The following is a 230,686-nucleotide window of genomic DNA, read 5'->3' as shown; positions in this document are numbered from 1 at the left end:
GCGCGGAATATCCCGGACAGCAACGATTTTCGCCGGAACGTGACGCGGCGTGGCGCCGGTGCGAATCTTGGTCTTGATGCGCGCCTTGAGGTCGTCGTCCAGCGCGATACCTTCGGCGAGCCGCACGAACAGCACCACCCGCACGTCATTATCCCAATCCTGCCCGATGCAGAGCGCCTCAGCGATCTCCGGCATCTGTTCGACCTGATTGTAGATCTCCGCCGTACCGATACGCACGCCGCCGGGGTTGAGTGTCGCGTCCGAACGACCATGGATGACGATGCCGTCATGCTCGGTCCATTCGGCAAAATCGCCATGGCACCAGATATTGTCGAAGCGCTCGAAATAGGCGGCCTGATATTTCGCGCCTTCGGGATCGTTCCAGAATTGCAGCGGCATGCAGGGGAATGCCTTCGTGCAGACCAGCTCGCCTTTCTCACGGCGCACCGGCTTGCCATCGTCATTCCAGACATCGACGGCCATGCCAAGGCCCGCGCCCTGAATTTCGCCCAGCCAGACCGGCTCCGTCGGAACGCCCAGCACGAAGCAGGACACGATATCCGTACCGCCGGAAATGGACGCGAGATGCACGTCCTTTTTGATTTCCTCATAGACGAAGGCAAAGCCTTCCGGCGACAGCGGCGATCCGGTCGAGGAGACAGTGCGCAGTGCCGAAAGATTATGTGTCTCGCCGGGCTTCAGACCGGCTTTCAACACCGCGTCGATGAATTTCGCCGAAGTGCCGAAATAGGTCATGCCCTCGGCGGCAGCATAGTCGAACAGCACATTGCCGTCGGGATAGAAGGGCGAACCGTCATAGAGCAGAAGTGTAGCGCCGGAGGCGATACCGGAAGCCAGCCAGTTCCACATCATCCATCCGCAGGTGGTGAAATAGAAGAAGCGATCACCGTCGCGAATATCCGCATGCAGGCGGTGTTCTTTCAGGTGCTGCAACAGCACACCGCCCGCGCGATGCACAATGCATTTCGGAATGCCCGTCGTGCCGGACGAAAACAGGATACAAAGCGGATGATCGAAGGGGAGCCGCGTGAACTCGACTTCTTTGGCCTCGAACGGTTCCAGAGCCGCATCAAGCGCAATGCCCTTTTCAGCGCGGTCAGCAACGGCTTCCGCTTCGCCGAGATAGGTGACGATGACGGCACGTTTCAGGCCCGGCAGCTTTGCCGTCACCTCAGCAACCTTGTCGGCAACGTCAATGCGCTTGCCATTATACCAGTAGCCATCGCAGGCGAAGAAAAGCTTTGGTTCGATCTGGCCGAAACGGTCGAGTACGCCCTGCACGCCAAAATCCGGCGAGCATGAAGACCACACCGCACCGATGGACGAGGCGGCCAGCATCAGGGCCACAGCCTCCGGCATATTGGGCATCATGCCTGCCACACGGTCGCCCGGCTGAACCCCCTCCGCCAGCATGAATTGCTGCAGTTTCGAGACCAGCGCGTGAAGATCGTCCCATGTCAGGCGGCGCTCGACCTTGTCCTCACCGCGAAAGACGATGGCTTCCTCGCCACCCTCATGGCGCAACAGGTTTTCGGCGAAATTGAGCCGTGCCTCGGGGAAGAATTTTGCGTCACGCATATGGCCTTTATCGACAAGGGCCGTTTTGCCACGCTCGCCGATAACCTCGCAGAAATCCCATATGAGTGTCCAGAAACCAGCACGATCCTCGACCGACCAGCGATGCAGCCCGGCATAATCCGGCAGGCTCAAGCCCGTGCGCTGTTCTGCGCGAATGCGGAATTGCTCCAGATTGCTGGCGGCGATGCGCCCCGCATCCGGTTGCCATAGTGGGTGGTCATGCGAAAACTGCGTAGGGATTGCGTTGGTGGTCATCATTCCTCCCAGAACCATGCGGAGCTGAAAATCGTCTACAGGTCAGCCTCCAACACGAATTTCTAAAAGAGACTCGCCGCCTCGTCCATGCTTTTGCTAAAAAACATATTTTCTTGATGCAATTCGACATGCTTGAGAATGTATCGCGATAACAACCGGCTCGAGTGCCGATCAAACGGCTCGCTCTGGAAGCGTGAGCTTCGCAGCCTCGTTTTCCCGGTTCTCCCACGCATTGATGCGGGTTACGAGCCAGCGATTGATCGGATTTTCGAAAAGGCGCCAAGCGGCCATTGCTGTGAGAAGACTCACCAGAACACCACCCCCGATCAGCAATACTCCACCCATTGTGGTCTCGGACCAATGTTGCGGAACAGCGTTGAAGAAGACGAGACCTACAAGCGGATGCAGAATGAAAATGCCAAAGCTGTAGCGGGATAGCCTTATCAGCGGTGGGAATCGCAGCGGCGTATAGATGTTTTGTATGGCGGCGAGATAAAACACGTAAAGGCAAAAATAGAGAAAGGCCAAGCGCATCGGACCTTCCAGCGTGGTCAGTTCACCTGCAATATTTTCTGGATGATAAAATAGAAAGATGATCAGACAGGCCGCAAGCGCCACCTTGATAAAGATGGTTGGAACTCGGTAGTGCGCTTGCCGCGCGAGCCACATTCCGAAGAGAAACGACGGCAGAGCGCGTAAAACGCCAATATCAGCGAACTGAATACGGGTGATCGATAATACATCGAGCTTCTGCGCCAGATATTCCCCACCCATGACAGCCACTATGATGACGATCAGGATCAGACCTCCGAGGCGACGGCAGAGAATGTCGAACAACGGAAAGCAAAGATACATCAGGAAGAGTGCGCTCAGCGACCAACTGACGTAATTATAGGAGAATGTTTTTCCGAAACCCCAATCGTGCACAAGCAGCAATTGCGTGAGCCCATCTGACACGCTCATATTCGGTTCTGCGGAAGGATGAAGAACGCCAGCCGCAGCGAGAAGGGACAGGAGCGCGAAGCAGGCAAAAGTCATTGCGTGTAGCGGATAAATCCGCGCCAGGCGCTTACCGACAAACCCAATATAATGTCGCTTACTCCATATATAATTGTCCCGGCGCGCAAGAAACAAACCAGAAACAATAAAAAAGACATCTGTAAAATAAGAGAATGTTAATATAAGCTCTTGCAGATGATCGTTCTTCACGGGAACCCGGAAGGAAAAATGAAAGATTGCAATTCCCAAACACAGCAAAAACCGCAAGCCATCAAATTCAGCAATCCGCTTCATTCAATATATCACTGACAATTGTTTCGACGAAACTACCGTAGCTATATCGAATGAAAAGTCGAGCGAAACTTAATACTGATAAGTACGAAGTCAAATCAGGTGCATGTATGCATGTGATAAATTGAAAAATAGGGAAAATTTGGTGGAGCCAAGCGGGATCGAACCGCTGACCTCTTGCATGCCATGCAAGCGCTCTCCCAGCTGAGCTATGGCCCCATCAGACCTCTTTCGAGGTTGGCCAGACAGGAATTTCTGTCCGGTGTGGCGGCTTATTAAATGGCTCGTTACAGAAGATCAAGAGCTAAATCACAACTCTTTTGGTATCTGTCAAAAATAATTTGCCGATGATGCTCAAGCCACTGTCAAGACAGGCCAAAGCCGCAAACGGAATACTAAAACGCAACAAGGCGGCTCAGTGAGCCGCCTTGTGCAATTCGATCAGCGAAGAGTTGATCAGACTTCTTCGTCGTCACCACCGACGCCGCCGCCCAGAATACCGGAAACGTCGTCGTCTTCATCTTCCTCTTCTTCAAGGAATGTGTCGTCATCGTCATCGCCCAGATCGACGTCATCATCGATTTCCGGCAGATCGTCGCCACCCTTGGCTTCGTCGTCCGCATCTTCGAGAGAAACGAATTCCGGCTTTTCGAGTGCCGTATCCAGTTCTTCCTCTTCAGCTTCCTCTTCAGCCGCACGGCTTTCAGCTACGGTCGCTTCAAAATACGACCGTGGGTACGAAATACCGGTGTAAGGCGAAACAATCGGATCGCGATTGAGATCGTAAAACTTCTTGCCCGTTTCCGGATCAATGCGCTTGGTACCAAGTTCAGCTTTTGCCACGTTTAGCCTCGTGAGTTTTTATCCCTGTCGTGCCTGTGGCACTCCACGCCTCTTGTCGTCCCCGTCGCGCCTGCGATGTTTTACGCCGCTTGTTCATCCGGGTCACAAATTCATTCAAACCGCGTCTGCTACGCTTACATGCTTTAAGCTCGCCATTATACTCCAAACCTTCAATTGGTGAGGAGAAGGCGTAAAGCGCGCCTTACGGTGTTGTTCGGTGCATAAACGCAATTTGCAGCTTTTGTCAAAGCGAAAGACTCATTCTGCTCTCTTAGAACGCCTCAAATCATGCATTGGCGGATGACCCCGCCTTGTTCCTGTGCTAGGAAGCTGCCGCTTTGATCAATCCCGCGTGAATAACGCCCAAATGAGACAGTGAAAAATCCATGTCCCATTCTGCATCCCCGAAACCTGCAATCGCCCGCCATTCAGAGGCACTCAAGGGCGAAATCCGCATTCCGGGTGACAAATCCATTTCCCACCGTTCGTTCATGTTCGGTGGCCTCGCATCAGGCGAAACCCGCATTACAGGCCTGCTGGAAGGCGAAGACGTTATCAATACTGGCCGCGCCATGCAGGCGATGGGTGCAAAGATTCGCAAAGATGGCGATATCTGGATCATCAACGGTGTTGGCAATGGCTGCCTGTTGCAGCCGGAAGCGCCACTCGATTTCGGCAATGCCGGAACCGGTGCCCGCCTCACCATGGGTCTCGTCGGCACCTATGACATGACGACAACCTTTATCGGTGATGCATCGCTGACCTCTCGCCCCATGGGTCGTGTGCTCAATCCGCTGCGTGAAATGGGCGTTCAGGTGAAGGCTGCAGAAGGCGATCGCCTGCCGCTGACATTGACTGGCCCCAAGACAGCCAATCCGATCAGCTATCGCGTGCCGATGGCTTCTGCGCAGGTGAAGTCGGCTGTTCTGCTGGCTGGCCTCAATACGCCGGGCGTTACGACCGTCATCGAGCCGGTCATGACGCGCGATCACACTGAAAAGATGCTGCAGGGCTTTGGTGCCGATCTTATCGTCGAAACCGACAAGGATGGCGTTCGCCATATCCGCATCACAGGACAGGGCAAGCTGACCGGCCAGACCATCGATGTACCGGGCGATCCATCCTCGACCGCCTTCCCGCTTGTTGCAGCGCTGCTCGTTGAAGGCTCGGATGTCACCATCCGCAACGTGCTCATGAACCCAACCCGAACCGGCCTTATCCTCACCTTGCAGGAAATGGGCGCAGACATCGAAATCATCGATCCGCGCCTTGCGGGTGGCGAAGATGTTGCCGATCTGCGTGTGAAATCATCGAAGCTCAAGGGCGTTGTCGTTCCGCCGGAACGCGCACCGTCGATGATCGATGAATATCCGGTTCTGGCTATTGCCGCTTCTTTTGCCGAAGGAGAAACCATCATGGATGGTCTCGACGAATTGCGTGTGAAGGAATCAGATCGTCTTGCAGCTGTCGCACGCGGCCTTGAAGCCAATGGCGTCGATTGCACCGAAGGCGAGATGTCGCTGACGGTTCGCGGTCGCCCCGACGGCAAGGGGCTGGGCGGAGGCACGGTTGCAACTCATCTCGATCACCGCATCGCGATGAGCTTCCTCGTCATGGGACTGGCCTCTGAAAAACCCGTCACTGTTGACGACAGCACGATGATTGCAACCTCATTCCCTGAATTCATGACGATGATGCCAGGCCTTGGTGCGAAAATCGAAGTAAGCGACGCGCGATGACAAGCTTCGTCGTTGCCATCGACGGACCGGCAGCTTCGGGCAAGGGAACTCTTGCCCGGCGCATCGCCATTCACTACGGCATTCCTCATCTGGATACCGGGCTGACCTATCGGGCGGTTGCGAAGGCGCTGCTCGATCAGGGCCTGCCGCTCGATGACGAGGCAGTTGCGGCAGAAGTCGCCCTTAATCTCGATCTGCACGGGATGGACAAGGCCGTGCTTTCGGCCCATGCCATTGGCGAGGCGGCTTCCAAAGTAGCCGTCATGCCTGCCGTGCGGCGCGCACTTGTCGAAGCGCAGCGCAATTTTGCAGCTGCATTGCCATCAAGCGTGCTTGATGGACGTGATATCGGGACCGTTGTCTGCCCGCAAGCCGAGATCAAGCTGTTTGTGACAGCCTCACCGGAAGTTCGTGCACAACGCCGCTTTGACGAGATCCTTGCAAAAGGTGGCACAGCCGATTTCGAAGAAATTCTGGCCGACCTCAAGAAGCGTGACGAGCGCGATATGAACCGTACGGATTCGCCACTGCGGCCTGCGGAAGACGCGCACTTGCTAGATACGAGCGAAATGAGTATAGAAGCGGCATTTCTGGCGGCAAAAAAGCTGATCGATCACGCTTTCGCGCAGCACAAGGCATAATATCAGGATTGTCGCGAGACTTTCTGGTATGATTATGTCCTAGAAATGCTGGATAATTCGGGGTTTGTTCCTATATAGGTCTCACCCGCATTTATAACCTGACTTCGCGTTCCACGCGCCGGTTGTCCCAAAGGGACGGAGCCGAAGGACAGGCCTAACGCAACTCTAACCCCCGGCGCCGCATCCGATGTTGTTTCATACCGGATGCATCAGGAGTATTTATGTCTGAATTCAATCCCTCCCTCGCAGACTTCGAGTCGCTGCTGGCCGAATCCTTTGCCAACAATGACCTTGCAGAAGGTTATGTTGTAAAGGGTCGCATCGTTGCCATCGAAAAAGACATGGCAATCATCGATGCTGGCCTCAAGGTCGAAGGTCGCGTACCGCTGAAGGAATTCGGCGCGAAGGGCAAAGACGGCTCGATGAAGCCGGGCGACGAAGTTGAAGTTTACGTTGAGCGCATCGAAAACGCACTCGGCGAAGCTGTTCTGTCGCGCGAAAAAGCACGTCGTGAAGAAAGCTGGGGCAAGCTCGAGCAGAAGTTCGCCAATGGCGAGCGCGTCGACGGCGTCATCTTCAACCAGGTCAAGGGTGGTTTCACCGTCGATCTGGACGGCGCAGTTGCGTTCCTTCCACGTTCGCAGGTCGACATTCGTCCAATCCGCGACGTTACCCCGCTTATGCACGTCCCACAGCCTTTCGAAATCCTCAAGATGGACAAGCGTCGCGGCAACATCGTTGTCTCGCGTCGTACCGTTCTTGAAGAAAGCCGTGCAGAACAGCGTTCGGAAATCGTTCAGAACCTTGAAGAAGGTCAGGTCGTTGAAGGCGTTGTCAAGAACATCACCGATTACGGTGCGTTCGTTGACCTCGGCGGCATCGACGGTCTCCTGCACGTTACCGACATGGCATGGCGTCGCGTCAACCATCCTTCGGAAATCCTCACCATCGGCCAGACCGTCAAGGTGCAGATCATCCGTATCAATCAGGATACCCATCGTATCTCGCTCGGCATGAAGCAGCTCGAGAACGATCCTTGGGATGGCATCGGCGCGAAGTACCCGATCGGCAAAAAGATCACCGGTACTGTCACGAACATCACCGACTACGGTGCATTCGTCGAAATCGAGCCAGGCATCGAAGGTCTGATCCACGTTTCCGAAATGTCGTGGACCAAGAAGAACGTGCATCCGGGCAAGATCCTGTCGACCACGCAGGAAGTCGAAGTCGTTGTGCTCGAAGTTGATCCGGTCAAGCGCCGCATCTCCCTCGGTCTCAAGCAGACCCTCGACAACCCATGGACCACCTTCGCTCAGAAGTACCCACAGGGCACGATCGTTGAAGGCGAAGTCAAGAACAAGACCGAATTCGGCCTGTTCATTGGTCTCGACGGCGACGTTGACGGCATGGTTCACCTTTCCGATCTCGACTGGAACCGTCCAGGCGAGCAGGTCATCGAAGAGTACAACAAGGGCGAAGTTGTTAAGGCCGTTGTTCTCGACGTTGATATCGAAAAGGAACGCATCTCGCTCGGCATCAAGCAGCTTTCCGGCGACAAGGTCGGTGAAGCAGCAGCTTCGGGTGAACTGCGCAAGAACGCTGTTGTAACTTGCGAAGTAACCGCAGTTACCGATGGTGGCCTTGAAGTTCGTCTGATCGACCACGACCTCGAAAGCTTCATCAAGCGCTCGGATCTGTCGCGTGATCGTGACGAACAGCGCCCAGAACGCTTCACGGTTGGTCAGAAGGTTGACGCTCGCGTCATCGCTTTCGACAAGAAGACCCGCAAGCTGCAGGTCTCGATCAAGGCGCTCGAAATCGCTGAAGAAAAAGAAGCTGTTGCTCAGTACGGTTCGTCCGACTCCGGCGCTTCGCTCGGCGACATTCTTGCTGCAGCAATGAAGAAGTCGGAAAACAACTAAGTTTTCCTACTCCTCAACCAAACATGAGAAAGCCCGCCATTTGGCGGGCTTTTTCTTTTTTAGAGCAATTTTCAACCTCATCTTCCAGAAACTTAAATTTAAATCCAATTATAGAAAGTCACCCTATAGAATAGCCTAATAAACAAGGCACATAGTTGTTATTGATCAAGAAAATTTGATGTGCGAATTCAAAGTTCCAAAAAGTAAATTTTATTGCTACATGGAGTTTCTACGTGAAGAAATTTTTAATACTAAGCTCTTCAATTTTGCTCGCAACTTTGACAACAGGCGCCTATGCGGCTGACGTCGTCAGCGCTCAGGAACCTGCACCATCGTTTGCTGCACCCGTATTTAATTGGAGTGGCGCGTATATCGGCGGACAAATCGACTATTCAATGACGAAGGGCAAATTTTCCTATGCCAACTTTCCTGAAGCGAAAGCCACGGGAAAGGGCTTCCTCGGCGGAATCTATACAGGCTATAATTTCGATGTTGGAAATAACGTAATTTTGGGTGCTGAACTGGACTTTACGGCCGCCTTTAACAAGTCCAAGAAAAATGATGCTTCAGGCTACGCGGCATACGCTACAACGCAGGCCCGCTGGGCTGGCGCAGCGCGCGCACGCGTTGGGTATGCAATGGACCGTTTCCTTCCTTATATTGCAGGTGGTGTAGCCCTAGGTGGTATTAAAGATACTGTCGCGACACCAAACTCAAGCTTTACAAGCGACAAAACGCGTTCCGGCTGGACGATTGGCGGCGGCGTTGACTATGCGGCAACCGATAATGTGGTTCTGCGTCTTGAGTATCGCTACACCGACTTCGGCAAACAAAGCTTCGACTTGAACAATTCAACGAATTACAGCCGGAAGCTATCCACCAACGATATTCGCATTGGCGTCGCCTACAAGTTCTAAATCTTCTGAACTTTCGCATTTTAGCGAATAACGCTTATGAACGGGGCCGTTTTATCTGATACTAACCGGCCCCGCTTCAAAAACGAATAATAGCGCTGTGAGCATACTCACACCACGCCAAGCAAATGGATCAGCGCAAGACTGATGATCCCAAGAACCAGCAGTGAAAGAATGGCCGTGAGTGTCACGCGTCCACCTGCTGAGGCAACAGAACGTACATCAACCCCCAATCCCAGTGCAGCCATCGAAATAATCGTCAAGGCTGTCGATGCGAATTGAATGCCTGGCAGAATTGTGCTCGGGATCAGATGCAGCGAGCGCAGCGCCATCATACCGAGAAATCCGATGATGAACCACGGCACAAGTTGCAGAAAGCCCGGCTTTACTTCCGCGTCCTTGTTGCCTGCCAGAACGGAGAGCGCAAGAATAACAGGTCCAAGCATCAGCACCCGCACCAGCTTGACCAATGTGCCAAGCTGCACGCTGATGGTGGCAACGGGAGCGGTTGCGGCCAACACCTGCGGTACCGCATAGACGGTCAGCCCCGCCAGAATGCCATATTGCGTAAAAGACATTCCGAGCAGCGGCACCAGCAGTGGCAGGAGCAGCACCACAACAACGCCAAGAATAGCCGTGAACGCAATAGAGGCGGCAACATCTTCGCTGTCAGCGCCAATGACGGGAGCAGTGGCGGCTATAGCCGAATTACCGCAGATCGAATTACCGCAAGCAACAAGAATAGCCATGCGGTGAGGCAGTTTTAACAACCGTCCGATGCCATAACTGAATGTGATGGCCATCACCACGACGCAGGCAATCCCGAGTATAAGGCCCGGCCCCGCATCAATGACAGCACTGGCGCTGATGGATGCGCCGAGCAGCACCACTGCAATTTCCAGCAGCATTTTTGCCGAAAAGCTGATGCCCTTGGCAAACTGTTTGCCGGGGCGGAAAATACTTCTGACAGCAGTTCCTAACAGGATCGCCAGGACCAGCGCTTCAAGCCATGCCTTGCCCGTATAGTGCTCCTCGACCTTTTCAAGCCCAACCGCAACCACTGAGACGGCGAGGCTAAGCGCCAGACCGGGGAGAATGTTTTTGAATTTGGTGGCAGTTGCGGTTGTCATGTGGATCGGCATTCAGGTTTTGAGAAATATTTTCCAAGCTGATGCATCATTTCTTCTGTTCATTCCATCGCATAATATGGCACAATTCATTCGATAAAATCGAACGATTGACGCTATGACACTGGAACAACTGCGTATTTTCCTCGAAGTGGCCGAGCGGGAGCACCTGACCCGCGCATCGGAAGCACTGCATCTCACGCCATCGGCCGTGAGTTCGGCTATTCGCACGCTCGAAGAGCGCTATGGCGCAATGCTCTTCAATCGTATTGGCCGGCGCATCGAGCTGACCGGTGATGGTCGCATGTTTCTCGATGAAGCGCGGGCAACACTGGCCCGAGCACAGTCGGCGGAGCGTATGCTTTCCGAGCTTGGTGGCGGCAAACGCGGCATCCTCGCAATCCACGCCAGCCAGACCATCGCGAGCTACTGGCTGCCGCCCTATCTGGCACAATTTCATGCAACGCACCCGATGATCGACCTGCGTCTCACGCTTGGAAACACCGAGAGCGTAACCGAAGCTACACAGGAAGGATTAGCGGATATTGGTCTTGTGGAAGGCGCTGTGCAGGCGCCTACCCTCTCACTACGCAAAGTTGCCAATGACCAGTTGATTGTCGTCACGCGGCCTGATCACGTGTGGCATCATGCAGGGCAGCTCACATGGGATTCACTGTTCCGCGGTCAATGGATATTGCGTGAACATGGTTCAGGCACCCGCAGTGTGTTTGAAGATGCAATGCGCGTTGCAGGCTACAACCCCGCGCGTCTTAATATTGCGCTGGAGCTTCCCTCCAACGAGGCCATCTGTTCTGCCGTTCTCTCAGGCAACTACGTCACGGCTATTTCGGAACTGGTGGCGGCGCCCCATCTTGCAGCGGGCACGCTTGTCAAAGCCGATTTCGTGCTGCCGCAACGACAGTTTCTGATGCTTTCGCACAATGATCGCTATCAGACCAAGGCTCTCAAGTCTTTCGCCGACATGCTGATGAGAGAACCGGACATGTCGCGCACAGAACACCTCCCCGGCCGATAAGCACTGTAGGCTCGGCGGACGGGTATATCCCCGCACATCTCGACCTAATATGCGGATCGAGATTGGTCCGCACTGTCGATCTGGAGGAGGTAGACATGAGCAGGAATAGAGGCGTTGTGTATATGCGTCCGGGTAAAGTTGAAGTTCATGACATTGATGATCCAGTGCTGAGTGCTCCCGATGGGCGCAAGCTGGACCACGCTGTCATCCTGAAAGTTATCACAACCAATATTTGCGGCTCCGACCAGCACATGGTGCGCGGTCGTACCACTGCAATGCCCGGTCTTGTGCTCGGCCATGAAATCACTGGCGAAGTGATTGAAAAAGGCAGCGATGTGGAAATGCTCGAAGTGGGCGACATCGTTTCGGTGCCCTTTAACGTTGCCTGCGGGCGCTGCCGCTGCTGCAAGTCGCAGGACACCGGCGTCTGTCTGACCGTCAATCCATCGCGCGCTGGCGGAGCATATGGCTATGTCGATATGGGTGGCTGGATCGGCGGGCAGGCACGTTATGTCATGGTGCCTTATGCCGACTTCAATCTGCTGAAATTCCCGGATCGTGAACAGGCCATCGAGAAAATTCGCGACCTGACCATGCTGTCGGATATTCTGCCCACCGGCTTTCATGGGGCAGTGAAGGCGGGCGTCGGCGTGGGCTCCATCGTCTATGTAGCCGGTGCTGGACCCGTCGGACTGGCTGCTGCCGCATCAGCCCGTATTTTGGGTGCAGCCGTCGTCATGGTCGGCGATTTCAACAAAGAGCGACTGGAACATGCCCGCAAGATTGGTTTCGAGCCGATTGACCTTTCGGCAAGCGACCGTCTTGGTGATATGATTGCCGAAGTGACCGGCAGCAATGAAGTGGATAGCGCCATTGACGCTGTTGGCTTTGAAGCGCGCGGCCATAGCGGTGGCGAGCAACCAGCTATTGTTCTCAACCAGATGATGGAAATCACCCGCCCGGCAGGCTCCATTGGCATTCCGGGTCTTTACGTGACCGAAGATCCCGGTGCTGTCGACAATGCTGCCAAGCAGGGAAGTCTGTCGCTGCGCTTTGGTCTTGGTTGGGCAAAGGCCCAATCTTTCCACACAGGTCAGACGCCGGTGGTCAAATATAACCGTCAGCTCATGCAGGCCATTCTGCATGGACGCCTGAATATTGCTGACATCGTCAATGCTCAAGTGATTTCACTGGAAGATGCACCACAGGGCTATGAAAGCTTTGATCAGGGCGTGGCGAAGAAATTCGTGCTCGACCCGCATGGTATGCTGACAAAGGCTGCTTAAAAGCATTGCGCCGGAGCGATTATCTCACTCCGGCGCAGATTTTAACGAATGGACTTTACCAGCTCAGGCTGGGTAAAGCAGGTTGGTGCCATGCCATTCTTGGACTGCCAAAGACCAATCGAGCGGCGGGTTTTGAAGCCCGGCAGACCATCGGCCTTACCAACATCGTAACCCTGCGCCTGCATACGCTTCTGCATCGCCAGAATATCGGAGCGATACATGGTGCCGACATTGCCCCATTGGGTCTGAAAGTCACCCGCTCCATAGGCAATACGGTCGCCAACATGGCCGATGAAGAGCGCATAGAGATCGCTCATATTATAATCTTTGATGACGTAGAAATTCGGCGTCACGATAAAGGCCGGGCCATAGCGACCAGCGGGCATGAGCAGAAAGCCCTCGCCCCGCATTTCATTGGCCGGAAACGCCTTGCCATTGGAGCGGGTGATACCGAGCTTTGCCCATTCGGCAAACGTCTTGCCCTGATCAGGCCCTTCCAGCGCGCAGGAAATGCTCTGAGGCACATTGACCTCATAGCCCCAGTCGCGCCCTGCCTGCCAGCCATGGATTTTGAGATAATTGGCAATCGATGCCAGCGTATCCGGCACCGAGTTCCAGATATCGCGCTTGCCATCTCCGTCGAAATCAACGGCATGTTTGAGATAGGAGGTTGGCATGAATTGCGGCTGGCCCAATGCGCCTGCCCATGAGCTTTTCATCGAACTATTGGCAATGTAACCGCGTGAGGTGATCGTAAGTGCTGCGATCAGCTCCTTGCGGAACATATCCTTGCGCGTTGCCATGAAGGCCTTGGTGCCGAGCACTTCAAACGCATTGTATGGAATCTTGACCGTGCCAAAGCCGGATTCACGACCCCAGATGGCCACAATGATGCGGCCCGGCACGCCATATTGCTGTTCGATCTTTTTAAGCAAACTTGCATTCTGGCCAAGCCGAGCCTTGCCGCCGCCGGTGACGGAACCAAGCGTCTTTGCATTGAAGTATTTACCGGGAGCACCGAATTCAGCCTGCTTCTGCTCTTTGGGCGTCGTTGGCTTTTCGCCTGGAATCACCAGATCAGGCAGTTTCCAGTTGATGGTAACGCCTGCAAAAGCCTGCTCGAAAATGGCACGTGAAACGCCGGCGGCTTTGGCTTCCGGCCAGAGGTCTTTTTCGATCCAGTTACGATACTGGCTTTCGACCTGTGCTTTGGAAGGGGCTGCTATTGCTGGAGAAATGGCAAAAGCCGTGAACAGACCGAGAGCGATTTTGAAGCTTCGTTTCCATCTGCCAGCCTTCATGCCAGTCTCCAAATTATTGAATGTTTATAGCGCTGTTCGCGCCCTTAGAGCCGCCGCAAGCGTGCCTTCGTCAAGATAATCAAGCTCACCACCGACAGGCACGCCGTGTGCCAATCGCGTGACACGCACGTCGAAATCGGTCAGCTGATCAGTGATGTAATGGGCGGTTGTCTGCCCTTCCACCGTCGCGTTGACAGCAAGAATCACTTCCTTGATTTCACCTGATGCAACGCGCTCAACCAGCCCTTTGATGTTGAGATCATCGGGACCAATGCCATCGAGCGGCGATAGCCGACCGCCCAGCACGTGATAGCGGACATTCATGGTGCCTGCGCGTTCGAGCGCCCAAAGATCGGACACATCTTCTACGACGATCAGCATGGACGGATCGCGACGATCATCGGTGCAGATCGTGCAAGGATCCGAGGTGTCGACATTGCCGCAGCACGAGCAAATGCGCACCTTTTCAGCCGCTTCCTGCATGGCACCGCCAAGCGGCACCAGAAGCGCCTCTTTCTTCTTGATCAGATGCAGCGCCGCACGACGCGCAGAACGCGGCCCCAGTCCCGGCACTCGCGCCAGAAGCTGGATCAGACGTTCAATTTCAGGACCGGCGATACGTTTGGACATACTGCTTTAGAAAGTTGGGCTGCTTTGGAAAATTGACGAGTAAAAGATAAGCTGAGTGGGGGAGCTTCGTCGCTCCCCTCATCGCTTTAAAACGGCAGCTTGAAGCCCGGAGGGATTGGCAGACCAGCGGTCAGCGACTGGGTCTTTTCAGCCATCTCAGCTTCGAGCTTTGCCTTGGCATCGTTGTGGGCTGCGATGATCAGGTCTTCGAGGATTTCCACGTCCTCTTCCTTGGCAAGCGACGGATCGATCTTCAGAGCAGACAGCGTGCCCTTGCCCGAAAGCGTGATCGTGACCAGACCGCCGCCCGAAGACGCGGTTGCTTCAAGATTGGCGATCTCGTCCTGCATGGCCTTCATCTTGGCCTGCAGTTCCTTTGCCTGTTTCATCATGCCCATCATGTCACGCATGGGTTCACTCCATCGTCTGTCAAAATTCAGTCGTCTTCAGAAGGCGTGCCAGGCACGTCTTCAACCGTATCGAGGTCTATATCGTCATCGTCGCCCTGTTCTGCAACGGCAATGCGGACGTCAGTTATCTTTGCGCCCGGAAAAGCAGCCAGAATAGCGGCGACATCAGGGTCGGCGCGCGCGTCGGTCACAAGGTTGTCGCGACGCTCGGTTTCTGCCTCGGCGACTGTCTGCCCTGAAACATCGCGTGCAACTGTGACAACCCAGCGAATGCCAGTCCAGTTAAGAAGGCGCTGCGAGATATCGCTCGGCAATGATTTCGGTGCATCGTCGGTCAAGCCGATTTCAAGCCGTCCGGGGGCGATGGATGACAATCGAACGCAGTTCTTGACCAGAATCTTGAACTGCATGTCGCGGAACTTATCCGCCAGTCCCACAATGTCGTTGAGGCTGTTGATCGGAACCGAAGACTGTGGCGTGTTATCGACAAACTGCTGCGGAGCAGGCAGCTCAACCGATTGCGGCTGCGTCTCGACCAGACGCATGGCTGTCGCAGGGCCACCCGATGCAGGCATCATGGAAGAGGCGATTGCATCCGTACTTGCTCGTGCCTCAGGCTGAGAGCCGTTATTCGGCCTTGCGCCACTCGGAGATTGCGGACGCGGTGCAGAAACCGAACCGTTTTCCAGCCCTTTCAACGCTTCATCAAGCGTTGGCAGGTCGGCTGCATGTGCCAGACGGATCAGCAACATTTCTGCCGCCTGCACAGGCCGCGTTGCCGTATCCACTTCCGCAATGCCCTTGAGCAGCATCTGCCAGGTCCGCGAAAGCACGCGCACTGAGAGTTTTTGCGAAAAATCGCGACCGCGAACGCGCTCGTCTTCCGAAAGCGACACATCTTCTGCCACGTCCGGCGTAAACCGCAGACGCGTCACCAGATGGTTGAAGTCTGCAAGATCAGTCAGTACGACCGACGGATCGGCCCCCACATCATATTGCGCGCGAAACTCGGTCAAAGCACCGGCCACATCGCCACGCATCAGCATTTCAAACAGATCGATAATGCGGGCGCGATCAGCAAGACCGAGCATTGAGCGCACAGCTTCTGCCGACACATGGCCTGCGCCATGGGCAATGGCCTGATCGAAAATGGAAAGCGAATCACGCGCAGAGCCCTCGCCCGCACGCGCAATCATCGCAAGCGATGTGTCATCGACTTCAATCTGTTCGGCTTCCGCAATCCGACGGAGATGAGCGGCCAAGGTGCCTGATTCGATTCGGCGCAGATCAAAACGCTGACAGCGCGACAGAACCGTAATCGGCACCTTACGGATTTCGGTGGTTGCGAAGATGAATTTGACGTGCGGCGGCGGCTCTTCGAGCGTCTTCAGCAGACCGTTGAAGGCCTGATTGGACAGCATGTGCACTTCGTCGATGATATAGACTTTGTAGCGTGCCGAAACGGGACGATAGCGCACCTGCTCGATGATCTCGCGAATATCGTCGATACCTGTATGCGACGCCGCATCCATTTCGATCACATCGACATGGCGGCCTTCCATGATCGCCTGACAATGTTCACCCATAACAGAGAGGTCAATCGTCGGCTGATCGATAGAATCAGTCTTGTAATTAAGCGCGCGCGCCAGAATACGTGCAGTCGTGGTCTTGCCCACGCCGCGCACGCCGGTCAGCATCCAGGCCTGCGCGATGCGGCCCGTCTCGAACGCATTTTTCAGCGTGCGGACCATCGGCTCCTGACCGATCAGATCATTGAAATTCTGGGGACGGTATTTGCGGGCCAGAACGCGATAGGCGCCATCGGCGGCCAAGTCTGTGGATTTTGTGTCCATTGCGACCCTTCCGTTCCCTGTTCGCTTTTTTCCGACCCTAAAACTCTAAACAGTTTGGACCGGAGACGAAAGTGTCTTCGACAGTGGTTTACTGCCAATCAACAGCCGATGCATGGATCAATAGCTTAGAGCGTCCTTGTCTAGCGCTCAAGAAGGCGCACGGCGCTCTAACGTTGTGAAAGACCATCAATCGTGAAAGAAAAAGTGGGAGGCTGGCACGGCGACCCGTGCCTGGCTCGTTAGGGCTGCTTCCTTCCGGACCTGACCCGGTTGGCGAGTGGCTCGTCCACCACCAACCTCCCACGCTGCATATCGTCAATTACGAAGCAAAAAGCAAGGCGGACACCACGCAAAAAGCGAGCGTAGAGAAGAAAAAAATGATAATAATTCTAATATGGAACAGTTTGAACTCGATAAGCGGCTCGATGCCGATACTTTTTCAGTCGCCAAGCTCGGCTTGTGCGAGCTGCGATTGATGGATGACCAGCGCTGGCCCTGGCTGATCCTCGTGCCGCGCCGTGCGAAACTTGCCGAAATTCACGATATGACGCCACTCGATCAGACAATGCTGACTTTTGAAGCCGCGATCGTTTCGCAAGCACTCAAGAAGGCAACCGACTGCAACAAGATCAATACCGGCGCTTTGGGCAACATTGTCCGCCAACTCCACATCCATGTTATCGCACGCAATGAAGGCGATGCTGGCTGGCCCGGCCCCGTCTGGGGTCATGGCACCCGCAAAACTTATCATGATGCCGATGCATATTCGCTGATCGAAAAGATCCGCGCAGCGCTCTGATATCCCTCCAGCTTGCCCTCCACAAAGAAAACCATTCCAGAGAAAATCATGGCTTTTCGCCTTTACGACCTGCCGGAAATTGAACCGAGCCGTCTCGTCGGCTTTGCTGGCAACCGCATCGACCGTCTTTCTGAAAAGCGACAGGATGATTCGGCCTTCACCGCGCTGGAACTACCAGAAACACGGGTGATGATTCTGGGCAGCAACAGGCTGTTGCTCGATTACACAAAAGAGAGCGCTCCGCGCGCACTCTTTACACTGAAAGAGGCTCAAGCTTTTTCGTCTGATCTGCATGAACCGGTACTGCTGGGGTTACAGGACGGTGCACCACTGGTGGCACTCATGGCTCCGCTTGATCCGGACCAGCTTGAGGCTCCCTATAAGGCACAGGACTATCGCAGCATCTATATGGAAGGGCTTGTGCCCGCTGATATCGTCGGTGCGCTGGCGCAGGCTGCTGCTTTAACAGCATGGCATAGCAATCACCGTTTTTGCGGACGTTGCGGCACAAAAAGCGAAATGCGTGCCGGTGGTGCCAAGCGTGTCTGCCCGAATTGTGGAGCCGAGCATTTCCCGCGAACCGATCCGGTCGCGATCATGCTGCCCATTCGTGGTGAAAAATGCATTCTGGCACGCAGTGCCCACTTCGCCGCCGGATCTTATTCCTGCCTTGCAGGCTTTATCGAGCATGGCGAGACAATTGAAGCCGCGGTGCGTCGTGAAAGCTTTGAAGAAATGGGCTTGTCGATCGGCCGCGTTGGCTATCACGCGAGCCAGCCATGGCCATTTCCTTATTCGCTGATGATCGGTTGCCATGCCGAAGTATTGTCAGACGATTTCACAATCGACCGCTCGGAGCTTGAGGACGGTCGCTGGTTCGAGAAAGCTGAAGTGCGCGCCATGCTTGCTGGCACACATGAAAATGGGCTGCGCGTCCCGGCAACCGGAGCCATCGCAACCCATCTGATCAGAGCCTGGGCAGAAGATTAGAGCGCATCCCGAAAAGGGTGAAACGATTTTCGGAAAAGATGCGCGTTAAAACAAATGATTAGAGCGCCGATCTGATTCAATTAGAGCATTTCCAGCAAAAGTGCGAAGCGGTTTTGCGTCGGATAATGCGAAAAAACAAAGAGATAGAGCATTTCCAATGATTCAAGAAAAACAGGAAATGCTCTAGATCGAAACGCGCTCTAATTATTCCGCTGCCAACAGCTGTGTACCGCGCGTATCGCTGCCCTTATAGACGCCGAGAATGCGCACTTCCTTGGTGAAGAATTCAAGCTCTTCCAGAGCAAGCTGCACATTACGGTCTTCTGGATGGCCCTCGATATCAGCATAGAATTGTGTCGCGATAAACCGGCCCCCCAGCTGATAACTTTCGAGCTTTGTCATGTTGACGCCATTGGTCGCAAAGCCACCCATTGCCTTGTAAAGTGCGGCGGGCACGTTGCGTACACGGAAAACGAAAGTGGTAATAATCCGCTCGTCTTTTTCCGGGCGCGGCTCCCATTTCTTCGTCTTCGAGAGCACGACAAAGCGGGTCACATTGTCTTCCGCGTCCTCGACATTCTCTTCCAGAATATCGAGACCATAAAGTTCGGCTGCAAGGCTTGGCGCAAGCGCTGCCATTGAGCGATCTTTCATGTCAGCCACAAGGCGGGCAGCACCTGCCGTATCGCCAGCAATCACCGGCTTCCAGCCATTCTGCCTGATAACCTTGCGGCACTGGCCCAGCGCATGGATATGGCTGTGAACCGTCTTGATCTCTTCGCGTTTGACGCCGGGAAGCACCATGAGCTGGAAGTGGATCGGCAAGAAATATTCGCCAACGATATGCATATCAGCGAGCGGCAGCAGATAGTGAATATCTGCAACACGACCCGCAAGCGTGTTCTCGATGGGAATCATCGCAAGATCGGCAGCACCGCTTTCGACCGCATTAAATGCATCTTCAAAAGTCGGGCACGGCAAAGGCTCCATATCGGGAAACATGTTGCGGCAAGCCGTATCAGAATTGGCACCCGCTTCACCCTGAAAGGAAATCCGGTTGGTCTTCATCGTGTTCGTACTTTCTCAAATGCTCCGTAACAATCAGAGCGTGTTTATCATAAACCCTTTGCGATAATTTCGCGTGCCCGGTCAAGATCAGCCTGCGTATCAACGCCCAGCGGGACTGTTCTGACGATCTCTGCGTCGATGCGCATTCCGTCTTCAAGCGCACGCAGCTGTTCCAGCTTTTCGCGCTTTTCAAGCGGAGACGGCCCGATCTTCACAAAACGCTCTAACGCCGCGCGGCGATATGCATAAAGGCCAATATGATGATAGAGCGGACCATCGCCGTAGGGTGCTGTGGCGCGCGTAAAATAAAGTGCACGCAGGCGGTTGTTATCCGCAAGCGGGGAACCGACAATCTTCACCACACTCGGATTGGTCTTTTCCGATTCTTCCTCGATTTCGACGCCGAGCGTCGCAATGTCGGCAGGCCCATTCTCGAGCGGCAGAAGTGCGCGGCGGATGATATCCGGATCAATCGTCGGCAGATCCCCCTGCACATTGATGATCGCCTCGACTTCACCCTGGGGATCGACTTTCTGAAGCGCCTCATAAATGCGATCAGACCCCGATTCATGATCGCCACGCGTCATGATGACCTCATGACCATGCGCCCGAACAGCTGCAAAAATCTCGTCACTATCGGTCGCAACCACAGTGCGTCCAAGAGATGCTGCCGCCGCACGATCTGCTACATGCACGATCATCGGCTTGCCGCAAATATCGGCCAATGGCTTGTTCGGCAGGCGTGTGGAAGCCATTCGTGCCGGTATAAGTGTCAGTGTTTTCAAAGTCTGAAGCATGATTGCCTCTTGGTGTTTGATTTGGCCGTAAAAGGTCAGATGGGGCTTCCTGGCGACCTTTAGCTGCACAGCAAATGCAGCAAAAGTGTCAAAAAGTCACGGGGCTAGCCCCCCTTATAGGTGTTGCACCCCCCCTGTAAAAGACCTAGTTTCCGCCCAATGCCGGGGAGAGACTTGCCAGCCTTTTAACACAGGTTTTGCATGCCGGCTTTGGAGGGCGTTGAGTAGAGGGAGCGCTGACCGGCGATGAATTCAACCCGGACTAATAAGTTTATCATGGCTTTTCTGGCAACGGTTTTTGTTGTCATGACAACGGGCATTCTGTCCGATACGCTGTTTCATGCGCCAGCCCCTGAAAAGCCAGGTTTCGTAATTGAAGCGGCAGAGGCTGCAACTGGTGGTGAAGCTGCACCAGCCAAGGAAGAAGTGTCGATTGCCACATTGCTGCAATCCGCTGATCCGGCACGCGGCGCAACCGTCTTCAAGCGTTGTGCAGCATGCCATACGGGTGAAAAGGGTGGCGCCAACAAGGTTGGACCACATCTGTGGGATGTGCTGGACCGTCCGGCTGCCTCTGTTGAAGGCTTTGGCTATTCGGCTGCAATGAAGGAATTTGGCGCGGGCGGCAACAAGTGGGATTATGAACATCTCAACAAGTTCCTCACCTCACCAAAGGGCTTCATCAAGGGCACGGCCATGGGCTTTGCCGGCGACAAGAAGGACAATGAGCGTGCCGATCTGATCGCTTATCTGCGTACATTGTCGGACAATCCAGCGCCACTTCCAACCGCCGATGCGGCACCAGCTGCGGGCGGCGAAGCCAAACCAGAAGGTGCAGCACCTGCAGGCGAAGCTGAAAAGCCTGCGGAACAAGCTCCAGCCGGTGAACAGAAGCCTGCCGAACCGGCCCCTGCGGGCAATGGCGAAGCTCCGGCACAGCCGGCACCAGCCAACTAAGGCCGATTGTAATATCGAAAAAAAGCCGGGTTTTGACCCGGCTTTTTTATTGCGAGTATGTTTTTTCAACTTGCGCCTTTCTTCCTCCGCAAAAACCCATAAGAATCAATCCAACACTATCCGAAGCAGAAACGGAGATGCTGGATGAGAGGTTTTTGGGCGGGAGCATTTGCAGTCACCATGCTGGCAAGCACGGTATCGTTTAGTTACGCAACAGATGCCGAGCCGCAATGGAGACATGCCTCAAGCCTCATAGGCGAGCCCAAATATCCGGCTGATTTCAAGCATTACGACTATGTGAACCCTGATGCACCCAAAGGCGGCGCCCTCAATCAGGTTGCCGTCGGCACGTTCGACAGTCTCAATCCATTCGTGGTTCAAGGTGTTGCCGCAGCGGGCCTCGCCGATTTCGGTGGCGGAATGCTCTACGATACATTGATGACCGATGCACTCGATCAGGGCTCTACGCAGTATCCGCTGATCGCGGAGGCTTTGCAGTATCCCGACGACTTTTCATGGGTGAAGTTCAAGCTCAATCCCGATGCCAAGTGGCATGATGGGGAGCCGATTACCGTTGAAGATGTGATCTGGTCATTTGATATTCTCAAGAAGCAGTCACCGCTATATAACAAATATTATGGCGACGTGGAGAAAGCCGAGAAGACCGGCGACCATGAGGTGAAGTTTACCTTCTCTCAGACAGGCAACCGCGAACTGCCGCAGATCGTGGGACAGCTCGCAATCCTGCCCAAGCATTGGTGGGAAGGCAAGGACGCGCAAGGCAAGCAGCGTGACATCAGCCGTCCCACGCTGGAGATTCCACTCGGATCGGCCGCCTACAAGATCAAGAGCATGGTTCCGGGTCGCTCTATCGTATGGGGACGTGTTGCCGATTACTGGGGCAAGGACCTCGGGGTCAATGTCGGGCGCAACAACTTCGATGAAGTGCGCTACGAATATTATTTAAGCGAAGATGCAACATGGGAAGCCTTCAAGAAAGGTGGTCAGTATGACTACCGGCAGGAAAACCGCATTCAGCGCTGGATGGAACAGTATAATTTCCCAGCGGTGCAGCGCGGCGATGTCGTCAAGGAGTCTTTTCCGTTCAACGCCGTTGGCCGAATGCAGGGCTATTACCTCAACACCCGCAGGGACAAGTTCAAAGACCCGAAAGTGCGGCAGGCACTGACTTATGCTTTCGACTTTGAATCCATGAACCGCCTGCTGTTCTTTAATCAGTACGTCCGGATCAACAGCTATTTCGCTGGCAATGAGCTGCAGCTGAGCGGACCACCGACGCCGGAAGAAAAAGCAATTCTTGAAACCGTGAAGGATTCGCTTCCGCCGGAAGCGCTGACGGAAGAATTCAAGCTGCCGGTTTATGACACACCACAGGCAACACGCGATAATCTGCGCAAGGCACTGCAGCTTTTTAGCGAAGCAGGCTGGAAACTGCAGGGCAACAAACTTGTTAATGCCAATGGCCAGCAGTTCACAATCGAATTTCTGAATGACGGTGGCGCCTTCGAGCGCGTGCACAATCTCTATATCCAGAACCTGAAGAAAATCGGCATTGATGCGCAGATCCGCACTGTTGATGCAGCACAATATCAGGCCCGAGTGAATGATTTCGATTATGATGTTGTATCGTCCCTGACCCCACAGACAGCCTCTCCCGGCAATGAGCAACGGGATATGTGGGGTTCGAAAGCAGCTGACTTCAAAGGAAGCCGCAATTATGCGGGTATCAAGAATCCGGCCATCGACAAGCTGATCGACCGCGTCATTTATGCCAAGGATCGTGAAGAGCTGGTGGCTGCGAGCCACGCGCTCGACCGTGCATTGCTTTGGAACTACTACGTCATTCCGCAATGGTATTCAGACCATATCAACGTCGCCTATTGGAACAAATTCGGCATGCCGGAACAGCAACCCGATTATCTCGGGATTGATCCATTTTCGTGGTGGATCGATCCCGCGAAGGAAGCCAAGCTTAAAAACAGCTCCAACTAGAGCGGCCTCAATCAAGATTGAATAGTTGAAACCGCTCTATCTATTTGTTTTTACGCATTATCCTACGCAAAACCGCTTCGCACTTTTGCTGAAAATGCTTTAAGGACGTCTTCCGATGCCGGGCTTTCATCTCAACCGCCGCCATTTTCTCGGACTTTCAGGCAGCGCCGCTCTCGCGGCCTGCCTTCCGGGAAAAGCCTTTGCAACGCTTCCCACAGACAAGCCCCTGCATGGTCTATCTGCCTTCGGTGAACTGAAATATCCGCCCGATTTCACCCATTTCGACTACGTGAACCCGGATGCGCCCAAAGGTGGCACCTTCACGCTGGCCCCATCCACCTGGGTGTGGAATCAGAACACAGAGACTTTCAATACGCTCAACACGCTGGCCTTCAAGGGTGATGCACCGCCGCGCATGGAGCTGACATTCGACACCCTGATGGTGTCAGCTCTTGATGAGCCTGACGCTGTTTATGGTCTAATTGCCGAAAGTGTGACCCTGTCCAAGGACCGTCAGACCTGCCTCTTCAAGCTGCGTAAGGAAGCCCGTTTTCACGATGGTTCGCCAATTGAGGCGAAGGATGTCGTGTTCACTTACGAGACGCTTAAGGAAAAGGGCCATCCGCAAATAAAGCAGACACTTGCAGCACTCGAAGCCGTGAAAGAAACCAGCAAAAGCGAAGTGCAGATGCATTTCGCCGCTGAGCGTGGCCCCAATGCCATTCTCGACGCGGTTACACTGCCAATCCTGTCAAAAGACTGGTTCAGGGAGCGAAACTTTGACGCGGCAAGCCTGGAACCGATCCTTGGATCTGGTGCCTATCGCGTCGGTAAAATTTCTGCCGGGCAAGCGATTGAATATGACCGTGTTGATGATTATTGGGCCAGGGATTTACCGGTGCAGCGCGGTTCCAGCAACTTCGACCGCATCCGCATTGAGTTCTACCGTGATCGACAGCCAGAATTCGAAGCTTTCAAAAAGGGCAACATCGATTTTCGATCCGAGAGCGTGGCAAAGAACTGGGCCACAGCTTATGATTTCCCTGCGGTTCAGCAGAACAAGATCATCAAGCGCACGTTTCCGAGGGAAAAGCGCCCGCTCATGCAGGCCTGGGCGATCAACCAGCGCCGTGAGCGCTTCCGCGATCCGCGCGTGCGCGAAGCGATCAATCTCTGCTTCGACTTCGAGTGGACCAACGCAAATCTGTTCTATGACACCTATCAGCGGTCGCAATCCAACTTCAACGGCTCGGACTTTCAGGCCGTGGGTATGCCGACGACCGACGAGCTGAAGGTCCTTGAACGATATCGGGGCAAAATTCCCGAAGCGGCTTTTGGTGAAGTCCCTGTCATGCCTGTTTCGGATGGTACAGGCCGTGATCGCAAGCAGTTTTCGCGGGCTATCGAACTGATGGAAGCCGCCGGTTTTGAGCGTAGCAAAGGCCAGTTTCACAGCAAGAACGGTGAAAAGTTCACGCTCGAAATTCTGAGCAATTCCGAATCTTTCAATCGTGTCTACAATCCTCTTGTTCAGAAAATGCGCGCCATCGGCATTGATGCCAGTGTGCGGTTGGTGGACCCGAGCCAATATCAGGTCCGCATTCAGGATTTCGATTATGACATGGTTGGAATGGCGATCCAGTTCGGTGCAACGCCGACAAAGGAGTCGCTTACAAGCATGTTCGGTTCAGAATCAGCCAAAACACCCGGCAGCTATAATCTCCCCGGCACATCTGACCCTATTATCGACGCATTGATTGAGGACGTGGGCAAGGTTTCCACGCGAGACGAGTTGGTGGCAACGATCAGGGTGCTTGATCGGTACTTGCGTATCAGGCTTGAGTGGATTCCAAATTGGACGGTAGCGAATCACCTGGTAGCTTATTGGGATCGTTTTGGTTTCAAGGAGCCAAAGCCCGATTATGGCTTTCCGGTCGAGACGCTTTGGTGGATTAAAGCGTGATCCCGAAAAGTGGGAACCGGTTTTCGGATCAGATCATGCTCATGAGAAGCGTCATAATCTCGAAGAACAGGAAGGCAAAAGCTGTTGGCAGGCCATAAGAGCATATTGAACATCCGGAGCATTGAGAGCTGATGGGCGCCTATATTTTACGCCGCCTTCTCCTGATGATCCCGACTATCCTGGGCATTATGGCCATATCTTTTGCCGTCGTTCAGTTTGCCCCCGGCGGGCCGGTTGAACGGGTGATCGCGCAGCTTTCCGGTCAGGGGGGCGATGCGCTGGACCGTCTTTCCGGTGGTGGTGGCGACTTCGGCCAGAGTGGCATGGATAGCGGCTCCGTCAATTCCAAATATCGCGGTGCACAGGGTCTCGATCCGCAATTCATCGCTGATCTTGAGAAACAGTTTGGCTTCGACAAGCCGCCACTGGAACGCTTCGGCCTGATGCTATGGAATTATATGCGCTTTGATTTCGGGCACAGCTATTTCCGCGATATCAGCGTGATCGATCTCATCAAGGAAAAGATGCCGGTGTCGATTTCGCTCGGTCTGTGGCTCACCTTCCTGTCCTATCTGATTTCGATTCCGCTTGGCATTCGCAAGGCGATCAAGGAAGGAACGCGTTTCGATACCTGGACCAGCGCAATCATCATCGTTGGTTATGCCATTCCGAGCTTCCTGTTCGCGATCCTGCTGATTGTGCTTTTTGCGGGTGGTTCGTTCTTCGACTGGTTCCCGCTTCGCGGCCTGACCTCACCTGATTTCGCGCAGATGTCGTTCTGGGGAAAGATCGGCGATTATCTCTGGCACATGGTGCTACCCGTTACGGCTTTGGTGCTTTCGGCCTTCGCCACCACCACGCTTCTGACCAAGAACTCGTTTCTGGAAGAAATCCGCAAGCAATATGTCACGACGGCGCGCGCCAAAGGTCTCACTGAAAATCAGGTTCTCTACGGCCATGTGTTCCGCAATGCGATGCTCATTGTGATTGCCGGTTTTCCGGGCGCTTTCATCTCAGCCTTCTTTACCAGCTCTCTGCTGATCGAAACCATCTTCTCGCTCGATGGGCTGGGCCTGCTTGGCTATCAATCGATTATCAATCGCGATTATCCGGTTGTGTTTGCCAATCTGTTCATCTTCTCGCTGATCGGTCTTCTCGTCAGCCTTCTATCTGATCTCATGTACACATGGGTCGATCCGCGTATCGATTTTGACCGGAGGGATGTGTGATGACAGATGCCACCCTCACCCCGGTCGCCCCAGTTGCCCCAGTTACAAAGCCTGTGAAGCGCCCATTCCTTTCACCGCTCAACCGCCGCCGTTGGCAGAATTTCAAAGCCAATAAGCGCGGTTACTGGTCACTGTGGATCTTTCTGTTTCTGCTTGCTGCAGCGCTCTGCTCCGAGTTCATCGCCAATGACCGCCCCATTCTCGTTTCCTATAAGGGCGAGTTGCTGACGCCGGTTTTTGTCGATTATCCGGAAGAGAAATTTGGCGGCTTTTATGCTGTGACCGATTATCGCGATCCCGTCATTCAGGACGAGATCAACAAGAATGGCTGGGCCATCTGGCCGCCGGTCCGCTATTCCTACAACACCGTCAACAATGACATTCCGGAAGCAGCTCCCTCAAAGCCGTTCTGGCTTTACACCGAAGAGCAGCGCTGTCAGCGTTATCCGCAAGGCGTGAATGATCCCAATTGCATTGTCGGCAATTTCAACTGGCTCGGCACCGATGATCAGGCACGCGATGTCTTTGCGCGCGCGCTTTACGGCTTCCGCATTTCGGTGCTGTTCGGCCTGATCCTGACATTCTTTTCTGCCGTCATCGGCGTGACGGCGGGGGCCGTGCAGGGCTATTTCGGCGGCTGGGTCGATCTCATCTTCCAGCGCGTCATCGAAATCTGGTCTTCGATCCCCGTGCTTTATTTGCTGCTGATTATCGCAGCGATATTACCGCCCGGGTTCTGGGTGTTGCTCGGCATCATGTTGCTGTTTTCATGGGTCGCTTTCGTTGGCGTTGTGCGTGCGGAATTCCTGCGCGCCAGAAACTTCGAATATGTGAATGCGGCGCGTGCGCTCGGCGTGAAGAACGGTACGATCATGTGGCGGCATCTTCTGCCCAACGCCATGGTCGCGACACTGACCTTCCTGCCTTTCATCCTGAACGGCTCCATCACCACACTCACCTCGCTTGATTTCCTTGGTTTTGGTCTGCCTCCGGGCTCTGCCTCGCTCGGCGAACTCCTCGCGCAGGGCAAGAACAACCTTCAGGCACCATGGCTCGGTATTACCGGCTTTGTGGTGATCTCGCTGATGCTGTCGCTGCTGATCTTCATCGGTGAAGCAACACGCGATGCATTCGATCCACGAAAGGCGTTTCAATGAGTGGGTCAATGAATAAACCGTTGCTTTCCGTCCGCGATCTGTCCGTCGCATTCCGCCAGAACGGAGAAGAGCGGATTTCCGTCGACCGCGTTTCCTTCGATATCGCGGAAGGGGAAACCATGGCGCTTGTCGGTGAATCCGGGTCAGGCAAGTCCGTTTCCGCGCTGTCTATTCTGAAGCTCCTGCCCTATCCGGCAGCAAGTCATCCATCCGGCGAAATTCTTTTCAACGGCAAGGATTTGATGACGGCGTCAGAGCCTGAATTGCGACGTGTGCGCGGCAATGATGTCACCATGATTTTTCAGGAGCCGATGACCTCGCTCAATCCGCTGCATTCGGTGGAACGGCAGATCAGCGAAATCCTGAAAATGCATCAGGGCATGAGCGATCAGGCGGCACGTGCACGCACGCTCGAGCTTTTGCACGAGGTTGGTATTCGTGAACCGGAAAAGCGCCTTGCCGCCTTCCCGCATCAGCTTTCAGGTGGTCAGCGCCAGCGCGTGATGATCGCCATGGCGCTTGCCAACAAGCCAAAGCTGCTCATCGCCGATGAGCCGACAACCGCGCTCGATGTGACGGTTCAGGCGCAGATATTGCAGCTCCTCGCGGAACTGAAGCAAGCCCAGGGCATGTCGATGCTCTTCATCACCCATGATCTCGGTATCGTGCGCAAGATCGCCGATCGGGTTTGCGTGATGAGCAAGGGGAAGATTGTCGAAACAGGTCCGACCAAAGAAATCTTCGACAATCCGCAGCACGAATACACAAAGCACCTCCTTGCGGCAGAACCCAAGGGCGAGCCACCGCTGGCTGATCTCAGCGCCAAGAAGGTGATGGAAGGCAAGGACGTCCGCGTCTGGTTCCCGATCAAGAAGGGCTTCCTGCGCAAGACCGTCGATCATGTGAAGGCCGTGGACGGCATCAATGTGACCTTACGTGCCGGTCAGACGCTCGGCGTTGTGGGAGAATCAGGTTCCGGCAAGACAACACTTGGTCTCGCTCTCTCACGCATGATCTCGTCGCAGGGCGAAATCCGCTTCGATGGACGCGATATTGCGAAATTCAGCTTCAAGGACATGCGCCCGCTGCGTCGCGAAATGCAGATCGTATTTCAGGACCCGTTCGGCTCACTGAGCCCACGCATGACCATTGCCGACATAATCGCCGAAGGGCTTCTGGTGCACGAATCGAAACTGTCGGCCGACGCACGTGATGAGCGTGTTGTGGCAGCACTTAAAGAAGTAAACCTCGATCCGGAAAGCCGTTTCCGCTATCCGCACGAATTTTCGGGTGGTCAGCGCCAGCGTATAGCGATTGCGCGCGCCATGGTGCTCAACCCGAAATTCGTCATGCTGGACGAGCCGACTTCGGCGCTCGACATGAGTGTTCAGGCACAGGTGGTCGATCTTTTGCGCACATTGCAGAAAAAGCATGATCTCGCTTATCTTTTCATAAGCCATGACTTGAAAGTGGTGCGGGCGCTGGCCAATGATGTGCTGGTGATGCGCAATGGCAAGGCGGTCGAATATGGAACGTCAAAGGAAGTCTTTGCCAATCCAAAAACCGACTATACCAAAGCGCTGATGGCGGCGGCGTTCCATATGGAAGCCACCGAGGGAAGAGGAATCAGGCAATGACAGATAATAAAAAGGGAAACATCCTTCTAGCCATAACCAACTGGGACCCAGCGATCTGGTTGGATAGCTTCAAGGCGCATGCCCCTGAGCGCAATGTTGTGACTGAACGCAGTGAGACCGATCCAAGCATCGAATATGCGCTCGTCTGGAAACAGAAGCCCGGCTCGCTGACCAATCTTCCAAATCTCAAAGTGATCTTCTCACTTGGTGCTGGTGTGGATCATGTCTTTCATGATCCGCACATTCCGGACGTGCCGCTCGTACGCGTCATTTCCGATGATCTCACCATGCGCATGACCGAATATGTAGTCTGGCAGGTGCTTGATCATCATCGTCTTGGCGCAAACTACCGCAAGCAGCAAAAGAACCGCGTCTGGCACGAAGACCCCCGCCAACCAGCGGCCCATGAAGTGACCGTCGGCATCATGGGGCTGGGCGTTCTCGGCCGCGATGCAGCAGCCAAGCTCAAGACGCTCGGCTTCAATGTTACCGGTTGGAGCCGCAGACCGCAGGAAATCGAGGGTGTTCAGACCTTCAACGGCAAAGAAGGTTTCTCGCGGTTCCTCAAAACGGCTGATATTTTCGTCTGCCTTCTGCCTTTGACGCCCGACACCAAGGGCATTCTATCCATGACCATGTTTGCGCAATTGAAAAGCGATGGGCCGCTTGGAGCACCTGTGCTGATCAATGCCGGTCGTGGTGGGTTGCAGAACGAAGCCGATATTCTGGCGGCACTTGATCGCGGTCTGCTTTCAGCTGTGACGCTCGACGTGTTCAATCAGGAACCGCTGCCAGCTGACAGCCCGCTCTGGACACATCCGAAGGTGACGATCACCCCGCATTCGGCTGCAAGCTCGTCAGCAATGGCCATTGTTCCACAGATCGTCCGTCAGATCGAAGCTTTCGAGCGCGACGGAACACTGGAAAACGTGGTGGATCGCACCACGCAATATTAGAGCGCCTCCCGAAAAGTGTGAAACGGTTTTCGGGCAAAGATGCGCGTTAAAACAAATATTTAGAGCGCCGATCTGATCCAATCAGATCGAAACGCGCTCTAAATCGTTAGAGAAATCTTTCCATCCTCGCCGACTGTCACCCGATGGCCGGCGAGTTTCTTTTGGGTCTCCCGGTCAAACTCGACCGCTATCGGCACATCGTGCCCCATCTCGCGCGCAACGATGAGGCCAAGAAGCAGAATGGCATCTGGCTCGTGCAGCACGATTGCCGCTGGAGCCAAACCAGCGTGGACAAGTTCCAGCAACACCGCTGCCGCAGAAGACGAACCGATGGTGCCCGGCAAACACAGGACATGGCCTGAAATGCTCTGCCCATGCTCCGGGTGACGAACATCGGCGATCCGACCCGTTTTAGGATCGACGCCACCCCAGAAACTGATGGGGGCTGAGAGAACCAGCGCTTGGGCTTGAGCGGCTTTTCCAGCAACAAGCACGGAGGATGTGAAAGCGGTTTCACTCATGCTGCCTGCCTCGCAAAGATTGGGCGACCTGCGACAGCACTTTCAACGCATTCTTCAAGCGACCCATAAAGCACGCCATAGCCGGTATTGCCGGGCGCATAATGGGCGAATTTTCCCGAATTCGTCATCAGAACGGCGTTATCCTTAGTCGGCAAAATAGGCGTAACCACAACACAAGTATCGGCGACAATCACGACGCCTACTTTTTCAAGCTGTTGCCTGCGCCCGTTCTTTTCAAGCTCTACAAGTGCATGGCGCCCCGTACATGCATAAAGCGGCACGGCAAGCTTGCGGCTGGCAATGGCACGTTCGAGACGGTCGAACTCTGCAATCGACAGATGTGGGCTGCCAATAGCAACCGCATCAATCGCATCCACATGATCGACCGTCGACAAGCGTTTGCGTGTGGCCTCGATCATCTCCTGCGTCACATGGATGATGCCTTCAGGCTTCTGATACTGAAGTGCTGTTTGAAGATCGGGCGCTTCCGGCGTCACACCGGCAACATGGAAAAGCCCGACTGAACCCACCGATGCAGCGGCAGCGCCAAAGGCTTTCAGCGCATCTTCATCCGGGTGCAAACCGGCTCCCGCCACCACACCGACATTTGTGCCCACGCTGCGGCCAAATAGATTGCCCAGGATCGGCCATGCAACTTCCGATTCAAGAAATGCGGGGTCGATTGCCGAAATATCGAAAACGACCGTTGCGCGACGGTTCTCGGTCCGGTGAAGACCGTAATCGGGTGCCCGTCCCGCAATAGCGCAGGCTATATCGAGGAAATCACCATAACGGTTGGTCCGTGCACCGAGCACAGAGTTACAAAAAACAACGGCATTGGATTCGCCCCAGGCAACATCGGTTCCTTTTTCCGGACGATGACCCGCCTGATAAGGCGCGCAAGTCCATGTCGGCTCACAGCCAAGCTTGATATAGGCGCGCATCATGCGCCTGGCCATTTCCGCCTCATGCTGTGGCAAGAGATTGTGCGAGCAGCCGGTGAGATCGATAGAGCCGACATTGAGCGTTGCGCGCACTTTGGCTTTCGCCCCGCCATCAACCAGCTTTTCGGCAAGCAGTGTACCGCTGTCCCCATGATAGAGCGCACCATCAATGTGTGCGGAAGCTATCGGGATAAGACGCGGCGCTCCCATTAAACGTGCTGTATCGGCCACAATACGCATGGCCATCGCAGCGCCTTCGCCCTCAGCGCCTGCTGCTATAGACTGCTCTTCATGGGTTAATGTCAGTGCCACGCGTGATCTCCTTGCGCATGGTGATCGATGTCGTGCGCGTAAAACCGGGATGAGCAGTTTCCGCCACCTTGCGATAGCCTAGCTTCTCAAAGACGGCATGGTTGCGCGTGAGCTCAATGCGCGTCTGCAGCTCCATCACAGGCTTACCACGCGCTACTGCCTGCTGCTCGGCCCTATCCACGAGTTTACGTCCAATCCCCTGACCTTCAAAGCCGGGCGCAACTGCAAGCTTGCCAAGATAGAAGTGATCGTCCTTTTCCTTGATGAACACACAGCCTGCCAATTCATCACCGATAAAGGCTGCAAAACCCGTTTCGTCTTTTGCCTTCTCTCGCAGATTATCAGCCGTCAGCTGCTGCGCGGAAGATGGCGGATCAATGACCCCATCCATATAGGCAAAACTCTCCTGAATGAGCCGGAGGAGCTCCTCCCAACGATCAAAATCCGAACTGATAGGAAGAACACGTAAGGCCGTCATTTGGGTTTGCGGGCCTTATAACGAATGGTTTCAAACCGAACGTTCAACGCATTGTAAAGCAGAAGCCGACCGACAAGCGGCTCGCCTATACCCGTCACGAGTTTGATCACTTCCATGGCCTGCAAACTGCCAATCACACCGGGCAAGACGCCAAGAACGCCAGCCTCCGCACAAGTCGGCACGGAGCCTGGTGGCGGCATGTCTGGAAACAGATCGCGATAAGATGGATTGGGATTGCCATCTGCACCATTGGCGTAAGGCATAAGTACCGTCACCGTGCCATCAAAGCGGCCCATCGCGCCCGTTACCAATGGACGCTGGGCAAGGGCTGCAGCATCGGCCAGCGCGTAGCGCGTGGTGAAATTGTCCGAGCCATCGACAACAACATCATAATCGCTGATGAGAGCTTGTGCGTTCTCGCCATTCAGCCGCAATGGATGGGTTTCGACCTTCACATGCGGATTGATGCGGGCAATAGAAGCCTTGGCGCTGTCGACCTTCGCTTGGCCGACACTTTCTGTGTCGTGGATCACCTGCCTTTGCAGGTTCGACAGCGAAACCGCATCGTCATCGACAAGGCCAAGCGTGCCAATACCGGCTGCAGCCAGATATTGCAGTACCGGCGCGCCAAGTCCACCGGCGCCCACGACAAGGACGCGGGCAGCTTTCAGCATCTGCTGACCGGGACCACCGATTTCCGGCAACACGATATGGCGCGCATAGCGCTCCAACTCTTCGGATGAAAAAGGCTTTGATGATGCGTTCATGATGCTTGAACATAGGCCCGTTAAAGCCGTCTGTCAGCGGATATTTTGTCTCAAATTCTGGTCAGCTCGCCTGCCGCCACATTGAAAAACTGCGCATCACCTTCAAGCGCTTCAAAGAGCGAGCGGTCAGTGCCCGTCATAAATGCCTGCCCACCAAGATCGTCAAGAATGCCGAACAGAGCCGCACGACGACCCGTATCGAGATGGGCTGCAATTTCATCAAGCAAAAGGATAGGCGCCATGCCCGAGAGCTCGCCCGTCAGCCGCGCATGAGCCAGAATAAGTCCGATCAGCAATGCCTTCTGCTCGCCGGTGGAGCAAAGCGCTGCAGGCATGGATTTAGGTCGATGCTGAACGACGAGATCGGTACGATGCGGACCATCCAAAGTGCGTCCGGCAGCCCGATCCCGTACACGCCCGTCGCGCAACGTGCGACGAAAATCCTCTTCAAGATCAAGTGCCGCTTCAACACCAATGCGCTGTTCAAGCGATCCTTCGAGAAAGCAATCAGCTTTAGGGAACGGACCGTCACCGGGCAGTCGCTCAATCATCGCCGCAATCATGCGCATCGCCTCAGCGCGCGCCGCAGCGATTGCAGTGCCGAGTTCCGCCATCTGGCTTTCAATCGCTTCCAGCCACTGATTATCGTTGTTTCCGTCGCTCAGCAGGCGGTTGCGCGAGCGCATCGCCTTTTCATAATCAAGCACGCGTTTGCCGTGACCGGTATCAATGGCCAGCACCATGCGGTCGAGAAATCGCCGCCGATCCGATGCGCCGCCCGTAAAAAGCCCGTCCATCGACGGAACAACCCAGAGAACGCGTGCATAATCAAGGAGTTCATCACCGGATGCAGCAATGCCATTGATGCGGACCTTACGGCCACCTTCGCCACCGCCTGCGGTGCCGGTGCCGATTTCGGCATCGCCATAAATCATGCAATCGAGTGATGCATGAATGGCAAAACCATCATGCTTAATTTCGGGGCCGCCTGTGCGCGCAACATCATCATAGGATGCGCGCCGCAACCCCCTGCCCGGAGACAGGAAGGAAAGAGCCTCAATGAGATTGGTTTTGCCTGAACCGTTTTCGCCGGTCAGCACCACATGGCCCGGGCCAAGCGGCAGCGTGAGCTCCGAATAATTGCGGAAGTCAGAAAGTTTAAGCCGCCGGACCGAGACTCGATCCGGACGGCTCTCTATGTTGTTTCTTGTTTCCACTATTCGCTTCTTTGAGGGCTATTGCTATTCTGGTTATGGCGAGCCGAAAATTGTGATTTTCGAGAACCGGCGCGCAACGTACTAAACGTACGTGAGCACCGGAAGCGAAGAAAAGCGCTATTTGCAGGCCGCCAGAGCCCGAATATCAATGCCCTAAACGCGCATCGGCATCAGAACATACAGCACATCTTCGTCGCCCATATCGCGCACCAGCGTTGGTGAGCCGGCATCTGCCAGCATGAAGACTGCTTCAGAACCCGAAAGCTGGCTGGTGATGTCGAGCAGATATTTGGAGTTGAAGCCTATATCGATCGGATCCGCATCGTAATCCGCCGCCAGCTCGTCAGTCGCACTGCCCGAATCGGGATTGTTGACCGTCAGTGTTAGCTGTCCATCAGCAATGGAAAGCTTCACCGCACGACCGCGCTCGCTCGAAATGGTGGAAACGCGATCAACGGAAGCCGCGAAATCCTGGCGGCTGATGGTGAGCTTCTTGTCGTTGCCTGAAGGAATCACGCGCTGATAATCTGGGAACGTGCCATCAATCAGCTTGGAAGTGAGAACAACCGATCCCACCGTGAAGCGAATTTTTGCATCCGACAGCTCGACCGAGACAACCACATCCGGCACATCAACGAGCTTCTGCAGCTCAGCAACCGTTTTGCGCGGAATGATAATGCCTGGCATGCCTTCGGTGCCCGCCGGCGCTTCCAGTTCAGCGCGGGCAAGGCGATGACCATCGGTAGCAACCGCACGCAGCTTCAGCGCACCGTCGCTTTCAATGGCGTGGAAATAGATACCATTGAGATAATAGCGGGTTTCTTCCGTCGAGATCGCAAACTGTGTGCGGTCAATGAGGCGCTTTAAAGCCTGCGCATCGATACGGAAGGAATGTGTGAATGAACCGGCTGTCAGTTCCGGGAAATCCGACTGTGGCAGACACTGCAGGCGGAAAGACGACTTGCCCGAAATGACCGACATGGAGCCGCCATCCGGGTTGGTCGACAGCATGACTTCTGCGCCGTCAGGCAGCTTGCGCACGATATCATAGAGAAGATGCGCTGGAACCGTGGTTGCTCCGGTCTGTTCGACCATCGCAGCGGTTGCTTCGTTCACTTCAAGATCAAGATCCGTTGCCTTGAGCGCGAGGCTTGCGCCTTCGGCATGCAAAAGCACATTGGACAGAATCGGAATCGTGTTGCGACGCTCCACGACACGATGGACGTGGTTGAGTGACTTGAGAAGATTTGATCGCTCTAGGGTAACACGCATATTGAAACGCACTCGCTCTCTAGGACAGGGCAACCGCGTAACGGGCAGATGCCCCCATCAATAAGGCGCACAAGCGCCAGAAGGTTTGCTAAAGTGGCAGATATTTGAGCTGAAAAGCAAGCCCACGCCGCATCGCAAAACGACACGGCGCAGGCTTTTTAACGAATTTCTACAGATCAGGCAGCCTGATCGTTGATGAGACGCTTCAGCAGCTCAAGTTCCTGCGCAAGCTTGCCATCGGCACCGACCAGATCTTCAATCTTGCGCACAGCATGAAGCACAGTGGTGTGATCGCGTCCGCCAAAACGACGGCCGATTTCCGGAAGCGAGCGCGGGGTCAGCATCTTGGCCAGATACATAGCGACCTGACGCGGTTTCACAATGGTGCGTGTGCGACGGTTCGAAAGCAGATCCTGCTTCGACACGTTGTAATGACGGGCCACAATGCGCTGAATTTCTTCAATGCGGATGCGCTTTGGCTCGCCAACGCGGGTCAGATGACCGAGAAGTTCGTCAACACGGTCGATGGAAAGATTTGGCTCAAACGACTGGCGGAACAGAAGCTGGTTGAAAGCGCCTTCCAGTTCGCGACCCGATCCGGTGACGGTACGGGCAACATGGGCGAGGATTTCCTCGTCAATGTCGAGGCTTGAATCCTCGAGCTGTGCAGTCATGAGGCGGCGGCGCAGCATTTCGACGCGCATTTCATAGTCAGGTGCTGCAACTTCGAGAGCAACGCCACCCTGGAGACGCGAACGAACGCGTACATCAAGTGATTCCAGCTCCGACGGTGGGCGATCTGCTGCAACAACAACCTGCTTGGCGCTATCGAGCAGCGTATTGAGAAGATGACAGAACTCGTGCTGGATCGACTTGCCCTGCAGGAACTGCATGTCGTCAATGACGAGCAGATCGATGTCGCGCAGCTGTTCCTTGAACGAGAGTGCATTGTTGTCGCGAATCGCGGTCGCAAAACGCCACATGAAATATTCCGCAGTCAGATAAACGACGCGGGCCTTTTCCTGACGCTGCAGAGCAGCCGCAGCAATCGCCTGCAAAAGGTGAGTCTTACCAAGACCGACAGATGCGTGGATGAAAAGTGGGTTGAAGCGCACGGCACTTGAGCCTGCTTCTGCAATGGTGCGGGCGGCAGCAAGAGCCACACGATTGGATGCACCATCAATGAAAGAATCAAATGTGTAACGCGGATCGAGTGGCGAGCCGAGAACAGAACCGGAAGCCGATTCTGCCACGACAGCCGAACCGCGCTTTTCAGCGCTTGGCTGACCAACCGGGAAAACGACCTTTTCGCGCATGGCAGCAGGCGACTTGGTGTCCACGACTTCGTTGGTTTCAGCAGGTGCTGCGGTGCGAACAACACGGCTCACTCCGCGCACAACCACTTCTACCTTGAGAATCTGAGGGTGTTCTTCCTGCCAGAGCTCAGTCAGCAGTTCAGAATAATGATTGTTGATCCACGAGCGCAGAAAAGCTGTCGGAACCGACAGGCGAACCACGCTTTTGGACAGATCATCGAGCTTCAGACGGCCGAACCAGCTTGAATAAATCTCGCTGCCGACGCGCGCTTTCAGCTTTGCAGTCAGGCGTTCAAAAACGTCATCACCGACGATATTACCAGCGCTCACCATGAGGCTGTTTTCTTTTCCAGTAGCAGAAGATCCATGGTTACGGTTCGCATGCGCATCATCATCCATCGTTGCCGCCGACTTACCAGTCATCATTGCCATCGTCTCGCCTGCCTTCACATTCTTACGCGCCATTTTGCGGCACTTGTCGTTATTTCCTGCATCAGGTCCGCCGGATCTTATGATCCAGTCGCCTTGCGGGTACTCACTTCACACTGACCTCTCACGCAGAGGGCCAAACACAAACTCAAACAGTCCACGCTTTAAACAGCTGCCGTGGATCGGTGCCCGGATACTCCTTTCCGGCTACGCGTTACGACTCACACAATTCTTGCTCAAGGCTGATTGCCCGGAACGGGTCTTGCGACAACCATTCAATTAACGAAGATGCGCCTAAAACAGCATTCCGGTTAATGAATGGTAAGCAATAGCCACGCGAAACAAACTTAATAGGAACAGGGCCTTAGACCAGACCTCAGCACCCGCGGACAAGGCTGCCCACGTCAATTGAAGACTCAATATGATGCTAACTCCGGGCCGTAGCCCTACCCCTCTGATGCCCTGACTTTAACGAAGCCTCGCGGCAAAGAGCAAGCCTCAGATCTGCAGTTTTTTCTTCAATTAAGGCTTGCATGACCGATGCAGTGGACCAGAGAATCGGGCGTCAAAGAAATAACACCTTTGGATTCAATGCGTTTCCCGAACCCATTTTTTAGGTGACCACGATATGTTCTCCGACAAAATAAATTTTAAAAAAATGGCTTGACTCAGGCGGCCTTCCGAGTCCGTCACAAGGCCTGTGGATAACTGTGGATAAAGATTTGCAAGTTTTTGAAACTAAAGGAGAATTCTCCGCATTCATTTTTCCGAGAGCTTGAAAATTATCATGAAATTATAAAGCATCTCAAAAAAACACGTTCTTCTTTTACAACGTGCCGTTCTTTAAAAAAGTTCCAAAAAAGAAAACCCGGCTAACGATGAGCCGGGTTTCTAAAACCTAGTTTTAAATTTAGGTTATATCAGGCGTTCAGAGCCTTAACGCGTGCAGCAAGGCGCGAAACCTTACGAGCAGCGGTATTCTTGTGAACGACGCCCTTTGAAGCAGCGCGCATCAGTTCAGGCTCAGCAGCCTTGAATGCAACCGATGCTGCTTCCTTGTCGCCGCTCAAGAGCGCATCTTCAACCTTGCGGAGGAAGGTACGAACGCGCGAACGACGCGACTTGTTGATTTCGGTGCGGGCAGCGATCTTGCGCACTGCCTTCTTGGCCGAAGGAGTATTGGCCATAAATGCCTCTCTTTTTCTGTCAGCAGCCCACTGGGTATAACCGTCGGGCACAAAACCTCTAGGGCAGCCATAGTGCCTAGGGCCGCCGATCCGTGGCGGGCTTATAGATCAGCTTTGTCTTCGCGTCAACGAGGATTCTGATCTGCAACTATGCCAAAAGGCCGGATATGCGGCCTTCTGGCTGAAACTTGGGCTATTGTAGCAGCTATATCGCTTCAATTACCCTTTCTCATCCTCGTCCGCATCAGCGATTCTTGAAAGCTGGCGTGCGCTTATCGATGAAAGCGGACATGCCTTCTTTCTGGTCTTCTGTGGCAAAAAGTGAATGAAACAGACGGCGTTCAAAACGCAGACCTTCATCAAGTGTCGTCTCATAGGAACGATTGACCGATTCCTTCACCATCTGCACAGAAGGTTGCGAGAAGGAGGCAATGCGCTCGGCAGCTTTTAGAGCCTCCTCAATCAGATCCTCAGGGGCAACCAGACGCGAGACAAGACCACAACGCTCGGCTTCTTCCGCATCCATCATGCGGCCCGTCAGACACATGTCCATGGCTTTGGATTTACCGACATAACGCGTAAGTCGCTGCGAGCCACCCATACCCGGCATAACCCCCAGCGTGATTTCCGGCTGGCCAAATTTGGCATTGGTGGCTGCGATAATGAAATCGCACATCATGGCGAGTTCGCAACCGCCACCCAGCGCATAGCCCGACACTGCAGCAATGATCGGCTTACGGATGCGATCCACCTTGCGCCAGTCTGCGAACATGTCCTGCAAATAGGCATCAACGAAGTTGATCGGCTGCATCTCCTTGATATCGGCGCCGGCCGCAAAGGCCCTTTCCGAACCGGTGAGCACGATCGCTCCGATTTTGCCATCGGTGTCGAAAGCAGCCAGGGCTTCGGTCAGCTCCCTAAGAACCGTACTGTTCAGCGCATTGAGCGCCTGCGGTCGATTAAGACGAACAAGACCAACGCCACCACGCGTCTCCACAATGATCGTTTCATAGGCCATGGAATAATTCTCCTCCTTCGCCAGACCAGAAATTGCTGGACAAGTTGTACTGCGAGTTTCTGTTTGGCAAGATCAGCCAAATATCAATTCAATATCAACTTTGGCATGATGCGCAGAAAAAGGTCGATCGGCCCGCCTGCACCACACGCTCAACCACGCCCGTGCAGCCTGGAGCACGACAAGGCTGCGCCTCGCGCCCATAGACGGAGAACGAGTGCTGAAAATAGCCAAGCGCACCATCAGCCTGAATATAGTCTTTCAAGCTCGACCCACCTGCGGCGATGGCCTCTGCAATCACGGTACGGATATCCCCGGCGAGACGATCAAGCGTCTCCTTGTCTTTCGCAATGGAACCTGCGGCACGCATGGGCGAGAGTTGCGAACGCCACAAGGCCTCGCAGACATAAATATTGCCCAACCCCGCAATCAGCCGCTGATCAAGCAGTGCTGCCTTTAATGACGTCCTGCGTCCTTCAAAGAGCGTGCCAAGCAACTCTCCTGAAAGCCGGTTGCCTGTCGGCTCAACACCAAGCCCTTTGAGCAAGGGATGATCATCAAGCCCACCTTTCTCGGCAAAGAGCATGAAACCAAAACGCCGCGGATCATTATAGATGATGCGCGCCTTTGCGCCGTCAGGGCGCAACATATGAAAGACGACATGATCATGCTTGGCGATTTTGGATCGCTCGTGGTGGAAGCCGCCCGGCATTCCGTCAGCATCATCCGCTTCGATGCGAAATGAACCTGACATGCCAAGATGGCTGATGATCGACAGCCCGTCATCAAGATGCATGGTCAGATATTTCGCGCGGCGACCCAGCGCCTCAATACGATGACCTGAAACGCGCTCGACAAACTGATCGGGGAAAGGAAACCGCAGATCTGACCTGTTCTGCTCGACCCGCTCGACATTTGCGCCTTCCATGAAGGGCTGCAATCCGCGGCGGACCGTCTCGACCTCTGGCAATTCCGGCATTGATTATCTTCCCAGCAAATAGTTCGGAAAACTTCATATAGGCTGGAGAAACTGTATTTGCCATCCGTTAACCCAAACCAGACCGAAGTCGCACCCAAGCCAAGTTGGAGTCATATTAACGCTTTATTTTCCTTGTTTCTTAAACTCATCACAATTGGCGAGCATTAAAAGGAACCCTACTGCATAGTTCCTTAAATCGGAATCGATTTACGGTAGAACTATGCAGCATGTTTAAATTGTTAGAGCGGCCTTTGTGCGCCCCCTTGGGCGCACGACGCTCTAACGAGACTTCAGCTCAGGGTAAGTAACATGCCGGCTTTGATGACGCGCTTTTTCAAGAACAGATCGGGTGCAGCGATGATCGAATGCACGCTCATCGGTGCGCTTGCCATTATCGCCGTCATCAGTGGCATGGCGCTTTTCGCCGGAAAGCCCGCTTCCGCTTTCGATTACAATACAGCGGCACAGATTCAGTTCGTTGAACGGAATTAGAGCATTTCCTGTTTTTCTTGAATCATTGGAAATGCTCTATCTCTTTGTTTTTTCGCATTATCCGACGCAAAGCCGCTTCGCACTTTTGCTGGAAATGCTCTAGTGGATTGAATTTGACGTTTGAATCCCAATTGACATAAATGCTGTTTCAAACGTCAAATTTGAAAAATCCACGAGATTCATAAGGTTACTAGTGGTCATTTTGATTCTGACATTTGTCCAACATTTGTAACCGAGGGATGCGCTCGAATGTTTCCCCTTCATGCAGAATTGAATAGCCAGTCGGTTCACGCCGGGTGGCTATTTGTTTATTGACATAGCTACAAGTTTTCACTGCCGAGGAATGTCATGACCGTTGAGATCGTTACCACCAAATCAGCAGACAGCCGCCCCATCTGGTTCATCGGAAAGAATAAGGTCGATCAGGCAGGGCTGACACCCGATGGTCAGGCCTGGGCCAGAGCGAATGATTTCAACGGCGAAGCCGGACGCGTTCTTGTACTGCCGGGCGAGGCTGGATCAATTGCTGGCGCTCTGTTTGGTACAGGCGACGATGAACAAGGTGGCCAGTCGCAGCTTTTGGCCGGTAAGCTTGCCCGCAGCCTGCCAGAAGGTGACTGGTATATTGAAGGCAATCTCGATCATGCCGAACTGACAGCGCTTGCATTTCTCATGGGCGGTTACAGTTTCACGCGTTACCGCAAGGGCAATGGCAAGACAATCCGTCTGGCAGTTCCCCAAGGTGTGGATGCCGCTGAAACACAGCGCATTGCGGATGCTGTAACCCTTGCACGGGATCTCATCAACACGCCGACCAATGATATGGGGCCGGATGCGCTGGAACAGGCGGCATGCGATCTGGCAGCCAGGAATGGTGCAAAGGTCAGCACCATTGAGGGTGACGCGCTGCTGAAACAGAATTTCCCGATGATCCATGCGGTCGGTCGTGCGGGCAGCATCGCGCCGCGCCTGATTGATCTCACATGGGGCAAAGACAGCGATCCAAAGATCACGCTCGTCGGCAAGGGCGTGTGTTTTGATACCGGCGGTCTCGACATCAAACCCGCGAGCGGCATGTTGCTTATGAAGAAAGATATGGGTGGGGCCGCCAATGTGTTGGGTCTTGCATCCATCATCATGGACGCGAAACTTGCCGTACGGCTGCGCGTGCTCATTCCCGCCGTCGAGAATTCGATTGCAGGCAATGCTTTCCGCCCAAGCGATGTGCTGCAAAGCCGCAAGGGGCTAACCGTTGAAATCGGCAATACCGATGCAGAAGGCCGTCTGGTTCTGGCCGATGCGCTGGCACTCGCCGACGAGGAAGAGCCGGAACTTATTATCGACATGGCAACACTGACAGGTGCGGCGCGTGTGGCGCTCGGCCCGGATCTGCCACCGTTCTACACCCATGACGATGCGCTTGCAGCAAGCATTGCAGAGAAAGCTGATGAAACAGCCGATCCGCTCTGGCGTATGCCGCTCTGGCAGCCTTATGCGCAGAAACTTTCGTCGCGCGTGGCAGACATCAACAATGTCACCACCGATGGCTTTGCAGGTTCTGTGACGGCTGCACTGTTCCTGAGCCGATTTGTCGAGAAGACGAAAAGCTGGGCACATTTCGACATCTACGGCTGGGTGCCGGTGGAAAAGCCTGCCTCTCCGATTGGTGGCGAAGCACAGGCAATCCGCGCGCTCTATAAGCTGCTCAAAGAGCAATATCCCGCGAAATGAAATCGCTTGCCTGCAAAGTGAAAACGGCGTTGAATGATACGGGTCCGAAACAATTACCCGGCATTCGGTAGAACATGCCCGTTGAACTGAAACCTTTGCAGGCACTGACATTGCTGAGAACTTTGTCGCTGGAGCAGGTGCGGGACGAGATGCCCGACTTGACCACGCGGCAGATCGCGATTCTTTTGACCATTTATCTGGAGCCCCCACCACATACGGTGCGAGGACTTGCAGCCAAACTGAATGTCACCAAGCCGGTGATTACACGCGCTCTCGATACGATGGGAACGCTCGATCTTGTATCCCGGCATCGTGATGAAAAAGATCGTCGGAATGTGCTAGTAAAGAGAACAGTTACTGGTGCACTTTATGTCGAAAGATTAGGCGATCTGGTGATCGCCAAGGCCAGGGAGTTACCATTGTGAGCATGCTCGACCGTCGCTTGAACGCCTACCGCCCCGATCTCGCCGATGAGCGGTTGAGCGGCAAGGTGGAAGCGAGCCGCTTCACTACTGATACTCTGATGCAGGTCTCTGCTTCCGTGGTCGATCTTCGTTCTGAACCACGACCGGACAGCGGACCACAAACCCAAATCATTTTCGGCGACATGGTTCGCGTTTTCGAAGAGCAGGACGGCTGGTCTTGGGTGCAGGCCGAGCGCGACGGTTATACCGGTTACGTCTCTTCCACGTCGCTCGAAAAGCCAACCGCGGATGCCACCCACATGGTGATCGTGCCGCGCACATTCATCTATCCAGGCTCTGATCTTCGTTTTCCGCATAGCAAGGCACTTTCGCTTGGCTCGCGTGTGCGCATCGTCGGTTCCGCTGAGACACGCGGCACGCAATATGCACTGCTTGAGAATGGCGAAGCCCTGATTGCAGGCCATCTTGCGCCACTTGACCAGCATGCGGCAGACTATGTTGCAGTTGCTGAAACCCTGTTGCATACGCCTTATCTCTGGGGTGGAACATCGGGTTTCGGTATCGATTGCTCCGGTATCGTGCAGCTTTCCATGTGGGTTTCGGGCCGCAAGGTCTTGCGCGATTCGGACATGCAGCAAAACACGCTCGGCGAAATCGTCGAACCGGATGCTGACTATTCCAATCTCAAGCGCGGAGATCTGGTGTTCTGGAAAGGCCACGTCGCGATCTGTGCATCGCCTGACATGCTGATCCACGCCAGCGGCCACACCATGACCGTGACCCTGGAGCCACTCAAGGACGCAATCAGGCGCATTGCCTATCTCTACGATCTGCCAACGCTGATCAGAAGGCCCTGATGACCGGGTATCTTTCATGACGGGAAAAACGACACTCCCACGATCGGCGCTCTGGATTTCCACAGTGGGATTCTCAACACTGCTCTTCGGGTTTGTCGCCTTCTTCCCGTCCGCCGTTTCGTTTGAGAGGGCCGCACGCATGACCATCACCGCTTCTCCAGCCAGTTTTGCCAGCGTCAATGGCATTGAGATGTATTACCGTGTCGTGGGAAAGGGCTCGCCAATCCTGCTCATCCATGGCGGCCTATCCGATCAGCATGTCTGGGATGCACAACTACCGATTCTGGCGCGTGATCATACGGTAATTGTTGCGGATAGCCGTGGGCAAGGACGCTCGACACGCACGACCGATCCGCTCAGCTATGAGCTGATGGCTGACGATTATGTAGCGCTGCTGGATTATCTCAACATCGGCAAGGTTGATCTGGTCGGCTGGAGCGATGGCGGCATTATCGGCATCGATATTGCCATGCGCTATCCCGAACGGCTCAAAAGCCTGTTTGCGCAAGCCGCCAATGTCACACCGGAGGGCTCGACCGGCTATGTTCTGGCCCGCGCCGAAGGAAAACCGCTTCCTGAATTACGCCACTATGAAAGCATCGATAAGGAAATCCATGCTCTATGGGCGAATGAGCCGAACTATACGGCAGAGGATTTGTCGAAGATAACCGTGCGAACCGCCATTGTAATCGGTGATCGCGATACTGCGATCACGCGTGAGCATACCGAATTCATTGCAGATCAAATTCCTGATGCACGGCTGATTATCTTGCCCGATTCCGGGCATGGCGTTCCGGCGGAAAATCCGCGTCTCTACGCGCGCGCAGTGCTGAAATTCATTGCTGGTGACAATCCTGATGGTTCGATTACGGCCAGCAAATAGCTTCAAACGCGATTAGGCAGGACACGGTCCGGTGGGCGATGGCCATCGACAAAAGCCCGGATATTGATGATCACCTTGTCACCCATATCAACACGGCCTTCAATCGTGGCCGACCCCATATGCGGCAGCAAGACGACCTTGCCCTTTTCAGCCAGCGAAAGAAGCTGCGGATTGACCGCCGGTTCATGCTCGAACACGTCGAGACCTGCGCCCGCAATTTTGCCCTGCTCAATCAGCTCGACCAGCGCATTTTCATCGATAATCTGACCACGCGCCGTGTTGACCAGATAGGCTGTCGGCTGCATGAGCGCTATTCTGCGGGCTGAAAGCAGGTGAAATGTTGCCGGTGTCGATGGGCAATTGACCGAAATGATGTCCATCCGCGCCAGCATCTGGTCGAGACTGTCCCAATAGGTCGCTTCCAGCTCTTCCTCGACCTGAGCGCTGACACGCTTGCGGTTGTGATAATGGATGGAAAGGCCGAAGGCCTTGGCACGGCGTGCGACCGCAGTGCCAATGCGGCCCATACCGACAATACCGAGGCGCTTGCCCCAGATGCGGCGCCCGAGCATCCATGTCGGGGACCAGCCCGGCCATTCGCCGTCGCGCTCATTGAGCACATTTGCGCCCTCTACGAGCCTGCGAGGCACCATCAGCAACAGCGCCAGCGTCATGTCGGCTGTATCTTCGGTCAGCACATTAGGCGTGTTGGTAACGGTGATACCGCGCTTTGCAGCAGCCGCTACATCGATATTGTCGACACCATTGCCAAAATTGGCGATCAGTTTGAGATTCGGCCCCGCCTGTTCAATCGCAGCGGCATCGATCACGTCGGTTATACAGGGCACGAGAACATCCGCCTCTTTCATCGCGGCGATGATTTCAGGCTGTGACATGCGATGGTCGTCTATATTTAAACGTGCGTCGAACAATTCCCGCATTCGGGTTTCAACCGGGTCAGGCAGTTTTCGGGTAAGAACCACCAGTGGTTTCTTCTTGTTCGACATCTCCACCCCATTTTTTGAGCAAAGCTCTAAAAGTCGCTTTCAAGCATTTTCGGACGCGAAACAGGATTCGCAATTCCCGAAAATCCTCTAACCAACATCCTATGTTGAGACCTCCTTAACCAAGAAGGTGCAATATGAGATATTGCTTCGGCTGCACATCTCTAGCAAGGCGGCGCGGCAAAGACAAAGAAAAACAGAATCGTAAAAACAGCAACAGAGCGGCCTCAGCAGTCCTCACAGACCTGCAAAAGCCAAAACGCCTGCAACTGTTTTTCAATCAAAAGCGGGAAAACCGCGCAATTATTCGTTTTTGCAGTTTCAGTCGGCCCCTCCCCCATGCCTTGAAACTGCTCGATATGACAGGACGGCGAGAGGTCAGAATTGTCCCGAGTACTTTCGCAACGCTTTTTTCTGGCAGCGCTTGGCAGCATCGCAATGCTGCTGGTCATTGCACCACTTGGCGCATCGCATCAACATGCCGCAATGGCTCAGGCGACAGCAGGAACGACGCTGGGTGCAAGCGGCCTGCCTGTGCCCCGCTTTGTCAGCCTTAAACCCGCGCGCGTAAATTTACGTGTCGGACCCGGTAGAGATTATGCCGTGTCATGGCTGTTTATGAAATCGGGCCTGCCTGTCGAAATCATTCAAGAATATGACAACTGGCGCCGCATCCGCGATGCCGATGGCACCGAAGGCTGGGTTTATCAGTCACTGCTATCGGGTAAGCGCACAGCGATCACTGCGCCATGGCTCAAGAATAACGAAGGTTCGATGATCACCATGCATCGCGAGCCAACCGACACTTCGGGGCTTGCGGCGGAAATCGAACCCAATGTGATCGGCACCGTCCGCCAATGTAATGGCCAGTGGTGCCGAATGGACATGCAGGGCACCCGCGGCTGGATCAAACAATCCGACCTCTGGGGCGTCTATCCGGATGAAGTTTTCGACTGATCCATAGACGCAAACATCTATGCTTGACGAGTGAGTGATAGTGACGTTACTCCTCTCAAACAAACTATGAAGGAGTTTTATGCGCAGAAGTTCATCGCTGCCGTTTTAACGGATTTGAACCCTACCCCTTGCGGTGGGATATTTGTGCATATCAAAACTCTGGAATAATCATGAAAAACACATCGGTCATGATCCGCGCCTATGAGGCTGCGGACAACGAAACCTTATCTTCAATCTGGTATCGCGCTTCGCTTGAAGCGCATGCTTTTCTGGGAGTGGACCTGCTTCGCGATCAGCAAAAGCTGATCGAAGACGTCTATCTCGAAAAGGCAGAGACCTGGGTTGCCGTTGTAGATAACAAACCTGTCGGGTTTATCGGCCTTCTGGACAGTTTCATCGGCGGCTTGTTTGTCGATCCAGCCGCTCAGGGCCTTGGCATAGGGCGCAGATTGATTGACCACTCGCTGGCAATGAAGGGCAAACTTTCACTCGAAGTTTACGCTGACAATGAAAGGGCCTGTCGCTTCTACAAGCAGCTCGGTTTTCAGGAAATCAGCCGTCGCGCGAAAGACGATAACGGTCTTCCGTTCACCAATATAGAAATGCAGCTAAAGGCCTAATAATAAAGTGGGGCGATTGCTCGCCCCGCTCCTGCATTTCAGGTTGGCTCGGCGATTACCAGGCCGGAATAACCGATCCTTTGAAGGTTTCAGCGATAAACTGCTTCACTTCCGGGCTATGATAGGTGCTGATCAGCGTCTTCACCCATTCAGCATCCTTGTCAGCCGTGCGGACGACCAGCACATTCACATAAGGAGCCTTTTCGCCTTCGCGGATAAGCGCATCACCTGCCGGGTTAAGTCCCGCTTCCAAAGCATAGTTGGTGTTGATGACTGCAGCATCCACATCTTCAAGCGAACGTGGCAACTGTGCAGCATCAAGTTCCACGAACTTCAGGTTCTTCGGATTTTCCGTCACATCAATGGACGTAACCTTCAGGCCCTTGGCAGCATCCAGCTTGATGAGGCCGTTATCGGCAAGCACCAGAAGCGCCCGCCCGCCATTGGTCGGATCGTTTGGAATGGCGATGGTAGCACCATCGGCCAGTTCTGAAATGTTCTTGAGCTTCTTGGAATACATGCCCATCGGGAAGTTGACCGTCGGCGCTACCGTCTCGATCGGAAAGCCGCGATCTGCCACCTGATTATCGAGATAAGGCTGATGCTGGAAGGAATTTGCCTCAAGCGCACCGTCTGCCAGAGCCATGTTGGGAATCACATAATCAGAAAACTCCTGAATATCGATTTCGACACCCTTGGCAGCGGCAACTTCCTTGACCTTTTCCATGATCTGCGCGTGCGGCCCCGGGGTAACGCCAACGCGAATTTTCTCGGCAAAAGCGCTTGCCGTCGAGAAAAGGGCGAAAGCGGTGGCGGCAATGATCAACTTGCGCATGGGCGTCTCCAGTCACATCGTTTTCGACACATTTATACTTGGTTGGGAGGTCCGCGTTAAATGCGCCAGTTAAAAAGAATGTCTTGGGTGAATCACTTTAGCTCGCGATGCGCAACAAAAAAGCGGCCCTAAAAGCCGCTTTCTAAAAACCAGTATCGAAGAGCTTAACGCGTCTTGCGACGAAGGCGGACGATAATGTCCACATTGACGATTTCCATGTCTTCCGGTGCTTCAGGCATATTGGAAACTGTTGGCTGACCGCGTTCACCATGCGGAATATCGAAAACGACATTCTCACCTTCGAGGAAGAAATGCTGGTGATCCGATATATTGGTATCGAAATAGGTTTTCGAACCTTCAACCGCGATGATGCGCAGCATGCCGGCTTCGGTAAACTGGTGCAGCGTATTATAGACGGTCGCAAGCGATACCGGCACATTCGCGAGGACCGCTTCTTCATGAAGGTCTTCAGCAGAAAGGTGGCGATCGCCTTGCGCATAGATCAGGCTGGCAAGCGAAACACGTTGACGCGTCGGGCGCAAACCCGCCCCGCGAAGCCGTTCTTCCATTGAAACCATCGAGTGGCTGGCATGATAATTCTGCATATTCACCCTTGGATCCGTCACAAGCTTGTAGCAATTTCGTCAAAGATTAAACGGGCTGTTGCCCATTGCATACTGACATTGATATATGCCGTTGCGAATTAAGTATCAATAGGCATGGTAATCCCGGCTTTTTTTGGAAAACCACGCACACTATTTTACTGACGGAAACACTCTATGTTAGAGGTGTTCCGAAATTGATGAAACTCGATCGTTCCTGAAACACAGGAGCCATCACAAGAATAACCCTCAAGGGAGGCGTAATGGCAGAACAGAAATCGAGCTACGGGTATGAAGAGCTCCTCAGCTGCGCGCGTGGCGAGTTGTTCGGTCCCGGCAATGCACAGCTCCCCCTGCCGCCAATGCTGATGGTGCACCGCATCACCGAAATTTCCGAAACCGGCGGAGAGTTCGACAAGGGCTATATCCGCGCCGAATACGATGTCAGCCCCGACGACTGGTATTTCCCATGCCATTTTCAGGGCAATCCAATCATGCCGGGCTGCCTTGGCCTCGACGGCATGTGGCAGCTGACAGGCTTCTTCCTCGGCTGGCTCGGCGAGCCGGGTCGCGGTATGGCGCTTTCGACCGGTGAAGTGAAGTTCAAGGGCATGGTTCGCCCGCATACCAAGCTTCTGCAATACGGCATCGACTTCAAGCGCGTCATGCGTGGCCGTCTTGTTCTTGGCACAGCCGATGGCTGGCTGAAAGCTGATGGCGAAACCATCTACAAGGCAAGCGACCTGCGTGTTGGCCTGTCAAAAGACGGTGATAGCGCTTAAATTCATCATCATTCACGGGCGCGACTGCAGAAAATATCGAGTTTTCATGCAGCCGCGCTCAAAACATGCGAAGATCGCACCTATGTAACCGGGAACAAGGGTCAGCCTTTACGGGTTGATCACACGGAACAGGTGTAAAGGAGAACGCGATGCGGCGTGTGGTCGTAACGGGTATGGGGATTGTATCCTCAATTGGAAACAACACTGAGGAGGTTACAACCTCTCTGCGTGAGGCCAAATCCGGCATTTCCCGTGCTGAAGAATATGCCGAACTCGGATTCCGTTGCCAGGTGCACGGCGCGCCGAAAATCGACGTTGAAGCACTCGTAGACCGTCGCGCAATGCGCTTCCATGGCCGTGGTACGGCTTGGAATCACGTTGCCATGGATCAGGCGATTGCCGATGCAGGCCTTTCGGAGGAGCAGGTCTCCAATGATCGTACTGGCATTATCATGGGTTCCGGTGGTCCTTCGACACGCACGATTGTCGATAGTGCCGACATCACCCGTGAAAAAGGTCCAAAGCGCGTTGGCCCATTTGCCGTACCAAAAGCCATGAGCTCGACAGCTTCCGCCACGCTTGCGACTTTCTTCAAGATCAAGGGCATCAACTACTCGATCTCGTCGGCTTGTGCGACTTCGAACCATTGTATCGGCAATGCATTCGAGATGATCCAGTATGGCAAGCAGGACCGCATGTTTGCGGGCGGCTGTGAAGACCTCGACTGGACACTTTCGGTGTTGTTCGACGCCATGGGTGCCATGTCGTCCAAATATAACGACACGCCGTCTACTGCGTCGCGCGCCTATGACAAAAACCGCGACGGTTTTGTTATTGCCGGTGGTGCGGGCGTTCTGGTGCTTGAAGATCTTGAAACAGCACTCGCACGCGGTGCGAAGATTTACGGCGAAATCGTCGGCTACGGCGCAACCTCCGACGGCTATGACATGGTCGCTCCGTCTGGCGAAGGTGCTGTTCGCTGCATGAAGATGGCGCTTTCGACGGTTACGTCGAAGATCGACTACATCAATCCACACGCAACCTCGACGCCTGCTGGTGACGCTCCGGAAATCGAAGCTATACGTCAGGTCTTTGGCTCAGGCGACGCCTGTCCGCCAATTGCGGCAACCAAATCGCTGACCGGCCATTCGCTGGGTGCTACCGGGGTGCAGGAAGCAATTTACTCGCTTTTGATGATGCAGAATAACTTCATCTGCGAAAGCGCTCATATCGAAGAACTGGATCCTGCCTTCGCGGACATGCCTATCGTTCGCAAGCGCATCGACAATGCTCAGCTCAATACCGTGCTCTCCAACTCCTTCGGATTTGGCGGCACCAATGCCACGCTGGTGTTCCAGCGTTATCAGGGCTGACGGAGAGGGACAATATGGAAGGTCTGATGCAAGGTAAACGCGGCCTCATTATGGGGGTCGCGAATAACCACTCACTCGCATGGGGAATTTCTAAACAACTCGCAGCACAAGGCGCCGAACTCGCATTCACCTATCAGGGCGATGCACTCGGTAAACGCGTAAAGCCACTGGCCGAACAGGTCGGATCGGATTTGGTGTTGCCTTGCGATGTTGAAGATATCGCTTCAGTTGATGCCGTTTTCGCTGAAATCGAGAAGAAATGGGGAAAGCTCGATTTTATCGTTCACGCCATCGGCTTCTCCGACAAGACCGAACTGAAGGGTCGCTACGCAGACGTCACCACGCGCGAAAATTTCAGCCGCACCATGGTGATTTCCGCCTACTCCTTCACGGAAATGGCACAGCGCGCAGAAAAGCTCATGAAGGACGGCGGCTCGATCCTGACGCTGACCTATGGCGGCTCCACGCGCACGATCCCGAACTACAATGTCATGGGTGTTGCGAAAGCCGCTCTTGAAGCCATGGTTCGTTATCTGGCTGCCGATTACGGTCCGCAGGGCATTCGCGTCAATGCGATCTCGGCTGGTCCGGTGCGCACGCTGGCCGGTGCCGGTATTGGCGATGCACGCGCAATCTTCAGCTATCAGCGCCGCAACTCGCCGCTTCGTCGCACTGTCGATATCGATGATGTCGGCAAATCGGCTGTCTATCTGCTGTCCGATCTTTCGAGCGGTGTAACCGGCGAAATCCATTACGTGGATTCCGGCTACAACATCGTTTCGATGCCGACGCTTGAAGAGCTGAAAAGCTCCGACGCCGAACGCGGCGAATAAAGCCAAGCCATCTTGAAAAAGGCCGCCCTTGAGGCGGCCTTTTTATTTCAGTTACAGCGGTTCCAGTTAGGACTGAATCGTTGGAGCCGCTGTAACTATTTGTTTTTTCGCATTATCCCACGCAAAACCGCTTCGCACTTTTTGCTGGAAATGCTTTACTTTTTGGCACCGAATATTTTGAAGCCATTCGCTTCTTCGAGAACCGTCACATTCTTGAAGAGCCCCTTCAATGTCGCCTCATAAGGCAATTGCCGATTAGCGACCATTAGCAGACGTCCGCCAGTTTTCAGCCTTGAAGCGGCAGCAGCGATGAAGGTCTGACCAAGCGAGACATCGGTGGCGCGTCCCTCGTGAAACGGCGGGTTCATGATGACGGTATCATAAATGCCGGTCAGTTTCTCACTGGTCACATCGAACCAGTTGAACGAAATCGGTACGGAAACGCCAAGGCGCTCCAGATTGCCGCGTGCGGCCTCCAGAGCCTCGTAATCAGCCTCGAAAAGATCGATTCCCTTGAGACGGTCGGCATATTTCAGGCTTTGTGCTGCGAGATAGCCCCAGCCCGCGCCAAGATCGGCGACTTGGCCGAAAACGATCTTTTCCATATGCGGCACCAATAGTGCCGAGCCTTTGTCGATCGCGCCGTGCGAGAACATGCCGGGTTCTGTGCGGAACACATCGTCAATATCGGTCGCAAGCGGCTTCAATGCATTGATGAAATCAATTGTCAGATCAGCCGGACGTTGCAGCCAGAAGGCCACCGCATGATTCTTGGACAGGCGATCGCTGATTTCAGCGATATTGCCGACCCATTTGCGGAAACTATCGACGCCGAGCTTCTTGTCACCACATACGACGATCCAGCCACCCGGCTCAACACGCATCAGAAGCTCCGCAAACCATGCCTCATTGCGTCCGCGATGTTTTCCGAGCAGAAGTAGCCCGCCGGAGAAACGCTTCTCCTCGTCTAATTCTGGCACCAATCTGGGAATTGCTTTGAAGCCTTCCTTGTTGAGTGCCAGCCAGTCAGGACGCCATGGCTGTAAAAAAGTCAGCGCCTGCTTCCATTCATCTTCAAGATGCCGATCCGCAGACAAGCCGCAGGCCAGAAATGACTGTCCTTCTTCAGGCATATCCAGAATGTCCTGATAGAAGGGGAGAAAAAGTGTTTCTTGTGCTGGTGTCATCATGGCTCATCCATGGTCCTGAATTGATTCACGTGCAACAAAAAAGCGCGCCCCAAAATAGCTTTGAGGCGCGCTTTTTTTAAATTATTGCGGCGTAGAACGCTTACTCAGCGTCTGCTTCTGCCTTCTTTTCAGCAACGATTTCCTTGCCGGTTTCCTGATCGACAACCTTCATCGACAGGCGAACCTTGCCACGCTCGTCAAAGCCCATGAGCTTGACCCAGACCTTCTGGCCTTCCTTGACCACATCAGTGGTCTTGGCAACGCGGTCGGAAGCCAGCTGCGAGATGTGAACCAGACCATCGCGTGGACCGAAGAAGTTTACGAATGCGCCGAAGTCAGCGGTCTTAACAACCGTACCTTCGTAGATTTCGCCAACTTCCGGCTCAGCAACAATCGAGTGAATCCACTTCTTGGCGGCTTCGATTTCCTTGCCGTTCGACGAAGCGATCTTGACCGTACCATCGTCTTCGATGTTGATCTTCGCGCCTGTCTTTTCGACGATTTCACGAATAACTTTACCGCCCGAACCGATAACATCACGGATCTTGTCGGTAGGAATGTTCATGACTTCGATGCGTGGAGCAAATTCGCCGAGTTCTTCACGCGACGACGACAGAGCCTTGCTCATTTCGCCGAGGATGTGAACGCGACCGCCCTTGGCCTGTTCCAGAGCAACCTTCATGATCTCTTCGGTGATACCGTCGATCTTGATGTCCATCTGAAGAGCAGTGATGCCGCTTTCGGTGCCAGCTACCTTGAAATCCATATCGCCAAGGTGGTCTTCATCACCGAGAATATCGGAAAGAACTGCGAAACGCTCGCCTTCCTTGATGAGGCCCATAGCAATACCAGCCACCGGACGGGTGATTGGAACGCCCGCATCCATCAGCGCCAGCGATGTGCCGCAAACGGTTGCCATCGACGACGAACCATTGGATTCCGTGATCTCGGAAACGGTACGGATCGTGTAAGGGAACTGTTCAGCTGCTGGCAGCATTGGGTGGATCGCACGCCATGCAAGCTTACCATGACCAACTTCACGACGGCCTGGCGAACCCATACGACCGGTTTCACCGACCGAATATGGCGGGAAGTTGTAGTGCAGCATGAAGGATTCTTTGTACGTACCGGTCAGAGAATCGATCATCTGTTCGTCTTCGCCGGTGCCGAGCGTGGCAACAACGATTGCCTGCGTTTCACCGCGGGTGAACAGCGCCGAACCGTGGGTGCGCGGCAGAAGACCAACTTCCGAAACGATTGCGCGAACGGTCGACAAGTCGCGGCCATCGATACGGTTGCCGGTGTCGAGAATGTTCCAGCGAACAATCTTCGCCTGCAGGTGCTTGAAAACGGTCGCAAATTTTTCAGCCGAGAATTCTGGCTCTTCAACGCCTTCAGGGAAGAAGTGAGCCTTCGCCTTGGCCTTTGCAGCGTCAACTGCAACATAACGAGCCTGCTTTTCGGTGATCTTGTAAGCGTCGCGCAGGTCGCTTTCGACAACGGCGAGCATCTTGGCTTCGAGATCCGACAGATCTTCCGGCTGGAAATCGCGTGGCTCCTTGGCAGCGACTTCAGCGAGCTTGATGATCGCGTCGATAACTGGCTGGAAGGCCTTCTGACCGAAAACAACGGCGCCGAGCATGACTTCTTCGGAAAGTTCCTGAGCTTCCGATTCAACCATCAGAACCGCATCAGCCGTACCGGCAACAACCAGATCGAGCTTGGATTCCGGCATTTCGTCGATATTCGGGTTCAGCACATATTCGTCGTTGATGTAACCAACGCGTGCGCCGCCGATCGGCCCCATGAAAGGGACGCCGGAAATGGTCAATGCTGCAGAAGCTGCAACCATCGACAGAACATCGGGATTGTTTTCAAGGTCATGCTGAATGACGGTCAGAACAACCTGCGTGTCGTTCTTGTAGCCATCAACGAAAAGCGGGCGGATCGGACGATCGATCAGGCGCGAAACCAGCGTTTCGTTTTCGCTTGGACGACCTTCACGCTTGAAGAAACCGCCTGGGATCTTACCAGCTGCGTAGGTCTTTTCCTGATAGTTGACGGTCAGCGGGAAGAAATCCTGACCCGGCTTTGGTTCCTTGGCAGAAACAACAGTCGCCAGAACGACGGTTTCGCCATAGGTTGCGAGAACTGCACCGTCAGCCTGACGTGCGATCTTGCCGGTTTCCAGAATGAGCGGACGACCGCCCCATTCGATTTCAACTTTATGGGTATTGAACATGTCTTGTCCTCATGTGGAGATGCCGCGCAAAAGCGCCTGAAGGCATCCCCTCGGTTGGCGGACGGGCCACGGGCAAGACAACGGGAAGTTCGTTAAACGTATCAGAACATTCACTGGTACGAACTGCCTGCAATCCTGCCCCATGACTGGTCCAGGTCATAAGCCTTGCGGCTCTTAGAGCGGTTCCAGTTAAGATTGAAGCGTCGGAACCGCGTCTCACTATTTATTTTCTAGCATTATCCGACGCAAAACTGCTTGGCACTTTTGCTGGAAATACTTTGATTGGCATGACGGTATGCACCCGGTGCGCCGTCTCATGCCAGATGGGCATTCGCCCTGTGCAGTCGCATCTTGCTCTTTCAGCGGCTATCCGCACGACAAAATGCCAAATAAATCAAACGGGCGACGTTTTGAGACGTCGCCCGATTTTACCGTTAGCGGCGCAGGCCAAGACGGCCGATCAGCGCCTGGTAACGCGCTTCATCGATGCCCTTGACATAGTCAAGAAGACGACGACGCTGTGAAACCAGCTTCAGAAGGCCGCGACGCGAATGATTGTCATTCTTGTGGCCCTTGAAATGATCCGTAAGGTTAGCAATACGCTCGGAAAGAACGGCAACCTGTACTTCAGGAGAACCGGTATCGCCTTCCTTGGTGGCGTATTCCTTGATAAGTGCTTGCTTGCGTTCAGCAGTAATCGACATCGTACACCCTTTCTTGATGAGAGGAAAAAGAGACGCCCAGGCCGGGATGTCGTCCAGCGCGGGCCATTTACACGATCAGACACATATTTTGTGCGATCGCTGATGGGGCATATAGTGCAAAAGCGGCAATAATACCAGCGTCAATTCAACACTGGCATTATTGCAGTTAATTTAGCCCCCGGTGAACACACGCTTTGGCTTGAACTGACCATGCTCAATATAACCGATTGCAAGCAACTTGCCATGTGACGTGACGCAAGCCTCGTCCGCTTCAAGCGGAGCATCACGGCCACGAATGATCACAGGATTACCAAGACGTACGCGTTGTGCCTGATCGTCGGACAAGGCAATCTGCGGCAGGCAATCAAGCGCTGCACCCGTATCGATCACCAGAGCATCAATTGCCGAGAAATCGCGGCGCGGTGCCGGCTGTTCGACAACCGCGGCGTCAGTCTCAGCTTCACCCTCTTCCTTCTTCGGCGGCAACGGCGGCCATGCTTCTTCAAGCTCTGCCAGCGTTACCATATCCTCATCGGTGAAGGGTGCCACTTCAATGCGGCGCAGGTCCGAAATATGGCCATAGCAGCCAAGATCGCGGCCCATATCGCGCGCAAGCGAGCGAACATAAGTACCCTTGGAGCATTCGACTTCAAATTCGGTGCGGTTTTCATCCGGAAATTCAACGATCTCCAGACGGTCGATTTCGACTTCACGGGCCGGAATTTCCACCGTCTCGCCTTCACGAGCCAGATCATAGGCGCGCTCGCCTGCAATCTTGATGGCGGAGAACTGCGGCGGGATTTGCGAGATGAGGCCTGTATAGTTTGGCAGCAGAGCTTCGACATCTGCTTGCGACGGGCGCTTGTCGGAGTTCTTGGTGGCAACACCTTCCAGATCGTCCGTTGAGCGTTCTTCACCCCAGGTTACCGTGAAACGATAGACCTTGGTGCCATCCATGACATAAGGCACGGTCTTGGTGGCTTCGCCCAGTGCTATTGGCAACATGCCGGAAGCAAGCGGATCAAGTGTGCCAGCATGTCCGGCCTTTTCAGCATTGAAAAGCCACTTGATCTTCGAGACTGCTTCAGTCGAACCCATACCTTTTGGCTTGTCAAAAATGACCCAGCCAGAAACCGGACGACCTTTTTTCTTGCCCCGTCTTGCCATGCTTTATGCGTCTCCATTGCGGGAAGCGTTATCGGCTTCACCGTCTTCTTCATCATCATCACGTCCAAGATCGCGCGCCACTTCCGGCGAACGGAGAAGCGCATCAATCTTGGAAAAATTGTCAAAGCTGGTATCGGCCCGGAAACGGAATTCCGGCATATATTTCATCTGGCTAAGGCTAGGCGCAATGCGACCACGAATGAACTTCGCATTTGCCGCCAGTGCCTTGATAACCGCCTGTGCATCCGTGTTGCCAAGTGGCGTGATGAAACAGGTCGCGATTTTCAGATCGGGCGACATGCGCACTTCCGACACGGAAATAACGGTGCGCTCGATCAGATCATCGCGGATTTCGCCGCGCTGAAGGACTTGCGCCAATGCGTGGCGTACCTGCTCGCCAACACGAAGTTGGCGCTGGGAAAGACCGCCCGAGCCTTTCGGGTCCGGTGAACGTGCCATAATTTTATCCTCGATAAGCAGTGACTAGAGCATTTCCATTTTGATTGAATCAAAAGAAATGCTCTATCTTTTTGTTTTAACGCACATCTTGTTCCGAAAACCGGTTCCCACTTTTCGGGATGTGCTCTAACCGGCATTCAACCCCAAGGGCTGACCGATGAAATGACTACAAATTGATAGGTTCAATTTACCACAATTGCGATGGGAGTCAGACCCTCGGAACCGGGCAATGAAAAGCCGGACCGTCCAATCGAGGACGGCCCGGTATTTAAGCTGTTACAGCGTACGCGTAATGTGTTCGACGCGGAACGCTTCGATCGTATCGCCTGCACGGATGTCGTCGTAGTTTTCGAACGCCATACCGCACTCCTGACCCATCGGCACTTCCGACACTTCGTCCTTGAAGCGCTTGAGTGTCTTGAGCTTGCCTTCGTGGATAACCACGTTGTCACGGATGAGGCGTACGCCTGCACCACGTTCGACCTTGCCGTCAACGACGCGGCAACCGGCAACCTTACCGACCTTGGTGATGTTGAAGACTTCGAGAATCTCAGCATTACCAATGAATGTTTCGCGGCGTTCTGGCGACAGGAGACCCGACATCGCCGCCTTAACATCTTCGATCAGATCGTAAATGATGTTGTAGTAGCGGATTTCAGTACCCTGCTGATCGGCTGCATCGCGTGCCTGCTTGTTGGCACGAACGTTGAAGCCGATGATCGCTGCATTGGAGGCTTCAGCCAGAGATACGTCGCTTTCCGTGATGCCGCCTGCGCCCGAATGAACGATACGCGCACGCACTTCGTCGGTGCCGAGCTTTTCGAGAGCCGTAATGATCGCTTCGACCGAACCCTGCACGTCACCCTTGATGACAAGCGGGAATTCCTTCGTGCCGGTCACCTGAAGCTGGCTCATCATCTGCTCGAGCGAGCCACGCTGACCAGTCTGGCGCGCAACAGCCTTATCGCGGGCAAGACGCTGACGATATTCGGCAATTTCACGAGCCTTGGCTTCATTGGCAACGACTGCAAAACGATCACCAGCCTGTGGCGTGCCCTGCAGACCGAGGACTTCGACCGGCATTGCAGGACCGGCTTCTTTCACATGTTCGCCATGGTCGTTGACCAGAGCGCGCACACGGCCCCATTCATTACCGGCAGCAATGATATCGCCTGGACGCAATGTACCCTTCTGAACCAGAACGGTTGCGACCGAACCACGGCCACGATCAAGCTGAGCTTCGATGACAACGCCTTCAGCCGTACGTGTCGGATCAGCCTTGAGGTCAAGAATTTCAGCCTGCAACAGAACGGCTTCAAGCAGCTTGTCGAGGTTCAGTTTCTTCTTGGCCGAAACTTCGACATCGAGCACTTCACCGCCCATGGTTTCGACGAAAACATCGTGCTGGAGCAGTTGTGTGCGAACCTTCTGCGCATCGGCTTCCGGCTTGTCGATCTTGTTGATTGCAACAATGATCGGAACGCCCGCGGCCTTGGCATGATTGATCGATTCAATCGTCTGCGGCATGACGCTGTCGTCGGCTGCGACCACCAGAATGGCGATGTCGGTTGCCTGCGCACCGCGGGCACGCATTGCGGTAAAGGCAGCATGGCCCGGCGTATCGATGAAGGTAATCTTATGGCCGTTCTGTTCGACCTGATAAGCACCGATATGCTGTGTGATGCCACCAGCTTCACCCGATACCACATTGGCCTGACGGATCGCATCGAGAAGCGAGGTCTTGCCGTGGTCAACGTGACCCATGATGGTAACGACAGGAGGACGCGACACGAGTGCGGCCTGATCGTCCACCACGTCAAAGATGCCTTCTTCAACGTCGGATTCTGCAACGCGCTTGACCGTATGGCCGAACTCTTCAGCAATCAGCTGCGCCATATCGGCATCAATCACATCGCCCGGCTTCATCATCTGGCCCTGCTTCATCAGGTACTTGATGATATCGACCGAACGTTCGGTCATGCGCTGTGCAAGTTCCTGAAGCGTGATAGTTTCAGGCACGGTCACTTCACGAGAAATCTTCTCGCGGGTTTCCTGCATCTGCGAACGCTTGAACTTTTCCTGACGGCGACGCATTGCCGACAGCGACCGCGAACGACCTTCATCTTCCAGATTGCTCGAGATTGTCAGCTTGCCACGACGACGATCATCTTCGGTCTTGGTGACCTTTGGCGCACGAACTTCCGGCTTTGCCGGTGCACCGCGACGCGCGGCACTCAGGCCACCGCCACGACGATCATCGTCGTCACCGGCAGCTCCACCCGGCTTGCGCAGCTGGCTCTGTGGAAGCGGCTTGTTGGCCGTTGGAATAACATCGGCAATCGCAGGGGCTGCCGGACGCGCATTCTGCTGCGGACGACCACCCTGTGGAGGACGACCCGAATGCTGCGGACGACCACCCTGCGGTGCAGGGCGGGAATCGCCACGCTGTTCCGAACGGCCTTCCGACTGCGGCATACGCTTGTTTGCTTCCGCTTCGGCACGCGCCTTGGCTTCTGCTTCCGACTTCAGGCGTGCTTCTTCCTCTGCCTGACGGCGAGCGGATTCTTCACGTTCCTTGGCACGGCGTGCATCTTCTTCAGCGCGGCGCTTGGCTTCTTCAGCAGCGCGAACGCGATCAGCAGCATCGCGAACCTGCGCTTCTTCAAGCGCGCGGCGACGTGCATCCATTTCGGAACGTGACAGCGTATTCAACACCATGCCGGAGCGATCAGACTGGCGTGGACGCTGCTGCTGGCCGGAGCGCTGCTGGTTACGCGGCTGCTGCTGGGCAACATGCGGCCTAGGCGTTGTAACCGACGGCGTTGTCACGGGAGCAGCCGGAGCCGCTGCCGCAGGAGCCTTGGGCTGTTGTGGTGCGGGCGTCGCTGCTGGTGCAGGTGCCTGTGGAGCCGCAGCCACCGGAGCGGCTGGCGCTGGTGTTGCTACAGGCGCAGGCGTTGCTGCCGGTGCTTGTGGAGCTGCGGCTGCGGGAGCTGCCGGAGCAGGTGCAGCTACAGGCTTTGGTGCCGCTGCTTCCACTTCAGGCTTCTCATCAGGCCGCGAGAACTTGCGCTTCTTCGTTTCAACGACGACAGCCTTCGTGCGGCCGTGGCTGAAATTCTGGCGCACGGTGCTCTGCTCAACGCCTGGCCGCTTGATGGTCAGCGTCTTCTTGGAGTTGACGCTCAGCGTCTTGTCGTCGTTTGTTTTATCGCTCATTACGTTTCCGTTTCCTTCGCAGCTTCAGCCGCTTTACTCGAGCAGTATCCAATCAGATCAGATCATTTTGAATAATGCTCCAGTCATCCACTTCAGTGCATGATCCAGCCCGGCAACCAAACCGAGTTCCGTTTCATGCTCCAGAGCGGATCCCGTCTTCTCGGGATTAAGAGAACCGCTCTACTAATTTATACCACAGCAGTGTCGGACTGCCGTTTCAATTTCATAAAGCGCTCATGCAACCCTGAGGATCACGCGCCTTAAACCCTATTTCTTCACTGTCGTGATCGGAAACCGGCAACCGCCTTTCCGCAACAGTTTGTTGACGCAGCTTCAAACGGGAAACCGGTTCCCACTTTCCAGAAACTGCGCTAGTGGCTTTCACCACGATAGCGATGCAATAAAAGCACCCTTTGCACCACTCCGACGGATGCCTTTCCGTCGAGCACGGCTGCATGTATCACATTTCCACCCCCAAATGCCAAATCCATTTCTTCTCCTTTGAAAAGAGAGAAGGCCGGGATTTCGGGGCCATCCATATGCACAACCACACGGCGGGCCTGATCAAGCTTGCGAACCCCATCGGAGGCCGCTTCCTGAGCATGCAGCACAAGTGCCGCAGCACCCGAGCGGATCGCCTGGTCCACCTTGGTCGATCCAGACACCACAGCGCCCGCCTTGCGTGCCAGGGCCAGACTGCCGAGCGCGGATTTCGTCAGCAGCTGGTCAACCAGCGCGCCAAGATCCGCCTGTGGCGTTACGCCTTCTTTCAGCGCCCGCGCAAAAAGCTTGCGCTTGACGGCCTCATCGACCAGACGTCTTTCTGCCTTGACCCAACAGCCCCTGCCCGGCAGGTTTCGCTTGAGGTCCGGCACAACCGAGCCATCGGGACCTGCCACAAAGCGGATCAGGTCATCAGCAGAACCGCTTTCGCGTGTGACGATACAGGTTCTGTCATTCATATCCTGCTCCACACGCAACTCCAAGCCAGGTGCAACTCCAAGTCAGGCCCGGCTTTGCCATCGACCGCCATCAACTCAATTACAAATCTGGCAGCGGCCTAGCAGAGCTTACGCCACTTCTCAACATGAAACTCTGAAACAGCAACTTTTGCGCCCGGATCACTCCGGGCGCAAAAGCATTGTGTTTGGATACTTTACGAAGCAGCTTCTTCCTCGCCAGCTTCAGCATCTTCATCGGTTTCAACCGAAACCAGTTCGTCTTCCGTGATCCAGCCAGCCTTCAAACGCGCAGTCAGGATCATCTGTTCCGCGTCAACGCGAGAAACATCGAATGGCGACAGGATACCGGTATGGGTAACGGTTTCACCGTCCTTGCGTTCACGCCAGCCAACAAGATCGTCAACGGCATAACCAGCAAAGTCTTCGATGTTCTTCACGCCATCTTCGCCAACTGCAACCAGCATGGCTGTGGTCAGACCCGGAAGATCGCGAAGTTCGTCTTCAACGCCAAGCGCCTTACGACGATCATCCTGCTCACCTTCGATGCGTTCCAGGAATTCGCGTGCACGTTCCTGAATTTCGCCGGCGGTGTCTTCATCGAAACCGTCGATAGAAGCGATTTCGCCCGGCTCGACATAAGCAAGCTCTTCAACAGAGGCAAAACCTTCGGAAGCCAGAACCTGGCCAACCATCTCATCAACGTTGAGGGCTTCCATGAAGAGGTTCGAACGCTCAGCGAATTCCTTCTGGCGGCGTTCGGATTCTTCGTCTTCCGTAAGAATATCGATATCCCAGCCGGTCAGCTGCGATGCAAGGCGCACGTTCTGACCGCGACGACCGATTGCTAGTGATAGTTGGTCATTCGGAACGACAACTTCAATACGTTCAGCGTCTTCATCGAGAACAACCTTTGCAACTTCGGCAGGCTGAAGTGCATTGACGATGAAGGAAGCCGCATCTGGCGACCATGGAATAATGTCGATCTTTTCGCCCTGCAGTTCAGCAACAACGGCCTGAACGCGGGAACCACGCATACCAACACAGGCACCAACCGGATCGATCGATGCATCGCGTGATACAACGGCGATCTTGGCGCGCGAACCTGGATCACGGGCAACCGACTTGATTTCGATGATACCGTCGTAGATTTCCGGCACTTCCATGGTGAAGAGTTTCGCCATGAAAGATGGATGGGTACGCGAGAGGAAAATCTGCGGACCACGCTGTTCGCGACGCACGTCGTAAACATAGGCGCGGATACGATCGCCATAACGGAATGCTTCGCGTGGGATCAGTTCGTCACGACGAACGATGGCTTCGCCACGGCCGAGATCGACGATCACATTGCCATATTCGACGCGCTTGACAGTACCGTTGGCGATTTCACCAACGCGATCCTTGAATTCGTCATACTGACGATCACGCTCGGCTTCGCGCACCTTCTGCACGATGACCTGCTTGGCTGACTGGGCAGCAATACGGCCGAAATCCATTGGCGGCAGCTGGTCAGCAATAAAATCGCCAACCTGCGCATCGGGATTGCGATCACGTGCAGTGAACAGCGAAATCTGTGTGGAGTAGTCCTCGACAGTCTCAACAACTTCAAGCAGACGCTGAAGCTTGATCTCGCCGGATTTCGCGTTGATGTCGGCGCGAATATTGCTTTCCTGACCGTAGCGCGAACGCGCTGCCTTCTGGATCGCATCGGCCATGGCCGCAAGAACGATCTCGCGGTCAATCGACTTCTCGCGTGCGACCGCGTCGGCGATCTGCAGAAGTTCCAGCCTGTTTGCACTGACTGCCATAGGTCTCTCCTTGGTGACGCATCCGGCCTTCTTCGAGAACCGGACGCCTGAAACTCACTTTGAAACTTATTTCTTTTCCGTTTCGGATTCCGCCGAACCTGCTTCTTCCGTATTATCGCCAGAGCCATCACCCAGATCATCACCCAGATTATCATCGGGGATGCGGCCTTCGCGCAGAGCTTTGTCCTTACGCAGCGCATCGCGGATCAGGTCATCGGTCAGAACCAGACGTGCATCGGAGATTAGATCGAACGGAATACGAACAACGGGTTCATTTCCATAAGAAATCTGGTCGCTTTCGATCACGATTGAATCGGCGGATGCAGCTTCGTCGACAACGATACGACCGCGAAATTTCTTGCGTCCTTCGTGAACGACCGACGTTTCGACCTTGGCAATATGCCCGGCCCAATCGGTAAAATCGGACTTGCGAACCATCGGACGGTCAATGCCCGGCGACGAAATTTCAAGATGATACTTGCCGCTGATCGGATCTTCGACGTCGAGAACCGGAGCCACGGTGCGGCTCAGCAGTTCACAATCCTCAACTGTCATTGTGCCATCAGGACGTTCCGCCATGATCTGCAATGTCTGACCGTTAAGGCCGGACAGGCGCACACGCACAAGGCGGAAACCCAGCGTATTGATCACCGGCTCCACAATGTTTGCTACTTTTGCATCGATGCCCGTTTCGCGAATGATACGCTCATCTGCGGTTACGGCCTCAACTGCCTGTTCCTGTTCCGTCACTCGATAAACCTCTTCACAGGGCCGCAGGTAACAAAAAAGAGCGGGTCCGGGAGGGCCCACTCTTGTTCCAACGACCAAGAATTTGAAACTTATATACCAGTGGATACGAGTTTTTTCAAGAGCCGCGTCGGAGATAGATCATACACGGATGAAAGTAAGGTAAGCAGCAACGCGTCCTTCACGGAAAGCCTTGGCTTCATAGCGCGTACCCGGCCAACCTTCATAGGCGTCGTTCCAGTCGGATGGTCCTTCCGCCTGCCATTCAAATGCCGGATGCCTGCGGCAATGCTGGAGCGTCCAGTTGACGTAATGCTCGATATCGGAAGCGAAACGGAATTTCGCTCCCGGCTTCAGCAAACGTGCAAACCGATCCAGATTGGTGTCACTCACAAAACGACGCTTCCAATGACGACGCTTGTGCCATGGATCAGGATAAAATAGATCGATCCCTGAAAGCGAAGCTTCCGGCAGCCAGTCGAGAACCTCTGTTGCATCCTCATCGTAAAGCCGAAGATTGCGACGCTCTTCTTCATGAAGGGCTGCCAGCATCTTGGCCATACCGTTGACGAAAGGCTCGACGCCAATGAAGCCCGACTGCGGATAGCGTCTACTCTCATGATAGAGGTGCTCACCGCCGCCGAAGCCGATCTCCATGCGCACATTGTCGACCGGTGCATCAAACAAGGTCCTCAAATCCTGCGGTGCAGGCATGTCGAGATCAAGTTTCAGACGCGGCAGCAAATCCTCAAACAGATTGTTCTGATGTGGACGCAGTGGCTTACCATGACGGCGGCCGAAAAAGTTTCCGGCCGCTCGCACTGGGTGGGTAGGATCGGTCATTTTAGGTCTATCAAGCTGAAAGGGCGCTCTTCAATGCCTTGGTGAGATCGGTCTTCTCCCAGGAGAAGGATCCGTCACGACCCGGCTTGCGGCCAAAGTGACCGTAAGACGACGTCTTGGCATAGATCGGCTTGTTGAGATCAAGATGCTTGCGGATGCCGCTCGGCGACAGATCCATGACCTTGCGCAATGCTTCCTCGACAGCCGATTCATCGACCTTGCCCGTGCCATGCAGGTCAACATAGACCGAAAGTGGCTGGGCAACACCGATGGCGTAGGAAAGCTGGATCGTGCAGCGATCAGCAAGATTGGCGGCAACGACATTCTTGGCGAGGTAGCGCGCTGCATAGGCGGCAGAGCGGTCAACCTTGGTCGTGTCCTTGCCGGAGAATGCGCCACCGCCATGCGGAGCGGCACCACCGTAGGTATCGACGATGATCTTGCGACCCGTCAGACCCGCATCACCATCGGGCCCGCCAATGACGAACTTGCCCGTTGGATTGATGTACCAGTTGCAGTTTGCTGCAATTGGAAGATCGCCGAGCGCATCACGAATGTAAGGCTCAACAACCGAACGGACCTTCTTGGAATCCCAGCTTGCATCGAGATGCTGTGTGGAAAGAACGATCTGGGTTACTTCCGCAGCCTTACCGTTCTCGTAACGCACGGTTACCTGGCTCTTGGCATCAGGTCCGAGCTTGCCTGGATCGCCTTCGCCCTTGTGGCGGGCTTCTGCGAGTTTTTCGAGAATCTTGTGCGAATAATAGATCGGAGCTGGCATGAGATCCGGGGTTTCACGGCAGGCATAGCCGAACATGATGCCCTGATCGCCAGCACCTTCTTCGCCCTGACGGTCGGCTGCGTTGTCCACGCCCTGCGCGATGTCGGCGGATTGTGGGTGCAGAAGCACATCGATCTTGGCCGTGCGCCAGTTGAAACCGTCCTGTTCATAACCGATTTCGCGGATCGCCTTGCGAGCCGCCGAACGGAAACGGGAAGGATTGATCAACGGATGGCCCGCCTTGTCGTGAGCGACAGAGCCGTCCTTATTCTTCTTCAGGAAAGTCTCAGGCACACGCACTTCGCCGGCAATAACCACACGATTGGTGGTGGCGAGCGTTTCGCATGCAACGCGAACAGACCAAGGATCAACGCCGGTGCGGCGCGCCTCCTTGTAAATCATGTCTACGATTTCATCGGAAATGCGGTCGCAAACCTTGTCCGGATGACCTTCGGACACCGATTCGCTGGTGAAGAGATAAGAACTGCGCGACACGGGTAACCCCTCTTGAAAATCCAACGGAACGAATGTCCGTTACGGAAACACAGTAGCGCCCGGAACGGTTTAAGCAGGTTCCGGGCACATCATTGTGTTAGCGAAGTTGGGATTGGACCGTCAATGCATATTCTTGTTGCGACACGGCGTTGTTCGAAAAAATCCATCCGGCTTACAGTTTTGTGAACAAATCAAAGCGCATCGCGTCAAATTTTATTCATACAACGCGCTTTTGAGTGTTCTAAGCGTGTCTTCCAAAACCGATTTCCACGTCTGGGAGACATGCTCGAAGCCTTATTCGCCTTCTGCGGCGAGTGACTTCACCAGATCGATGATCTTGCGGCGCACTTTCGGATCCGCAATTTTGGTAAATGCTCGGGTCAGCTGCACACCTTCATTCGAGTTCAGAAAGTCGACAACGTAAGTCGCTTCATTGTCCTCGGCAAAGCCTGCCTGCGACGTTGGGTTTGAACCGGGCGCATCTTCAAAAAAGAAAGACACAGGAACCGTGAGAATGGAGGAAATCGCCTGAAGGCGGCTGGCACCGACGCGATTAGTGCCTTTTTCGTATTTCTGGATCTGCTGAAATGTGATGCCGAGGTTTTCGCCTAATTTTTCCTGACTGAGACCCAGCATGTTGCGGCGAAGGCGAATGCGGCTGCCCACATGCACATCAATGGGGTTAGGTTTCTTCTTATTCTCAATCATACGGCTTTCACTCCTCGCAACCGCGAGCTTTCATTCACAGCCTGTTCATCTGAACAGGGATAAAATACATTGTGGGAGGTAATCAGACTGGTTTGCGCGAGAAACCGTCACAGCGCGAGTATAAAAACTTAACAAAATTGCTGTGTCAATGAAAACGCCGTCGGAAAGACAACCTGAACCACACGCATACAGCGAGTAGAGTTAATAGGAGTGAAAGAGTCTGTTTGCCACCGGGTGCACTGCCCCAAAATGGGACATGCTCTTCAGGCAAATAAGCATCAATCACACCGACAGCATCGAGCGGCAGTTCCTCGATGATTCGACCATAGGCGTCAACGACGGCCGAAATTCCATTATTGGCTGCACGAACCAATGGCAGGCCCTGTTCGACGGATCGCACCTGCGCCTGTCGGAAATGCTGATACGGCCCCGGTGTATCGCCATACCATGCATCATTGGTGACGTTTACAATCGCCGTCACTTTGCGGCCCGTATAGGACAGTTCATCCGGGAAAATCGCTTCGTAGCAGATCAGCGGCAGGAAGGTTTCGCCCTCCATAACATTGATCGCGTGACGCCTCTTGGCGGCGGTAAAGCCGCCCGGCATTTCTACCACTTCCTGAAGCCCGAGACTGCGCAAGATACCTTCAAAGGGCAGATATTCGCCGAAGGGCACAAGATGCACCTTATCGGTATAATCAGTGATCCGACCCTGACCGTTGATCGTGAGGATCGAATTATAATATCGCGGGTCGCGCCGGGGGACGAGTTCTTCACGCACTGCGCCAGTGAGCAGCACCTGATCATCGCCAATCACCTCAGCGATCCGCGTGAGCGCCTCGGGCGTTGATGACAGGATGTAAGGCACTGCCGTTTCAGGCCAGATCACCACATCAGGCTTTGGTTTGCCCTCCACTGGTGCCTGTTGCGTCATGGCAATGAATGTGTCGAAGATCGCGCGGCGTTCATTATTGTCCCATTTCAGGCTCTGCGAAATGGAAGGCTGCACAATGCGGATCGAGAGCGTTGTCCGATCGGTATCAAGAGCTGGCGCATTCGACAGCGTCCAGGCACCAAAGCCGATATGGGCTGTGATCAGCAAACCTGCCAGGACGATGCCGCTCTTTGCCAGACGCCCGCCGCTCAACAGCGCAGGCGCTGAAAAAACCAGCGCCGCAAGCGCGCTCATCCCGACAAGGCCGATGACCTCCACCGATTGCATCATCATCGGCGTAGGCATTGCGGCATAGCCGAGTGCATTCCACGGGAAGCCCGTGAAGATGAATGTGCGCAGCCATTCGGTGAAACCAAAGCCCAGCGCTATCGCAAAAATACGCCCGATACCGTCCGACCAGAACAGGCGGGCGACCATCGCAGCCAGCCCGTAAAAAATTGCAAGAAATGCCGGAAGCCCAAGAACTGCGAGCGGTATGGCCCAAGCAAACTGTTGTGCATCGACGAGAAGCGCCGTGCCGATCCACCAGAGGCCGGACACGAAATAACCGAAGCCGAACCACCAGCCGATTAAACCTGCCGGGAAAAAACGCCGGATCGGGCCTTTGTCTTTATCGGGGATGGCTCCATCGATGAGCCAAACCAGCAACGGAAAGGCAATAAAGCCCGCGATGAAAATATCGAATGGCGGCTGGGTCAGCGTCGCAACGGCGCCACTGAGAAAAGCGGTCAGCGCACGACGCCAACCGCTCAAAGAAGAGATCTTCCCCGCAAGCCTCTCTATCATCAAGCCTCTTTGGACATTTCCGTTGTTTCTGGGATGACCTCGGACGCATCACCCGATTTCGCCGGGATCACGGAACGTTGCTGCCTGCGGCGATCCGCTTCCGAAAGAGGCACGATCCGGACACGCTTTACGCGACGCGGATCGACTTCAAGCACATGGAACTCATAGCCCTGAACCGCCTGCACGACTTCGCCGCGCAATGGAATACGCCCCAGAACCGAGAAGATTAGACCGCCGACCGTATCGACGTCCTCGCCATGCTCGCCCACTTCAAATGAAGGACCGATCTTCTGAGCCAATTCATCGAGATCCGCGCGAGCATCGACGACGAACACGCCATCAGCCTCTTCGGCGATCATGATTTCTTCATCATCATGTTCGTCTTCGATATCGCCGACAACCATTTCAACAATGTCTTCGAGCGACGCCAGTCCATCGGTGCCGCCATATTCATCAATGACCAGCGCCATTTGGATATGAGATGCCTGCATGCGCGCCATCAGACCGCTCGCCATCATCGACGGTGGCACGAACAACACTTTGCGCATCAGATTAAGCTCACCAATCGTCTTGGTGAGATCAATGCGCCCCATGTCGAACTTGGCAGCGCTTGCCTCCGCAGTCTTGCGCGCCGTCGTACGACGGGTCGTCTTCTGACGAGCCTGCTTGGTGATATAATTGAGCACGTCGCGGATATGGATCATGCCGCGCGGATCATCCAGCGTTTCGGCATAAACCGGCATACGCGAATGGCCGGAACTTTCAAACAGCTCCAGCGCTTCCCAAAGCGGTGTGGAAATTTCAACCGCCACCACATCGGCACGCGGGATCATCACATCTTCGACGCGGATTTCACGCAGACGCAGAATGTTATGCAGCATCGCCTTTTCTTCAGGCGAAAAAACTGAGTCCTGCTCGCTTGCGGTGCTGGAAATTGCATCGGCCAGATCTTCACGCAAGGAAGATGATTGGCGCGAACGCATGAAAGGAAAAATATTTGACAGAAGGGAACGCTTTTCGGTCGCCTGCGACCGCTGCGTACTTTGCCCTTCGGAGTCTTGTGTGTCGCTTCGGCTATCGCCTGCGGACGAGGAATTGCTTTGGTCAGCCATGATCAATCTGTTTCAACGTTTAAATCGGATACAGCATAAGGGTCGGGGATGGCAAGAGCATGAAGGATTTCACGCTCACGGCGCTCCATCTCCTCGGCCTCATCTTCCGTCTCATGATCGTAACCCAAAAGGTGCAAAAATCCATGCACCACCAGATGGGAGAGATGATTTTCGAACGGCTTGCCTTCTTCGAGTGCTTCGCGCTCAACCGTTTCCCGTGCAATGATGATGTCGCCAAGCATCGGACCGGGCTGCTCGCCAGCCTTTACAGGGTAAGCGGGAAAAGACAGAACATTGGTCGGCTTGTCCTTGTTCCGCCACTCGGCGTTGATCTTCCGGATAGAAGCATCGTCGGTAAAAACCAGACTCAATTCACTCTCAGCAGGCTTTAGCCGGAGATTATCCCAAGCCGCCTCTACGGAGCGTTGCACAAGCCCTTCAAGGACTGTTTCGTCCGGCCAGTTGCCGGCTTCGATCATAATGTCGATTTGGATCGCGTTGTCTGACACTTCTGCCGCGGCTTGCAATGAAGCAACCGCTCTATCCTTCCAGTTGTTAAAAGAGACGTCCGCCTGAAAGCGGACGTAATTTTTTAGATCGTCATTGTCTCGCATGAATGCAAGACCAATCTTCAATCATTCTGACCGCGCATGCTTTTTTGCATCATTGTCGTAAGCGCCGACAATTGCTGCCACCAGCGGATGACGAACCACGTCTTTCTCGGTAAAGCGCACTTTAACAACCGAATCCACGCCTTCCAGAACGCGAAGCGCCTCAACGAGACCGGACTTCTGGCCGGGTGGAAGATCGATCTGGCTTGGGTCGCCGTTGACCATCATGCGCGAGCCTTCACCAAGACGCGTCAGGAACATCTTCATCTGCATCGACGTCGTGTTCTGCGCTTCATCAAGGATGACAGCCGAATGCGCCAGCGTGCGACCACGCATGAAAGCGAGCGGCGCAATTTCAATGACGCCGGCTGTAATGGCGCGCTCGACCTTTTCGGCAGGCATCATATCGTAAAGCGCGTCATAAAGCGGACGAAGATAAGGATCGACCTTTTCCTTCATATCGCCTGGCAGAAAGCCCAGACGCTCGCCTGCTTCAACAGCAGGGCGCGACAAGATGATACGTTCCACAAGACCGCGTTCCAAAAGCATGGCGGCATGGGCGACGGCCAGATAGGTCTTGCCCGTACCAGCAGGCCCAACACCAAAAACCAGCTCCGACCGGTCGAGCGCGCGCATATAGGCATCCTGCACCGGCGTACGGGCAAAAATTGTCTTCTTGCGTGTCGATATCTGCGCAGCCGACATCTTTCCCTTGTTTTCAAGCGTCGGCAATGTCAGCTGATCATCGGCAGCAATGGCAATGCGCATGGCACCGTCCACATCGGACGTCGTCAGTTCATGGCCCTTTTGCAGATATTCATAAAGCTGATCGAGTGTACGGCGTGCCTGTTCTGTGGCTGTCGCGTCTCCACGGATGGAAAGCTCGTTACCCTTGGAACGAACATCAACGCCAAGCTTCTGCTCGATACGCGCCAGATTCTCATCGAACTGACCATAAAGCGCACTGGCAAGACGATTATTATCGAAGGTAAGGACGATATGGGCCATGTCTGAGGCCCCGGACGTGGCCCCTGCAGCCGGACGTGTAACCGAACTTTTGGCCGGACTTGAAATTGTGTTTGTTTGCGTTTGAATGGTTGGCTTGGCAGGCTTTAACTTTTCCGTAGCGCTCAACCGCATCTCCCTAAGGTTCACGCATTGCAATCGCAGTACCGGCAGAACGTTCGGTACGAGACTCGTGACACCGCGACTACTGCCTGAATGACATCATGCGCTTAGACAAGCTTTTGCGCAATAAGACTATTTGTGCCAGTCCCCGTAATTTTTACGCGGATGATCTCGCCGACCTGATCGTCATTGTCATCGATAATGGCGGGCAGAAGCCACGGCGAACGACCAACCATCTGGCGCTCGAAGCGGCCCTTCTTTTCCAGAAGCACATCCATTTCACGACCGACCAACGAATCCTGAAATGCATATTGCTGCTCGTTCAGCAGCGCCTGAAGACGCTGCAAACGCTCATCCTTGACTGCTTCTTCCACATGATCGGGAAGATCCGCACCCGGCGTTCCGGGACGCGGCGAATATTTGAACGAATAGGCTTGCGCGTAATGCACTTCGCGCACGAGCCGCATCGTATCTTCAAAATCCTGATCCGTTTCACCGGGGAAGCCGACGATGAAATCGCCCGAAAGCGCCATATCCGGGCGCACTTCGCGAATACGTTCAACAAGGCGAATATATTCATCCGCCTTGTGGCGACGGTTCATGGCTTTGAGAATGCGATCCGAACCGGCCTGAACAGGAAGATGCAGATAAGGCATCAGCTGGCGCAGATCGCGGTGCGCTGCAATCAGCGTATCGTCCATGTCGCGCGGATGGCTGGTCGTATAACGCAGACGCGCCACACCGGGAATACGCGCAAGGCGGAACAGAAGTTCGCCAAGGCCCCACTCGCGGCCATCATCACCCACACCATGCCACGCATTGACGTTCTGCCCCAGAAGCGTCAGCTCGCGTACACCGCTATCGGCAAGACGTTCGGCTTCCGCAACAATCTGCGCAACGCTGCGCGAGACTTCCGAGCCGCGCGTATAAGGCACCACGCAGAAGGTGCAGAACTTGTCGCAGCCTTCCTGAACGGTCAGGAACGCAGAAACACCACGCTTGCGGGTTTCTTCACGCTTTGGCGCGGGCAGATGCTCGAACTTGTCTTCGATGGCATATTCGGTTTCGACAACCTTTTCGCCGCCACGCACGCGCGCCAGCGCGTTGGGCAGGCGGTGATAGGTCTGCGGTCCGATAACCAGATCAACATTGGGTGCACGGCGCAGGATTTCCTGCCCTTCGGCCTGTGCCACGCAACCGGCAACACCGATGGTCAATTCCTTGCCGTTCGGCCCACGTTTATCCTGCATCTTGCGCAGACGACCCAGCGCTGAATAAAGCTTTTCCGATGCCTTTTCGCGAATATGACAGGTGTTGAGCAAAACCAGATCAGCATCATCGGGCGTGTCGGTCGCGACATAACCTTCAGCCGCAAGGCTGTCGGCCATGCGCTGGCTGTCATAGACGTTCATCTGGCAACCATAGGTCTTTACAAAGACCTTACGTGCGTTTGGGCGCGTGTTGTTGCCATCCGGGTTTGTCTTGATATCGGTCATATTTTCGCTCATGCGCGGCTATCTAGCGTTTTTATCGCCACTTTGGAAGGCGACAAACTTACGCTCTCAGTCTTCCAGGACTTCGCGTCCAAGAAGCGAGCTTTGCAACAAGGCTCTCACCCGGTTTTCCATCGTACGGGCAAGCGCTTTGCGATCCGTCTCGGCAGTCACCACAATCGGCTCACCGAAGCGCACTTCGACATCGATGGCACCTTCGCGCAGAATGCCCTTGAGGTGTGGCATCAGCTGAACATCGCCGGGCCATGAGGCAATCGGGCGATGATAACGGCCCATCGCCATGCCGTGGACGCCGGTATAGGCAATCGCCACCGGCTGCACGATCACTTCCGGCACGCCAGCTTCGCGGATCGCTGCATGAGCAGCACCAAAAAGTGCGGTTTTAAATGGCAACACGCGATTGCCATCCGATGTCGTGCCTTCGGGAAACAGCACCATGGCATCGCCATCAGCCAGACGCTTGGCGATGTCGGAGGTTTGTTCGCCGGTCTTGCCGCGCCGTTCGCGCTCAACGAAGACGGTGCGCTGCAGCACTGCAAAGAATCCAAATACCGGCCAGCTTTTGACTTCCGATTTTGCAATGAACGACACCTGCCCCGTCGCCGAAAGAACGACAATATCGCTCCATGATGTGTGATTGGCGACCAGCAGCAGCGGTCGACCTTCCGGCATCTCTCCGACAATCGTGATCCGAAAACCAAACAGGCGCGCTACAATGCGATGAAAAAAATTCGGCAGGCGGCGCTTCCAAGTGTTTTTCAGTTTCAGAAACACATATTGCACTGGAATAAGCGACAGGCTGAGCGCCACCATCGCCGCTACCACCAGAATGATGCGGATCGCACCAATCATTGCGACCTCACCAGATCGCGCCGCAAAATGAAAGCGGACGAACGTCCATTCGCGGTTTCATAATAAGCAGGTCTGTCGCCAACCTTATTGAAACCCATGCGACGATAAAGGGCCAGTGCCGCGACATTGTTTTCATCGACTTCCAGAAACAGCGTTTCCGCCCGCTCCTGATAGAGATAACGCAGCACTGCATCCATCAGCGAGCGCCCGACACCCTGCTTACGCACTTCATCAGAAACGGCAATGGTGAGGATTTCCGCCTCACCCGCAACCAGTCGAGCCAGAACAAAGCCACATGCCTTACCGGGCTTTCCTTCGGGTCGCGCAACAAAGCCGAACACCGAATCCTGCGCGATCAGCGAACGAAAATCATCCGAACTCCAACCATGATGAAAAGCCAACGCGTGAATACGCTGGATTTCCCCACTGTCCTGCGCGCTAAGCGCTTCAATTGAAACAGGTCTGCGTCCAAAGCGTCCAAGCACAAAGCTCATCATGACGCTATTCTCCGTTAGCCTTACGCGGCAGGGCAAAACCGGTCTGCGGCTTCACATCAGGTCCGCGCATATAAAGCGGCTTAGGCGCCTCACCCGGCTCATGCAGGGCCGCGAGCTTTGCATAAGTGCCGATGCGTGCTGTCGGCTCAACGCGCGCAACACTGAAAGAACCTGCAAAAATTTCATTGAGAGCAGCGGCAGCAGAACCAGCCAGAATCGTGCCGGAGGATTGCTGCTGAATAAGCGCCAGCGCTTCCTCCCGCGCAAGCACCATCGGGCCAGTTGTGGCCTCTCCGTCAGCGCCAAAGCCCTGTGCATAAATCTCGCCACGATGCGCTTCAAGCAGAACCAGAACAGGCTGTCCCGGATGACTTGTCGCGACCTCCGATGCAAGCGCATCAAATGCACTGACGCCAATCGCCGGACGGTCAAGCGCCAGCGCAAAACCGCGTGCTGCCGACACACCGATCCGCACGCCGGTAAAGGAACCGGGGCCGACATTAACTGCCACGCGATCCAGTTCAGACATGGCGATTCTGGATTGTGCCATTGTGCGCTCGATATAATCCATCAGGACTTCTGCATGGCCTTTTCCGATATCCTCGCTGACTTCAGCAAGAACCGTATCGGTGCCGGAATCGTAAACTGCGGCAGCACACCAGGAAGAAGCGGTATCGAGGGCAAGTATCTTCATGAGCCATCGGGTAAATCAGAAATCGTCCCACGACAAGCAAAACACATAAAACCGGCTAAATTTGCAGCTGTTTTCAGGAACAAAACTTTGTGCGGAACGTTTTAATGCTGGATGCGGGGCGGATAACATTTACCGTATCCCGAGACCGGCCTTTCATTGAGATCTGGCGGGACCGGTTTTTTAGAGAAACAAATCTGTTTTTCATCGGTGATATCCCAATCACCGAAAACAAGCCGGATCGCGCAAAGGATATGAGGATAAAATGTCCAAGAAGTCGATGCATGCAACCCGCAACGATCTTCCCTCCAATACCAAAACCACAATGATAGCGTTGCTGAATGAAAATCTGGCAGCGACCATCGACCTTGCTCTCCTTACCAAGCAGGCGCACTGGAACCTCAAGGGGCCGCAATTCATCGCCGTACATGAAATGCTCGATACATTTCGTACCGACCTCGACGAGCAAGTCGATACGATCGCAGAGCGCGCTGTGCAGCTGGGCGGCACCGCCTATGGCACGACACAGGTTGTGGCCAAGGATTCGAAGCTCAAAGCCTATCCGACGGATATTTACGCCATTCACGACCATCTGAGCGCACTGATTGAACGCTATGGCGATGTGGCCAATCTCGTGCGCCAGTCGATCAAGGATGCGGACGACGCTGGTGACGACACCACAGCGGATATTTTCACCGCCGCCTCGCGCAGTCTCGACAAGGCCTTATGGTTCCTGGAAGCCCACGTTCAGGAAAAGAACTGATTTTGGTGCTCTGACCAATCATCAATGAAAAAGGCCGGGAAATCCCGGCCTTCTTGCATTCCATTACAGTCAGCTGATCCATTCGCCGCCGCGCATGACGGGCTCGCGGCTGCCATCCGTATTGACACCATCGACGTCGATCTTGTCGGAGCCGATCATCCAGTCGATGTGAATGAGGCTTGAATTGCCGCCCTGTGCTGCAATCTGTTCAGGTGTAAGCTTCGCACCGTCGATAAAGCATTTCGAATAGCACTGGCCGAGCGCGATGTGGCTTGCAGCATTTTCATCGAACAACGTGTTGTAGAACAGAAGCCCGCTCTGCGAGATCGGCGAGGAATGCGGGACCAGCGCCACTTCGCCCAGACGACGTGCGCCTTCGTCCGTATCCAGTACCTTGTTGAGCACTTCTTCGCCACGGCTTGCCTTGGCTTCGACAATGCGTCCACCTTCAAAGCGCACGGAAATATTGTCGATCAGCGTACCCTGATGCGACAGCGGCTTGGTGCTCGATACATGGCCATCGACGCGCAGCGCATGTGGCGTGGTGAAGACTTCTTCGGTTGGGATATTGGGGTTGCAGGTAATGCCGTTCTTGGCCGTCGATGCACCGCCATGCCATTCGTGGCCATCGGCAAGACCAACCGTCAGATCGGTGCCCGGTCCCTTGAAATGCAGAGCACTATAGGCCTTGCCATTGAGGAAGCGCGTGCGGGTGCGCAATGCTGCATTGTGCGCTGCCCATGCACCAACCGGGTCTTCCACATCGACACGCGATGCAGCAAAAATCGCGTTGGCAAGCTTACGAGTCGCAACGTCTTGCGCATCATCCGGGAACATCAGCTTCGCCCATTCCGGGTTCGGATAGGAAATGATATTCCAGTTGATGTCGAAACCGGCAATCTTTTCGAGTGCTGGCTGATAGGCTTTGGAGTTGGCGCGATTGGCGCGCGAAACCTTGGACGGGTCCTGCGAGGACAGCAGCATCGGATTGTCCGCCGCAATCGCAAGGCGCGCCGCGCCATTCGCATAGGCCTTGGCCATGCCTTCATAGAGCCAGCCAGCCGCACGATCAAAGCTCTCATCAGACGCATTTTCATAACGCGCCAGCGCAATCGCATCATCGGAGAAGAATGGCGTCACCACGCCGGCACCGGCCTTATAGGCGTGTTTCGCGATCAGGCGCACGAGCGGCAGAGCAACAACAGGCGCTGTAATGACAAGGTCTTGCCCTTCGCGCAATTGCAGCCCGACACGCACGGCCACTTCGGCCAGACGTTCGAGTTTTACCGGATCGATAACGGGAGCGTTATTGTCATGTGCCATATGGCTGCAAGCCTCGTGTTTGAAAGAATCAGCGGCAGTTTATCAGATGACTTAATTTCACCACGCTTTTTCCTGCGGCTGCGTTATATTAGAGCGCCGGGCGCCCTAATGAGCGCACAAAGGTCGCTCTAACACTTTAAAATTAGAGCATAATTCCTTAAACTGATCCAAGTTTAAGGAATTATGCTCTAACGGCGCGGTCGATAGAAACTTCTTATGTAACGAGAGCAACGGCTATGAAGAAGAGCGTGCTTATTATCCTTGGTCTGGCGGGCTTTCTCGCCGGTTGTCAAACCATGACTCCGGAACAGCGCCGCGCCGCAGATGAACAAACCTGCCGCAGCTATGGTTTCAAGCAAAAGTCCGATGCATTTTCCAACTGCCTGTTGCAGCTTGATCTCGACCGCAGAGCGGACCGCCGCGCCTGGCAAAACCGTGCCGATTTCTACGATACGCCGATGGTAATCTATCAGCCGGTTTATCGACCAGTGCCCATTCAGGTCAAATAACAGACAGGCCGAGCAATAAAAAAGCGCCCTTTAACAGGCGCTTTTTTTGTATTCAGGCCACTTTCAGAACGGAGATTCACAGAGGCGATTCTGGACGCTCCTGCGACAGAAGCATAGCGCCGATGGCATCCACATGCTTCTTATCTGCCGCATATCCCAGAGATACATTTTGCACAGCAGGGGCTGTTTCATCAAATGTCGGCTGATAGCTTGCTACCTGTGTCAGCACCGGCTTTTCAGCTGGCTTGACGGGCAATGCGGCCAAGCGGTCCCCACGGGCCTGCGGTCCTACACCTTCATTCTGCTGAACGTCAACCGTTTTGGACGCCTCAGCCAATGCAATCTGTACAGTCGGCTGAGCCTGTGGAACGGACACATCCTGCTGATCGGTTACGTTGTAAAACGGGCCTTCCGGCATGGAAGGCGACTGCGGTGTCGAAGCGTAAGCCAGATTATAAGGGGTCTGCGGCACCGGATTTTCCAGTTCGCCATCACGACCACGCTTTTCGTAGAAGGAATTGCCGCCAGCAATCAGCACATAATGCATGTTGCGATAAGGGAATTTGAGGCCAGCTGTGTGGAAGAACATCGAATTCTTCAGCGATGGATGGCGCTTTCCCTTGAGAATGGAATCAGCTGCTGCCTGAACATCCGGCATTGCCTTGGAATTCATCTTGCGGCTCAAAACGCCCGGCGCAAACTGGTTCTTCTGGCCGACAACGCCGCAAATCGTATCCGGATAGCTGCCGGATGCGAGACGGTTCATGACAACAGTACCGACGGCCATGAGGCCATCAGGGCTCGAGCGGTTCGATTCAAAGAACATCGCGCGCTCAAGGCATTCACGGTCCCTGGCGGTATAGGTGAAAGTCTTAACGCCATTGATTGACTTGACGTGACTAACCGCCGCCGTCTTGTCTGATTTGGTCTTGGCTGTGCCTCCGGTCGTCGTGCAACCTGTCACCACGAATGGAGCAACCAGAAGCCCGAGGATAACGGGCAGTTTCCACTTAGCAGCGCGCGTCAACGGCTCAGTCTCATCGTTAGGACCCTTAATTGATCCAACCTGGCCTCCGCCCCGTAAAAGGCGTTTGAAACCTGGCTGTGGTGCCACCGCATAAAAATATGCAGCAGATTTGAACGAACAGAGCGGCCTTTGTGCATCCAATTGAGACGCCCGGCGCTCCGGCCAAATAGAACGAAAATCAAAAAACAAACGTTCTGCTGTCACTCATTGCATTCAAGGTTTTGGAATTTTTAGGCCAAAAAAAGGCAAACGGTCAAATTCCAAAATCAGCGACACCTCCAAACCAGAGGCTGACCGAACCCGAATCCGGAGCTGAATTTCACCCACAAACCCTTTAAATTCATTAATAAATCCTTAACGTGATTTAGCAAATCTTATAAGTTATTGATTTAACGCGATTCAATTTGCTGAAATACAGGCCACATCACTGCCTTATTTCGCTGATGTTTCAAGATTTTACGCAGCCTCCTTTTTTGACTTTTTAGATGCTGCTTTTGACGCCGATTTCTGGGATTCTTCAACTTTGTCACGACCGATGTAACATCGCGTGATATTGTCGGTTTTTGACACAGATTTGGCCAACCTCGCCGAATCGAAAGAGCGAATACTGAGTCGCGTCGTTCGCTCCCTTCATGCAAAACGGCCCGTCGCATTTTCAGCAACGGGCCGCTCCAAGAAGTTCTGCAAGTCGAGATTTGATCACCCGAATGAGTAGCCTGCGCCACGCACCGTGCGGATTGGATCGAGGGCGCGCCCGACATTGATCGCCTTGCGCAAACGTCCGACATGCACGTCGACCGTGCGGTCGTCGACATAGATATCCGGTCCCCAGACACCATCCAGCAACTGGCTGCGGGAGAAGACGCGGCCCGGAGACATCATGAAATATTCAAGCAAGCGGAATTCTGTGGGTCCGAGGCGGACTTCCTTTTCCTTGCGATAGACGCGGTGCTGCTGACGATCGAGCACCAGATCCCCAACCTTGAGCACATGCGAGAGAACGCTGGGATTGGCACGGCGCAGCATGGCTTTCACCCGCGCAAGCAGTTCCGGTGTCGAGAAGGGCTTTACGACATAATCGTCGGCACCCACACTCAGGCCACGGACACGTTCGCTTTCTTCGCCACGCGCAGTCAGCATGATGATCGGCAGACGCTCGGTTTCCGGCCATTGACGCAGACGACGGCAAAGTTCGATCCCTGATACACCGGGAAGCATCCAGTCCAGAATAAGCAGATCCGGTACGTTTTCGCGAAGCGTGATTTCGGCTTCATCGCCGCGCAGCATCGCATCGACCTGATAACCTTCTGCTTCCAGATTGTAACGCAAGAGTACGCTCAGGGCTTCTTCGTCTTCAACCACAGCAATCTTGGGTGCCTGTGACATCCAGTATTTCCTATCCAGAATTTAGAGCGCAGAAGATACAATCCCCCCGTCGACCGCGTGCCGCCGCGCTATTCTTACACATGCAGAGATTTTGCGCCGCAATGATGCAGCGCAAAATATCGTCAGGATTTACGCGCCTCGTCCACGACGATACCGTGGCTCAGGTCTTCTTTTGGGCGTTCCGCAGGCATTTGCAGGCCGGTCACGATGTAATAGACCGTCTCAGCAATGTTGGTTGCGTGATCGCCAATGCGCTCAATGTTCTTTGCGCAGAACAGAAGATGCGTGCAGGCTGAAATGTTGCGCGGATCTTCCATCATATAGGTGAGCAACTCGCGGAACAGCGAGGTGTACATCGAGTCAATTTCATCATCGCGATCGCGAACAACATTGATCTGCTGTACCGAGCGCGTTGCATAGGCATCGAGCACGTCTTTGAGCTGGGTCAGAGCGAGTTCAGCCAGTGTTTCAAGCCCACGATAGAGCTTGACCGGCTGGCGCGATTCCGAGACGGCGGCAACGCGCTTGGCAATGTTTTTGCCAAGATCGCCCACGCGTTCCAGATCGGCCGAGATACGGATCGAACCAATGATTTCGCGCAAGTCCACAGCCATGGGCTGGCGCTTTGCGATGATCATGACGGCCTTGTCGTCAATCTCGCGCTCGCTTGCATCGAGGATGAGATCATCGGAGATAACGCGCTGAGCCAGCGCATTGTCGGCGTTGACAATCGCTGCAACGGACTGCTCGACCATACGTTCCGCATGACCGCCCATTTCAGCGATCTTATGGGTCAGGAACTGCAGTTCTTCGTCGTAAGCGGTAACGGTATGCTGAGACGCCATAATAGACCTCGAAGTAAGGATTACAGGGAAGCGAAACCGAAGACGGTTCCTGCTTCTGCTGAAATGTTAACCAAAGCGACCGGTGATATAGTCTTGAGTGCGCTTCTCGGTCGGTGCCGTGAACATCACATCCGTGTCGCCCACTTCCACCAGATTGCCCAAGTGGAACATGGCGGTACGCTGTGAAACGCGAGCTGCCTGCTGCATGGAGTGCGTGACGATGACGATCGTGTAGTTCTGGCGCAATTCGTCGATCAGCTCCTCAACCTTTGCAGTCGCAATCGGATCAAGCGCCGAGCACGGCTCATCCATCAGGATGACTTCCGGGCTGACTGCAATCGCACGTGCAATGCACAGACGCTGCTGCTGACCACCGGAAAGACCGGTTCCCGCGTCATGAAGACGATCCTTGACCTCTTCAAAAAGGCTGGCCTTCTTGAGGCTCGTTACGACGATCTCTTCGAGATCGGTCTTGTTGCGTGCCAGACCATGGATACGCGGGCCATAAGCCACATTCTCGAAGATCGACTTCGGAAATGGATTTGGCTTCTGGAACACCATGCCGACGCGAGCGCGCAGTTCGACAACGTCGATCTTCGGATCGTAGATATCTTCATTGTCGAGCGTGATATTGCCCACGATACGGCAGCCTTCAATCGTGTCGTTCATGCGATTGAGCGAACGCAGGAATGTAGACTTGCCGCAGCCCGAAGGACCGATAAGCGCTGTAACCATCTTTTCCGGAACGTCCAGATCGACTTCGAACAGAGCCTGTTTCTCGCCATAAAACACGCAGACCTTGTCGCCGCGCATCTTTATGGAGGGGGCATTGGCGTTCATCTTTTCTCCTACGGCTTTCTCGAGAGATCGTTCAGTCATGAGATTCATCATTTCTCTCCCGTTTACCAGCGGCGCTCAAAGCGGCGGCGCAGAATAATTGCTGCAATATTCATCACGGCAAGGAACAGAAGCAGGACGATAATAGCGCCTGACGTGCGTTCCACAAAGGCGCGTTCTGCTTCGTTTGCCCACATATAGATCTGCACCGGCAGAGCGGTAGCCGGGTCCATCGGCGTTGTAGGCATATTGGCAACAAAGGCCACCATACCGATCAGAAGCAGCGGTGCTGTTTCACCCAACGCCTGAGCAAGACCAATAATTGTTCCGGTCAGAATGCCCGGTGCTGCGAGAGGCAACACATGGTGAAACACCATCTGTGTCTTCGATGCGCCAAGCCCGAGAGCCGCAGAGCGGATCGACGGCGGCACGGCGCGAAGAGCGGAACGTGTCGCGATGATGATCGTCGGAAGCGTCATCAATGTCAGCACCAGACCACCCACAATCGATGCGGAGCGCGGCAGATTGAAGAAGTTGATGAAGACCGCAAGACCGAGCAGACCGAACACAATCGACGGCACCGCAGCCAGATTGTTGATGTTGACCTCGATGAGGTCCGTAAGACGGTTCTTCTTGGCAAACTCTTCAAGATAGATCGAAGCCGCCACACCGATAGGCAGTGCAAGAACCAGCACGATCAGCATCATGTAGAAGGAACCGACCAGCGCCACACCCAGACCGGAAGTTTCCGGACGACTGGAAGCGCCATTGGTGAACAGGCCCCAGTTGAAAGCCTGGCTCATGATGCCTTCATCGGTCAGCGTCTTCATCCAGGCGACCTGACGATCAGAAACCTTGCGGTTTGCTTCTGCGACCGAAAGATCGATCTGCCCCTTATAGGCCGAGTCGATATCAGCAGCTGCCAGAACCGGAACCGTCTGCGTGGTGCCGATCAGCGTTGGATTATCCATCACCATCTGGCGAAGCTGAACACGCACACCATCAGAGAAGAAGCGGCCAATTTCACGCAATTGCGCGCGATCTGTCGATGCGACGCCAAGCTTTTCAGCCAGAGCATTGCGAACCAGAAGCGGATAGTTGGCGGTGATCAGTACATTTGGATCGGTCGCACGCTTGTTGCCCGGATCGATAACCTGTTCGTCAAGCTTGACCGGCAAATAAATCGTCGTCTGTCCGAAAGCGCTATAGCCCTTGGAAAAGACCGAGAACAGCAGAGCGCAGAGGAAGAACACACCGATCGCAATGGCAACGATGCCATAGAGACGGAAGCGACGTTCAGCGGCGTAGCGGCGCTTGATTCCGATATCGCGGCGCTGGGGTGTTGCCACGGCATTCCCAGCAGCATTGAAAGTTGAATCGGTCATTATTCGTACTGCTCCCGGTACTTGCGAACGATGTAGAGCGCAAAAATGTTCATGATCAGCGTCAGGACGAAGAGGGTAATACCCAGCGCAAAGGCGACGAGCGTCTGTGGCGAGTCGAATTCAAGGTCACCGGTCAGCTGGTTGACGATCTTGACCGTGATGGTGGTCATGGCTTCAAATGGATTGGCTGTCAGGCGGGCCGCAACACCGGCTGCGAGCACCACGATCATGGTTTCACCAATCGCACGCGAAGCCGTCATCAGAAGTGCACCGACGATACCGGGAAGTGCAGCTGGCAGAACAACCCGCTTGATCGTTTCGGAACGTGTTGCACCAAGGCCGAGCGAGCCGTCACGCAGCGAGCGCGGGACCGATGTAATGATATCGTCAGACAGCGACGATACGAACGGGATCAGCATCACGCCCATGACGAGACCGGCGGTCAGCACGCTCTGCGCCATGATGAAACCCTGACCGCCAGCGATTGCCATCGAGAGATCGCGCAGGAATGGGCCAACCGTTATGAGCGCGAAGAAACCATAAACGATGGTCGGAATACCCGCCAGAAGTTCAAGCAACGGCTTGACCACAGTGCGCACGCGGGGTGACGCATATTCAGCCATGTAGATGGCGGAGAACAGGCCGACCGGCACCGCAAAGAGCATCGCAACCAGCGCAATGTAAAGCGTACCAGCGAGCAGAGGGATCAGACCGAACTGACCGACTTCACCGCTTGAACCAGCGGCTGCGAAGCGTGGATCCCAGACTGTGCCGAAGAAGAAATCCACCGGCGCGATCGACTGGAAGAAACTCACTGTCTGGAACAGAACAGAGAACACGATCCCAATTGTTGTCAGAATAGCAATACCGGAAGCAGCAATCAGGCCCCACAACACGATGCGCTCGACATTGTTGCGGGCACGCGTGCGGCGCTTGATACCGGAGAGACCAAAAATCAGTCCGGCAATCGCGATGATCATTGCGACGGCGCTGCCAAGCGTATGAGAGATTTTATTCGCCTTTTCCAGGAAAAGGGCGACGGGGACCATATAGTCCTGCCCTTCGGTCGCAAGCGCTACGCCCTTTGAACCGAGCACGTCACGTGCTTCCTTATAAGTCTGCGGGAAACTGTCGATTTCAGCAGGCGTCAGTTTGTCGAGACCACCTGCAAGGCTGCGGATCATACCAAGCTGCAGGCTGCGTTCGGAAAATGAGCCATCTTCGACAGCAGCCGGCATACGAGCCGTTGCCGTATGATCGAGATAAACCGATGTACCAACCGCCCAGACCGCGAGAAACAGAATTGCGGGCAATGCGGAAACGAGGAAAACCCACCAGCCATGATAAAGCGGGCGGGAATGCATTTTCTCTGTGGCGACGCCTGAACTGACAGCAGGCTGAGCCTTGTCAATCGCAACGGCGCGCTGTCGACCTATGAAGAATCCGATCAGTCCGATTGCGACGACACTGACGAGAACCAGAAAGAAGGACATTCAATTTCCCCGGTTGCCCCAAAAAATGTGAAGACAGCTTTTCATGCACAGTCTGCAGTCAGCCATTTTCACGCGAATGCGCCTGTCTTATCCGACCAGCGCAAAAGAGGAAGAATGCGGGGAGAAGTCCTCCCCGCATTCCACAGATCAAAGCTTACTTGGCTTCCATGACCTTGCCTTCAGTGAAGGCAGCGCGCTGTGCTTCACGTTCTGCATCCGGAGCCGGAACCAGACCATATTCAGCAAGTGGGCCTTCTGGGCCGACCATCTGTTCAGACAGGAAGAAGTCAACATATTCCTTGAGGCCTGGAATGACGCCAAGGTGAGCCTTCTTCACGTAGAAGAACAGTGGGCGCGAAACCGGATATTCACCCGAAGCAACGGTTTCAGCCGATGGCTTGATGCCATTGACGGTTGCAACCTTCAGCTTGTCAGCGTTGTTTTCGAAGAAGTAGAGACCGAAAACGCCAACGCCCTGCTTGTTGGAGTCGATGCGAGCCAGCGTTTCGCTGTAGTCGCCATCGATATCAACAGCCTTGCCGTCCTTACGCACAGCGATACAGGCAGCAGCCGAAGCCTTGTCATCAAGACCGGTCTTCTTGATTTCATCAAGAGCGCCCGATTCCTTGCAGCCGTCAGCAAGAAGCTTTTCGTCGAAAACTTCACGCGTGCCGTGCTTTTCACCAGGGATATAGGCGGTGATGTCCCAATCTGGCAGGTCTGCATTGACCTGGTTCCACTTGGTGTTTGGATTGTCGACCAGCTTGCCGTCTACGACGAGCTTGGCAGCAAGAGCCTTGTAAACATCAACTGGAGCAAGTTTCCAGTCCGGGCCGTTTGCATCGGTTGCGAAGACGATACCGTCATAACCGAAACGGACTTCCTGAACTTCCTTGACGCCTGCGTCGATGCAGGACTTGAGTTCGGTGCTCTTCAGAGCGCGCGAGGAATTGGCGATATCGATGGTATTTTCACCAACGCCCTTGCAGAATTCCTTGATGCCTGCGCCAGAACCGCCCGATTCAATGACCGGCGTCTTGAAGTTAGGATAGGTTTCGCCAAAGGTTTCTGCAACGATCTTGGCATAAGGCAGAACGGTCGAGGAACCGGAAACCTGAATCTGATCGCGCGCATTTGCAGCGGAAACCGACAATACTGCAGCAATTGCGAGCGCTGCGGTCGAGGAAATCATCTTGTTCATGAGCACCAGCCCCTGTTGTAAAAGACACATGACGTGAAAGCGTCACCAGCCGTCTACGCGCTCTATATAACAGTCATATGACAGTAGTGTTACAGCTTTGTATCAATCGGCTTTGCTCGCCCTTTTGCAGGGTTTCCGGGATGCCTAATCACTCAAAGCTTTAAAAGCGGCAATCGCGCAGCCATTGCCTTGATCCCGGCAACGTCCGCATTGGCAAATGCAAAGCGCAAGAAAGCGTCCTGTTCATCTCCGAAAAAACTGCCGGGTAGCGTAACGACACCGATTGACTTGGCGAGCCTCTCGGAAACCCTGGCTGAGGACACACCTTCATAAGGATGACGCACAAATGCGAAATAAGCGCCCACCGCCTCGACATCCCAGCCAGCCACATTGCTCATGGAGACACGCAAAGCTTCCGCGCGCCGCGCAATCTCCTTGCGGTTGTCGTCACGCCAGGCCTTAAGCGGTTCAATCGCGCGACTGACGGCAATCTGTGGCGCACGCGTCGCACAGATTTGCAGATTATCCATCACCTTGGCGACATTGGCCACCATGTCCGAACCTGCAACAATCGCCCCAAGCCTGTGGCCCGGAATACAGAAGGACTTCGAGAAGCTGTAGAGCTGGATCAGATGCGACGGCCAATCGGCTTCTTTAAGCAGATCATGGGGAGTCTGATCAGCATCACTCAAAAAATCACGATAGGTTTCATCCAGCAGCAGCCATGTCCCGTTGTCGCGGCAAGCGGCATAGATCTGGCCAAGCAGTTGTGGCGGGTAAATTGCACCGGTTGGATTATTGGGCGACACCAGAACGAGCGCGCGTACGCCTTTATGCAAGGCCGCCTTTACATCTTCGATATCAGGCACAAATCCGTTTTCAGCGCGGCAATCGACAGTCGCCGAGCGAATGCCCAGCATCTCCAATGATGACTGATGATTGAAGTAAAAGGGATTGGTTGCGAGAACTGTATCGCCGCTTTGAGCGATGCACATGATCGCGGCAATGAAAGCCTGATTGCAGCCCGACGTTATATGAACATTGTTGGCCTTGATTTCAGCGTCATAAAGCTTGCCAGCATGAGTCGCATAGGCCTCACGCAAAACTGTTTCGCCCTCAATTGGACCATAGCCTGCAGATGTAACAGACCCCGCAGCCTCGCCGAGAAAGCGCAGCATATCAGGATGAGGCGGATAACCGGGAACAGCCTGTGAGAGGTCAATCAGAGGGCCATGGGAGCCGTCATAATCCCGTGCCCACGCCTGTACCGCAGGAATGGGCGGCGCTGAGAGCTTGTCAATAAGCGGATTGATGGAAGGCAAAGGCATTAAAAGCTCCCGTTTGCAATGTTGTCTTATTCACTGGGGCGCGACAGCACATAAGCCGCAGAACCAAGCATAAAGATCGTGACAGAGACAGCAAGCAAAGGCCCCGGACGAGCGCCCCACCAGAACATGCCATAGCCGAATGCCATGCCGAGGCAGGCATATAGTTTTGCCTTGGGCGGGATAGCACCGCGCTCGCGCCATTTGACAATAAGCGGACCAAATTGCGGATCTGCAAGCAGGCGCGCCTCAAATTTGGGCGATGAACGGGCGAAAAACCACGCAGCCAGAATGATAAAGATCGTTGTCGGCATGACCGGCAGAACGACGCCAATGATACCAAGCGCCAGCATGAGGAAGCCAAGGCATAAATATAGAATACGCTTGCCCGCCGAAATGGCCGGAAGCGCTGTGTCGGCATCGTCCTTTTGTGGCTTATCCTGCATGATTTTCCGTTCTGAACATGAGCGCTTATAGCAGGATTTTGGCTTTTGCATGCACGCGATGCGCGGTCAAAACTGCGTCATCGCGTGGCCTTTCAACAAAAGTTACAGACGGCATCACAAATGTTACCACATCAAAAACAATCACTGGTTGTATTTTGCCCAAAAAAGGCCTGATTTTATCAACTTGACTGACGCGGTCGAAAACTGGGGCTACAAATAAAAATTGCATCGGAACGGCAAGACCGTGGCCATCGGCAAAGCAGCTCTTCTTGCGCTTTCCGCATCAAAACATGGTCGAGCAGAGGGCAAGCATGGAATCCTAACGAATCGTAAACAGTTTTACAACAACAGCGACATACCGGTTAAAATATTCCTGATCTTTTCTTGAGTTATCAAATAAACAACGCATAGTATAGGATCATTTTCCGCACAGTTCATTGAATCTATTACCTCATTATACTCCCAATAACATCACGCCATCGCCACATTTAGATTCCAGTTGGCGCAGGTCTTTCTCGTCGTAACTCAAAATTACCGGACAGACTTTTTGAAACGACTCTTGGAATCAGTATGAACTTCAAAATCCGTATGGCTATGCTCGCCGTTGCGACGACAGGTCTTTTCTCGATCACCGCAATGGAAGCTCAAGCTGCGCGCTGTGGCGGTGCCTCCTGGTATGCACTCACCTCACGCACCGCATCGGGCGAACGCATGAACCCAGCCGGTCTGACTGCGGCTCACAAAACACTGCCGCTTGGCACCAAGGTTAAGGTCACCAATCAGAGAAACGGCAAGTCGCTTATCGTCCGTATCAATGATCGCGGGCCGTTCATTAAGGGACGCGTGCTTGATCTTTCCAAGGGTGCAGCGCAGCGCCTTGGTTTCATCAGTGCTGGACACACAAACGTCTGCTTTACACCGCTTTAAGAAGCCTCATGAACAGAACTCCACTGTTCAGGCCGCGCGTTCCAGCAGCCTTGCTCTGACAGATAAGTCGGCGTAAGCATATATTTTATATGCGTAATTTCCGAACCGCCGCCCTTAAAGCGGCGGTTTTTTGTATCGTCAAATGCAATTTATAGGTGTCAAAATAACGAAATACCCGTGTTAACCATTAATTAAGATGTTGGGCGAAGACGCGGCAGTCTCAATTGACTCCGGCCATGTTTCATACTTTAACTTTTCGTTAATAAATGCCCAGTGCGGGCTGTGAAAAGGGCCTTGAGTATGTTTTGCGTAGTTCGCTCGAGCATGAAATTTATCGCTGCTGCCAGCATCGGCATTGTCGCTCTTATGGCGAGCGTCGGTGCACAGGCTGGAACCGGTGCCTACATGCAGACTGGCAAGCTTACCTCACAGCCAATCGGTCATTACGAGTTCTGCAAGCGCGAAACCGCTGAATGCAACATTGTCAGCCGTGACACCCGCGCGCTCTCGCTCAACAACTCCAACTGGCAGCACATTCAGGCCGTCAATCTTTCGGCCAATGAACGCATCAAGCCGATGACCGACATGGAAATCTACGGCGTCCAGGAATATTGGGCCTATCCAACCACTGTCGGCGATTGTGAAGATTATGTTCTTCTCAAGCAGCGTGAACTTGCCAAGGCTGGCATTCCGATGACTGACCTGCTGATCACCGTCGTCCGCAAACCAGACGGCGAAGGCCATGCGGTTCTGACCGTACGCACCGATCGCGGCGACTTTGTACTCGACAACCTGACTGACGAAGTTCTGCGCTGGGATGAAACCGATTATACCTACCTGAAGCGTCAGGCCGCCAACAATACCGGCCGCTGGGTCACGATCGAATCCCAGGACAATCTGCTGGTAGGCGCAGTCAAATAGTCACCAGCCTCTCCATCTTGAAGACAGGCCTGTTTGTGTTATCCTTTTCAGGTCTAAAAAGGAAAGATCGGTGCGGTTAGCCCGATCCCCGTTCAAAAGCGGGTCCTGGCCTTCGCGGGTATCGAGAGAGCGCATTTTATCCGAAACCGCTTCACGCTTTTTGGGAAGCGCTCTGATCCGACCAATGCGTCGAGTCCCTTGACCTTCAACTCCGATGCAATGGTGCATTGGAGAACAAGAGGTCTTGGTTATGAAACAGCAAATCTCCGTTATCACGCTTGGGATCAATGATCTTGAGCGCTCTCGTCGCTTTTACGTCGAAGGCTTTGGCTGGACGCCCATATTCCAGAACGAAGAAATCATCTTCTACCAGATGAATGGTTTTGTTCTCGGCTGCTTCCTGAAGCCCTCACTCGAGGCCGATATGAACCGCTTCGGCCTGATGCAGCCGGGCGCATTTTCACTAGCCCATAATGTGGGTGACAAAGCAGACGTCGAGCCACTCATGGAAAAACTCGTACAGGCTGGTGGAAAGATCGTGCGACCTGCCGATGCGCCAGTGCATGGCGGCATTCGCGGCTACATTGCCGATCCCGACGACCATGCATGGGAAATTGCCTGGAACCCGGCCTGGAGTATTGATGAAAACGGGCTGGTGACTTTCGGACTCTGACAAAATGCCGGGGAGCGTAAACGACTCCCCGGCCAGAACATTTCCAGCAAAAGTGCGAAGCGGTTTTGCGTCGGATAATGCGAAAAAACAAAGAGATAGAGCATTTCCAATGATTCAAGAAAAACAGGAAATGCTCTAAGATGCTAACGCATCAGGCCTTGATAAAATTCAATCGCCACTCGGGCTTAACCAAAGTCCGATGAGTTTCACTCAATGAACTTTGGTATTACACCCGTTTCGCAGGGCGCTTGATGCTCGTATAGGTGAAAGCCAGCGACAGGATATAGATCCCCGCAAATACGAAGTTGAGGCCAGCAATCCAGTCATTGCTGTCACCGTGGTAAATCAGCAGAAGCCACACGAACAAAGCCTTGGCCGCAGTCATCAGCACCATGTTCAATGTACGCAGACCAGACTGACCACGCGCATAGAGAATCTCGGTCTGATACTCGATCAGATTACGGAACCCCGGCACCAGCAGCACCAACGGCAAAAGCCCGACAATTGGCGCGACGCTGGCACCCAGCGCTTTCGGGAAGAATTGCAGGAAGATCACCATTGCGCCAAGGCCCGCAACCGACACCGCAAAGACCGCGAACTCCAACCCTGCCCGGATGCGCAACGACGCCAGCATATCAGGCGTGCGCATAAGTTTCTGCACAAGCATCATATTGAAGGACCGGATCGGCAGTGCCGTCAGATCGACCAGGCGCATGATGATCGCATAGATGCCTGCTGTCGTTGGCCCGCCGATGCTCAGCACCAGAAGCTTGTCGAGTTCGCTCTGGATATAGAACAAGAGCTCCGCACCCATCACGGCGATTGAATCAGATATGCGCCGGACATAAAGGCGCGGTTCAAAACGCAATTTCACGCGTGGATAAAAGCGAAGCGCCACTACAAGCGCCACGGCATTGGCCGCCAGATACCACCATGCCCAATGCGCAACATCATGGGTCGCTGCCAGAAACATGAACAACACGGCGGCAATGGCACGCGTGGTTGTACCGAAAATCACCAGAAGCGCCGAAATGCCGAAGCGACGCAAACCGTTATTGACGATGATGATCATTTCCGTCGAGCGCCACAAAAGTGCTTCGGCGATGACGACAACTGCGAACGGCAAAAATGAAATGTCCCGGCTGAAGAAGACGAAGTAAACCAACCAGGAACAGAGCGCAAAAAGCGGCAGGGAAACAAGAACCGCCGCCAAATAACCGGCTGTATATGTGCCAAGCAACAGCGGCTTTACCGTCGAGATGCGATAAAGCGGCGAGCTGAATCCCAGTGAAACAAGACGTGACAGAACCACACCAGTGCCTGACGCAGTGGCAAAGATACCGAAATCTCCAGTCGGCAAGGTGTTGGCAAGTGCGATAAAATAGAGAAGAGAAACAACCAGTCGTCCGGCAGAGCCAGAAAAAAGCGAGAAATAATCCCGCACCATGGCACCTCGGCTACCCGATAATTTCTGGAGTGCTTTCGCGATCACCCAAAGGCCTCGTCTTTATATTGCCTGTTGCTTGTTAAGCCGCGTATGCCGACTATAGAGCGATACTTAGCGAAAAAGACTTAATTAAAAAGCACTAAAGCGATTATGGCGATGCAAATTAACCATTTGTTTTCCATAAAAAACCTATAGTTCGATGCGAACATACAATATTTCGGGGTACGGACATCTTTGACGATGAGCGGTGACGACAAGCGCAACAAAGGAAGAGAGGAAAAACCTCTTCTCGCATTTTCAGACGCGCCTGAGACGAGCCGCGAAGAATCGGACGCGTCTGAGCGCGAACCCCAAACAATTGCCCCACCATGGACACCGCCTGCAACGCCCGAGGAACGCGCGGAGCTTTTCCGGTCCCAGCAGGAAAGCAAAACTGCAGAAGAAAAAGAAGTTTCCGAGCTTCGCAGTCGTATGGCTTCGATCAAGGCTGAGCTTGAACGCAAGATCGCGGAACGCGAACAACGCGTCAGTTCGTCCAAGGATGAAATGACCCAAGTCGGCGCGCCAGAGCCCAAAGCCATTGCTACAGATGATACATGGCCCGCAAAGAGCGATGCGTCGAACACGGAGTGGAAGCCGCTTATCGATCCGCGCATAGCGATTGAAGTTGTCAAAGGCTCGCGCAAACTGCTGATCGCAACGACGCTGATCGGTGGCATTGCAGCAGCTCTCTACGCCATGACGATCCCACAAACGTATGTTGCTTCGACTGATATTCTGGTCGACCCACGCAATATCAAGACCGTCGGCACGGAACTGACCCCAGGACAATTGCCAACCGATGCATCGCTGGCAATTGCTGAAAGCCAGGCGCGCTTGCTCGATTCGAGCAGCGTTTTGCTCAAGGTTATTAATCAGGCCGATCTAACCAAGGATCCGGAATTCAACGGAAGCTTTGTCCCTACCGGTATTGCCGGCTTTTTTGCGCAGCTTAAAAGCATGATCAAGCCAAATACTGCGAGCGAGGGTCAGGCGCTTGAAACTCGCGTTCTATATAATCTCTACGACAGCCTTACGATCGGGCGCGACGCCAAGACCTTCATCTATTCAATATCGGTCAAGACACGCAGCTCTGAAAAGTCGGCCAAGATTGCCAATCTCATCGGCTCCGTGTTCCAGACCGAGCTCGACTCCCTCCAGTCCGATGCCGCCCGCCGCAATGCGGAAGAGCTTTCGAAGCGCCTTGCCGATATGCGTGCAAGCGTCGAGAAAGCCGAACAGGCCACAGCGGATTTTCGCGCGTCGCATGATCTGGTCGATGTTGACGGCAAGCTGATCAGCGATAACGATCTTACACGCCTGAATGATCAGCTCACCAATCAGCGTGCTGAAACCGTGCGTCTTCAGGCGCGTGTTCAGGTTCTCAATGATGCGACAACGGGCAGCGTCATTTCCGGCACCTTGCCGGAAGATCTGCGTTCCAACACGTTGACGGCGCTTCGTTCACAATATGCGCTGGCAAGCCAGAATGCGAATGGAGCATCCACGCAGCTTGGGCCTCGCCATCCGCAACTCATTCAGCTGCAATCGCAAAAGCAGACCGCCCTGAATGATATCGATGCCGAACTCCGCCGTATCCGCGGATCCTTGCAGGTCGAGGTGCAACGTTCTGCCCAGCAGGAGCGCGATCTCAATACGCGTCTCGCACAGCTAAAATCGCAACAGGCAAATAGCAATGATGATCGGGTGAAATTGCGGGAACTGGAACGTGAATCCTCAACGCTGCGCTCCGTATATGAAGCATTTCTTCTGCGTTCGCGCGAAACCACTGAGCAGCAGGGTATTACGACCACCAATGTCCGTGTAATTTCTGAAGCACGCCCGCCGCTTGACCCTGCTGGATCGTCGCGCAAGCTGATTGTGATAGCAGGCCTGATCGCAGGTCTTTTGGCTGGTCTCGCTATTGCAGCAGTCCGCAATTTTGGACGGCTCGTGCGCTTGTCCTAAAGCATGTCTCCCAAAAGTGGGAACCGGCTTTGGGATAAAGACATGCGTCAAAACAAAGAATTAAAGCGTGTCGCATGGACATTATAGAACGCGACGCGCTTTAGAGCGCGTTTCGATCTGATTAGATCAGATCTGCGCTCTAATCATTTGTTTTTACGCGCATCTTTTCCGAAAACCGTTTCACACTTTTCGGGATGCGCTCCAGGATCTAACGATTGTGCGTCAAGCCGTCTGGCGTGTTGCTGTTTCAGCACGCGGCAGTTTGCGACCGCTGGCGCGTAAAACCCCTTGTGCTCCATCGAGATGGCCGGGTTTCAGCTCAATTCCCAGAAAGCGCCGCTTCTCGAACGGCCCAGGCATCGCAAGTTCAGCGGTTTTTTCGGCTGAAAAACCGAAGCGCTCATAATATTCCGGATCACCGACAAGCAGAATAGCACCGTGGCCGAGCCCTTTTGCTTCTGCAATCGCGTGTTGCATCAACCGCGAACCGATACCGCAACCCGCTGCCAATGGATCCACTGCGAGCGGACCAAGCAGCAAAGCAGAAACCGGAAAACCGAAAGTATCAAGACCTGCATGGACATTCCACAGGCGCACCGTACCCACCAGCGAACCATCCGAGTCGACAGCAGCAAAAGCCAGCCCTTCGGCAGGCAGACGACCACGGCGCAGCTTTTCAGAAGACTTTCTGCGACGGCCTTCGCCCATAGCGCGATCAAGCAGAGCTTCGCGCGCAATGATGTGCTCTACCGCCTCAACCGCAACGGTAAAGGCAGGGACAAAGAGCGGCGAAAGGCCGGTTACAATATTTTCGTGGATTTCCAGATTTGCGTTCATGACATCTCACCCTAAGCATGGGCAGCCGCACATCCCGTCCGGCATCTTTCGACACCAGACGGATTGAGAGGATCAAGAGGGGAGAACCCTATTGATCAGATGACGTATGATCGGAGCGGTTCGAAACCGTTAAACGCCACCGCCGAATAGGTGGTGGTGTAAGCGCCTGTGCCTTCGATGAGTACTTCATCACCGATGGTCAGCGAAACTGGCAGCGGGTATGGCGTCTTTTCGTAAAGAACATCCGCACTGTCACAGGTTGGGCCAGCCAGCACGCAAGGTTCGGTTTCGCCGCCATCGCGTGGGGTCACGATCTGATAGCGGATCGCTTCGTCCATGGTTTCGGCCAGACCGCCAAACTTGCCGATGTCGAGATAGACCCAACGAACATTGTCGTTGTCCGACTTACGCGAAACCAGAACCACTTCGGTCTTGATCACACCTGCATTGCCAACCATGCCGCGGCCCGGTTCGATAATGGTTTCCGGAATGCGGTTGCCGAAATGCTTCGACAGCGCATCGAAGATTGCCATGCCGTAAGCCTGTGCGGTCGGTACGTCCTTGAGGTAGCGGGTTGGAAAACCGCCGCCCATGTTGACCATGCGCAGGATGATGCCTTCGTCAGCCAGCGTGCGGAAGACCGATGCAGCATCGCCAAGAGCCCGATCCCATGCGGAGAGGTCCGTCTGCTGCGAGCCGACGTGGAACGACACACCGTAGGAGTCGAGGCCGAGTGACTTTGCATGACGCAGCACGTCGATTGCCATGGCAGGCACGCAACCGAACTTGCGCGACAGCGGCCATTCAGCACCTTCACCGTCAGTCAGCACGCGGCAGAACACGCGGCTGCCGGGAGCTGCGCGAGCAACCTTTTCGACTTCTTCAACGCAATCAACGGCAAAGAGGCGAATGCCCAGTTCGAAAGCGCGCGCAACATCGCGCTCCTTCTTAATGGTGTTGCCATAAGAGATGCGGTTTGGCGTTGCACCGGCTTCCAATGCCATTTCGATTTCGGCAACCGATGCCGTATCGAAGCACGAGCCAAGCGATGCGAGGAGACGCAACACTTCAGGTGCAGGATTTGCCTTCACAGCATAGAAAATGCGCGAGTAAGGCAATGCCTTTTCAAAATTCTGATAGTTTTCGCGTACGACATCGGTGTCGACGACGAGGCAAGGACCGTCCGGGCGGCGGGTGTTGAGGAAGTCGATAATACGCTGTGTAGCCATGGTCGTTCTCCCGCACGGCTTATTCTGATGCCGCATTCTAAGGGACAAAGTAAGCATAAGCGCATCCACAGTGAGGCCAGCCTTTGGAGGTGCTGAGGTCACGCGAAAACTCATGCGGCGGTGGAACAACGCTAGATCCGCGTTACTCCGCTTTGTCTGCCTTGGATTGGAATTGGAGAACCGCATCCGCACTTTTGGCAATGAAGGTGTGCCTCTTCAGTAATTCCGGCTTTTGGACAGCCGAAAGACACTAGAAAGGCCCGCACCGTCGTTGCTTCAAGATGTCCTCGATCTGGCGGTTGGCCTACAGATCGACTGGAGCGGTTAGGTCCAGGTACCGTACCGAATTCCTCACCATTCGAGGATCGGCGGACACCCACAGGCACGTGCGACTTTGGGCAAGGGCGATATAATCTCAATCATGTGTTGATTCAATGACAAATGGCGCGCGCGCAAAAATAATTTTAAAGCAGACTTGCCGCTGCATGTGCTTGCCATTGTTCAACATTAGTGAAACAATCTACCGCGTTAATTTCCCTTTCTTTAACCATAAACGCTGATTTCGGCAGCAAGTCGTGAACAATGACCCGCTTCGATTCCTTCAATGCCATCATTGCAAAAGCTGAAAATGCACCTTCTCACGCAGCTTATGGCGCGCTTCTAGGTGCAACTCTTGCGGTCAAAGACATCTATGATGTGGCCGGAATGAAAACCGGCTGCGGAAATCCGCAGATTTTAGCCGAATCACCTATCGCCAAAAGATCAGCTCCAACAGTTGAAAAGCTGCTTGAAGCAGGTGCTGCTTTCATCGGCAAAACCCAGACCGACGAGCTGGCTTTTTCGCTGATGGGACAGAACTCCCACTACCCTTATCCGATCAATCCATCGGCACCCGATCGCGTTACGGGTGGCTCATCGTCCGGCTCCGCAGCAGCTGTTGCAAGTGGATTGGCTGATATTGCGCTCGGCTCCGATACAGGAGGCTCAATCCGCGCACCGGCCAGCTTCTGCGGTCTTATTGGCCTGCGCACCACACACGGCCGTATACCGCTTGAAGGCATCATGCCGCTTGCGCCTTCCCTCGACACCATCGGCTGGTTTGCGCGCGATATCGGTCTTTATGAAAAGGTCGGCCAAATTCTGCTCGGCGAGGACAAGCAGAATTTTGCCTTCTCTCAGCTTCTCTATATGCCGCTGCTGGAGCATCTGCTGCTCGATCATCCGGAAACCGACACATACAGGGCTATGTTCGCTGAAGTGCGTCCGCATTTTGCAAGCCTCAAGGCCGCAAGCCAGCCGACATTGTCAATCGACGAACTCTATCTCACCTTCCGTCAGATACAGGGCTGGGAAGCCTGGAACACGCATGGTGCATGGATTTCATCCGGCGATCGTAAGCTTGGACCCGGCGTCGCGGACCGTTTTACTTACGGGTCAGAAATCTCAGAAGAAGCGCTGCTGCATCACCGCAGCCGTCGCACGCGTTTCACCCAGGAATTGGAAACAATCATTGGTGACAATGCGGTACTGGCGCTGCCAACCGTACCGGGTGCAGCCCCTTTTGCCAAAGAGCCCTTCGAGACGCTACAAGCCTATCGCGAACAGGCGCTACGCCTTCTCTGCCTCTCCGTTCTTTCAGGCTTGCCACAGATTACAGTGCCGCTCGGAACCGTTCACGGCGCGCCCATGGGCATTTCCTTCATCGGACCACGCGGCAGTGACCGCGCACTGATCACACTCGCTCAAAAGATTCTTATTCAGACACAAGGCTGAGCCATGGACACCCTCACACGTATGCGCGCATTTATCGATGTGGTCGAAGCGGAAGGCTTTTCCGCTGCCGCTAGAAAGATAGGGCGTTCCAAGGCACTGCTCTCCAAATATGTGCGGGAACTTGAAGATGAGCTTGGCGCACGCCTGCTCAACCGCACAACCCGACAGTTCTCCCTCACTGAAGCAGGCCATACCTATTATCATCGCGCTATCGAGATCATTCGCGAAATTGACGCGTTGCAGGATGCCGTTAGCGAAACCAGTTCGGATGCACGCGGCCGCATCAAGCTCTCAGCGCCGCGTACCTTTGCCGATGCGGTGATCGGGCAATCGCTGATCGATTTCTGCCTCGCTCATCCGGAAATCGTACTCGACATACGGCTGGATGACCGTTTTGTCGATCTGGTGGAAGAAGGGTTCGACCTCGCAATCCGTATCACGCGCCTGCAGGACTCCTCTCTGATTGCCAAAAGGTTGTCACCGTTCCATTCCGTGTTGTGTGGCGTACCTGAGCTGATCGCGCGCGTGGGCAAACCGGAACGCCCCGAAGATCTTGCCGATAAGCCGTGCATCATCGACACAAATGCACGCTCACGCAACAACTGGCATTTCCGCAATACGGACGGCTCAATGATGACGGTCAACGTGCATGGGCCAATCGAGGTCAATAGCCCCGTTGCGACCAAAACTGCAGCTATTGCAGGGCTTGGTTTCTGTTCCCTGCCAGCATTCATCGCCGAAGAAGAAATCGAGCGCGGCAGACTCATTCCCTGTCTTGATGAGTTTATTGTGAGAGATGGCGGCATCTATGCGGTCTATCCGCATCGTCGCTATTTGCCAGCCAAAATCCGTGCACTCGTCGACTTCCTAACCCAATGGTTCAAGGACCGGGAACTGCGCGGAGACACAAAACTGTAAGGGATCGCAGTATAAAAGGCGGCCCCTGTGCCACTTGTCCCACTTTCGCCGCCTTCACCGCTATTCCTTTGACTCTAGCATTTGCGCGCATCTTATCCGAAAGCCGCTTCACACTTTTCGGGATGCGCTGTAATTCACGGAACCTGATGATGCTCAATTTGCGCTCATGGCTGAAAAGCCGCCTTGGCCTCGCCGTAACACTGACAGCGGTGCTTGCGCCTTTGGCCGTCGAAGCGCATCCGCACGTCTTTGCCGATGCAAGGCTGGAGCTGACGATTGCGCCGGATGGTACAGTGGACAAGCTCGCCCATATCTGGCGATTTGATGATGTATTTTCGTCAACCGTGCTGATGGAGTTTGACAAGAATGGCGATTTGCAGCTCGACAAGAACGAGCTGATCGATCTTGGCCATGTCATCAACAGCTCCATCGCCGAGTTCAAATATTTCCAGACTGTGCTTGCCGATGGCAAGGATGTTAAAATGGCACGTCCGAATGATCTGGCAGCTGACTTCTCCGACAATCATCTGCTCATTGTTTTTACAAGCAAGCCTGAAAAGCCACTGAAGCTTGAACCCGGACACAAGGTCAGTTTCGGTGTTTACGACCCGACCTTTTATACGGCCATCGACTATGTGAGCGACAAGGAACTGGTCGTCAAAGGCCTGCCCACTGGCTGCAAGTCAGAAGTCGTTCGTCCTAACCCGGACGAAGCTCTTGCTCAAAATCAGGGAACCCTGACGGAAGCCTTTTTCAATGATCCGGCGGGCACAAACATGTCGAAGATTTTCGCCACACGCCTTGAGATAGACTGCGAGAAAAAAGGATAACCAGCCTTATGAAGAGAACGGTCCGTTTCATTCTCACGATGAGCCTTGTGATGATCGCCACCCAGGTTTGGGCGCAATCATCACTGGGTATCGGCGCCAATGAAGTCGCCATGAAGCCGACCGGACCATTTGCGCATATCATTCTCTGGATGAATGAACAGCAGCGCACATTCTATCTCGCCATGACAACCGCGCTCAAAGCCATGCGCGAAGACCCATGGCAGGCATCGGTGCTGATTGGCCTTTCCTTCGTTTATGGTATTTTCCATGCCGCTGGCCCCGGCCATGGCAAGGCGGTCATTTCGTCTTACATGATCGCCAACGAAACGGCATTGAGACGCGGCATTTTCCTGTCTTTCGTCTCGTCGCTTCTTCAGGCAATCATGGCGGTTTTTGTGGTGGGACTGGCCTGGCTTGTGCTGCGTGGTACCGGCATTTCGATGAACCAGACTGCCCGTTATATGGAGATTGCCAGTTTCGCACTGGTGTTGTTCTTTGGCCTCTGGCTTTTGGCGCGCAAATTGCCGCTTCTGTTCAAAAAGCACGACAGCCGCGAACCATCACCAACAAGCGCACTTTTTGCAGCAGCCCCGCAAACGGCAATGGCCAGCGGTCCAGCGTGGCAGGGCAGCGTTTCGCAAAGCACGCGTGCGCTCGGCACCACCAACACAGTCAAGCTCAACTACAAGCCTGCCAATGCCGCGGCCGATCACGTCTTTATCGGTGAGGGCGATATCTGTGCCGATTGCGGCAACGCCCATATTGCCGATCCATCGTCGCTCGGCGACGATTTCAACTGGAAGACGGCATGGTCGGCGATTTTCTCTGTCGGCCTGCGCCCATGCTCAGGCGCGCTGATCGTGCTCACCTTCGCGCTTCTCAATGGTCTGATGGTTGGTGGATTGCTCTCGGTCTTCGCGATAGCCTTTGGCACATTTCTGACCGTCGCATTTCTCGCAACATTGGCCGTAACCGCCAAGAACACGGCATTGCGCTTTGCAGGCAGCAGCGCCATATCCGGTCGCTTGAAAGCGGCGATTGAAGTAGGCGCGGCACTGTTTATTGCGCTGACCGGCGCTCTGCTGCTTAGTGCTGCACTCGCAGGTTAGTCCTTATTCTGGCGGCGCGAACGCAGCCAGAATATGCCAAAGAAGCTAAGTACGAAGAGTATCCCGAAAATAACCGCTGCGATGTGCGAGCGTTCGCCAAGCGCGATCATGATGGTTGGCAAATAATAGGCAAGCACGCCAAAACCAACCAGGATAATGGCTGCGGCAAGTGCCGGGTTGCTCTTCTTCGGTTCAGCCGCCAATGCGAAAATCCTCTAACTTTCTGATCTGCTGACCGTCACTATCAAAGTTTTCCGGCGCAAGCCATGCCTGATAAGCTTGTTTCAGCGCTGGCCATTCGCTGTCGATGATTGAAAACCATGCGGTGTCGCGGTTGTTGCCCTTCGCCACCATATGCTGGCGAAACTTGCCTTCAAACTGGAAGCCAAAACGTTCCGCTGCGCGCTTGGACGGCGCGTTGTTATCGTTGCATTTCCATTCATAGCGGCGATAGCCAAGCTCATCGAAAATGTACTGCATAAACAGGAACTGCGCTTCCGTGGCAGCGGGTTTGCGTGAAATGAGCGGTCCCCAATAAATGTTTCCAATCTCGATTGCGCCATGAACCGGATCGATACGCATCAGCGCCTGACGACCGGCCACCTTGCCGCTGGCCTTGTCGATGACCGCAAAAAACAAGGGATCTTCGCTGCCCGACACCTTTTCGAGCCACGGCTCAAAAGCTTCACGCGTTGCAGGCGGAACCTCGAACAGCCAGGTAAACCGCTGATCCGCATCCTCAACAGAAGAGGCCGCAAACAGCTCGTCACCATGCCGGGAGGCATCCAGTGGTTCGAGCCTGACATAGCGGCCTTCCAGAACTTTGCGTTCAGGCTTCGGACGTGTCGTCCAGTTTTGCAAATCAGTCATTTCAATGCTCCCATCCGGTTTTGAAAGGAGCATAAAAGACGCATAACGAAAACCGGATTATTGTCTCAGTTTCATTTTTCTCTTATTGCGGCACGATCCACGGAGACAGCCTTTAACAGCGCCACGACCCGATCGCCCACTACAAGGCCCAGATCATCGACCGAACGACGGGTCAGCCGCGCGCCAAGGCGTCGTCCCTGAAAGTCGAGTGCGACATGGGCGTTGGGGCCTTCTCCGGCTTCAATCGCCACAATGGAAACCGGCAGCACGTTACGGATACTGATGGCATCGGGCACTTTGCGCGCAATGGAGACATCGCGCGCACGAACCCGAAGACGCACATGCATGTTCTGTTTAAGCCCGGCATCGCTGAGCTGGAATGTCGTCCCGCCAAGATCGATTTCCGCAAGCTTGTAACGCTCGTCATAAGCTGAGACCGACCCTTCCAGCAACACGCCAGCGCCCTCGCCGCCGCCATCGATCAGCGGAAAAATCTCGGCGGCCTCGCCGCTCGCCAGCACCTTGCCACCTGACAGCAGAACGATTTCATCGGCAAGCCGCGCAACCTCATCGATTTCGTGGCTGACATAGACAATCGGCACGTGGCTTTCATCGCGAAGCCGTTCGATAAAGGGCAAAATCTCTTGCCTGCGCGCGTGATCCAGCGAGGAAAGCGGCTCATCCAGCAACAGCAGCGCCGGATCAGACAAAAGCGCACGGCCAATGGCCACGCGCTGCCGCTCGCCACCGGAAAGCGTCACCGGGCGACGATCCAGTAGATGAGCGATGCCAAGCAGCGTCACCACTTCATCGAAATTACGAGTGTTCTGCCGTTTTCCGGCCCAGCGTGCATAGGTGAGATTACGCTTCACGCTCATATGTGGAAACAGCCGCGCGTCCTGAAACACATAACCGATACGGCGCTTTTCAGGCGGCAGGTTGATGCCTTTTCCGGCGTCGAAAAGTGTGAAATCGCCGACTGCGATACGCCCGCTTTCCGGACGCAGCGTTCCCGCAATCATCTTGAGAAGCGTTGTTTTACCAGCGCCAGAATGACCGAACAAAGCAGTCACTCCAAACCCCGCGGCAAAATCTGCTTCGACCACGAATTTGCCATTGCGGCCAGCGACGGAAACTTCAAGATCGCTCATTTCGCTTCTCCTGCCAGCCTGCGCTGCAACCATTCAGACAAGATCACTGCAGTAATGGAAATGGCTGCAGAAATCGCGATCAGACGGAAAGCCTCGGCATCCCCTGTTGGCGTCTGCATCAATGCATAAATCGCCAGCGACAATGTTTGCGTTTCGCCCGGAATATTGGAAACAAACGTGATGGTCGCACCGAACTCGCCCAACGCCTTGGCAAAGCCTAAAACCGCACCTGCTAGAATACCCGGCAGCAAGGGTGGCAAAATGACCGTGAAGAATGCCGTGAACCGGTTCGCACCAAGCGTGCGGGCTGCTTCCTCAAGCCCGCGATCAAGCCCTTCAATCGAAAGCCGGATGGGGCGAACGAGCAGCGGAAATGCCATGACACCAGCAGCAAGGGCTGCGCCCGTCCAGCGAAAGGAAAAGGAAAGGCCGAACCATTCCTGCAACGGTGCGCCAAGTGCGCCGCGCGATCCAAACCAGATCAAAAGCAGATAGCCCGTCACCACCGGCGGCAGGACCAGCGGCATGGTGACGATGGCCTGCACAAGCGACTTGCCCGGAAAATTGAACCGGGCAAGAATCCACGCAACAAGAAAGGCGACTGGCAGAGCAACAATAATCGCTATCCCGGCAACCCGGAGCGACAGAGACACGATCTGCCAAACGTTACCTTCCATCATTTATTCAGCAGCCTCTGCAGCGCCAACAAAGCCCTTGTCCTTGATAATCGCCTGACCGGCATCGCTTTCAAGGAAGGCCAAGAAAGCCTTGGCGGCATCGGTTTCGTTCTTCGCAACAAGTGCCGCCGGGTAAAGGATCGGGGCATGGCTCGAAGCCGGGAAGCGATAAGCCTCGACAAGTTCCGGTGCCGCAGCACGGTCCGATGCGTAGACGATTGCCGCCTTCACTTCGGCACGGCTGACATACTGCAGCGCAACGCGAACGTTCTCGGCAAACACCCCATTCTTTTCCACGTCTTTCCAGATGTCGAGCTTTTCAAGCGCTGCCTTGCCATATTTGCCCGCCGGGACATTCGACGGATCGCCCATTGCAAAACGACCAGCGCTCAGAAGTTCCTTGGCATCACCCTTTGGTGTGTCCTTCTGCGTTGCAATCACCAGAGCGTTGCCAGCGATCACCTTGCGCGAAGCCTTATCGATGGCATCGGCCTTTTCGACATAATCCATCCAGTCGAGATCAGCAGAAATGAAAATCTGCGCCGGAGCACCCTGCTCGATCTGCTTTGCCAGTACTGAAGATGAAGCAAAGGAAGCGACGACTTCCGTGCCGTCTTTGGCCTTGATCTGCTTGGCGGCTTCTTCGATCACATCCTTCATGCTGGCTGCGGCAAAAACCGTGACCTTTTCGGCAGCATGAGCAACCGATGCAGCACCGGCTGCAACCGTAATAAGAAACGCAGCGATAAGTTTTTTCATTGTCGACCTCCATAAAGCCCGTATTTCGGGCAAACATCATCACACGCCGGAAAAATCCGACGCCATTTGTTCGAGCATCAAGACCTGTCGAGATGCTCAACTTGCGATGATGGGTATGATGGAGGCAAACGCGACCCGGATGCCGTCAGACCCTTTTCACACGGGCGTCCATGCAAAAGCCGCCCAAAATTTCCGTAACGAATTCATATCGTTCCGAAAACATGGCCACCTTAAAGGGGAGTATTAGCTTTGGCTAGTGCTGATAAGAATGATGCGGCAAAAGAACCCCACCATCCTATATTTTAGCGTCCAATGTGCTTGTGGCTAGAACCGCGCAGCTTGGCGAGCTTGACCTGCTTTTCGCGCTCCGCGAAACGTGCGCGATCTTCCGGCGTGCGTTCGTCATAACAACCAGCGCAGGAAATGCCTTCCTCGAAGAACTGCGAAAGCTTGTCTTCTGCGGTAATCGGACGGCGGCAGGCGCGGCAAAGCTCTATATCGCTTTCCGTCAGGCCATGGCCGATTGCCACGCGTTCATCGAACACGAAGCATTCGCCGTTCCACATGCTTTCTTCGCTCGGCACTTCCTCAAGATATTTCAGAATGCCACCCTTGAGGTGGAACACATCATCGAAGCCCAGACCCTTGACGAAAGCGGTCGCTTTTTCACAACGAATACCGCCGGTGCAGAACATGGCGATCTTCTTGCCTTCAAGCTTGTCGCGGTTCTGCTCCACCCATTCCGGAAACTCGCGGAAGGTCTTTGTGTTGGGATCGAGTGCGCCTTCGAATGTGCCGATGGCATATTCGTAATCGTTGCGCGTATCCACAACGACCGTGTCTTCATCGGCAATCAGCGCATTCCAGTCCTTGGGCGCTATGTATGTGCCAACGCTTTTCAGCGGATCGATGCCATCAACACCCATGGTGACAATCTCGCGCTTCAAACGCACCTTCATGCGATAGAACGGCATTTCGCTGGCATGAGAGTATTTGAGTTCCGGATTGGCAAGCTCAGGGATTGCAGTGATGTAGGCGATAAGCTTCTCAATCGCGGGCTTTGTTCCTGCAACCGTGCCGTTGATACCTTCGGCTGCGAGCAGCAGCGTCCCCTTGATCCCGTTCGCGCAGCAAAGTTCTGCCAGCGGCTCGCGCAGGCTTTCATATTGCGGCAAACGCGCAAAGCAATAAAGGGCAGCAACAGTAAAAGGCAGATTGCTCATCGTTCGATCTCTTCCAAATTTCTTCCGAACTAGTCCTCGAACGCGGCAAATTCAAGTTATTTATCCCCCTCCTCTCATGACAAGCGAAAATCCGGCGTCGATAAACACGGTTTGCAAGAGGAGAAACCAGATGTTCGATACAGAAACTTTTGCAGAAATCATCTCATTGGCAATGGAAGCAGGGATTGAACCGGCAGCCCTGCTGGCGGTGGCAGAGGTGGAAAGTGGTGGCCGTGCGCTTTTCGATATCGATGGCAAAAAAGAGCCAGCCATTCGCTTCGAGGGGCATTATTTCGACCGCAGACTTGTCGGTCGTATCCGCGATCAGGCACGCAAAGCAGGATTATCAGCACCGGAAGCAGGACGCGTGCGCAATCCCAAGACCCAGCGCGAGCGCTGGCTTTTGCTCGAACGGGCCATGTCGATCCATAAAAAGGCAGCGCTTGAATCCACTTCATGGGGGCTGGGCCAGGTGATGGGCGCCCATTGGGAATGGCTGGGCTATAGCAGTATCGATGAACTGGTGTCCGAGGCGCGTAGCTCGGTTGGCGGACAGGTCGGGCTGATGCTGAACTTCATCGACAAGGCCGGATTGAAAACGGCGCTGCAGGAGAAAGACTGGCGCAATTTTGCACGCCGCTATAATGGGCCAGTCTTTGCCCGTAACCAGTATGATAGCCGCATGGCAACAGCCTTTGAACGCTGGAACCGGAGCCTCAGCCTGGTCCTGAAGGCTGCCTGAATGCAACTTGACTGCTGCCGCGCAGCGCATCGGTTTTGATGTGCGCGGTGGACAAACAAGGTCTCTCACTCTAAATCGATTTTAGCCATTCACTTATCAGCAGAAGAGCAAGCCCATGCCGCAGAAAACCGATCTACTCGTCCCTGTCCTCCAAGGCCAGCCAGTTATTCCGGTATTGCTGATCGACAAGGTCGAGCACGCCGTTCCGCTGGCGCGCGCACTGGCAAAGGGTGGTTTGCCAGCGATCGAGATCACACTGCGGACGGCTGCCGCACTGGACGCGATCCGCGCAGTGGCATCGGAAGTGCCAGAAGCAATCGTAGGTGCAGGCACGATCCTCAATGCAAAGCATTATGAAGACGCTGCCAAGGCAGGTTCCCGTTTTATCGTTAGTCCGGGCGTTACGAAATATATTCTTGCTGCCGCCAACGACAGTGACGTGCCACTGCTGCCAGCAGCGATCACCCCAAGCGAAATGCTGGCACTGCGCGAGGAAGGTTACACGCATCTCAAATTCTTCCCGGCAGAACAGGCAGGCGGCGCGCCATTCCTGAAAGCCCTGTCATCGCCATTGGCTGGAACGATTTTCTGCCCAACCGGTGGCATCAGCCTTGCCAACGCCAAGTCCTATCTCTCGTTGCCAAACGTCGTCTGCGTCGGCGGCTCATGGGTTGCACCAAAGGAACTGGTCGAAGCTGGCAATTGGGACGGCATTACCAAGCTCGCGGCAGAAGCCGCTGCCTTGAAAAGCTGAACTTAAGAAAGCGAAATAAAAAAGGGGCCTCAATGGCCCCTTTTCTTTGATCTTTTGGAGGATCAGTTCGTTTCGGTGAACTTAGCCACGGTCAGGAAGGTGACGGCATTGCCACTGAACTGATTGGCGCGTTCGCTTGGCAGGTCGCCACGCTGGAAGCCCGCAGTGTAAACCATTGCAGGTGCGGTGCGCATCGCATCATTACGCAGGACCGGATTGGTCGCTGGAGCAGTCTGCGAAACGGAATCGGATGACATAGCAACGGCAGAAGCTGGCATCGCAGCAGGCTGCACGACAGGGCTTGGACGCGCGCTTGCCCTGGCTACATGACGATCACCTTTGCCGGTGGACCGGGCGCTATTCTTGGTTCCGTGACTGTTGGCCGCAACACGCTGGCGCGCTGGAGCGGGCACGGATCTGGCAACCGAAGCCGTCTTAACAGGTGCAACCTTCGCAGGCTCACGTTTTGCAGATGCTATAGGCTGCGTATCAAAATCATCTTCCGGCGGCGCAATCAGCTCACCGATCTCATCCTTTTTGGAGAGCAGAGCCAATTGTGTATTGGCACGTGGCTCCTCTTTTGGCACAGGATAAGCTGCGGCAGCACCCGGCTGAACTGCGTTGCTGGCATCGGCAACAGCCGCTGGTGCATCAGCATGATTATTCACAATCTGAGCGATCGCATCCTGCGGGTTCAGCTGATCCCGTTCAGGTCGGGCGCTCGGAACAGCGGCAGCGGCAATCTGCGTAGCCACTTCCTGCTGCGGACGCATGGACGGAATTGGAACAAAACCGGTCATGAGCGGATTAGGACTAGCGTCGGCGACTTCTTGCATTGTCGCATCGGCAGGCTGTGCAGCAGCAAGTGCAATTGCATCCTGAGCAGCATTTGCCGGTTTACGAGCCGGGATTGGAACATTGAAGGCAACTACGGGCACTTGCTCGGCCTGCTGTGGCACATCAACAGTTGCTTCAGGACGCGGAGCCTGCATTGGCACCGGTGCCTCGCGGGTCGGCAAGGCCGCAATCATAGCTTCCGGCTGCTGGACAGGAGCAGGCGGCGCGACCTCCGGAGCCTGACGAGTAGGGGCAGCACGAGCAGGACGAACTGTCGCAGGCGCTGGTGCGGAATCGTTGCCGTTATCTTCTTCTTCGTCAGCACCACCACCGAACAAAGCGCCAAACAGCGTCTTGCTCTTACGAGGGGCAGAATTGCTGGCCATCATGACGCCACCGCCACCGGCTTTGCGCTTTTCGATCATGGCAAGCGCCTGTTCATAGCCCGGCAACGGCTTGCCGTCAGCTGGAAGGTGAGCCGTCTTGCCATCCGGGAACAGAGCCAACAGCTCGCGGCGGCTCATACGTGGCCACGAGCGAACATTACCCACGTCCATGTGGGTGAAAGGCGAGCCGGAACGCGGGTAATAGCCTACGCCACCGATCTGATAGCGCATACCGATGCCACGAAGCTTCGCAAGTGGAACGCCCGGAATGAAAAAGTCCATCGCACGACCGAGCGTATGCTGGCTCTTTTTAGCAACACCGCTCGTCTTGGAACGCAGCATGTTGTTGGTCGCAGGTGAACGGTAGGCAGAAACAACTGTAATGTACTGGTTTGAACCTGTGGAGCGATAGACTTGCCAGACCAGATCGAACAGGCGCGGATCCATCTTGGTCGGCTCGTTACGACGCCAGTCGCGCAGGAATACGTTCAGCTTCTTCAGACCATCAGGAAGAAAGCGTCCGTCACGCTTGAAGGTAATCTCTGCCTTTTCGCCGGTATGGACATAGTAAAGTTTGAGCGTACGCGTTTCAGCGGAAGCCTGCGACGGCGCGAGTGCCGTAACGACTGCGGCTGCAACCAAAGATGCGGAAACAGAAGAGCGAACCCGCGACGCGGAAGCAGACAATCCAGCCGGGCCAGTCAAGCCATTCCAGACTTTTGCCAAGCGCGCTTTAATGGTCGATATCCTGCTCATTGAATTATATCGCCTTACCGTGTTGTCCGCCCTAAGGGCCCCGTATCAGAGATCGTAGAAACGAATATGCGTGAGCCCTGATTGTCGGATTTAATGGTTAATGGACGCTTAGTGAACAACAAATGAGGAAACACCATGGCAAAAAAGACACACAGGCGCATCTATTTTCGTCATGGTAAAAAAACTATTAACAATCTTCGTCGAAGCTTACATTCTGGCAACACCGACAGGTAGCATTTAGTAAATTAATAAATTTCAATAAGTTATCGGCGTTTTACCCGTTTACAATACGGTTCTCACCGGCATCATTTTCGTCATCAGCATCGTCGCGCCCCTTGCCAGCTATGGATGCCACATCGATGCCATATTCCTTCAATTTTCTGTAAAGTGTGGTTCTTCCGATGCCCAGACGACGCGCGACCTCGCTGATTTGGCCGTCGTAATGCGCAATTGCGAAGCGGATCATTTCTTCTTCGGTGGCCGCAAGGGTGCGAACTTCCCCTTCAAGCGTGATGCCCCTGATCGACCCCACACTGGAATTTTCTTTGATCCAAGCTGGGTGAGCATTCCCCGGCATCGGATTTAAAGCCGCATTCCTGCCAGAGGGAGCCACACTTCCTTCGCCCATATGGCGGAAATCGCGGACTGTCAGCGCATATTCATCGCATAAAAGGACAGCGTGATAGATCGCGTTCTTTAGCTCACGCACATTGCCGGGCCAATCGTAGCTCTTGAGGCTTTCCAAAGCATAGGGCGTAATACCGGTAATATGTCCAAGTCGCTCCTCGCTGGCAAAATGCATCAGAAACTGATGCGCCAGAATTGGAATATCTTTGAGACGGTTTCTAAGAGACGGCACTTCAATCGAGAATGACGAAATCAGATGATAAAGACCGGGATGAAATCTGCCCATATGCACGAGTTCGGCCAGGGTATGACTATTCGATGCAATGACGCGGGTATCGGAAAGCGGCATATCGCCTTCTCCACCCGTCGTATATTGCGATGCCTGCATAAGTTCAAAAAGGCGAAGCTGGGTGCGGTAAGGTAAGGCACTCACCTCATCAAGAAACAACGTTCCACCCTGCGCTTCCGCTATCTTACCCGCAATCTGGATCGGGGCTTCACCAGAATTGGTTGATCCTGCCTCCGCATGCCCAAACAGCACCTGATCGGCATTGCCTTTTGCAAGGGAACGGCAATCAATCGCAACAAATGGTCCCTGCCAGCGTGTGCCGCCACTGCTGATCGCCCGCGCCAGGGTTTCCTTGCCCGTGCCGACTTCACCTTCAATGAGCAATGGCGTATCAAGCGGCGTCACACGACGCGCAAGCATGGCCACTTTCTCCATTTCCGGACTTTTCGTCACCATTTCGGAAAGCAGGATATGCGACTTCTGCGAAGAACGCGTGCGTTTGAGTTCCTGCGTCAGCGAATAGAGTTTGAAAGCATTGGCGACGGAAACCTGCATTCGCTCGAACACAACTGGCTTGGTCATGAAGTCGACCGCACCCAGTCTGATAGCCTGCATGGCTCTTTCGAGATCGTCGTTCTGTACCAAAGCGATGACAGGAATATTGATCCCCGCCTCGCGCATTTTTGTCAGGACAGCGCAGCCGTCCATGTCGGGCATGCTCAGATCGAGAAGTAAGAGCGCAATATCTTTACGGTTGCTGATGAACCCCAATGCACTCGTTCCACCGTCTGCAAGAATGGTTCTATAGCCCATGCGTAGCACAGCCGTTTCAAGGCTGCGACGTTGAATCGGATCATCATCCGCTATAAGAATACGCGTACTCATGGGCGCTTCACTACCAGTGGTATATGCCTCAGAACATCCCAATATCTAGTATATGTCATATTTCAGGCGCGTCATTTGGAGCATCGTTCCTCATGAAAGCAACCCCTCTTGCATACACATTCACGCATCATCCTCAAAATAGTTGTGTGGCTGAGGTCCGCGCCTTGCCCCTTGGCGTCTTGAAAAAGACATGCGAGAAGGGGGCAACAGGAGAATGCTATGACCTTTGCCATGAACCGTTTTTCAAAGTCTGTCACGCTCGACACCGCCCCTCAGATGCCAGCTGGTGACACCGGAGCTGCTGCAAAAGCTGACCTTGGAAAGCTGCCCGAGTGGAACTTGGCTGACCTCTACCCTTCTGCCGAGAGCAATGAACTGAAAGCCGATCTCGAAAAAGCTGCAAAAGATGCGGCCAATTTTGAAACCCGCTGGAAGGGCAAACTCGGTGAAGAAGCCGCAAAGGCCAATGGCGGTAACTTCGCCGAAGCAATAAAGGAATATGAAGCGCTCAGTGAATTGATGGGCCGCATCGCCTCCTTTGCGGGCCTTTACTATTACGGCGACACCACCGATCCCAAACGCATGAAGCTGTTCGGCGATGTGCAGCAGAAGCTGACCGACGCCAACACGCCGCTCATTTTCTTCAGTCTCGAAATCAATCGTATTGACGATGCAGTGCTTGAAAAAGCGATGGCCTCCAATCCGGCAATCGGCCACTACCGCCCATGGTTGGAAGATCTGCGTCTCGACAAGCCATATGAGCTTGACGACAAGCTGGAACAGCTTTTCCACGAAAAATCGATCACCGGCTACAGCGCATGGAACCGCTTGTTCGATGAAACCATGTCGAGCCTGCGCTTTGAAGTCGATGGCGAAGAGCTGGCTATCGAGCAGACGCTCAACATGCTGCAGGATGCAGATGGTGCCGTGCGTAAAAAGGCATCGGAGGCGCTCGCCAAGACTTTCGGCGCAAATCTTCGCATCTTCACGCTGATTACCAATACGCTGGCCAAAGACAAGGAAATCTCCGACCGCTGGCGTGGCTTTCAGGATATTGCCGATAGCCGTCACCTTGCCAACCGCGTCGAGCGCGAAGTGGTCGATGCGCTCAGCAGTGCCGTTGAAGCAGCTTATCCGCGTATTTCGCACCGTTATTATGCGCTGAAAGCCAAATGGCTCGGCCTTGAAAAGCTGGAAAACTGGGATCGCAATGCGCCGCTGCCGGAAACACCGCAGGCGCTGATCTCGTGGGATGAAGCGCGCGAAACCGTGCTTTCCGCCTATGGCAACTTTGCGCCTGAAATGGCTGAAATCGCCAGGAAGTTCTTCGACAAAAACTGGATCGACGCGCCGGTGCGTCCGGGCAAGGCGCCGGGTGCTTTTGCGCATCCAACCGTGCCTTCCGCTCATCCTTATGTGCTGCTCAACTATATGGGAAAGCCGCGCGATGTGATGACACTTGCGCACGAGCTTGGCCATGGCGTGCATCAGGTGCTGGCTGGCGAACAGGGTGCGCTGATGGCATCCACGCCGCTCACACTGGCTGAAACGGCTTCCGTCTTTGGTGAAATGCTCACCTTCCGCTCGCTGCTTGAACGCACCACCAACAAGCGCGAACGCAAGGCCATGCTGGCTCAGAAGGCCGAGGACATGATCAATACGGTCGTGCGCCAGATCGCTTTCTATCAGTTCGAGCGTCGTGTTCACACCGAGCGCCGCGAAGGCGAACTGACCTCAGAGCGTATCGGCGAAATCTGGATGGACGTGCAGCGCGAAAGCCTTGGCGATGCGGTCAATCTCAATCCGGGTTATGAAACCTTCTGGACCTATATTCCGCACTTCATCCATTCGCCGTTCTACGTCTATGCCTATGCTTTCGGCGATTGTCTGGTAAACTCGCTTTATGCCGTCTACCAGAACTCAGAAAAGGGCTTTCAGCAGAAGTATTTCGACATGCTGAAGGCCGGTGGCACCAAGCATCACAAAGAACTGCTGGCACCATTTGGCCTTGATGCGACCGATCCGAATTTCTGGAGCAAGGGCCTGTCGGTGGTGGAAGGCATCATCGACGAACTCGAAGCTATGGAAGACTGAGCAAATTCGTGACCCACAAGGGTTTGAATAGGGGTTTGAATAGGCCGCAAATCCTTTTTCGGGATGACAAGGCGGGCCGCGATGTTTTATTCGCGGCTCCGTCTTCGATTATCCGTGCCGATACACCAGACACGTTCGAAGCAGCATGGGAAGCGATGCAACGCGCCCATGAAGCGGGCAAATGGCTTGCAGGCTATCTTTCCTATGAAGCAGGCTATCTGCTTGAACCCAAACTGAAAGAGCTCCTGCCTGACGGCCGGAAAGCGCCGCTTTTATGCTTTGGTGTCTTCGATGGCCCATCGGATGACGCCTCGCATACACGCAGCGACGACAACATCACGTATCTGCGCGAACCCGTCGCGCAATGGTCGCCTGAAGACTACCAGCCCAGATTTGACCGCCTTCACCAGCATTTACGCGAAGGCGATTGCTATCAGGGCAACCTGACCTTTCCCGTTCATGCTGAATGGGATGGCGATCCGCTCGTGCTGTTCAACACCCTCGCAAAGCGTCAGCCGGTTCGTTATGCGACCTATTGCGATCTCGGCGGCCCTATCATCCTGTCCCGCTCGCCGGAACTCTTCTTTGAAGTCAATGATGACGGTTGGATAGAAACCCACCCGATGAAGGGTACGATGCCACGCGGCGCAACACCCGAAGAAGATGAGAACAACCGCCAATTCCTGATGAATGATCCCAAAAATCAGGCCGAAAACCGTATGATTGTCGATCTTTTGCGTAATGACATTTCATTGGTGAGTGAAGTGGGATCACTTGATGTGCCTGAGCTTTTCAGGGTGGAAACTTATCCGACAGTTCACCAGATGATCAGCCGCGTGCGCGCAAAACTGAAAAGCGATCTGCCGCTGCGCACGATTTTTTCAGCGCTTTTCCCTTGTGGTTCTATCACCGGAGCGCCGAAAATCAGCGCGATGGAAATCCTGCGCAGGCTCGAAACCGGGCCACGCGACATCTATTGCGGCTCGCTCGGCTGGATAGAGCCGGGCGGACGTATGCGGTTCAATGTTGCCATTCGCACGATCTCGCTTCTTGAGCAAAATCGTGCAATCTTCAATGTCGGGGGCGGTGTGGTCTTCGATTCCACAGCGCAAGCGGAGTATGAGGAATGTCTTCTGAAAGCACGGTTCGCGACGGGACAGCGGCCAGCCATGCGGAACCAGACTATCAGCTGATAGAAACAATGCGCTGGGAGCCTCTTTCGGGTATCCTGCGTTGCGATCTTCATATGACGCGACTTGAGAACTCGGCACGCGAGCTCGGTTTCCATTACAATATGGAAACGGTGCACCAGAAGATCACCGAGATCAGCGCCGGCGACAGCCCGCTCAAACTGCGTCTGACCCTCGCTCCGGACGGTCTCGTCGAGATTGCGGCTTTTCCTTATGAGCCATTGCAGCCACAAACTGTCTGGCGCATCGCTGTGGCTGAGACGCGTCTCAAGCACGATGATCCACTGCTTCGCCACAAGACCACAAGGCGCCAGGCCTATATCGCAGCACGGGAAGAATATTCGACCGCTGAAGTGGATGAAGTACTCCTGCTCAATGATCGTGATGAGGTTTGCGAAGGCACAATCACCTCGATTTTTCTCGACATCGGCGGCACAACCTGCGTCACCCCGGCCCTTTCCAGCGGCCTGTTAGACGGCGTCCTGCGACGCGAACTTTTGAACAATGGCGTGGTTCAGGAAGCCGTTGTCACCGTTGATGACCTCAGCCGCGCGCGCAACATTCTTGTCGGCAATTCATTGCGTGGGATGATCCGCGCTCAGCTCGTCACAATGTAAATTCGTTAAACACGTATTCATGTCATAGGCTTGTGACGTTTCTTTCTTTCTATGAACCTGTGCTATCTTGGCGGAATTAGCAGTTCTTAAACAGGGAATTGTGCAACGCTGTAGCTTTACAGCAGGAGAGAGAAAGAAAATGGCGAAAGCGAAATGGCCAGTCTATGGTGAAATTACCGGCCCTCTTATCATGATCGGCTTTGGCTCGATCGGGCGCGGTACCCTGCCACTGATCGAACGCCACTTCAAATTCGACAAATCCCGCATGGTCGTCATCGACCCATCCGAGAAGAACCGTAAAATTCTCGATGAGAAGAATATCCGCTTTATCAATGAAGCGATCACGCTTGAAAATTACAAAGATATTCTTGGTCCACTGTTGAAAGATGGTGGTGGTCAGCCATTCATCGTCAATCTATCGATCGATACCGGCTCGCTGGATCTTTTGCGCTTCGGCCGTGAAAATGGCGCACTTTATATCGACACCGTGGTCGAGCCATGGCTGGGCTTTTATTTCGATGCTGAGGCCGACAATGCTTCGCGCACAAATTACGCCTTGCGCGAAACTGTGCGTGCAGAAAAGCGCAAGCACCCCGGGGGGCCGACAGCTGTTTCCTGCTGCGGAGCAAATCCCGGCATGGTGTCCTGGTTTGTAAAGAAGGCGCTGATTGATCTTGCGACCGAGCTTAGGCTCGAGTTTGAAGAGCCTGCGACCGATGATCGTCACGGCTGGGCCAAACTCATGAAAAAGGTCGGTGTGAAGGGCATTCACGTTGCCGAACGCGATACCCAGCGTGCCAAAGAACCAAAACCCTTCGATACATTCTGGAACACCTGGTCCGTCGAAGGTTTCATTGCAGAAGGCTTGCAGCCTGCCGAACTTGGCTGGGGCAGTCATGAAAACTGGAAGCCCAAAAATGCCCGCAAGCAGAAGAAGGGCAACAAGGCAGCAATCTTTCTTGAGCAACCCGGCGGCAGCACCCGCATTCGCACATGGTGTCCGACGCATGGCGCGCAGTTTGGACTGCTCGTAACGCACAATGAAGCGATTTCAATCGCGGATTTCTTCACCGTTCGCAGCAAGAAGGGCAAGCTCGAATACCGCCCCACCTGCAACTATGCTTATCACCCTTGCAACGATGCCATCCTGTCATTGGATGAAATGTTTGGCGCCAATGGCAAGGCGCAGCCGGCACAGCATGTGTTGGATGAATCTGAAATCCTCGACGGCTCGGATGAGCTTGGCGTACTGCTCTATGGTCACGACAAGAACGCCTACTGGTATGGTTCACAGCTGAGCGTTGAAGAAGCGCGCAAGCTTGCGCCTTACCAGAATGCGACCGGCTTACAGGTTTCATCCTCAGTGCTGGCTGGCATGGTCTGGGCATTGGAAAATCCTGAGAGCGGCATCGTTGAAACCGACGAAATGGATTACCGCCGCTGCCTCGAAGTGCAGCTGCCGTATCTTGGTCCGGTCAAGGGCTATTATACCGACTGGACCCCGCTTGAAGGTCGTGGCAAGCTGTTTGAGGAAGATATCGACACCAAGGATCCCTGGCAGTTCCGCAATATTCTGGTGCGCTAACAGCAAAGACCAATCTTTGGTTAAGCTCGAGTGGCGGTTGAACTTGCAAGACGTGATGCATCAGCATCTCAGCGCCTTGATATGAAACAACCGGATTGCCCGGCCTCAGCCGGGCAATCGCGAATGCGGCAGTTTCGCAACATTCCTGCTATCCTCGTCAAAGGGGCTTGTATTCGTGTAAATTTCCATACATCACACGGTAAACACTCGAACGGAGAAGATGGACATGAAACGCTTCCGCATCATTGGCTCTACGGCAATCGTATCGCTCGCGCTTGCAGGATGTGTTGCTACCGGCCCTGGCGGTGGTGGCAATGTCCCTGTCGTCAATCGTGCGCCATCCGGTATCGACGGCGCCTGGGTCGATCCGAACGGCATCGTCTCGTCCTTCAATGGCGGTATTTTTGAAACCCGCTCGACCGACACCAATGAAAAGCTGGCAGAAGGTAACTATCGTTACCAGTCGCCTCAGCTTGTTGAGATCGACATGCGTTCGATCGTGCGTGGCACCTCTTCGCGCGTGAATTGTGCGCTCGTTTCACAGAACCAGCTCAACTGCACGTCGTCGGCAGGCTCGCGTTTCTCGCTGACCCGCCGCGTTTAGAGCGCGTTTCGATCTGATTGAATCAGATCGGCGCTCTAAATATTTGTTTTAACGCGCATCTTTGTCCGAAAACCGTTTCACACTTTTCGGGATACGCTCTAAAATACGGCAAAACAGCATTCCGAACGGCATACGCTTTTAGCGTGTGCCGTTTTTTATGGGTTATTTTATCGATTACCCGACAATTCGACTGCTGCCCTTATTGTTAGGATTGTAATTTGCCTGTTTTTGTCTAGTTTTCCGGCAAAGCAGGAGTCGGAATATGAGTGAGACGGAAAAAGTAACCGCCAATCTGAGCAGCAGCGGAACAAAGCAACCTAAAGTGGGTGTTCTGCTTGTCAATCTTGGCACACCCGACGGCACAAGCTATGTCCCGATGCGGCGTTATTTGGCCGAATTCCTTTCCGACCGCCGCGTTATCGAATGGCCGCGCCTTTTCTGGTATCCGATCCTCTACGGCATCGTGCTCAACACACGCCCAAAGCGTTCCGGCGCGCTCTATGACCGCATCTGGAATCGCGAGAAGAATGAATCGCCGCTCCGCACCTATACGCGCGCGCAAGGCGAAAAACTCGCCGTCGCGCTCAAAGATCATCCAAATGTCGTTGTTGACTGGGCCATGCGTTATGGTCAGCCTTCGATTGAAGAAGTGACGGATCGTCTGTTGAAGCAGGGTTGCGAACGCATCGTCATGTTCCCGCTCTATCCGCAATATTCAGCGACCACCACGGCCACGGTGAATGACAAATTCTTCGAAGTGCTTATGAAAAAGCGCTTTATGCCAGCGGTCCGTACAATCCCTTCCTACGAAGTGGAGCCCGTCTATATCGAGGCGCTCGCACAGTCGATTGAGAAGCATCTTGCGACGCTCGATTTCAAACCGGAAGTGATCCTTGCTTCCTATCACGGCATCCCAAAAAGCTATTCCGACAAGGGTGACCCTTATCGTGCTCAATGCCTTGAAACATCACGGCTTTTGCGTGCGCGTCTTGGCATGGACGACAAACAGTTCCGCTCCACCTTCCAGTCACGTTTCGGCCCGGAAGAATGGCTCCAGCCTTATACGGATGAGACGGTGGAAGAATTGGCCAAGCAGGGCGTGAAGTCGGTTGCCGTACTCAATCCCGGCTTTGTGGTAGACTGTCTGGAAACCGTTGACGAAATCGGTCACGAAGCAGCTGAAGCTTTCCATGAGGCAGGCGGCGAAAATTTCAGCCACATACCATGCCTCAACGATAGCGAAGAGGGTATGAAAGTTATCGAAACGCTCGTGCGGCGCGAATTACAGGGCTGGGTCTAGACCATAAGGCAACGGGCCATCATATTCGCCCTGCCTTTAGCCTTACCGCCTTCACGAAGGGGACTATAAAATGACTGGTTTTGATATCACGCTCTTGATTTTGGCCGCACTTGTTCTGGCAACGCTGTTTGCCGGGATCAAGACTGTGCCGCAGGGTTACAACTACACGGTGGAACGCTTTGGCCGTTACACACGCACGCTTATGCCGGGCCTTAACCTGATCGTTCCGTTCTTCGACCGGATCGGCGCAAAGCTGAATATGATGGAGCAGGTCCTTGATGTCCCCACACAGGAAGTCATCACCCGCGACAATGCCATTGTCGGTGTCGACGGCGTCGCCTTTTATCAGGTACTGAACGCCGCCCAGTCGGCCTATCAGGTTTCCAACCTGCAATATGCGATCCTCAACCTCACCATGACCAACATCCGTACCGTCATGGGTTCTATGGATCTTGACGAATTGCTCTCCAACCGTGATGCGATCAATGATCGCCTGTTGCGTGTTGTCGATGAAGCTGCGCATCCATGGGGCCTCAAGATGACGCGCGTGGAAATCAAGGACATCAATCCACCTGCAGACATCGTCACTTCCATGGCACGCCAGATGAAGGCTGAACGCGATAAGCGCGCGCAGGTTCTGGAAGCGGAAGGCGACCGCAATGCGCAAATTCTGCGTGCGGAAGGTCAGAAGCAGTCGCAGATTCTGGAAGCAGAAGGCAAGCTTGAAGCTGCCAAGCGCGAAGCAGAAGCCCGCGAACGTTTGGCCGAAGCGGAAGCAAAGGCCACCACACTGGTTTCCGACGCCGTGTCTGCCGGTAATGTTCAGGCGCTCAATTACTTTGTGGCGCAAAAATATACCGAAGCGCTCGGTAACATTGCCAGCGCCAAGAATCAGAAAGTGGTTCTCATGCCGCTTGAAGCAAGTTCGCTGATCGGTTCGCTGGCCGGTATCGGTGCAATTGCCAAAGAAGTTTTTGGCGACGGCAGCAATCCGGTTGATCCAACACCTGCGGCATCCAACCCACGCACCCGCAGCGTACCCACCACCAATCGTTAAAGAGGCAGGGCGTCATGCTTATTCATTTCCTGTCACAGCTTGGGCTTTGGAGCTGGTTCGTTTTAGGACTTGTCCTGCTCATTCTGGAAATTATGGCGCCCGGCTTCTTCTTCATCTGGTTTGGCCTTGCAGCCCTTGTCACGGGTGGCCTCGCTTTCCTGCTCGGCTCAATAATCGGTTTTGGCTGGCAAGTGCAGACTGTACTGTTTTTGGTTCTCGCCATTGCATTCGTGCTGGCGGGCCGGCGCTTTTTCGGCTTCAATGATCAGCAGGAGGAGCCGCTGCTTAACCGTCGAGGCGAGCAACTGGTTGGACAGCGTGCCACTTTGAGTGAGCCGATCGTCAACGGACGCGGACGCATCCGTATCAACGACACGACATGGCGTATCAAAGGTCCTGACCTACCCGCAGGCACGGAAGTGCGCGTAGTGTCCTTTGATCCAATCACACTGGAAATTGAAGTGGCTGTTTAGAGCGCATCCCGAAAACTGTGAAACGGTTTTCGGGATGCGCGTAAAAAATGATTAGAGCGCCGACCTGATTCAATCAGATCGAAACACGTTCTAAGGCAGTGGAACATACAGTTCTCTGCCTATTCCCACTCAAGCAACCCCGATGCGCAGCAGATCGTGGAAGTGCACGAGGCCGATCGGTCGATTGTCCTCAACCACAATCAGTGCGCCAATATGTTTCTCATTGAGTATGCTCAAAGCAGCGCTGGCGAGCAGATTCTGATCCACTGTCTTGGGCTTGCGTGTCATGATGTCATCGACAGCAAGTTCTGAAAGATTGCGGCTCAGATTACGTGAAATATCACCGTCCGTGATAATTCCAGCCAATGTGCCATCGTCATTGACAACAATCACGCAGCCGAAGCTCTTCTGAGCCTGAACCTTCATGGCATCCGGCATCAATGTGCCCGCCCTGACCAGCGGCAGACGTTCACCCCTATGCATGATCTCGCGAACATGGGTAAGGCTCGCACCAAGCGAACCGCCCGGATGGAAAGTCTTGAAGTCTGTCGGGCTGAAGCCACGCGCTTCCAGAAGAGCGATTGCAAGCGCATCGCCAATGGCAAGCTGCATCATTGTCGATGTCGTAGGCGCCAGCCCATGCGGACAGGCTTCCTGTGCCTTTGGCAGAATTAAAGCAACGCTCGCCGCCCTTCCAAGCGCCGAGTCTTCACCGGCTGTAATAGCAATCAGCGGAATGCGGAAGCGCTGCGAATAATTGACAATACCTTTGAGCTCAGCTGTTTCGCCCGACCATGACAGGGCGAGGATCACATCATCACGGCCAACCATGCCCAGATCGCCATGATTGGCTTCGGCAGAATGCACAAAAAAAGCCGATGTCCCGGTAGAGGCAAAAGTCGCTGCAAGCTTGGTGCCGATATGGCCACTTTTGCCAACGCCCGTAACAACCAGACGACCCTTTGAGGCAACAATCGTCCTGACTGCTTCTGCAAATGGAGCGGAAAGGCCATCATTCAAGGCTTCTTCCAGCGCCATAAGGCCAGCATTTTCAGTCTTGATCGTGCGCAAGGCCGAGGCAATCAAATCCTCCGCGCGTGCGGCTTCATAGGTGGTGTCGAGCTTTGTCATATCGGATTGGGTCATGGCGCACAGGGTTAGCGCCTTCAAAGCCGGTTGTCCAAGCATTTGTTGCCGCACAATACGGGCACTTGGAAAGCAACAATTAATAAACAATTAACCATGTCCGTTTACCGTTCAATTACCACGTTGCAACGGTTTGAAGACAATATGCTTTTTGCCAATTCCTCATCCGGCGGATCATCGCCTTTTGCCCGCAGGGCGCGATGCCTGTTGCTGGCAGGGTGTGCCTTGGCAATCAGTCAATCGACAGCGTTTGCGCAGGATGCCCAGCTGCGCGGCAGTGTGAACGACGATAACCTCTCCGTTTCTTTACCTGACCAGACCGCAAATCGTGATACTGATCCGGCTGATCCGAATGCGCCCGCATCAGCTGACTTCGCGGATAGTTTCTACACACCACCTGCCGACAATGCCGCCCAACCGCAGCCCACCGAACCGGCATTGGCCGTGCCAGCTGCGGAGGAGAACGCCCAACCGTTCCTTTCGACAGATAATATGCGCGTTGGTGCAATCACAACTGAAGACCAGGATGATACTGGTCGCGCGCGTCGCGAAAACCTGCCCGCCATTCCGGAACAGGGTCGTCGCGCCATACCGGAAGCGGATCCTTTTGCACCATTGGGGGTTCGTGTCGGCACATTCATGCTGCGCCCCACGCTCGAGTATGGCATTCGCGCCACAACAAATGGCGATAACAGCTCAACTGGTTCGAGCGCCATCCTCTCGGAAACAACGCTGCGCCTCAATGCAGAATCCGATTGGGGACGCCATCAGGCAACGCTGGATGCCTCAGGCACGCTCAGCAAATCGATTTCCGGTCAGGATGTGTCGGAACCACGCGTCGATGTTCAGGGCAATCTTCGCTTTGATCTCAGCGAGCAGACAACCGTCAATGCCGGCGGAGGCTACAAGCTGCGCCGCGAAAGCGCATCGAGCCCCAACGGTGTGGCCGATGCTCTCAAACGTCCGCTTGTTCACACCATCAATGGCAGCTTGGGCGTTGAGCGCGACACCGGCCTGCTTTTTGGTCGCGCAACAGGTCGCGTCGAGCATGAAATCTATGGCGATGCAGAATTGTCATCGGGCGGCACCGTCAGCCAGCAAGATCGCGATAACACCTATGCCAGCATAACGCTGCGTGGTGGTTTTGCCATTTCACCCGCACTCAAGCCTTTTGCCGAAGTTGAACTGGGCAAACGCATGTTCGATGAACGTGTGGACAACAACGGCTATGAGCGCAGCGGCTCGCAATATGCGGTACGCGGTGGCCTGATGTTTGATCGTGGTGAAAAATTTAATGGGGAATTTTCCGCTGGCTTCATGCGCGCCAATAGCGATGATCCTCGTCTGGGCGATATCAGTGGACCATCACTTGCAGCTGCCATCAACTGGTCGCCGCTACGCGGAACCGATGTGCAGCTTTATGCGCAAACCACGGTGGACACTTCAACGACACCCGGCGTTTCGGGCGCGCTTCTGCATTTTGCAAGCCTTGAAGTCACGCGGCGCGTGCGCGCGGATCTGAGCCTCAACGGTAAGCTCGACCTCAATGTCCGTGACAACAAGGATGGCACCGGAACCGACTACACAATCGGCGCGCAGATCGGTGGAACATATTGGATCAACCGCTATGTCGGCATTGACGCGCGACTGCGTCATGAATTCCAGACCAGCCAAATCTCGGATCGAGAATACCGCGCCAATAGCATTTATGTCGGCATGAAAGTGCAACGCTAAACCCAAACAAGAAAAAGGACGGCTTACGCCGTCCTTCTTATTTTCAGTCCCACTGAGGGGCCAACCCATCCGGGCTGACAATACGTCCATCGGGTTTGGCAAGTGCATGAATTACCTGCATTTCAGCCTCGCTTAATGCAAAGTCGAAAATGGCCAGGTTTTCCAGAATTCGTGCCTCACTAACTGTCTTGGACAATGCAATCACATTATCCTGCTGTACCAGCCAGCGAAGAACCACCTGTGCAACCGACTTGCCGTGGGCTGCGGCGATGTCCTTGAGAACCGTATCGCTGAACACTTTTCCGTCGGCCATCGCATAATAGCCAGTGATCGACATGCCAGCCGCATGAGTTGCTTCAATCACGCTGCGCTGGCTCAAATATGGATGATATTCGATCTGGTTCGTCACCAGCGGCAGATCGGAAAGCGCCTTTGCTTCTGCCATCAATGTCTTGTTGAAGTTCGACACGCCAATGTGACGAACCTTGCCAGCCTTTGCCACTTCGTTCAGCGCACCGATCTGTTCGGCAAGCGACACAGCTTCATTCGGCCAATGCAGAAGTAACAGATCAACATAGTCGGTCTTGAGTTTGGCAAGGCTTTCATCGACAGATGCGATAAAAGCATCATGCTTGTAATTATCGACCCAGACTTTTGTGGTCAGGAAGATATCGCCACGCTGAACGCCGGAGCTTAAAATGGCTTCACCGACTTCGGCTTCGTTGCCATAAATCTGCGCGGTATCGACATGGCGGAAGCCAGCCTTGAGCGCATAAGGGACGATGCGCAGCACATCTTCGCCGGGCATACGGAAAGTGCCAAGGCCAAGGGCGGGAATGGTGGCACCATTTGTTGTTACGTTATGCATGCTAGTTCCTTTGATTTTTAAGCGGTAGCGACGCGGGTTTCGGTACGGCGATCAAGCACGCCGCTTAGGACCGTGAGACCAAGGGCACCGGCGACGAGAATTGCACCAACCCAAGGGGTTGCGATGAGACCAAGCTGGCTTTCAACGACCACACCACCGAGCCAAGCACCGAGAGCGATACCGAGATTAAAGGCCGCGATATTGAGTGCAGAAGCGACATCGACAGCACCAGGGCGGTGTTCCTTGGCAAGTTGTACAACATAGAGCTGCAGGCCGGGGACATTCGCAAATTGCAGGAAGCCGAGAGCGGCAAGTGTGATCAGCGTGAAGAATGGCGACACTGCGCTGAAGCTGAACAGCACCAGTACGATTGCCTGCAACACGAACAGAACGGTCAGCGCACGAACTGGGTTATCGTTAGAAATGCGGCCGCCAACGATATTGCCAATAGCGATCGCAATGCCATAGAGCACCAGAATGTAGCTGACGGAGCCTTCCGCAAAGCCGGTAATGTCCTGCAGGATCGGCGTGAGATAAGTGAAGGCAACGAAAGTGCCACCATAACCGAGCGCTGTCATACCATAAACGATCAGCAGGCGTCCGGAACCAAGCACACGCAGCTGATCCATGAGCGATGCAGGTTCAGCCTTTTGCAATGCACGTGGCAGAAGAGCGGCAATGCCGACGAGTGCGACGAGACCGATTGCTGAAACAGCCCAGAAGGTTGCACGCCAGCCGAAATTCTGGCCAATCCAGGTCCCAAGCGGCACGCCGGTTACGATTGCAACCGTCAGGCCCATGAACATCATGGCGATGGCAGAACCACGTTTGTTTTCAGGCACGAGATCGGCGGCAATCGTTGCTCCGACCGAGAAAAAGACACCATGGGCAAACGCGGAAAGCACGCGTCCGATCATAAGGATTTCATAGCTTGGTGCGGAGGCTGCAACCATGTTGCCTGCAATGAACAGCGCCATGAGGCCAAGCAACAATGGCTTGCGTTCAAGACGACCAGTCAGCGCAGTCAGGATCGGAGCGCCGAAGGTAACGCCAAGCGCATAAACGCTGACGATCAATCCGGCGAGTGGAAGAGTAATATGCAAATCCGATGCAACCGTCGGCAAAAGGCCGACAATCACAAATTCAGTTGTCCCGATCGCATAGGCCGCGATCGTAAGAGCGATAAGAGCTACAGGCATGGGAGGAGTTCCTGTTGTTTAATATTGCCCTCATATCGCTCTCTGGATATCAAATGATAATACTGATAATATTGTATATAGCTATTCATTAGATTCACAGGTGATGACTTGGATAATCGCTTCGGTGAAATGGAAGTTTTCGCGCGCGCCGTGGCGACGGGCAGTTTTTCCGCTGCCGCGCGCCAGCTCAACATGACACCCTCAGCGATCAGTCGACTTGTCTCGCGGCTGGAAGATCGCCTGCAGGTACGATTGCTGGTGCGATCCACACGCAGCCTGACACCAACACCTGAAGGCGAGATCTATCTGGCGGAAGCACGCAGCCTGCTCGACAAACTTACAGAAATGGAAGCTCGGATCACAGATGGAGCACAGGCGGCGGTGCGTGGTCCGTTGCGCGTCAGTTCGACAGTCGGCTTTGGTGCAACGGTCATCATGCCACTGGTGCCGGAATTTCTGAAGCTTTACCCGGAAGTGGAACTCGATATAACGCTCAACGACAGCATTATCGACCTCTGGCAGGAGCGAACCGATCTCGCGATCCGCTCAGGTGCATTGAAGGATTCCGCTTTGAAAGCCCGCTCCATTACACTGATGCGGCGGCTGGTGGTGGCCGCACCCGGCTATCTGGAAAAACATGGCGCGCCTCAAAAGCCAGAAGACCTCAAAGCGCATAATTGCCTGCGCTATAATTTCCAGCCGAGCGAATGGGAGTTTGCTGATCCCGAAACAGGCGAGAGCGTTCGACAAGTGGTTTCCGGCAATTTTCTTGGCAGTGACGGCACCATCCTCAGACGTATTTGCATCGAAGACGGCGGTTTGATGAAGACCGGCGAACATACCGTTGCCCACGATCTGGCAACCGGGCGACTGGTGGAAGTGCTGGCGGCATGGGCGCCTGCGGAGCCTGAGAAAATCCATGCGGTTTTTCCCGGCCACCCTCACCTTGCGGCGCGCATTCGCGCTTTTATCGATTTTCTGGCAGCCAGACTTTAGAACGCATCCCAAAAAGTGTGAAACGGCTTTGCGATAAGGATATGCTCTATAGATTGCCGTTCTCCAAAATGAATTCAACAACCTCCTGCACACCTTTGCCGCGATGAAGATCGGTAAATCCATAAGGGCGTTTGCCGCGCATCCGCGCCGCGTCCTCATTCATGATATCGAGATCCACATGGACATAGGGTGCTAAATCGCTCTTGTTGATGATGAGAAAATCGGACCGTGTAATGCCCGGCCCGCCCTTACGTGGTATTTCCTCGCCCTGACAAACAGAGATCACATAAAGCGTCAGATCAGCCAGATCGGGCGAGAATGTCGCTGCAAGATTGTCACCACCCGATTCGATGAAGACGATATCGAGATCAGGAAACCGCTTGTTCATCTCGGCAATTGCCTGAAGATTGATCGAGGCATCTTCGCGGATTGCCGTGTGCGGGCAACCACCGGTTTCCACACCCATGATACGGTCTTCGGACAAAGCCTGATGCTTTGCGAGAATGAGCGCGTCCTCACGCGTGTAAATGTCGTTGGTAATAACGGCAACAGAATATTTATCGCGCAGCGCTTTGCACAGCTTTTCCGTCAGCGTCGTCTTACCCGAGCCGACAGGGCCACCAATACCAACGCGCAAAGGTCCGTTTTTCTGTGTCATGAGCGGAAAAGCCTCGAATGCTGTGTTTCATGTTTCATGGCCGTGATGTCGGCAAGGAAAGTCGCCGAACCAAGCTCATCCAGTGTAGAGTGAGCCGCACGCGCAGCCGTTGTTATGAGAATTGTTTCCAACGCAGCCATCAAGGCAGTCACGCCACTCTGCCCGGTGACAGACAGGCGGATGGATGCCTGCAGAAGATTGATGCAGTAAGCCTGAAGATAAGCGCTCAACGCTGATGTCAATGGAATGCCATGCGCACCAGCGACAGCCCCCACTGCAACGGGGTAAGCACATTCAGACGGCAAGCGCTCGAAAACCGCATGATCCCAGCTTTTGGCAGCTATCAAAAACGCAGCGCCTTGCAGCATGGTTTCCATATACCGCTCACGCGAACCGGCAAGCGCTGCCGCCAGCTCCGTAACCTCCGACAGATCGCCGCCTGAAACGGCCTGTCGCCAACTTTCGGCAAACAGCACCGCATCATTCCAGCCCGAACCATAGATAACAAGCGATTGCAGCCAAGCCTGCAGGCTTTCAACATCGGTGACCAGATCATCATGAACCGCGCGCTCCAGCCCATTACTATAACTGAACGAGCCCACCGGAAAGACCGGTGACAGCCAAGCCATCAGGCGCAGCAGTGCAGTGTTCTGGTCAGTCATGATCGTGGTGGTGATGGTCATGATGATGGTGATGCCCACCAGAATAGGCACCGCGCAATGGACTGAAGATTTCGACGATATTTGTGACCTTGGCACCAAGACCTTCGAGCATCGCCTTGATCACATGATCGCGCAGAATGAAGATGCGATCAGGTTCAATCTGTGCCGCGAGATGTCGGTTGCCGATGTGCCATGCTAGTTCGGCAATATGAAGTGCATCACGGCCACGGATTTCATAAAGCGCCTCGCGGGCGGCACGAATTTCGATCTCGCGCCCATCTTCCAGCACCAACCGGTCGCCATGGTCAAGCACCACCGGCTCTGCAAAATCCAGAAAGATTTTCTCACCGTCCTCAAGTGCGATGGCTTTGCGGCGCAGATGACGTTCGTCACGTTCGAGGATTGCGTGACCTGCCGGGACGGCATCGATCACTTCATGAGCGCGGATTATCGATTTTACTTCGATCATTTTACACCTTTAAAACAGGAAGTAGCGTTGTGCCATCGGGACAACATCGACCGGCTCGCAGGTCAGAAGCTCGCCATTGGCCCGAACTTCATAGGTTTCCGGATCGACTTCCATTTGTGGCATCGCATCATTCAAAATCATCGAGCGCTTGCCAATGCCACCGCGCGTATTCTTGACCGCAACCATCTGTTTGTCGACGCCAATCGTCTCACGCAGTCCCGCACTCATCGCGGCTTCAGAAACAAATGTCACAGAGCTGTTGGTGCGAGCCTTGCCGAATGAGCCGAACATCGGCCTGTAATGCATAGGTTGCGGCGTCGGGATAGATGCATTCGGGTCGCCCATCGGCGCGGTCGCAATCCATCCACCAAGCAAAACGAAATCAGGCTTCACGCCAAAGAATGCCGGGCTCCACAAGACGAGATCGGCGCGCTTTCCAACTTCCACCGAGCCGATCTCATGCGACATGCCATGAGCGATTGCCGGATTAATCGTATATTTCGCCACATAACGACGAACACGATAATTGTCATTGCCCGGTGCATCGTCGGAAAGAGAACCACGTTGTCGTTTCATCTTATCGGCAGTTTGCCAACAGCGGATGACCATTTCGCCAACACGACCCATCGCCTGACTGTCGGACGAAATAATCGAGAAAGCTCCCATGTCATGCAGAATATCTTCCGCCGCGATTGTCTCCTTACGGATACGACTTTCAGCAAAGGCAATGTCTTCCGGAATGGACGGCGACAGGTGATGGCAGACCATCAGCATGTCGAGATGCTCGGAAATCGTATTAACCGTATAAGGCCGCGTCGGGTTGGTCGATGCTGGCAACACATTCGGATATTGGCAGACGCGGATGATATCTGGCGCGTGCCCGCCACCTGCACCTTCCGTGTGGAATGAGTGGATCGTGCGGCCTTTGAAAGCCGCAAGCGTGTCTTCGACAAAGCCCGATTCATTGAGCGTATCAGTGTGAATTGCCACCTGCACATCAAAACGATCTGCGACCGCAAGGCAATTATCGATAGATGCCGGTGTTGTGCCCCAATCCTCATGCAGCTTCAGACCGCAGGCACCTGCGAGCACCATTTCCTCAAGCGCGCCCGGAAGCGAAGCATTGCCCTTACCAAAGACACCGAAATTCATCGCCATGCCGTCAAAGGACTGAATGAGACGGGCAATATTCCACGGCCCCGGCGTGCAGGTGGTTGCAAGCGTGCCATGCGCAGGACCTGTGCCGCCGCCAACCATGCAGGTGACGCCGGAGTTCAAAGCTTCTTCCACCTGCTGCGGCGAAATGAAGTGAATGTGTGAATCGATCGCGCCTGCTGTGAGAATACGGCCTTCGCCTGCAATGATTTCTGTGCCCGGCCCTATGATGATGGTCACACCCGGCTGCGTATCGGGATTGCCTGCCTTACCGATGCCCGCAATGCGGCCATCAAGCAACCCGACATCGGCTTTGTAAATGCCGGTGTGATCGAGGATCAGTGCATTGGTGATGACGGTATCCATCGCGCCTTGCGCGCGCGACAACTGGCTTTGCCCCATGCCATCGCGAATAACCTTACCTCCGCCGAATTTAACCTCCTCACCATAAACGGTCAGGTCTTTTTCAACTTCGATGAACAACTCCGTATCGGCAAGCCGAACCTTGTCGCCGGTCGTTGGCCCGAACATCTGCGCATAGGTTGCGCGACTAATTCTGGCAGGCATGAAATTCCCCTTTTCCGAGGTTAGAGCATTTCCTGTTTTTCTTGAATCATTGGAAATGCTCTATCTCTTTGTTTTTTCGCATTATCCGACGCAAAACCGCTTCGCACTTTTGCTGGAAATGCTCTAGAGCTTGCCCATGACAAGCTGACGGAAACCATAAATCTCGCGCTTCCCGCTGATCGGCACCAGCGTCACGTCACGCTCCTGCCCCGGCTCGAAACGAACGGCGGTTCCCGCTGCAATATCGAGTCTGAAGCCCCGCGCCTGTTCGCGATCAAAAGACAGCGCCGCATTGACCTCATAGAAGTGATAATGACTGCCCACCTGGATCGGGCGATCACCTGTATTGGCGACCTTGAGAGTAATCGTCGGCTGGCCCTGATTGAGCTCTATCTCGCCATCAACCGTAATGATTTCTCCGGGTATCATCGCTCACCTCACCCAGCCATCAGCATGAGACCGCCAAACGCGGTCGCGCCACCTGCAACACGCAGGGCAAGGCGTCCGTTTTGCCCGGTCATCAAACGCCCCGCAGCAAGGCCCACACCAATGCCTGCGGCATGAAGCAGGATCGTCGCCAATGCAAAGCCAGCACCATAAGACAGGAAAGCAGCTCCACCGATTTCACCGCCATGAGCATGACCGTGGAAGAACGCGAAGAAACCCACAATCATGGCACCTGCAACAGCCGAAACCGGAAGCGCCAAAGCAACCAGCAGACCAATCACAACCACCGAAGCAAGGATAACCGGTTCAACGAACGGCACCGGAAGACCAGCGAGTGCTGCGACAAAGCCAAGCAGCATCACGCCGACGAAGGCCGCAGGTACAGCAAACAGCGCCCGCCCACCGAGCATTGCCGCCCATAGACCAACCGCTACCATCGCCAGGATATGATCCGTACCCGAAAGAGGATGTGTGAAGCCCGCAGCAAATGAGCCATGCTCCTCGGGGTTCAAATGGGCAAAAGCCGGGCTTGCAGTGAGTGCCATTACTGCCGCAAGAAATATCGATTTCTTCATTTTCATTCCCTCTTTTATGTCTTCTCGCTCTGGTATGGCGAACCCAAACTTCGGGTTCCAAGCCTTACTGGTATGATATTGAATCTAGTGTGGTTTACGGATTTGAACTTCAAATCCACCACACTAGAGCATTTCCTGTTTTTCTTGAATCATTGGAAATGCTCTATCTCTTTGTTTTTTCGCATTATCCGACGCAAAACCGCTTCGCACTTTGCTGGAAATGCTCTAGCGAATTGGTTCGTGCACGGTGACAAGCTTGGTGCCATCAAGGAAGGTCGCTTCGACCTGAACGTCGTGGATCATCTCAGCCACACCTGCCATCACCTGCTCACGCGTAATCACATGGGCACCAGCTTCCATGAGGTCTGCGACGGAACACCCATCACGCGCGCCCTCCACCACAAAGTCGCTGATCAGCGCAATTGCTTCCGGGTGATTGAGCTTCACACCGCGTTCGAGTCGGCGGCGTGCAACCATGGCCGCCATGGCAATCAGAAGCTTGTCTTTTTCTCTCGGCGTCAGATTCATCACTTTGTTCCAAATCGTTTTTCATGAAAGGCGGCACAGCCGCACCCGGCTTAAATTGACCAAACTTTAGGCAGCCCTGCCTTTCCATTAAGCAACGCCAGCAACGGGACCAATCGCTTGCGCAGTTTGTAGCTGTCCGAGGCAATGAGCCGAATAATCAGCTTGGATACCCCGTGCGCATCCACGAGACTGCAGCCACCATCCTCACCCACAATCGTCCGCACAGCATCAAGATGCCGTTCGGCCTGCTCCGAAACCATCAAAACCGTGGCGATCGCCAACGCCTGATTTGCCACCGCTCTCGCGTGTAATTGCTCTGCAACCTCCGGTCCGAGGCGCAATTCTTCTGCATGCACCAGTCGCCCTTCCTGCCGCACCCGCCAGCGATCATGAAACAAGGCACGCTCAACCGTTTCGCCCATGGCGAGACGACCGAACACAGTTGCTTCCACCACCAGAACCTCGGCACCTTTCTCCATCTCGATATTGAGCCTGCGGGTGAGTGCAGACTGATTAAACACAATGGTCTCCTGTGGGAGCCATGCAAGACGCGTGCCTTCTGCAAGCTTGATATTTGTGTCGATACGGGCTTCGCCACCGCCAGAACGATAAATGCGTTCACAGGCTTGAGTGGTGATGGCGGCTGAAGCATTTTCGCTGAGTTCAACTTGCCACTTCAAACGGTCACCGCCGGTCAAACCACCCGATGTATTGATGAGGATCGCTTCCAGAGGATCAGTTACAGTCCGTGGCATACGGATCTTCGCTGCACCCTCCTGATAAAGCTTTGCGATCCGCGTGCGCCCATCCTTGAACTGAAGCAACAATTGCCCCAGCCCATTGGCGCGTTGTGTCGAAAGCGCTTTCAGATGATCATTTGCTATTGTCATGTTCCGATTATGCTCTCGCCTCTTCATTTTAAGGAAGCGAATTAAGGAAGCGAATTTCATGCCAAAAGAACTGCGGCCTATTGTGAACAAAAAACCCCGCCTTCATTTCTGAAAGCGGGGTTTGTTTGGTTCTGAATTTCGGTTCAGCCTATTCTGGCCTATTCAGGCTTGATCGTCTTGAGAAGATCGGCAATCGAAACCTCGACCGTTGGTCGGATATCCTTGCGCCACAGGGCAAAAGCCACATTCGCCTCGATGAAGCCAGACTTTGAGCCGCAGTCGAAAGTCAAACCACGATAATCGAAGCCATAGAACTTCTGCGCATCGGCGAGCTTCAGCATCGCATCGGTGAGCTGGATTTCATTACCAGCACCCTTTTCCTGCTTGGCCAACAGGTCAAAGATTTCCGGCTGCAGAATATAACGGCCATTGATATAAAGATTGGAAGGTGCCGTGCCTTTGGCTGGCTTTTCAACCATCTTATTGATTTCAAAGCCGTTGCCGATGGCAGCACCCTTGCCGACGATGCCGTATTTATGCGCTTCTTCAGGATCGCATTCCTGAACCGCAATGACATTGCCGCCGGTCTGCTCATAAAGCTCGACCATTTCCTTGAGGCAACCCTTCCTCGACTGCATCACCATATCCGGCAGAAGCAGAGCGAAAGGTTCATCACCAACCAGTTCACGCGCGCACCAGACCGCATGACCAAGACCGAGTGGAACCTGCTGACGGGTAAAGCTGGTGGTGCCGGGCTGTGGCTGCAATTCCTGCAAATGCTCCAGTTCCGCTTTCTTGCCACGCTCGGCAAGCGTGGAATAGAGCTCAACCTGCGCATCGAAATAATCTTCAATGACAGCCTTGTTGCGTCCGGTGACGAAAATCAGATGTTCGATACCCGCTTCACGAGCCTCATCCACCACATACTGGATGACAGGCTTGTCGACAACGGTGAGCATTTCCTTGGGGATGGACTTGGTCGCTGGAAGAAAGCGGGTCCCAAGACCGGCGACGGGGAAAACTGCCTTGCGGATTTTGCGGATCGAACTCATTCGTCTCCTCGATCTTTTCACTAATACGGTTGGGCTATCAAAGCATTGAAACCATTGCATTTCAAATAGGGCGTTTTCATTAAGGAATGACGAAGTTCCGCCTTTTCCCTCATCACATTCGGTGACCTTACCTTAATCTTACTTGATTCAAAAATTCCGTGAAACTTTCTGCAATTTTTCCGACGACCCCGCCATGGTAAACCAAATGCTAACCTGAAGCCTCTAATGTGAACCTGAAAAGGGTCGGCCCCAAAATTCAACACTGGATAGTATCAACAACTTGATGCAATCTGTTTGAAGAAGGCCCGGCATGACAGGCAACTCGCCGTTCGACACGGCAGAAACATGATTGCAGAAGGGAAACACAGAATGCTGCGATTTCCATTCACTCTGGGACGAGGAATGCGCGCCAGGATTACAGCGACCGTTGCGGTGGCAATGCTCGCGTCTGGCCTGACAACAGGCAGCGCTTTTGCGGATGCCAATTTCCGAAAATGGGTTTCCAATTTCCGCACCACAGCTATCCAGAACGGCGTATCACCGTCGACGTTCGACCGTGCGTTCAAGGGCGTCGATTCGCCCGATCCTGAAGTGCTGCGCAAGGCCCGCTTTCAGCCGGAGTTCAACGAGCCTGTCTGGAACTATATCGACAATCGCGTGAATGAACATTCTGTAGCTGTCGGCCAGAGCATGGCGAAAAAGTGGGGTCCATGGCTCCAGCGCATCGAACAGCGCTTCTCTGTCGACCGCAATATCCTGTTGGGCATCTGGTCGATGGAAAGCAATTACGGTGAGATTCTCAAGCGTGACGATGTCATGATGGACACCATCCGCTCGCTTGCCACGCTGGCCTATGCCGATCAGCGCCGCGCCAAGTTTGGCCGCACGCAGCTCATTGCCGCGATGAAAATTCTCCAGACCGGCGATATCGACCGTGGACACCTGACTGGTTCTTGGGCAGGTGCGATGGGTCACACGCAGTTTATCCCGACAAGCTATCAGGCTTACGCCGTCGACGTGGACGGTAATGGCAAGCGCGACATCTGGAATTCAGTTCCCGATGCCCTTGGTACTGCCGCAAATCTTCTGCACCGCAATGGCTGGCAGCCGGGCCGTACATGGGGCTATGAGGTTGTGCTTCCTGCAGGTCGCAAATTCCCATCCGGTTCGCTCTCGGCAGCCGAATGGCAGCGACTGGGTGTCGTTCGTGCCAATGGGCGCCCTTTCCCTGATGCCAATGAGAAAATCACTCTGAAAGTCCTCGACGGACGTCAGGGACCCGCTTTCCTGATGACCAAGAATTTCTTCGTCATCAAACGCTATAACAATGCTGATAAATATGCACTCGCAGTTGGCCTGCTTGCAGATCGCATCGGCGGCTATCAGGGTCTGCGTCAGGATTGGAACCGTCCATTCACCCCGATCACCATGAATGAACGCCAAGAGTTGCAGACGCATCTCAAAGCGCTTGGCTATTATGATGGCAAGATCGACGGCAAGATCGGTTCAACATCGCGCAAAGCCATCGAAGCTTTCCAACAGCGCAATGGCCTGCAGCCAGACGGACATCCAAGCGCGGAAGTGCTTTCGGTTCTCCGCCGCCGTTAAAAGCAAGATTGAAGACCGAGGAACGCACGCCCGACGTGCGTTCCTTTTCTTTTTGGCAAAGAGCGTTACAATCCTCGCGGCACGAAGGTGAAACAAATGCAGCCAAGCCAGTTCAAAAGCACAGCAAACAGCGTTCTGATGACGATGTTCGTTGCCTTTGCGATGATGCTGACTGCCATATCTTCCGCATCGGCACAGGAACGCCCGCGCACGCTTTTCGATCTTCTCTTCGGACCAAAGCAAGCACAGCCACAACGCCAATATGAACAATCCCGGCCACAACGCGCACGCCCTGCAAAGCCCAAACGTGCACCCAAGTCTGCCACTTCGGCTGCGCGGTCTGCGAATGTTCCCGCTCCAAAGCCTGACGTAGTTTTCGTTGAAAAGAAGCCCGATGCCAAAAAAGTTCTGGTTGTCGGCGATTTCATCGGCAACGGTCTGGCCGAGGGGCTCGACATCGCCTTTGCGCCCAGTGCCGATATACGGATTGTAAGCCGCATCAATGGTTCATCTGGCTTTGTACGCGATGACCATTTCGACTGGCCCGCAAATATCGGAAAAATTCTCGACGAGGAAAAGCCTTCTGCAGTGGTCGTGATGATTGGTTCAAATGACAGGCAGGCGATTACCGTCAAAGGGCAGAGTTTGGCCGCTCGCTCCCCTGAATGGACAGCGGAATATCAAAGCCGCGTTACCAAATTCACAAAGGAAATTACGGATAAAAACTACCCACTGATCTGGGTTGGACAGCCGCCATTTCGTCCTCGTGGCATGTCGCAGGATATGCTGGCACTCAATGAAATCTACCGGACCACATCCGAAAAGGCTGGTGCAAAGTTTGTTGATGTATGGGACGGTTTTGTTGATGAAGAAGGCAATTTCAGCCAGACCGGCTTTGATATCAACGGCCAGACCGCGCGTCTGCGCGGCAATGACGGCATCAACACCACATCTGCTGGCAAACGCAAACTCGCTTTCTATGCAGAAAAGCCTTTGAAAGCGCTCTTCGGCGATGTTCGGGACAATGAGCAATTGTTGCCGACTGCTGGACAACAGGATCCTTTAAAACCGGTGGATCGCATCGCTCCGGTGAGTCTGCGCGACATCGACCGCGACAATAGCGGGGTTTTGCTGGGTGGAACACTGGCGTCTCGCAAGAAGGACGACAAAAAGCTGTCCAACGAGCAAAAACCGACCCCTGGTCGTGCCGATGATTTTTCTTGGCCGCAGAAAAACGTAAATCCCTGAATAATAAGACTAATAGCAATCAAACAGCCCACAACAGCCTGATAATGCCGGGAAATATGCGGCATTTATCGGCCTAAATGCTACATTTCTCGTGGTTCACATTTCAGGTTTCCTCGTCTATCAGAAAGTCGCGCAGCCCGACCGGGTCTTTAGTGCGCATCGCTGCATTGCATAAGAGGCATCTGAATGAATATTGCATCGAAGCCTCCCGTTGATAACAACCGGGAGGAGGAAACCCATCTTGCACGCAATCTGTCCAATCGACATCTCCAGCTGATCGCCATTGGCGGCGCGATCGGCACCGGCCTTTTCATGGGCTCCGGCAAGACCATCTCGCTGGCCGGTCCATCCATTCTGCTGGTTTATGCGATTATCGGTTTCATGCTGTTCTTCGTGATGCGCGCGCTGGGTGAAATCCTTTTGTCCAATCTCGAATATCGGTCTTTCGCCGATTTCGCAGGTGATTATCTTGGCCCTTGGGCGCAATTCTTTACCGGCTGGACCTACTGGCTATGCTGGATCGTCACTGGCATCGCCGACGTGGTGGCCGTGTCAGGCTATGTATCATTCTGGTACCCGGAATTGGCCCTGTGGATTCCGGCGCTGGGTCTGATCGGGGTATTGTTGCTGTTGAACCTGCCAAATGTCCGCAATTTCGGTGAAATCGAGTTCTGGTTCGCGCTTATCAAGATCATTGCCATCGTCGCTCTGATCGTTGCGGGCGTTTACATGCTCTCGACAAGCTTCATGCTCCCAAATGGCACAAGGGCATCGGTTGAACATCTGTGGGCACATGGCGGTTTCTTCCCGAACGGTTTCTTCGGTTTTGTGGCCGGTTTCCAGATCGCGGTTTTCGCCTTCGTCGGTATCGAACTGGTTGGTACGGCTGCGGCTGAAACCGAAAACCCGACGCGAAATCTACCAAAGGCGATCAACTCTATCCCGATCCGCGTCGTACTTTTCTATGTTGGTGCGCTGTTCGTGATCATCACGGTCATTCCGTGGGATCAGGTCGATCCAAACTCCAGCCCGTTTGTGGCTATGTTCTCGCTGGCGGGTCTTGGCATTGCCGCCCATGTCGTCAACTTCGTGGTGCTCACTTCGGCAACATCAAGCGCCAATTCCGGCATCTACTCGACCTCGCGCATGATCTATGGTTTGGCGACGTCGCGTCTGGCTCCGAGCCTGCTGGGCAAGCTTAACAGCCGCAAGGTGCCGGTGAACGCGCTGTTCTTCTCCTGCATCTTCCTGCTTGCGGGCGTTGTGCTGCTTTATGCAGGCAAGAGCATTATTGAAGCTTTCACGATCGTTACGACGATTTCAGCGCTTCTCTTCATCTTCATCTGGTCGATCATTCTGGCGTCTTACATACAATATCGCCGCAAGCGTCCTGATTTGCATGAAAAGTCGACCTTCAAGCTTCCGGGCGGGCGCGCTTCCGTCGTCATGGTCTTTGCCTTCTTCGCCTTCATCCTTTGGGCACTGGCACAGGAACCGGATACCGCCGTCGCTCTGAAGGTAACACCTGTTTGGTTCGTATTGCTTGGAATTGTCTATCTGGCAATCCGCAAAAACCGCCAACAGAGCTAACACAAAGACAAAAAGCCCGGCTTAGAGCCGAGCTTTTTTATCACGTAATCATTGCGATCAGCGTGGCAATACAGACGATCCCATCAGATCCGCGTCGATTGCGTGGGCTGCCTGACGGCCTTCACGAATTGCCCAGACAACCAGCGACTGGCCGCGGCGCACGTCGCCTGCTGCATAGAGCTTGTCGACATTGGTGCGGTAGTCACGTTCATTGGCCTTCACGGAAGTTCCACCGCGACGATCCGTTGCGATCTCCAGCTTCTCGCCAAGTTCCTTGAGCACGCTGTTTTCTGCCGGGCCGAAGAAGCCGATTGCGATGAAAGCAAGATCAGCCTTGATGAAGAACTCGGAGCCAGCAATCGGCTTGCGCTTTTCATCAACCTGACAGCACTTCACATGGGTAAGCTTGCCGTCTTCGCCGATGAATTCAAGCGTTGCGACCTGAAACTCGCGGTTTGCGCCTTCAGCCTGACTGGAAGACGTACGCATCTTGGTTGCCCAATATGGCCAGACACTGAGCTTGTCTTCTCTTTCCGGTGGCTGCGGGCGAATATCGAGCTGTGTCACATTGACGGCGCCCTGACGGAAAGCCGTACCAACGCAGTCAGATGCCGTATCACCACCGCCGACAACGACGATATGCTTGCCACCGGCAAGGATTGGCGCTTCGTGCCATGCGACCGATTCAATGTTTTCGCGGCCAACGCGACGGTTTTGCTGAACCAGATAAGGCATGGCATCATGCACGCCTTCAAGGTCCGCACCCGGAATACCCGCTGGGCGCGGCTTTTCCGAACCGCCCGAGTAAAGCACGGCGTCATAGGTATCGAGCAAACCGCGCAACGGCTTGTCGACGCCGATATTGACGCCACACAGGAAACGAACGCCCTCGCCTTCCATCTGCGTGACGCGACGGTCGATCAGGTGCTTTTCCATCTTGAAGTCAGGAATGCCATAACGCAGCAGGCCGCCTGGACGGCTTTCACGTTCATAGACATCGACCATGTGACCAGCACGTGCCAACTGCTGCGCTGCTGCAAGGCCAGCTGGGCCTGAACCGATGATTGCGACCGACTTACCCGTCTTCTGTGCTGCTGGCTGCGGTACGATATGGCCAAGCTCATAAGCCTTGTCGCCCAGCGCCTGTTCAACCGTCTTGATCGCAACAGGTGTGTCTTCAAGGTTCAGCGTGCAGGCTTCTTCACAAGGCGCAGGGCAGACGCGACCCGTGAATTCCGGGAAGTTGTTGGTCAGATGCAGGTTGCGGATCGCCTGATCCCAGTTGTTGTTATAGACGAGATCATTCCAGTCCGGGATCTGATTGTGCACAGGACAGCCCGTTGGGCCATGGCAGAACGGAATGCCGCAATCCATGCAGCGTGCCGCCTGCTTTTGCACTTCACCATCCGTCATCGGTAGCGTAAATTCGCGGAAGTGACGAATGCGATCCGATGCTGGCTGGTACTTTGCGACCTGCCGGTCGATCTCGAGAAAACCAGTAACCTTACCCATTATTCTATGCTCCTCTCGCATTACCGTGCGCCATTTCAGGCGCACAAGCTCCGCGTTTCGATATAAGTTTACTCAGCTGCGACACCGATCTGCATACGCTCCATCTCTTCCAGAGCGCGGCGATATTCAACCGGCATGACCTTCACGAATTTCGGGCGATAGCTCTCCCAGTTATCGAGAATGTCTTTGGCGCGCGTGGAGCCCGTGTAATGCAGATGGTTGGCAATCAGCTGCACCAGACGTTCTTCGTCGTGGCGCGTCATGTTTGCCGATACATCCACACGGCCCTTGTGCATCAGGTCACCGCCGTGATGGTGCAACTTTTCGAGGATATCATCCTCTTCCGGCACCGGTTCCAGCTCGACCATTGCCATGTTGCAGCGCTGCGCGAAGTCACCGACTTCATCAAGCACATAGGCGACACCGCCCGACATGCCGGCTGCAAAGTTACGGCCAGTCTGGCCGATAACCACAACGACACCGCCCGTCATATATTCGCAGCCGTGGTCGCCCACGCCTTCGACAACCGTAACCGCACCGGAATTACGCACTGCGAAACGCTCGCCTGCCACACCACGGAAATAGCACTCGCCTTCAAGCGCACCGTAAAGCACGGTATTGCCCGCGATGATCGAGTCTTCAGCCACAATACGCGTATCTTCTGGCGGACGTATGACAATGCGACCGCCCGAAAGACCCTTGCCGATATAGTCGTTGCCATCGCCAATCAGTTCAAACGAGACACCGCGTGCAAGGAAGGCACCAAAGGACTGGCCAGCCGTACCGCGCAGGGTAACGGCAATGGTGTCTTCCGGCAGACCCTTGTGGCGGAAACGCTTGGCCACTTCGCCCGAAAGCATCGCACCTGCAGAACGGTCGACGTTCTTGATGTCGACATCGATCTTGACCGGCGTCTTGTTTTCCAGCGCAGGCATGGCTTCAGCAATCAGCGTGCGATCAAGAACATCTTCAATCGGATGATGCTGACGTTCGGTCCAGAAGATTTCGTGCTTCTCGGCTTCTGGCTTGTAGAAGATGCGGCTGAAGTCGAGACCCTTGGCCTTCCAATGATCGATCATGGTCTGCTTTTCGAGCAGTTCCGTTTCACCGATGATCTGCTCAAGCTTGGTGAAGCCCATCGCAGCCAGCAATGCCCGCACTTCTTCTGCCAGATAGAAGAAGAAGTTGATGACATGCTCAGGCGTACCCTTGAAGCGCTTGCGCAGAACAGGGTCCTGCGTGGCAACGCCCACAGGGCAGGTGTTGAGATGGCACTTGCGCATCATGATGCAGCCTGCTGCAATCAACGGAGCCGTCGAGAAACCGAACTCGTCGGCACCGAGCAGCGCACCTATAATCACGTCACGGCCGGTACGAAGACCGCCATCGACCTGAAGCGCGATGCGTGAGCGAAGACCGTTCAGCACCAGCGTCTGGTGGGTTTCGGCAAGGCCGATTTCCCATGGCGAACCGGCATGCTTCAATGAGGTGAGCGGAGACGCACCCGTGCCGCCATCATAGCCAGATACGGTGATGTGGTCCGCGCGTGCCTTGGCAACACCGGCAGCAACCGTACCAACACCCACTTCCGAAACCAGCTTAACCGAAATATCAGCAGCCGGATTGACGTTCTTCAGATCATAGATCAGCTGCGCCAGATCTTCGATCGAGTAGATGTCATGGTGTGGTGGAGGCGAAATGAGGCCAACGCCCGGCGTCGAGTGACGTGTCTTGGCGATGGTCGCATCGACCTTATGGCCCGGCAGCTGACCGCCTTCACCCGGCTTTGCACCCTGAGCAACCTTGATCTGGATAAGATCGGAGTTGACCAGATATTCCGTGGTCACCCCGAAGCGGCCCGATGCCACCTGCTTGATCGCAGAGCGTTCAGGGTTTGGTGTACCATCCGGCAGCGGATAGAAACGATCCGGCTCTTCACCGCCCTCACCCGTGTTCGACTTGCCACCCATGGCGTTCATTGCACGCGCAAGCGTGGTGTGGGCTTCACGCGAAATCGAGCCAAACGACATGGCGCCCGTCGAGAAACGCTTGACGATATCGACCGCCGATTCAACCTCTTCGATTGCAACCGGCTTGCGGCCGCTGGCTTCCGCAAAGCGAATATCGAACAGGCCACGAATGGTCTTTGCCTGCGCCGACTTGGAGTCGAGCATGGAAGTATATTCGGTGAACGTTTCCGGGTTTGATGTGCGAACGGCGTGCTGCAATTTTGCAACCGCATCGGGCGACCAGAGATGCGCTTCGCCACGCATACGGTAGGCATATTCGCCACCGACTTCGAGTGCGGTCAGCAGAACCGGGTCGTTGCCGAATGCATCGGTATGACGACGCACGGTTTCTTCCGCGATTTCTTCCAGACCAACGCCTTCGATGCTGGTTGCTGTGCCGAAGAAGAACTGATCGACAAAGCGGGTCTGCAAGCCGACGGCATCGAAAATCTGCGCGCCGCAATAGGACTGGTAGGTCGAGATGCCCATCTTGGACATGACCTTGAGAATGCCCTTGCCGATCGACTTGATGTAGCGCTTGACCACTTCATATTCGTCAACTTCCGGCGGGAACTCCCGGCGGCGATGCATGTCGAGAAGCGTGTCGAAGGCAAGATATGGGTTGATCGCTTCTGCACCATAGCCTGCAAGGCACGCGAAATGATGCACTTCGCGTGGCTCGCCCGATTCAACAACCAGACCGACCGATGTACGCAGACCCTTGCGGATCAGGTGATGGTGGACAGCAGCCGTTGCCAGCAGAGCCGGGATCGGAATGCGGTCCGGACCAACCTGACGATCCGACAGGATGACGATGTTGTAGCCGCCGTGAACGGCAGCTTCCGCGCGGTCGCACAGGCGTTCAATCGCTCCATGCATACCGGCAGCGCCTTCACCCGTATTATAGGTGATGTCGAGCGTCTTGGTGTCGAAGCGATCTTCCGTATGACCGATAGAGCGGATCTTTTCGAGATCACCATTGGTCAGGATCGGCTGGCGTACTTCCAGACGCTTGCGGCGCGAGGTGCCAACCAGATCGAAGATGTTCGGGCGCGGACCGATGAAGGAGACAAGGCTCATCACCAGCTCTTCGCGGATCGGATCAATCGGTGGGTTCGTGACCTGTGCGAAGTTCTGCTTGAAATAGGTGTAAAGCAGCTTCGACTTGTCGGACATGGCCGAAATCGGCGTATCCGTGCCCATCGAACCGATGGCTTCCTGACCGGTGGTGGCCATAGGCGACATCAAAAGCTTGGTGTCTTCCTGACTGTAACCGAACGACTGCTGACGGTCGAGCAGGCTCACATCCTTGCGCAGCGCGCGTGGTTCGACCGGGTTCAGGTCTTCCAGAATGAGCTGCGTGTTGGAAAGCCACTGCTTGTAAGGATGCTTCTGCGCAATCTGCGACTTGATTTCCTCATCCGAAACGATACGGCCTTCTTCCATATCGATGAGCAGCATACGGCCCGGCTGAAGACGCCACTTCTTGACGACCTTCTTTTCTTCGACAGGCAGAACTCCTGCTTCCGAAGCCAGAATGACAAAATCATCGTCAGTCACAATATAGCGGGCGGGACGCAGACCATTACGATCAAGCGTCGCGCCAATCTGGCGACCGTCGGTAAAGGCTACGGCAGCAGGACCATCCCATGGCTCCATGAGGGCCGCATGATACTCGTAGAACGCACGGCGTTCGTCCGACATCAGCTTGTTGCCCGACCATGCTTCCGGGATCAGCATCATCATCGCATGGGCGAGGCTGTAGCCACCTTGATGTAGGAATTCGAGCGCGTTATCGAAGCAGGCCGTATCCGATTGACCTTCATAGGAAATCGGCCAGAGCTTGGAAATATCGTTGCCGAACAGCTCCGAATCCACCGATGCCTGACGGGCAGCCATCCAGTTGACGTTGCCGCGCAGCGTGTTGATTTCGCCGTTATGCGCAACCATGCGATAGGGATGCGCCAGACGCCATGACGGGAAAGTGTTGGTCGAGAAGCGCTGGTGAACGAGCGCCACAGCACTTTCAAAGCGCGGATCTTTCAGATCGTTGTAATAGGCACCAACCTGATAGGCCAGGAACATGCCTTTATAGACAACCGTGCGCGCCGACATGGAAACGATATAGAAGCCCTTATCGTCGCCGTCGTTTTCCTGATAAATGCGGTTGGAAATGACCTTGCGCAGCACGAACAGGCGCCGTTCAAAATCATCGTCGGATTCAATCGTCGCGCTGCGCCCGATGAAAACCTGCATATGAAATGGTTCGGTCGCAGCAATATCCGGTGCCTTTGACAGCGAAGAGTTATCGACCGGCACCTGACGGAAACCGATGAAAGTCTGGCCTTCAGCGGCGATGACTTCCTTGACGACTTCCTCGATATGCGCGCGCAGTTCAGCATCGCGCGGCATGAAGAGATAGCCAACGGCATAGTGGCCCGGCTGTGGCAGGTCGATGCCCTGACGCGCCATTTCCTCGCGGAAGAAGCGATCTGGAATCTGCACAAGCATGCCCGCACCGTCGCCCATCAAAGGGTCGGCGCCAACCGCACCGCGATGGGTGAGGTTTTCAAGCATCTTGAGGCCGTTCTCTACGATCTGATGGGACTTCTGGCCTTTCATATGCGCGATAAAGCCAACGCCGCAGGCGTCACGCTCGTTACGCGGGTTGTAGAGGCCTTGGGCGGGGGGAGTGCCCGCCGAAGTTCGCGTTTTTCGGGTTGCTGTGGTGGAATTGGTCGCAGCTTTGACCGATCCGTTCTGACCGTTGTGTAAATCCACATGCGATACAGATGGCGTCAAATGCGGCATCGTCATTCCCTCCAGTGAGCGCGCGACCCTGCGCGCGATACGATAATGAACCGGAACGGCTATTCGTTCCTTAAGTGAACTTTTTGTGTGTGGGAGCCTTATCGAAAAGGCGTTGGACGACGTTCCGTGACCGATGGCACAGCCATCGAAAGGAATATTGTTTTAGCGCCTTAGTCTTTCAGGCTCGGACAAGCGACCTCAGCCCGCCATATGGCGCACCAAACTCCCCTGCCTCTTTAAGTGCCGCATTCCGCCGGGTTATCCCGATCCGCGCGGCACCTTCTTTCTGCAACTGACGGAAGCTTTGACAAGACACCTGACGATTACAGTGATGAATTGGACTGCAAGAGTGAATTAGTCAGCATTGCTGTCCTAATCACGTATGACAGAATTCAAATTCGCTCACAAGATGGAAACATGATTTTTTCGACGCCATTGCGAAACAAAGTGTCGCAGACATTCACATTCAAGTTATTTAATTGCGCTTCATGCTTGTTGCGTCAGTTTGGCACGGCTGGCGACAAGCATCGGATGTTCCGGAAAGTGACACTGGCCTTTCTCTTTTTAACATCCGCAGGCCTTACACCTGTAACCGAGTCCGGCTATAGACCTCTTCGATAAGGTCCCACTGCTGGCGGAGAACAACGTGCATTTTGCTTCAGACAACTGGGCAGGCGCCCACCCGAAAATCGCTGAAAGTCTCTCACTTCATGCCAACGGTTTTGCAGCCGCCTACGGGGCAAGCGAAATCGACAAGCGCGTAGAGCAGCGTTTCAATGAATTGTTCGAACGGGAAGTCGCTGTCTTCTTCGTCGGCACAGGCACAGCGGCCAACTCCTTGGCGCTGGCCAGCGTCAACCGTCCGGGTGGCGTCTCGCTCGTGCATCGCGAAGCGCATGTGATCGAAGATGAATGCGGTGCACCGGAATATTTCACCGGCGGCGCACGTCTACATCCCATTGATGGCGCAATGGGCCGTATTGATCCTGAATTGCTCAAGCGCGAACTCAAGCGTTTCAATCCGGCTTTCGTCCATGCCGGTCAGCCGATGGCAGTCAGCATCACGCAGGCCACGGAAGTCGGCACGCTTTATCAGCCGGAGCATATTTCCACGATTTCTGAAATCTGCCGTGGTGCGGGCCTGCCACTGCATATGGACGGTGCGCGCTTTGCCAACGCACTTGTATCGTTGGACATGACGCCTGCAGAAATGACCTGGAAACAGGGCGTCGATATCGTTTCCTTTGGCGGCACCAAGAATGGTTGCTGGTGTGCAGAAGCGCTCGTCTTCATGGACCCTGCCCGCGCCAAGGATCTTCCGTTCATCCGCAAACGTGCAGCACAGCTTTTCTCAAAGACCCGGTTTATTGCCGCTCAGTTTGATGCCTATCTCGAAGATAATCTTTGGATCGAGTTGGCGAAGCATTCCAATGCGCTGTCTGCGCGCCTTGCCCGCCACATTGATGCCTCAAGCCAGATGCGGCTTGCATGGAAGCCGGAAGCCAACGAGGTTTTCGCGATCATGAAGCAGTCCGTCTATGATCGCCTGCGCGATGCTGGCGCGATTTTCTACGACTGGAACCCTCCGCATTCCGAGGTCAATCGTATCAGCGAAGGCGAGATTTTCGCACGTTTCGTAACAAGTTTCGCCAATACTGAAGAAGAAATCGATCAGTTCGGCAAGCTTATCGCTTAAAGCGCGTATCCCAAAAGCCAAAAAAAGCGGCGCTGAATGCGCCGCTTTCTTTATATGTCAGTCTCTACAGAGATTAGTGGGCAGTTTTCGCCTCAATCTGCTGGGCATCAGCCGTCGATGCCTGGCTTACTTCGATCTTGCGCGGCTTCATCTGTTCAGGGATTTCGCGCTTGAGATCGATATGGAGCAAGCCGTTTTTAAGGCTGGCACCAGCGACTTCAACAAAGTCTGCAAGCTGGAAGCGGCGCTCAAAAGCACGCGAAGCAATGCCGCGATAAAGCACTTCACCTGTTTCAGAACCATCGTTCTCGGCCTTCTGGCCCTTGACGGTCAACTGATTGCGATGGGCTTCGATTTCAAGTTCGCTTTCCGAAAAGCCGGCCACGGCCATGGTGATGCGATAGGCGTTCTCACCGGTCCGCTCGATATTATATGGCGGATAGGACTGTGAACCTTCCGGCGATGCAAGCGTATCAAGCATCGAGGAAAAGAGACGGTCAAAACCAACGGTGGAACGATAGAGCGGGGAAAAATCAACGTGACGCATATGTAAGCCCTCCTTAAGAGCGACAAGAATGCTTTATATTGGCGGCAGAATTCCCATTCTGGCGAATTCCTCGTGCCGGCGATCCCGTATTCGGCGACCGCAAAACTCATTTGGGAATGCCGCTTTTTCATTTCAAGGCTGATTTGAAAGTGCATTGCAGAAAACACCGCGAGCCACCCCCGCATAACCAGAGAATAGCGTTACACGGCTTATCACCTGCCGTAACAACTCCTGATCGTTTGGGGCCTGCAAATTGGGGGATACGCCATGCAATGAACCCAAAATGAACATCATCTTCGGCGAGCGTTCAGGTGCTTGGGGCTATTGTCCCACTATGCCTGCTGAGAAGCGGGTTCATCAAAGGATTACGGTTATGAAAAAAGCTTTTCTTGCTTTTGCCGCACTTGCCACTGTCGCGACAGGGATCGCGACCACATCCCATGCGGCCGACAATGGGCTGCGCGTTCAGGTTCAGTATTACGACGATGACGGCTATCGTCCGCCTATGCCGCCACGCGGCGGACCACGCCCTGATTGGGATGGCCCGGATCGCGGATATGACCGTGGACCCAATCATGGACGGGGTCGCGGACCCGACTGGGGTGGCGATTACGGACGTCGCGATACGCTTGGCCCCCGCCAGGTTGCCCGTTCGCTGCAACGCCGTGGTTACGATGTTGGCGACATACGTCGTGATCGCGGTGCCTATTTCGTCAGGGCGACACGTCCGAGCGGTCGTCGCGTCATCGTCGTGGTTGACGCTTTCAGCGGTCGCATCATCGATGAGCGTCGTGCCGGTCGCGGCTGGTAATTCCAGCCAGAACCAACAGATCAACCCGTGTAACGTCCCTTGCACAGGTTGTTTCCTGAACCGGAAGTTTGCTCGCAAACTTCCGGTTACTTTTTATCATCCTTTATCCCATTATATGATGGTGCAAAATGTAACTTGGGACAAAAACCTGAATGCCAGATTTTCTTTTTGAGACCGATGCGAACCCCATACCGCCGGGAACGCAATCTGGCATGTTGGAAACACGGGACGGCAAGAGCTTGCGCTATGCGCTCCTCAAGTCGCAAACCAAGCCGTCACGCGGCACAATCATACTGCTGCAAGGTCGCAACGAATTTATCGAGAAATATTTCGAGACCATGTCCGAGCTTTCGGATCGCGGCTTTACCGTCGCCACCCTTGATTGGCGTGGCCAAGGCGGTTCGCACAGGCTGCTCAAGGATCGTTTGCGCGGCTATGTCGGTCGTTTCAGCGATTACACCAATGATCTTGATCAGTTTCTTACAGATGTTGTTCTGCCTGACTGCCCGCCGCCCTTCTATGTCTTTGCCCACTCCGCGGGAGCTTTAATTGCCTATTCATCGATGCCAAAGCTTGCATCACGCATTACGCGCATGGTGCTTTGCGCACCTTTGATGGGACTCGGCGGCTCACAATCGAGCGACGACAAGATGCGCCGCATCACCACCGGCTTGCGCTGGTTCGGTTTTGGCAGGCTTTATGCCGCGGCAGGGCGAAAGATGATTGACCGGCCTTTCGCCAATAATCCACTGACAAGCGATCCAGCGCGCTTTACGCGCAATATGGAAGTTGTGCGCAGCAATCCTGATCTGGCGCTCGGTGGCCCCACTGTGCGTTGGCTTGCGGGCGCGCTTGAAACCGCATCACTCATCAGGCGACCCGATTTTTATCAAGGGCCAGCAATTCCTGTGCTGATAATCGCGGCAGGTGCCGATCAGGTCGTTTCCACACCGGCAATAGAGCGCTTTGCTGCAAGCACACGCAATATCTCGCTGGTTGTCATCGATGGCGGACGCCATGAATTGTTGCAGGAAGCCGATTTCTACCGAGAGCAGGTTCTGGCGGCTTTTGATGCGTTCATTCCCGGAACCTCGGAAATTGAAGCGCAACCAGAAACCACAGAACCCGCAAATCCCGATCAGACGTAGAGTGCATCGGTATTCAAGTTAGAGCATTTCCAGCAAAAGTGCGAAGCAGTTTTGCGTCGGATAATGCGACAAAACAAAGAGATAGAGCATTTCCAATGATTCAAGAAAAACAGGAAATGCTCTCGCTGTTCAGCAGTTCAAGTGCCGCCTGATGCAATGCGGGAGATGCAGCAGCAACAATATCGCCGCCCTTTTCTGCCGGACCACCGTCACGCTGCGTTACAATACCACCCGCCTGCTCGATAATCGGGATCAGTGCCACAATGTCATAAGGCTGGAGGCCTGCTTCCACTACGATATCGGTAAAGCCGCCTGCAAGCATGGCAAAAGCGTAGCAATCGACACCATAACGCGACAGACGCACAGAACTCTCCAGCCGATCAAAACCTTTGCGCAGATCCCCCTTGAAGAGTGCGGGCGTTGTCGTGAACATGGTCGCGTCTTCAAGTCTGGCTTGAGAACGCACTGCCAGTCGACGTTGCTCTCCACCTTCGCGCATCAGATAAGAACCGTCACCGTCGCTATAGAACAGCTCGCCCGTAAAAGGCTGTGACATCATCCCAGCCCTGGCATCACCTTCAACTGTCAGGCCAACCAGCGTCCCCCATACCGGCAGACCGGATATGAAGGCGCGCGTTCCGTCAACCGGATCGATGACCCATACATGACTGCGATCAATATTCTCCGCGCCATATTCTTCGCCGAGGATGCCATGGTCTGGAAACTCGCGCCCGATCACGGCGCGAATCGCACGCTCCGCAGCGCGGTCTGCTTCCGTCACCGGATCAAATCCAGAGGTGTATTTATTGTCGACCGCCGTGAACTGGCGGAATCGCGGCAAGGTTTCAGCTGCAGCCACCGAAGCGACTTCGGAAAAAAATGCCCTATCGATCAGCAATCCCAATCTCCCATTTCCATAAGATGGTGCATTACTATGCAACTCGTACTAACATTGCCCATAATTTGAGCTATTAGTTTTTAGCTCAAAATTTATGCGTAATTCCTTGACGCATAAGGCTTTACAGCTTAGCTTAAAGGTCAGACAGGCTGTCCTGTCGGTGCCTTTCGGGGCATTTCCTCCCTAGTCTTTGGCCGCGCTTTCTTCATAGGAGCGCGGCTCTTTTTATCAGCATTTTATGTGAGATTCTCCGCAGCTTCAGGCAATTGAAAAGCGTGAGTTGCTATTCAGCTGCAAGCGGCGGCACGACCAGAAGTTCATCCGGCAGCGATGTCAGATCGCTCAAGAACTGATAGAGATCTGCACAAAGTGCGTCGAAGCCAGCCAGCTTCTGCAAGCTTTGTTCGTTCATATAGAGGCTGCGATTGACCTCGATCTGCAAGGCATAGCAAGCCACTGCTGGTCTACCATAATGCTCGGTGATGAAACCACCAGCATAAGGCTTGTTATGCGCTACCGTATAGCCAAGCCCCTGAAGCAGCTCGATAGCAGCTTGGGTCAATTGCTCACTGCACGAGCGACCAAAACGATCACCAATGATGAAATCAGGCCGACCGCCAATATCACCGGATCGCGTACCGCCCGGCATGGAATGGCAATCAATAAGCACCGAATAGCCAAAACGTTCATGAGTCGCCTGCAACAGAGCATCGAGCGTATTGTGATATGGCTTATAGAGGTCTTCAATCCGATAGAACGCTTCCTGCAGCGATATGCGTCCTGGATAAATAAGCTGCCCTTCACCAACCAGACGCGGAATGGTTCCCAGACCACCTGCCACACGCGCAGACTGGCTGTTAGCGAAAGGCGGCAGCGGCTCCACGAACATGCGTGGATCAAGCTCGAAGGGCTCACGATTCACATCAAGAAATGCGCGGGGGAAATGCGCTTTGAGCAAAGGAGCCCCCAGGCGGGGCACGTCTGCAAAAAGCTCATCAACGTAGCAATCCTCTGAGAACCGAATCGCCAGTGAGTCGAGCCGTGATTCTTCAAGAAACGACTTCGGATAGGCACGTCCGCTATGAGGTGAATTAAAAACAAAGGGAATTCGCTGCTGCGCAGGCGCGCAGACCTCATAAGGGGGTATCAGATGAAAATCACGTTCCAGACTCATACTTCAACCCGTCTCGATTGCCTTTTTGTCGACCGGTCAGGTGATAGTTATGCTTTAAAAGCAGTATCTTATGTCAACCCGGCCAGACACAATATCCGAAATTGCGAAACCCGCCTCTCCCTCTATGGACTGGCTCGCAAAACTATAAAAAGCTGTAACACATAACAGCTTGTTGCCAAACAGTGGCCATAACAATTAACATTTGCGAGAGCATTCATTTCATATTTACCAAAAACGCGTTTTCTAGTGCGAGAGCTGAGTCGTTACCTGCGCCGAAATGCGCGAACGAACGACATGAAATTCGGACGGACCAATGAAAAGAATTCTGCTAGCTGAAGACGACAACGATATGCGTCGCTTCCTTGTGAAAGCACTGGAAAAAGCGGGCTATCACGTCACTCATTTCGACAATGGCGCGAGCGCCTATGAAAGGCTGCGCGAAGAACCGTTCTCGCTGCTGCTGACCGATATCGTCATGCCGGAGATGGACGGTATTGAGCTCGCACGTCGCGCGACCGAAATCGACCCAGACCTCAAGATCATGTTCATCACAGGCTTCGCAGCGGTCGCACTCAACCCCGATTCGGACGCACCGCGCGATGCGAAAGTGCTTTCCAAGCCTTTCCACCTGCGTGACCTGGTGAATGAAATCGAAAAAATGCTGATCGCCGCCTAAGGCGACCGGCGGCTTTCCCGGCCTCGATAAACTATTCAACAACAAAGACGAATAAACTTCAAAAAAGAGCATTGACGGGCGCAGCGTGATATGGTGTATGCGCCACATCGAATGGGCGTATAGCTCAGCGGGAGAGCACTACATTGACATTGTAGGGGTCACAGGTTCAATCCCTGTTACGCCCACCATTCGATCTCCAAATGCATTGCATTTTCATGCGCTTATCAACGCCGAGCATAACTCGCTCGCCAAGGTGTTGCAAGTGGATGGTCGCAAATCCGGCGCATGCTGTGACTGTGCTGTGACACGTTGAGGCTGATTTCAAAACACATTAGATGGGATTGCGTACGCCTCGCGGCGTGGAATGATCGACACTCCACCCGATAAATGCGCTTCTCTCTTCAATACTTGCCGGGGTAATCCCCCCGGTGAAAAACAAACACGCACTCATATTATGCGGTGAAGTGCTGTTGTGAGCAGCAGCATCCCCTCATTTTTACGCGTAAAGACCCATACTTATAACACGCATCAGAAATCCAAATATGTACGTACGGATAAGTTTTTGGACAGTCGGATATTCACAAATATAGCGATCCCGCAGTAAATATAAACATCAAGAATTGTATGAGAGGGGTAAGCGGGTCATGGAAAAAAATGAGGAGGATTTAGACGAAGGTAAGAGGAGATACTATCCGGGATTTAGCTTGATGCGTCTAATATTGGGTGCTTCGGTGGTTATTTCTCATTCATTTTTGATTGCGACCGGCTATGAGGAAACTGAGCCTTTTGAGAAATATAGCGGTGAGATTTTAGGTATCTACGCCGTGTATGGTTTCTTCATTCTAAGTGGTTTTCTTGTAACAGAAAGCGCTAGAAACTCACCGGATGCTGATATATTTCTGAAAAAACGTTTTCGCCGAATTTTCCCCGGATTTCTCGTCTGCAATATCCTATGTGTATATTTTTTGTCCCCATGGTTCTCTACCAATCCTTTTGATTTCATTGTATCGCATGAAACGTGGATTAACTTTTTGAAGGTAGTATTATTTCAATCCCCAAATCTATATCTTGATAATATTTATTTCTATGAAACTGATCCTCAAGTTCACTGGCTGGCGAGCATGGCAAATGGCGTCCTGTGGACAATTCGTTATGAGGTTATAGGTTATGCATTAATCGGAATTGTCTTTTTTTCTAGCTTACGTACCCTTTCGGAAGATAAAGTCCTCGTAACCTTATCGCTAATGGGAATTATTTTGAGCTTTAGTTTTGGAAAAATTACTGGAGAGTTTCTAGCCGGTTTTCTCTTCTTGCTTCCTTCCTTACTGGCGGGGGTTTTGATGAACGTTCTCACTCGACATTTCAGACTTAGAACTAGCTTGGCCGTTCTCTCCTTAGCTGCACTCGCGATCTGCATGTTTTATGTGCGTCAACCCACTTTAGCTCCGTTCTTTATGGCTTATCCAATTATATGGCTTGGCTCCCGCGATGCTGTGATCGCGCACTTCTTCAATAACAATGTCGATCTATCTTACGGAATTTATCTGTATGGGTGGCCAGTCACACAGGTTGTACGGTCATTTGCTGGACCCAACCTTTCCGGTTACGAACTTGCGTTACTCGCAGTCCCTCCTACCGTAATAGTAGCCGCAGCATCTTGGTTTCTAGTAGAAAGACCTTCGCTGCGATACAAATCAATTAGGCGCCCCTTAGTTTCTATGCCAATTTCGGCAGAAAGACCACCTCTGCACATCGAGCAGAATATGGGACAACCAGAATTGCTGCCCTCACTGTTGTCGAATGACCGAACTGACAATTGCGATGTTGACGGAGGTAAGCTGAAAAATTAGACGCCAATCATCCCACTATATTACCACCCGTAAACTCGCATTTCAAAATGGCGAAGGTGTTAAAGTAGGCATTTTATCCTATTTATCCCGTAACATCTTCTAAAAATCCGAGCTCTTTCCTGCATACATATGGACACAAGTGCACAGTTTTCTTTACAAAACAGAGATTAGGGCTGACCTTGCCCCGTTGAAATAATCCATTTTGAAGTAAGCTCTGGCCCATTGAGAGGACCAGAGAATGAAACCTCCGGCTATAGCCATTTGCATGATCTTGATTGCAAGCGCTGTTTCTGGATGCGCAAACCGTTCATGCAGGGATTGGCCCGGGTTGTGCATTATCCAGTAAGCGAAATGTAACGCGGTAGCGATTGAGTCGGTGAACATTGTGACCGGTGCGAACTTACGTTTCGTCTCGGCATAGACAGTTAATTTGTGACCTCACCGGGTTTTGATGCATGGGCGGCCCGCAAAACAGTGCTCTCAGTTTACAGACCGACAATTCTCAAAGGTAAAGATTTGCGAGGATAACAATCACCGCAAACAAACCAGCATAGGCTATCCAGAACCCGTCTCCTTCGACAAAACGATGGAGCGCCGACTTCTGACTATCTTTGTTATACATGATCTTACCCGCCGCCTGGGATTTCCTCGGCGCAACCTCTATTTAATATGATAATTTTAATCAAGTTAAATTCTTTCAATATGCTCCGTAGTTTCGGATACAAAAACAGTGAAGTATCCGGCCTTGATATGGCACAAATAATAATCTGCTTTGTCAAAATTCGTTGCGGCCCGCACCCCACTTATGAAATGAGTTAGAAACGCATCCCGAAAAGGGGAAACAGTTTTCGGACAAGATGCGTATTATAAAGAGCGCGGGAATTGATGCTTTGCAGCATTCTCTCACAAGGGTATTCTGCCGCACGCGTGACTGTTAAGGGCCAGTGAATGAACGAGAATTTCGTGTCTGTCGATGAAGAGCAGGAACGCGCGCGCGTAGCCTGGCTCTATTTCATCGGTGGCCAGACCCAGCAGGAAATCGCACAGCGGCTCAACATTACCCGGCTAAAAGTCAATAAAATCATCGGACAAGTGCGGGAGTCCGGTCAGATACAGATCAGCGTCAGCCTGCCATTATCGGATTGCGTCGAGCTGGCAGAAAAAGTTGCAACGCGCTATGGCCTTGCAGATGCCGTGGTTGTTCCTGACCTTGATGATTTTCTGGAGCAAAAACGTGTTATCGGTGAAGCTGCCGGAACCATGGCTGGCGAGCTGATTGACGGGCGCGATATGGGTGTAGGAATAGCATCCGGGCGAACGCTTAGTTTTGCTGTGCGCAGTTTGCGCGCCAAACCCAAGCCCGAAAGCTGGGTGGTTGGACTGACCGGTGGAGTCACCAGCGGCTCATCAACCAACACATTTGAAGTTGCGACAGATTTTGCCCGTGCTCTTGGCGTCGAGTGTCACTATCTGACCGCACCGATATACTGCGCCAACCGCGAAAGCCGCAATGCGATTCTGTTGAGCGACGAGCTGACGGACGTACTCGCCAGAACTGAAATCGCCGACATCGGCCTCGTATCCTGCGGACCACTGACCTCGGAAACATCGCTTACGCATATTCGCGTCGTAAAGGATAATCTTGACGCGGTGCTGAAACTTGGGGCTGTGGGTGAGTTTCTGGGATATTTTCTTGACGCTCAGGGACGTCCGATCGATCATTTCCTCAATGATTCAATCATTGCTCTGCCACCGGACAAACTCAAACTCAAACCAGCTTCGGTTCTGGTTTCAGGCGGGCTGAATAAAATCCCGATTATCCGGGCCATTTTGCGGGGCGGTTATGTCAATCGCCTTGTCACCAATGAGGGTGTGGCGCGCGCATTGCTGCAGGGGCCGCGTTAAAACACAGCCCCTGTTACTATATTAATGCTTTCCTTGAAGGGCTTCTGCCATGGCGCGCAGGGTCACGAATGTAGATGCCGCGCCCGGATCGATGTGGCCGATTGAACGCTCGCCAAGCTTGGCCGACCGTCCGCGACGCGATTCCATTGCAGCCGTCGCCTTCATCCCGGCTTCAGCACCGTCGCGTGCGGCGATCAGCACTTCAAGTGTCGATTTCCCGGCATTTGCAGCCTCGGTTGCAGCCTCAACCGCCGGAACCCATGCATCGATCATCGTCTTGTCGCCCGGCTCCGCGCGGCCCCGATCCTGGATGCCTTGCGATGCCGCTGCAAGCCATTCGGCCATGCCATTGCCATCAAGGTTCAGACGACTGCTGACAGCTGTACCTGCACGCAGGAATGCCGTTGCGTAAAGCGGGCCGGATGAAGCACCAACCGCATCCAGAAACGCCTTTGCCATGCGCTTGCAGATAGCTTCAATCGTCTCATCGCCCTGCTCATCTTCGAGCGCATGCTGAACAGCCTTCCAGCCAATTTCCATGGTGATGCCGTGATCGCCATCACCAATCACGCCGTCGAGTTCCGAGAGCCAGTTCTTCTCGGCAATGATCTGATTGCCGACATTCATCATCATCGCCTTGAAAAGCGCAGGCGTCACATCACCCTCGGTGATGAGCTTGCGCGGCGTGTCCGTGGCCGCTTCCTTGTGTTCGGCGCTGCGTGCAGCCTTGCGGTGCGAAGCGGGTTCGCGATCGGCTGTCTGCACAGCACCAACCGTTAAGGCTGGCGTATGACATGGATGATCGAGAAGCGCCTGCAAGGTCGCATCAAGCTTCATCAGCGTCACCGACGCACCGGCCATTTCGAGCGAAGTCGCATATTCGCCAACCCATGAGGCGTGAATCTGAATTTCCTTGCCATCAAGGATTTGCTTCACGCGACGGAAGATCAGGTAAAGCTCAATCTGCGACGTCGCACCAAGTCCGTTGACCAGAACGGCGACGCGATCACCTGCCTTAAGCGCCAGTTCTTCCACAACCGAGGCCATCAGTTCGTCGGTCACTTCATCGGCAGGCGCAAGCTTTTGACGGCGGATGCCCGGCTCGCCATGCAGACCCATGCCGATTTCCATCTCATCGTCACCGATGGTGAAATTCGGTTTACCAGTCTGAGGTAGCGAACATGGGCTCAATGCCACGCCCATGGAACGGGTCGCCTCATTGGCCGCCTGTGCCAGCGCTTCAACACGCGACAAGGATTCACCCAGATCAGCCGCGGCTCCCGCTACCTTGAACACCAGGATATCACCGGCAATGCCGCGGCGCTCCGATTTGCGATCAATCGGAGCCGAAGCGACGTCGTCGGCAATAGCGACATGGCGCACATCCATACCATCCTGCGCAAGTTCTTCCGCAGCCATGGTGAAATTGAGAACGTCGCCGGTGTAATTGCCATAAAGCATCAGCACGCCAGCGCCACCATCCGCAGCCCGTGCCGCTTCTGCAATATGGGCAGGCGATGGCGAAGCAAACACATTGCCCACCGCTGCAGCATCCGCAAGGCCACGTCCGACATAACCTGCAAAAGCTGGTTCGTGACCAGAACCACCACCCACAATGATGCCGACCTTGCCTTCACGCGGACCATCGACCGCTACAACAGCACGGCCCGTTTCGCCTTCGACGCGCAGAATGTCGGGATGTGCGCCGACCATGCCCTCAATCATTTCTGCAATGATATTTTCAGGCGCGTTGATCAGCTTTTTGGTTTTGACTTGTTCATTCATGGTTCTAACTTTCTTAAACGCGTCGCTTGATCAATGGGCATCCCGGCGCAGATAACGGCGCGATATGGCATCGAACGAAATAGCCAGCACGACGATTGCACCCGAAACAATGCCCTGCCAATAGGGCGAGACACCAAACAGAACGATAATGTTTTCAATAATAGCGATGATACCTGCACCGAGAATCGCACCAATCGGGCTGCCAATACCGCCTGTTGTGGCAACGCCACCAATGACGGAAGCAGCAATTGGAGCAAGCACCCAGCTGTCGCCAATCGAAGGCTGTGCCGTACCAAGACGCGCAACCATCAACACACCGGCAAGACCTGCAATGGCACCAGCGGCGCCGAACACCATGAGACGCACACGATCCACACGAATACCCAGCATACGGGCGCCGTCGCGGTTGTTGCCGATAGCATACATGTAACGACCGAACGGTGTTTTCAGCATCACAAAAGTCGCAATCAGTAGCGCTACGAACATGATGATGAACGGCACCGGAATTCCGAAGAGATCGCCGCGGCCAAGGAAATGCACTTCACGCGGAATACCGGTAATGGCAACGCCACGTGTCAGCACCAGATTGGCACCGCCAAAGATGCCTGCCGTACCGATGGTCAGTACCAGCGAATGCAGGCGCAGGAAGGTGACGAGGAAACCATTGAACAGACCGAGGCAAAGCCCAAGCAAAATGGCAAGCAGCATTGCGGTATAAGGCTCGAAACCCATACGCATCATTAAAATGCCGGACACGACACCGCTCAAACCGCCGATCACACCAAGCGACAGATCAAGCTCACCCAGTACCATCAGCATGGACTGTGCAATGGTGATAAGCCCGACAAAGGCCAGACCACGCGCCACAACCGACAGATTATAAGGTGTGAGGAAATAAGGTGACATAATTGCCGAAAGGGCAAAGATCACCAGCAGAGCCACAAAGACACCGGCAAGCGGCGTGCGGAAGAGATTGGAAAGGGGATTAGTTTGCATCGGCTTTTACCTCTGTTCCAAAGATCGCGCCCACGAGTGTTTCATTGTTTGTATCGGTGGTAGAGAACTCACCGGTGATATGGCCGTTATGCATGGTGATGATACGGCTTGCGCATTTCTGCAATTCGTTGAGTTCCGAAGAAACGAGAATGACGCCTACGCCTTCTTCGGCGAGATTTTTCATGATGCGATAAATCTCGGATTTGGTGCGGATATCGATGCCCTTGGTCGGCTCGTCAAAGATCAGCACGCGCGGACGCGTGGCCATGGCCCGGCCGATAATAGCCTTCTGTTGATTGCCGCCGGAAAGTTGCGAGATGCGCTTGCCCATTCCGGACGTGCGGATGCCGTAGTCATCAATGATCTTCTGCACGATATTGCGTTCACGACTATCGCTGATGCCCAGCTTGCCGCTGGTCAGCGACAAAATCGAAATGCCAATATTCTCACGCAGCGACAAAAGCGGCAGAATGCCGTGATGCTTTCGCTCTTCCGAAAGATAAAGCATGCCGCCTGAAACCGAGCGCGACGTATCGTTGAGTGTCCAGCTTTCGCCTTCAACCTTCACCTGTCCGGCTTTGGCTTTGAGAAAGCCGAAGATCGTCTGCATCACTTCAGAGCGTCCAGCTCCGACCAGACCGGCAAAGCCAAGAATCTCACCCTTGCGCAGATCAAAACTGATGTCTTCAAAACGCGATCCCGACAGTCCGCGCACTTCCATGATTGTTTCGGTCGTCGGTGCGGATGGGCGAAAATGCTCATCAAAGGAGAGATCGCGGCCAGACATGGCGCGGATCAGATCAGCTTCGGTCACATCCTTGATGTGACCGCTTTCAATCTTGGTGCCATTGCGAAGAACGGTATAATCATCGCCAATCTGGAAGACTTCTTCCATTTTGTGGCTGATGAAAACAATCGCATGATCGCGATCGAGAAGACCACGAATAACCTTGAAGACACGCTCAACTTCAACACGCGTCAGCGAAGATGTCGGCTCATCAAGGATCAGCACCTTCATCTGCTCATTGGTGCAGGCGCGCGCAATCTGCAGAAGCTGCTGATCGGACACGGAAATATTGGCAACCAGATCATCCGGCCGCGCTTCAATGCCGAAACGGTCGAGATAGGATTTCGCTTCTTCCATCAACATTTTGCGGTTGACGATAAAGCCGCCATGACCGGTTCGGTTAAACGGCATGAACAGGTTTTCAGCGACGCTCATCTGTGGGAACAGCGTCAGCTCCTGCGGAACATAAGCGACATTCTTATAGAGCGAAGGATCGGCAACCGGATCGCGGCCATCAATCAGTACCTGACCGCGCGAAGCGCTGTCAGTTCCGGTCAGAATTTTAACGAGTGTGGATTTGCCAGCACCGTTTTCGCCAGCAAGAATATGCGTGCGACCCAACTCGATTTTCAGGTCAACATCATCCAGCGCGGTCACACCAGGAAAATCCCGGCCTAATCCGCTTGTTTCAAGATAAGCCATGATGGACACCTTGGATATTTCTGGGGGCATTGCGGGGGGCAGCTACCGAAACGCTTCCGGTTAAAGTGATGTCCAGACACGGCCCGACAGAACAAGAAAGAATGGAGCACGGGAGAACCCGTGCTCCTGCAACAAGACCGGAACGGATCAGTTGCCTACGTTTTCCTTGGTGAGGAATGCATTGCCGGTGTCAATATAACCCGGAACAGGAGCACCAGTTGCCTGTGCCCAGAGTGTCATCACCGACCAGTAACCCTGAAGTTCAGGCTGCGAAGCGGACGAGCTGTCGGCCACGCCATTGCGGATCATGTCGAGCATTTCCGGCAAGTTATCGAGACCGACCAGCGTGACTTTGCCCTGCTTGCCAGCTTCAACAATGGCCTGACCGATACCAATCGGGCCAGCCGCATCCGATGCAACCCAGCCCTTGAGGTTCGGGTTGGCCTGCATAATGGCCGCTGCCTGCTGCTGTGCAATTTCGATGCTGTCATTGTCGATGCCTTCGGCAACAACCTTGATGCCCGGATGTTCCTTGAACACTGCACGATGGCAATCGGCGCGGATCGAATGGTTTGGTGCGGTTGGCACACCCATCATGATCGCAACTTCACCTTCACCGCCCAAAACTTCAACCAGACGACGGGCAGCAATCTTTGCCTGCTCGCAGAAATCCGAACCGATATGGGTGATGCTCATGCCTTCAGGCGGCACGGAATCGAACAGGACCAGCGGAACTTTCTGGTTCTGTGCTTCTTCAAGCGAGGCGCGATTGCCCGATGGATCGAGCAGATCGAGGGCGAGACCGTCCGGACGGGTTGCAAGTGCACTGTCGATAATCTGGTTCTGCTGAACAACGTCTGCGCTCTGTGGTGCCGAGTAGACGATTTCAACATTGGCGCCGGTCTGCGCCTTGAGCGCCGCAGCAGCCTGCTGCGCGCCTTCATTCACCTTATCGAACCAGGGATGAACAACCTTTGGCACGATGACGAAGCGATAGCTGTCTTTTTTGACAGTACCTGGCGCGTCCTGCGCCATGGCGGCAACAGGCAGCGAAAAGGCAGCAAGAGCCGCCAGCGTAGCAAGCTTTCTCATAAATTCCTCCCTTGGAAATCAGGCGAAACTTTCTCCCGCCTGACTGCTTTAAAGATCACCCGGGAAGGCTCCTCTGCCTCCAGCCCATAGCGAACTCGACTCTTGAATACAGATGTATAATTAAAATTACAAGAGTAATTATCTACCTAATAGGGAGGTGTGGATAGCTGCACACGCGGTACTTTGGACAAAGCACCGATGAGATTGATCAATCTTAAGGACCGCAAAGAGACAAAAAGGCGCGCAAAATCAGCGGACGACTTGCGTCCGCCGCTGCTCAAAGTTCATGGACTATTTTAAAGGATTAGCTCGTAAACGCGCTGGTCTTTGGGACTACCGTCTTTGCAGCAACACCAGAATCGCTCGATCTGATGACCAGGCTCGCACCCACCAGGATTTTAACGGGCGGCTGTGTTTCAGCTGTGTTGATCAGATCATCCAGAACAGTCACAGCAAGATTGCCGATCTTGCGCTTGGAGACTTCAACCGTTGTGAGGCCCGGCTCCATGGTCGCACTTTGCGGCAAATTATCGAAGCCGATCACTGAAACATCGTCGGGAATACGAAGGCCTTTGCCCTTCAACGCCCGGATGAAACCATAGGCGATAATATCATTCGTGCAGAAATAGCACTCCGCCAGATCGAGGCCTGAATGCAACATCGCGCAAGTATCGCGATGTGCGCCTTCATAGGTCGATTCGACCGAAAGGATATCACGCTCCTGAACGTTTAGGTCCAGACGCTGCATATTCTTGAAAAACGCATCGCGGCGAAGACGGAAATTCGTCGTTTCAGTATGACTGGCAACAAAACCAATCCGCGAAAAGCCAAGCTGCTTGAAGCGTGACAGAACCTTGAAGACGGCATCCTCATTGTTCATGTCGACGAAGTTGGCTTCGATGACTTCATAAAACGTATCGATGAAGACTGTGGGCAGACCTAACCCCTGAATCATGTGGATATCTGCCGCCGAAAGCTCGGTCCCAAGCGCAATCACGCCTCGGATCGGCGCACCGGCCAGCGATTCAGCAACCGCACTGATCGGCTGCCCTTCAAAACTTACCACTTCAAGCGTGTAGTTGCGGCGCGTCGCTTCCGACGACATGCCATCAATATAATCAGAGACGAAAATGCTGTGATCGCGATTAACTGTTTCACCATGCTTGGCAATCTTCAGAAAACGGATCGTCTCACCACCACTCGACCCGGTTTTGGCAGCGCGCGGCACGTAATTGAGACGGGACACCGACTCAAGAACACGCGCTCGCGTTTCTCCTGAAATCTCGCCTTTGCCATTCAGAACAAGCGAAACCGTTGCAGGCGAAACACCTGCATTCTCGGCAATATCTCTGATCGTAAAGGACTTTTTCTTTTTCATGTTTTCCAGGTGGCACTTCGATATTAAGGGCGGACTGAGGTCTCGTTTAGTAAACAGAAATGCTGTGATTTAAAACGATTAGGGTAATTCCCTGTGTTAGGCAACCATAATTCTACGATAATACGCTTGACAACCCACAAGCTTGTGTTCATTTATTTAGTGAATAACAGTTTTGTTTACTAAACATGGTAGGAGGAGACCATGCAGAAGACAAGCAATCAGCTTGCTATGCTTGTTGTCATCAATCTCGGATTGCTCGCGCTTGGCGCGTATATTTCGGGAGGATCTTTCCTATCCCTGTTCAATCTGCAGTCCATGGCAGGTCAGGTGCCTGAAATCGGGCTTCTGGCAATCGGCGTCATGCTGGCCATGTGCGCTGGCAATGGCGGGATCGATCTTTCGGGTATTGCACTAGCCAACCTTTCCGGTGTGCTCTCCGCTATCATCGTTTCGATGTTTATCTCAAGCGCCGAAAACCAGCTTGGCTTCAGCCTCGCCTTTATCGGACTGGCACTGGTGATCGGTCTTGCGGGCGGCATCGTCAACGGAATCCTGATTGCGCGCTTCAACATCACCCCGATCCTCTGCACGCTTGGCACGCAGATGGCTTTTACGGGTCTTGCTGTTGTTGTCTCTGGCGGTCGCGCTGTCATGGTCGGCAGCCCCGATCTTCTGTCGCGCATCGGCAATGACATGTTCCTCGCCGTGCCAATCAGCTTCCTGATCTTCATAGCGGTAGCCTTGCTGATCGCAGCAGTCGTGCGCTTTACCCCTTACGGCTACTGGCTGATGTTGATGGGCACCAATCCGAAAGCCGCTGTCTTCGCTGGTTTCCCGCGCAATGGCGTGCTGATTGCGACCTATGCAACGAGCGGATTTCTGGCAGCGATTGCGGGCATCATCATTGCAGCTCGTAACGTCAACGTGAAGTTCGACTATGGCAGCTCGTATCTGCTGGTCGCCATTCTCATCGCCGTCATGGCGGGCGTGAAGCCTGAAGGTGGCTATGGCCGTGTCATCTGCGTGGTGCTGAGCGCTATTGCTTTGCAGCTCATGTCCAGCCTGCTCAACTTCGGCGGCCTTTCCAACTTCGTCCGCGACTTCGCCTGGGGCCTGCTGCTGCTCGCCTTCCTTGCAGTCGGAAAATACGACATCGCGGGATTCTTTACCCTCGGCAATCGCCAAAAGGGAAACATCGGTGCTCAACCCTCAGGCACCCGAACATAGACTTTGGGGGATGGTAAGTGTGGAGGAAATGATGAAAGCAACAACGAAAAAACTGCTCACCGGAACCATCATTGGTGCAGCGATCGTCGCGGGCAGCGCGGGCACGCTCGTCGCACAGGAAAAGCCGGTCATCGCAACGGTCGTCAAGATCAGCGGTATTCCTTGGTTCGACCGCATGAACACCGGTGTTGAAGCCTATCAGAAGGCCAATCCGGACGTCGTTGCAACGCAGAGCGGACCGGCAACGGCAGACGCAGCACAGCAGCTTCAGATCGTACAGGACCTCGTTGCCAAGGGCGTTAACGCTCTCGCCGTCGTCCCAATGGATCCGGCCGTTCTCGAAGGCACCTTCAAGCGCGCCATGGAACGCGGCATTGTAGTTGTGACGCATGAAGCCGACAACCAGGTCAACACCATGGCTGACGTCGAAGCCTTCGATAATGCCGATTACGGCACAGCACTCAATGAGCGTCTCGCAGAATGCATGGGCAAGAGCGGCAAGTGGACCACCTTTGTTGGCTCGCTCGGCAGCCGCACGCACATGCAGTGGGTTGGTTCGGGCGAAGAAAACGCCAAGAAGTATCCTGACATGCAGCTCGTCGATCCGAACAACGAATCCTTCGACGATGCCAACGGCACCTATGAAAAGGCCAAGGAAATCCTGCGCAAGCATCCTGACCTGAAAGGCTTCCAGACTTCTGCCGGTAACGACGTTCTCGGCGTTGGCCGTGCGATCGACGAAGCTGGCCTGAGCGGCAAGGTTTGTCTCGTCGGCACCGGCCTGCCTAACCCATCGGCAGATCTTCTTGAATCCGGTGCCATCACTGCAATCGGCTTCTGGGATCCGCAGAAGGCTGGTATGGCGATGAATGCGGTTGCCAAGCTTCTGCTCGAAAAGAAGGAAGTCAAGGAAGGCACCGACCTCGGCGTTGAAGGCTATAACAAGGTCAGCGTCAAAAAGGGTGCCGGTGAAGGCCTGCTCGTCATCGGTAACGGCATGGTTATTGCTGACAAGGCGACCTACAAGGAACACCTGTTCTAGGCGTTTCGCACGGGCTGACTGACCATCGTGTGCGGACATCGTTCAGCCGCACGCGATGGTGTCAAAAGCCCGGATGCCCCGTTGCATCCGGGCGCCTGAACCAAACAAACTATCTAAAATCAAGACATTAGCGCGTGGCAAACGAAAGCCAACGGTCCTACAGCCAGCCCAATCGCTTTGGCGAGCGGTGCGGCGACAAAGGAATTTAACGTGTCAACTACGACGAAGAATGGGACGAGCAACGACCGGTCGCCGGATCGTTTTCTCGAACTGCGCAACATCCATAAGCGGTTTGGCGGCGTTCACGCGCTGCGCGGCATTGATCTGACAATCGATCTTGGCCAGGCCTATCACCTGTTGGGTGAAAATGGCTGCGGCAAGAGCACGGTCATCAAGATCATGTCCGGCGCACATGCACCCAGCGAAGGCGAAATCATTCTTGATGGCAAAACCTATACTTCGCTGAACCCGATCCAGTCGCTGGCAGCCGGTATCGAGACCGTCTATCAGGATCTGTCGCTTATTCCCAATTTGACCGTCGCTGAAAACGTAGCGCTGAATGAGCAGCTTGTTGAAGGCAATGGCCGACTGTTTCGCAGCGTCAAGCTTTCGCAGCTCCGTGAGACTGCAGAACGGGCATTGAGCACGGTTGGCCTGCCAACCGACAAAGCCTTTCTGAATACAATCGTTTCCGAGCTGCCGCTTGCCATGCGCCAGCTGGTTGCCATCTCACGCGCCATTGCAACGCGCGCCAAGCTTGTCATCATGGATGAGCCGACCACATCGCTGACCCGTCGCGAAGTGGATAATCTGATTGAAGTTGTCGAACGCCTGCGCGCTGAGCGCGTCGCAGTGCTTTTCGTGACCCACAAGCTTGATGAATGCTATCGCATCGGCGGCAATGCGGTTGTCTTCCGCGATGGCCAGTGCGTGGCACAGGGCCCGATCGAAAACTATACCAAGCAGCAGCTGTCCGAACTGATGATCGGCAGGGAAATCGACGCCGAGCGTTATCGCACGGCACAGCCCGGCGATGCCGAACTGCTCAAACTCGACGGCCTTACTGCATCGGGCTTCAAGGACATTGGCTTTACCCTTCGTAAGGGTGAAATCCTCGGCATTACCGGCCTTGCAGATTCCGGCCGCAACGAGCTGGCCATGGCGATCACAGGCGTTGTACCTGCTGATAGAGGTTCAATCCGCCTCGAAGGTCAGAAGACCGAAGTTAAAAGCCCGGCGGAAGCCATCGAGCGTGGCATTGGCTATGTGCCGGAAGACCGCCTTGCAGAAGGCCTTTTCCTCGATAAGTCGATCTTCCAAAATGAGATCGCACTGATCTTTAGAAAGCTCTGCAACAGCCTTGGCATTGTCGACCAGAAACAAGGTCGCAACATCGCCGCCTCGCTGATGAAAGAGATGCGGCTGAATACAACCAATCTGGACCTGCCTGTTGGCGCGCTTTCGGGCGGCAATCAGCAGCGCGTTTTGATTGGTCGCTGGCTGAGCATTGGCCCGAAGCTTCTGGTGCTGCACGGCCCGACCGTTGGCGTCGATGTGGGATCGAAAGACACAATTTACCGCGCAATTCAGGCGCTGGCCGAAGCTGGCATGGGCCTCATCATCGTCAGCGATGATCTACCGGAGCTTCTGCAGAATGCAGACCGCATTCTCGTCATGAACTCAGGCAGCATCGTTGCCGAACTGGATGCTGCACAGGCCACCGAAGATCAGCTCTATCAAGCCATGATGTCGTCGCAGAAGGAAGTTGCCTAATGAGTGCGTCGCAGTATCAACAGGATCTGGGCCAAAATAACTTGGGGACCGCCCGATCCTTCAAACTGGGTGACTTCATTCGCAGGCGCCCGGAATCGATCACTTTTTTCCTGCTCGTGGCAATCTGCACGATTGTCTCGATCATCAATCCGGCATTCCTGCAAGCCTCTACGCTGATCGATATAGGTCGTGCCAGTGTGGTGATGGGCCTGTTTGCGCTTGGCGTCTTCATCATTCTTGCCGCAGGCGGCATTGATGTTTCCTTTACGGCGATTGCTGCCACGACGGTCTATTCGCTGACGCTTCTGGTGCAGTCCTATATGCCGGAACTGCCGATCATCTTCATCATTCTGATGGCGATTGCGGGCGGTATTTTCCTCGGCGTCCTCAATGGTCTTCTGGTGCATTACCTCAATGTACCGTCACTGATCGTCACCATCGGCACGCAGTATCTCTTCCGTGGCTTCCTGCTGGCTTTCGTCGGCACGGTCTGGATCATGTCTCTGCCGCCGACAATGGGTGCTTTCGGTCGCCTTCCTCTGTTCCAGTTTGAATCGGCAACCGGTGCCACCATCACCATGCCATTCTATTTTCTGGTGCTGCCTGCGGCCGCAATCCTGACCTGGTGGATATTGAACCGCACTTTGATGGGCCGCGCGATTTTTGCGATGGGCGGTAACAGCCAGATTGCAAGCCGCCTCGGCTATAATCTACGCACCATCCATATCTTCCTGTTCGGCTATGCAGGTGGTCTGGCCGGACTTGCAGGCATCATCCATGTTTGCGCCAATCGCCAGTCGAGCCCCTTCGATTTCGTCGGAACCGAAATTGCCGTTATCGCCGCTGTGGTTCTCGGTGGTGCACGCATCACCGGCGGCACCGGCACCGTCTTTGGCACCCTTCTCGGTGTGCTGCTCATCACCGTCATCAACAGTGTTCTGGTGCTCGTCGGCATCCCCAGCACATGGCAGCGTCTCGTCGTCGGCTGCTTCATCCTGCTGGCTGCCGCCTTCTTCGTCACCCGCCAACGCAAGAAATAACCCGATACTCTCAAGAGGAAATCATGAAGAAATTCCTGAACGATCCCGTCAATTTCGTGGATGAGATGCTCGAAGGCATCTATCGGGCGCATCCCGAGCTTACCTTTGTCGATAATGACAAGCGTTGCATGGTCACAGCCAATACCAAATCCGGCAAGGTCGGCATTGCAACAGGTGGCGGCTCCGGACACCTGCCGCTGTTCCTCGGCTATATTGGCGAAGGCATGATCGATGGCGCAGCTGTCGGCGGCGTCTTCCAGTCGCCAAGCTCGGAACAGATGTATCAGGTCACCAAGGCTATCGATCAGGGCGCAGGCGTTCTCTACATCTATGGCAACTATAGCGGCGACATTATCAATTTCGATATGGCTGCAGAACTTGCCGATCTCGATGGCATCGCCGTCAAACAGGTTATCGGCAATGATGATGTGGCGTCCTCGGTTGTCGGTGAAGAACACAAGCGTCGCGGCGTCGCCGGTATCTTCTTTGTCTACAAAGCAGCTGGTGCCGCTGCAGCCAACGGTCTGTCGCTGGATGAAGTGACACGTCTTGCCGACAAGGCACGTCTGCGCACTCGCACCATGGGTGTTGCACTTTCCAGCTGCGTTGTACCGGAAATCGGTCACGCAACCTTCTCCATCGGAGAAGATGAAATGGAAATCGGCATGGGCATCCATGGCGAGCCGGGCATCAGCCGCAAGAAGCTTGCCAGCGCTGATGCAGTCATCGACGAGCTGATGGAACGTATTTTTGTCGAGCAGGCCTATGCCAAGAGCGACGAAGTTGCCGTGCTGGTCAATGGTCTTGGCGGCACGCCGCTTGAAGAGCTTTACATCATGTTCCGCCGGGTTTCCCAGCTGTTTGATGAGCGTGGCGTCAAGGTCAGGCATGTCTGGATCGGCGAGTTTGCCACGTCCATGGAAATGGCTGGCGCGTCAGTTTCCGTGCTGCATCTTGATGAAGAACTGGAGCCACTGGTTGCCGCATCCGCTAATACCCCATTTTTCAAGCATTTTGCGGGTTGAGGTGCAGCCATGAACGTCATTACAGCATCTGATCTGATCAATCTCTTCGACAGCTGGAAGCAGCTTTTTGCAGAACAGCGCGAATTCCTTATCGCGCTGGACGGCAAGGTTGGCGATAGCGATCTCGGCATCACCATGAGCAAGGCCTTTGCAGCAGCTTCAGAAGCTGTCCATGCGGAAGGTGAAGCTGCGGGTATCGCCAAGCTTCTGCGTACAGCTGGCGCCACTATGGCCCGCGTCGCGCCATCAACCATGGGTACGCTGACCGCAACCGGCTTCCTGCGTGCAAGCAAGGCCTGTGACGGTATCGACGAGCTGGGAACCGCAGAGATTGCCGCTTTCTGGCGCGCATATCGTGATGGTATTGCCGAGCGCGGCAAGGCAAAGGTTGGCGACAAGACGCTTCTCGATGTGCTTGATCCAATCGCTCTAACCCTTGAAGCTCAAGCAGCGGCTGGTGCCTCGCTTGCCGATGCGCTTGCAGCTGCAGCCAAGGCGGCCGAAGATGCGCTTGAAGCGACCAAAACGATGGTTGCCCAGCACGGCAAGGCCGCAGCTTTTCAGGAAAAGACCATCGGTCTTCAGGACGCAGGCGCAACTGTCGGAATGCTGCTGATTACCAGCATGTCGGCTTTCGTTTCTGCAAACTAAAAGCGAATAGTTCTTAAGACAGAAGAAGCCCCGCGCTTATGCGTTCGGGGCTTCTTTCATTCCATTACGGATTCGCTTGATGACGGTGAGGATCAGAAGCGCGCACAGCACCGGCTGCAACCAGAACATCCATTGTGGCAGAATGCCATCAATGGCGATCCAGGCACCAAGCACACCAAAGACCACAGCGCGGTCGCTTTTGCCCATTGGTCCATCGTAACGGCGGCTTGATCCGAGCGAGGCTGCCGTCACGCCGACAAACTCCGTCAGCGTGGCGATGAAGATAATCGCGAATATCCACAGCGACGAAAACGGCGCGATGATCGCAAAAGGCGCATAGAGCGCCGCGTCGGAAATCACATCGCCGATCTCGTTGAGATAGGCACCCAGCATGGATTTCTGACCATGTTCGCGCGCCAGCATACCATCAACTGCATTGAGCGCCATGCGCAGAAAAAGCCAGACCGGCACCAGCGCAAACCAGATCGCATTCCCGTTCAGCCCAAGAAAAGCACCAAGAACAATTGAAGCCAAGGCGGCGGCAACAGTCACCTGATTGGCCGTCACACCTTTTGCTGCAAGCTGCACGACAAGAGGTCTCAACAAGTTCTGGAAACGGGACTTAAGTTGATAAACAGACATAAGAAACTTTCGGGAAACTTTTGGAAATGACGATTATGTAGAAATCAGCTATTTGCGGCCGGCCTTAGCTCGTTTATTCAAACATTCTGTTCTACTCAATAGTAACTGGGTCGAATAACTTGGAGTTCATCCCGAAAAATGGGAGAAGGCCTGTTGAGAGGAGAAATGATGAGCCAGCGCACAGAATTGCCGGGGCATGAAACGGCGTCACATCGTGAACCGCTAGAATCCCATTTCGTCACCCATGACGGCACTTCGCTGTTCTATCGTTTCTGGCCTGCCCGCTCTGAAAAGCCGAAGGGCATTATCGTTCTCCTGCATCGTGGCCACGAGCATAGCGGACGTGTGAGCCATCTCGTGGATGAGCTCGGTCTTGATGATTATGCATTCTATGCCTGGGATGCACGCGGCCACGGAAACTCTCCGGGCGTGCGCGGCTTTTCGCCGTCATTCGGTGCTTCGATCCGCGATCTTGATAGTTTCGTTGCCCATATCCGCAATGAAACCGGTATAAGAAACGAAGACGTCGCGCTGATTGCGCAGAGCGTCGGCGCCGTTCTGGCGAGCGCATGGGTACATGACTATGCGCCCAATATCCGTGCGCTGGTCATGGCGTCGCCAGCCTTCGACATCAAGCTTTATGTGCCTTTCGCCAAAGAGGGCATCGCGCTCTGGCAGAAACTCAAAGGCACGTTCTTCGTCAATTCCTACGTCAAACCGCAGTTTCTCACCCATGATCGGGAGCGCATTGAATCCTATCGCACCGATCCGCTGATTACACGGCCAATCGCCTCGCATATTCTGCTTCAGCTGTATGAGGCAGCAAAGCGCGTGGTGGATGATGCGCGGGCGATTACCGTTCCGACACAGCTTCTCATTTCCGGCAGCGATTTTGTCGTGCGACCAACGCCACAGCACCGCTTTTTTGAGAACCTCGGCAGCCGCATCAAAGAGCGCCATGTGCTCAAAGGTTTTTACCATGACACGCTGGGCGAACGGGATCGCAAACCGGCTCTCGCGCTGATCCATGATTTCATCGAAGCGCGTTTTGCGGAAGCACCACAACGCGCTGATCTGACGGATGCCCATATTGCAGGCCATACGCGCGATGAGGCTGACAAACTATCAAGTCCGCTACCGCTGCTTTCACCGCGCGGGCTTTACTGGGCATCAACGCGCGCCTCTATCGGCTTTGGCTCGCTTTTGTCGGAAGGTCTGAAAGTTGGTCGTCGTACCGGTTTCGATTCAGGCTCCACGCTTGATTATGTCTACGAGAATGAAGCACGAGGCTTAGGCCCCGGCGGCAAGCTCATCGACAAACAGTTTCTGGAAGCCATTGGCTGGCGAGGCATTCGCCAGCGCAAAGTGCATCTTGAGGAACTCATCAGACACGCCATCAGGCGGCTGGAAAGCGAAGGTCGATCGACCAATATCCTCGACATTGCATGTGGGCATGGCCGCTATGTGATTGATGCGGTGGTGCGTGCCGGCGAATTGCCGGACAGCATTCATCTTCGCGATTACTCGCCGATCAATGTGCTGGCTGGCCGCAAGCTCATCAAGGATCGCGGTCTTGAAGCAATCGCTCATATGGAAGAAGGCGATGCGTTCAACGAAGAAAGTCTGGCAACGGTCACACCACAGCCAGACCTTGCGATTGTGTCGGGGCTTTATGAGCTTTTCCCGGACAATGCGCTCATTAACCGGTCGCTTTCGGGTCTCGCCCGCGTGCAGAAGCCGGGCTCACTGCTCATTTACACCAACCAGCCATGGCATCCGCAGCTTGAAATGATCGCGCGGGCGCTCACGTCACATCGCGGCGGACAGGCATGGGTGATGCGCCGCCGCACACAGGGCGAAATGGATCAGCTCGTCGAAAAGGCGGGCTATCGCAAGATCGAACAACGCACCGATCAATGGGGCATCTTTACCGTATCGATTGCGGAACGGATCGGAGACGCTGAAGCGTGACCACGCAATTGACGGAGCTTGATGGTTTCTCGCGGCGGCCTGTGATCCGCCGCGCGATCTTTTGGCTTCTGTTTCTCGCGCCCTTTTTTTACCTGACCTACGGCACGGCCAACTGGCTTGCATCGCTCCATGATGACGTGCCGAACCTCGCTTTCAACTGGGAAGGCCATGTTCCCTTTATCGCGTGGAGCATCATTCCCTATTGGTCGGTCAATCTGTTTTATGCGATTGCGCTGTTCATCAATGACAGCACCGAACAGGTCGACCGGCTGGCGAAGCGTTATCTCACGGCACAGATTATCGCGGTTCTTTGCTTCGTCGCTTTTCCGTTGACCGCAACCTTTGTAAAACCGGCAACGGCTGGTCTTCCGGGTTTTATGTTCGATGTGCTTGGCGGGTTCGACAAACCCTTTAATCAGGCGCCCTCGCTGCATATCGCGCTGTTGATCATCATCTGGGATCAGATGCGCCGCATAATGGGCGATACCATGCGCGTGGTCTGGCATGTCTGGTGTCTGCTGATCGGTCTGTCAGTGCTGACGACCTATCAGCATCACGCGGTCGATATTCCGGCGGGCGCTCTGCTTGGCCTGTTCGCCTTGTGGCTTTTCCCGCGCAGCGGTCCTTCGCCGCTGGCAGAGTTTCAGTTTACAGCAGACCCCAAAGCCAGAAGGATCGGGTTTTACTATCTGGCGGGTGCAATCCTGTTTCTGGTGCTCGCCATCCATGGCCTGACCGTCACCGGTTATGCGATTTTCTGGCTTTGGCCTGCAACGGCACTGGCCATTGTAGCGCTTGGCTATTTCGGTGCGGGCCTCGGCATTTTCCAGAAAATGACAGACGGTTCGGTCAGTCTCGCAAGCCGCTGGCTGCTTTGGCCTTACCGGCTTTTTGCCCGGCTGAATGTACGGTTCTGGACACGCAAGCTGCCGCCGCATGTCGAGCTTGCCGACGGGGTGTTTCTCGGACGTTTTCCAAAAGCCGCAGAACTTTCTTCCTTTGCTGCCGTCATCGATCTCGCCGCTGAAATGGTGCCGCCACCCCATTCTATAGAATGGAAGAGTTTCGGCACGATTGATCTGGTCGCGCCGTCATCGGAAAAAGTGCAACTGGCCTCCGATGCCGTTCAAGCCGCACGCCATCACGGTCCGGTGCTCATCTGTTGTGCGCTTGGCTTTCAGCGCAGCGCAACGGTTGCGGTCGCATGGCTTGTCTCTACTGGCCGCGTCGTCAATGCACGGGAAGCCGAAGTGCTGATACGTTCCAAAGCCTGGCCGGTCCATCTGCATTTGGCGGAGGAGCTGACATGAATACGCCTGCAGCGTCCATAGCAATTGTTCTACGCCGCAATGCCTTTCTCGGCATCGTTGTCGCCGTGGCTTTGCTTGCGGTCGCGCCCTTCATGCGCCCGGTGCATGATCTGGCCTTCTGGCTGATCTGGCCGCTTTTGTTGGTAAGCGCGTTGATCGTGCTGGGTATCGCTGCGCACCTCTTGTTTGATGCAGCACTTTTCAAGCTGATCGCCGGTTCCGATGAAACGGGATTGGGTGAGGTAGACAGCATTCTTGAGCGCATGGGCCTGCGCTCCAATGACGGCACGGTCCGTCCACTTGCGAAAAGGATAGAAGGCTCGCGACGCATCATGGGGCGTCTGCGGTTCTTCATGGGGCTGGGTATCGTGCTTTTCATTCTGCTGGCCACAGTGCCATTGGGTCAGGGGCTGTGACATGCGGGAACTGATCCGCCATCAGGTGCAATCGACGTTCGGTTCGTTTCTGGCAATCCTGTCGCGCGGGATTACCGGCGTGCGTCCAATCTGGAGCGGCACCGGTCCGTCGCGCAATCAGCGTATCTATTTTGCTAACCATACAAGCCACGGCGATTTCATCCTGCTTTCCTCCTGTCTCGATCAGGAGGAGCGCGCGCGCACCCGTGCTGTCGCCGGTGCCGATTACTGGCGGGGCAACCGCGTGCGTCAGTTCATGGCCGAAGTTCTGTTGCGCACCGTGCTTGTTGAGCGCAACTGGGTGGAACGCACGCAAGACCCGATGGAAGTGATGCTGAAAGCGCTGGCCGATGGTCATTCACTCATCATCTTTCCCGAAGGCACACGCAACATGACCGATGAAGCGCTGCTACGCTTTCGTTCCGGCATCTACAATCTGGCGCTGGCACGCCCCGATGTCGAGCTGGTGCCATGCTGGATCGAAAACATGTCGCGCGTGCTGCCCAAGGGCGCAATGCTGCCGGTGCCGCTTCTTTGCCGTGTCATTTTCGGTGCGCCGGTGCAGCTTGGCGAGGGTGAGGACCGCAAGGAATTTCTCGCCCGCGCCCGTCAGAGCCTTCTCGATATTCAGCCCCAGAATGGTAATCACTCATGAGTGAAACGACCCGATTATTCCTTGGCCTCATGGGCGTTCTGATAACGGCAAGCGCCGTTGCCGGTGTTCTTTCATGGCGCGCGCCGAAGCCGCTTTCATCCACGCTGGTCAATCTCAATGCCCGCATCAAGGCATGGTGGATCATGGTCGGCGCCATGTGCATCGCCTTCCTGTTCGGCAAGGGTGGCGTAATCGTGCTGTTCGCGCTGATCTCGTTTGCCGCCTTGCGCGAATATGCGACGCTGACGCAGACAAGACGCGCCGACCATCGCGTGCTGCTCGGCATGTTCCTGCTGGTCATTCCGGTGCAATATTATCTGATCTGGATCGACTGGTACGGGCTCTATTCCATCTTCATCCCGGTCTACTGCTTCCTCGCCATGCCGGTTCTGACTGCGCTTTCCGGCGACACGTCCCGCTTTCTGGAGCGTATCAGCGAACAGCAATGGGGCATCATGCTGTCGGTCTATTGCATCAGCCATGTGCCCGCGCTGATGACGCTGGATATTCCCGGTTTTGACGGTAAGAAACTGCTTCTGATCGCGTTTCTGGTGGCCACCGTGCAGGGCAGTGATGTGCTGCAGTATATTTTCGGAAAGCTGTTCGGCAAGCATCGCATCGCGCCCAGCATATCGCCGTCCAAAACGTGGGAAGGTTTTGTGGGCGGGGTTGCGAGCGCCTCTCTTCTGGGAGCCGGTCTTGCATGGCTGACGCCGTTTTCGCCGGTTCAGGCGGGTGCCCTTGCGGCTACATCATGCATCATGGGTTTCTTCGGTGGGCTTGTTGCTTCCGCCATCAAGCGCGATCGCGGCGTGAAGGACTGGGGCCACATGATCGAAGGACATGGCGGGATGCTCGACCGGGCCGACAGCCTCGTCTTTTCGGCTCCGGTCTTCTTCCATATTGTGCGCTATTTCTGGACGTAACTCTCCCAGACCCGAATGTGACGAGACGAAGCCTCTGAAATCCCGGATACAATAAAAACTTGTTACCCGATTTTGCAGGTCTTTATTTCGCGCTGTCCGTTAACGCCTTTAAGCCTTTCGGGGTGGGAAATGCGATATAATTGAAAGGTTGAAACGATGAAAATTGCAGGTATCTGCGCTTTTATTCTGGCATCGGTCACCGCAGGCGGCGCTATGGCGCAAGGCCAGGCCACACAGCAGATGACACCGGAAGCGCTCTATAAAGCAGCACAGAACCAGCTCGGTATCGTCGAGTACTGCAAGGACAAAGGCTTCGCGACACAGGAAGACATCGACAGCCAGCAATCCATCATGAAGATCATGCAGGCGCCCGCCGATAAGTCTGGACTTGAAGAGGCGCAGGCGGCCGGTAAAAAGGGCGTCGTTCAGTCGATGGGCCAAGAGACCGACGTCGAGGATTACGCCAAGACCTCTGGCAAGAGCGTTGAGCCTTTCTGCCAACAGATCACATCGGCGATCAAGCAGGCCGCAGCTCAGCTGCCGAAGTAAAACGTCACCCTCGTTTGCAGCGGTGGAATGCTCTCCATCGTTGCGGCTATCGGCCATTTTTGCTGAAATGCAACAGCATCCACATAAGATGAGTATATTGCTCATATATTATTGCGTTTGCACAAGCGCATAACTATGGTGCCGCCACGAAAATGTGGTGCCCACCGTGAACCAATCTGACAAATCCAAGCTGACATCGGCCTTTCCTCTGCAGGAAATCGCTGACATCGATGCTGCCATTACAGATTATTATGACGAACTGTGTCGTGCGGTCCGTCGGCGCGGACACGCATCTTCAAACGCCAATGAAATTGTCCATGATCTTTATGTGAGACTCAAGGAACGCAGAACCGACCTTGAAGGCAAGTCGTCGTTGCGCGCCTTTTTAACACGCGCTGCGATCAATCTTGGTCTTGATCGGTTTCGACGTGAACACTTTGAAGCGAAGCTATTTTCCGGCACCGAAGACGAAGCCGCAAACATTGTAAGCAAGGACGCAAATCCTGATCTGGCACTGGATATGCCGCGACGCCTCGCCTGTCTGCGCGATGCGATCATGGAATTGCCGTTGCGCCAGCGCCGCGTTTTCATCGCTCACCGGATTGGCAATCTGTCGCCCGACGAAATAGCCACGCGCTTTGGAATTACCCGCAATATGGTGGACAGGCATCTGCGGAAAGCGCTTATATACTGCCTCATACGGCTCGACGAACTGGATCAGGCATGAGGCGCGCGACCGTAAAAAGACAGGATAAGACCGAGCGTCTCATCCAGGAGCAGGCTGTCGACTGGCTGATGCGGCTTCAGGCTTCGCCCAAAGACCCGACTGTCGTTGAAGCGTGCGCACTCTGGCGCACCAGCGACGCACGGCATGAGCTGGCATTTACCAAAGCTGCACGCGTTTTCAGCGATACGCGCTTTCTGCTCCTTCAGGATGCAGATTTCGCCCGGACCGCTGCCAGAAAGCCGCGTTATCCGGTAAGCGTGGCTTTAAGTTCCATGCTTTTATTTGGCGCACTTGCGGGTGGTTTTATCACTTTCGACGGCCCGATGTGGCTGCGTGCAGATGCCATGTCGGCCAGCAGCGAAATGCCGGTCATCAAACTTGAGGACGGCTCGACCGTCCAGCTCAATGCAGGCTCGGCAATCGCTTTCGACATAACGGACGGCGAACGTCGGGTTCAACTTCTTCGCGGCGAGGCCTATTTCACCGTTGCTCCAGATCCGCAGAGGCCATTCACGGTCAGAGCAGCCAATGGCGAAGTAACCGCGCTCGGCACCCAGTTCGACGTGAAGCTGAAAGATGGCGGTGCCGATGTGGTTGTCACTGAACATGCTGTTCAGGTACAGACCAGCACCACATCATCAACACAAAACCCACTGGACACGCTTCAGCTTGAGCAGGGACACAGTGTCTTCTACGACAACAAGAATGGCATTGGGCAGATCGCCATGATCGATCCAGAACTCACTGCGTCGTGGCGTCGTGGCCGTCTGGTTTTTGAGAACCAGCCTCTGGAACATGTAGTCGAAGATATTGCACGCCACCTTCCCGGTCGGGTGATGATTGCGAGCAGAGATCTGGCCGAACGCCGGATTACCGGCACCTTCGATCTATCCGCACCATCGACAGCGCTTGATGACTTTATCAAGGTTTTCGATTTGAAGGCGATGCGCGTGGGTTCATTGCTCACAGTGCTGCATAATTAATTTTCTGCCGAATGTCCCAAACACTCAATTTCATTCGTCCAGTCCATGAAAGGCAATTTGCGCAACCCGCGCGAGAGCCTCGGCACCAAAACGCCCAACGCCTTGAACGTTGAGACTGGAAACAACATGAAAAGCCCCGCTTCGCGCATTCTCACTGGCTGCGCACGTCCCTTATTTGCTTCACTGCTTTTGAGCGGTACTGTTTTAAGCCCCATCCTGACCACACCTGCATTTGCACAGGCTGCAGTACAATCCGTCGCTGTCAACATTCCGGCCGGTGCGCTTTCGACCGCGCTCAATCGTCTTGCTGTGCAAACGGGTCTGCAAATCGCATTTGATGCATCCGTCACCAGTGGGCTCAACACCTCGGGCGTAAGTGGAACCATGGCACCAGCCGAAGCGCTTTCCGCTTTGCTGCGCAACACCGATATCCAGTATCGCTTCACCGGCAACCGCACAGTGCGGCTGGAACGTGAAGCAACGGGAAACAACGCGGCTTTGCCTGCTGTCGACGGTGCTGTGCAGCTCGATACGATCAGCTTTTCGCAGATCACCGGCGTAAATTTTGCTGATCTGGACCCACGCGTCTCCCAGATTACCCCTGAACAGATGCAGCAGGCACAGGCCTCGACAATTCCGGAACTTATCAAAAAGACACCCGGTGTCGCAATGCTGGGCGGGGTACGCACCGAAGGTCAGTCGATTTCGATCCGCGGTTTCTCGCGCCAAAGTGATGTTCGTGTTCTCCTCGACGGTGCCCCAAAGAACTTCGAAAAATACGATCAGGGCACCATCTTCGTCGAACCTGAACTGCTCAAGCGCGTCGAGATTGAAAAGGGTGCAACCTCCGTTCGTTACGGCAATGGCGGCTTCGGCGGCACCGTGAAACTTGAGAGCAAGGACGCAGCCGATATGCTGCGCGAAGGCGAAAACTGGGGCGCATGGGGTAAAACCGCTTACCAGACCGCCAACAAGCAGTTTCTGGAAACCGGCGCAGTTTATGGTCGCTCCAATCTTGGCACGGGCATGACTTTCGACGGCATTGCCAGTCTGACCTGGCGCAAGGGCGACAACATGCGCGTTGGCGGCGGCGAGACCTATAATTATTCCAGTTCCGAGCTGACTTCCTTCTCCGGCAAACTTTCCGGTGAATATGGCGGACATACCCTGAAGGCTTCAGTTCTTTATGGTGAAAGTGCCAATTGGGGACCGCTCGCAGCCATTCGCGGCCAGCTTCAACCGACCAGCAACAGTCTCGTTCCCGGAACGCCCGCCTATAAGGAAGCAATGCGCAGGCTTCTCGCTTGGCGAGAGCTGAAAGATTTCACTTCGGTTGTCGAACACACTTACGATGGCAACAGCGACCTCGTGAACACGCGCATCATGGCAAGCTATTCCTCAACCGACATGCATGCAGAACGTGCTGCTGGTGTAAACGGGACAGCCTCTCTTGGCGGCACCGAGAATGATGCGAAATATTCGGATTTTCATATCGAGGCAGAAAACACCTCCAACTTTGAAATTGGCGGCATTGACCACAGTCTGAACTACGGTGTGCAATATAACCACCACGTTCGTGATGTGACGATGTTCGACATCACAAAGAAGAAAGACAAGAACTATAATTACGGCTATTACGCGCCGTGGATCATGCCAGGCGGCAAACAGGATGTGACGTCCTTCTTCATGCGTGATCGCATGGCCATCACTGACAAGCTGACCATCACGCCCGGCATCCGCTATGACTATGTTCGCTCCGAAGGCGAGCCAAATGCTGCTGCGATCTATAACGATCCGAAAGCCGGACACGACTATTCGTCAGCATCTCACCATGGTTTCACACCAGCCATCAGCGCATCGTATCAGATAACGCCGACCACCCGGCTTTTTGCCGATTGGGCTTACGCAATGCGCGCTCCTAACATCGATGAAATCTACTCGGTACAGAGCGGACGCACCCAGACATCGGGAACCAGCAGGGATCTTGCAGTCGAACGCAACAACACGATCAACATCGGTGCGGACACTTCGTTCAGCGGCATCTTTACCGATACCGATATGCTGATGGTGCGCGGTTCCTTCTTCAATAATCATGTCACCAATCCTGTGGCGCGGCGGGTGGGCAGCGCAAACAAGGTCGGCCTGAAAAATGGCGAAGTACCGTTTTACTGGAACATGCCGTCCTACTATTCGCGCGGCGTGGAGCTGGAAGCCCATTATGAGAACGACTTCATGTTCGCAGATGCCAGCCTGACTTACATGATCGGCAGACGTCAGGGCACGGTCAACAATATCTATGGACCAGACAGCTATATCAACGACATTATGCCGACGACGGTTATAACGACCCTCGGCTATAAACTTCCCGATCAGGATATCAATTTTGGCTGGACGGGAACCTTTGTCGACAAGCAGGACAGAACCTCATATGTCAAAGGTGACCAGAGCTACAATCGACCAAAGACTCCCGGATATGCCGTACACGACCTGTTCTTCAACTGGACACCGACGCAAGGTTTCATGAAGGATTCCGAACTGCGTCTCGCATTGGAAAACGTATTCGATAAAGAGTACGAACCATATCTGACGGATGGCATCACGGCCATGCCGGGCCGCAATCTGAAAGTTTCTTTCAGCCGCAAGTTCTGAAAATGAAGATGCGCTGGGAAATCTTCCAGCCCATCTTCTTACCGTCTGCTGAATTTTACAGGTGCCGTGATCGTCTTGTTGACGTCCGGTGGCGGAGCGGGAACCTGAGAGGCGCGCTGGACCAGCGAAAGAACCTCGTTATCAAGCTCTGACCAACCTGACGATCAGGCAAGCGAAGCGGACAGCACTTTGCCCGTATCGTCGATGCGGAAGCGGACATAGACAACGCCTTCTTCCCGGCGGGACTTAGCACCCGACGGATACTTCTTGCGACGCTCGAGATGCGCCATCAGACGCGACTGCCAGCGCCTTGGTCACGCACGCCAACCGGAAAACCATATAGAGCAACCTTGCCGCCCTCTGAAACTACGTCAGAGACGGTTATGAAAGATTGTCCGCACCAGTGCATGAACGCGGAGAAAGGCTGCTTCCGCACCTGCAACAACCCGCTCCTCTTCTGCAACGGTCAGCTCTATATCATCAAGGGCTGCGGTAAAAGTACGCCAGTGGAGACCCCGCCCTTCAGGCGCACCAGCCAGATGACGTGCGCCGAGTTCTTCCGACAGGCCGAGCTTCAACGCTTCTTTCAGCAAAAAAGCCGCACCAAGGTTGGAGCCTTCCGCGACATAGAGCCAGCCGAGAGCAGTTGGCAGATCGATAGCGTTACCAGTCAGGAAAGCGGGCTCTCCGTCTGCTACTGGCAAATCGAAACCGAGATCAATCAGATCCTGTCCTACCAGCGCGAAACGACGACGGCCCTTCAAATCGGGAAGCAGCACATCCAGAGCCATATCATCGTAGAGCGCATCGATATCACGATGGAACTGATACTGAACCTCGACAAACAGAGCATAGCGCTCACGGCTGGCAAACGGATCGCCTGCCATAATGCTCTGATCAAGGCGTTCATGCGTTCCAGTCGTGCGCGCCTTCAAGCGCTTCGAACGAGGAAGAGCAACCGGTTGCTTAAGGACAATAACGTCAGTCATGTGGTCTATCCCTGTTGATAGGCGGAGTCTGATCAATATGAACAAGACGCTGGTGGATTGAATTTGACGTTTGATTCCGACATTTGTTGAATGCCTGTATCAAGGGATGCAAATGTCGGAATCAGACCACTAGCCTCTCTCACTACTAAGACGATTGAGGGAGCGGCTTTTTGCATTGCAAAGGCGAAGAAATCTGCCTTTGTACAAAATGACGCACCTCAAGTGAATTAGAAGTGGAAGCTTTACCGCCGTTTACGACATTTGAGCTGCCAGTGTGGTCGGTATATTTATCGATCAGCTTTTCGCACGGATCACAGAACGATCCCCAAAACAATCTCGCAGAAGAAGGGATCTGGAGGCATAACTCCAACACCCGTCTGCTCTCTGTCCGTGCAATTTCCACCCGTTCCTGCACGTGCATTTTTAAAGCTGAAGCTGCGATTGTAACAGCAACGCCAACTTCTATTTTTATATATGATTAAAATAGTCAACTTAAAATTACTATATTCCCGTAGTCAAACTTTCAAGCCGGCCCGAGGCAAGCTCGCAGCAGGCACGGGGCGACCAAAGAGCCACCCCTGTCCTACCGCCTCTGGATGCAGGGCAAGAACGTAATCCGCCTGTTCCTTCGTTTCCACGCCTTCAACAACCAGCTTAATATCCAAGCGCTGTGCTATGTTGCAGATGTTCTCGACAATCTCGGAACTAACCGCCTCGGTTCCAATAGCCTGCGTAAACATGCGGTCGATTTTAATACCACTGATCGGTAGTTTGGCCAGATAGGCAAGATTGGAGTAGCCGGTCCCGAAATCATCAATGAAGAACTCGTAGCCCTGTGCCCGGAATGACGTCATGCTCTCAATGAGACGTTCATGATGGGTTGTCGACCGCTCGGTGATTTCCAGCACGATTTGCCGTGGTGAAAGACCACGTTGCTTGATCTCTTCGTCCAAAAACTCAAGCGTGCGCGGATCAATCACATCATCGACCGACAAATTCAGGCTGAGATAAAAGTCCGCATTTTTCTTCAGGCGCGTCTGCATTTCGTTCAACGCCTTGCGCACCACGATACGCGTAATATCTTTGATGACGCCGTGTTCCTCGGCGATTAAAATGAACACGTCAGGCGCGATCGGATCTCCATGATCGTCCGACATACGCGCCAGCACCTCGGCACCATTTACATGCCCGTCACGCAATCGCACCAATGGCTGGTAGACGACGCTTATCCGCCCCTCCGCAATAGACCGCCTGACCTGTTGAGGGAGCGAGGAATAGCCACGCCGCCATTTGACGGCTATCACACCCAGTCCACTGCCCGCGAGCCCTCCAAAGGCAACAAGTGCCAACAAGACACCCGGTGCCTGTTGCAATATGCTGACCCCTGTAAGAGCGGCAATCACACAAATATCGAGCTCACCGGAGCAGCGTGACGTAAGTCGATGTGAGCGTAAATCATACCAGGCGAGCTTTTCCGGCTGCTGCGTCGTTAACTGGCTGGCATCTCCAAACGTCCTATAAATATACTGACCATCCTGACTGATGATATGCGCACTCAGATTGGGGTGCGGACGTTCGTACAAGGCAAAGGCAACCGGCGATGTGAAAACAACAGCTGTGCCATGCATAACCATATCAACCGCGGTCAGATGACTACCGATACCTTTAGCCTGTCCCCACAAACGATGGCCGCCGTCTACTTCCCTATCTGCCGTGGGCAACTCAGCAGGCGGAGACAATCGGCCCCATAGCGCAGTGCAGACAATACGATTGTTCAGTACCCGACCGACATCGCGAAAGTAGTGTGCTCTGAATGTAAGAAGGCGCAACTCTTTCAGATTTTCATCTGAACATGGCACCTGACTGGTGCCATTCACAACGCTTAGAGTATCACGGCTGGATTTTGCAACATTTATAGAGTGGGACAGCAGATCGTCCCGATAGTCATTAAGCCGAACATATGAAAGCCGGACAAGTTCCACCTGCCCTAAGAGAATAGTTAATGCGATGCCAACACACGCAATGAGTGCAACAAACCACCGATCCCCGTTGGTACGCAGCTTTATCATTAGGATGCATATCCCCAAGCAGCAAATCAACGCCCCCCGTTGTTTTTGCAAAGCTACACAAGTCCCGGCGCGAAGCCAATGTATAAGGTGCTGAATTTATCAAGAAAATCCAACGCTCGCCACACCTGAATCTAACTCACCTGGACACTAAATCCAAGCCTGAGCTTGACGTTGAATATCTGGACCGTAGATTAACCGACCATGACAAATATTGCGATTGATCAAGATTATTTACTCGAAAAACTAGGCGCCCTGCTGGCAATCCCCAGTCCAACCGGCTTCACAGACGAAGCGGTGCATTTCGTTGCACGCGAACTGGAGCGCCTCGGCCTCGAAGTCATCCTGACGCGGCGCGGTGCAATCCGCGCACGCCGCACCGGCAAATCGAGAAAGCCCGCGCGCGGTATCGTTTCTCATGTCGATACGCTCGGCGCACAGGTTAAATATCTCAAATCCAACGGGCGGCTTGAGCTTGTTTCAATCGGCAACTGGTCGGCACGCTTTGCAGAAGGTGCGCGCGTTTCGATCTTCTCTTCCAAAGGCACCTATCGCGGCTCGATCCTGCCGCTGAAAGCCTCCGGCCATACTTTCAATGAAGAGGTGGATACGCTTCCCGTTGGCTGGACTTATATCGAGTTGCGCGTCGATGCGCTTGCCCGCAACAAGGAAGATCTGATGGAGCTTGGCATTGATGTCGGCGATATTGTTGCCGTCGATCCGATGCCGGAATTCATCGATAACGGTTTCATTGTCTCACGACATCTGGATGACAAGGCAGGCGTTGCCATCATGCTGGCGTCGCTCGAGGCGATGCAACGGCTTGATGTCGAAACGCCGGTCGATACATACTGGATTTTCACCATCGGCGAAGAGGTCGGCGTTGGCGCTTCTGCTGCTGTTGTCCCCGACATTGCATCACTGGTCGCCATCGATAATGGCACCACAGCCCCCGGTCAGAATTCGTCCGAATTTGGCGTAACACTTGCCATGGCCGACCAGACCGGCCCCTTCGATTATCATCTGACTAAAAAGCTTTACGAGCTTTGCGGCGAGCACGATATCCCGGTGCAGAAGGACGTTTTCCGCTATTATCGCTCTGACGCAGCATCTGCGGTAGAGGCTGGCCACGATGTTCGCACAGCACTTCTGACCTTCGGTGTCGATGCCTCGCATGGCTATGAACGCATTCATTTGAGCGCACTCACATCGATTGCAAAGCTCACTGTTCACTATGCAATGAGCGAGGTTGAGATCAAGCGCGATGCCGAGGAAACCACCAAGGGTCTCAAGGGCTTCACGCATCAGACATCGACCACTGCCGAGCAGGACCTGAGGCCGGAAGACAGCCCGACAGAATAGCTGAAAACAGCACAGAGAATTTGAAGGCGGGGTCATCCCGCCTTTTCTGTGTGCGCAAATTAATTATGATAATTTGTTGATATACGTCATTTCCTTACTATAAATTATATCCTGACAGATTTGCAGGCAGATATGGCCAAACGAAAGGAACCGCTAATGAAGAGGTTATTTCGAGCCGTTTTGACAGCGGCCACTCTGGTTCTGGGTTCAGCGACATTTCACGCTGGCGCGCAGACACCGCCCGATGTTCTGATCGTCGGGCAGATTGCCGAACCGCAATCGCTTGACCCACACACGGTCACGGCAACCAATGATTTCCGCATCCTTGTGAACATCTATGACGGTCTGGTCCGCTATAAGGATGGCACGCTGGAAATCGAGCCAGCGCTTGCTGAAAGCTGGACCATTTCAGACGATGGCAAAACCTATACATTCAAGCTGAGACAGGGCGTGAAATTCCATGACGGTTCGGATTTCAACGCGGAAGCGGTCAAGTTCAACTTCGAGCGGATGCTGAACAAGGATCACCCGTTCTACAATACCGGCCCGTTCCCTTTGTCCTTCAATTTTGAATCTATCGAAAGCGTCAATACGGTTGATGCAAACACAGTCGAGTTCAAACTGAAAGAGCCGTTCGCGCCCTTCCTGTCAAACCTCGCCTATCCGACCGGCCTCATCGTTTCGCCAGCCTCCGTCGAACAATATGGCACTGAATTTGGTCGCCATCCGTCGGGCACCGGCCCATTCAAATTTGCCGAATGGCAGTCTGGCCAGCGCGTGGTGGTCGAGCGTAATCCCGACTACTGGGATAAGGCTCCGATCTTGAACGCGATTGTTTTCCGTCCCATCACCGACGCCAATACCCGCGTTGCTGAAATGATGGCCGGTGGCATCGACATCATGGTCGAGGTGCCGCCGGATAATCTCGCAACCTTCAAGCAGGATGCAAATTTCGCCGTCGCAGAACAGGCGGGGCCGCATGTCTGGTTCAGCATTCTCAACACCAAAAGCGGACCGTTCGCCGACAAGAAAGTTCGTCAGGCTGCAAATTATGCAGTCAACAAACAGGGTCTGGTCGATAATGTCCTGCAAGGTTCAGCAACTGTCGCGGCTGGTCCCGTGCCACCTGCATTCAACTGGGTTGATGATAAAACCGAGCCATATCCTTACGATCCGGAAAAAGCCAAGGCGCTGTTAAAAGAAACAGGCGCTACCAATCCTGAACTCACTTTCTATGTGACAGAAGGTGGCTCAGGGATGCTTGACCCGATCAATATGGGTGCAGCTATTCAAGCGGATCTTCAGGCAGTCGGCTTCAAGGTGAAGATTGAAACCTACGAGTGGAACACCTTTCTTGGTCGCGTGAATTCCGGGCTCGATGGCAAGGCAGACATGGCTGAAATGGCGTGGATGACCAATGATCCAGACACGGTTCCATATCTCACGCTTCGCACCGAAGCCCTGCCGGACAAGGGCGGTTTTAACTCGGGCTATTACTCCAATCCGAAAGTCGATGAATTGCTGACCAAGGCGCGCACATCGACCGATCAGGCAGAGCGTGGCAAGCTTTATGGCGAGATCCAGTCTATCGTCCACGACGATGCGCCATGGCTCTTTGTTGCCAACTGGAAACAGAATGCTGTCACAACAGCTGCAGTTCAGGGCTTCAAGCTCCAGCCGTCATTCCTGCTGCATCTCAAAGATGTGACCAAACAATAAAGCTTTGCGCCAGCGTTAAGGCCGCTGGCGCAGTTTTGCCAAAACGAAGCGAAGGAGGGCCAATGCCAGCCTATATCTTCAAGCGGCTTATCACAGTCGTTCCCGTACTTTTCGGGCTGTCCATCATCGTCTTTCTGGTGATGGCGTCTATTCCCGGCGATACCGCCACAGCCCTGCTCGGCTCTTACGCGACGCCGGAAAATGTCGAGCGTATCAATCGCGATCTCGGCCTCGACAAGCCACTGGTCCAGCAATATTTCATCTGGATCGGCAATCTGTTGCACGGCGATTTCGGTCGCTCCTTCGTGCTCAATCGTCCTGTTCTGGATGAGGTGCTGGAACGCTTTCAGGCAACGCTTATTCTGGCAGGTGTTGCTCTCGTGCTCTGTTCGATCTTCGGACTTTTCGCAGGCATTGTCTCAGCCGTTCGTCAGTTTGGCTGGGCAGATCGCACCATCACCTTCATCGTTCTGGCTGGCATTTCGATCCCGTCATTCTGGCTTGGCCTTCTGCTGATTTATCTCTTCGCAGTGCATTGGCGCATCCTTCCGGCATCGGGCATGTATGCAGTCTATGGCGGCGGCGATCTCAAGGACCTTATCTGTCATCTGATCCTGCCAGCATCGACGCTTGCCGTCGTTGCTGCCGGTGTGATTGCCCGGTTGACGCGCGGCGCAATGCTTGAAGTGCTGCGTCAGGATTATATCCGCACCGCACGCGCCAAAGGGCTCAATGAGCGTCGCGTGATTTACGGCCACGCCTTTCGTGCAGCCCTTGTCAGTGTCATTCCCGTTATCGGCATTCAGGCAGGCTTCGTGCTGGGCGGTGCGGTCTATATCGAGACCGTGTTTCAATGGCCCGGTATCGGCGCCATGCTTGTGAAGGCAATTTCGACCCGTGACATCCTGCTTGTGCAGGGCGGCGTGCTGATCGTAGCAGCCAGCTATGTGCTGTTCAATCTGCTCGCCGATGTCCTTCAGACCATGCTTGATCCGAGGATACGCACATGAGTGCCGTTTCGGAAACCTACAGCCCAGCCGCTCCTGCACGCCTGTCGTCGTGGCGCTTGCTGATGAGCAATCGCCTTGCAGCTTTCGGCTTTTTTCTGCTCGCATTGATCTGCGTGCTGATAATACTCGTGCCAATCCTGCCATTGCCCAACCCGGATGCGACAGCACCCGCAAACCGGCTACAACCGGTCTTCTCTGCAGGGCATCTGCTGGGCACAGACCAGCTTGGACGCGATATTCTGAGCCGCCTTCTCTGGGGCGCACGCGTCTCGGTGGCGGTTGGCTTCGCAGCCACCCTGATTGCCGCCGTGATCGGCTCGGCTATCGGCATTGTCGCAGGCTATGCGGGCGGACGCACCGACAATCTTATGATGCGCGGCATCGATATGCTGATGGCCTTCCCCTATATCCTGCTGGCTCTTGCAATCGTGGCCGCGCTCGGACCGGGATTGATGAATGCGCTTTATGCAATTGCCGTGGTCAACATCCCGTTTTTTGCACGTAATGTGCGCGGCACGACACTCGGCCTTGCCAATCGCGAATTTGTCGATGCTGCCCGGCTTTCCGGCAAAGGGCACATTTCAATCCTGCTTACCGAAGTGTTGCCCAATGTGCTGCCGGTTATCGTCATCACCATGTCAACCACGGCAGGCTGGATGATCCTTGAAACGGCAGGCCTCAGCTTTCTGGGTCTTGGTGCGCAGCCGCCACAGGCTGATCTTGGCTCGATGCTCGGCGAAGGCCGCGCGCAGATGTTCACGGCACCGCATGTTTCCATCGTGCCGGGCCTGATGATCTTTCTGATTGTCATCAGCCTCAATGTGCTGGGCGACGGCATTCGCGATGTGCTTGATCCCCGTTTGCGTTCCGGTGCTCTTGCCCGCCCCGGCTCGGTAACGGCAATCGCCAAGAACAGAACCGCGCCCAAGACAAGGATGCTGGATGCAGCTCTGGCCGTCGAAAAGCTCGAAACGGGCTTCGTCAACAATAACAACTATACCCCAGCAGTGAACAATGTTTCGCTGCATGTTAACCGCGGCGAATGTCTTGGCCTGATCGGCGAAAGCGGCTCAGGCAAAAGCGTGACTGCACTTTCCATCATGGGGCTGGTCGCCTCTCCGCCCGGATTGATCCGCAGCGGCGCTATCTATCTGGACGGTAAAGACGTGCTCGACATGACGGAGACCGAACTGACTGCGACGCGCGGCAGCAAGGTCGCCTATGTATTTCAGGATCCGCTGACCACGCTGCATCCGATGTACTCAATCGGTAAGCAGGTCGAGGAAGCAATCGCTGCGCATAAATCGATCAGTACATCCAAACGCCGGGCAGAAGCCATCGCCTTGCTGGAGAAAGTGGGTATTCCGGATGCAAAAGAGCGTGCAGATCATTACCCGCACCAGCTTTCCGGCGGTCAGCGTCAGCGGGTCGGCATTGCCATGGCGCTTGCAAATGATCCCGACATCATCGTCGCCGATGAGCCGACCACCGCCCTTGATGTGACCGTGCAGGCACGCATTCTTGAGCTTTTACGCGATCTGCAGCGCGAACGCGGCATGGCGCTTTTGTTCATCACTCATGACTTCGGCGTCGTTTCCGAAATCTGCGATCGCGTTGCCGTCATGAAAGACGGGGTGATCGTCGAGACAGGGACCGCCAGAGAGGTGCTCGCCAATCCGCAACACAGCTATACCAAGCGGCTGATTGCCTGCGTGCCGGAACTTGGCCACGGCAAGGACTTCTATGAGCGCGTAGCAAAGCTGTTCAGTCGCAAACAGACGGAGGCCGCCACATGAGTCAGGTTGCAATCAGTGTTCACAATCTGAGCAAAACCTTTGGTGGCGGACGCACATTTTTCGGCAAACAGCGCCATGCTGTTGAAGCGGTCAAGTCTGTGTCGCTCAATCTCGCGCGCGGCGAAACACTGGCAATCGTAGGCGAAAGCGGCTCGGGAAAAAGCACCCTGGCGCGAATGCTGGTGGGGCTGACAGAGCCGAGCGACGGCACGATGAAAATCGCCGGACAGGATGCCAGCGCACTTCGCCGCTCTGGTCCGCGGGCTTTTAGCAAAGTGATCCAATATGTGTTTCAGGACCCTGTGGCCTCGCTCAACCCGCGCAAGACTATCCGGCAAATTCTTGAAACTCCGCTGAAACTGCTTGGCGGGCTTGATCGTAACCAGCGCCAGAAGCGTATGGAAGAACTGCTCGATGCCGTGCAGATGCCAAAGGATACCCTGTTGCGCTATCCGCATGAGTTTTCCGGCGGGCAGGCCCAGCGCATCGCCATTGCCCGCACACTTGCGGCAGATGCCGAAATCATCGTGCTGGATGAACCGGTGAGCGCGCTTGATGTCTCTGTTCAGGCGCAGGTGCTGCTGCTGCTTGATGAGCTGAAACATCAGTTCGGCCTGTCCTATCTCTTCATCAGCCATGATCTTGCGGTGGTGGAAGCCATCAGCGACCGTGTTGCCGTCATGTATTATGGGGAAATTGTTGAGGAAGCGACCGCCGAGGACCTTTTTGCGAAGCCGCAACATGCCTATACACGTCAGCTGATAGACAGCGCGCCGCGTATGAAAAGAGAGTAGCAAGGTATGGCCCGGAACAGCCGCAGCAAATCGGACAATGCTTCGCTGACCAAATCAAAGCGGCGGCCTGAGGTCATTGCTGACCGTATCAAAGACGTGATCCAGACGGACCATCTCAAACCCGGTGATCGGCTGCCGCAGGAAAAAGACCTTATCGACCAGTTCAAAGCAGCCAAGGGCACTGTGCGCGAGGCGATGAAGGCGCTCGAAACGCAAGGGCTGCTCTTCACCCGCACCGGCCCCGGTGGCGGCGTCTTCGTTGCGGAACCATCTGCACAACATGCGATGGAAATGCTCGGCAATTATTTCTTCTTTGACCAGCCAAGCCTTCAGGAAATCTATTCCCTACGCAAGCTGCTGGAGCCTGAGATCGCCGCATCCCTTGCCGGCAGATTGAGCAATGATGATCTCACGAAACTGGAGAGCACGATGCGGTTTTACGACCGCCCTCCGACCAATCTGGACGACCAGTTTCAGCAGCGTGTGGCAGAGCTGGATTTTCATACACAACTCGCACAACTGTGTCCGGACCGGCTCCTCGGCTTCATGTGTGGTCTAACGCATAATCTGCTGCGCAATATGCCGGTTGCCCGCTCGATCTATGCCGATCCAACGCCCGCATCCCGCGAGGAGGGCTTGCTTTTTCAGCATCGGCTTTTAACCGCTCTGATTGAAAACAGGGCCGAAGATGCGCGCAAAATCGCGCTGGAACATATGATTTCTGCCGAAAAATATATGATTTCCAAGGAAAACGAGTTGAAAAAGGCACAAAGCGCATAAAAATCAGAAATTTCGGAACCATCCTGGCGCGCATGCATTAGCCAATATGCAGGCTGCCGCCAAAACTCACGCGACGGCCTGTTCGTTTCGAGCATTTCCAGCAAAAGTGGAAGCCGGTTTTGCGTCCGGAAATGCGTTCCAAAATAGATGACAATGGAGGTTTTGACCCTTTTTATGTGTGGAATTTGCGGAGAAGTCAGGTTCGACGGTGCGACACCGTCGGTTTCGGCAATCTCGAAAATGGCAGATATTCTTGCCCCCAGAGGGCCAGACGCTTCTGGCATCGTTGTGCGTGGCAATGTCGGCTTTGGACACCGGCGATTGAGAATTCTCGATCTGTCCGAGAAATCCCAGCAACCCATGATCGACGCCGATCTTGGCATAAGCGTTGTCTTCAACGGCTGCATTTACAATTTCCGCGAATTGCGCGCTGAGCTCGAAGCCAAGGGTTACCGCTTCTTTTCCGATGGCGACACAGAAGTCATCATCAAGGCATGGCATGCCTGGGGCGAGGAATGCGTCTCCCGCTTTTACGGCATGTTCGCCTTTGCCATCCATGAGCGCGATACCGGCAGACTGATTTTTGCCCGTGACCGTTTTGGCATCAAGCCGCTTTATCTGGCAGAGGTCAGCGGCGCGCTGCGCTTTGCCTCCTCGCTGCCTGCCCTTGTGAAGGCTGGCGGTGTCGATACCTCAATCGACCGCGCGGCACTGCATAATTATATGAGCTTCCACGCTGTGGTTCCGCCACCGCGCACCATCTATAACGGTGTGCGCAAGCTGCCTGCGGCAACGATCCGTGTTTATCAGGCCAATGGCGAATTTCGCGACCGCACCTATTGGCAGCCGCCGCATAGCCGTCTGGCTCATGACAGCGCAATGAGCCGTGAAGACTGGCAGGAGCAGCTTCTCGACATGCTGCGCGTTGCTGTCAAACGCCGCATGATCTCCGACGTGCCGGTCGGCGTTCTTTTGTCAGGTGGTGTGGATTCGAGCCTGATTGTCGGCCTTCTTGCCGAAGCAGGCCAAACCGGCCTCATGAGCTTTTCGGTCGGCTTTGAAGAAGCCAATGGCGAAAAGGGCGACGAATTCGTCTATTCCGACCTGATTGCCAAGCATTTCGGCACCGACCATCACAAGATTTTCGTGCCCTCATCCGATCTGATGGATGCGCTTCCCGGCACGATTGCCGCCATGTCAGAGCCAATGGTTTCTTACGACAATGTCGGCTTTTATCTGCTGTCAAAGGAAGTTTCCAAGCATATCAAGGTTGTGCAATCCGGTCAGGGTGCCGACGAGGTCTTTGCTGGTTACCACTGGTATCCACCTCTGGTCGATTCCAACGATGTGGTCAGCGATTACGCGAAGGCATTCTGCGACCGCTCGCATGATGTACTGAAAACCCAGCTTTCGTCTGAATGGATGCCGGATCGCGACTATAGCCGCGAACTCATCGAAGAGCATTTGTTGCGCGACGGCGCGGATACACCCGTTGATCGCGCGCTTCGTCTCGACAGCAACATCATGCTGGTCGATGACCCGGTCAAACGCGTCGACAACATGACCATGGCCTGGGGACTGGAAGCCCGCGTACCGTTTCTCGACCATGAACTCGTGGAACTTGCAGCGCGTATGCCGCCAGAAGAAAAGCTGCGGGATGGCGGCAAGGGCATCCTGAAGGATGTCGCCCGCAAGGTCGTGCCAAGCGAGGTGATCGATCGCAAGAAGGGTTACTTCCCAGTGCCGCAGCTCAAATATATCGCTGGCCCCTACCTCGACATGCTGCGCGATGCTTTGTCATCGCAGAAAGCGCGTGAACGAGGACTATTCCAGCGCGATTATCTTGATCGCCTGTTCGCAAACCCTTCCGAACACATCACACCTCTGCGCGGTTCAGAACTCTGGCAGGCCGGGCTGCTTGAAATGTGGCTTCAAACTCAGGAAGCACAAGTTGGGGAAGCCTGAGGTGGGGAGGAATAAAATGAAAAAGACAGGTGAGGTTGAAAGGACCCGGCAGAAAGCAAGGGGCAAAAACGCTTTCTCGCACAGGCTCACGAGGTTGCGTACACCGGAAAGCGCGGGCTTTTATCAAGAGCATTTGCATGGGGGTAATCAGGAGGAAGGTCGCTCAGCCAACCGCAATGTGGTTCTGGATTGCGGTTGGGGGCGGCTGCTTTTCGCGCAAACCTTTGAGAATAATGAAGCGATCATCGAAGCTTTGCGGGCAGAAGCCCCGGCCAGCCGCGATATCCTGTTCTATGTCAGCGATCCACATGTGCTGCTGTCGCAGGCACCACAGGAAATCTTCCTCGACCCTTCGCACACTTTTCGGCTTGAACTTTCCAACTATCGCGCCGGTGGTCGCCGCACACGCGGTATCAGCATTCGCCGTGCGGTATCCGAAATAGATGCAGACGGCATCAATGCCGTCTATGCCGCCTGTGGCATGGTGCAACTGCGTGCTGATTTCTTTTCCAGCGAGCGCGATAATCGCGCCGTCACTTATTTTGTGGCACAGGATGATACAACGGGCGAAATTGTTGGCACAGTTACAGGCATCAACCACCAGCGGTTGTTCAACGATCCCGATCAGGGCGGCTCGCTCTGGTGCCTAGCCGTTCATCCGCAGGCACGTCAGCCGGGCATTGGCGAAAAACTGGTGCGCAAGCTTGCCGAACATTTTCAGGCACGCGGGCTCAATCACGTCGATCTGTCGGTTCTTTATGACAATGACAATGCGATCAGGCTTTATGAAAAGCTGAAGTTTCGCCGCGTTCCGCTTTTTGCAATCAAGCGCAAGAATGCAATCAACGAGAAGTTCTTCGCACTTCCAATCAGCTCCGTCGATGCACTCAACCCTTATGCGCGCATCATCGTCGATGAAGCGTTGCGGCGCGGCGTGCATGTGGACATCACCGATGCCAAGGGAGGCTTTTTTCGCCTGTCCCATGGCGGACGGTCGATCCATTGCCGCGAGAGCCTGTCTGAAATGACATCCGGCGTTGCCATGTCAATCTGCGATGACAAGGCAGTCACTCGACGCACAGTGGCCAAGGCGGGACTTGTCGTGCCTGAACAAATTCCTGCCGACGGCTCGGACGAAACGCTCCAAGTCTTCCTTGAAAAACACGGAAAGCTGGTCGTGAAACCTGCACGCGGGGAACAGGGGCGCGGCATTTCCGTTGGCATTTCAACGATGAAAGACCTGCGGGCAGCGATCAGACAGGCGCGCGATGTCTGCGATAATGTTCTGCTCGAAGCCTGTTTCGAGGGCGAAGATCTGCGGCTGATGATTATCGATTACAAACTGGTTGCAGCTGCCGTGCGCAGACCTCCACGCGTGATTGGCGATGGAAAATCGACCATACGCAAGCTTATCGAAACGCAGTCTCGTCGCCGCCTTGCCGCCACGGGTGGCGAGAGCCGTATTCCGATAGATGCTGAAACCAAGCGTTGTCTTGAGCAGCAAGGTCTGATACTTGATGATGTACTTGCAGACAGACGCGAAATTACGGTTCGTAAAGCGGCTAACCTTCACACCGGCGGCACGATTCACGATGTGACGGCGACCGTGGACAAAACATTGGTAGATGCTGCATGCAAGGCAGCGCGCGCAATTGAAATTCCGGTAGTCGGCATCGATTTCATGGTGAAGTCACCCGAGACACCGGAATATGTGTTCATTGAAGCCAATGAACGGCCTGGCTTGGCCAATCATGAACCGCAGCCCACAGCTGCGCGTTTTGTTGAATGTTTGTTTCCGCAATTGGGAACCAACATTCCATAACAAAAGTTTGTTTGTACTGAAAATGCCATTCACAATCCGGTAGCACAAACGTGACATCGGATTGTCGTGGATTTGGTCTATATTGCGACCTTCGCCCAAGATTCATCATTCGTGGAGCAAAATATATGCTGGCAGAAGCCAAAGTAGAACAGCTGGGTATTACGATCGATGTGTATCAGCGAGAAGCACGTCACTGGATTGCATCGGGTGTATTTGATGGAAAGCATATTGTTGTAGAAAATGCGACGCAGGGAACTGCAGTCAGTGCGTGGAGAGACTGCGCCCTGGCACTTTCAAACCAGACGGCCTAATCACTTATCTTCAAATTACTGAGCTAAATTATTGAGCGGCTTCTGTGATGATAGGTATCGCAGGGGTCTTTTTCTCAAGCGTCATAGTCTTGAGATTACCTGAAAAGAGAATGCCGGTGATCGGCAGAACTGGTTCCGCAGGCAGCGCTTCATGATGAGTGCCATCTTTCGGAACATGCAGCTTGTGTTCGGTTCCGTCTTCAGCACCGGACATGACAAGCGACACATTCCCGCGTGCTTCAAGCAGTTTCCCTCCATACAGAAACTCAAAGCTCAGCATCGAAACGAGGAATTTATAGGTTCCATCGCGCACGCCACCCTTCATCATGGCGGCGCGATGCACCTCCCCGCCCATCGCCACATCAAGCGGTGGAATGCGTGGATCACAAACATAGCCAAGCGCCAGCAGCTGCCCGTTATCAACCTCAAAACGCATTCTGTCTGAACCAAGATCGAGCGCCGAGATCGAGAACCGACGATTGCTGTATTGGACCGGCACGCGCCCCAGCCGCTTGCAAAGCTGCTCGCCGCTCAAGGCACGCGCATTGGCAAAGTGGTCCGGATCGATGGCGAATGGCAGCGCCTTCGGACGATGCGGAACAGACAAGGCCGGTTCGAGAACATCTGCAATCAAGTTCGCAACGATGGTTGTCGAAACTGGGCGCGCATAATGCCCCTGATCGAGATAGAAAGCCGGATTGCTTACGACATCACGGCCATATTGCTGCATCAGCATTCGCGAGACATCGGCTGAGATCGTTCCATACCATTGCGAAATGTAATTGATGCCTGCATCAATCGAGGGAACGGAATTCAGAAATGAGCCATTGCGCGCGCCGAACACGAACGTTGCAATCCGCAAGTTCGGATTGCGCTCAAGCGCGTAACGAATGATCCCCTCGTAAAACCGTGCCCAATGGCGGAATGGACGCCGTTCATCGCCATAAACGAAGGCATCGTTGATCGCGTACTCAATCAGCAACAGCTCACACTCTTCGAGCTGTTCGGACTGCTTGAGCTGATAAAGACCGAGCGCGCTTGTTGTACCACCGACGGCCAGATCGGCCACGATATCCAGTTCCACCCCGCGTTTTGCCATCGTCGACAGAAGCGTCGGCAGATAGCCGGGCAGCATGACGGTGTTTGAACCACCGATGATTACAGTCTTGAGTTTCATTTCGTCACCGTTGCAGCTTTACCGGCTGGCGTCAGCGAACCGCAACGCCACACACCGTAAGTGCTTGCATCCCAATCAAAATAATAAGCGGCTGCGATCTGGCCGCGGTCCATCATCTGCCGAAAACGGTCGCGTGCCTTCTCGACCAGTTGTTCGCGATTATTGTCATTGGCCGGACAGGCTTTTGAGGTATTTGCGAAGCCCCATTCGGTGATCCAGCAAGGCTTGCCATCTGCTCCACCGCAGAAAGAAAGTGCGCTGCTGATATGCTTCGCGCGCGCAGCCCGCGTGCCGCTGCTGCCGGGATAGATGTGAATGCCGTAGCCATCAGCAGCGTCATTAAGACCATACTTCTTGAGGAGGTCGGTAAAGACGGCGGGGTCAACAGTGTCTATTCCGCGCCGGTCGGCATCGATGAAAGGGATATCGGACAAGCCCGCAGATACGACCTTTGCCTTGGTGCTGTGCCTGGTTTTCGCCAACTCTGTCCGAACAATACGCAGAAGTTCGACGTATTTTTCAGCACCCTTTTCGATCAGAGGAAGCTCCTCCATCTCGCTTAAAGAGCGGGCAGTCTTCATCTTTTCCTTGGGCAGAATGGCAAGATCGCCATTATAGGCACCCCAGTTGATCTCATTGCCGGGTTCAACGGCAACGAGTGGGACCCCCAGCGCATCAATCTTTTGCAAGGCATTGCCTATTGCCTGCTGAAAGCGCTCGGGAGATATGTCGGAAAGCCGATACATGTCCCAGATACGCCCACCCCCGGAACGGGGCTTCGTTCCTTCAGGATAGAAGTCTGCATTGTTGAGCGATATTTCGAGCAGGATCGCGAGACCTTTTTCATGCGCAAGACGCACGGCATCTATACTCTGATCAACCGGTCGAGTGAGTGACAGCCGAACCGCCACCACTCCGTTCTCAACCATCTGATTGAATATCTGCTCGCGCTCTGCCGGCTTGAGCCAGGCCATGTTGACTCTGTTGACGCCAAAGCGCGTATCGGCAAGAGCGCTCTGAGGTTGGGCTGCTAACAACATGCCGCCTAAAAGCGCCACCGTTGCCACTATCCCACCCCCGGTGCTTTTGCGCGTTTGCATCATCGGATACCAATATCCTTCAGCGCGCCGTTGAAATTGGCTTCACATTCCGAATAGCGATTGATGGCCGCTGGCACATCGATCCTGGAAAGGAAATCGCGCAGATAGGCTTTTTTCTGCGGCTCGCGGTTCCAGACGCTCGCATCGATATGCGGGAAGCCGACAAAACCAAGCATTTCGCGCATGCGATCATCGACAGCGATCATCAGTCCCGGGACACCCGACTGCATTCCGATGATCGTGCCATGGAAACGGCGGCTCAGGCCGAAATCCTGACTGGAAATCCAGCTGCGCCATTTGTGCGTATCAAAGAACACCAGCAGCTCGTTCTTGCGCTGCCATTTTTCCATGTGCTTGTAATCGACCGGTGCGGTGATGCGGCTTGCGGCCTGATCATAGGCTTCGGAATGATCTTCACCCGCCATATTCATGTTGTAGACGATCACCTCGTCCTGAATGACGTAGCTCGCAACGCTGTCCTTTTCGAGCAGCGCGTGGGCGTCGACAATCGTATCGGCAACGCTGCCGAGATAACCGCCAAAGGAGATTTTCTGCGCGTCTGCAAGGCTAGGATCGGCAAGGCGGCTCAGCGAGAGCTTCATCTGATCCGGCGCATAATAAAGCGATGGACAACCCGTCGGGCGGACATATTTCATGCCCGCATCTTTCAGGAACTCTTCGGTGAAATGCCCGCGCGTGAGGAAGAAACTTTCCTTGCGGCGCAGAATTTCGAGGAAACGGCGCGTACCTTCTGGCAACTCCGCTTTCAGATTTTCCTTCTTCTGAATACCGATGCCCATGACCACAATCGGCATGTTCAGCTTTTCAAAGACGAAGGATTCCGTCGTTGCCGCATAACCGGGCCGCAGAAGGTTGGCTGAAGCAAACAGGCAAAGATCAAAGCTTTCGTTGAGCTTCGCATAGGTGTCAGGCGAATTGAGGCTGTTGGCCAGATGCCAGAACGGCACATAGGTCACATCATGGCCGCGCACTGCATTGGCGGCGCCCTCACCGATGAGATAATTGCCCGTATTGGCAATCTTTTTGACCTGATCGATCACATCCTTTTTGGTGCGAATGGGCTCGAAATATGGGCGATGCTTTACGCTCGCCCCGGACACACTTTCGACTGTCCGCATCAAATATGACGGAATGCCGGTGATCATAATGCGCATGGTGATCCATCTTCGCTTAAATTAAGAAAATTGCTCGATTAGGCTTGAGATTACCCAACACCAATCTCCGAAAGCACGCTTCGGAAATTGCGTTCGCGTGCGGAATATTTCTCGATCACGTCAGGAATGTTCATCGCGGCGATGTGATCGCTGACGAAAGCCCGCCGGTCATTGGCAGCGTTGAGATCGCGCGCATCGATTTTCGGAAGGCCTGAGAAGTTCAGCATCTCACGCATACGATCATCAACCGCAACCATCAGGCTTGGAACACCTGCCTGCATCGAGATGATATTTCCATGGAAGCGGCGACCGAAGGAGAAATCCATCGTCGAGCACCAAGCGCGCCATTGATTTGTATCGAGAAAGGCGTGAACGCTGATCTTCTTCTTGAGATCGTCCGAACCCTTATAGGTCAGCGGACCGACAAGTTCGCCAGTTGTGGAATCGTAGGCGCGTCCATTAGCATCGGATTCAAGCTGCATGTCGAAGTGTAGCAACTCATCCTGAATGACATAGGCTGAACGCCCGTCGTCAGAACTTAGCGCGTTCATATCGCCAATTGTTTCAAGCTCCGCACCCATATAGCCGGTAAATACGGTACGGCCCTCGCCCACCTTCACATTCGGCAAACGACTGATGGCCTTGCGCATATTGTCCGGGCGGAAATAAAGCGACGGACAGCCGACAGGACGGACATAGGAAAAGCCCTGATCGCGGAGATATCCGGCTGCATTTTCACCGCGCGTGAGGAAATAATGCTCGCGGGATTTGAGCACTTCCAAAAGCTTCTTCGTACCAGCAGGCAGGCCGTCTTCACCTTCGATGTCAGGACGGTTCTGGATGCCGATGCCAAGCATGACGACGGGCATATTAAGTTTGGATAGAACAAGCGCTTCCGCATCTGCGGACAGGCCCTTGCGCAGAAGGTTTGCGCAGGTGAAGACGCAGATATCGAATTCCTTGTTGATCTCTTCGAGACCCGTTCCATTGTTCACGCAATTATAGAGATGCCAGAACGGAATATGCTTGGCGCTCGGCAGAAGCGCCGTCATCGCACCTTCACCGATCAGATAATTGCCGGTATTGCTGATATTTTTCAGCTCCTGGATGAAATTATCCCTTGATTCTGAATCCTTCTGCTTTTCTGAATAATAAACTTGCGCCTTGTCTGCGCGATCAACTAGGCGCGTCAGATAGCTCGGAATGCCAGTGACAAGAATTCGTGGGTTGGTTGGGCGGCTCATAGGTCGACCTTTCTGGTATAATCAGGCAACCGCACGGCCGGGGAGAACGGCAATCGTGCTGGCAGCGTCTGCAACATCCGGCTGGGAAGACCGGGATTTCGGATAAGCGGGGCGAATTTCATTCGCCCAATCGGTAAATTCGGAGAAAGCCGAACTCCATGTGCGGTGAGCAGCGGAGGCGAGCGCACCTTCAGCGGTCCGCATCAGGGCTTCGCGATCCTGTGCAAGAATGGTCAGAATGCGCGTCATATCGGCCACGATCTGCGCATCGTTGCCATTGCGGATTAAGATGCCGTCGCGACCATGATTGATCAGCTCATCAACAGCACCCACTGCAGTTGCAACCGGCACGCAGCCAAGCTGCTGGGCTTCGGCAATCATCAGCGGTGCGCCTTCCCAGCGCGATGGCATCAGGAGAACATCGGCCCATGCAAGATGGTTCGCGATGTCCTTGCCGTCAAAGACCGGCGGCGAGACTTTCACACCCGCATCCTTCAGGCGCGTCATCCAAGATGCACTTGGATCGTCGGAAAGGATTTCTCCACCGATGGCTTGCGCTTCAAACAAAATGCCCTGCTCTTTCAGCTTGACAATTGCATCATGCAACCGGTCGATACCCTTCTGACGGTCAAGGCGCCCCATATAGAGCATTCGTATCGGCTCGCCTTTGCGCCCCTGCTTGCGCGCTGCGGTGACTTGCGCGCGCAGCTTTGAATCAATGGAAAAGCTCGCACCGTTAGGCACCGAGAATACCTTCTCAAACGGCACGCCAAAGCTGTGCAGATAGATTTTCAATTGATCCGAACAGGTCAGAAATGCATCATAGGCATGTTCAAAGGCAATCGCGGCATAGGGCTGCCCCGCCTGACGGCGGAAGACCGTTTCATCCACCACATGCAGATAGCAGGCGGTACGGGTGCCTTCGGAGCGAAGTTTGCCCATCAAAGGATGCGCTGCCATGACGTGATTGTTGACCACGAGATCGAAACCGGAGAGTTGCCCGCGCAGGATGCCCCAATCAAGCGGATGATCGTCGGTAATGAAATCCTGCCCCAAGAAGCGATTTGTGTCCCCCCAGGCGGGAATGCCATCCTTCCAGAAATGCAGGTAGTCGAAGGACTGGTCGAACTCGTCCAGCACGTCCATCCGCTCATTGCCGAGCACGAAGAGATGGGTTTCAAATCCTTGGTTCTTCAACTCGCGCCCGGCGGCATAAGCAACCTTCTCCGCCCCGCCGAACGAGGCATTCGGCACCAGAACGGCAGCCGTTTTCTTCCTTGCTGTGTTATGTGCAAGCGGCAAAACGGGTCCGCCACCAAGTTCGTTGCGCAGCACCTGATACATTTCAGAAAGTGCAGGCAGGCGACGCGGACGCCATGTCCAGCGCATGGCAGCACTCTGTTTGAGCGGGCTCGTCGCAATCGATGTCACCAGATTGAGCATCGACTGTTCAGGCCGTGACAAGGCCCGGCGCTGACGCACACGCGGGAACGGGAAACGCACTTTCATCCGCGCCGATGTGGGCCACAATTGCTGCGTGCCCAATGATGCGAACCAATCCAGCGCATCGTTTTCGATGATGTCCTTGATCAATTTCGTCGAGACGAAAATCAGATCAGCGTGCGGCTGGCGCGTACCGGAAGGCATGATTTCGGTATCGATGCGTCGCTCGTCTTCAACATTAGTCAGTTCGACAAAGACGATATTCGCCTGTTCAGAAAGCCTCTCAAGCCGAGACAGGATATTTGGCAACAGCCGCGAACGTGCCAGAAGCTTCAAAGTTTCAGTGTTGGATGAAGCAAGAAATGGCGGGAAGTGAAAATTATCCGGCTCGGACACGCTACCCCAAAATGCGCGGATGGCATCATCAAATTTAAGATCAGTCGTGCCAAGGCTAAGATCAGTAAAAAGACTGACTGTCCCCTCGCCTGCGCGGATCACACCATAGCGCGGGCATTCCTCGTGCTCAAAACCCACAAGCGTCGGGCGGCGAAACAATGCTTTGTGCCGCTTGCGCAGGAAGTTGATTGAGCCTGAGCGGTCGCGATTGGCTTCCTTGAAGCGGCTCTCGGCGCGCAGACGATATTCAAATCCGGTATCGTGGCAGGGTGTCCCGACAAAGCCCGCCTCAATGGCAGAAAGCCAGAATTCCCAATCCTCGAATCCGTTTTGGCGATCATCGTCAAAGCGTACACCGCTTCTGAAAACCTCCGCCGAGATCATCGATCCGGTATCGCAGATATTGTCGGTGATGCAGTGGATCAGGCGCGAATAGCTGTCGCCATAATGCGCACGCCAGTTGACCGAGAAAGTGTCGATATTGGTGTAGACCCAGCCCGCATTCGACGCCAGAAGCTTACGATAAAGCGTATCGATGGTGTGCGGCTGCACCCGATTGTCGGCATCCACGAAATAGACCGCTTTAACATCCGGCATCTCTTCGAGAATATAGTCGACAGCGCGATTGCGAGCGCCCCCCGGACCAGCATTCTCTCCGAAGATAACGTGGATATTGGGATGCGCTGCTGCGTAAAGCGCGAGGCTATCAAAGACCTCGCGGCGTGGATCTCCATCCACCGAAACCACGATCTGTGTGCGGAATACCGTTTCCGATGCCAGAAGAGTTTCCAGCGCCTCAAGTGCGAGTGCCGCGTGGCCGTAAAGCGGCATTGCAACAACGATCAAATCCCTGGATCTATCGTACATTCGCAACCTCTTTGACTATTGTCTGAACGGGGCGGGCTTCAACATGTTTCACGAGGCGGAAATTGAAGATTTTCAGCCAGGAGAAATCGACAGAATCTCCTGCAGCCTTGCTCAGCACGACCAAATCCATTGTTCGGTCGATGGGCTCTTCAAGCATGAAATTGATATCAATCGGACGGTTGGGTGCCACTTCCGACCAGCCACTGAACAGGACCTGCTGGCGGCGGCGATCAAGACTGGAAATCGCGTCGATTTCCTCTTTCACATCGGAAGCAAGGTTGACCAGCAGCAGTCCCGCCACGCAGGGTTGGCCTTCCGGATGATCAATGACCGCGCGCGCGGAGATGCGCACTGTTCCGGGTGCTACGACCCTGCGGATCGCCGCTGCGGTAATGCCCTCCTCGAGCGGATGGCAACCGATGGCATCTTCATGCTCCAGAAACCGCACAGTCGGAAAATCCGGTGTAAGCGGGGTAACGGATACATTGGCCACATTGCGCAACAGCTCAATGGGCATGCGATAATCATCGACCTTGCGGCCATTGATGAGCGAGGTCGGCACGATTGCGTTGGGCAATGATGCTGGCCGAACGCCCGGAAGCCCCGTAAAAATACGAAGTGCCAACGGACGCATATCAAGATCGCCATGCGGGATGCGGGCACGTGCCGCATAGCGTTCATTGGCAATCACATTGCCCAACGAGAGTTCTGGTGGCACACCGCCGGTCGCCGAAATGCGCAGACGCAGGGTACGGTGGCTACCATCGCAAGCCTTAGGCAGCGAGAAGAAATTCCATTCTGAATGCAACATGGCATAGGGCACGAGCCACTCGGCGATGCCTTCGCCATTTTCGAGATAGTCGAGTGTTACGATCAACTGACCATTGCGATTGGCCGGCAGATCCCGAAAATGCAGCGCAAATCCGGAAACCGCATAGCTTGAAACCGGAAAGAGTTGCTCAATTTCCGATTCGCGCAGCAACTTGGCAAAGCCTTCATCCTTCGGATCGACCAAAGGTGCATGGGAGAAAATCTCTGTCGAAGAGTCCCAGTTGCGCGCATGAAAAGCGTCTTCGATAGCCCGATAATTTTCGAACATGGTTTCGCGCTCGCGTCGCAACATCGCAAGCTCGGTATGGACTTTGCTGACATGGCTGACGAGGCGATCCAGGCTGCTCTCAAGCAATTGCGAAACCAGCAAAGGAATGTTTTCAGGTGCCGCCTCATCGATCCGCACGACTGGCACCTCGGGAATGGTGCGCATGCGATAGAGCTGCTGCAAAGCGGAGTTCAGGTCTTTTGCACCTTCATCGGAGGCAGCGACAGCAACGAGTGGAAACGTATTCGCCAACCGCAAAGACTTACCATCGCTTTCAACAAAAGTAGTCAACGCGCCAAGAGCAGTCGATTCCAGCGCTTCACGATCACGCATCGAAGCAATGGCATAACGGCGGGCTTTCCGCGCCGAGATCGCAGGAAGTGGTGTGCTCAACATAGTCATCCATTGTGTAAGAGCCAACTTGGGAGGTTCGGCCTCTATGCACAATCAGAAAATACAGACCATGTATTGTCAACAGCAATATAACGAAGACTATATGATAATATTACGAATATTTGGAAGTTTTTTAATTCAAAATTTGAAACAATATGAATGCATATTGGACATATGCCACAAACACGCAGAAATACGGGATTTTATATTAAATTATTAGGTCTTGAATGCCTGATTGTCGCCACATACTACTTATCTTCCATTCAATACTGCATCGATCAAGGTTTTTTGCTGCTGTAAACATTCCGACAACCGAAAGCGTTTTTCGACCGTTCGACGCGCCGCTGCGCGCATCTGAAGGCAAGCATCAGGATCTCTGAGTACGTTGAGAATGGTTTCTGCCAGCACATCGGTATCGTAGAAGGGCACAAGCAGACCGTTCTGACCCGACCGGATGACTTCACGCACCGGCGGTGTATCTGAGCCGATAATGAGTGCCCCACAAGCCATCGCTTCCACCACAGACCACGACAGAACGAACGGATATGTCAGATAAATATGTGCAGTGGATATCTGGTAGAGCTTGCGCAATTGCGCATGGGAAATTGCGCCGGGAAACACAATGCGATTGGAGTAATCAGGCGGCAGATCCATCTTGCTCAACAGATGCTCCCGCCATGAGCCACCTCCGGGCGGTGGTGTGCCGTAGCTTACGCCATCGCCACCAACGAAAACAAAAATCGCATCGTCATTTTGCCGGATAACTTTTGCCGCAGCCTCAAGCGCTTGCGGAAATCCTCTGTAGGGTTCGAGATCGCGAGCGACAAAGGTGATGACGCGTGAAGAGCCAGCCTTCAACGTGCGTCCGTCCGGCAACAGGATCGAGGCATGCTTGTCTGGATAGAACAGCTTTGTATCGACGCCTTCATGTACAACGGCAATCCGGTTTTGAACGGCTTTTGGATAAAGGCTCTTCTGCCAATGGGTCGGGCTGAAACCACCGTCCATACCGTCAAGTGTCACCAGCTGAGCCATATTGCGAAGACGCAGCCGCTTGCGCGTTTCGGCATCTGGCTGATCATCCGGTGCAAAACCGACATCGGCACCGTGAGCGCGATAGAAAAACTCGCAATAGCCCAATGCGGGTGTTGTGGGCAGTACGTCTTTAACGAACATCATACTGCCCCAACCTATATGCCCGATTACAATGTCAGGCGCTTGTCCATGGTGTGCCATGGTTTCAAATGTTTCAGCCACCCGATGCCCGATCCTTGTATGATGATCGGGCACCTCCAGATATCTGGCCATCGCACCTTTGGTGCGAGGCGCAGATTCTACTCGGTGGCGGATGACACGGACCGCTGGGAGGCGACGGTCCACTGTCTCGCAAATCAGGCTGACATCATGTCCACTGGTAGCCAGATGCTCGGCCAACGCAGCAAACTGACCAAAACCACGCCTGTGCACAAAAGCTATACGCATGTCACAAAATGTGTCCGGTTATTGGCCCAAAACCTGCCGCTATGCATCAGATGCCATAACGAGCAGCATTGCCCCACACGAGCTCAAGCCGGTGCAAGGTCTGGTAAGCAATCTCCAGATTTCGGAGATCATCGTCATCACGAGCGAGCACATGACTGTAGGTTCTGCTCGCATTTCGCAAGCTTGTGCACAGCCGTTCGCCTTTGTCCGTCAGGCGAATTCGGGCCGATCGTTTGTCCCTCTGAGAGGCAACACGATCAACATATCCGCCGTCCGTAAGTTGCTTAAGATAATAGGAAATGTTGGATCCGACATAATGCCCGCGATCCAGTAGTTCACCCACAGTGAGCTCGACATCGCCAATAGCCATCAGAACCAATGTCTGAGCAGGCCCGATATCTTCCACGCCTAACTTGGTAAGCTCCGTTTTCAGAAGGCTTACAAAGCGGCGGTTCACTCGCTCTATCATCCGCGCCAGTTCGAAATGCGTAATTACGACAGTATGGGCCGGATGTCTGCGTTCCTGTTTTTCGGCGGTAACTTCAGGAAAGTCAACGGAAGTAAATCCATCAACTGATGTTTCGACTTCCACTCCCTCGTGCAGAAGTTTTTGCATCTCTTGCTCTCCATTTTTCAATTTTACTTCAAATTTTGAAGAAATTTGCAGTTATATTTATTTGGCTCCTTTCGCATTTCCCCGCCGCAAAAACTTTTTTCTGTCACATTCTCTGCAGTATTACTTTACTGATCTTGAGAACTAGACCACACTTTTTAGGGATATCCGCCACCTGTGACCATTACAAGGCAGATCGCGTATGAATGATACTCGCGAAAACAATCCAATTGGCAAGAGCCCAACGGATAAAAAAAGGCCAGACGATTCTGTAACTACGTCCAAAAGCCTTATTTTCAAGGCCCGGCGCGTTTTCTTGTCAGGCCTTCTTTATGCGGTGCTTTTGAGTGCCTGTATCAATTTGCTACAACTCACTGTACCCCTCTATATGTTGCAGGTGCATGATAGGGTGCTGAACAGCCGAAGCATGGACACACTGACCATGCTGACGATTCTTGCGATCGGCGCCATGCTGGTGTTTGGTGTGCTGGAATACATCCGGGCCCTCTCTTTTCAGGCCATGGGCAGTGCACTTGTTCGTCGGCTAAACCTCGCAGTTCTCACGGCGGCGGTTCAGGCTTCCGTCAATCAGGGACTGCCAAAAGCCACCCAGACATTGCGCGATTTGACGGAACTGCGCAGCTTTCTGACCTCGCCTGCGATCAATGCGCCGCTCGATGCCGCCTGGTCACCAATCTTCCTCGGCGTGTTGTTTATGCTGCATCCAATGCTGGGTCTGATTGGCCTCGTCGCAGTGATTATTCTGGTCGCTTGTGGCGTATTGACCGATCTTTTGACCCGTAATCTCATTCAGGAAGCCAATCAGGCCAATGTCGAAGCTGTTGCAAAAATCGGCAGCAGTCTGCGACATGCAGAAGTGATTGAAGCCATGGGCATGCTTCCCGCACTGGCCCGACGCTGGCGTGTGATGCAGATGCAGGCGCTTGACGTGCTTGATCTGGGCGGAACACGCGCACGCGCTATGTCATCCATCGCACGCACCGCACGTTTCATCGTGCAGATCGGCTCACTGGGTGCCGGCACACTTCTCGCCATGCAGCAGGAAATCACGGCTGGCGCAATGATCGCGACCAGCATTATCATTGGCCGCTTGCTGATGCCTTTTGACCGCATCGTCGAAAACTGGCGCCAATGGGTAAGCGCGATCGCGAGCTGGAAACGTGTTCAGTCGCTGCTTTCCGAGAATCTTGCCATCCGTCAGACCATGCCAACCCCCCGTCCAAATGGCGATCTGGTCATCGACAAGCTGATCTATGCGGCACCCGGCGTCGATGTGCCGATCATCAAGGGGATTTCCTTTGCCATTTCACCCGGCGAAGTTCTCGGAATCGTTGGACCTTCCGCAGCGGGTAAATCCACCCTGGCACGACTGCTGATTGGTATCGTGAAGCCAACCTCAGGCGGCGTCTTTCTGGACGGCAACAACGTTTACCTCTGGGAGCGCGGTTCATTCGGCGAGATCGCTGGCTATCTCCCGCAATCGGTTTCGCTTCTGGATGGAACGATCAAAGACAACATCGCACGCATGGGCGACAGCGATCCGCAACGGGTTCTCGAAGCAGCGCGCCTTGCTGATGTGCATGAAATGATCGGGCGAATGCCGCTTGGCTATGACACCCCGGTCGGCGATGGCCGGTTGACACTCTCAGGTGGTCAGCGTCAACGCATCGGACTGGCACGCTGCCTTTACAATCGACCCCGACTAATCGTTCTCGATGAGCCGAATTCCAATCTCGATGCAGTCGGTGAGCGTGCATTGATGCGCGCCATCGAACATGCGCGCGACGATGGCGCTATCGTCATCATGATTGCACACCGCCCATCTATCATGCAGGTCGCTGACAAGCTTCTGGTGCTCGACAATGGGCGTATCACGCAGTTCGGTCCACGAACGGACGTAGTCTCCTCACTCACTCCGGCCAGTAATGGCCCTCAAATGGGAGCGGCAAGCGCATGATAGGCAAGTCCGTTATTCCGCGTCGTGTTTCCAGCCTGCTCGCGCCGCGTGCAGAATCATCCGATCACAAGTCTCTCACCCGATTTGGCTCAGTTAAACCTGAATGGGCGCACGACATTGAACAGGAAGATTCCAAGTCACCCTTGCGTGGTCTCATCATTGCAGGCCTTGCTACGATCGGCGTTGCTTTTGGCGGCTTCTTCGCCTGGGCTTATTCGGCAAATCTCGGCAGTGCCGCGGTAGCGCTTGGCACGGTGATCGTTGATTCCAAGCGCAAGACGATCAGCCATCTCGAAGGCGGAATTCTTGATCGATTGCTGGTGCAGGAAGGTGACATCGTTACCGTTAACCAGCCGCTTCTCATGCTTGATGCAACCAAAGCACGCTCTGAACTGCAATCGCTGGAAAGCCGTCGCATAGGACTGATTGCCAAGCTTGCCCGTCTTCGTGCGGAACAATCCGGCGACAAGGAGATCACCTTTCCGGACAAATTTGCCGAGGGTGGGGAAAATGCGGAAAACGCAATACGAGCCGAGAATATTTTCTTTCGAAAGCGCCTTGCTCAGAAGCTGAGCAAAATCGACATTCAACAAAAAACCATTGAGCAATATACCGAACAGGAGAAGGCCTCGACCTCGCAGATTACGGCCGCAGATCGTCAGATTGAGCTGATCAGCGAGCAGCGTCGGGCAATTGCGAGCCTTGTTGAAAAAGGTTTCGCCCAAAAGTCGAAGCTCACTGAAATCGACACACGCTTGAGCCAGCTTGCAGGAGATCGCGGCGAATATGCTGGCGACAAGGCCAAAGCCGGACAGGCCAAAGCCGGCGCGGAATTTGCACTCACTGGCATTGAGAGCGATCTGCAGTCAGAAATTGCCGGTGAAATCACCTCAAGTCAGGTCGAGCTATCAGACGTGCAAGAGAGGATCGTTGCTGCCAAGGATGTCATGCGCCGTGTCGAAGTTCGATCCCCGCAGCAAGGCATTGTCGCCAATATCCGGTTGCGCACACCGGGCGGCGTTGTGGCTCCGGGCGAGCCTATCATGGATATTGTGCCTGAAAACGAACCAATGGTCATCGAAATGAAAATAAGTCCACGGGATATCGACAGCATCTCGGTGGGATCAAGCGCGCAGATCCGCCTGACCGCATATAACCAGCGCTCAATGGCACCACTTGATGGCAGACTGACCTATATTGCCGCCGATCAATCGCTCGATGAAAAGACAGATACCGCTTATTTTGTGGCGCGTGCCGAAATCACACCTGAAGCCATGGTCGCCAATCCAACAGCAAGGCTTTATCCGGGGATGCCTGCTGAAGTCATCATTGTCCACAAAGAACGCAGAGCAATCGACTACCTCGTTTCGCCGATTACCGACAGCCTCAACAGGGCCTTCCGTGAGGACTAACCCCGATTGGACTGCTGATCTGCGCTTCAGATCAGTAGTCCGGCAGGAAGAGTATGCCTCAATATAAATCATCCATAGGTTGAAATTCTCCAGCGCACTCATTTTGCGCAAGGCGCAATGCGTCTTGTGTCAAACTATTGAAATATATTCAAAATTATTCCTCATAGGGGATATTTCAAATTTGAAAATAGTTTACCTTCAAATACAATATAAATAAAAATTATAATCATTGTAAATATACATTATATTTCTGTTTATAAAACTGAAATATAAATCGTCAGTAATAATTTGTTACTTATACCTGCCAAATTTATACCAACTAATAATGTTGCAATTGTAATTGATGCGGCGCAGACTACTACAAGCATAATGGTCGGACCATTTTCCGGCCTTTTTGTAAACCCATACAGGAACACCCCATACAGGAACACAAGGAGAAGCAGATGGCCACTTTAGAAGGCGGCGCCTACGACGACGTGTTGTTCGGCTCTCGCTTTGACGATTTCATCCGCGCCCATGGCGGTGATGATCTCGTATTCGGAGGCGATGGTAACGACACCGTCTTCGGCGGTAACGGGAGTGACATTCTTTTCGGCGGCACAGGTAACGACGTCCTGTTCGGCGAAAACGGGACCGACATTCTCTTCGGCAATGAAGGAAACGACGTCCTGAGCGGCGGCAATGGCAGCGACGTGCTGTATGGCGGCAATGGAGATGACATTCTCCAGGGCGGCAACGGCTCCGACCTGCTCTATGGCGGCGCCCACAATGACATTCTCTACGGTGGGAATGGCAGCGACATCCTCGATGGCGGTGCCGGCAATGACGTCCTTATCGGCGGTGCCGGTAGTGACGTCTTCTTGTTCAACGGCGGCGGCGGAAACGACGTCATCCTTGATTTCAACCCAGGTGAAGACATCCTCCAGATCCAGCAGGGTATTAACGGCCTTGATGTTAATTCGGCGGATGACCTTGCAGATCGCGTCACGCAGGTTGGTGGAAATGTTGTTGTCGACCTCGGCAATGGCGATACCGTTACCCTCGTGAATACCAGTGCAGACGACGTACAGGCCCATCCCGACCAGTACTTCACTGTTCACTGATTGAACGATTGAGTGCGTGCCCGACATCCTCCCGTCGGGCACGTTCCTTCTTCAACTGCCTTCTGACCTCAATCTTTGTCCTGCCGCATTCTGCTTAGCAATGCGTCCGGGTTTGCATCTCCAACAAGAATGAAAGGGCGCTCAAATTGAACCTCGACCATTCGGCGGACACTGAAAGCAAAACTGAGAACCTCTCCATTTGCCGTCTTTGCGCCGATGTGGCTGTGGTCATCTGGGATATTCCCGGCCCGGCTCGCTCAACGACCAAATGCACGCTGGACATGTCTGTCCAGTCCGTTCCCCTGCTCAGCATTGGAATCCCGCTCGAAAGTGGCGGCATGCGCATGTTCTGGACCATGCGGACCGGCACCGAACCAATCGAATTATCGCTTTCCGCAGGTTCGCTCGGGCCTACGGCGCAAGCAATCCTTTATCCGGCAAATGAACTTGCAGCTTTCGACGTGCATCACGTCGTCAGCGACCTCACTTTGCCCGGCCATATCAAGCTTCTGACCAACATTCTCACCACCTGGCGCAGCACATTCAGGCTCTCGCGTAATCAGACATTTGCATCCCTCGTGCGTGATCTGACCCTCGCGTTAACGCCGGAGCCGCGTGAAGCGCAATATTGCGGCGAACCCGTTCAAGGGCATCACCTGCTGGAGACCGCCGTCGATCCGATGCTCGGCGAAGTTTCAGCTATTTACGGCGTTACAGCGGGCAGTGTGATGGTGATCCCTCCGCGTTTCGTCGCGGGCAAGCAAACGCGCAACGCGTGGCAACCGTGCCATTTGCTGGTGGAAGCGCCGCAGGATCTGCCGTCTTCCCTGTTACTGATCTTAGCCGGTCAAAAAGGCGTTGCTGTCCGCAAACTGGCAGCACGCACATCAGAACAGACGGACTTCACCAAATGGTGGAGCAAATGGCAGGGAAATGGCGATTTACGCGAGTTCCTTGTGCGCCAATTGGGAAAACTCAGTGCCGCGGGCAATGCGGTGGCAATTGATTTGCAGACACGCTCTCCGCTACCCACTCGTCAAATCGCACAATCAGCCATCCATCCAGCAGCGGAAATCGACCTCGCTCTGGCGCTGGATGGCGGGCTGATCGTTGGTGGCTGGATGCACGATCCTGCCAATTTGCTTGCTGATATCGAATATCTGCCTGAAAGTGGCAACGCAGTTTCCTTGAAACCGCATTTCCATAAATTCGCAGGCAAGATCGCGAAGCGTGAAGATGCGCCACAGCAAGATGTAACGGGCTTTGTTGCCTGGCTGCCATCGGCTAAAAACCTCGGACCGCTTTTACAGCCGCGCTTTCAGATGCTTCTTTCGTCCGGCGCAACCGCACCGCTGGTACCAGCGCCACAACCCTTCGAAGCTTCTGCACAGCGCAACAGAATTCTGCGTTCAGTTCCACCACAGCAAGCACGACCGCATGTGTTTGAGCAAATATTGGCTCCTGCCCTGATGGAAGTTGAAAAGAAACTCGGCGCAACAGTAAGAATTTCTGAACTCAAAGAGTTTGGAGAGACGCCCGCTTCTCCGCTCGCTTCCATCGTCATCCCGCTTTATCGCAATCTCGATTTTCTGCGGTTTCAGTTTTCATCCATGGCAACCGATCCATGGCTGATGGAAAACGCCGAATTCATCTTCGTGCTCGATTCTCCTGAAATTCAGGACGACACAGAACATATGCTGGGTGGCCTGCACATCCTTCATGATATGCCCTTCAAGCTTGCGATCATGAACCGCAATGGCGGCTATGCCCGCGCCTGCAATGCAGGTGCAAGCCTTGCAACCGGCACGACCATCGTCATGCTGAACTCAGACGTGGTGCCATCCGAGCACGGCTGGTTGCAGCAGCTCATCCGGCCCTTGTTCGATGAGCCGAAGCTTGGCGCAATCGGTCCGCGCTTGCTGTTCGAAGATGGCTCTCTGCAACATGCCGGGCTCTATTTCGCCCGTGATCGTCAGGGCATCTGGCTCAATCATCACTATCACAAAGGTATGCCCGGTAATTACGCACCGGCGCGCCGTGCACGGGCTGTTCCGGGCGTCACCGGCGCATGCCTGATTACCCGCAAGGATATCTTCAATCTCGTGGGCGGCTATAGCGAGGATTATGTCATCGGTGACTACGAAGACAGCGATCTGTGCCTGAAGATCCGCCAGCTCGGTTTCCAGATATTCTACGAACCAGATGTCGCCCTTTACCATTTTGAACGCCGCTCCATCCGCCGCAGTGCGGACTACATGCGCGGCCTCGCCAGCCAATATAATTCCTGGCTGCATACGCAGCGCTGGGATGAAGCAATCACAGAACTGATGACGCCACCCCAAGATGAGAACCCAATGGCGGTTCCTTCGAATGTGATCGTGGCCAAATCTGAAAGGAGCGCCGCTTGACCGAAGTGGTAATGCTGAAACAATCAGAACCTGAAGCCAAACCAGCAATACCCGACGAACAGATTGACTGGCTGACACAATCTGTTTTGAAGAACCGCTTTCTGCCTTCGCCCGACCCGAACAGCGTTTTTGTCGGCGATGGAGATTATCGTGCGGTTGGCGCTGAGTTTCTTGGCCATTTCATCCGCAAAGGTGGCCTGAAGCCCGATGCACGCGTGCTTGATATTGGCTCGGGGATTGGCCGCATGGCAGTCCCGCTCACGCAATATCTCGATATGGCAAAAGCACGCTATGCCGGTATCGATCCGGTATCGGGCGGCGTCAATTGGTGTCGTCAGAATATCACTGCGCGTTATCCGAATTTCGAGTTCCGTCATATCGATATCGCGCATGACCTCTACAATCCGAAAGGCGCTGTGAACGGCTTAAGCCTGACGCTTCCCTTTGCCGACCGAAGTTTTGACTTTGTCATCATGACGTCTGTGGTTACACATCTGCCATCTGATGAAGTGAAAACCTATCTCGAGCAGATATCACGTGTGCTTGCACCGGGCGGAAAACTCTTCATGACCGCATTTGTCGTTGATGATGTCGCAGCCCGCGACCGCTTTGGCAAACGCGACAAGCGCCTGGCCTTTGAACGTCATGGCAGTGGGCCATGCTGGTTTGTGCCGGAACTTCCGCCCCTTGCAGCGGTTGGTTTTGAAAACGGCTTTCTGGATCGTGCGCTTATAGGCGCCAAACTGGAGCTTCAAACAAAGTCCTTTGGACATTGGCGCGGCATCGATGCCGATCATTATCAGGATATTTTTATCGCTTCGCACGGAGGTGTCGCCTGATGGCCCCGCGCGTGCTCATTGCAGCCCATAACCATCCATCGCTTCATCCGGGCGGAACGGAAATTTTCGCCCATGACCTGTTTCGTGCCTATCAGCGCGCGGGATGCGAAGCGATGTTCATGGGTGCTACCAACAAGGTGCATCGTGAAGCACGTCCCGGCACAAGCTTCCAGAGCATCGGCAATGGCGGCGATGAAATTCTGCTGTGGTCGGGGCACTTTGATCGCTTCTATATGAGCCAGATCGATCTTTACGGCATTGTGCCGGATATCGTCGAACTGCTGCGCGATTTCAGACCCGATGTCGTGCATCTGCATCATCTGTTGCTGCTGGGCGCAGAATTCCCGCATATCGTGCGCCGCACGCTGCCCGATTGCCGTATCGTTCTGACGCTGCATGATTATTATCCCATCTGCCACCATGACGGCCTGATGGTTCGCACCACCGGCAAGGAACTTTGCCATGGTGCAAGCCCTGACCGTTGCCATGCCTGCTTCAAAGACATTGCGCTCGACAAGTTCGTATTGCGTGAGAGACACATCAAATCGCTGCTCAGCGCCGTCGATGCCTTCGTCTCACCGAGCGAATTTCTCAAACAACGCTATGTCGAATGGGGCCTTGCAGAAGATCGCATTGAGGTCATTCCCAACGGCCAGCCCGAACGACCAGCAGTCGAATTTCAACAGCAGGAACGGACAAAGCCGACCTTCGGCTATTTTGGCAATCTCAATCCATGGAAGGGCGCGACAGTCCTGCTTGAGGCAGCCCAACAACTGATTTCCGAAGGCTTCGATTTCGAGCTGCGCGTTCACGGAGCAGCCCTTTTCCAGAGCGAAAGCTTTGTCAGCGAAATCGACCAGCTTTTTGCGAATACATGGCCGGTCGTGCAGCGTCGCGGCGCTTATCGCCGGGAAGATATCGCTCAACTCATCCAGTCTGTCGATTGCGCAATCATGCCCTCGATCTGGTGGGAGAATGCGCCGCTCGTCATTCAGGAAGCACAGGGGCAGAACCGCCCTGTCATTTGCAGCAATATTGGCGGAATGGCCGAGATGATCACAGATGGCATCAACGGCCTCACCGTTCCGCCCAATGATCCGCTGGCGCTTGCCCAAGCAATGCGACGCATGGCGGAAACCCCCGACCTGCGCCAATCGCTTGGCGAAAACGCACGACACCCGGACACCATCGACACCACCGCAGCCCGCTATCTCGACATGATCGGGGCATTGCGCGCGGCTCGCGTCGAGGCAGCATGAGAGGTAGATCATGAACATCGCGACCAAAATTCCATCCGAGGGGGCACAAAAGCCGGCTGAAGCACAAAGTGCTTCGCCGACACCTCAAAGGACCGAAGCCATGAAAGGACGCGTTGACGCCATCGAAGAAGGCCGCCTCTACGGCTGGGCGTTCGATCCTTCCTACCCGACAGAGCGGCTCATTATTCGCGTTCTGCTCGATGACAAGCCAATTGCCGAAGCGCCTGCAGATAAGGACAGACCCGATCTGAAGCGCAATGGCATCGGCGACGGCATGCATGCGTTTGAGGTGATGCTGCCGCAATTTGCAGTCGCTCGCGCAGGCGAACTGGTCGTGGTTGCCGCCAATGCGACAGGCGCAGAACAGAAACTGCGTGTGCCAAAGCCCGATGAGCAGGCGGCCGAAGCGCTGATCGCAGCGCCGATGACCCGCATCCTCGACAAGCTCGACATGCTGATGGCAGCCCAACGCCAGTTGCAAGTGAACCAACGCTCGCTGCAACGAGCAGCCCCCACCATCGACAGCGCTGGCAACGCTTCATCCACAGACCTGCTCGACATTGCCGGTTCGGTCGATGCCCTGCGCACCGATCTGCACCAGCGCATGACCGAGCTTGATGTGCATATCATGCGCATGGATGGTGTCGTGGCCGGTCTTGAGCAGCGTATGGAAGACGTCCGCAAGCGGAGCAGCGGCGACATCAAAGTTCTCTTCGTGCTCGCCGCCGTCTTGACCGGCTTTGTCGCGGGCGCCCTTCTCACACTCGCCGTCATGCCCTGAGGTCGCCGCATGACACAGGATGAAAGGCCAAACATACAATCCGCTGCCAGAAATGGCCGCACGACCGAGCGCCCTCCCATGATCATGGAAGGCGAAATGGTGGTGGGATGCGTGATTGAGGACACGCTCGTCCTGGTGCTCGGCATTGGAAGTGCCTCCACCGATCAGGTTACAGCGTTTCTCAATGGCGACCCGGCGATGAGCGTAAAAACAAACCTCACAACCTGGCCATTGAAAGAACCGTCACCCGCCGGAACACATGGCTTTGTCGCCATCGTGCCGACGAATGTGTTGCGTCGCGGTATCCTCAAGACCATCATGTTCCAGCATCGGGCAAAGGTTGCGCGCTATAATTTTGCATCGCGATCGGCATCTGTTCCAGATTTCGTGGCGATGATCGGGGATTTATCCGGGCCGAGCCTTTCAGGCGTCATCGATGAACTCGTTGAGGGCTTGATATCGGGGCCCATCAGCCGGAAGAAATTATCCGCGATCACCGTTCTGCTACAGGCGGGTGCGCGTTCGGATGGATGCATTGAACTGATCGGCGGAAGCGACGAAGGCGATATTTTCGTCCAGGGCTGGGCACAGGATTTAACACCTGCGGTAACACGGCTTCTGATCAGCGGTAAAAACTCGTCGCTTGCAGAATGTTCAATCAGTGTCTTCGCGCGCCCTGACCTCAACGAACAGGCATCTGGATTTGCCGGTCTTCTGCTCGCCAATGAGCCGGTCGAGGCCAATGATATTGAGCGTATTTTGTTTCGCGGCCGACGCGGCTGGCGCTTTACCGAAGTTTATGATCGCAGACTTCTCTCGGGTTCGCGCGAAACACCGGCCCATATCCGCGCTATCCTGCCGCGCGTACGCAGTTCCACCGATATTCTTCTGCGCCTGCGTTCTGCCGCCAATCGTTTCGATGGTGCTGATACCGTCTCCGCCCTGCCTTTTCCCGTTCGCATGGGCATCGACAATGTCTTTCGGGTTGAAGGCAGTGGCATACTGATCTCGGGCTGGCTGCTTGATCCCGACAATCACGTGGAAAGCGTGCGGCTTCGGCGCCATCGCGGCGACATCCAGATCGACACGACGTGGACGCGCATCGACCGCTCCGATGTGACCCGCGAGTTTGATAATCATCCGCCCTTTAACGCGGGCCTCGATCCAAATCGCCATGCCCATGGTTTTGTAGCTTTTGCCCCAGAGCTTGCAGGCGACAGCACGTCTCCCTTCTATCTGGAGCTCGCAATCAGCGATGGTCGCCGCGCGTTCTTTCCATTGACGCCCACCCGTGTGACATCGCGCGATGCGATTGTTCGGCAACTCCGTGCCACCGATCCGAATGCGTGGGCGTTGCGCCACATCGTCGATCAGCAGCTCGTGCCATTGTTGCGCGGCGTCAACCGTCCTGCACCGGAAGTATTCGGTGTGGTTGACCTTGGCCCCTTTGAAGATGCAATCGGTCCGGCCATCATCATTGGTATTGACGAACGCGTTGAAGAAATCGAACCGCTGCTTGCTCTGCTGGCACTTGATCCTGAAACGCGGATCGCGCCGATTGTGATCGCGGCCGCAACCGAAATCATCGACCGTATCGGCGTACAGATCAGACGACTGGCTGACTTTTATCGACTGCGTATCCGACTGGTTTCGGCCAACGGCTCAGAAGATCTTTATGATGCGTTTGAAGTTGGTGCGCGAACGGTTTCCACCGATCAGGTCATTTTTCTCGCCGGTTCCCTGTTGCCGCGCCGTTCAGGCTGGCTCAACAAACTCATCAGTGCCTATGAAACGCATAAGGATTGCGTGCTTTCGCCGACACTTGCCTATGAAGACGACTCGATCCGCTGGGCGGGAACATGGGTGGCAGGCCCGCAATCGGATCGCGCCCTTATCAGCCGTTATGCCGGCTATCCGATTGATGCCATATCGGGCATGCAATTGACGGAAGTGGCAACAGCAACCTTCGAATGCTGCATCATGCCCCGCGAAGCTTTATTCACCGCTGGTGGTTTTACCCGCGGTTATCTCGGCACCCATGAAAAGGGTCTCGACCTCGGCTTGAAACTCAAGCAATCCGGTCTGCGCTCCTATTGGCTGCCTTCCGCACAGATGCTCGGCGCGGATGATGTTTCGGTCACGGATAAAGCATCCACCATCGCGCTTATTGAGCGCATAGATCGTCAGGTTTTTGATGCACGCTGGTCTGCAATTCTTGCAGGCAAGCGCAAGGTCGCGCTGGAGGAGCCCGCATGAGCGAAAAACTCCGTATTCTCGTCATTTCCCATGCCCACCCGTCTATCTCGCTCGGCGGCGGTGAAATCGCATCCTACAATCTGCACAAGGGATTAAATGCAACACCGGGCGTGCAGTCGGTTTATCTGGCACGCGCCAGCCACCCTATCCCTCGCCACGGCACCACAGCACTGATGAGCATGCGGCGTGCCAGTGACGAGATTCTGTTTCACGCCGACGAATATGATCACTTTTATCTGTCCAACAAGAATACCGACGAAATCCGCCGCGATCTTTTGCGGTTCGTGCGCGATTTCGACCCGGATATCGTTCACTTCCATCACGTGCTCGGTCTCGGTCTCGAAACGCTTTATGCCATCCGCGAGACTTTGCCGGATCGCATCATTCTGGTGACTTTTCACGAGTTCCTTTCCATCTGCAACAATGACGGGCAGATGGTGAAAGCGGGTACATCAAAGCTCTGCAATGAAGCTTCCCCGATTGATTGCCATGCATGCTTTCCACAGATACCGCCTGCCCGCTTTTTGAAGCGCGAACGCTTTGTGCGCGGCATGCTGGAACTCGCTGATGCTTTTGTGTCGCCGAGTGAATTTCTGGCAAATCGTTATCGCGAATGGGGGATCAATCCCGAAAAGATGACAATCATTGAAAATGGCATCGCGATCACGCAGACAACGCCACCCCGAGAACTGACTGGCCCTGACCCGCGGCGCAGCCGCTTTGCATTCTTCGGACAGATCAATCCGTTCAAGGGTATCGATGTGCTTATCGATGCGGTGTCGCGCGTCCCCGAACAGGTCTGGGGCGAGGACTCCCGCCTGATGATTTTTGGTGGCAACCTTGAAAAGCAACCGCCAGCCTTTCAGGAACGCATGCAGAAGCTGATTGAGGAGGCAGGTCCGCGCGTTCGCTTCTATGGCGCTTATCAGAATGCGGAAATGCCGCGTCTCATGCAGTCGGTAGACTGGGTTGTGATGCCGTCGATCTGGTGGGAAAACTCACCCATCGTCATTCAGGAAGCTCTGCATCATCGCCGACCGGTCATTTGCTCCAACATTGGCGGCATGGCAGAAAAAATTCGTGATGGTGAGGATGGCCTTCATTTCCGCGTCCGCAGTGCCGAAGATCTGGCTGACCGTTTTACCGAAGTGCTAAGCGATCCGAATATCTGGAACCGCTTGCATCGATCCATCCGCAAGCCGGTTCACTATCTCGATTGTGCGAGCGCACATCTCGATCTTTACAACAAGCTGCGCGAGGCCAAACCTCGCAGATTGAAACCAGCGGTCACAGAAACCACACTTTCTCAGGCAAGCTGAGCCTGGCTTGACCTTATTGACACAGAAGGAAGACCGTATGGCACGCGCCCTCGTCATGATCCCTGCGGGAGAAGTGTACGATCACGACAATGTCCGCTGGTACCGTCATACTGACGTGCAGGGCAGCATCAACCACTATCACAATATTGGCGATGCTTTCGTTTTTGAATCCTCACTGAAACTTATGAATTACGAGAAAGCCGCCGAGCTGCCGATCACCAATTTTTCACCCGAAAAGATTGATCAGCTGCGGGAAGAATATGATTATGTGATCCTTCGCGGCTCGAACTACATCAACAAAGACATGAACTGGCGCGACACGATCCCGGTGCTCCAGCGGTTGAAACTGCCTGTTATTGCCTTTGGCGTTGGTGCGCAGGCGCCGGTGCGCGGCGAAATTCAGCTTTCAGAAGAAACAAAAGCGGTTCTGCGCATGATCGCCGATTCAACTGTTTCTGTCGGTGTACGCGGAGCTTATACAGCGCAAGTGCTCAACGATATTGGCATTCAAAATGTCCGTATCATTGGCTGTCCGACCGCGTTTCGTCGCAACAATCAACATTTGCGCATCAAACTGCCGCCGCTCGAAGATGTGAAACAGGTCGGCGTTACGGTCCGCCGCGAGGTTTCGCCAGCTTACGCGCAGGACATTGAACAATATCTGACCCGCCATCGCGATCTTATCCGCACAATGGCTGGACGCTTCGATGTGACATTGATGGCGCAGGGCGAGATTGAGGAGAAAAAACTGGTGTTCGGCACGCCCGAACAGAAGGAAGAAGCGATAGAAGCTCTCAAAGCACATCGCTGGACGGCTGACTGGTATTTCGATGACGGGATAGAGAACCTTTATCGCCATCGCATGTTCTATTCCGATGTCGTGGCCGATTACGAAAATCTTGTGCGTGAGCAGCAACTTGTCCTTGGCTATCGCCTGCACGGTAACCTGATGGCGCTCGCCAACGGCATTCCATCCATCTACTTTACCTATGACAGCCGCACAGCTGAATTTGCCGAAACCTATAAAATCCCGAGTTATGATGTCTTCAGTGACAAACCATTTCGTCTGGAGGATTATTGGGACCAGTCGCTGTTCGACAAATACAACCGCGCATGGTTTGAAACCTATGCAGAGATGAAACAGTTTCTTGATGAAAACGGTGTCGATAATAAAATGACCGACACCGGCTTGCCGATTGCAGAGCTGAAGGTCGCCTGATCTCTCATTGCATCATAGATGTGAACCAGGGCCTGTGGGGAGCGCTAAACCAGTCTGGTCACAACATCCCGTAATGACGATTGCCAATGTGGCGCAGACCAGTTGAACACTTTCTGGAATTTGGCAGTCGACAGGCGCGAATTGGCGGGGCGTGCGGCCTTGGTTGGATAATCGGCTGTCGCGATATCCGCAACAGTCGCAGTCGGTCCGCCAAGCCTCGCACTCTCGTCAAAGATCGCGCGCGCGAAACCGCTCCAGTTGGTGTCACCTGTACCAACCAGATGATAAACACCACAAGCGGAGAAGTCCGGCGTTACTGCCAGATGATCCGCCACCTGAATAATCGCATCAGCAATATCAAGCGCACTGGTCGGATTGCCCTTCTGGTCAGAAACAACCGAGAGAGCATCGCGGGTTTCAGCGAGCTTCAGCATCGTCTTGACGAAATTCTTGCCGAAGGGACTATAGACCCACGCCGTTCGCAAAATGATGTGCCGTGGATTGGCTAGTGCAACGAGACGCTCGCCTTCGAGCTTGGAGCTTCCATAAACGCTGCGAGGTCCGGTTTTATCCGCTTCGACATAGGGTTCTTCCGCATCACCCGCAAAAACATAATCCGTCGACAGGTGGATGATGGGAACACCGCAGGCCTTTGCTGCTTCGGCAACCGCTTCAGCACCCGTTGCATTCACTGCAAAGGCCAGTTCGCGCTCATCTTCAGCCAGATCCACTGCCGTATAGGCAGCAGCGGAAACGACGAGGTCTGGCTTGATCGCGGCAATAGCCCTATGCACCGTTTCCGGCTTTGCCAGATCCAGTTCCGGACGGCCCAGCGCGATCACTTGCAGATCCGGACGTTGAGAGGCTTTCTCAAGAAGGCTCTGGACAACCTGCCCTTCCCGCCCGGTTACCAGGATTTTCATGCCTTAACCTCTTTGGCAGGCGTGCTGCCAAGACGCCCGCCCGCATAGGTACTGCTGCGGATCGGCTCCCACCACCAGGCATTGTCGAGGTACCACTGAATGGTTTTCTCCAAACCGGTCTCGAAAGTTTCCTGTGGCTTCCAGCCAAGCTCACGCTCAATCTTCGAAGCATCGATCGCATAACGACGGTCATGACCCGGACGATCCGTCACGAAGGTGATCAGATCGGCATAGCTCTTGCCGTTTGCACGTGGCCGCTTCTTGTCGAGAATGGCGCAGATCGTTTCCACTACATTCAGATTGGTACGTTCTGCGCGCCCACCGATATTGTAGCTTTCACCCAGCTTGCCTGTGGTTGCGACCAGTGCCAGAGCACGGGCATGGTCCTCGACATAGAGCCAGTCACGCACATTCGCCCCTGCGCCATAAACCGGCAGCGGCTTTTCATCGAGTGCGTTGAGAATGACAAGCGGGATCAGCTTTTCAGGGAAATGGAATGGCCCATAATTGTTCGAACAATTGGTCAGCACGACCGGCAGACCATAGGTTTCATACCATGCGCGCACCAGATGATCGGAAGCCGCTTTCGATGCAGAATAAGGTGACGACGGCTGATACGGGGTTTCTTCCGTGAAAATGCCGCTATCGAACGGCAGATCTCCAAACACTTCATCCGTTGAAATGTGATGAAAGCGGAAATTCGATTTGCGCGGTTCCGGCAACTCGCGCCAGTAAGCGAGTGCGGCATTGAGCAGGCGGAACGTTCCCACAATATTCGTTTCGATGAATGCACCTGGACCATCGATGGAACGGTCAACGTGGCTTTCCGCAGCCAGATGCATGACCACATCGATTTCATTGGCGCGCAAGGCTTCCAGAACACCGGTATCATCGCAGATGTCAGCCTGAAGAAAGCTGTAATTCGGATGGTTTTCGATCTGACGCAGGGACGCCAGATTGCCCGCATAGGTCAGCTTGTCGAGATTGACGACATTGACCTTGGGATCAGATGCCAGATGACGGCACACTGCAGAACCAATGAAGCCCGCGCCACCCGTAACAAGAATATTCATATCATTCCTCAAGCAAAAACTTCTGCGTCGGCAAAAAGCGGGGCTTTCTGATCCTTGTCAGAAAGCTGTACACCTGAAGAAGGCAGCGGCCAGTCTATGCCTATCGCCGGGTCATCAAATCGGATCGAACGGTCATGTTCAGGGGAGTAATAATCCGTCACTTTGTAGATAACTTCGGTGTTCTCAACCAGCGTCATGAAGCCGTGTGCGAAGCCTTTCGGCACCAAAATCTGATTCCACTTTTCAGCGGAGACTTCCAGCGCCACCCACTTGCCAAAGGTCGGCGAGCTTTTGCGAATATCGACCGCAACATCAAGGATCGCTCCCCGGGTCACGCGGACCAGCTTATCCTGTGCAAATGGCGGCAACTGATAATGAAGCCCGCGCACAACGCCCTTGGCGGCCGAATAGGAATGATTATCCTGAACAAAAGTCAGATCAATACCGGCTTCGGCGAATGATTTCGCATTGTAGGTTTCGGAGAAAAAGCCACGGTCATCGCCGAATTTACGCGGGCTGATTTCAAAAACACCGTCAAGCTCGAGCTGGCCAACTATCATCGTTCGTTTCCAATTTCCTCGACGCGACGGCGAAGATACGCAGCATACTCGGTCTGGCCTAGCCTACTGGCACGTTCAAGAACGGCTTCGCCGGTGAGCCAGCCATTCTCAAGTGCTATTTCCTCTGGGCAAGCTATCTTAATGCCCTGTCGTTTTTCGATGGTACGTACAAACGAAGAAGCGTCCTGCAAGCTGTCATGTGTCCCGGTATCAAGCCAGGCGTAACCTCGCCCAAGCCGTTGTACCGTCAAATCATCACGTTCTAGATATGCATTGTTGATCGCGGTTATTTCCAGCTCACCACGACCAGACGGCTTTAAAGACGAAGCGATGTCAACAACATCATTATCGTAAAAATAAAGCCCTGTTACAGCCCAAGACGACTTTGGCTTGGACGGCTTTTCTTCAATAGAAATTGCTTTACCGGTCTTCCTATCGAACTCAACGACACCGTAGCGCTGTGGATCATCGACGTAATAAGCAAAGACTGATCCGCCTTTTTTGATCTGTGCAGCCGTTTGACACAGAGAAGAAAGACCATCCCCAAAATAGATATTATCTCCCAGGATCATTGCCACATTATCGTTGCCGATGAACCCGCGCCCAATAATGAAAGCTTCGGCTAGGCCATTGGGATTCTTTTGCTCGGCAAATGAGAAATTCAACCCAAATTCGCTTCCATCACCCAGCAAATTTCGGAAAAGGGGAAGGTCATGTGGTGTCGAGATAACCAAAATGTCTTTTATACCAGCCAGCATGAGTACGCTTAGTGGATAAAAGATCATTGGCTTGTCATAAATCGGAAGAAGCTGTTTGGAGACCGCAATTGTCAGTGGGTAAAGCCGACTACCGGTCCCGCCTGCAAGGATAATTCCTTTCATCAAAACCTCATTCGTATTCGGACAGATAAAACTATCACCTAGAGAACTTAGAACACCTCAGCAGTTTTTGCATATCAATGATAACATTAGATGTCTGCATTATGGCTGACCAGGCCCACCGACCAGAGGCATTGCAAATGCCTCTTGGTTTAAGTTAATTGTTGGACCAACGATTGGCTAACATGATCAGTTGATTATTGCTCTATCCGCATGCATCCAATAGAAACCGATAACTTTGAGCGTCCTCCCCTCCCATTGGAAAAGAGCATGAGTAAAGAAGAAATATATAACATAATTCAAAGGGTTATATTCCCAACAGCTTCAGAGCTGGATAAGTCATCATTGTTCGTGAGATGGCCAAATGGTGGTGCGACCGTTTCAGACGATATGTTCGGCATAAGCCTCTCTAAGGGCACGATTTTAGATTTATCAACATTCTTTAATTCTTTTAACCATAAGAAATGGTCTGACCTAACAGGTATAAAAGATGTTAAGATAAGAATAGAAGGTACGGGAAGGTTCCTAATTAAACTGCTTACCTACACAGAAACTGCCGCTGCATTTAAAATAATTGATAAGGAGATCGATCTATCCGAGGGAACAAGTTTAATATCTGTACCCAGTATAGACACAATCAGTGGCAATATTATTGGCCTCAATATTCAATCTCTGGACGAAGCCGCTCATATAAAGAGTGTCGATTGGATAACGACTGAGACCTCAAAGCGCGCGGTTAAACTCGCTGCGGTTATCACGACCTTTAAGCGCGAACAGGCGGCTGAACGGGCTATTCGCAAGTTCAATGACATTATAATTCCCCATTCACCCCACACGCCCATCGAGCTATTCGTCATCGATAACGGTCAATCACTGGATACATCTGTTGCAAGTGAGGTTGTACACCTTATCCCAAACCCCAATCTGGGTGGAGCGGGCGGCTTTGCGAGAGGGCTAAAAGAAGTAGAAGACACAAACCGATTCACGCATACTCTGTTCATGGACGACGATGCGGCGTGCGAACCGGAGAGCGTTTGGCGGACATGCGCTCTATTGTCATATGCACATGACGTGAAGTTAAGTATTGCCGGAGGAATGTTCCATACTGAAACACCAACCGTTCAATATGAAAAAGGGGCAACACTTTTATTGAACGGATCGGGACCTGTTTGGGCAACTCATTATCACAATCGTGACCTATCTGACATTGCAGCCGTTGCAAGCAATGACTACGGCGACTGGGCAAATTATGGCGCCTGGTGGTTCTTTGCATTTCCTCTGTCAGAGATTTCGCAATACCCCTTTCCATTCTTCGTGCGTGGTGACGACACCGATTTCAGTCTCGCCAACGATCTACGTATAGCAACGATGAATGGGATTGCGACGTGGTGTGAGAACTTTGGATACAAGGTTTCGCCTTCCGTTGAATATCTTGCTCATAGAAGTTGGCTCGCCTTAGCCTTGCTCCACGGAGATGCAGAAAAGGTCAAAAGCGTCTACAAACATTGTTTGAAGAATGCAGTTCTGATGGCGTTAAGATATCAATATGCATGTTCGCATGCAGTATTAGACGCCATCGAAGATGTCGTAAAAGGGCCGACTTTTTTTTCAAACAACCCCGCCCCACTCGAGAAACTTGGTTCGTTCAAAAATAGCTATCCCCCTCAAAAAGTATCAGCCAGCGATTTTGACCAAATGGTCCCTGTGCCAAGAACGTCTCCACGGGCACGCTGCTTCATTGGATTGCTTACTCTGGGTGGATTGCTGCTACCGAAATCAAAACTGAGAGATAAATACGCCCATACGCGGATACCATGGGAAGCTGGGGCATGGAACCTTCTAAGACTAAACGGTGCAGTTTATGGCGCGGGAGAGAACCTCTCATTGTTCAAACGTGACAGAGCAGCACTCGGAAAATTTTTCCGTCGGCTTTTGAGAACGAGGATTAATACTTATAAAAATCTCCCTCAATTACAGACAGATTATAAAGCTGAATGTTCTAAAATTCGCACAAAACAATATTGGGAAAAGCTATTCTCGGAAAAAAAGGGATAATTATGAAAAACTTACAAAATAAGAAAATAGCAATTCTTATGCTGGCCTGTAAAGATTATGAAGCTACAGAACTTTCTTTGGCTTGCCATATGTCTTATGGAAACCCGGACATTCCCTTTTTTATTCTTCAAAACTGTCGTGGTAGTTATGATGCAGAAAGAACATTGCAGGTAGCAAAAAGATACCAATCTCTTTATCCAAAGCAAATACGTGTAATAGAGAATATCGGGCCTGCTTACCCCTACAAGTCAATATCCGAACTTTTGAGTTCGGATGAATTCAAAGAATTTGATCTGATCTGCAAAGTTGACGATGACGCTTTTCCAATAACACCGGTTGGATAGATGACCTTCTTTCTCTTTGGAACCAAAAGTACGAAGAACACGGCGATCGATTGGCTTATGTCACCCCCTTAATAAACAACAATTGTTGGGGGTTTCCGGAAACATTGAAAGCCATGCGCCTTGAAGAAAAATACTTTGAGGTGTACGCGCGTGACCATTACGCTGGAGCTGGCAATGATAAAAAAATCCACCCAGCCGCAGAAATCGTTACGGGTACTGATGGTACAATTTGGCAGCTTCCATATCTAGCTCGGTGGATTCACGAAGAAACTACCCTCAAACCAGACAATTTCATAAATGCAACAAGGTCATTAACGGCAACTGAGATTCCATCTACCGATAGATATTCGATTGGCTGCGTTCTTTTTGAGAAGGATTTCTGGCAGAAAATCAATGATGGCGGTCGAGATGATGAACATATGATGCATCAATACTGCAGAAATAATGAACTACTTATATTCTGTCAGCGTTCAATTCCGTTCGCTCATATGGCCTACTTTAATCAGCGGGAAGAAAACCGGGACATAGTGGCTGATGCTCAGAAAATATACCAAAAAAGACTTTCGCTACCCTACCCAATTGGTCTTCGCAAAACACCTGAATTGGAGATTGAAGCTCGTCTGCGTTGGTTGGAATCAAATAACATCGGCAGTAAGGATCCCAACTACCAAGCGGCAGGGGGCGGCGGCGTAAGCCCGAGCCTATCGCCAGAAGAGTTCGGCGTGCGCGCATTTAAAGGCGTTGTCCGAGCTATTCTGAACAAGCTTAAGCTATCTTCCAAACGGCCATAATTCGGCTGTTTAATTAATGCTTTACATGCCCATAGCTGCCTCGTACGGCTATGGGCAAGGACGTATAGAGACGCAAGCGCCTACCTAAATTTTGAGAAGAACCATCTTAGAGGCGATGTCATCCGCCACATGCGACTATTTAAGATCAAATCTTTCTCAGTCCTCTCTTGCTTAAGTTTCTCGCTAATCTCGGCTATCTCTTGACCGTATAGGATTCGAGACTCTTGCAACTTGACCCTGAGATTTGCAATTTCTTGATTTACAACCACCAATTCTTGATTTGAAACTGCCAGAGAGTGCAGATTATCCGACCAGATATCTGTGAAATGAAACGGCAGCGCCATCGGTTTTTCATGCTGGATTAACGCAGCACCAGCAATTTCTTTCTTTTTCTTCACAAAAGAACTGCTGACAGCTTTGTTAAAGGTCGTTGTTTGCTTTCTTAATTCTCTTTCCAAGATCTTATGAAAATTCTCATGTATATCATCTTTGTGAAGCACCACCCATTTGCTACCCATATTACGAACAGCTTGATGTTTTGTATCATAATACCCTGTGGCACTGAATGCGATCCCGTTAAAGCCGGACAAAGCTGCCAATAAATGCGGGTGATATCTCGATGTAATAATTAACCCGCCTGCGCTTACGGGGAAACCATCTTCAGCAAGCTCTTTGGGGTCCAGTGATGAAATACTAAAGCCATGACTTTCCAGCTGTTGACGGAGCATCTCGCTGGGCGCCCTCACGTCCGCCGACATGGCTGCAGCATATACAATGTTCTTAATTCCATACGACTTCAGTAACTCTATTGAAGTTGTACTAAACAAACCGGCAACAGTGTCATCTCCGGGAAATAAATCATTCTGAAGACATATGACCAGCGTAGGAACATCCACATTTTGGAGTGGATATTCTATATGGCCGTTATCTATTAAAAGAAGCGCATCATCGCCTGAAAAACTCAGCTGCTGTGGTAGCAGGGCCTTCAATAACTCAAAAGACTCAACGTCCCGAACATCAATGGAATCAAACGTAGACAAAATACCGATTAGCCCAGAAACGTCATCTTGTTTTGTAGGTAAAAGCCCTAAGCCTGTTGCAATAATACGGGCCCCAGATCTCCAGGCGATGAGACGAGCCAATAATAAAATTATGTAGTTCGCCGGCCACAATTCATTCAAATATCCGCCACCAATTATATGGACTTGATCTATATTATGTTGCCTGACCGCTTCCACACATTTGATTACATTCCGGGCTTTGCCTGCATCTCGAAAACCAGCCTGAATTTCATCCCAAGAGTTTGATGAACCTTGAACCTGTTCTGAAACAGCAGAATATGTACATGCCCAAAGGCTTTCATCAGGTTTTAATGTGTATACATCACTACCCACAAATTGCGCCACATTATCGGGATTATATCCGTCACACAGTATTACAGCGCCGCTATCAAATTCTTTAATTAATTTAATCCAAGAAGAAAGTATAACCTCATCACCAAAATTTGGCCCTCCGACTGCACCAATCAATAAATATTTAGCCATCGGAAGTTTTACTTTCTACGCTTTGGGAAACAGATCACCTATCTGGCTTCATCAAAATTCCAAAGGAACCGCTCCCACTCATTTTGGTTTTAGTGGCGATCATATTAGCAAGATTGCTTAAAAAGAAAACACATCTCCAGCGAGACATTACGACCAAGCCACCACTTCCCACAAATCCGTGTGGACCAACGAAATAGAAAAATTACAATTTCAGATCATATATATAGCAGCAACAAAGCTCTTTGATTTTACTTTGAATTTTATCGCGCGGGAGAATAGTGCCTACACAGTAAATACTATATATTTCTTCCCAAAAGCCCTCTCATGAGGCTTGGCAGGCCTTTAATACTTTTCTCAACAATCAACATTCTGACAAATTCCTTACCAAACACCAGAAGTGAGCCTAGTTCAAAAATAACAGGAATATAATTGTCATGTTTCTTATAATATTCTTTTATAAGTTTTCTATTTCTAATTGCGTAATATCTGGAAATATTGCTAGAGTCATTCAAGTGTCTCAAGCCGAGGCTCACCTGCCTCTGTCTTCTGACTTTTTGAAGGCATTCGTCAGCGATAAATGCGACACCCGTGTGCTTTGAAGCAAGCCAACCATAGATCGCATCATCCCAAACGATAAAGAAACGCGGATCAGGTATCCCGATCTTATTCACTATACTGCGATGAATCATCATCCCTTCAAAACAACCATAGTTGCTCAGGAAGTACCCTTTTCCTTGATAAGGATCTTTGAGAAAAGGCAATTGAACCGCGAGGCTGTCGCTGACCCATTGCTCACAGAAGTAATGGGCACCGTTTGGATCTTGTCTGCCAGCATGAAAACACTTGAACTGGTCTGACCAGCGCATCATTTTTTCCAGGCCATCAGGAAGAACAATAACATCATCGTCCATGAGCCAGAACCAATCTGCTGTGGTCTGCATAGCCTCCTGCACACCAACAGAAAAGCCTCCCGCTCCACCGATGTTGGTATCAAGACTTTTTATTATGAGTTCAAAGCCCAGTTCTTTAGAAGAAAATTCTCCTAAAATATTCTTGGTTTGATCGCCGCTATTATTGTCTACAACAATGACAAATTTCGGCTTACGTTCAAGTGATGCTATGCTCTTTAGAAGACCATCCAACAGAAGATGTCTGTTATAAGTTACTATAACGATAGCTACATTTTGATTGTATTTTTTTTCTGCAACCATCACGCTTTGCACTCTCATTCAAGCAATTAAGGCTTTCTGCCAAATCTATAACAAAGTCCGTCGTAGAAAGCGCGCCACCATTCGTTAAAGCCGCGCCAGTCCAGCTTTTTCTTTATCAGGAAATAATAAGGATATAGAATAATATCAGCAAAGAAACTCAGAGGTCGGCGATGTCGGCGCGCAAGATACCCTCTGTTTCGGAAGAAATAATACTTCTTAAAACTGGTTTCAGGCACCAACAACTGAACCCGGTCTTCAATGATCGAGGCGATCTCTCCCCAAACGGGCGGGTGACTTACCAATGCAGTCGTCAGGGTGCCGAAGCGCACCCCACTTCGCCTCAAACGCAGCAAGAAATCAACTTCGTCGCCACGAATGAATAATCGGATATCTGGGATACCTACTTTAAAGAAGACATCACGTCGAACAAGCGCTCCATTAAAAAAATGCGCTAAGTTTGGAATAAACTCGTTCTTCTGTACCGCCTTACGGTCTATCGTTAGCCGACCACCAATCTTGAATGGAAATGCTGTCTTGAGATTATCCTGGGGCGAAACAATCAGCGGAGAGATCACATCAAGATTATGCTTTTCGGCGCCATTCAAAAGCACTCTGAGACAATCAACACCAATCGGGCAGGCATCATCATCCATGATCCATATCCAATCAGCGCCAGAAGCAAGAGCTGAGAGAATCGCAAATGAGAAGCCGCCGGCACCACCCAGATTGATTTCCGACTTGTGGTAAGTCAAATCTAGGCCGTCATAATCCGGCTTTCCACTCTGGCCGGCGTCGACAAGATGAATTGATGCAAGTTCCGGCTTTAATTGTTTGGATGCATCAAGAAGACGATTAATGTCATCTGGGCGGTTGCACGTCAGTACGGCCATTGCGACAGACAAATCAAACCCTTCCTCTGAAAAATACCAATCTATACAAACATAGCGATTGAATGTTTCCACTCAATCGCTATGCCCAATCATATTGGCATTTAGGCCTAACTGGCAGTCAAACGCGGTTCAACAGTTGCTTCATAGCATTTCAATGCAGCCCCAATCGCTTGATGCATATCAAGATAACGATACGTACCCAGACGACCACCGAAAATCACATCGCTTTCGGCATCTGCCATTTCCTTATAAGCAAGGTAAGTCTTTTTATCTGTCTGCGTATCGATTGGATAATAAGGCTCGTCACCACGCTGAGCAGAACGCGAGTATTCACGAACAATGATCGTCTTTTCTTTTTGATAATCACGCTCCGGGTTGAAGTGCCTGAACTCAAGGATACGTGTAAATGGAACATTCTCATCAGCGTAGTTCATAACAGCTGTGCCCTGGAAATCTCCCACTGGCAGAACCTCAGGCTCGAAATCGATGGTACGCCACCCGAGTTCCCCTGCTTTATAATCAAAGAATTTATCAATGGGTCCCGTATAAACAACAGGCTTTCCGGCAGGAATCTGATCTTTAATTTCAAAGTAATCGACACCGGTCTGAATATGGATCAGTGGATTTGACAGCATTCTCTCAAAGATTGCCGTGTACCCATCAACTGGAAGACCTTCATAGGCGTCATTGAAATATCGATTGTCGAAGTTGTAGCGAACAGGTAGCCGGGTAATAATATGTTCCGGCAGTTCACGTGGGTCTGTCTGCCATTGTTTTGCGGTATAGCCACGAATGAACGCTTCATAAAGTGGGCGACCGATCAGCGAGATCGCCTTTTCTTCAAGGTTTGTAGGCTTGCTATCACCCAGCTCACGTGATTGCTCCAATACCAATTGCTGGGCTTCCAGTGGCGACATACGACGACCAAAGAACTGGCACACTGTGCTCAGATTAATCGGCATCGAGTAAACCTGATCTTTATAAGACGTGTATACGCGGTGCTTGTAATCAGTAAACTTGGTAAAATTGTTCAGATAATCCCAAACCAGCTTGTTAGGTGTGTGAAAGAGATGTGCGCCATATTTGTGCACCTCAATGCCCGTCTGAGCATCATTCTCACTATAGGCATTCCCACCGATATGATCTCTGCGATCCAGAATCAGAACTTTACGCCCTAATTGATTGGCGACGCGCTCAGCTATCGTTGCACCAAAGAAACCGGCTCCAACGATCACAATATCATAATTCTCAAAATTCACAGTCAGCCATCCGGGTTCGTTGAAGTTAAAGGCGTTTGTGTTACCCCATAATCCATCTTTATGGCCAGCTCAAGGTCACCGGAATTAAGAACAAAATGCGTCTATTCCAATATAAATTATATATTGAATACTTAAAGTTCAATATATTTTATTTTAAAGTAAATTAAAATATACCTTTATAAATCTCAGAATCGATTAAATTAATTAATATAAAAATTGAATTATTTGATAATAATAACAATTATCTCTTTTGATAAATATAAAGTGATTTATTTTTTATTATTTTCGTCATTCCTTAATGAAAACGCCCTATTTGAAATGCAATGGTTTCAATGCTTTGATAGCCCAACCGTATTAGTGAAAAAATCGAGGAGACGAATGAGTTCGATCCGCAAAATCCGCAAGGCAGTTTTCCCCGTCGCCGGTCT

Annotated in this window: 198 protein-coding genes, 2 tRNA genes, 1 other RNA gene and 1 pseudogene (1 of these 202 cut by a window edge); 94 read left to right on the top strand and 108 right to left on the bottom strand. The window is 53.8% G+C overall.

The window, feature by feature from the left end; translation table 11 throughout:
* The 4 genes from CEV33_RS14920 to CEV33_RS14905 all read right to left on the bottom strand — a co-directional run.
* A protein-coding gene (locus CEV33_RS14920) for an acetoacetate--CoA ligase (protein WP_094541217.1) crosses the window boundary here: on the bottom strand, positions 1-1,854 show its 5' portion. It extends 135 nt beyond the left edge of the window; 1,854 of the gene's 1,989 nt are visible here — the first part of the coding sequence; its start codon is at positions 1,852-1,854; its stop codon lies off the left edge, out of view.
* A 171-nt stretch (positions 1,855-2,025) separates the two neighbouring features.
* Complete coding sequence (locus tag CEV33_RS14915; RefSeq protein WP_094541216.1) at positions 2,026-3,147, bottom strand: acyltransferase family protein; 1,122 nt, start codon at positions 3,145-3,147, stop codon at positions 2,026-2,028.
* A 140-nt stretch (positions 3,148-3,287) separates the two neighbouring features.
* Positions 3,288-3,363 (bottom strand) — tRNA-Ala (locus CEV33_RS14910).
* A 237-nt stretch (positions 3,364-3,600) separates the two neighbouring features.
* Entirely contained in the window at positions 3,601-3,987 is a 387-nt protein-coding gene (locus tag CEV33_RS14905) for a TIGR02300 family protein (RefSeq protein ID WP_094541215.1), read from the bottom strand.
* Positions 3,988-4,373: 386 nt separating this feature from the next.
* Between CEV33_RS14905 and aroA the strand changes: the two genes are divergently transcribed.
* The 4 genes from aroA (at position 4,374) to CEV33_RS14885 (ending at position 9,206) form a co-directional block, all read left to right on the top strand.
* Positions 4,374-5,726 carry a 3-phosphoshikimate 1-carboxyvinyltransferase gene (aroA, locus tag CEV33_RS14900; RefSeq protein WP_094541214.1) on the top strand — a complete coding sequence of 451 codons (1,353 nt, stop codon included), beginning with the start codon at positions 4,374-4,376 and terminating at the stop codon, positions 5,724-5,726.
* Positions 5,723-6,367: a (d)CMP kinase gene (gene cmk / locus CEV33_RS14895; protein ID WP_094541213.1), complete on the top strand. Its 645-nt coding sequence runs from the start codon at positions 5,723-5,725 to the stop codon at positions 6,365-6,367. The genes aroA and cmk overlap by 4 nt, the downstream gene beginning before the upstream one ends.
* A 221-nt stretch (positions 6,368-6,588) precedes the next feature.
* Positions 6,589-8,289: a 30S ribosomal protein S1 gene (gene rpsA, locus CEV33_RS14890; protein ID WP_094541212.1), complete on the top strand. Its 1,701-nt coding sequence runs from the start codon at positions 6,589-6,591 to the stop codon at positions 8,287-8,289.
* A gap of 233 nt (positions 8,290-8,522) precedes the next feature.
* Positions 8,523-9,206 carry an outer membrane protein gene (locus CEV33_RS14885; protein WP_094541211.1) on the top strand — a complete coding sequence of 228 codons (684 nt, stop codon included), beginning with the start codon at positions 8,523-8,525 and terminating at the stop codon, positions 9,204-9,206.
* Positions 9,207-9,313: 107 nt separating this feature from the next.
* Here the strand turns inward: CEV33_RS14885 and CEV33_RS14880 are convergent, their stop codons facing one another.
* Complete coding sequence (locus CEV33_RS14880; protein WP_094541210.1) at positions 9,314-10,333, bottom strand: YeiH family protein; 1,020 nt, start codon at positions 10,331-10,333, stop codon at positions 9,314-9,316.
* Between the two features lie 115 nt (positions 10,334-10,448).
* On the opposite strand from CEV33_RS14880, the gene CEV33_RS14875 reads away from it, so the two are divergent.
* Entirely contained in the window at positions 10,449-11,366 is a 918-nt protein-coding gene (locus tag CEV33_RS14875) for a LysR family transcriptional regulator (RefSeq protein WP_094541209.1), read from the top strand.
* Between the two features lie 95 nt (positions 11,367-11,461).
* Positions 11,462-12,652, top strand: a complete 1,191-nt coding sequence (gene fdhA / locus CEV33_RS14870) for a formaldehyde dehydrogenase, glutathione-independent (protein WP_094541208.1) — start codon at positions 11,462-11,464, stop codon at positions 12,650-12,652.
* Positions 12,653-12,693: 41 nt separating this feature from the next.
* Here fdhA and CEV33_RS14865 read toward each other — a convergent pair whose 3' ends face one another.
* The 5 genes from CEV33_RS14865 to ffs all read right to left on the bottom strand — a co-directional run bounded on the left by CEV33_RS14865 (position 12,694) and on the right by ffs (position 17,147).
* Positions 12,694-13,953: a lytic murein transglycosylase gene (locus tag CEV33_RS14865; protein WP_094541207.1), complete on the bottom strand. Its 1,260-nt coding sequence runs from the start codon at positions 13,951-13,953 to the stop codon at positions 12,694-12,696.
* Positions 13,954-13,977: 24 nt separating this feature from the next.
* Positions 13,978-14,583, bottom strand: a complete 606-nt coding sequence (recR, locus tag CEV33_RS14860) for a recombination mediator RecR (protein WP_094541206.1) — start codon at positions 14,581-14,583, stop codon at positions 13,978-13,980.
* 86 nt (positions 14,584-14,669) lie between these two features.
* Positions 14,670-14,993 carry a YbaB/EbfC family nucleoid-associated protein gene (locus CEV33_RS14855; RefSeq protein WP_024898299.1) on the bottom strand — a complete coding sequence of 108 codons (324 nt, stop codon included), beginning with the start codon at positions 14,991-14,993 and terminating at the stop codon, positions 14,670-14,672.
* 26 nt (positions 14,994-15,019) lie between these two features.
* On the bottom strand, positions 15,020-16,846 hold the full coding sequence (locus CEV33_RS14850; RefSeq protein WP_094541205.1) for a DNA polymerase III subunit gamma/tau: 1,827 nt from the start codon (positions 16,844-16,846) through the stop codon (positions 15,020-15,022).
* Between the two features lie 204 nt (positions 16,847-17,050).
* Positions 17,051-17,147: signal recognition particle sRNA small type (gene ffs / locus CEV33_RS14845), an RNA gene on the bottom strand.
* 93 nt (positions 17,148-17,240) lie between these two features.
* Here ffs and CEV33_RS14840 point away from each other — a divergent pair.
* Positions 17,241-17,645, top strand: coding sequence for an HIT domain-containing protein (locus CEV33_RS14840; RefSeq protein ID WP_094541204.1), 405 nt, complete (start codon positions 17,241-17,243; stop codon positions 17,643-17,645).
* A gap of 48 nt (positions 17,646-17,693) precedes the next feature.
* Entirely contained in the window at positions 17,694-18,635 is a 942-nt protein-coding gene (gene nudC / locus CEV33_RS14835; protein WP_094541203.1) for an NAD(+) diphosphatase, read from the top strand.
* A 204-nt stretch (positions 18,636-18,839) separates the two neighbouring features.
* On the opposite strand, the gene CEV33_RS14830 is transcribed toward nudC, so the two are convergent.
* Together CEV33_RS14830 and CEV33_RS14825 are read right to left on the bottom strand one after the other, a co-directional pair.
* The gene (locus CEV33_RS14830; protein WP_024898303.1) at positions 18,840-19,703 is read right to left on the bottom strand and encodes a prephenate dehydratase; all 864 of its coding nucleotides are present in this window, start codon (positions 19,701-19,703) and stop codon (positions 18,840-18,842) included.
* A gap of 47 nt (positions 19,704-19,750) precedes the next feature.
* On the bottom strand, positions 19,751-20,500 hold the full coding sequence (locus CEV33_RS14825; RefSeq protein ID WP_094541202.1) for a 3-deoxy-manno-octulosonate cytidylyltransferase: 750 nt from the start codon (positions 20,498-20,500) through the stop codon (positions 19,751-19,753).
* 246 nt (positions 20,501-20,746) lie between these two features.
* Between CEV33_RS14825 and CEV33_RS14820 the strand changes: the two genes are divergently transcribed.
* The 7 genes from CEV33_RS14820 to CEV33_RS14790 all read left to right on the top strand — a co-directional run bounded on the left by CEV33_RS14820 (position 20,747) and on the right by CEV33_RS14790 (position 30,412).
* A complete protein-coding gene (locus CEV33_RS14820; RefSeq protein ID WP_094541201.1) occupies positions 20,747-21,457 on the top strand; it encodes a c-type cytochrome in 711 nt (236 codons plus the stop codon).
* Positions 21,458-21,601: 144 nt separating this feature from the next.
* Positions 21,602-23,470 carry an extracellular solute-binding protein gene (locus tag CEV33_RS14815; RefSeq protein WP_094541200.1) on the top strand — a complete coding sequence of 623 codons (1,869 nt, stop codon included), beginning with the start codon at positions 21,602-21,604 and terminating at the stop codon, positions 23,468-23,470.
* Positions 23,471-23,585: 115 nt separating this feature from the next.
* Positions 23,586-25,433: an extracellular solute-binding protein gene (locus CEV33_RS14810; protein ID WP_094541199.1), complete on the top strand. Its 1,848-nt coding sequence runs from the start codon at positions 23,586-23,588 to the stop codon at positions 25,431-25,433.
* A 131-nt stretch (positions 25,434-25,564) separates the two neighbouring features.
* Positions 25,565-26,662, top strand: a complete 1,098-nt coding sequence (locus CEV33_RS14805) for a microcin C ABC transporter permease YejB (protein WP_094541198.1) — start codon at positions 25,565-25,567, stop codon at positions 26,660-26,662.
* Positions 26,662-27,819: an ABC transporter permease gene (locus CEV33_RS14800; protein WP_094541197.1), complete on the top strand. Its 1,158-nt coding sequence runs from the start codon at positions 26,662-26,664 to the stop codon at positions 27,817-27,819. The genes CEV33_RS14805 and CEV33_RS14800 overlap by 1 nt, the downstream gene beginning before the upstream one ends.
* Positions 27,820-27,827: 8 nt before the next feature.
* The gene (locus CEV33_RS14795; protein ID WP_094541196.1) at positions 27,828-29,456 is read left to right on the top strand and encodes an ABC transporter ATP-binding protein; all 1,629 of its coding nucleotides are present in this window, start codon (positions 27,828-27,830) and stop codon (positions 29,454-29,456) included.
* Positions 29,453-30,412, top strand: coding sequence for a 2-hydroxyacid dehydrogenase (locus CEV33_RS14790; RefSeq protein WP_094541195.1), 960 nt, complete (start codon positions 29,453-29,455; stop codon positions 30,410-30,412). Before CEV33_RS14795 ends, CEV33_RS14790 begins: the two co-directional genes overlap by 4 nt.
* Before the next feature lie 98 nt (positions 30,413-30,510).
* Here CEV33_RS14790 and CEV33_RS14785 read toward each other — a convergent pair whose 3' ends face one another.
* From CEV33_RS14785 to mutM, 10 genes are all read right to left on the bottom strand, one after another.
* Positions 30,511-30,933 (bottom strand): aconitase X swivel domain-containing protein, encoded by a 423-nt coding sequence (locus tag CEV33_RS14785; RefSeq protein WP_094541194.1) that lies wholly within the window; start codon positions 30,931-30,933, stop codon positions 30,511-30,513.
* Positions 30,930-32,189, bottom strand: coding sequence for an aconitase X (locus CEV33_RS14780; RefSeq protein WP_208620204.1), 1,260 nt, complete (start codon positions 32,187-32,189; stop codon positions 30,930-30,932). The genes CEV33_RS14785 and CEV33_RS14780 overlap by 4 nt, the downstream gene beginning before the upstream one ends.
* On the bottom strand, positions 32,167-32,667 hold the full coding sequence (locus CEV33_RS14775) for a GNAT family N-acetyltransferase (RefSeq protein WP_094541193.1): 501 nt from the start codon (positions 32,665-32,667) through the stop codon (positions 32,167-32,169). The genes CEV33_RS14780 and CEV33_RS14775 overlap by 23 nt, the downstream gene beginning before the upstream one ends.
* Entirely contained in the window at positions 32,664-33,434 is a 771-nt protein-coding gene (locus CEV33_RS14770) for a molybdopterin-synthase adenylyltransferase MoeB (RefSeq protein ID WP_094541192.1), read from the bottom strand. Before CEV33_RS14770 ends, CEV33_RS14775 begins: the two co-directional genes overlap by 4 nt.
* 50 nt (positions 33,435-33,484) lie before the next feature.
* The gene (gene recF / locus CEV33_RS14765) at positions 33,485-34,651 is read right to left on the bottom strand and encodes a DNA replication/repair protein RecF (RefSeq protein WP_094541191.1); all 1,167 of its coding nucleotides are present in this window, start codon (positions 34,649-34,651) and stop codon (positions 33,485-33,487) included.
* A 153-nt stretch (positions 34,652-34,804) separates the two neighbouring features.
* Positions 34,805-35,923 carry a DNA polymerase III subunit beta gene (dnaN, locus tag CEV33_RS14760; protein ID WP_094541733.1) on the bottom strand — a complete coding sequence of 373 codons (1,119 nt, stop codon included), beginning with the start codon at positions 35,921-35,923 and terminating at the stop codon, positions 34,805-34,807.
* A gap of 176 nt (positions 35,924-36,099) precedes the next feature.
* Positions 36,100-37,665, bottom strand: coding sequence for a chromosomal replication initiator protein DnaA (gene dnaA / locus CEV33_RS14755; RefSeq protein WP_094541732.1), 1,566 nt, complete (start codon positions 37,663-37,665; stop codon positions 36,100-36,102).
* A 923-nt stretch (positions 37,666-38,588) separates the two neighbouring features.
* The gene (gene rpsT, locus CEV33_RS14750) at positions 38,589-38,855 is read right to left on the bottom strand and encodes a 30S ribosomal protein S20 (protein ID WP_007872888.1); all 267 of its coding nucleotides are present in this window, start codon (positions 38,853-38,855) and stop codon (positions 38,589-38,591) included.
* 244 nt (positions 38,856-39,099) lie between these two features.
* Positions 39,100-39,873 (bottom strand): enoyl-CoA hydratase, encoded by a 774-nt coding sequence (locus tag CEV33_RS14745; protein WP_094541190.1) that lies wholly within the window; start codon positions 39,871-39,873, stop codon positions 39,100-39,102.
* 94 nt (positions 39,874-39,967) lie between these two features.
* Positions 39,968-40,849: a bifunctional DNA-formamidopyrimidine glycosylase/DNA-(apurinic or apyrimidinic site) lyase gene (mutM, locus tag CEV33_RS14740; protein ID WP_094541189.1), complete on the bottom strand. Its 882-nt coding sequence runs from the start codon at positions 40,847-40,849 to the stop codon at positions 39,968-39,970.
* A gap of 309 nt (positions 40,850-41,158) precedes the next feature.
* On the opposite strand from mutM, the gene CEV33_RS14735 reads away from it, so the two are divergent.
* The 5 genes from CEV33_RS14735 to CEV33_RS14715 all read left to right on the top strand — a co-directional run bounded on the left by CEV33_RS14735 (position 41,159) and on the right by CEV33_RS14715 (position 45,237).
* Positions 41,159-41,341: a Flp family type IVb pilin gene (locus CEV33_RS14735; RefSeq protein WP_094541188.1), complete on the top strand. Its 183-nt coding sequence runs from the start codon at positions 41,159-41,161 to the stop codon at positions 41,339-41,341.
* Positions 41,342-41,689: 348 nt separating this feature from the next.
* Complete coding sequence (locus CEV33_RS14730; RefSeq protein ID WP_094541187.1) at positions 41,690-43,072, top strand: leucyl aminopeptidase family protein; 1,383 nt, start codon at positions 41,690-41,692, stop codon at positions 43,070-43,072.
* Positions 43,073-43,146: 74 nt separating this feature from the next.
* Positions 43,147-43,497 carry a MarR family transcriptional regulator gene (locus tag CEV33_RS14725; RefSeq protein WP_094541186.1) on the top strand — a complete coding sequence of 117 codons (351 nt, stop codon included), beginning with the start codon at positions 43,147-43,149 and terminating at the stop codon, positions 43,495-43,497.
* Between the two features lie 2 nt (positions 43,498-43,499).
* Entirely contained in the window at positions 43,500-44,354 is an 855-nt protein-coding gene (locus CEV33_RS14720) for a C40 family peptidase (protein WP_208620213.1), read from the top strand.
* 16 nt (positions 44,355-44,370) lie between these two features.
* Positions 44,371-45,237, top strand: a complete 867-nt coding sequence (locus tag CEV33_RS14715) for an alpha/beta fold hydrolase (RefSeq protein ID WP_094541184.1) — start codon at positions 44,371-44,373, stop codon at positions 45,235-45,237.
* Positions 45,238-45,239: 2 nt separating this feature from the next.
* On the opposite strand, the gene CEV33_RS14710 is transcribed toward CEV33_RS14715, so the two are convergent.
* Positions 45,240-46,244, bottom strand: a complete 1,005-nt coding sequence (locus tag CEV33_RS14710; protein WP_024898326.1) for a 2-hydroxyacid dehydrogenase — start codon at positions 46,242-46,244, stop codon at positions 45,240-45,242.
* Between the two features lie 381 nt (positions 46,245-46,625).
* Here CEV33_RS14710 and CEV33_RS14705 point away from each other — a divergent pair, with 381 nt between their 5' ends.
* Together CEV33_RS14705 and CEV33_RS14700 are read left to right on the top strand one after the other, a co-directional pair.
* Positions 46,626-47,198: an SH3 domain-containing protein gene (locus tag CEV33_RS14705; RefSeq protein ID WP_235818429.1), complete on the top strand. Its 573-nt coding sequence runs from the start codon at positions 46,626-46,628 to the stop codon at positions 47,196-47,198.
* Between the two features lie 170 nt (positions 47,199-47,368).
* The gene (locus CEV33_RS14700) at positions 47,369-47,818 is read left to right on the top strand and encodes a GNAT family N-acetyltransferase (protein ID WP_094541183.1); all 450 of its coding nucleotides are present in this window, start codon (positions 47,369-47,371) and stop codon (positions 47,816-47,818) included.
* A gap of 55 nt (positions 47,819-47,873) precedes the next feature.
* Here CEV33_RS14700 and CEV33_RS14695 read toward each other — a convergent pair whose 3' ends face one another.
* Both CEV33_RS14695 and irrA read right to left on the bottom strand, forming a co-directional pair.
* Positions 47,874-48,653 carry a MetQ/NlpA family ABC transporter substrate-binding protein gene (locus tag CEV33_RS14695; RefSeq protein WP_094541182.1) on the bottom strand — a complete coding sequence of 260 codons (780 nt, stop codon included), beginning with the start codon at positions 48,651-48,653 and terminating at the stop codon, positions 47,874-47,876.
* 164 nt (positions 48,654-48,817) lie between these two features.
* Positions 48,818-49,258 carry an iron response transcriptional regulator IrrA gene (gene irrA, locus CEV33_RS14690; RefSeq protein ID WP_094541181.1) on the bottom strand — a complete coding sequence of 147 codons (441 nt, stop codon included), beginning with the start codon at positions 49,256-49,258 and terminating at the stop codon, positions 48,818-48,820.
* Between the two features lie 260 nt (positions 49,259-49,518).
* Here irrA and fabA point away from each other — a divergent pair, with 260 nt between their 5' ends.
* The 3 genes from fabA to fabI all read left to right on the top strand — a co-directional run bounded on the left by fabA (position 49,519) and on the right by fabI (position 52,243).
* On the top strand, positions 49,519-50,037 hold the full coding sequence (gene fabA, locus CEV33_RS14685) for a 3-hydroxyacyl-[acyl-carrier-protein] dehydratase FabA (RefSeq protein ID WP_024898331.1): 519 nt from the start codon (positions 49,519-49,521) through the stop codon (positions 50,035-50,037).
* 149 nt (positions 50,038-50,186) lie between these two features.
* A complete protein-coding gene (gene fabB, locus CEV33_RS14680) occupies positions 50,187-51,410 on the top strand; it encodes a beta-ketoacyl-ACP synthase I (protein ID WP_094541180.1) in 1,224 nt (407 codons plus the stop codon).
* A gap of 14 nt (positions 51,411-51,424) precedes the next feature.
* Positions 51,425-52,243, top strand: coding sequence for an enoyl-ACP reductase FabI (fabI, locus tag CEV33_RS14675; RefSeq protein ID WP_094541179.1), 819 nt, complete (start codon positions 51,425-51,427; stop codon positions 52,241-52,243).
* A gap of 155 nt (positions 52,244-52,398) precedes the next feature.
* Here the strand turns inward: fabI and CEV33_RS14670 are convergent, their stop codons facing one another.
* The 20 genes from CEV33_RS14670 to tsaB form a co-directional block, all read right to left on the bottom strand.
* Entirely contained in the window at positions 52,399-53,433 is a 1,035-nt protein-coding gene (locus CEV33_RS14670) for a class I SAM-dependent methyltransferase (RefSeq protein ID WP_094541178.1), read from the bottom strand.
* A 100-nt stretch (positions 53,434-53,533) separates the two neighbouring features.
* Positions 53,534-55,675, bottom strand: coding sequence for a polyribonucleotide nucleotidyltransferase (gene pnp / locus CEV33_RS14665; protein ID WP_094541177.1), 2,142 nt, complete (start codon positions 55,673-55,675; stop codon positions 53,534-53,536).
* A gap of 434 nt (positions 55,676-56,109) precedes the next feature.
* Complete coding sequence (rpsO, locus tag CEV33_RS14660; RefSeq protein ID WP_094541176.1) at positions 56,110-56,379, bottom strand: 30S ribosomal protein S15; 270 nt, start codon at positions 56,377-56,379, stop codon at positions 56,110-56,112.
* A 171-nt stretch (positions 56,380-56,550) separates the two neighbouring features.
* A complete protein-coding gene (truB, locus tag CEV33_RS14655; RefSeq protein ID WP_094541175.1) occupies positions 56,551-57,546 on the bottom strand; it encodes a tRNA pseudouridine(55) synthase TruB in 996 nt (331 codons plus the stop codon).
* Between the two features lie 3 nt (positions 57,547-57,549).
* Positions 57,550-58,005 (bottom strand): 30S ribosome-binding factor RbfA, encoded by a 456-nt coding sequence (gene rbfA, locus CEV33_RS14650; RefSeq protein ID WP_094541174.1) that lies wholly within the window; start codon positions 58,003-58,005, stop codon positions 57,550-57,552.
* Positions 58,006-58,281: 276 nt separating this feature from the next.
* A complete protein-coding gene (gene infB / locus CEV33_RS14645) occupies positions 58,282-61,224 on the bottom strand; it encodes a translation initiation factor IF-2 (protein WP_094541173.1) in 2,943 nt (980 codons plus the stop codon).
* A gap of 371 nt (positions 61,225-61,595) precedes the next feature.
* A complete protein-coding gene (locus CEV33_RS14640; protein ID WP_036567503.1) occupies positions 61,596-62,186 on the bottom strand; it encodes an RNA-binding protein in 591 nt (196 codons plus the stop codon).
* A 194-nt stretch (positions 62,187-62,380) separates the two neighbouring features.
* On the bottom strand, positions 62,381-63,991 hold the full coding sequence (gene nusA, locus CEV33_RS14635; RefSeq protein ID WP_094541172.1) for a transcription termination factor NusA: 1,611 nt from the start codon (positions 63,989-63,991) through the stop codon (positions 62,381-62,383).
* A gap of 66 nt (positions 63,992-64,057) precedes the next feature.
* Positions 64,058-64,741: a ribosome maturation factor RimP gene (rimP, locus tag CEV33_RS14630; protein ID WP_094541171.1), complete on the bottom strand. Its 684-nt coding sequence runs from the start codon at positions 64,739-64,741 to the stop codon at positions 64,058-64,060.
* A gap of 138 nt (positions 64,742-64,879) precedes the next feature.
* Positions 64,880-65,581: a tRNA (guanine(46)-N(7))-methyltransferase TrmB gene (gene trmB / locus CEV33_RS14625; RefSeq protein ID WP_094541170.1), complete on the bottom strand. Its 702-nt coding sequence runs from the start codon at positions 65,579-65,581 to the stop codon at positions 64,880-64,882.
* 10 nt (positions 65,582-65,591) lie between these two features.
* Positions 65,592-66,857, bottom strand: coding sequence for a methionine adenosyltransferase (metK, locus tag CEV33_RS14620; protein ID WP_094541169.1), 1,266 nt, complete (start codon positions 66,855-66,857; stop codon positions 65,592-65,594).
* A gap of 294 nt (positions 66,858-67,151) precedes the next feature.
* Positions 67,152-67,565, bottom strand: a complete 414-nt coding sequence (locus tag CEV33_RS14615) for a helix-turn-helix domain-containing protein (RefSeq protein WP_094541168.1) — start codon at positions 67,563-67,565, stop codon at positions 67,152-67,154.
* Positions 67,566-67,710: 145 nt separating this feature from the next.
* On the bottom strand, positions 67,711-69,306 hold the full coding sequence (lnt, locus tag CEV33_RS14610) for an apolipoprotein N-acyltransferase (protein ID WP_094541167.1): 1,596 nt from the start codon (positions 69,304-69,306) through the stop codon (positions 67,711-67,713).
* Positions 69,306-70,418, bottom strand: a complete 1,113-nt coding sequence (locus CEV33_RS14605) for a hemolysin family protein (RefSeq protein ID WP_094541166.1) — start codon at positions 70,416-70,418, stop codon at positions 69,306-69,308. The genes lnt and CEV33_RS14605 overlap by 1 nt, the downstream gene beginning before the upstream one ends.
* 2 nt (positions 70,419-70,420) lie before the next feature.
* Entirely contained in the window at positions 70,421-70,927 is a 507-nt protein-coding gene (gene ybeY / locus CEV33_RS14600; RefSeq protein WP_094541730.1) for an rRNA maturation RNase YbeY, read from the bottom strand.
* Between the two features lie 126 nt (positions 70,928-71,053).
* The gene (locus tag CEV33_RS14595; protein ID WP_208620203.1) at positions 71,054-72,163 is read right to left on the bottom strand and encodes a PhoH family protein; all 1,110 of its coding nucleotides are present in this window, start codon (positions 72,161-72,163) and stop codon (positions 71,054-71,056) included.
* A gap of 101 nt (positions 72,164-72,264) precedes the next feature.
* On the bottom strand, positions 72,265-73,665 hold the full coding sequence (miaB, locus tag CEV33_RS14590; RefSeq protein ID WP_094541165.1) for a tRNA (N6-isopentenyl adenosine(37)-C2)-methylthiotransferase MiaB: 1,401 nt from the start codon (positions 73,663-73,665) through the stop codon (positions 72,265-72,267).
* A gap of 54 nt (positions 73,666-73,719) precedes the next feature.
* Positions 73,720-74,523 carry a lysophospholipid acyltransferase family protein gene (locus CEV33_RS14585; RefSeq protein ID WP_094541164.1) on the bottom strand — a complete coding sequence of 268 codons (804 nt, stop codon included), beginning with the start codon at positions 74,521-74,523 and terminating at the stop codon, positions 73,720-73,722.
* Positions 74,520-75,020: a ribosomal protein S18-alanine N-acetyltransferase gene (rimI, locus tag CEV33_RS14580; protein WP_094541163.1), complete on the bottom strand. Its 501-nt coding sequence runs from the start codon at positions 75,018-75,020 to the stop codon at positions 74,520-74,522. Before rimI ends, CEV33_RS14585 begins: the two co-directional genes overlap by 4 nt.
* Positions 75,021-75,024: 4 nt before the next feature.
* Positions 75,025-75,714: a tRNA (adenosine(37)-N6)-threonylcarbamoyltransferase complex dimerization subunit type 1 TsaB gene (tsaB, locus tag CEV33_RS14575; RefSeq protein WP_094541162.1), complete on the bottom strand. Its 690-nt coding sequence runs from the start codon at positions 75,712-75,714 to the stop codon at positions 75,025-75,027.
* Between the two features lie 262 nt (positions 75,715-75,976).
* On the opposite strand from tsaB, the gene dps reads away from it, so the two are divergent.
* Positions 75,977-76,474 (top strand): DNA starvation/stationary phase protection protein Dps, encoded by a 498-nt coding sequence (gene dps, locus CEV33_RS14570; RefSeq protein ID WP_094541161.1) that lies wholly within the window; start codon positions 75,977-75,979, stop codon positions 76,472-76,474.
* Between the two features lie 69 nt (positions 76,475-76,543).
* Here the strand turns inward: dps and CEV33_RS14565 are convergent, their stop codons facing one another.
* Positions 76,544-77,797: an aminopeptidase gene (locus tag CEV33_RS14565; RefSeq protein ID WP_094541160.1), complete on the bottom strand. Its 1,254-nt coding sequence runs from the start codon at positions 77,795-77,797 to the stop codon at positions 76,544-76,546.
* A 236-nt stretch (positions 77,798-78,033) separates the two neighbouring features.
* Here CEV33_RS14565 and CEV33_RS14560 point away from each other — a divergent pair, with 236 nt between their 5' ends.
* Positions 78,034-78,306, top strand: coding sequence for a hypothetical protein (locus CEV33_RS14560; protein ID WP_094541159.1), 273 nt, complete (start codon positions 78,034-78,036; stop codon positions 78,304-78,306).
* A 76-nt stretch (positions 78,307-78,382) separates the two neighbouring features.
* Here the strand turns inward: CEV33_RS14560 and CEV33_RS14555 are convergent, their stop codons facing one another.
* From CEV33_RS14555 to CEV33_RS14515, 9 genes are all read right to left on the bottom strand, one after another.
* Positions 78,383-79,333 (bottom strand): cell wall hydrolase, encoded by a 951-nt coding sequence (locus CEV33_RS14555; protein WP_094541729.1) that lies wholly within the window; start codon positions 79,331-79,333, stop codon positions 78,383-78,385.
* 699 nt (positions 79,334-80,032) lie between these two features.
* Positions 80,033-80,719, bottom strand: coding sequence for a phosphate regulon transcriptional regulator PhoB (gene phoB, locus CEV33_RS14550; protein WP_024898358.1), 687 nt, complete (start codon positions 80,717-80,719; stop codon positions 80,033-80,035).
* Between the two features lie 122 nt (positions 80,720-80,841).
* Complete coding sequence (gene phoU, locus CEV33_RS14545) at positions 80,842-81,564, bottom strand: phosphate signaling complex protein PhoU (protein ID WP_024898359.1); 723 nt, start codon at positions 81,562-81,564, stop codon at positions 80,842-80,844.
* A gap of 66 nt (positions 81,565-81,630) precedes the next feature.
* The gene (pstB, locus tag CEV33_RS14540; protein WP_024898360.1) at positions 81,631-82,404 is read right to left on the bottom strand and encodes a phosphate ABC transporter ATP-binding protein PstB; all 774 of its coding nucleotides are present in this window, start codon (positions 82,402-82,404) and stop codon (positions 81,631-81,633) included.
* A 62-nt stretch (positions 82,405-82,466) separates the two neighbouring features.
* Positions 82,467-83,786 (bottom strand): phosphate ABC transporter permease PstA, encoded by a 1,320-nt coding sequence (pstA, locus tag CEV33_RS14535; RefSeq protein ID WP_094541158.1) that lies wholly within the window; start codon positions 83,784-83,786, stop codon positions 82,467-82,469.
* Positions 83,786-85,279: a phosphate ABC transporter permease subunit PstC gene (gene pstC, locus CEV33_RS14530; protein WP_094541157.1), complete on the bottom strand. Its 1,494-nt coding sequence runs from the start codon at positions 85,277-85,279 to the stop codon at positions 83,786-83,788. The genes pstA and pstC overlap by 1 nt, the downstream gene beginning before the upstream one ends.
* A 154-nt stretch (positions 85,280-85,433) precedes the next feature.
* A complete protein-coding gene (locus CEV33_RS14525) occupies positions 85,434-86,480 on the bottom strand; it encodes a PstS family phosphate ABC transporter substrate-binding protein (protein WP_094541156.1) in 1,047 nt (348 codons plus the stop codon).
* A 152-nt stretch (positions 86,481-86,632) separates the two neighbouring features.
* Entirely contained in the window at positions 86,633-87,802 is a 1,170-nt protein-coding gene (locus CEV33_RS14520; RefSeq protein WP_167388177.1) for an aminotransferase, read from the bottom strand.
* Positions 87,803-87,834: 32 nt separating this feature from the next.
* Complete coding sequence (locus CEV33_RS14515; RefSeq protein WP_094541154.1) at positions 87,835-88,251, bottom strand: YbaN family protein; 417 nt, start codon at positions 88,249-88,251, stop codon at positions 87,835-87,837.
* 570 nt (positions 88,252-88,821) lie between these two features.
* On the opposite strand from CEV33_RS14515, the gene CEV33_RS14510 reads away from it, so the two are divergent.
* The 3 genes from CEV33_RS14510 to CEV33_RS14500 all read left to right on the top strand — a co-directional run bounded on the left by CEV33_RS14510 (position 88,822) and on the right by CEV33_RS14500 (position 90,772).
* Complete coding sequence (locus tag CEV33_RS14510; RefSeq protein WP_094541153.1) at positions 88,822-89,178, top strand: septal ring lytic transglycosylase RlpA family protein; 357 nt, start codon at positions 88,822-88,824, stop codon at positions 89,176-89,178.
* 300 nt (positions 89,179-89,478) lie between these two features.
* The gene (locus CEV33_RS14505; RefSeq protein WP_094541152.1) at positions 89,479-90,099 is read left to right on the top strand and encodes a transglutaminase-like cysteine peptidase; all 621 of its coding nucleotides are present in this window, start codon (positions 89,479-89,481) and stop codon (positions 90,097-90,099) included.
* Between the two features lie 250 nt (positions 90,100-90,349).
* A complete protein-coding gene (locus tag CEV33_RS14500; protein WP_094541151.1) occupies positions 90,350-90,772 on the top strand; it encodes a VOC family protein in 423 nt (140 codons plus the stop codon).
* Between the two features lie 226 nt (positions 90,773-90,998).
* Here CEV33_RS14500 and CEV33_RS14490 read toward each other — a convergent pair whose 3' ends face one another.
* Entirely contained in the window at positions 90,999-92,264 is a 1,266-nt protein-coding gene (locus CEV33_RS14490) for a lipopolysaccharide biosynthesis protein (RefSeq protein ID WP_094541149.1), read from the bottom strand.
* A 195-nt stretch (positions 92,265-92,459) separates the two neighbouring features.
* Here CEV33_RS14490 and CEV33_RS14485 point away from each other — a divergent pair, with 195 nt between their 5' ends.
* The gene (locus CEV33_RS14485; protein ID WP_094541148.1) at positions 92,460-94,226 is read left to right on the top strand and encodes a GumC family protein; all 1,767 of its coding nucleotides are present in this window, start codon (positions 92,460-92,462) and stop codon (positions 94,224-94,226) included.
* 222 nt (positions 94,227-94,448) lie between these two features.
* Here the strand turns inward: CEV33_RS14485 and CEV33_RS14480 are convergent, their stop codons facing one another.
* Positions 94,449-95,063, bottom strand: a complete 615-nt coding sequence (locus tag CEV33_RS14480) for a GNAT family N-acetyltransferase (protein WP_094541147.1) — start codon at positions 95,061-95,063, stop codon at positions 94,449-94,451.
* A 95-nt stretch (positions 95,064-95,158) separates the two neighbouring features.
* Positions 95,159-96,292: an ornithine/lysine decarboxylase gene (gene odc2, locus CEV33_RS14475; protein ID WP_094541146.1), complete on the bottom strand. Its 1,134-nt coding sequence runs from the start codon at positions 96,290-96,292 to the stop codon at positions 95,159-95,161.
* 582 nt (positions 96,293-96,874) lie between these two features.
* On the opposite strand from odc2, the gene CEV33_RS14470 reads away from it, so the two are divergent.
* The 4 genes from CEV33_RS14470 (at position 96,875) to CEV33_RS14455 (ending at position 100,922) form a co-directional block, all read left to right on the top strand.
* The gene (locus CEV33_RS14470) at positions 96,875-98,065 is read left to right on the top strand and encodes an amidase (protein WP_094541145.1); all 1,191 of its coding nucleotides are present in this window, start codon (positions 96,875-96,877) and stop codon (positions 98,063-98,065) included.
* 3 nt (positions 98,066-98,068) lie between these two features.
* Positions 98,069-98,983, top strand: coding sequence for a LysR family transcriptional regulator (locus CEV33_RS14465; protein ID WP_094541144.1), 915 nt, complete (start codon positions 98,069-98,071; stop codon positions 98,981-98,983).
* Positions 98,984-99,132: 149 nt separating this feature from the next.
* Positions 99,133-99,813, top strand: a complete 681-nt coding sequence (locus tag CEV33_RS14460; protein ID WP_094541143.1) for a DUF1007 family protein — start codon at positions 99,133-99,135, stop codon at positions 99,811-99,813.
* 8 nt (positions 99,814-99,821) lie between these two features.
* The gene (locus CEV33_RS14455; protein WP_094541142.1) at positions 99,822-100,922 is read left to right on the top strand and encodes a nickel/cobalt transporter; all 1,101 of its coding nucleotides are present in this window, start codon (positions 99,822-99,824) and stop codon (positions 100,920-100,922) included.
* Here the strand turns inward: CEV33_RS14455 and CEV33_RS14450 are convergent.
* The 6 genes from CEV33_RS14450 to trhO form a co-directional block, all read right to left on the bottom strand.
* Entirely contained in the window at positions 100,919-101,125 is a 207-nt protein-coding gene (locus tag CEV33_RS14450) for a hypothetical protein (RefSeq protein WP_094541141.1), read from the bottom strand. The genes CEV33_RS14455 and CEV33_RS14450 overlap by 4 nt on opposite strands.
* Positions 101,115-101,792 carry a GNAT family N-acetyltransferase gene (locus CEV33_RS14445; RefSeq protein WP_094541728.1) on the bottom strand — a complete coding sequence of 226 codons (678 nt, stop codon included), beginning with the start codon at positions 101,790-101,792 and terminating at the stop codon, positions 101,115-101,117. Before CEV33_RS14445 ends, CEV33_RS14450 begins: the two co-directional genes overlap by 11 nt.
* Positions 101,793-101,863: 71 nt before the next feature.
* Positions 101,864-102,943: a molybdenum ABC transporter ATP-binding protein gene (modC, locus tag CEV33_RS14440; RefSeq protein ID WP_094541140.1), complete on the bottom strand. Its 1,080-nt coding sequence runs from the start codon at positions 102,941-102,943 to the stop codon at positions 101,864-101,866.
* Positions 102,940-103,623, bottom strand: a complete 684-nt coding sequence (gene modB, locus CEV33_RS14435) for a molybdate ABC transporter permease subunit (RefSeq protein ID WP_094541139.1) — start codon at positions 103,621-103,623, stop codon at positions 102,940-102,942. Before modB ends, modC begins: the two co-directional genes overlap by 4 nt.
* The gene (modA, locus tag CEV33_RS14430; protein ID WP_094541138.1) at positions 103,624-104,379 is read right to left on the bottom strand and encodes a molybdate ABC transporter substrate-binding protein; all 756 of its coding nucleotides are present in this window, start codon (positions 104,377-104,379) and stop codon (positions 103,624-103,626) included.
* A gap of 302 nt (positions 104,380-104,681) precedes the next feature.
* Positions 104,682-105,602, bottom strand: a complete 921-nt coding sequence (gene trhO, locus CEV33_RS14425; RefSeq protein WP_094541137.1) for an oxygen-dependent tRNA uridine(34) hydroxylase TrhO — start codon at positions 105,600-105,602, stop codon at positions 104,682-104,684.
* Positions 105,603-105,732: 130 nt separating this feature from the next.
* Here trhO and CEV33_RS14420 point away from each other — a divergent pair, with 130 nt between their 5' ends.
* Positions 105,733-106,344, top strand: coding sequence for an N-acetylmuramidase family protein (locus CEV33_RS14420; RefSeq protein WP_094541136.1), 612 nt, complete (start codon positions 105,733-105,735; stop codon positions 106,342-106,344).
* Between the two features lie 115 nt (positions 106,345-106,459).
* The gene (locus CEV33_RS14415) at positions 106,460-107,098 is read left to right on the top strand and encodes a 2-dehydro-3-deoxy-phosphogluconate aldolase (RefSeq protein ID WP_094541135.1); all 639 of its coding nucleotides are present in this window, start codon (positions 106,460-106,462) and stop codon (positions 107,096-107,098) included.
* A 62-nt stretch (positions 107,099-107,160) separates the two neighbouring features.
* Here CEV33_RS14415 and CEV33_RS14410 read toward each other — a convergent pair whose 3' ends face one another.
* Together CEV33_RS14410 and CEV33_RS14405 are read right to left on the bottom strand one after the other, a co-directional pair.
* Positions 107,161-109,077: a DUF882 domain-containing protein gene (locus CEV33_RS14410; protein ID WP_094541134.1), complete on the bottom strand. Its 1,917-nt coding sequence runs from the start codon at positions 109,075-109,077 to the stop codon at positions 107,161-107,163.
* A 274-nt stretch (positions 109,078-109,351) separates the two neighbouring features.
* Positions 109,352-110,878 (bottom strand): sigma-54-dependent transcriptional regulator, encoded by a 1,527-nt coding sequence (locus CEV33_RS14405; RefSeq protein ID WP_094541133.1) that lies wholly within the window; start codon positions 110,876-110,878, stop codon positions 109,352-109,354.
* A 219-nt stretch (positions 110,879-111,097) separates the two neighbouring features.
* Here CEV33_RS14405 and CEV33_RS14400 point away from each other — a divergent pair, with 219 nt between their 5' ends.
* The 8 genes from CEV33_RS14400 (at position 111,098) to CEV33_RS14365 (ending at position 119,798) form a co-directional block, all read left to right on the top strand.
* Positions 111,098-112,972: a M3 family oligoendopeptidase gene (locus CEV33_RS14400; protein WP_208620201.1), complete on the top strand. Its 1,875-nt coding sequence runs from the start codon at positions 111,098-111,100 to the stop codon at positions 112,970-112,972.
* 35 nt (positions 112,973-113,007) lie between these two features.
* Positions 113,008-114,165 (top strand): aminodeoxychorismate synthase component I, encoded by a 1,158-nt coding sequence (locus CEV33_RS14395; RefSeq protein WP_374818345.1) that lies wholly within the window; start codon positions 113,008-113,010, stop codon positions 114,163-114,165.
* Entirely contained in the window at positions 114,099-114,779 is a 681-nt protein-coding gene (locus CEV33_RS14390; RefSeq protein WP_094541132.1) for an aminotransferase class IV family protein, read from the top strand. Before CEV33_RS14395 ends, CEV33_RS14390 begins: the two co-directional genes overlap by 67 nt.
* 139 nt (positions 114,780-114,918) lie before the next feature.
* Positions 114,919-116,364 carry a homospermidine synthase gene (locus CEV33_RS14385; RefSeq protein ID WP_094541131.1) on the top strand — a complete coding sequence of 482 codons (1,446 nt, stop codon included), beginning with the start codon at positions 114,919-114,921 and terminating at the stop codon, positions 116,362-116,364.
* A gap of 226 nt (positions 116,365-116,590) precedes the next feature.
* Positions 116,591-116,968 (top strand): outer membrane lipoprotein Omp10, encoded by a 378-nt coding sequence (gene omp10 / locus CEV33_RS14380; RefSeq protein WP_094541725.1) that lies wholly within the window; start codon positions 116,591-116,593, stop codon positions 116,966-116,968.
* 262 nt (positions 116,969-117,230) lie between these two features.
* Positions 117,231-118,268 (top strand): ferrochelatase, encoded by a 1,038-nt coding sequence (gene hemH, locus CEV33_RS14375; RefSeq protein WP_094541130.1) that lies wholly within the window; start codon positions 117,231-117,233, stop codon positions 118,266-118,268.
* A gap of 70 nt (positions 118,269-118,338) precedes the next feature.
* Positions 118,339-119,325 carry an SPFH domain-containing protein gene (locus CEV33_RS14370; RefSeq protein ID WP_094541129.1) on the top strand — a complete coding sequence of 329 codons (987 nt, stop codon included), beginning with the start codon at positions 118,339-118,341 and terminating at the stop codon, positions 119,323-119,325.
* A gap of 14 nt (positions 119,326-119,339) precedes the next feature.
* Positions 119,340-119,798: an NfeD family protein gene (locus tag CEV33_RS14365; protein ID WP_094541128.1), complete on the top strand. Its 459-nt coding sequence runs from the start codon at positions 119,340-119,342 to the stop codon at positions 119,796-119,798.
* Positions 119,799-119,927: 129 nt separating this feature from the next.
* Here CEV33_RS14365 and CEV33_RS14360 read toward each other — a convergent pair whose 3' ends face one another.
* Entirely contained in the window at positions 119,928-120,929 is a 1,002-nt protein-coding gene (locus CEV33_RS14360; RefSeq protein WP_094541724.1) for a KpsF/GutQ family sugar-phosphate isomerase, read from the bottom strand.
* A gap of 159 nt (positions 120,930-121,088) precedes the next feature.
* Here CEV33_RS14360 and CEV33_RS14355 point away from each other — a divergent pair, with 159 nt between their 5' ends.
* A complete protein-coding gene (locus CEV33_RS14355; protein ID WP_094541127.1) occupies positions 121,089-122,678 on the top strand; it encodes an outer membrane beta-barrel protein in 1,590 nt (529 codons plus the stop codon).
* A 43-nt stretch (positions 122,679-122,721) separates the two neighbouring features.
* On the opposite strand, the gene CEV33_RS14350 is transcribed toward CEV33_RS14355, so the two are convergent.
* Positions 122,722-123,546, bottom strand: coding sequence for an aldo/keto reductase (locus CEV33_RS14350; RefSeq protein WP_094541126.1), 825 nt, complete (start codon positions 123,544-123,546; stop codon positions 122,722-122,724).
* A gap of 17 nt (positions 123,547-123,563) precedes the next feature.
* Positions 123,564-124,745, bottom strand: coding sequence for an MFS transporter (locus tag CEV33_RS14345; protein WP_094541125.1), 1,182 nt, complete (start codon positions 124,743-124,745; stop codon positions 123,564-123,566).
* A 108-nt stretch (positions 124,746-124,853) separates the two neighbouring features.
* Here CEV33_RS14345 and CEV33_RS14340 point away from each other — a divergent pair, with 108 nt between their 5' ends.
* Positions 124,854-125,741: a LysR family transcriptional regulator gene (locus CEV33_RS14340; RefSeq protein WP_167388171.1), complete on the top strand. Its 888-nt coding sequence runs from the start codon at positions 124,854-124,856 to the stop codon at positions 125,739-125,741.
* Between the two features lie 46 nt (positions 125,742-125,787).
* Here CEV33_RS14340 and ureG read toward each other — a convergent pair whose 3' ends face one another.
* The 9 genes from ureG to galU all read right to left on the bottom strand — a co-directional run bounded on the left by ureG (position 125,788) and on the right by galU (position 132,744).
* On the bottom strand, positions 125,788-126,399 hold the full coding sequence (gene ureG, locus CEV33_RS14335; RefSeq protein WP_094541123.1) for an urease accessory protein UreG: 612 nt from the start codon (positions 126,397-126,399) through the stop codon (positions 125,788-125,790).
* Entirely contained in the window at positions 126,396-127,082 is a 687-nt protein-coding gene (locus CEV33_RS14330) for an urease accessory protein UreF (protein ID WP_094541122.1), read from the bottom strand. Before CEV33_RS14330 ends, ureG begins: the two co-directional genes overlap by 4 nt.
* A complete protein-coding gene (ureE, locus tag CEV33_RS14325) occupies positions 127,054-127,530 on the bottom strand; it encodes an urease accessory protein UreE (protein ID WP_094541121.1) in 477 nt (158 codons plus the stop codon). Before ureE ends, CEV33_RS14330 begins: the two co-directional genes overlap by 29 nt.
* Before the next feature lie 9 nt (positions 127,531-127,539).
* Positions 127,540-129,252: an urease subunit alpha gene (gene ureC, locus CEV33_RS14320; protein ID WP_094541120.1), complete on the bottom strand. Its 1,713-nt coding sequence runs from the start codon at positions 129,250-129,252 to the stop codon at positions 127,540-127,542.
* Positions 129,253-129,375: 123 nt separating this feature from the next.
* Positions 129,376-129,681: an urease subunit beta gene (locus CEV33_RS14315; protein ID WP_094541119.1), complete on the bottom strand. Its 306-nt coding sequence runs from the start codon at positions 129,679-129,681 to the stop codon at positions 129,376-129,378.
* Positions 129,682-129,689: 8 nt separating this feature from the next.
* On the bottom strand, positions 129,690-130,274 hold the full coding sequence (locus CEV33_RS14310) for a HupE/UreJ family protein (RefSeq protein WP_094541118.1): 585 nt from the start codon (positions 130,272-130,274) through the stop codon (positions 129,690-129,692).
* Between the two features lie 225 nt (positions 130,275-130,499).
* The gene (locus CEV33_RS14305) at positions 130,500-130,802 is read right to left on the bottom strand and encodes an urease subunit gamma (protein ID WP_094541117.1); all 303 of its coding nucleotides are present in this window, start codon (positions 130,800-130,802) and stop codon (positions 130,500-130,502) included.
* A gap of 50 nt (positions 130,803-130,852) precedes the next feature.
* Complete coding sequence (locus CEV33_RS14300) at positions 130,853-131,692, bottom strand: urease accessory protein UreD (protein ID WP_094541116.1); 840 nt, start codon at positions 131,690-131,692, stop codon at positions 130,853-130,855.
* 158 nt (positions 131,693-131,850) lie between these two features.
* Complete coding sequence (galU, locus tag CEV33_RS14295; protein WP_094541115.1) at positions 131,851-132,744, bottom strand: UTP--glucose-1-phosphate uridylyltransferase GalU; 894 nt, start codon at positions 132,742-132,744, stop codon at positions 131,851-131,853.
* A 369-nt stretch (positions 132,745-133,113) separates the two neighbouring features.
* On the opposite strand from galU, the gene CEV33_RS14290 reads away from it, so the two are divergent.
* The 3 genes from CEV33_RS14290 to CEV33_RS14280 all read left to right on the top strand — a co-directional run bounded on the left by CEV33_RS14290 (position 133,114) and on the right by CEV33_RS14280 (position 137,190).
* A complete protein-coding gene (locus tag CEV33_RS14290) occupies positions 133,114-134,352 on the top strand; it encodes a lytic murein transglycosylase (protein ID WP_094541114.1) in 1,239 nt (412 codons plus the stop codon).
* Positions 134,353-134,448: 96 nt separating this feature from the next.
* Positions 134,449-135,600 carry an SGNH/GDSL hydrolase family protein gene (locus CEV33_RS14285; protein ID WP_094541113.1) on the top strand — a complete coding sequence of 384 codons (1,152 nt, stop codon included), beginning with the start codon at positions 134,449-134,451 and terminating at the stop codon, positions 135,598-135,600.
* A gap of 186 nt (positions 135,601-135,786) precedes the next feature.
* On the top strand, positions 135,787-137,190 hold the full coding sequence (locus tag CEV33_RS14280) for an amino acid permease (protein WP_094541112.1): 1,404 nt from the start codon (positions 135,787-135,789) through the stop codon (positions 137,188-137,190).
* A 57-nt stretch (positions 137,191-137,247) separates the two neighbouring features.
* Here CEV33_RS14280 and CEV33_RS14275 read toward each other — a convergent pair whose 3' ends face one another.
* Positions 137,248-138,702 carry a glutamate synthase subunit beta gene (locus CEV33_RS14275; RefSeq protein WP_094541111.1) on the bottom strand — a complete coding sequence of 485 codons (1,455 nt, stop codon included), beginning with the start codon at positions 138,700-138,702 and terminating at the stop codon, positions 137,248-137,250.
* 68 nt (positions 138,703-138,770) lie between these two features.
* On the bottom strand, positions 138,771-143,522 hold the full coding sequence (gene gltB, locus CEV33_RS14270; RefSeq protein ID WP_094541723.1) for a glutamate synthase large subunit: 4,752 nt from the start codon (positions 143,520-143,522) through the stop codon (positions 138,771-138,773).
* 646 nt (positions 143,523-144,168) lie between these two features.
* On the opposite strand from gltB, the gene CEV33_RS14265 reads away from it, so the two are divergent.
* Complete coding sequence (locus tag CEV33_RS14265) at positions 144,169-145,218, top strand: threonine aldolase family protein (RefSeq protein ID WP_094541110.1); 1,050 nt, start codon at positions 144,169-144,171, stop codon at positions 145,216-145,218.
* 73 nt (positions 145,219-145,291) lie between these two features.
* Here the strand turns inward: CEV33_RS14265 and CEV33_RS14260 are convergent, their stop codons facing one another.
* Positions 145,292-145,765, bottom strand: a complete 474-nt coding sequence (locus tag CEV33_RS14260; protein ID WP_094541109.1) for an Hsp20 family protein — start codon at positions 145,763-145,765, stop codon at positions 145,292-145,294.
* A 373-nt stretch (positions 145,766-146,138) separates the two neighbouring features.
* Between CEV33_RS14260 and CEV33_RS14255 the strand changes: the two genes are divergently transcribed.
* Both CEV33_RS14255 and CEV33_RS14250 read left to right on the top strand, forming a co-directional pair.
* Positions 146,139-146,576, top strand: coding sequence for a PepSY domain-containing protein (locus tag CEV33_RS14255; protein WP_094541108.1), 438 nt, complete (start codon positions 146,139-146,141; stop codon positions 146,574-146,576).
* Positions 146,577-146,728: 152 nt separating this feature from the next.
* On the top strand, positions 146,729-147,724 hold the full coding sequence (locus CEV33_RS14250) for an alpha/beta fold hydrolase (RefSeq protein WP_094541107.1): 996 nt from the start codon (positions 146,729-146,731) through the stop codon (positions 147,722-147,724).
* Positions 147,725-147,824: 100 nt separating this feature from the next.
* Here the strand turns inward: CEV33_RS14250 and hisN are convergent, their stop codons facing one another.
* Both hisN and CEV33_RS14240 read right to left on the bottom strand, forming a co-directional pair.
* Entirely contained in the window at positions 147,825-148,622 is a 798-nt protein-coding gene (gene hisN / locus CEV33_RS14245; protein ID WP_094541106.1) for a histidinol-phosphatase, read from the bottom strand.
* Between the two features lie 283 nt (positions 148,623-148,905).
* Complete coding sequence (locus CEV33_RS14240) at positions 148,906-149,796, bottom strand: N-formylglutamate amidohydrolase (protein ID WP_094541105.1); 891 nt, start codon at positions 149,794-149,796, stop codon at positions 148,906-148,908.
* Between the two features lie 313 nt (positions 149,797-150,109).
* On the opposite strand from CEV33_RS14240, the gene cpdR reads away from it, so the two are divergent.
* From cpdR to CEV33_RS14215, 4 genes are all read left to right on the top strand, one after another.
* Entirely contained in the window at positions 150,110-150,472 is a 363-nt protein-coding gene (gene cpdR / locus CEV33_RS14235) for a cell cycle two-component system response regulator CpdR (protein WP_007877205.1), read from the top strand.
* Positions 150,473-150,585: 113 nt separating this feature from the next.
* Positions 150,586-150,660 (top strand) — tRNA-Val (locus tag CEV33_RS14230).
* A 456-nt stretch (positions 150,661-151,116) separates the two neighbouring features.
* Complete coding sequence (locus CEV33_RS14225) at positions 151,117-152,322, top strand: acyltransferase family protein (RefSeq protein WP_094541104.1); 1,206 nt, start codon at positions 151,117-151,119, stop codon at positions 152,320-152,322.
* Positions 152,323-153,270: 948 nt separating this feature from the next.
* Positions 153,271-154,227, top strand: coding sequence for a sugar-binding transcriptional regulator (locus CEV33_RS14215; RefSeq protein ID WP_094541102.1), 957 nt, complete (start codon positions 153,271-153,273; stop codon positions 154,225-154,227).
* A 21-nt stretch (positions 154,228-154,248) separates the two neighbouring features.
* Here CEV33_RS14215 and dhaL read toward each other — a convergent pair whose 3' ends face one another.
* The 5 genes from dhaL to CEV33_RS14190 all read right to left on the bottom strand — a co-directional run bounded on the left by dhaL (position 154,249) and on the right by CEV33_RS14190 (position 160,967).
* Positions 154,249-156,012 (bottom strand): dihydroxyacetone kinase subunit DhaL, encoded by a 1,764-nt coding sequence (gene dhaL, locus CEV33_RS14210; protein WP_094541101.1) that lies wholly within the window; start codon positions 156,010-156,012, stop codon positions 154,249-154,251.
* 30 nt (positions 156,013-156,042) lie between these two features.
* Positions 156,043-157,008, bottom strand: a complete 966-nt coding sequence (locus tag CEV33_RS14205; protein ID WP_094541100.1) for an ABC transporter permease — start codon at positions 157,006-157,008, stop codon at positions 156,043-156,045.
* Complete coding sequence (locus CEV33_RS14200; RefSeq protein WP_094541722.1) at positions 156,998-158,497, bottom strand: sugar ABC transporter ATP-binding protein; 1,500 nt, start codon at positions 158,495-158,497, stop codon at positions 156,998-157,000. Before CEV33_RS14200 ends, CEV33_RS14205 begins: the two co-directional genes overlap by 11 nt.
* 147 nt (positions 158,498-158,644) lie before the next feature.
* Positions 158,645-159,589 carry a substrate-binding domain-containing protein gene (locus CEV33_RS14195; RefSeq protein WP_094541099.1) on the bottom strand — a complete coding sequence of 315 codons (945 nt, stop codon included), beginning with the start codon at positions 159,587-159,589 and terminating at the stop codon, positions 158,645-158,647.
* A 304-nt stretch (positions 159,590-159,893) separates the two neighbouring features.
* A complete protein-coding gene (locus tag CEV33_RS14190) occupies positions 159,894-160,967 on the bottom strand; it encodes a LacI family DNA-binding transcriptional regulator (protein ID WP_094541098.1) in 1,074 nt (357 codons plus the stop codon).
* Positions 160,968-161,168: 201 nt separating this feature from the next.
* Here CEV33_RS14190 and CEV33_RS14185 point away from each other — a divergent pair, with 201 nt between their 5' ends.
* The 6 genes from CEV33_RS14185 to CEV33_RS14160 all read left to right on the top strand — a co-directional run bounded on the left by CEV33_RS14185 (position 161,169) and on the right by CEV33_RS14160 (position 167,725).
* The gene (locus tag CEV33_RS14185) at positions 161,169-162,194 is read left to right on the top strand and encodes an ABC transporter permease (protein ID WP_094541097.1); all 1,026 of its coding nucleotides are present in this window, start codon (positions 161,169-161,171) and stop codon (positions 162,192-162,194) included.
* Positions 162,195-162,225: 31 nt separating this feature from the next.
* Positions 162,226-163,236, top strand: coding sequence for a substrate-binding domain-containing protein (locus CEV33_RS14180; protein ID WP_010660622.1), 1,011 nt, complete (start codon positions 162,226-162,228; stop codon positions 163,234-163,236).
* Positions 163,237-163,446: 210 nt separating this feature from the next.
* Positions 163,447-165,009, top strand: a complete 1,563-nt coding sequence (locus CEV33_RS14175; RefSeq protein WP_094541721.1) for a sugar ABC transporter ATP-binding protein — start codon at positions 163,447-163,449, stop codon at positions 165,007-165,009.
* The gene (locus tag CEV33_RS14170) at positions 165,009-166,049 is read left to right on the top strand and encodes an ABC transporter permease (RefSeq protein WP_094541096.1); all 1,041 of its coding nucleotides are present in this window, start codon (positions 165,009-165,011) and stop codon (positions 166,047-166,049) included. The genes CEV33_RS14175 and CEV33_RS14170 overlap by 1 nt, the downstream gene beginning before the upstream one ends.
* Positions 166,050-166,072: 23 nt before the next feature.
* Positions 166,073-167,074 (top strand): dihydroxyacetone kinase subunit DhaK, encoded by a 1,002-nt coding sequence (locus CEV33_RS14165; RefSeq protein WP_094541095.1) that lies wholly within the window; start codon positions 166,073-166,075, stop codon positions 167,072-167,074.
* 9 nt (positions 167,075-167,083) lie between these two features.
* The gene (locus tag CEV33_RS14160; protein ID WP_094541094.1) at positions 167,084-167,725 is read left to right on the top strand and encodes a dihydroxyacetone kinase family protein; all 642 of its coding nucleotides are present in this window, start codon (positions 167,084-167,086) and stop codon (positions 167,723-167,725) included.
* A gap of 36 nt (positions 167,726-167,761) precedes the next feature.
* On the opposite strand, the gene CEV33_RS14155 is transcribed toward CEV33_RS14160, so the two are convergent.
* On the bottom strand, positions 167,762-168,367 hold the full coding sequence (locus CEV33_RS14155) for a CDP-alcohol phosphatidyltransferase family protein (protein ID WP_094541093.1): 606 nt from the start codon (positions 168,365-168,367) through the stop codon (positions 167,762-167,764).
* Between the two features lie 168 nt (positions 168,368-168,535).
* On the opposite strand from CEV33_RS14155, the gene CEV33_RS14150 reads away from it, so the two are divergent.
* The 9 genes from CEV33_RS14150 to CEV33_RS14110 all read left to right on the top strand — a co-directional run bounded on the left by CEV33_RS14150 (position 168,536) and on the right by CEV33_RS14110 (position 178,553).
* Complete coding sequence (locus CEV33_RS14150; RefSeq protein ID WP_094541092.1) at positions 168,536-170,338, top strand: bifunctional alpha/beta hydrolase/class I SAM-dependent methyltransferase; 1,803 nt, start codon at positions 168,536-168,538, stop codon at positions 170,336-170,338.
* The gene (locus CEV33_RS14145; RefSeq protein ID WP_094541091.1) at positions 170,335-171,648 is read left to right on the top strand and encodes a phosphatase PAP2/dual specificity phosphatase family protein; all 1,314 of its coding nucleotides are present in this window, start codon (positions 170,335-170,337) and stop codon (positions 171,646-171,648) included. The genes CEV33_RS14150 and CEV33_RS14145 overlap by 4 nt, the downstream gene beginning before the upstream one ends.
* Positions 171,645-172,064, top strand: coding sequence for a hypothetical protein (locus CEV33_RS14140; RefSeq protein WP_094541090.1), 420 nt, complete (start codon positions 171,645-171,647; stop codon positions 172,062-172,064). The genes CEV33_RS14145 and CEV33_RS14140 overlap by 4 nt, the downstream gene beginning before the upstream one ends.
* A 1-nt stretch (position 172,065) precedes the next feature.
* Positions 172,066-172,719, top strand: a complete 654-nt coding sequence (locus CEV33_RS14135) for a lysophospholipid acyltransferase family protein (RefSeq protein WP_011982634.1) — start codon at positions 172,066-172,068, stop codon at positions 172,717-172,719.
* A complete protein-coding gene (locus tag CEV33_RS14130) occupies positions 172,716-173,645 on the top strand; it encodes a phosphatidate cytidylyltransferase (RefSeq protein WP_094541089.1) in 930 nt (309 codons plus the stop codon). The genes CEV33_RS14135 and CEV33_RS14130 overlap by 4 nt, the downstream gene beginning before the upstream one ends.
* 156 nt (positions 173,646-173,801) lie before the next feature.
* On the top strand, positions 173,802-174,194 hold the full coding sequence (locus tag CEV33_RS14125; protein ID WP_094541088.1) for a hypothetical protein: 393 nt from the start codon (positions 173,802-173,804) through the stop codon (positions 174,192-174,194).
* A gap of 166 nt (positions 174,195-174,360) precedes the next feature.
* A complete protein-coding gene (locus tag CEV33_RS14120) occupies positions 174,361-174,921 on the top strand; it encodes an RNA polymerase sigma factor (protein WP_328588569.1) in 561 nt (186 codons plus the stop codon).
* Positions 174,918-175,904: a FecR family protein gene (locus CEV33_RS14115; RefSeq protein ID WP_094541086.1), complete on the top strand. Its 987-nt coding sequence runs from the start codon at positions 174,918-174,920 to the stop codon at positions 175,902-175,904. Before CEV33_RS14120 ends, CEV33_RS14115 begins: the two co-directional genes overlap by 4 nt.
* Before the next feature lie 126 nt (positions 175,905-176,030).
* Positions 176,031-178,553: a TonB-dependent receptor gene (locus CEV33_RS14110; RefSeq protein ID WP_094541720.1), complete on the top strand. Its 2,523-nt coding sequence runs from the start codon at positions 176,031-176,033 to the stop codon at positions 178,551-178,553.
* A gap of 38 nt (positions 178,554-178,591) precedes the next feature.
* Here CEV33_RS14110 and CEV33_RS14105 read toward each other — a convergent pair.
* From CEV33_RS14105 to CEV33_RS14095, 3 genes and pseudogenes are all read right to left on the bottom strand, one after another.
* Positions 178,592-178,843: pseudogene (locus CEV33_RS14105) on the bottom strand (energy transducer TonB family protein).
* An 81-nt stretch (positions 178,844-178,924) separates the two neighbouring features.
* Complete coding sequence (locus CEV33_RS14100; protein ID WP_094541085.1) at positions 178,925-179,542, bottom strand: biliverdin-producing heme oxygenase; 618 nt, start codon at positions 179,540-179,542, stop codon at positions 178,925-178,927.
* A gap of 515 nt (positions 179,543-180,057) precedes the next feature.
* A complete protein-coding gene (locus tag CEV33_RS14095; RefSeq protein WP_094541084.1) occupies positions 180,058-181,611 on the bottom strand; it encodes an EAL domain-containing protein in 1,554 nt (517 codons plus the stop codon).
* 201 nt (positions 181,612-181,812) lie between these two features.
* Between CEV33_RS14095 and CEV33_RS14090 the strand changes: the two genes are divergently transcribed.
* From CEV33_RS14090 to CEV33_RS14050, 9 genes are all read left to right on the top strand, one after another.
* Positions 181,813-182,970: an osmoprotectant NAGGN system M42 family peptidase gene (locus tag CEV33_RS14090; RefSeq protein ID WP_094541083.1), complete on the top strand. Its 1,158-nt coding sequence runs from the start codon at positions 181,813-181,815 to the stop codon at positions 182,968-182,970.
* Positions 182,971-183,126: 156 nt separating this feature from the next.
* Positions 183,127-184,689: an ABC transporter substrate-binding protein gene (locus CEV33_RS14085; protein ID WP_094541719.1), complete on the top strand. Its 1,563-nt coding sequence runs from the start codon at positions 183,127-183,129 to the stop codon at positions 184,687-184,689.
* Between the two features lie 62 nt (positions 184,690-184,751).
* Positions 184,752-185,699, top strand: coding sequence for an ABC transporter permease (locus tag CEV33_RS14080; protein ID WP_094541082.1), 948 nt, complete (start codon positions 184,752-184,754; stop codon positions 185,697-185,699).
* Positions 185,696-187,495 (top strand): dipeptide/oligopeptide/nickel ABC transporter permease/ATP-binding protein, encoded by a 1,800-nt coding sequence (locus CEV33_RS14075; RefSeq protein ID WP_094541081.1) that lies wholly within the window; start codon positions 185,696-185,698, stop codon positions 187,493-187,495. Before CEV33_RS14080 ends, CEV33_RS14075 begins: the two co-directional genes overlap by 4 nt.
* Complete coding sequence (locus CEV33_RS14070) at positions 187,492-188,289, top strand: ATP-binding cassette domain-containing protein (protein ID WP_094541080.1); 798 nt, start codon at positions 187,492-187,494, stop codon at positions 188,287-188,289. Before CEV33_RS14075 ends, CEV33_RS14070 begins: the two co-directional genes overlap by 4 nt.
* Positions 188,290-188,295: 6 nt before the next feature.
* Complete coding sequence (locus CEV33_RS14065) at positions 188,296-189,069, top strand: FadR/GntR family transcriptional regulator (protein WP_094541079.1); 774 nt, start codon at positions 188,296-188,298, stop codon at positions 189,067-189,069.
* A gap of 174 nt (positions 189,070-189,243) precedes the next feature.
* The gene (locus tag CEV33_RS14060) at positions 189,244-191,034 is read left to right on the top strand and encodes an N-acetylglutaminylglutamine amidotransferase (protein WP_094541718.1); all 1,791 of its coding nucleotides are present in this window, start codon (positions 189,244-189,246) and stop codon (positions 191,032-191,034) included.
* Positions 191,035-191,050: 16 nt separating this feature from the next.
* Positions 191,051-192,856 (top strand): N-acetylglutaminylglutamine synthetase, encoded by a 1,806-nt coding sequence (ngg, locus tag CEV33_RS14055; RefSeq protein ID WP_094541078.1) that lies wholly within the window; start codon positions 191,051-191,053, stop codon positions 192,854-192,856.
* A gap of 125 nt (positions 192,857-192,981) precedes the next feature.
* Positions 192,982-193,167 (top strand): hypothetical protein, encoded by a 186-nt coding sequence (locus CEV33_RS14050; RefSeq protein ID WP_024896026.1) that lies wholly within the window; start codon positions 192,982-192,984, stop codon positions 193,165-193,167.
* 28 nt (positions 193,168-193,195) lie between these two features.
* On the opposite strand, the gene CEV33_RS14045 is transcribed toward CEV33_RS14050, so the two are convergent.
* The 8 genes from CEV33_RS14045 to CEV33_RS14010 form a co-directional block, all read right to left on the bottom strand.
* Positions 193,196-194,344 (bottom strand): hypothetical protein, encoded by a 1,149-nt coding sequence (locus CEV33_RS14045; protein WP_094541077.1) that lies wholly within the window; start codon positions 194,342-194,344, stop codon positions 193,196-193,198.
* Entirely contained in the window at positions 194,341-195,447 is a 1,107-nt protein-coding gene (locus CEV33_RS14040; protein ID WP_094541076.1) for a glycoside hydrolase, read from the bottom strand. The genes CEV33_RS14045 and CEV33_RS14040 overlap by 4 nt, the downstream gene beginning before the upstream one ends.
* Positions 195,444-196,619 carry a polysaccharide pyruvyl transferase family protein gene (locus CEV33_RS14035; protein ID WP_094541075.1) on the bottom strand — a complete coding sequence of 392 codons (1,176 nt, stop codon included), beginning with the start codon at positions 196,617-196,619 and terminating at the stop codon, positions 195,444-195,446. The genes CEV33_RS14040 and CEV33_RS14035 overlap by 4 nt, the downstream gene beginning before the upstream one ends.
* Before the next feature lie 50 nt (positions 196,620-196,669).
* Positions 196,670-197,863, bottom strand: coding sequence for a polysaccharide pyruvyl transferase family protein (locus CEV33_RS14030; RefSeq protein ID WP_094541074.1), 1,194 nt, complete (start codon positions 197,861-197,863; stop codon positions 196,670-196,672).
* Positions 197,864-197,884: 21 nt separating this feature from the next.
* The gene (locus CEV33_RS14025; protein ID WP_094541073.1) at positions 197,885-200,569 is read right to left on the bottom strand and encodes a glycosyltransferase; all 2,685 of its coding nucleotides are present in this window, start codon (positions 200,567-200,569) and stop codon (positions 197,885-197,887) included.
* Complete coding sequence (locus CEV33_RS14020; protein ID WP_094541072.1) at positions 200,559-202,064, bottom strand: DUF6212 domain-containing protein; 1,506 nt, start codon at positions 202,062-202,064, stop codon at positions 200,559-200,561. The genes CEV33_RS14025 and CEV33_RS14020 overlap by 11 nt, the downstream gene beginning before the upstream one ends.
* A 249-nt stretch (positions 202,065-202,313) precedes the next feature.
* Positions 202,314-203,543 carry a glycosyltransferase family 4 protein gene (locus CEV33_RS14015; protein ID WP_094541071.1) on the bottom strand — a complete coding sequence of 410 codons (1,230 nt, stop codon included), beginning with the start codon at positions 203,541-203,543 and terminating at the stop codon, positions 202,314-202,316.
* A 46-nt stretch (positions 203,544-203,589) separates the two neighbouring features.
* Positions 203,590-204,159 (bottom strand): MarR family transcriptional regulator, encoded by a 570-nt coding sequence (locus CEV33_RS14010; protein ID WP_094541070.1) that lies wholly within the window; start codon positions 204,157-204,159, stop codon positions 203,590-203,592.
* A gap of 199 nt (positions 204,160-204,358) precedes the next feature.
* Here CEV33_RS14010 and CEV33_RS14005 point away from each other — a divergent pair, with 199 nt between their 5' ends.
* The 10 genes from CEV33_RS14005 (at position 204,359) to CEV33_RS13960 (ending at position 218,730) form a co-directional block, all read left to right on the top strand.
* Positions 204,359-206,134: a type I secretion system permease/ATPase gene (locus CEV33_RS14005; RefSeq protein ID WP_094541069.1), complete on the top strand. Its 1,776-nt coding sequence runs from the start codon at positions 204,359-204,361 to the stop codon at positions 206,132-206,134.
* Complete coding sequence (locus CEV33_RS14000) at positions 206,131-207,546, top strand: HlyD family type I secretion periplasmic adaptor subunit (protein ID WP_094541068.1); 1,416 nt, start codon at positions 206,131-206,133, stop codon at positions 207,544-207,546. Before CEV33_RS14005 ends, CEV33_RS14000 begins: the two co-directional genes overlap by 4 nt.
* 443 nt (positions 207,547-207,989) lie before the next feature.
* Positions 207,990-208,649, top strand: coding sequence for a calcium-binding protein (locus tag CEV33_RS13995; RefSeq protein WP_094541067.1), 660 nt, complete (start codon positions 207,990-207,992; stop codon positions 208,647-208,649).
* A gap of 146 nt (positions 208,650-208,795) precedes the next feature.
* Positions 208,796-211,057: a glycosyltransferase family 2 protein gene (locus CEV33_RS13990; RefSeq protein ID WP_094541066.1), complete on the top strand. Its 2,262-nt coding sequence runs from the start codon at positions 208,796-208,798 to the stop codon at positions 211,055-211,057.
* Positions 211,054-211,896, top strand: a complete 843-nt coding sequence (locus tag CEV33_RS13985; protein ID WP_094541065.1) for a class I SAM-dependent methyltransferase — start codon at positions 211,054-211,056, stop codon at positions 211,894-211,896. Before CEV33_RS13990 ends, CEV33_RS13985 begins: the two co-directional genes overlap by 4 nt.
* Positions 211,896-213,155: a glycosyltransferase family 4 protein gene (locus CEV33_RS13980; RefSeq protein ID WP_094541064.1), complete on the top strand. Its 1,260-nt coding sequence runs from the start codon at positions 211,896-211,898 to the stop codon at positions 213,153-213,155. The genes CEV33_RS13985 and CEV33_RS13980 overlap by 1 nt, the downstream gene beginning before the upstream one ends.
* Positions 213,156-213,165: 10 nt before the next feature.
* Positions 213,166-213,936, top strand: coding sequence for a hypothetical protein (locus CEV33_RS13975; RefSeq protein WP_094541063.1), 771 nt, complete (start codon positions 213,166-213,168; stop codon positions 213,934-213,936).
* 9 nt (positions 213,937-213,945) lie between these two features.
* Positions 213,946-216,192, top strand: a complete 2,247-nt coding sequence (locus CEV33_RS13970) for a hypothetical protein (RefSeq protein WP_094541062.1) — start codon at positions 213,946-213,948, stop codon at positions 216,190-216,192.
* A complete protein-coding gene (locus tag CEV33_RS13965) occupies positions 216,189-217,511 on the top strand; it encodes a glycosyltransferase family 4 protein (protein ID WP_094541061.1) in 1,323 nt (440 codons plus the stop codon). Before CEV33_RS13970 ends, CEV33_RS13965 begins: the two co-directional genes overlap by 4 nt.
* 37 nt (positions 217,512-217,548) lie before the next feature.
* Positions 217,549-218,730 carry a polysaccharide pyruvyl transferase family protein gene (locus CEV33_RS13960; RefSeq protein WP_094541060.1) on the top strand — a complete coding sequence of 394 codons (1,182 nt, stop codon included), beginning with the start codon at positions 217,549-217,551 and terminating at the stop codon, positions 218,728-218,730.
* A gap of 44 nt (positions 218,731-218,774) precedes the next feature.
* Here CEV33_RS13960 and rfbD read toward each other — a convergent pair whose 3' ends face one another.
* The 4 genes from rfbD to rfbA are packed head-to-tail and all read right to left on the bottom strand — an operon-like array spanning position 218,775 to position 222,167.
* On the bottom strand, positions 218,775-219,653 hold the full coding sequence (gene rfbD, locus CEV33_RS13955; protein WP_094541059.1) for a dTDP-4-dehydrorhamnose reductase: 879 nt from the start codon (positions 219,651-219,653) through the stop codon (positions 218,775-218,777).
* A complete protein-coding gene (gene rfbB / locus CEV33_RS13950; protein ID WP_094541058.1) occupies positions 219,650-220,726 on the bottom strand; it encodes a dTDP-glucose 4,6-dehydratase in 1,077 nt (358 codons plus the stop codon). Before rfbB ends, rfbD begins: the two co-directional genes overlap by 4 nt.
* Before the next feature lie 8 nt (positions 220,727-220,734).
* Positions 220,735-221,286, bottom strand: a complete 552-nt coding sequence (gene rfbC, locus CEV33_RS13945; protein WP_094541057.1) for a dTDP-4-dehydrorhamnose 3,5-epimerase — start codon at positions 221,284-221,286, stop codon at positions 220,735-220,737.
* Positions 221,283-222,167 (bottom strand): glucose-1-phosphate thymidylyltransferase RfbA, encoded by an 885-nt coding sequence (gene rfbA, locus CEV33_RS13940; protein ID WP_094541056.1) that lies wholly within the window; start codon positions 222,165-222,167, stop codon positions 221,283-221,285. Before rfbA ends, rfbC begins: the two co-directional genes overlap by 4 nt.
* Positions 222,168-222,434: 267 nt before the next feature.
* On the opposite strand from rfbA, the gene CEV33_RS13935 reads away from it, so the two are divergent.
* Genes CEV33_RS13935 through CEV33_RS13925 form a run of 3 tightly spaced genes read left to right on the top strand, consistent with a single transcriptional unit; the run spans position 222,435 to position 225,354 of the window.
* The gene (locus tag CEV33_RS13935; protein ID WP_167388170.1) at positions 222,435-224,219 is read left to right on the top strand and encodes a glycosyltransferase family 2 protein; all 1,785 of its coding nucleotides are present in this window, start codon (positions 222,435-222,437) and stop codon (positions 224,217-224,219) included.
* A 2-nt stretch (positions 224,220-224,221) separates the two neighbouring features.
* On the top strand, positions 224,222-224,563 hold the full coding sequence (locus tag CEV33_RS13930; protein ID WP_094541054.1) for a hypothetical protein: 342 nt from the start codon (positions 224,222-224,224) through the stop codon (positions 224,561-224,563).
* A gap of 50 nt (positions 224,564-224,613) precedes the next feature.
* A complete protein-coding gene (locus CEV33_RS13925; RefSeq protein WP_141211591.1) occupies positions 224,614-225,354 on the top strand; it encodes a hypothetical protein in 741 nt (246 codons plus the stop codon).
* Positions 225,355-225,434: 80 nt separating this feature from the next.
* Here the strand turns inward: CEV33_RS13925 and CEV33_RS13920 are convergent, their stop codons facing one another.
* The 4 genes from CEV33_RS13920 to glf form a co-directional block, all read right to left on the bottom strand.
* Positions 225,435-226,898: a polysaccharide pyruvyl transferase family protein gene (locus CEV33_RS13920; RefSeq protein WP_094541052.1), complete on the bottom strand. Its 1,464-nt coding sequence runs from the start codon at positions 226,896-226,898 to the stop codon at positions 225,435-225,437.
* 296 nt (positions 226,899-227,194) lie between these two features.
* Positions 227,195-228,109, bottom strand: a complete 915-nt coding sequence (locus CEV33_RS13915; protein ID WP_235818442.1) for a glycosyltransferase — start codon at positions 228,107-228,109, stop codon at positions 227,195-227,197.
* Between the two features lie 26 nt (positions 228,110-228,135).
* Positions 228,136-229,071, bottom strand: a complete 936-nt coding sequence (locus tag CEV33_RS13910) for a glycosyltransferase (RefSeq protein WP_208620200.1) — start codon at positions 229,069-229,071, stop codon at positions 228,136-228,138.
* 35 nt (positions 229,072-229,106) lie between these two features.
* Entirely contained in the window at positions 229,107-230,258 is a 1,152-nt protein-coding gene (glf, locus tag CEV33_RS13905) for a UDP-galactopyranose mutase (RefSeq protein ID WP_094541049.1), read from the bottom strand.
* Between the last annotated feature and the right edge of the window lie 428 nt (positions 230,259-230,686).

It is taken from the genome of Brucella grignonensis, assembly GCF_002252505.1.
GTDB classification, from domain to species: Bacteria; Pseudomonadota; Alphaproteobacteria; order Rhizobiales; family Rhizobiaceae; genus Brucella; species Brucella grignonensis.
This window is presented reverse-complemented; position numbering and strand designations above follow the sequence as displayed.

What these genes read in the sequence shown, in the direction of transcription:
- rbfA (WP_094541174.1), bottom strand. Translation starts at nt 58,005, where the DNA reads ATGGCACGTTCACCGGACCCGAAAGGCTCGGGCGGTCTTTCCCAGCGC.
- CEV33_RS14300 (WP_094541116.1), bottom strand. Translation starts at nt 131,692, where the DNA reads ATGACAATAGCAAATGATCATCTGAAAGCGCTTTCGACACAACGCGCC.
- CEV33_RS14805 (WP_094541198.1), top strand. Translation starts at nt 25,565, where the DNA reads ATGGGCGCCTATATTTTACGCCGCCTTCTCCTGATGATCCCGACTATC.
- CEV33_RS14790 (WP_094541195.1), top strand. Translation starts at nt 29,453, where the DNA reads ATGACAGATAATAAAAAGGGAAACATCCTTCTAGCCATAACCAACTGG.
- CEV33_RS14830 (WP_024898303.1), bottom strand. Translation starts at nt 19,703, where the DNA reads ATGAAGACCAACCGGATTTCCTTTCAGGGTGAAGCGGGTGCCAATTCT.
- CEV33_RS14370 (WP_094541129.1), top strand. Translation starts at nt 118,339, where the DNA reads ATGACTGGTTTTGATATCACGCTCTTGATTTTGGCCGCACTTGTTCTG.
- CEV33_RS13995 (WP_094541067.1), top strand. Translation starts at nt 207,990, where the DNA reads ATGGCCACTTTAGAAGGCGGCGCCTACGACGACGTGTTGTTCGGCTCT.
- CEV33_RS14260 (WP_094541109.1), bottom strand. Translation starts at nt 145,765, where the DNA reads ATGCGTCACGTTGATTTTTCCCCGCTCTATCGTTCCACCGTTGGTTTT.
- ngg (WP_094541078.1), top strand. Translation starts at nt 191,051, where the DNA reads ATGAAAAAGACAGGTGAGGTTGAAAGGACCCGGCAGAAAGCAAGGGGC.
- CEV33_RS14205 (WP_094541100.1), bottom strand. Translation starts at nt 157,008, where the DNA reads ATGCAAACTAATCCCCTTTCCAATCTCTTCCGCACGCCGCTTGCCGGT.
- CEV33_RS14170 (WP_094541096.1), top strand. Translation starts at nt 165,009, where the DNA reads ATGAGTGCGTCGCAGTATCAACAGGATCTGGGCCAAAATAACTTGGGG.
- infB (WP_094541173.1), bottom strand. Translation starts at nt 61,224, where the DNA reads ATGAGCGATAAAACAAACGACGACAAGACGCTGAGCGTCAACTCCAAG.
- CEV33_RS14725 (WP_094541186.1), top strand. Translation starts at nt 43,147, where the DNA reads ATGCCCGTTGAACTGAAACCTTTGCAGGCACTGACATTGCTGAGAACT.
- CEV33_RS14195 (WP_094541099.1), bottom strand. Translation starts at nt 159,589, where the DNA reads ATGAGAAAGCTTGCTACGCTGGCGGCTCTTGCTGCCTTTTCGCTGCCT.
- CEV33_RS14505 (WP_094541152.1), top strand. Translation starts at nt 89,479, where the DNA reads ATGTTTTGCGTAGTTCGCTCGAGCATGAAATTTATCGCTGCTGCCAGC.
- CEV33_RS14515 (WP_094541154.1), bottom strand. Translation starts at nt 88,251, where the DNA reads ATGCAGGATAAGCCACAAAAGGACGATGCCGACACAGCGCTTCCGGCC.
- CEV33_RS14115 (WP_094541086.1), top strand. Translation starts at nt 174,918, where the DNA reads ATGAGGCGCGCGACCGTAAAAAGACAGGATAAGACCGAGCGTCTCATC.
- CEV33_RS13915 (WP_235818442.1), bottom strand. Translation starts at nt 228,109, where the DNA reads ATGGTTGCAGAAAAAAAATACAATCAAAATGTAGCTATCGTTATAGTA.
- CEV33_RS14015 (WP_094541071.1), bottom strand. Translation starts at nt 203,543, where the DNA reads ATGCGTATAGCTTTTGTGCACAGGCGTGGTTTTGGTCAGTTTGCTGCG.
- ureE (WP_094541121.1), bottom strand. Translation starts at nt 127,530, where the DNA reads ATGATCGAAGTAAAATCGATAATCCGCGCTCATGAAGTGATCGATGCC.
- rfbB (WP_094541058.1), bottom strand. Translation starts at nt 220,726, where the DNA reads ATGAATATTCTTGTTACGGGTGGCGCGGGCTTCATTGGTTCTGCAGTG.
- CEV33_RS14735 (WP_094541188.1), top strand. Translation starts at nt 41,159, where the DNA reads ATGCCGGCTTTGATGACGCGCTTTTTCAAGAACAGATCGGGTGCAGCG.
- CEV33_RS14405 (WP_094541133.1), bottom strand. Translation starts at nt 110,878, where the DNA reads ATGAGTACGCGTATTCTTATAGCGGATGATGATCCGATTCAACGTCGC.
- CEV33_RS14850 (WP_094541205.1), bottom strand. Translation starts at nt 16,846, where the DNA reads ATGGACACAAAATCCACAGACTTGGCCGCCGATGGCGCCTATCGCGTT.
- CEV33_RS14710 (WP_024898326.1), bottom strand. Translation starts at nt 46,244, where the DNA reads ATGTCGAACAAGAAGAAACCACTGGTGGTTCTTACCCGAAAACTGCCT.
- omp10 (WP_094541725.1), top strand. Translation starts at nt 116,591, where the DNA reads ATGAAACGCTTCCGCATCATTGGCTCTACGGCAATCGTATCGCTCGCG.
- CEV33_RS14640 (WP_036567503.1), bottom strand. Translation starts at nt 62,186, where the DNA reads ATGAATGACAGAACCTGTATCGTCACACGCGAAAGCGGTTCTGCTGAT.
- galU (WP_094541115.1), bottom strand. Translation starts at nt 132,744, where the DNA reads ATGAGTTCGATCCGCAAAATCCGCAAGGCAGTTTTCCCCGTCGCCGGT.
- CEV33_RS14915 (WP_094541216.1), bottom strand. Translation starts at nt 3,147, where the DNA reads ATGAAGCGGATTGCTGAATTTGATGGCTTGCGGTTTTTGCTGTGTTTG.
- CEV33_RS14560 (WP_094541159.1), top strand. Translation starts at nt 78,034, where the DNA reads ATGAAGAAGAGCGTGCTTATTATCCTTGGTCTGGCGGGCTTTCTCGCC.
- CEV33_RS14360 (WP_094541724.1), bottom strand. Translation starts at nt 120,929, where the DNA reads ATGACAAAGCTCGACACCACCTATGAAGCCGCACGCGCGGAGGATTTG.
- dnaN (WP_094541733.1), bottom strand. Translation starts at nt 35,923, where the DNA reads ATGCGTGTTACCCTAGAGCGATCAAATCTTCTCAAGTCACTCAACCAC.
- CEV33_RS14880 (WP_094541210.1), bottom strand. Translation starts at nt 10,333, where the DNA reads ATGACAACCGCAACTGCCACCAAATTCAAAAACATTCTCCCCGGTCTG.
- CEV33_RS14510 (WP_094541153.1), top strand. Translation starts at nt 88,822, where the DNA reads ATGAACTTCAAAATCCGTATGGCTATGCTCGCCGTTGCGACGACAGGT.
- rfbA (WP_094541056.1), bottom strand. Translation starts at nt 222,167, where the DNA reads ATGAAAGGAATTATCCTTGCAGGCGGGACCGGTAGTCGGCTTTACCCA.
- CEV33_RS14200 (WP_094541722.1), bottom strand. Translation starts at nt 158,497, where the DNA reads ATGGCTTATCTTGAAACAAGCGGATTAGGCCGGGATTTTCCTGGTGTG.
- CEV33_RS13965 (WP_094541061.1), top strand. Translation starts at nt 216,189, where the DNA reads ATGAGCGAAAAACTCCGTATTCTCGTCATTTCCCATGCCCACCCGTCT.
- CEV33_RS14615 (WP_094541168.1), bottom strand. Translation starts at nt 67,565, where the DNA reads ATGATTGAGAATAAGAAGAAACCTAACCCCATTGATGTGCATGTGGGC.
- CEV33_RS14100 (WP_094541085.1), bottom strand. Translation starts at nt 179,542, where the DNA reads ATGACTGACGTTATTGTCCTTAAGCAACCGGTTGCTCTTCCTCGTTCG.
- hemH (WP_094541130.1), top strand. Translation starts at nt 117,231, where the DNA reads ATGAGTGAGACGGAAAAAGTAACCGCCAATCTGAGCAGCAGCGGAACA.
- CEV33_RS14400 (WP_208620201.1), top strand. Translation starts at nt 111,098, where the DNA reads ATGACCTTTGCCATGAACCGTTTTTCAAAGTCTGTCACGCTCGACACC.
- CEV33_RS14420 (WP_094541136.1), top strand. Translation starts at nt 105,733, where the DNA reads ATGTTCGATACAGAAACTTTTGCAGAAATCATCTCATTGGCAATGGAA.
- CEV33_RS14840 (WP_094541204.1), top strand. Translation starts at nt 17,241, where the DNA reads ATGGAACAGTTTGAACTCGATAAGCGGCTCGATGCCGATACTTTTTCA.
- modB (WP_094541139.1), bottom strand. Translation starts at nt 103,623, where the DNA reads ATGATGGAAGGTAACGTTTGGCAGATCGTGTCTCTGTCGCTCCGGGTT.
- nudC (WP_094541203.1), top strand. Translation starts at nt 17,694, where the DNA reads ATGGCTTTTCGCCTTTACGACCTGCCGGAAATTGAACCGAGCCGTCTC.
- pnp (WP_094541177.1), bottom strand. Translation starts at nt 55,675, where the DNA reads ATGTTCAATACCCATAAAGTTGAAATCGAATGGGGCGGTCGTCCGCTC.
- pstA (WP_094541158.1), bottom strand. Translation starts at nt 83,786, where the DNA reads ATGACCGATTCAACTTTCAATGCTGCTGGGAATGCCGTGGCAACACCC.
- CEV33_RS14700 (WP_094541183.1), top strand. Translation starts at nt 47,369, where the DNA reads ATGAAAAACACATCGGTCATGATCCGCGCCTATGAGGCTGCGGACAAC.
- CEV33_RS14030 (WP_094541074.1), bottom strand. Translation starts at nt 197,863, where the DNA reads ATGAGCCGCCCAACCAACCCACGAATTCTTGTCACTGGCATTCCGAGC.
- CEV33_RS14785 (WP_094541194.1), bottom strand. Translation starts at nt 30,933, where the DNA reads ATGAGTGAAACCGCTTTCACATCCTCCGTGCTTGTTGCTGGAAAAGCC.
- CEV33_RS14310 (WP_094541118.1), bottom strand. Translation starts at nt 130,274, where the DNA reads ATGAAGAAATCGATATTTCTTGCGGCAGTAATGGCACTCACTGCAAGC.
- CEV33_RS14225 (WP_094541104.1), top strand. Translation starts at nt 151,117, where the DNA reads ATGGAAAAAAATGAGGAGGATTTAGACGAAGGTAAGAGGAGATACTAT.
- rfbC (WP_094541057.1), bottom strand. Translation starts at nt 221,286, where the DNA reads ATGATAGTTGGCCAGCTCGAGCTTGACGGTGTTTTTGAAATCAGCCCG.
- dhaL (WP_094541101.1), bottom strand. Translation starts at nt 156,012, where the DNA reads ATGAATGAACAAGTCAAAACCAAAAAGCTGATCAACGCGCCTGAAAAT.
- CEV33_RS14090 (WP_094541083.1), top strand. Translation starts at nt 181,813, where the DNA reads ATGACAAATATTGCGATTGATCAAGATTATTTACTCGAAAAACTAGGC.
- CEV33_RS14010 (WP_094541070.1), bottom strand. Translation starts at nt 204,159, where the DNA reads ATGCAAAAACTTCTGCACGAGGGAGTGGAAGTCGAAACATCAGTTGAT.
- CEV33_RS13980 (WP_094541064.1), top strand. Translation starts at nt 211,896, where the DNA reads ATGGCCCCGCGCGTGCTCATTGCAGCCCATAACCATCCATCGCTTCAT.
- CEV33_RS14215 (WP_094541102.1), top strand. Translation starts at nt 153,271, where the DNA reads ATGAACGAGAATTTCGTGTCTGTCGATGAAGAGCAGGAACGCGCGCGC.
- rpsO (WP_094541176.1), bottom strand. Translation starts at nt 56,379, where the DNA reads ATGTCGATTACTGCTGAACGCAAGCAAGCACTTATCAAGGAATACGCC.
- nusA (WP_094541172.1), bottom strand. Translation starts at nt 63,991, where the DNA reads ATGGCAGTCAGTGCAAACAGGCTGGAACTTCTGCAGATCGCCGACGCG.
- ureG (WP_094541123.1), bottom strand. Translation starts at nt 126,399, where the DNA reads ATGACACAGAAAAACGGACCTTTGCGCGTTGGTATTGGTGGCCCTGTC.
- cmk (WP_094541213.1), top strand. Translation starts at nt 5,723, where the DNA reads ATGACAAGCTTCGTCGTTGCCATCGACGGACCGGCAGCTTCGGGCAAG.
- pstC (WP_094541157.1), bottom strand. Translation starts at nt 85,279, where the DNA reads ATGTCCTTCTTTCTGGTTCTCGTCAGTGTCGTCGCAATCGGACTGATC.
- rpsT (WP_007872888.1), bottom strand. Translation starts at nt 38,855, where the DNA reads ATGGCCAATACTCCTTCGGCCAAGAAGGCAGTGCGCAAGATCGCTGCC.
- CEV33_RS13920 (WP_094541052.1), bottom strand. Translation starts at nt 226,898, where the DNA reads ATGGCTAAATATTTATTGATTGGTGCAGTCGGAGGGCCAAATTTTGGT.
- CEV33_RS14875 (WP_094541209.1), top strand. Translation starts at nt 10,449, where the DNA reads ATGACACTGGAACAACTGCGTATTTTCCTCGAAGTGGCCGAGCGGGAG.
- truB (WP_094541175.1), bottom strand. Translation starts at nt 57,546, where the DNA reads ATGGCAAGACGGGGCAAGAAAAAAGGTCGTCCGGTTTCTGGCTGGGTC.
- fabA (WP_024898331.1), top strand. Translation starts at nt 49,519, where the DNA reads ATGGCAGAACAGAAATCGAGCTACGGGTATGAAGAGCTCCTCAGCTGC.
- CEV33_RS14445 (WP_094541728.1), bottom strand. Translation starts at nt 101,792, where the DNA reads ATGACTGATTTGCAAAACTGGACGACACGTCCGAAGCCTGAACGCAAA.
- CEV33_RS14085 (WP_094541719.1), top strand. Translation starts at nt 183,127, where the DNA reads ATGAAGAGGTTATTTCGAGCCGTTTTGACAGCGGCCACTCTGGTTCTG.
- CEV33_RS14415 (WP_094541135.1), top strand. Translation starts at nt 106,460, where the DNA reads ATGCCGCAGAAAACCGATCTACTCGTCCCTGTCCTCCAAGGCCAGCCA.
- CEV33_RS14565 (WP_094541160.1), bottom strand. Translation starts at nt 77,797, where the DNA reads ATGGCACATGACAATAACGCTCCCGTTATCGATCCGGTAAAACTCGAA.
- fdhA (WP_094541208.1), top strand. Translation starts at nt 11,462, where the DNA reads ATGAGCAGGAATAGAGGCGTTGTGTATATGCGTCCGGGTAAAGTTGAA.
- CEV33_RS14050 (WP_024896026.1), top strand. Translation starts at nt 192,982, where the DNA reads ATGCTGGCAGAAGCCAAAGTAGAACAGCTGGGTATTACGATCGATGTG.
- CEV33_RS14605 (WP_094541166.1), bottom strand. Translation starts at nt 70,418, where the DNA reads ATGGCTGACCAAAGCAATTCCTCGTCCGCAGGCGATAGCCGAAGCGAC.
- CEV33_RS14485 (WP_094541148.1), top strand. Translation starts at nt 92,460, where the DNA reads ATGAGCGGTGACGACAAGCGCAACAAAGGAAGAGAGGAAAAACCTCTT.
- irrA (WP_094541181.1), bottom strand. Translation starts at nt 49,258, where the DNA reads ATGCAGAATTATCATGCCAGCCACTCGATGGTTTCAATGGAAGAACGG.
- CEV33_RS14240 (WP_094541105.1), bottom strand. Translation starts at nt 149,796, where the DNA reads ATGAGTCTGGAACGTGATTTTCATCTGATACCCCCTTATGAGGTCTGC.
- phoU (WP_024898359.1), bottom strand. Translation starts at nt 81,564, where the DNA reads ATGGCGTCTCAGCATACCGTTACCGCTTACGACGAAGAACTGCAGTTC.
- CEV33_RS14095 (WP_094541084.1), bottom strand. Translation starts at nt 181,611, where the DNA reads ATGATAAAGCTGCGTACCAACGGGGATCGGTGGTTTGTTGCACTCATT.
- CEV33_RS14075 (WP_094541081.1), top strand. Translation starts at nt 185,696, where the DNA reads ATGAGTGCCGTTTCGGAAACCTACAGCCCAGCCGCTCCTGCACGCCTG.
- CEV33_RS14285 (WP_094541113.1), top strand. Translation starts at nt 134,449, where the DNA reads ATGCAGCCAAGCCAGTTCAAAAGCACAGCAAACAGCGTTCTGATGACG.
- CEV33_RS14825 (WP_094541202.1), bottom strand. Translation starts at nt 20,500, where the DNA reads ATGCTTCAGACTTTGAAAACACTGACACTTATACCGGCACGAATGGCT.
- CEV33_RS14025 (WP_094541073.1), bottom strand. Translation starts at nt 200,569, where the DNA reads ATGTACGATAGATCCAGGGATTTGATCGTTGTTGCAATGCCGCTTTAC.
- CEV33_RS14080 (WP_094541082.1), top strand. Translation starts at nt 184,752, where the DNA reads ATGCCAGCCTATATCTTCAAGCGGCTTATCACAGTCGTTCCCGTACTT.
- CEV33_RS14275 (WP_094541111.1), bottom strand. Translation starts at nt 138,702, where the DNA reads ATGGGTAAGGTTACTGGTTTTCTCGAGATCGACCGGCAGGTCGCAAAG.
- CEV33_RS14165 (WP_094541095.1), top strand. Translation starts at nt 166,073, where the DNA reads ATGAAGAAATTCCTGAACGATCCCGTCAATTTCGTGGATGAGATGCTC.
- CEV33_RS14135 (WP_011982634.1), top strand. Translation starts at nt 172,066, where the DNA reads ATGCGGGAACTGATCCGCCATCAGGTGCAATCGACGTTCGGTTCGTTT.
- trmB (WP_094541170.1), bottom strand. Translation starts at nt 65,581, where the DNA reads ATGACCGATCCTACCCACCCAGTGCGAGCGGCCGGAAACTTTTTCGGC.
- CEV33_RS14305 (WP_094541117.1), bottom strand. Translation starts at nt 130,802, where the DNA reads ATGAATCTGACGCCGAGAGAAAAAGACAAGCTTCTGATTGCCATGGCG.
- rfbD (WP_094541059.1), bottom strand. Translation starts at nt 219,653, where the DNA reads ATGAAAATCCTGGTAACCGGGCGGGAAGGGCAGGTTGTCCAGAGCCTT.
- CEV33_RS13930 (WP_094541054.1), top strand. Translation starts at nt 224,222, where the DNA reads ATGAAAAACTTACAAAATAAGAAAATAGCAATTCTTATGCTGGCCTGT.
- fabI (WP_094541179.1), top strand. Translation starts at nt 51,425, where the DNA reads ATGGAAGGTCTGATGCAAGGTAAACGCGGCCTCATTATGGGGGTCGCG.
- CEV33_RS14150 (WP_094541092.1), top strand. Translation starts at nt 168,536, where the DNA reads ATGAGCCAGCGCACAGAATTGCCGGGGCATGAAACGGCGTCACATCGT.
- CEV33_RS14060 (WP_094541718.1), top strand. Translation starts at nt 189,244, where the DNA reads ATGTGTGGAATTTGCGGAGAAGTCAGGTTCGACGGTGCGACACCGTCG.
- CEV33_RS14385 (WP_094541131.1), top strand. Translation starts at nt 114,919, where the DNA reads ATGGCGAAAGCGAAATGGCCAGTCTATGGTGAAATTACCGGCCCTCTT.
- CEV33_RS13960 (WP_094541060.1), top strand. Translation starts at nt 217,549, where the DNA reads ATGGCACGCGCCCTCGTCATGATCCCTGCGGGAGAAGTGTACGATCAC.
- CEV33_RS14500 (WP_094541151.1), top strand. Translation starts at nt 90,350, where the DNA reads ATGAAACAGCAAATCTCCGTTATCACGCTTGGGATCAATGATCTTGAG.
- CEV33_RS14070 (WP_094541080.1), top strand. Translation starts at nt 187,492, where the DNA reads ATGAGTCAGGTTGCAATCAGTGTTCACAATCTGAGCAAAACCTTTGGT.
- CEV33_RS14140 (WP_094541090.1), top strand. Translation starts at nt 171,645, where the DNA reads ATGAATACGCCTGCAGCGTCCATAGCAATTGTTCTACGCCGCAATGCC.
- gltB (WP_094541723.1), bottom strand. Translation starts at nt 143,522, where the DNA reads ATGCCGCATTTGACGCCATCTGTATCGCATGTGGATTTACACAACGGT.
- CEV33_RS14125 (WP_094541088.1), top strand. Translation starts at nt 173,802, where the DNA reads ATGAAAATTGCAGGTATCTGCGCTTTTATTCTGGCATCGGTCACCGCA.
- CEV33_RS14745 (WP_094541190.1), bottom strand. Translation starts at nt 39,873, where the DNA reads ATGGCCTATGAAACGATCATTGTGGAGACGCGTGGTGGCGTTGGTCTT.
- CEV33_RS14820 (WP_094541201.1), top strand. Translation starts at nt 20,747, where the DNA reads ATGAATTCAACCCGGACTAATAAGTTTATCATGGCTTTTCTGGCAACG.
- CEV33_RS14110 (WP_094541720.1), top strand. Translation starts at nt 176,031, where the DNA reads ATGAAAAGCCCCGCTTCGCGCATTCTCACTGGCTGCGCACGTCCCTTA.
- CEV33_RS13935 (WP_167388170.1), top strand. Translation starts at nt 222,435, where the DNA reads ATGAGTAAAGAAGAAATATATAACATAATTCAAAGGGTTATATTCCCA.
- CEV33_RS14185 (WP_094541097.1), top strand. Translation starts at nt 161,169, where the DNA reads ATGCAGAAGACAAGCAATCAGCTTGCTATGCTTGTTGTCATCAATCTC.
- mutM (WP_094541189.1), bottom strand. Translation starts at nt 40,849, where the DNA reads ATGCCGGAATTGCCAGAGGTCGAGACGGTCCGCCGCGGATTGCAGCCC.
- CEV33_RS14065 (WP_094541079.1), top strand. Translation starts at nt 188,296, where the DNA reads ATGGCCCGGAACAGCCGCAGCAAATCGGACAATGCTTCGCTGACCAAA.
- CEV33_RS14180 (WP_010660622.1), top strand. Translation starts at nt 162,226, where the DNA reads ATGAAAGCAACAACGAAAAAACTGCTCACCGGAACCATCATTGGTGCA.
- CEV33_RS14130 (WP_094541089.1), top strand. Translation starts at nt 172,716, where the DNA reads ATGAGTGAAACGACCCGATTATTCCTTGGCCTCATGGGCGTTCTGATA.
- miaB (WP_094541165.1), bottom strand. Translation starts at nt 73,665, where the DNA reads ATGAGCGAAAATATGACCGATATCAAGACAAACCCGGATGGCAACAAC.
- CEV33_RS14480 (WP_094541147.1), bottom strand. Translation starts at nt 95,063, where the DNA reads ATGAACGCAAATCTGGAAATCCACGAAAATATTGTAACCGGCCTTTCG.
- CEV33_RS14410 (WP_094541134.1), bottom strand. Translation starts at nt 109,077, where the DNA reads ATGAGCAGGATATCGACCATTAAAGCGCGCTTGGCAAAAGTCTGGAAT.
- CEV33_RS14255 (WP_094541108.1), top strand. Translation starts at nt 146,139, where the DNA reads ATGAAAAAAGCTTTTCTTGCTTTTGCCGCACTTGCCACTGTCGCGACA.
- modC (WP_094541140.1), bottom strand. Translation starts at nt 102,943, where the DNA reads ATGAGCGATCTTGAAGTTTCCGTCGCTGGCCGCAATGGCAAATTCGTG.
- dnaA (WP_094541732.1), bottom strand. Translation starts at nt 37,665, where the DNA reads ATGATGACTGGTAAGTCGGCGGCAACGATGGATGATGATGCGCATGCG.
- CEV33_RS14250 (WP_094541107.1), top strand. Translation starts at nt 146,729, where the DNA reads ATGCCAGATTTTCTTTTTGAGACCGATGCGAACCCCATACCGCCGGGA.
- CEV33_RS14350 (WP_094541126.1), bottom strand. Translation starts at nt 123,546, where the DNA reads ATGCATAACGTAACAACAAATGGTGCCACCATTCCCGCCCTTGGCCTT.
- fabB (WP_094541180.1), top strand. Translation starts at nt 50,187, where the DNA reads ATGCGGCGTGTGGTCGTAACGGGTATGGGGATTGTATCCTCAATTGGA.
- tsaB (WP_094541162.1), bottom strand. Translation starts at nt 75,714, where the DNA reads ATGAAGATACTTGCCCTCGATACCGCTTCTTCCTGGTGTGCTGCCGCA.
- odc2 (WP_094541146.1), bottom strand. Translation starts at nt 96,292, where the DNA reads ATGGCTACACAGCGTATTATCGACTTCCTCAACACCCGCCGCCCGGAC.
- rpsA (WP_094541212.1), top strand. Translation starts at nt 6,589, where the DNA reads ATGTCTGAATTCAATCCCTCCCTCGCAGACTTCGAGTCGCTGCTGGCC.
- CEV33_RS14795 (WP_094541196.1), top strand. Translation starts at nt 27,828, where the DNA reads ATGAATAAACCGTTGCTTTCCGTCCGCGATCTGTCCGTCGCATTCCGC.
- CEV33_RS14730 (WP_094541187.1), top strand. Translation starts at nt 41,690, where the DNA reads ATGACCGTTGAGATCGTTACCACCAAATCAGCAGACAGCCGCCCCATC.
- CEV33_RS13970 (WP_094541062.1), top strand. Translation starts at nt 213,946, where the DNA reads ATGACACAGGATGAAAGGCCAAACATACAATCCGCTGCCAGAAATGGC.
- CEV33_RS14355 (WP_094541127.1), top strand. Translation starts at nt 121,089, where the DNA reads ATGCTTTTTGCCAATTCCTCATCCGGCGGATCATCGCCTTTTGCCCGC.
- lnt (WP_094541167.1), bottom strand. Translation starts at nt 69,306, where the DNA reads ATGATAGAGAGGCTTGCGGGGAAGATCTCTTCTTTGAGCGGTTGGCGT.
- CEV33_RS14000 (WP_094541068.1), top strand. Translation starts at nt 206,131, where the DNA reads ATGATAGGCAAGTCCGTTATTCCGCGTCGTGTTTCCAGCCTGCTCGCG.
- CEV33_RS14810 (WP_094541199.1), top strand. Translation starts at nt 23,586, where the DNA reads ATGCCGGGCTTTCATCTCAACCGCCGCCATTTTCTCGGACTTTCAGGC.
- rimI (WP_094541163.1), bottom strand. Translation starts at nt 75,020, where the DNA reads ATGATGAGCTTTGTGCTTGGACGCTTTGGACGCAGACCTGTTTCAATT.
- CEV33_RS14280 (WP_094541112.1), top strand. Translation starts at nt 135,787, where the DNA reads ATGAATATTGCATCGAAGCCTCCCGTTGATAACAACCGGGAGGAGGAA.
- CEV33_RS14045 (WP_094541077.1), bottom strand. Translation starts at nt 194,344, where the DNA reads ATGAAACTCAAGACTGTAATCATCGGTGGTTCAAACACCGTCATGCTG.
- CEV33_RS14775 (WP_094541193.1), bottom strand. Translation starts at nt 32,667, where the DNA reads ATGACGGCCTTACGTGTTCTTCCTATCAGTTCGGATTTTGATCGTTGG.
- CEV33_RS14465 (WP_094541144.1), top strand. Translation starts at nt 98,069, where the DNA reads ATGGACACCCTCACACGTATGCGCGCATTTATCGATGTGGTCGAAGCG.
- CEV33_RS14715 (WP_094541184.1), top strand. Translation starts at nt 44,371, where the DNA reads ATGACGGGAAAAACGACACTCCCACGATCGGCGCTCTGGATTTCCACA.
- CEV33_RS14470 (WP_094541145.1), top strand. Translation starts at nt 96,875, where the DNA reads ATGACCCGCTTCGATTCCTTCAATGCCATCATTGCAAAAGCTGAAAAT.
- CEV33_RS14365 (WP_094541128.1), top strand. Translation starts at nt 119,340, where the DNA reads ATGCTTATTCATTTCCTGTCACAGCTTGGGCTTTGGAGCTGGTTCGTT.
- CEV33_RS14670 (WP_094541178.1), bottom strand. Translation starts at nt 53,433, where the DNA reads ATGATGACACCAGCACAAGAAACACTTTTTCTCCCCTTCTATCAGGAC.
- CEV33_RS14040 (WP_094541076.1), bottom strand. Translation starts at nt 195,447, where the DNA reads ATGATGCAAACGCGCAAAAGCACCGGGGGTGGGATAGTGGCAACGGTG.
- CEV33_RS14460 (WP_094541143.1), top strand. Translation starts at nt 99,133, where the DNA reads ATGCTCAATTTGCGCTCATGGCTGAAAAGCCGCCTTGGCCTCGCCGTA.
- CEV33_RS14290 (WP_094541114.1), top strand. Translation starts at nt 133,114, where the DNA reads ATGCTGCGATTTCCATTCACTCTGGGACGAGGAATGCGCGCCAGGATT.
- CEV33_RS14345 (WP_094541125.1), bottom strand. Translation starts at nt 124,745, where the DNA reads ATGCCTGTAGCTCTTATCGCTCTTACGATCGCGGCCTATGCGATCGGG.
- CEV33_RS14855 (WP_024898299.1), bottom strand. Translation starts at nt 14,993, where the DNA reads ATGCGTGACATGATGGGCATGATGAAACAGGCAAAGGAACTGCAGGCC.
- CEV33_RS14815 (WP_094541200.1), top strand. Translation starts at nt 21,602, where the DNA reads ATGAGAGGTTTTTGGGCGGGAGCATTTGCAGTCACCATGCTGGCAAGC.
- CEV33_RS14005 (WP_094541069.1), top strand. Translation starts at nt 204,359, where the DNA reads ATGAATGATACTCGCGAAAACAATCCAATTGGCAAGAGCCCAACGGAT.
- ureC (WP_094541120.1), bottom strand. Translation starts at nt 129,252, where the DNA reads ATGCCTGCCAGAATTAGTCGCGCAACCTATGCGCAGATGTTCGGGCCA.
- CEV33_RS14160 (WP_094541094.1), top strand. Translation starts at nt 167,084, where the DNA reads ATGAACGTCATTACAGCATCTGATCTGATCAATCTCTTCGACAGCTGG.
- cpdR (WP_007877205.1), top strand. Translation starts at nt 150,110, where the DNA reads ATGAAAAGAATTCTGCTAGCTGAAGACGACAACGATATGCGTCGCTTC.
- CEV33_RS14695 (WP_094541182.1), bottom strand. Translation starts at nt 48,653, where the DNA reads ATGCGCAAGTTGATCATTGCCGCCACCGCTTTCGCCCTTTTCTCGACG.
- CEV33_RS14020 (WP_094541072.1), bottom strand. Translation starts at nt 202,064, where the DNA reads ATGTTGAGCACACCACTTCCTGCGATCTCGGCGCGGAAAGCCCGCCGT.
- CEV33_RS14865 (WP_094541207.1), bottom strand. Translation starts at nt 13,953, where the DNA reads ATGAAGGCTGGCAGATGGAAACGAAGCTTCAAAATCGCTCTCGGTCTG.
- CEV33_RS14035 (WP_094541075.1), bottom strand. Translation starts at nt 196,619, where the DNA reads ATGCGCATTATGATCACCGGCATTCCGTCATATTTGATGCGGACAGTC.
- dps (WP_094541161.1), top strand. Translation starts at nt 75,977, where the DNA reads ATGTCCAAGAAGTCGATGCATGCAACCCGCAACGATCTTCCCTCCAAT.
- trhO (WP_094541137.1), bottom strand. Translation starts at nt 105,602, where the DNA reads ATGAGCAATCTGCCTTTTACTGTTGCTGCCCTTTATTGCTTTGCGCGT.
- CEV33_RS14585 (WP_094541164.1), bottom strand. Translation starts at nt 74,523, where the DNA reads ATGATTGGTGCGATCCGCATCATTCTGGTGGTAGCGGCGATGGTGGCG.
- CEV33_RS13975 (WP_094541063.1), top strand. Translation starts at nt 213,166, where the DNA reads ATGAACATCGCGACCAAAATTCCATCCGAGGGGGCACAAAAGCCGGCT.
- aroA (WP_094541214.1), top strand. Translation starts at nt 4,374, where the DNA reads ATGTCCCATTCTGCATCCCCGAAACCTGCAATCGCCCGCCATTCAGAG.
- CEV33_RS14155 (WP_094541093.1), bottom strand. Translation starts at nt 168,367, where the DNA reads ATGTCTGTTTATCAACTTAAGTCCCGTTTCCAGAACTTGTTGAGACCT.
- modA (WP_094541138.1), bottom strand. Translation starts at nt 104,379, where the DNA reads ATGAAAAAACTTATCGCTGCGTTTCTTATTACGGTTGCAGCCGGTGCT.
- CEV33_RS14455 (WP_094541142.1), top strand. Translation starts at nt 99,822, where the DNA reads ATGAAGAGAACGGTCCGTTTCATTCTCACGATGAGCCTTGTGATGATC.
- CEV33_RS14315 (WP_094541119.1), bottom strand. Translation starts at nt 129,681, where the DNA reads ATGATACCCGGAGAAATCATTACGGTTGATGGCGAGATAGAGCTCAAT.
- CEV33_RS14390 (WP_094541132.1), top strand. Translation starts at nt 114,099, where the DNA reads ATGTCTTCTGAAAGCACGGTTCGCGACGGGACAGCGGCCAGCCATGCG.
- CEV33_RS14190 (WP_094541098.1), bottom strand. Translation starts at nt 160,967, where the DNA reads ATGAAAAAGAAAAAGTCCTTTACGATCAGAGATATTGCCGAGAATGCA.
- CEV33_RS14525 (WP_094541156.1), bottom strand. Translation starts at nt 86,480, where the DNA reads ATGAACAAGATGATTTCCTCGACCGCAGCGCTCGCAATTGCTGCAGTA.
- CEV33_RS14330 (WP_094541122.1), bottom strand. Translation starts at nt 127,082, where the DNA reads ATGACCATCACCACCACGATCATGACTGACCAGAACACTGCACTGCTG.
- CEV33_RS14800 (WP_094541197.1), top strand. Translation starts at nt 26,662, where the DNA reads ATGACAGATGCCACCCTCACCCCGGTCGCCCCAGTTGCCCCAGTTACA.
- CEV33_RS14720 (WP_208620213.1), top strand. Translation starts at nt 43,500, where the DNA reads ATGCTCGACCGTCGCTTGAACGCCTACCGCCCCGATCTCGCCGATGAG.
- CEV33_RS14770 (WP_094541192.1), bottom strand. Translation starts at nt 33,434, where the DNA reads ATGAACGCATCATCAAAGCCTTTTTCATCCGAAGAGTTGGAGCGCTAT.
- pstB (WP_024898360.1), bottom strand. Translation starts at nt 82,404, where the DNA reads ATGAACGCCAATGCCCCCTCCATAAAGATGCGCGGCGACAAGGTCTGC.
- recR (WP_094541206.1), bottom strand. Translation starts at nt 14,583, where the DNA reads ATGTCCAAACGTATCGCCGGTCCTGAAATTGAACGTCTGATCCAGCTT.
- phoB (WP_024898358.1), bottom strand. Translation starts at nt 80,719, where the DNA reads ATGTCACAGGCACCCAAGATTGCTGTGGTTGAAGACGAAGAAGCCCTG.